General features: G+C 42.1%; 215 protein-coding genes, 4 tRNA genes, 3 rRNA genes and 5 pseudogenes (2 of these 227 running past the window's edge). 200 read left to right on the forward strand and 27 right to left on the reverse strand.

Annotation, left to right across the window (positions count from 1 at the left end; all coding sequences use genetic code 11):
* The 20 genes from HMPREF9186_RS07630 to HMPREF9186_RS07725 all read left to right on the forward strand — a co-directional run.
* Positions 1 to 432: the 3' portion of an SDR family oxidoreductase gene (locus HMPREF9186_RS07630; RefSeq protein ID WP_009732131.1), read on the forward strand. 423 nt of this gene lie to the left of the window's left edge; the window shows 432 of its 855 coding nt (coding positions 424-855); its start codon lies beyond the left edge, outside the window; its stop codon occupies positions 430 to 432.
* Entirely contained in the window at positions 425 to 1,153 is a 729-nt protein-coding gene (locus HMPREF9186_RS07635) for an ABC transporter ATP-binding protein (protein ID WP_009732132.1), read from the forward strand. The genes HMPREF9186_RS07630 and HMPREF9186_RS07635 overlap by 8 nt, the downstream gene beginning before the upstream one ends.
* Positions 1,146 to 2,666 carry an ABC transporter permease/substrate-binding protein gene (locus tag HMPREF9186_RS07640; protein WP_009732133.1) on the forward strand — a complete coding sequence of 507 codons (1,521 nt, stop codon included), beginning with the start codon at positions 1,146 to 1,148 and terminating at the stop codon, positions 2,664 to 2,666. Before HMPREF9186_RS07635 ends, HMPREF9186_RS07640 begins: the two co-directional genes overlap by 8 nt.
* Positions 2,667 to 2,844: 178 nt before the next feature.
* On the forward strand, positions 2,845 to 3,540 hold the full coding sequence (locus tag HMPREF9186_RS07645; protein WP_009732134.1) for a gamma-glutamyl-gamma-aminobutyrate hydrolase family protein: 696 nt from the start codon (positions 2,845 to 2,847) through the stop codon (positions 3,538 to 3,540).
* A gap of 134 nt (positions 3,541 to 3,674) precedes the next feature.
* A complete protein-coding gene (locus HMPREF9186_RS07650; protein WP_009732135.1) occupies positions 3,675 to 5,060 on the forward strand; it encodes a glycoside hydrolase family 1 protein in 1,386 nt (461 codons plus the stop codon).
* Positions 5,061 to 5,292: 232 nt separating this feature from the next.
* Positions 5,293 to 7,101 (forward strand): glutamine--fructose-6-phosphate transaminase (isomerizing), encoded by a 1,809-nt coding sequence (gene glmS / locus HMPREF9186_RS07655; protein ID WP_009732136.1) that lies wholly within the window; start codon positions 5,293 to 5,295, stop codon positions 7,099 to 7,101.
* A 423-nt stretch (positions 7,102 to 7,524) separates the two neighbouring features.
* Entirely contained in the window at positions 7,525 to 8,526 is a 1,002-nt protein-coding gene (locus HMPREF9186_RS07660; RefSeq protein ID WP_009732137.1) for a uroporphyrinogen decarboxylase family protein, read from the forward strand.
* A gap of 18 nt (positions 8,527 to 8,544) precedes the next feature.
* On the forward strand, positions 8,545 to 8,745 hold the full coding sequence (locus tag HMPREF9186_RS07665; RefSeq protein WP_009732138.1) for a hypothetical protein: 201 nt from the start codon (positions 8,545 to 8,547) through the stop codon (positions 8,743 to 8,745).
* A gap of 99 nt (positions 8,746 to 8,844) precedes the next feature.
* Positions 8,845 to 9,846, forward strand: coding sequence for a uroporphyrinogen decarboxylase family protein (locus HMPREF9186_RS07670; protein ID WP_009732139.1), 1,002 nt, complete (start codon positions 8,845 to 8,847; stop codon positions 9,844 to 9,846).
* 27 nt (positions 9,847 to 9,873) lie between these two features.
* Entirely contained in the window at positions 9,874 to 10,752 is an 879-nt protein-coding gene (locus HMPREF9186_RS07675) for a transporter substrate-binding domain-containing protein (RefSeq protein WP_009732140.1), read from the forward strand.
* 66 nt (positions 10,753 to 10,818) lie between these two features.
* Entirely contained in the window at positions 10,819 to 11,511 is a 693-nt protein-coding gene (locus HMPREF9186_RS07680) for an amino acid ABC transporter permease (protein WP_009732141.1), read from the forward strand.
* Positions 11,512 to 11,514: 3 nt separating this feature from the next.
* Positions 11,515 to 12,201 carry an amino acid ABC transporter permease gene (locus HMPREF9186_RS07685; protein ID WP_009732142.1) on the forward strand — a complete coding sequence of 229 codons (687 nt, stop codon included), beginning with the start codon at positions 11,515 to 11,517 and terminating at the stop codon, positions 12,199 to 12,201.
* 19 nt (positions 12,202 to 12,220) lie between these two features.
* Complete coding sequence (locus HMPREF9186_RS07690; protein ID WP_009732143.1) at positions 12,221 to 12,985, forward strand: amino acid ABC transporter ATP-binding protein; 765 nt, start codon at positions 12,221 to 12,223, stop codon at positions 12,983 to 12,985.
* An 874-nt stretch (positions 12,986 to 13,859) separates the two neighbouring features.
* Complete coding sequence (locus HMPREF9186_RS07695) at positions 13,860 to 15,980, forward strand: ATP-dependent Clp protease ATP-binding subunit (protein WP_009732144.1); 2,121 nt, start codon at positions 13,860 to 13,862, stop codon at positions 15,978 to 15,980.
* A 235-nt stretch (positions 15,981 to 16,215) separates the two neighbouring features.
* Positions 16,216 to 16,461 (forward strand): hypothetical protein, encoded by a 246-nt coding sequence (locus HMPREF9186_RS07700; protein ID WP_009732145.1) that lies wholly within the window; start codon positions 16,216 to 16,218, stop codon positions 16,459 to 16,461.
* A gap of 156 nt (positions 16,462 to 16,617) precedes the next feature.
* On the forward strand, positions 16,618 to 16,944 hold the full coding sequence (gene yajC / locus HMPREF9186_RS07705; RefSeq protein WP_009732146.1) for a preprotein translocase subunit YajC: 327 nt from the start codon (positions 16,618 to 16,620) through the stop codon (positions 16,942 to 16,944).
* Positions 16,945 to 17,098: 154 nt separating this feature from the next.
* A complete protein-coding gene (locus tag HMPREF9186_RS07710; protein WP_009732147.1) occupies positions 17,099 to 17,848 on the forward strand; it encodes an isoprenyl transferase in 750 nt (249 codons plus the stop codon).
* A gap of 9 nt (positions 17,849 to 17,857) precedes the next feature.
* A complete protein-coding gene (locus HMPREF9186_RS07715; protein ID WP_009732148.1) occupies positions 17,858 to 18,661 on the forward strand; it encodes a phosphatidate cytidylyltransferase in 804 nt (267 codons plus the stop codon).
* A 36-nt stretch (positions 18,662 to 18,697) separates the two neighbouring features.
* Complete coding sequence (gene rseP, locus HMPREF9186_RS07720) at positions 18,698 to 19,957, forward strand: RIP metalloprotease RseP (protein ID WP_009732149.1); 1,260 nt, start codon at positions 18,698 to 18,700, stop codon at positions 19,955 to 19,957.
* A 15-nt stretch (positions 19,958 to 19,972) separates the two neighbouring features.
* Positions 19,973 to 21,823 (forward strand): proline--tRNA ligase, encoded by a 1,851-nt coding sequence (locus HMPREF9186_RS07725; RefSeq protein WP_009732150.1) that lies wholly within the window; start codon positions 19,973 to 19,975, stop codon positions 21,821 to 21,823.
* A gap of 53 nt (positions 21,824 to 21,876) precedes the next feature.
* Here the strand turns inward: HMPREF9186_RS07725 and HMPREF9186_RS07730 are convergent, their stop codons facing one another.
* Positions 21,877 to 22,437: a hypothetical protein gene (locus tag HMPREF9186_RS07730; protein ID WP_009732151.1), complete on the reverse strand. Its 561-nt coding sequence runs from the start codon at positions 22,435 to 22,437 to the stop codon at positions 21,877 to 21,879.
* A 478-nt stretch (positions 22,438 to 22,915) separates the two neighbouring features.
* On the opposite strand from HMPREF9186_RS07730, the gene HMPREF9186_RS07735 reads away from it, so the two are divergent.
* From HMPREF9186_RS07735 to HMPREF9186_RS07800, 14 genes are all read left to right on the forward strand, one after another.
* Positions 22,916 to 23,203 carry a WXG100 family type VII secretion target gene (locus tag HMPREF9186_RS07735; RefSeq protein ID WP_003009979.1) on the forward strand — a complete coding sequence of 96 codons (288 nt, stop codon included), beginning with the start codon at positions 22,916 to 22,918 and terminating at the stop codon, positions 23,201 to 23,203.
* A gap of 131 nt (positions 23,204 to 23,334) precedes the next feature.
* Positions 23,335 to 26,358, forward strand: a complete 3,024-nt coding sequence (gene esaA / locus HMPREF9186_RS07740) for a type VII secretion protein EsaA (RefSeq protein ID WP_037614143.1) — start codon at positions 23,335 to 23,337, stop codon at positions 26,356 to 26,358.
* Positions 26,355 to 26,810, forward strand: coding sequence for a type VII secretion protein EssA (gene essA, locus HMPREF9186_RS07745; RefSeq protein ID WP_009732153.1), 456 nt, complete (start codon positions 26,355 to 26,357; stop codon positions 26,808 to 26,810). The genes esaA and essA overlap by 4 nt, the downstream gene beginning before the upstream one ends.
* Entirely contained in the window at positions 26,811 to 27,053 is a 243-nt protein-coding gene (locus tag HMPREF9186_RS07750; RefSeq protein WP_003013697.1) for an EsaB/YukD family protein, read from the forward strand.
* 1 nt (position 27,054) lies between these two features.
* The gene (gene essB, locus HMPREF9186_RS07755; RefSeq protein WP_009732154.1) at positions 27,055 to 28,344 is read left to right on the forward strand and encodes a type VII secretion protein EssB; all 1,290 of its coding nucleotides are present in this window, start codon (positions 27,055 to 27,057) and stop codon (positions 28,342 to 28,344) included.
* Between the two features lie 3 nt (positions 28,345 to 28,347).
* Positions 28,348 to 32,751 (forward strand): type VII secretion protein EssC, encoded by a 4,404-nt coding sequence (gene essC / locus HMPREF9186_RS07760; protein WP_009732155.1) that lies wholly within the window; start codon positions 28,348 to 28,350, stop codon positions 32,749 to 32,751.
* 9 nt (positions 32,752 to 32,760) lie between these two features.
* Entirely contained in the window at positions 32,761 to 33,129 is a 369-nt protein-coding gene (locus HMPREF9186_RS07765; protein WP_009732156.1) for a hypothetical protein, read from the forward strand.
* Between the two features lies 1 nt (position 33,130).
* Positions 33,131 to 35,272 carry a hypothetical protein gene (locus tag HMPREF9186_RS07770; RefSeq protein WP_009732157.1) on the forward strand — a complete coding sequence of 714 codons (2,142 nt, stop codon included), beginning with the start codon at positions 33,131 to 33,133 and terminating at the stop codon, positions 35,270 to 35,272.
* Positions 35,265 to 36,221 carry a hypothetical protein gene (locus HMPREF9186_RS07775; protein WP_009732158.1) on the forward strand — a complete coding sequence of 319 codons (957 nt, stop codon included), beginning with the start codon at positions 35,265 to 35,267 and terminating at the stop codon, positions 36,219 to 36,221. Before HMPREF9186_RS07770 ends, HMPREF9186_RS07775 begins: the two co-directional genes overlap by 8 nt.
* A gap of 13 nt (positions 36,222 to 36,234) precedes the next feature.
* The gene (locus tag HMPREF9186_RS07780; protein ID WP_009732159.1) at positions 36,235 to 36,603 is read left to right on the forward strand and encodes a hypothetical protein; all 369 of its coding nucleotides are present in this window, start codon (positions 36,235 to 36,237) and stop codon (positions 36,601 to 36,603) included.
* A 188-nt stretch (positions 36,604 to 36,791) separates the two neighbouring features.
* Positions 36,792 to 37,346, forward strand: coding sequence for a hypothetical protein (locus HMPREF9186_RS07785; RefSeq protein ID WP_009732160.1), 555 nt, complete (start codon positions 36,792 to 36,794; stop codon positions 37,344 to 37,346).
* A 144-nt stretch (positions 37,347 to 37,490) separates the two neighbouring features.
* Positions 37,491 to 37,895 (forward strand): DUF3592 domain-containing protein, encoded by a 405-nt coding sequence (locus HMPREF9186_RS07790; protein WP_156801317.1) that lies wholly within the window; start codon positions 37,491 to 37,493, stop codon positions 37,893 to 37,895.
* A 199-nt stretch (positions 37,896 to 38,094) separates the two neighbouring features.
* Positions 38,095 to 42,489, forward strand: coding sequence for a PolC-type DNA polymerase III (locus tag HMPREF9186_RS07795; protein ID WP_009732162.1), 4,395 nt, complete (start codon positions 38,095 to 38,097; stop codon positions 42,487 to 42,489).
* A 289-nt stretch (positions 42,490 to 42,778) separates the two neighbouring features.
* Entirely contained in the window at positions 42,779 to 43,642 is an 864-nt protein-coding gene (locus HMPREF9186_RS07800; RefSeq protein ID WP_009732163.1) for a helix-turn-helix domain-containing protein, read from the forward strand.
* Between the two features lie 9 nt (positions 43,643 to 43,651).
* On the opposite strand, the gene HMPREF9186_RS07805 is transcribed toward HMPREF9186_RS07800, so the two are convergent.
* Entirely contained in the window at positions 43,652 to 45,235 is a 1,584-nt protein-coding gene (locus HMPREF9186_RS07805) for an ATP-binding cassette domain-containing protein (protein WP_009732164.1), read from the reverse strand.
* A 191-nt stretch (positions 45,236 to 45,426) separates the two neighbouring features.
* Between HMPREF9186_RS07805 and HMPREF9186_RS07810 the strand changes: the two genes are divergently transcribed.
* The 7 genes from HMPREF9186_RS07810 (at position 45,427) to HMPREF9186_RS07835 (ending at position 52,683) form a co-directional block, all read left to right on the forward strand.
* The gene (locus HMPREF9186_RS07810) at positions 45,427 to 45,690 is read left to right on the forward strand and encodes a type II toxin-antitoxin system RelB/DinJ family antitoxin (protein WP_009732165.1); all 264 of its coding nucleotides are present in this window, start codon (positions 45,427 to 45,429) and stop codon (positions 45,688 to 45,690) included.
* Positions 45,683 to 45,961: a type II toxin-antitoxin system YafQ family toxin gene (locus HMPREF9186_RS07815; RefSeq protein WP_009732166.1), complete on the forward strand. Its 279-nt coding sequence runs from the start codon at positions 45,683 to 45,685 to the stop codon at positions 45,959 to 45,961. Before HMPREF9186_RS07810 ends, HMPREF9186_RS07815 begins: the two co-directional genes overlap by 8 nt.
* Positions 45,962 to 45,998: 37 nt before the next feature.
* Entirely contained in the window at positions 45,999 to 46,676 is a 678-nt protein-coding gene (locus HMPREF9186_RS07820; protein ID WP_009732167.1) for a hypothetical protein, read from the forward strand.
* Positions 46,677 to 46,690: 14 nt separating this feature from the next.
* Positions 46,691 to 46,840 (forward strand): hypothetical protein, encoded by a 150-nt coding sequence (locus HMPREF9186_RS11565; RefSeq protein ID WP_009732168.1) that lies wholly within the window; start codon positions 46,691 to 46,693, stop codon positions 46,838 to 46,840.
* Between the two features lie 172 nt (positions 46,841 to 47,012).
* A complete protein-coding gene (locus HMPREF9186_RS07825) occupies positions 47,013 to 49,865 on the forward strand; it encodes an AAA family ATPase (protein ID WP_009732169.1) in 2,853 nt (950 codons plus the stop codon).
* Between the two features lie 98 nt (positions 49,866 to 49,963).
* Positions 49,964 to 51,205, forward strand: a complete 1,242-nt coding sequence (locus HMPREF9186_RS07830; protein WP_009732170.1) for an aminopeptidase — start codon at positions 49,964 to 49,966, stop codon at positions 51,203 to 51,205.
* 473 nt (positions 51,206 to 51,678) lie between these two features.
* A complete protein-coding gene (locus HMPREF9186_RS07835; RefSeq protein ID WP_009732171.1) occupies positions 51,679 to 52,683 on the forward strand; it encodes a hypothetical protein in 1,005 nt (334 codons plus the stop codon).
* A 53-nt stretch (positions 52,684 to 52,736) separates the two neighbouring features.
* On the opposite strand, the gene def is transcribed toward HMPREF9186_RS07835, so the two are convergent.
* Complete coding sequence (gene def, locus HMPREF9186_RS07840) at positions 52,737 to 53,351, reverse strand: peptide deformylase (protein WP_003004253.1); 615 nt, start codon at positions 53,349 to 53,351, stop codon at positions 52,737 to 52,739.
* Between the two features lie 60 nt (positions 53,352 to 53,411).
* A complete protein-coding gene (locus HMPREF9186_RS07845; RefSeq protein WP_009732172.1) occupies positions 53,412 to 54,098 on the reverse strand; it encodes a cyclic nucleotide-binding domain-containing protein in 687 nt (228 codons plus the stop codon).
* Positions 54,099 to 54,243: 145 nt separating this feature from the next.
* Between HMPREF9186_RS07845 and HMPREF9186_RS07850 the strand changes: the two genes are divergently transcribed.
* From HMPREF9186_RS07850 to trxA, 8 genes are all read left to right on the forward strand, one after another.
* The gene (locus HMPREF9186_RS07850) at positions 54,244 to 55,407 is read left to right on the forward strand and encodes an MFS transporter (protein ID WP_009732173.1); all 1,164 of its coding nucleotides are present in this window, start codon (positions 54,244 to 54,246) and stop codon (positions 55,405 to 55,407) included.
* Positions 55,408 to 55,511: 104 nt separating this feature from the next.
* A complete protein-coding gene (locus tag HMPREF9186_RS07855) occupies positions 55,512 to 56,675 on the forward strand; it encodes an MFS transporter (protein ID WP_009732174.1) in 1,164 nt (387 codons plus the stop codon).
* Complete coding sequence (locus HMPREF9186_RS07860) at positions 56,666 to 57,394, forward strand: pseudouridine synthase (RefSeq protein WP_009732175.1); 729 nt, start codon at positions 56,666 to 56,668, stop codon at positions 57,392 to 57,394. Before HMPREF9186_RS07855 ends, HMPREF9186_RS07860 begins: the two co-directional genes overlap by 10 nt.
* Positions 57,395 to 57,613: 219 nt before the next feature.
* On the forward strand, positions 57,614 to 60,253 hold the full coding sequence (locus HMPREF9186_RS07865) for a Cna B-type domain-containing protein (protein WP_009732176.1): 2,640 nt from the start codon (positions 57,614 to 57,616) through the stop codon (positions 60,251 to 60,253).
* A gap of 297 nt (positions 60,254 to 60,550) precedes the next feature.
* Entirely contained in the window at positions 60,551 to 60,820 is a 270-nt protein-coding gene (rpsO, locus tag HMPREF9186_RS07870; RefSeq protein WP_009732177.1) for a 30S ribosomal protein S15, read from the forward strand.
* Between the two features lie 421 nt (positions 60,821 to 61,241).
* Entirely contained in the window at positions 61,242 to 61,886 is a 645-nt protein-coding gene (locus HMPREF9186_RS07875; RefSeq protein WP_009732178.1) for a CadD family cadmium resistance transporter, read from the forward strand.
* Between the two features lie 187 nt (positions 61,887 to 62,073).
* The gene (locus tag HMPREF9186_RS07880) at positions 62,074 to 62,298 is read left to right on the forward strand and encodes a DUF4649 family protein (protein WP_003010037.1); all 225 of its coding nucleotides are present in this window, start codon (positions 62,074 to 62,076) and stop codon (positions 62,296 to 62,298) included.
* A 12-nt stretch (positions 62,299 to 62,310) separates the two neighbouring features.
* A complete protein-coding gene (trxA, locus tag HMPREF9186_RS07885; protein ID WP_009732179.1) occupies positions 62,311 to 62,625 on the forward strand; it encodes a thioredoxin in 315 nt (104 codons plus the stop codon).
* 68 nt (positions 62,626 to 62,693) lie between these two features.
* On the opposite strand, the gene HMPREF9186_RS07890 is transcribed toward trxA, so the two are convergent.
* The 3 genes from HMPREF9186_RS07890 to pepF form a co-directional block, all read right to left on the reverse strand.
* Positions 62,694 to 63,023, reverse strand: a complete 330-nt coding sequence (locus tag HMPREF9186_RS07890; RefSeq protein ID WP_232198440.1) for a thioredoxin domain-containing protein — start codon at positions 63,021 to 63,023, stop codon at positions 62,694 to 62,696.
* A 109-nt stretch (positions 63,024 to 63,132) separates the two neighbouring features.
* Positions 63,133 to 64,065 (reverse strand): excalibur calcium-binding domain-containing protein, encoded by a 933-nt coding sequence (locus HMPREF9186_RS07895; protein ID WP_009732181.1) that lies wholly within the window; start codon positions 64,063 to 64,065, stop codon positions 63,133 to 63,135.
* A gap of 128 nt (positions 64,066 to 64,193) precedes the next feature.
* Positions 64,194 to 65,990 carry an oligoendopeptidase F gene (pepF, locus tag HMPREF9186_RS07900; protein ID WP_009732182.1) on the reverse strand — a complete coding sequence of 599 codons (1,797 nt, stop codon included), beginning with the start codon at positions 65,988 to 65,990 and terminating at the stop codon, positions 64,194 to 64,196.
* A 155-nt stretch (positions 65,991 to 66,145) separates the two neighbouring features.
* Between pepF and HMPREF9186_RS07905 the strand changes: the two genes are divergently transcribed.
* The 10 genes from HMPREF9186_RS07905 to HMPREF9186_RS07950 all read left to right on the forward strand — a co-directional run bounded on the left by HMPREF9186_RS07905 (position 66,146) and on the right by HMPREF9186_RS07950 (position 78,004).
* The gene (locus HMPREF9186_RS07905; RefSeq protein ID WP_009732183.1) at positions 66,146 to 67,414 is read left to right on the forward strand and encodes a DUF6287 domain-containing protein; all 1,269 of its coding nucleotides are present in this window, start codon (positions 66,146 to 66,148) and stop codon (positions 67,412 to 67,414) included.
* Positions 67,415 to 67,431: 17 nt separating this feature from the next.
* Positions 67,432 to 68,169: a hypothetical protein gene (locus HMPREF9186_RS07910; protein ID WP_009732184.1), complete on the forward strand. Its 738-nt coding sequence runs from the start codon at positions 67,432 to 67,434 to the stop codon at positions 68,167 to 68,169.
* 496 nt (positions 68,170 to 68,665) lie between these two features.
* The gene (gene pnp / locus HMPREF9186_RS07915; protein ID WP_009732185.1) at positions 68,666 to 70,882 is read left to right on the forward strand and encodes a polyribonucleotide nucleotidyltransferase; all 2,217 of its coding nucleotides are present in this window, start codon (positions 68,666 to 68,668) and stop codon (positions 70,880 to 70,882) included.
* A gap of 24 nt (positions 70,883 to 70,906) precedes the next feature.
* Positions 70,907 to 71,524 (forward strand): serine O-acetyltransferase, encoded by a 618-nt coding sequence (gene cysE / locus HMPREF9186_RS07920; protein WP_009732186.1) that lies wholly within the window; start codon positions 70,907 to 70,909, stop codon positions 71,522 to 71,524.
* Positions 71,525 to 71,536: 12 nt separating this feature from the next.
* On the forward strand, positions 71,537 to 72,403 hold the full coding sequence (locus HMPREF9186_RS07925; protein ID WP_009732187.1) for a GNAT family N-acetyltransferase: 867 nt from the start codon (positions 71,537 to 71,539) through the stop codon (positions 72,401 to 72,403).
* Between the two features lie 20 nt (positions 72,404 to 72,423).
* On the forward strand, positions 72,424 to 73,767 hold the full coding sequence (cysS, locus tag HMPREF9186_RS07930) for a cysteine--tRNA ligase (protein ID WP_009732188.1): 1,344 nt from the start codon (positions 72,424 to 72,426) through the stop codon (positions 73,765 to 73,767).
* Positions 73,760 to 74,158: a Mini-ribonuclease 3 gene (locus tag HMPREF9186_RS07935; protein ID WP_009732189.1), complete on the forward strand. Its 399-nt coding sequence runs from the start codon at positions 73,760 to 73,762 to the stop codon at positions 74,156 to 74,158. The genes cysS and HMPREF9186_RS07935 overlap by 8 nt, the downstream gene beginning before the upstream one ends.
* Positions 74,155 to 75,015, forward strand: a complete 861-nt coding sequence (locus HMPREF9186_RS07940) for a helix-turn-helix domain-containing protein (RefSeq protein WP_009732190.1) — start codon at positions 74,155 to 74,157, stop codon at positions 75,013 to 75,015. Before HMPREF9186_RS07935 ends, HMPREF9186_RS07940 begins: the two co-directional genes overlap by 4 nt.
* A 124-nt stretch (positions 75,016 to 75,139) precedes the next feature.
* Positions 75,140 to 76,270 (forward strand): ABC transporter ATP-binding protein, encoded by a 1,131-nt coding sequence (locus tag HMPREF9186_RS07945; RefSeq protein ID WP_009732191.1) that lies wholly within the window; start codon positions 75,140 to 75,142, stop codon positions 76,268 to 76,270.
* 66 nt (positions 76,271 to 76,336) lie between these two features.
* Positions 76,337 to 78,004 (forward strand): alpha-glucosidase, encoded by a 1,668-nt coding sequence (locus HMPREF9186_RS07950; RefSeq protein WP_009732192.1) that lies wholly within the window; start codon positions 76,337 to 76,339, stop codon positions 78,002 to 78,004.
* Between the two features lie 327 nt (positions 78,005 to 78,331).
* Here HMPREF9186_RS07950 and HMPREF9186_RS07955 read toward each other — a convergent pair whose 3' ends face one another.
* Both HMPREF9186_RS07955 and HMPREF9186_RS07960 read right to left on the reverse strand, forming a co-directional pair.
* Positions 78,332 to 81,562 carry an LPXTG-anchored zinc carboxypeptidase gene (locus HMPREF9186_RS07955; RefSeq protein WP_009732193.1) on the reverse strand — a complete coding sequence of 1,077 codons (3,231 nt, stop codon included), beginning with the start codon at positions 81,560 to 81,562 and terminating at the stop codon, positions 78,332 to 78,334.
* Positions 81,563 to 81,676: 114 nt separating this feature from the next.
* Positions 81,677 to 82,639: an aromatic acid exporter family protein gene (locus HMPREF9186_RS07960; RefSeq protein ID WP_009732194.1), complete on the reverse strand. Its 963-nt coding sequence runs from the start codon at positions 82,637 to 82,639 to the stop codon at positions 81,677 to 81,679.
* A 96-nt stretch (positions 82,640 to 82,735) separates the two neighbouring features.
* Here HMPREF9186_RS07960 and rlmB point away from each other — a divergent pair, with 96 nt between their 5' ends.
* The 5 genes from rlmB to rpsI all read left to right on the forward strand — a co-directional run bounded on the left by rlmB (position 82,736) and on the right by rpsI (position 85,870).
* Positions 82,736 to 83,464, forward strand: a complete 729-nt coding sequence (gene rlmB, locus HMPREF9186_RS07965; RefSeq protein ID WP_037614147.1) for a 23S rRNA (guanosine(2251)-2'-O)-methyltransferase RlmB — start codon at positions 82,736 to 82,738, stop codon at positions 83,462 to 83,464.
* A 19-nt stretch (positions 83,465 to 83,483) separates the two neighbouring features.
* Entirely contained in the window at positions 83,484 to 83,999 is a 516-nt protein-coding gene (locus HMPREF9186_RS07970; RefSeq protein WP_009732196.1) for an NYN domain-containing protein, read from the forward strand.
* Complete coding sequence (locus HMPREF9186_RS07975) at positions 83,996 to 84,859, forward strand: DegV family protein (protein WP_009732197.1); 864 nt, start codon at positions 83,996 to 83,998, stop codon at positions 84,857 to 84,859. Before HMPREF9186_RS07970 ends, HMPREF9186_RS07975 begins: the two co-directional genes overlap by 4 nt.
* Before the next feature lie 153 nt (positions 84,860 to 85,012).
* The gene (gene rplM, locus HMPREF9186_RS07980; RefSeq protein WP_002876943.1) at positions 85,013 to 85,459 is read left to right on the forward strand and encodes a 50S ribosomal protein L13; all 447 of its coding nucleotides are present in this window, start codon (positions 85,013 to 85,015) and stop codon (positions 85,457 to 85,459) included.
* Positions 85,460 to 85,477: 18 nt separating this feature from the next.
* Positions 85,478 to 85,870 carry a 30S ribosomal protein S9 gene (rpsI, locus tag HMPREF9186_RS07985; protein WP_002893764.1) on the forward strand — a complete coding sequence of 131 codons (393 nt, stop codon included), beginning with the start codon at positions 85,478 to 85,480 and terminating at the stop codon, positions 85,868 to 85,870.
* A 109-nt stretch (positions 85,871 to 85,979) separates the two neighbouring features.
* Here rpsI and HMPREF9186_RS07990 read toward each other — a convergent pair whose 3' ends face one another.
* Positions 85,980 to 86,201: a tyrosine-type recombinase/integrase gene (locus tag HMPREF9186_RS07990; protein WP_002893762.1), complete on the reverse strand. Its 222-nt coding sequence runs from the start codon at positions 86,199 to 86,201 to the stop codon at positions 85,980 to 85,982.
* Between the two features lie 244 nt (positions 86,202 to 86,445).
* Positions 86,446 to 87,054, reverse strand: a complete 609-nt coding sequence (locus HMPREF9186_RS07995; protein ID WP_002893760.1) for a DUF1269 domain-containing protein — start codon at positions 87,052 to 87,054, stop codon at positions 86,446 to 86,448.
* Positions 87,055 to 87,404: 350 nt separating this feature from the next.
* Here HMPREF9186_RS07995 and HMPREF9186_RS11570 point away from each other — a divergent pair.
* The 21 genes and pseudogenes from HMPREF9186_RS11570 to HMPREF9186_RS08090 all read left to right on the forward strand — a co-directional run.
* Positions 87,405 to 87,548: pseudogene (locus HMPREF9186_RS11570) on the forward strand (IS982 family transposase); the annotation flags it as partial.
* 3 nt (positions 87,549 to 87,551) lie between these two features.
* A pseudogene (locus HMPREF9186_RS11665) lies at positions 87,552 to 87,885 on the forward strand (diacylglycerol/lipid kinase family protein); the annotation flags it as partial.
* Between the two features lie 148 nt (positions 87,886 to 88,033).
* Positions 88,034 to 88,624: pseudogene (locus tag HMPREF9186_RS08010) on the forward strand (IS256 family transposase); the annotation flags it as partial.
* A 180-nt stretch (positions 88,625 to 88,804) separates the two neighbouring features.
* The gene (locus HMPREF9186_RS08015; protein WP_002893755.1) at positions 88,805 to 89,083 is read left to right on the forward strand and encodes a DUF6110 family protein; all 279 of its coding nucleotides are present in this window, start codon (positions 88,805 to 88,807) and stop codon (positions 89,081 to 89,083) included.
* Between the two features lies 1 nt (position 89,084).
* On the forward strand, positions 89,085 to 91,148 hold the full coding sequence (locus tag HMPREF9186_RS08020) for a heavy metal translocating P-type ATPase (protein WP_009732199.1): 2,064 nt from the start codon (positions 89,085 to 89,087) through the stop codon (positions 91,146 to 91,148).
* A 299-nt stretch (positions 91,149 to 91,447) separates the two neighbouring features.
* On the forward strand, positions 91,448 to 92,062 hold the full coding sequence (locus HMPREF9186_RS08025; protein WP_009732200.1) for a CadD family cadmium resistance transporter: 615 nt from the start codon (positions 91,448 to 91,450) through the stop codon (positions 92,060 to 92,062).
* 11 nt (positions 92,063 to 92,073) lie between these two features.
* Positions 92,074 to 92,412, forward strand: a complete 339-nt coding sequence (gene cadX, locus HMPREF9186_RS08030; protein ID WP_000711078.1) for a Cd(II)/Zn(II)-sensing metalloregulatory transcriptional regulator CadX — start codon at positions 92,074 to 92,076, stop codon at positions 92,410 to 92,412.
* 43 nt (positions 92,413 to 92,455) lie between these two features.
* Positions 92,456 to 92,590: a hypothetical protein gene (locus HMPREF9186_RS11695; RefSeq protein ID WP_002889641.1), complete on the forward strand. Its 135-nt coding sequence runs from the start codon at positions 92,456 to 92,458 to the stop codon at positions 92,588 to 92,590.
* A gap of 69 nt (positions 92,591 to 92,659) precedes the next feature.
* Positions 92,660 to 92,944: a hypothetical protein gene (locus HMPREF9186_RS08035; protein ID WP_232198441.1), complete on the forward strand. Its 285-nt coding sequence runs from the start codon at positions 92,660 to 92,662 to the stop codon at positions 92,942 to 92,944.
* A 569-nt stretch (positions 92,945 to 93,513) separates the two neighbouring features.
* Positions 93,514 to 93,816, forward strand: coding sequence for a TMEM175 family protein (locus HMPREF9186_RS11215; protein WP_004240734.1), 303 nt, complete (start codon positions 93,514 to 93,516; stop codon positions 93,814 to 93,816).
* Positions 93,741 to 94,082 carry a hypothetical protein gene (locus tag HMPREF9186_RS08040; RefSeq protein WP_000397556.1) on the forward strand — a complete coding sequence of 114 codons (342 nt, stop codon included), beginning with the start codon at positions 93,741 to 93,743 and terminating at the stop codon, positions 94,080 to 94,082. Before HMPREF9186_RS11215 ends, HMPREF9186_RS08040 begins: the two co-directional genes overlap by 76 nt.
* 13 nt (positions 94,083 to 94,095) lie before the next feature.
* Positions 94,096 to 94,419, forward strand: a complete 324-nt coding sequence (locus HMPREF9186_RS08045; protein ID WP_001253404.1) for a potassium channel family protein — start codon at positions 94,096 to 94,098, stop codon at positions 94,417 to 94,419.
* On the forward strand, positions 94,416 to 95,465 hold the full coding sequence (locus HMPREF9186_RS08050; RefSeq protein ID WP_000126416.1) for a DUF389 domain-containing protein: 1,050 nt from the start codon (positions 94,416 to 94,418) through the stop codon (positions 95,463 to 95,465). Before HMPREF9186_RS08045 ends, HMPREF9186_RS08050 begins: the two co-directional genes overlap by 4 nt.
* Before the next feature lie 666 nt (positions 95,466 to 96,131).
* Positions 96,132 to 97,757, forward strand: coding sequence for a malolactic enzyme (locus HMPREF9186_RS08055; RefSeq protein ID WP_009732202.1), 1,626 nt, complete (start codon positions 96,132 to 96,134; stop codon positions 97,755 to 97,757).
* A gap of 77 nt (positions 97,758 to 97,834) precedes the next feature.
* On the forward strand, positions 97,835 to 98,782 hold the full coding sequence (locus HMPREF9186_RS08060) for an AEC family transporter (protein WP_009732203.1): 948 nt from the start codon (positions 97,835 to 97,837) through the stop codon (positions 98,780 to 98,782).
* A 352-nt stretch (positions 98,783 to 99,134) separates the two neighbouring features.
* Positions 99,135 to 99,725: a hypothetical protein gene (locus HMPREF9186_RS08065; protein WP_009732204.1), complete on the forward strand. Its 591-nt coding sequence runs from the start codon at positions 99,135 to 99,137 to the stop codon at positions 99,723 to 99,725.
* Positions 99,726 to 99,873: 148 nt separating this feature from the next.
* Positions 99,874 to 100,461 carry an SMI1/KNR4 family protein gene (locus HMPREF9186_RS08070; RefSeq protein ID WP_009732205.1) on the forward strand — a complete coding sequence of 196 codons (588 nt, stop codon included), beginning with the start codon at positions 99,874 to 99,876 and terminating at the stop codon, positions 100,459 to 100,461.
* 729 nt (positions 100,462 to 101,190) lie between these two features.
* Positions 101,191 to 101,400: a helix-turn-helix transcriptional regulator gene (locus HMPREF9186_RS08075; RefSeq protein WP_037614149.1), complete on the forward strand. Its 210-nt coding sequence runs from the start codon at positions 101,191 to 101,193 to the stop codon at positions 101,398 to 101,400.
* The gene (locus HMPREF9186_RS08080; RefSeq protein WP_009732206.1) at positions 101,397 to 101,579 is read left to right on the forward strand and encodes a hypothetical protein; all 183 of its coding nucleotides are present in this window, start codon (positions 101,397 to 101,399) and stop codon (positions 101,577 to 101,579) included. Before HMPREF9186_RS08075 ends, HMPREF9186_RS08080 begins: the two co-directional genes overlap by 4 nt.
* Before the next feature lie 13 nt (positions 101,580 to 101,592).
* Entirely contained in the window at positions 101,593 to 101,943 is a 351-nt protein-coding gene (locus HMPREF9186_RS08085) for a PspC domain-containing protein (protein ID WP_009732207.1), read from the forward strand.
* Positions 101,944 to 101,957: 14 nt separating this feature from the next.
* Positions 101,958 to 102,659, forward strand: coding sequence for a DUF3169 family protein (locus HMPREF9186_RS08090; protein WP_009732208.1), 702 nt, complete (start codon positions 101,958 to 101,960; stop codon positions 102,657 to 102,659).
* Between the two features lie 440 nt (positions 102,660 to 103,099).
* Here the strand turns inward: HMPREF9186_RS08090 and HMPREF9186_RS08095 are convergent, their stop codons facing one another.
* Entirely contained in the window at positions 103,100 to 103,303 is a 204-nt protein-coding gene (locus HMPREF9186_RS08095) for a CsbD family protein (protein WP_009732209.1), read from the reverse strand.
* A 325-nt stretch (positions 103,304 to 103,628) separates the two neighbouring features.
* Between HMPREF9186_RS08095 and HMPREF9186_RS08100 the strand changes: the two genes are divergently transcribed.
* The 28 genes from HMPREF9186_RS08100 to HMPREF9186_RS08235 all read left to right on the forward strand — a co-directional run bounded on the left by HMPREF9186_RS08100 (position 103,629) and on the right by HMPREF9186_RS08235 (position 128,421).
* Entirely contained in the window at positions 103,629 to 104,237 is a 609-nt protein-coding gene (locus tag HMPREF9186_RS08100; RefSeq protein ID WP_037614150.1) for a rhomboid family intramembrane serine protease, read from the forward strand.
* Positions 104,238 to 104,361: 124 nt separating this feature from the next.
* Complete coding sequence (locus tag HMPREF9186_RS08105) at positions 104,362 to 105,474, forward strand: VanZ family protein (RefSeq protein WP_009732212.1); 1,113 nt, start codon at positions 104,362 to 104,364, stop codon at positions 105,472 to 105,474.
* A 137-nt stretch (positions 105,475 to 105,611) separates the two neighbouring features.
* Positions 105,612 to 105,878 carry an ACT domain-containing protein gene (locus HMPREF9186_RS08110; RefSeq protein ID WP_009732213.1) on the forward strand — a complete coding sequence of 89 codons (267 nt, stop codon included), beginning with the start codon at positions 105,612 to 105,614 and terminating at the stop codon, positions 105,876 to 105,878.
* A 17-nt stretch (positions 105,879 to 105,895) separates the two neighbouring features.
* Positions 105,896 to 107,233, forward strand: coding sequence for a PFL family protein (locus tag HMPREF9186_RS08115; protein ID WP_009732214.1), 1,338 nt, complete (start codon positions 105,896 to 105,898; stop codon positions 107,231 to 107,233).
* 84 nt (positions 107,234 to 107,317) lie between these two features.
* Entirely contained in the window at positions 107,318 to 108,007 is a 690-nt protein-coding gene (locus HMPREF9186_RS08120) for a histidine phosphatase family protein (protein ID WP_009732215.1), read from the forward strand.
* A gap of 123 nt (positions 108,008 to 108,130) precedes the next feature.
* Entirely contained in the window at positions 108,131 to 108,832 is a 702-nt protein-coding gene (locus tag HMPREF9186_RS08125) for a histidine phosphatase family protein (RefSeq protein ID WP_009732216.1), read from the forward strand.
* A complete protein-coding gene (locus HMPREF9186_RS08130; RefSeq protein ID WP_009732217.1) occupies positions 108,822 to 109,595 on the forward strand; it encodes a M15 family metallopeptidase in 774 nt (257 codons plus the stop codon). Before HMPREF9186_RS08125 ends, HMPREF9186_RS08130 begins: the two co-directional genes overlap by 11 nt.
* Before the next feature lie 167 nt (positions 109,596 to 109,762).
* Positions 109,763 to 110,797: a heat-inducible transcriptional repressor HrcA gene (gene hrcA / locus HMPREF9186_RS08135; protein ID WP_003004578.1), complete on the forward strand. Its 1,035-nt coding sequence runs from the start codon at positions 109,763 to 109,765 to the stop codon at positions 110,795 to 110,797.
* A gap of 24 nt (positions 110,798 to 110,821) precedes the next feature.
* The gene (gene grpE / locus HMPREF9186_RS08140; RefSeq protein WP_332251639.1) at positions 110,822 to 111,346 is read left to right on the forward strand and encodes a nucleotide exchange factor GrpE; all 525 of its coding nucleotides are present in this window, start codon (positions 110,822 to 110,824) and stop codon (positions 111,344 to 111,346) included.
* 239 nt (positions 111,347 to 111,585) lie between these two features.
* Complete coding sequence (dnaK, locus tag HMPREF9186_RS08145; RefSeq protein WP_009732219.1) at positions 111,586 to 113,409, forward strand: molecular chaperone DnaK; 1,824 nt, start codon at positions 111,586 to 111,588, stop codon at positions 113,407 to 113,409.
* A gap of 245 nt (positions 113,410 to 113,654) precedes the next feature.
* Positions 113,655 to 114,287, forward strand: a complete 633-nt coding sequence (locus tag HMPREF9186_RS08150; RefSeq protein WP_009732220.1) for a DJ-1/PfpI family protein — start codon at positions 113,655 to 113,657, stop codon at positions 114,285 to 114,287.
* Between the two features lie 199 nt (positions 114,288 to 114,486).
* Positions 114,487 to 115,620, forward strand: a complete 1,134-nt coding sequence (gene dnaJ, locus HMPREF9186_RS08155; protein WP_009732221.1) for a molecular chaperone DnaJ — start codon at positions 114,487 to 114,489, stop codon at positions 115,618 to 115,620.
* A gap of 144 nt (positions 115,621 to 115,764) precedes the next feature.
* A complete protein-coding gene (gene truA / locus HMPREF9186_RS08160; protein ID WP_009732222.1) occupies positions 115,765 to 116,511 on the forward strand; it encodes a tRNA pseudouridine(38-40) synthase TruA in 747 nt (248 codons plus the stop codon).
* Positions 116,504 to 117,265, forward strand: a complete 762-nt coding sequence (locus HMPREF9186_RS08165) for a bifunctional hydroxymethylpyrimidine kinase/phosphomethylpyrimidine kinase (RefSeq protein ID WP_009732223.1) — start codon at positions 116,504 to 116,506, stop codon at positions 117,263 to 117,265. Before truA ends, HMPREF9186_RS08165 begins: the two co-directional genes overlap by 8 nt.
* A complete protein-coding gene (locus tag HMPREF9186_RS08170; protein ID WP_009732224.1) occupies positions 117,255 to 117,725 on the forward strand; it encodes an ECF transporter S component in 471 nt (156 codons plus the stop codon). The genes HMPREF9186_RS08165 and HMPREF9186_RS08170 overlap by 11 nt, the downstream gene beginning before the upstream one ends.
* A gap of 3 nt (positions 117,726 to 117,728) precedes the next feature.
* Entirely contained in the window at positions 117,729 to 118,292 is a 564-nt protein-coding gene (locus HMPREF9186_RS08175) for a TIGR01440 family protein (protein WP_009732225.1), read from the forward strand.
* Positions 118,293 to 118,420: 128 nt separating this feature from the next.
* Positions 118,421 to 119,704: a trigger factor gene (tig, locus tag HMPREF9186_RS08180; RefSeq protein ID WP_009732226.1), complete on the forward strand. Its 1,284-nt coding sequence runs from the start codon at positions 118,421 to 118,423 to the stop codon at positions 119,702 to 119,704.
* Positions 119,705 to 119,929: 225 nt separating this feature from the next.
* Complete coding sequence (gene rpoE / locus HMPREF9186_RS08185) at positions 119,930 to 120,511, forward strand: DNA-directed RNA polymerase subunit delta (protein WP_009732227.1); 582 nt, start codon at positions 119,930 to 119,932, stop codon at positions 120,509 to 120,511.
* Between the two features lie 110 nt (positions 120,512 to 120,621).
* Entirely contained in the window at positions 120,622 to 121,317 is a 696-nt protein-coding gene (locus HMPREF9186_RS08190; protein WP_009732228.1) for a B3/B4 domain-containing protein, read from the forward strand.
* Positions 121,318 to 121,489: 172 nt separating this feature from the next.
* On the forward strand, positions 121,490 to 123,103 hold the full coding sequence (locus HMPREF9186_RS08195; RefSeq protein ID WP_009732229.1) for a CTP synthase: 1,614 nt from the start codon (positions 121,490 to 121,492) through the stop codon (positions 123,101 to 123,103).
* A gap of 122 nt (positions 123,104 to 123,225) precedes the next feature.
* Positions 123,226 to 123,311, forward strand: a tRNA-Leu gene (locus tag HMPREF9186_RS08200).
* Positions 123,312 to 123,393: 82 nt separating this feature from the next.
* Positions 123,394 to 123,846 carry a hypothetical protein gene (locus HMPREF9186_RS08205; protein WP_009732230.1) on the forward strand — a complete coding sequence of 151 codons (453 nt, stop codon included), beginning with the start codon at positions 123,394 to 123,396 and terminating at the stop codon, positions 123,844 to 123,846.
* Between the two features lie 195 nt (positions 123,847 to 124,041).
* Positions 124,042 to 124,923 (forward strand): class II fructose-bisphosphate aldolase, encoded by an 882-nt coding sequence (locus HMPREF9186_RS08210; protein WP_009732231.1) that lies wholly within the window; start codon positions 124,042 to 124,044, stop codon positions 124,921 to 124,923.
* A gap of 279 nt (positions 124,924 to 125,202) precedes the next feature.
* Positions 125,203 to 126,195 carry an ABC transporter ATP-binding protein gene (locus HMPREF9186_RS08215; protein WP_009732232.1) on the forward strand — a complete coding sequence of 331 codons (993 nt, stop codon included), beginning with the start codon at positions 125,203 to 125,205 and terminating at the stop codon, positions 126,193 to 126,195.
* Between the two features lies 1 nt (position 126,196).
* Positions 126,197 to 127,015, forward strand: a complete 819-nt coding sequence (locus tag HMPREF9186_RS08220) for an ABC transporter permease (protein ID WP_009732233.1) — start codon at positions 126,197 to 126,199, stop codon at positions 127,013 to 127,015.
* 1 nt (position 127,016) lies between these two features.
* A complete protein-coding gene (locus HMPREF9186_RS08225; RefSeq protein ID WP_009732234.1) occupies positions 127,017 to 127,802 on the forward strand; it encodes an ABC transporter permease in 786 nt (261 codons plus the stop codon).
* 38 nt (positions 127,803 to 127,840) lie between these two features.
* Complete coding sequence (locus HMPREF9186_RS08230; RefSeq protein ID WP_009732235.1) at positions 127,841 to 128,302, forward strand: GNAT family N-acetyltransferase; 462 nt, start codon at positions 127,841 to 127,843, stop codon at positions 128,300 to 128,302.
* 46 nt (positions 128,303 to 128,348) lie between these two features.
* Positions 128,349 to 128,421, forward strand: a tRNA-Thr gene (locus HMPREF9186_RS08235).
* Positions 128,422 to 128,694: 273 nt separating this feature from the next.
* Here HMPREF9186_RS08235 and dhaQ read toward each other — a convergent pair.
* Together dhaQ and dhaS are read right to left on the reverse strand one after the other, a co-directional pair.
* On the reverse strand, positions 128,695 to 129,681 hold the full coding sequence (dhaQ, locus tag HMPREF9186_RS08240) for a DhaKLM operon coactivator DhaQ (protein WP_009732236.1): 987 nt from the start codon (positions 129,679 to 129,681) through the stop codon (positions 128,695 to 128,697).
* A 9-nt stretch (positions 129,682 to 129,690) separates the two neighbouring features.
* Entirely contained in the window at positions 129,691 to 130,227 is a 537-nt protein-coding gene (gene dhaS, locus HMPREF9186_RS08245; RefSeq protein ID WP_009732237.1) for a dihydroxyacetone kinase transcriptional activator DhaS, read from the reverse strand.
* A 137-nt stretch (positions 130,228 to 130,364) separates the two neighbouring features.
* On the opposite strand from dhaS, the gene dhaK reads away from it, so the two are divergent.
* From dhaK to HMPREF9186_RS08355, 22 genes are all read left to right on the forward strand, one after another.
* The gene (gene dhaK / locus HMPREF9186_RS08250; RefSeq protein WP_009732238.1) at positions 130,365 to 131,351 is read left to right on the forward strand and encodes a dihydroxyacetone kinase subunit DhaK; all 987 of its coding nucleotides are present in this window, start codon (positions 130,365 to 130,367) and stop codon (positions 131,349 to 131,351) included.
* A 13-nt stretch (positions 131,352 to 131,364) separates the two neighbouring features.
* Entirely contained in the window at positions 131,365 to 131,940 is a 576-nt protein-coding gene (gene dhaL / locus HMPREF9186_RS08255) for a dihydroxyacetone kinase subunit DhaL (protein ID WP_009732239.1), read from the forward strand.
* A gap of 1 nt (position 131,941) precedes the next feature.
* On the forward strand, positions 131,942 to 132,316 hold the full coding sequence (dhaM, locus tag HMPREF9186_RS08260; RefSeq protein ID WP_009732240.1) for a dihydroxyacetone kinase phosphoryl donor subunit DhaM: 375 nt from the start codon (positions 131,942 to 131,944) through the stop codon (positions 132,314 to 132,316).
* A gap of 999 nt (positions 132,317 to 133,315) precedes the next feature.
* Positions 133,316 to 133,627, forward strand: coding sequence for a LiaF transmembrane domain-containing protein (locus HMPREF9186_RS08265; RefSeq protein ID WP_009732241.1), 312 nt, complete (start codon positions 133,316 to 133,318; stop codon positions 133,625 to 133,627).
* Between the two features lie 296 nt (positions 133,628 to 133,923).
* A complete protein-coding gene (locus HMPREF9186_RS08270) occupies positions 133,924 to 134,370 on the forward strand; it encodes a LytTR family DNA-binding domain-containing protein (RefSeq protein WP_009732242.1) in 447 nt (148 codons plus the stop codon).
* A 4-nt stretch (positions 134,371 to 134,374) separates the two neighbouring features.
* Positions 134,375 to 135,070, forward strand: coding sequence for a LiaF transmembrane domain-containing protein (locus HMPREF9186_RS08275; protein ID WP_009732243.1), 696 nt, complete (start codon positions 134,375 to 134,377; stop codon positions 135,068 to 135,070).
* Positions 135,071 to 135,189: 119 nt separating this feature from the next.
* Positions 135,190 to 135,378: a 50S ribosomal protein L28 gene (gene rpmB / locus HMPREF9186_RS08280; RefSeq protein ID WP_001140948.1), complete on the forward strand. Its 189-nt coding sequence runs from the start codon at positions 135,190 to 135,192 to the stop codon at positions 135,376 to 135,378.
* 142 nt (positions 135,379 to 135,520) lie between these two features.
* On the forward strand, positions 135,521 to 135,886 hold the full coding sequence (locus HMPREF9186_RS08285; protein WP_003004393.1) for an Asp23/Gls24 family envelope stress response protein: 366 nt from the start codon (positions 135,521 to 135,523) through the stop codon (positions 135,884 to 135,886).
* A gap of 2 nt (positions 135,887 to 135,888) precedes the next feature.
* Entirely contained in the window at positions 135,889 to 137,553 is a 1,665-nt protein-coding gene (locus HMPREF9186_RS08290) for a DAK2 domain-containing protein (protein ID WP_009732244.1), read from the forward strand.
* Positions 137,554 to 137,836: 283 nt separating this feature from the next.
* A complete protein-coding gene (locus HMPREF9186_RS08295) occupies positions 137,837 to 138,391 on the forward strand; it encodes an SP0191 family lipoprotein (RefSeq protein ID WP_009732245.1) in 555 nt (184 codons plus the stop codon).
* A 132-nt stretch (positions 138,392 to 138,523) separates the two neighbouring features.
* On the forward strand, positions 138,524 to 138,715 hold the full coding sequence (locus tag HMPREF9186_RS08300) for a hypothetical protein (RefSeq protein ID WP_009732246.1): 192 nt from the start codon (positions 138,524 to 138,526) through the stop codon (positions 138,713 to 138,715).
* Positions 138,712 to 138,909, forward strand: a complete 198-nt coding sequence (locus HMPREF9186_RS08305; RefSeq protein WP_009732247.1) for a hypothetical protein — start codon at positions 138,712 to 138,714, stop codon at positions 138,907 to 138,909. The genes HMPREF9186_RS08300 and HMPREF9186_RS08305 overlap by 4 nt, the downstream gene beginning before the upstream one ends.
* Positions 138,896 to 139,777 (forward strand): ABC transporter ATP-binding protein, encoded by an 882-nt coding sequence (locus tag HMPREF9186_RS08310; RefSeq protein WP_009732248.1) that lies wholly within the window; start codon positions 138,896 to 138,898, stop codon positions 139,775 to 139,777. Before HMPREF9186_RS08305 ends, HMPREF9186_RS08310 begins: the two co-directional genes overlap by 14 nt.
* Positions 139,778 to 139,781: 4 nt before the next feature.
* Positions 139,782 to 140,522 (forward strand): ABC transporter permease, encoded by a 741-nt coding sequence (locus HMPREF9186_RS08315; RefSeq protein WP_009732249.1) that lies wholly within the window; start codon positions 139,782 to 139,784, stop codon positions 140,520 to 140,522.
* Positions 140,519 to 141,616, forward strand: a complete 1,098-nt coding sequence (locus tag HMPREF9186_RS08320; protein ID WP_009732250.1) for a sensor histidine kinase — start codon at positions 140,519 to 140,521, stop codon at positions 141,614 to 141,616. Before HMPREF9186_RS08315 ends, HMPREF9186_RS08320 begins: the two co-directional genes overlap by 4 nt.
* 1 nt (position 141,617) lies before the next feature.
* The gene (locus HMPREF9186_RS08325; protein ID WP_009732251.1) at positions 141,618 to 142,217 is read left to right on the forward strand and encodes a response regulator transcription factor; all 600 of its coding nucleotides are present in this window, start codon (positions 141,618 to 141,620) and stop codon (positions 142,215 to 142,217) included.
* A 342-nt stretch (positions 142,218 to 142,559) separates the two neighbouring features.
* A complete protein-coding gene (locus HMPREF9186_RS08330) occupies positions 142,560 to 144,260 on the forward strand; it encodes an acetolactate synthase large subunit (RefSeq protein ID WP_009732252.1) in 1,701 nt (566 codons plus the stop codon).
* Positions 144,253 to 144,729 carry an acetolactate synthase small subunit gene (gene ilvN / locus HMPREF9186_RS08335; RefSeq protein WP_009732253.1) on the forward strand — a complete coding sequence of 159 codons (477 nt, stop codon included), beginning with the start codon at positions 144,253 to 144,255 and terminating at the stop codon, positions 144,727 to 144,729. Before HMPREF9186_RS08330 ends, ilvN begins: the two co-directional genes overlap by 8 nt.
* A 65-nt stretch (positions 144,730 to 144,794) precedes the next feature.
* Positions 144,795 to 145,817: a ketol-acid reductoisomerase gene (gene ilvC / locus HMPREF9186_RS08340; RefSeq protein WP_009732254.1), complete on the forward strand. Its 1,023-nt coding sequence runs from the start codon at positions 144,795 to 144,797 to the stop codon at positions 145,815 to 145,817.
* Between the two features lie 76 nt (positions 145,818 to 145,893).
* A complete protein-coding gene (ilvA, locus tag HMPREF9186_RS08345; protein WP_009732255.1) occupies positions 145,894 to 147,144 on the forward strand; it encodes a threonine ammonia-lyase IlvA in 1,251 nt (416 codons plus the stop codon).
* Between the two features lie 110 nt (positions 147,145 to 147,254).
* Positions 147,255 to 148,148, forward strand: a complete 894-nt coding sequence (locus HMPREF9186_RS08350) for an SPFH domain-containing protein (RefSeq protein ID WP_009732256.1) — start codon at positions 147,255 to 147,257, stop codon at positions 148,146 to 148,148.
* A 109-nt stretch (positions 148,149 to 148,257) separates the two neighbouring features.
* A complete protein-coding gene (locus HMPREF9186_RS08355) occupies positions 148,258 to 148,473 on the forward strand; it encodes a capsule biosynthesis transcriptional regulator (RefSeq protein WP_009732257.1) in 216 nt (71 codons plus the stop codon).
* 193 nt (positions 148,474 to 148,666) lie between these two features.
* On the opposite strand, the gene HMPREF9186_RS08360 is transcribed toward HMPREF9186_RS08355, so the two are convergent.
* Both HMPREF9186_RS08360 and HMPREF9186_RS08365 read right to left on the reverse strand, forming a co-directional pair.
* The gene (locus tag HMPREF9186_RS08360; RefSeq protein ID WP_009732258.1) at positions 148,667 to 149,407 is read right to left on the reverse strand and encodes an amino acid ABC transporter ATP-binding protein; all 741 of its coding nucleotides are present in this window, start codon (positions 149,405 to 149,407) and stop codon (positions 148,667 to 148,669) included.
* Positions 149,407 to 150,969 (reverse strand): ABC transporter substrate-binding protein/permease, encoded by a 1,563-nt coding sequence (locus HMPREF9186_RS08365; protein WP_009732259.1) that lies wholly within the window; start codon positions 150,967 to 150,969, stop codon positions 149,407 to 149,409. Before HMPREF9186_RS08365 ends, HMPREF9186_RS08360 begins: the two co-directional genes overlap by 1 nt.
* 120 nt (positions 150,970 to 151,089) lie before the next feature.
* On the opposite strand from HMPREF9186_RS08365, the gene HMPREF9186_RS08370 reads away from it, so the two are divergent.
* From HMPREF9186_RS08370 to sufB, 9 genes are all read left to right on the forward strand, one after another.
* The gene (locus HMPREF9186_RS08370) at positions 151,090 to 152,997 is read left to right on the forward strand and encodes a DUF2207 domain-containing protein (protein ID WP_009732260.1); all 1,908 of its coding nucleotides are present in this window, start codon (positions 151,090 to 151,092) and stop codon (positions 152,995 to 152,997) included.
* Between the two features lie 74 nt (positions 152,998 to 153,071).
* Positions 153,072 to 153,908 (forward strand): undecaprenyl-diphosphate phosphatase, encoded by an 837-nt coding sequence (locus HMPREF9186_RS08375; RefSeq protein ID WP_009732261.1) that lies wholly within the window; start codon positions 153,072 to 153,074, stop codon positions 153,906 to 153,908.
* Positions 153,909 to 154,033: 125 nt separating this feature from the next.
* Complete coding sequence (gene mecA / locus HMPREF9186_RS08380; RefSeq protein WP_009732262.1) at positions 154,034 to 154,771, forward strand: adaptor protein MecA; 738 nt, start codon at positions 154,034 to 154,036, stop codon at positions 154,769 to 154,771.
* Positions 154,768 to 155,925 carry a glycosyltransferase family 4 protein gene (locus HMPREF9186_RS08385; RefSeq protein ID WP_037614153.1) on the forward strand — a complete coding sequence of 386 codons (1,158 nt, stop codon included), beginning with the start codon at positions 154,768 to 154,770 and terminating at the stop codon, positions 155,923 to 155,925. The genes mecA and HMPREF9186_RS08385 overlap by 4 nt, the downstream gene beginning before the upstream one ends.
* A 132-nt stretch (positions 155,926 to 156,057) precedes the next feature.
* Positions 156,058 to 156,828: a Fe-S cluster assembly ATPase SufC gene (gene sufC / locus HMPREF9186_RS08390; RefSeq protein ID WP_009732264.1), complete on the forward strand. Its 771-nt coding sequence runs from the start codon at positions 156,058 to 156,060 to the stop codon at positions 156,826 to 156,828.
* A 65-nt stretch (positions 156,829 to 156,893) separates the two neighbouring features.
* Entirely contained in the window at positions 156,894 to 158,156 is a 1,263-nt protein-coding gene (gene sufD / locus HMPREF9186_RS08395) for a Fe-S cluster assembly protein SufD (protein ID WP_009732265.1), read from the forward strand.
* Positions 158,157 to 158,165: 9 nt separating this feature from the next.
* Positions 158,166 to 159,392, forward strand: coding sequence for a cysteine desulfurase (locus HMPREF9186_RS08400; RefSeq protein WP_009732266.1), 1,227 nt, complete (start codon positions 158,166 to 158,168; stop codon positions 159,390 to 159,392).
* On the forward strand, positions 159,379 to 159,813 hold the full coding sequence (gene sufU / locus HMPREF9186_RS08405; protein WP_009732267.1) for a Fe-S cluster assembly sulfur transfer protein SufU: 435 nt from the start codon (positions 159,379 to 159,381) through the stop codon (positions 159,811 to 159,813). Before HMPREF9186_RS08400 ends, sufU begins: the two co-directional genes overlap by 14 nt.
* Before the next feature lie 32 nt (positions 159,814 to 159,845).
* Complete coding sequence (sufB, locus tag HMPREF9186_RS08410) at positions 159,846 to 161,258, forward strand: Fe-S cluster assembly protein SufB (protein WP_009732268.1); 1,413 nt, start codon at positions 159,846 to 159,848, stop codon at positions 161,256 to 161,258.
* 59 nt (positions 161,259 to 161,317) lie between these two features.
* Here the strand turns inward: sufB and HMPREF9186_RS08415 are convergent, their stop codons facing one another.
* Positions 161,318 to 162,559 carry a serine hydrolase gene (locus HMPREF9186_RS08415; RefSeq protein WP_009732269.1) on the reverse strand — a complete coding sequence of 414 codons (1,242 nt, stop codon included), beginning with the start codon at positions 162,557 to 162,559 and terminating at the stop codon, positions 161,318 to 161,320.
* Positions 162,560 to 162,764: 205 nt separating this feature from the next.
* Here HMPREF9186_RS08415 and HMPREF9186_RS08420 point away from each other — a divergent pair, with 205 nt between their 5' ends.
* The 10 genes from HMPREF9186_RS08420 to HMPREF9186_RS08465 all read left to right on the forward strand — a co-directional run bounded on the left by HMPREF9186_RS08420 (position 162,765) and on the right by HMPREF9186_RS08465 (position 174,496).
* Positions 162,765 to 164,756 carry a peptide ABC transporter substrate-binding protein gene (locus HMPREF9186_RS08420; protein WP_009732270.1) on the forward strand — a complete coding sequence of 664 codons (1,992 nt, stop codon included), beginning with the start codon at positions 162,765 to 162,767 and terminating at the stop codon, positions 164,754 to 164,756.
* A 73-nt stretch (positions 164,757 to 164,829) separates the two neighbouring features.
* Entirely contained in the window at positions 164,830 to 166,329 is a 1,500-nt protein-coding gene (locus tag HMPREF9186_RS08425; RefSeq protein WP_009732271.1) for an ABC transporter permease, read from the forward strand.
* Positions 166,329 to 167,255: an oligopeptide ABC transporter permease OppC gene (oppC, locus tag HMPREF9186_RS08430; protein ID WP_009732272.1), complete on the forward strand. Its 927-nt coding sequence runs from the start codon at positions 166,329 to 166,331 to the stop codon at positions 167,253 to 167,255. The genes HMPREF9186_RS08425 and oppC overlap by 1 nt, the downstream gene beginning before the upstream one ends.
* Positions 167,256 to 167,266: 11 nt before the next feature.
* Positions 167,267 to 168,334, forward strand: coding sequence for an ABC transporter ATP-binding protein (locus HMPREF9186_RS08435; RefSeq protein WP_009732273.1), 1,068 nt, complete (start codon positions 167,267 to 167,269; stop codon positions 168,332 to 168,334).
* Positions 168,335 to 168,344: 10 nt separating this feature from the next.
* Positions 168,345 to 169,271, forward strand: a complete 927-nt coding sequence (locus HMPREF9186_RS08440; RefSeq protein ID WP_009732274.1) for an ATP-binding cassette domain-containing protein — start codon at positions 168,345 to 168,347, stop codon at positions 169,269 to 169,271.
* Between the two features lie 252 nt (positions 169,272 to 169,523).
* Positions 169,524 to 171,072, forward strand: a 16S ribosomal RNA gene (locus HMPREF9186_RS08445).
* Between the two features lie 53 nt (positions 171,073 to 171,125).
* Positions 171,126 to 171,198: transfer RNA gene (locus HMPREF9186_RS08450), tRNA-Ala, on the forward strand.
* Between the two features lie 122 nt (positions 171,199 to 171,320).
* Positions 171,321 to 174,222 (forward strand): 23S ribosomal RNA (locus HMPREF9186_RS08455).
* Positions 174,223 to 174,301: 79 nt separating this feature from the next.
* A 5S ribosomal RNA gene (gene rrf / locus HMPREF9186_RS08460) occupies positions 174,302 to 174,417 on the forward strand.
* Together the 16S, 23S and 5S rRNA genes with 2 tRNA genes alongside form the textbook arrangement of a ribosomal RNA operon.
* A 5-nt stretch (positions 174,418 to 174,422) precedes the next feature.
* Positions 174,423 to 174,496, forward strand: a tRNA-Asn gene (locus HMPREF9186_RS08465).
* A 90-nt stretch (positions 174,497 to 174,586) separates the two neighbouring features.
* Here HMPREF9186_RS08465 and HMPREF9186_RS08470 read toward each other — a convergent pair.
* Positions 174,587 to 175,942 carry an aspartate kinase gene (locus HMPREF9186_RS08470; RefSeq protein ID WP_009732275.1) on the reverse strand — a complete coding sequence of 452 codons (1,356 nt, stop codon included), beginning with the start codon at positions 175,940 to 175,942 and terminating at the stop codon, positions 174,587 to 174,589.
* Positions 175,943 to 176,182: 240 nt separating this feature from the next.
* Here HMPREF9186_RS08470 and HMPREF9186_RS08475 point away from each other — a divergent pair, with 240 nt between their 5' ends.
* From HMPREF9186_RS08475 to HMPREF9186_RS08535, 13 genes are all read left to right on the forward strand, one after another.
* Positions 176,183 to 176,974 carry an enoyl-CoA hydratase gene (locus tag HMPREF9186_RS08475; RefSeq protein ID WP_037614156.1) on the forward strand — a complete coding sequence of 264 codons (792 nt, stop codon included), beginning with the start codon at positions 176,183 to 176,185 and terminating at the stop codon, positions 176,972 to 176,974.
* 96 nt (positions 176,975 to 177,070) lie between these two features.
* Entirely contained in the window at positions 177,071 to 177,505 is a 435-nt protein-coding gene (fabT, locus tag HMPREF9186_RS08480) for a fatty acid biosynthesis transcriptional regulator FabT (RefSeq protein WP_009732277.1), read from the forward strand.
* On the forward strand, positions 177,505 to 178,479 hold the full coding sequence (locus tag HMPREF9186_RS08485) for a beta-ketoacyl-ACP synthase III (RefSeq protein ID WP_009732278.1): 975 nt from the start codon (positions 177,505 to 177,507) through the stop codon (positions 178,477 to 178,479). The genes fabT and HMPREF9186_RS08485 overlap by 1 nt, the downstream gene beginning before the upstream one ends.
* A 56-nt stretch (positions 178,480 to 178,535) precedes the next feature.
* The gene (locus tag HMPREF9186_RS08490) at positions 178,536 to 178,760 is read left to right on the forward strand and encodes an acyl carrier protein (protein ID WP_003003892.1); all 225 of its coding nucleotides are present in this window, start codon (positions 178,536 to 178,538) and stop codon (positions 178,758 to 178,760) included.
* A gap of 110 nt (positions 178,761 to 178,870) precedes the next feature.
* Complete coding sequence (gene fabK, locus HMPREF9186_RS08495; RefSeq protein ID WP_006596907.1) at positions 178,871 to 179,836, forward strand: enoyl-[acyl-carrier-protein] reductase FabK; 966 nt, start codon at positions 178,871 to 178,873, stop codon at positions 179,834 to 179,836.
* A 24-nt stretch (positions 179,837 to 179,860) separates the two neighbouring features.
* Positions 179,861 to 180,781, forward strand: coding sequence for an ACP S-malonyltransferase (gene fabD, locus HMPREF9186_RS08500; RefSeq protein ID WP_009732279.1), 921 nt, complete (start codon positions 179,861 to 179,863; stop codon positions 180,779 to 180,781).
* Between the two features lie 12 nt (positions 180,782 to 180,793).
* Positions 180,794 to 181,528, forward strand: coding sequence for a 3-oxoacyl-[acyl-carrier-protein] reductase (gene fabG / locus HMPREF9186_RS08505; protein WP_009732280.1), 735 nt, complete (start codon positions 180,794 to 180,796; stop codon positions 181,526 to 181,528).
* Positions 181,529 to 181,546: 18 nt separating this feature from the next.
* The gene (gene fabF, locus HMPREF9186_RS08510) at positions 181,547 to 182,779 is read left to right on the forward strand and encodes a beta-ketoacyl-ACP synthase II (RefSeq protein ID WP_009732281.1); all 1,233 of its coding nucleotides are present in this window, start codon (positions 181,547 to 181,549) and stop codon (positions 182,777 to 182,779) included.
* Between the two features lie 3 nt (positions 182,780 to 182,782).
* Positions 182,783 to 183,274, forward strand: a complete 492-nt coding sequence (accB, locus tag HMPREF9186_RS08515) for an acetyl-CoA carboxylase biotin carboxyl carrier protein (RefSeq protein WP_009732282.1) — start codon at positions 182,783 to 182,785, stop codon at positions 183,272 to 183,274.
* A complete protein-coding gene (gene fabZ, locus HMPREF9186_RS08520) occupies positions 183,271 to 183,696 on the forward strand; it encodes a 3-hydroxyacyl-ACP dehydratase FabZ (RefSeq protein WP_009732283.1) in 426 nt (141 codons plus the stop codon). The genes accB and fabZ overlap by 4 nt, the downstream gene beginning before the upstream one ends.
* A 13-nt stretch (positions 183,697 to 183,709) precedes the next feature.
* Positions 183,710 to 185,074, forward strand: coding sequence for an acetyl-CoA carboxylase biotin carboxylase subunit (locus tag HMPREF9186_RS08525; protein WP_037614186.1), 1,365 nt, complete (start codon positions 183,710 to 183,712; stop codon positions 185,072 to 185,074).
* Between the two features lie 103 nt (positions 185,075 to 185,177).
* Positions 185,178 to 186,044: an acetyl-CoA carboxylase, carboxyltransferase subunit beta gene (accD, locus tag HMPREF9186_RS08530; protein ID WP_009732285.1), complete on the forward strand. Its 867-nt coding sequence runs from the start codon at positions 185,178 to 185,180 to the stop codon at positions 186,042 to 186,044.
* Positions 186,037 to 186,807: an acetyl-CoA carboxylase carboxyl transferase subunit alpha gene (locus HMPREF9186_RS08535; protein WP_009732286.1), complete on the forward strand. Its 771-nt coding sequence runs from the start codon at positions 186,037 to 186,039 to the stop codon at positions 186,805 to 186,807. Before accD ends, HMPREF9186_RS08535 begins: the two co-directional genes overlap by 8 nt.
* Positions 186,808 to 186,852: 45 nt before the next feature.
* On the opposite strand, the gene serS is transcribed toward HMPREF9186_RS08535, so the two are convergent.
* The 7 genes from serS to HMPREF9186_RS08570 all read right to left on the reverse strand — a co-directional run bounded on the left by serS (position 186,853) and on the right by HMPREF9186_RS08570 (position 193,916).
* Positions 186,853 to 188,130, reverse strand: coding sequence for a serine--tRNA ligase (gene serS / locus HMPREF9186_RS08540; RefSeq protein WP_009732287.1), 1,278 nt, complete (start codon positions 188,128 to 188,130; stop codon positions 186,853 to 186,855).
* Between the two features lie 217 nt (positions 188,131 to 188,347).
* Entirely contained in the window at positions 188,348 to 188,716 is a 369-nt protein-coding gene (locus HMPREF9186_RS08545) for a DUF956 family protein (RefSeq protein WP_009732288.1), read from the reverse strand.
* 79 nt (positions 188,717 to 188,795) lie between these two features.
* The gene (locus HMPREF9186_RS08550; protein WP_009732289.1) at positions 188,796 to 189,707 is read right to left on the reverse strand and encodes a PTS system mannose/fructose/sorbose family transporter subunit IID; all 912 of its coding nucleotides are present in this window, start codon (positions 189,705 to 189,707) and stop codon (positions 188,796 to 188,798) included.
* An 18-nt stretch (positions 189,708 to 189,725) separates the two neighbouring features.
* Positions 189,726 to 190,529, reverse strand: coding sequence for a PTS mannose/fructose/sorbose transporter subunit IIC (locus HMPREF9186_RS08555; protein ID WP_009732290.1), 804 nt, complete (start codon positions 190,527 to 190,529; stop codon positions 189,726 to 189,728).
* A 27-nt stretch (positions 190,530 to 190,556) separates the two neighbouring features.
* Entirely contained in the window at positions 190,557 to 191,546 is a 990-nt protein-coding gene (locus HMPREF9186_RS08560) for a PTS sugar transporter subunit IIB (protein ID WP_009732291.1), read from the reverse strand.
* A gap of 342 nt (positions 191,547 to 191,888) precedes the next feature.
* Positions 191,889 to 192,911, reverse strand: coding sequence for an alcohol dehydrogenase AdhP (adhP, locus tag HMPREF9186_RS08565; RefSeq protein ID WP_009732292.1), 1,023 nt, complete (start codon positions 192,909 to 192,911; stop codon positions 191,889 to 191,891).
* A 192-nt stretch (positions 192,912 to 193,103) separates the two neighbouring features.
* Positions 193,104 to 193,916 (reverse strand): Cof-type HAD-IIB family hydrolase, encoded by an 813-nt coding sequence (locus HMPREF9186_RS08570; protein ID WP_009732293.1) that lies wholly within the window; start codon positions 193,914 to 193,916, stop codon positions 193,104 to 193,106.
* A gap of 175 nt (positions 193,917 to 194,091) precedes the next feature.
* On the opposite strand from HMPREF9186_RS08570, the gene HMPREF9186_RS08575 reads away from it, so the two are divergent.
* The 4 genes from HMPREF9186_RS08575 (at position 194,092) to lytR (ending at position 197,866) form a co-directional block, all read left to right on the forward strand.
* Positions 194,092 to 195,513: an NCS2 family permease gene (locus HMPREF9186_RS08575; RefSeq protein WP_009732294.1), complete on the forward strand. Its 1,422-nt coding sequence runs from the start codon at positions 194,092 to 194,094 to the stop codon at positions 195,511 to 195,513.
* Positions 195,514 to 195,680: 167 nt separating this feature from the next.
* Positions 195,681 to 196,136: a tRNA (adenosine(37)-N6)-threonylcarbamoyltransferase complex ATPase subunit type 1 TsaE gene (gene tsaE, locus HMPREF9186_RS08580; protein WP_009732295.1), complete on the forward strand. Its 456-nt coding sequence runs from the start codon at positions 195,681 to 195,683 to the stop codon at positions 196,134 to 196,136.
* Positions 196,129 to 196,659 (forward strand): GNAT family N-acetyltransferase, encoded by a 531-nt coding sequence (locus HMPREF9186_RS08585; protein WP_009732296.1) that lies wholly within the window; start codon positions 196,129 to 196,131, stop codon positions 196,657 to 196,659. The genes tsaE and HMPREF9186_RS08585 overlap by 8 nt, the downstream gene beginning before the upstream one ends.
* Positions 196,660 to 196,672: 13 nt before the next feature.
* Positions 196,673 to 197,866 carry a glycopolymer--peptidoglycan transferase LytR gene (gene lytR / locus HMPREF9186_RS08590; protein WP_009732297.1) on the forward strand — a complete coding sequence of 398 codons (1,194 nt, stop codon included), beginning with the start codon at positions 196,673 to 196,675 and terminating at the stop codon, positions 197,864 to 197,866.
* A gap of 21 nt (positions 197,867 to 197,887) precedes the next feature.
* On the opposite strand, the gene HMPREF9186_RS08595 is transcribed toward lytR, so the two are convergent.
* Both HMPREF9186_RS08595 and HMPREF9186_RS08600 read right to left on the reverse strand, forming a co-directional pair.
* Positions 197,888 to 198,178 carry a hypothetical protein gene (locus HMPREF9186_RS08595; RefSeq protein ID WP_009732298.1) on the reverse strand — a complete coding sequence of 97 codons (291 nt, stop codon included), beginning with the start codon at positions 198,176 to 198,178 and terminating at the stop codon, positions 197,888 to 197,890.
* Between the two features lie 13 nt (positions 198,179 to 198,191).
* Entirely contained in the window at positions 198,192 to 198,605 is a 414-nt protein-coding gene (locus tag HMPREF9186_RS08600; RefSeq protein WP_009732299.1) for an HIT family protein, read from the reverse strand.
* 67 nt (positions 198,606 to 198,672) lie between these two features.
* On the opposite strand from HMPREF9186_RS08600, the gene HMPREF9186_RS08605 reads away from it, so the two are divergent.
* The 29 genes and pseudogenes from HMPREF9186_RS08605 to trxB all read left to right on the forward strand — a co-directional run.
* A complete protein-coding gene (locus tag HMPREF9186_RS08605) occupies positions 198,673 to 199,404 on the forward strand; it encodes an ABC transporter ATP-binding protein (RefSeq protein WP_009732300.1) in 732 nt (243 codons plus the stop codon).
* Positions 199,401 to 200,456, forward strand: a complete 1,056-nt coding sequence (locus tag HMPREF9186_RS08610) for an ABC transporter permease (protein WP_009732301.1) — start codon at positions 199,401 to 199,403, stop codon at positions 200,454 to 200,456. The genes HMPREF9186_RS08605 and HMPREF9186_RS08610 overlap by 4 nt, the downstream gene beginning before the upstream one ends.
* Before the next feature lie 40 nt (positions 200,457 to 200,496).
* A complete protein-coding gene (gene ccrZ / locus HMPREF9186_RS08615) occupies positions 200,497 to 201,291 on the forward strand; it encodes a cell cycle regulator CcrZ (RefSeq protein ID WP_009732302.1) in 795 nt (264 codons plus the stop codon).
* Positions 201,288 to 201,923, forward strand: a complete 636-nt coding sequence (trmB, locus tag HMPREF9186_RS08620) for a tRNA (guanosine(46)-N7)-methyltransferase TrmB (RefSeq protein ID WP_009732303.1) — start codon at positions 201,288 to 201,290, stop codon at positions 201,921 to 201,923. Before ccrZ ends, trmB begins: the two co-directional genes overlap by 4 nt.
* 97 nt (positions 201,924 to 202,020) lie before the next feature.
* Positions 202,021 to 202,500 carry a ribosome maturation factor RimP gene (gene rimP, locus HMPREF9186_RS08625; protein ID WP_009732304.1) on the forward strand — a complete coding sequence of 160 codons (480 nt, stop codon included), beginning with the start codon at positions 202,021 to 202,023 and terminating at the stop codon, positions 202,498 to 202,500.
* A 44-nt stretch (positions 202,501 to 202,544) separates the two neighbouring features.
* Entirely contained in the window at positions 202,545 to 203,687 is a 1,143-nt protein-coding gene (gene nusA / locus HMPREF9186_RS08630) for a transcription termination factor NusA (protein WP_009732305.1), read from the forward strand.
* Between the two features lie 14 nt (positions 203,688 to 203,701).
* On the forward strand, positions 203,702 to 203,998 hold the full coding sequence (gene rnpM / locus HMPREF9186_RS08635) for an RNase P modulator RnpM (protein WP_009732306.1): 297 nt from the start codon (positions 203,702 to 203,704) through the stop codon (positions 203,996 to 203,998).
* Positions 203,991 to 204,290 (forward strand): YlxQ-related RNA-binding protein, encoded by a 300-nt coding sequence (locus HMPREF9186_RS08640; RefSeq protein ID WP_009732307.1) that lies wholly within the window; start codon positions 203,991 to 203,993, stop codon positions 204,288 to 204,290. Before rnpM ends, HMPREF9186_RS08640 begins: the two co-directional genes overlap by 8 nt.
* A gap of 16 nt (positions 204,291 to 204,306) precedes the next feature.
* Positions 204,307 to 204,943: pseudogene (locus tag HMPREF9186_RS11760) on the forward strand (translation initiation factor IF-2 N-terminal domain-containing protein); the annotation flags it as partial.
* 107 nt (positions 204,944 to 205,050) lie between these two features.
* Positions 205,051 to 207,045, forward strand: a pseudogene (gene infB, locus HMPREF9186_RS08645) (translation initiation factor IF-2); the annotation flags it as partial.
* A 75-nt stretch (positions 207,046 to 207,120) separates the two neighbouring features.
* Positions 207,121 to 207,471 carry a 30S ribosome-binding factor RbfA gene (gene rbfA, locus HMPREF9186_RS08650; protein WP_009732309.1) on the forward strand — a complete coding sequence of 117 codons (351 nt, stop codon included), beginning with the start codon at positions 207,121 to 207,123 and terminating at the stop codon, positions 207,469 to 207,471.
* A 177-nt stretch (positions 207,472 to 207,648) separates the two neighbouring features.
* Positions 207,649 to 209,280, forward strand: coding sequence for a Na/Pi cotransporter family protein (locus HMPREF9186_RS08655; protein ID WP_009732310.1), 1,632 nt, complete (start codon positions 207,649 to 207,651; stop codon positions 209,278 to 209,280).
* Positions 209,281 to 209,435: 155 nt separating this feature from the next.
* Positions 209,436 to 210,593 carry an N-acetylglucosamine-6-phosphate deacetylase gene (gene nagA, locus HMPREF9186_RS08660; protein WP_009732311.1) on the forward strand — a complete coding sequence of 386 codons (1,158 nt, stop codon included), beginning with the start codon at positions 209,436 to 209,438 and terminating at the stop codon, positions 210,591 to 210,593.
* 177 nt (positions 210,594 to 210,770) lie between these two features.
* The gene (locus tag HMPREF9186_RS08665) at positions 210,771 to 210,989 is read left to right on the forward strand and encodes a hypothetical protein (RefSeq protein WP_009732312.1); all 219 of its coding nucleotides are present in this window, start codon (positions 210,771 to 210,773) and stop codon (positions 210,987 to 210,989) included.
* Entirely contained in the window at positions 210,986 to 211,828 is an 843-nt protein-coding gene (locus HMPREF9186_RS08670) for an aldo/keto reductase (protein WP_009732313.1), read from the forward strand. Before HMPREF9186_RS08665 ends, HMPREF9186_RS08670 begins: the two co-directional genes overlap by 4 nt.
* A 263-nt stretch (positions 211,829 to 212,091) precedes the next feature.
* On the forward strand, positions 212,092 to 216,510 hold the full coding sequence (locus tag HMPREF9186_RS08675; RefSeq protein WP_009732314.1) for a S8 family serine peptidase: 4,419 nt from the start codon (positions 212,092 to 212,094) through the stop codon (positions 216,508 to 216,510).
* A 508-nt stretch (positions 216,511 to 217,018) separates the two neighbouring features.
* Positions 217,019 to 217,936, forward strand: coding sequence for a glycine--tRNA ligase subunit alpha (glyQ, locus tag HMPREF9186_RS08680; protein ID WP_000038760.1), 918 nt, complete (start codon positions 217,019 to 217,021; stop codon positions 217,934 to 217,936).
* A 283-nt stretch (positions 217,937 to 218,219) separates the two neighbouring features.
* Entirely contained in the window at positions 218,220 to 220,256 is a 2,037-nt protein-coding gene (gene glyS, locus HMPREF9186_RS08685) for a glycine--tRNA ligase subunit beta (RefSeq protein ID WP_009732315.1), read from the forward strand.
* A gap of 33 nt (positions 220,257 to 220,289) precedes the next feature.
* Positions 220,290 to 220,547 (forward strand): DUF896 family protein, encoded by a 258-nt coding sequence (locus tag HMPREF9186_RS08690; RefSeq protein WP_009732316.1) that lies wholly within the window; start codon positions 220,290 to 220,292, stop codon positions 220,545 to 220,547.
* A 162-nt stretch (positions 220,548 to 220,709) separates the two neighbouring features.
* Positions 220,710 to 222,092 (forward strand): amino acid permease, encoded by a 1,383-nt coding sequence (locus HMPREF9186_RS08695; protein ID WP_009732317.1) that lies wholly within the window; start codon positions 220,710 to 220,712, stop codon positions 222,090 to 222,092.
* Between the two features lie 441 nt (positions 222,093 to 222,533).
* Entirely contained in the window at positions 222,534 to 223,484 is a 951-nt protein-coding gene (gene rsmH / locus HMPREF9186_RS08700; RefSeq protein WP_009732318.1) for a 16S rRNA (cytosine(1402)-N(4))-methyltransferase RsmH, read from the forward strand.
* Between the two features lie 11 nt (positions 223,485 to 223,495).
* The gene (ftsL, locus tag HMPREF9186_RS08705; protein WP_003014937.1) at positions 223,496 to 223,831 is read left to right on the forward strand and encodes a cell division protein FtsL; all 336 of its coding nucleotides are present in this window, start codon (positions 223,496 to 223,498) and stop codon (positions 223,829 to 223,831) included.
* The gene (pbp2x, locus tag HMPREF9186_RS08710; RefSeq protein ID WP_009732319.1) at positions 223,824 to 226,106 is read left to right on the forward strand and encodes a penicillin-binding protein PBP2X; all 2,283 of its coding nucleotides are present in this window, start codon (positions 223,824 to 223,826) and stop codon (positions 226,104 to 226,106) included. The genes ftsL and pbp2x overlap by 8 nt, the downstream gene beginning before the upstream one ends.
* Position 226,107: 1 nt before the next feature.
* Complete coding sequence (mraY, locus tag HMPREF9186_RS08715) at positions 226,108 to 227,100, forward strand: phospho-N-acetylmuramoyl-pentapeptide-transferase (RefSeq protein WP_009732320.1); 993 nt, start codon at positions 226,108 to 226,110, stop codon at positions 227,098 to 227,100.
* Positions 227,101 to 227,234: 134 nt separating this feature from the next.
* On the forward strand, positions 227,235 to 228,578 hold the full coding sequence (locus HMPREF9186_RS08720; protein WP_009732321.1) for a DEAD/DEAH box helicase: 1,344 nt from the start codon (positions 227,235 to 227,237) through the stop codon (positions 228,576 to 228,578).
* 196 nt (positions 228,579 to 228,774) lie between these two features.
* Positions 228,775 to 229,575 (forward strand): amino acid ABC transporter permease, encoded by an 801-nt coding sequence (locus HMPREF9186_RS08725; RefSeq protein WP_009732322.1) that lies wholly within the window; start codon positions 228,775 to 228,777, stop codon positions 229,573 to 229,575.
* Positions 229,575 to 230,318: an amino acid ABC transporter ATP-binding protein gene (locus tag HMPREF9186_RS08730; protein WP_003003991.1), complete on the forward strand. Its 744-nt coding sequence runs from the start codon at positions 229,575 to 229,577 to the stop codon at positions 230,316 to 230,318. The genes HMPREF9186_RS08725 and HMPREF9186_RS08730 overlap by 1 nt, the downstream gene beginning before the upstream one ends.
* A gap of 81 nt (positions 230,319 to 230,399) precedes the next feature.
* Entirely contained in the window at positions 230,400 to 230,627 is a 228-nt protein-coding gene (locus HMPREF9186_RS08735; RefSeq protein WP_003003995.1) for a DUF4059 family protein, read from the forward strand.
* Between the two features lie 58 nt (positions 230,628 to 230,685).
* On the forward strand, position 230,686 holds a 1-nt sliver of the coding sequence (trxB, locus tag HMPREF9186_RS08740) for a thioredoxin-disulfide reductase (RefSeq protein WP_009732323.1). It continues 911 nt past the right edge of the window; only 1 of the gene's 912 nt is visible here; its start codon straddles the right edge of the window (only 1 of its three bases is visible, at position 230,686); its stop codon lies beyond the right edge, outside the window.

Here is a 230,686-nt window from a genome sequence, read left to right on the forward strand (position 1 = left end):
ATTGATATGGCGCTTGAAAACGGAGAGATTCGTGGTCCGGCAGGCAGTGGTCTTGTGTCAGCTGTTGCCCGTAAGGACACATCTAGGGTTGCAGCAGAGATTCTTTTAAATCCTAAGGAGTGGGAAAATCAAACCTTGAATTTGACAGGGCCAGAGGATCTTTCCATGGAAGAAATCGTAGCGCTTCTCTCAAAAAATACCGGTAAGACCATCAAGTATGTAGATGAATCAGTAGAAGAAGCTTATGAGTCACGGAAAAAATGGCCAGCACAAACTTGGGAGTACGATGCCTGGGTCAGCACCTATACAGCGATTAAAGCTGGGGAACAAGCTGGGGTTTCTACAGATGTCGAAAAAGTCCTAGGTCATCCGGCAAGTAGCCTATTGGATACTCTTAGAGACAGAAAACTTATAGAGGAAGAATATGATTGAATACAAACATGTAGCCTTGCGCTACACGGATACAGACATTTTAAAAGATGTCAATCTCCGGATTGAAGATGGAGAATTTATGGTCCTTGTGGGACCTTCAGGATCTGGAAAAACTACCATGCTCAAGATGATCAATCGTCTTTTGGAGCCGACAGATGGCAATATTTATAGGGACGGAAAACGCATCAAGGACTATGATGAACGAGAGTTACGTCTTTCTACTGGTTATGTTTTGCAGGCCATTGCTCTCTTTCCAAATCTAACGGTTGCTGAAAATATTGCACTGATTCCTGAGATGAAGGGCTGGAGCAAGGAACAAATAGCCTCTAAAACAGAAGAACTCTTGGATAAGGTGGGTCTGCCCGCTACAGATTATGCTCATCGTTTACCAAGCGAGTTATCGGGTGGGGAGCAACAACGGATTGGGATTGTGCGGGCCATCATTGCAGAGCCAAAGATTCTATTGATGGACGAGCCATTTTCAGCCTTGGATGCCATTTCCCGCAAACAGCTACAGACTCTCACCAAAGACTTGCACAAGGAGTTCGGCATGACCACTATTTTTGTTACACACGATACCGATGAAGCCTTGAAATTAGGCGATCGCATTGCAGTGCTACAAGAAGGAGAGATTGTGCAGGTGGCGGATTCTGAGACCATTCTAGCCCAGCCAGTCAACGACTTTGTTGCGGATTTGTTTGGAGGTGCTCACCATGTCTAAACTATTTGCAACCTTTCAAGAACGCTTTGGAGACTGGCTCACTGCACTGGGGCAACATGTGCAACTGTCATTACTGACCTTGCTCCTTGCGATTTTTCTGGCGGTCCCTCTGGCTATTTATTTAAGTACACGCAAGAGAGCCAGCAACTGGGTTTTGCAGGTAGCTGGGATCTTCCAGACTATTCCTTCCATGGCCCTTTTGGGGCTCTTCATACCCGTCATGGGAATCGGGACGCTTCCGGCCTTGACAGCTCTCGTCATCTATGCCATTTTTCCCATTCTTCAAAATACCATCACCGGTTTACAAGGGATTGATCCAAGCCTTGAAGAAGCGGGAACCGCCTTTGGGATGACCAAGTGGGAGCGCTTGAAGAAGTTTGAGATTCCCTTGGCCATGCCCGTCATCATGTCTGGGATCCGAACAGCAGCTGTGATGATTATCGGGACAGCTACCCTAGCTGCCTTGATTGGAGCAGGGGGACTCGGTTCCTTTATCCTTCTGGGGATTGACCGCAATAATGCCAGTCTGATTTTGATCGGTGCCCTGTCTTCTGCCTTCTTGGCCATCGCCTTTAACCTTCTTCTCAAATGGATGGAAAAGGCCAAATTGCGGACCATCTTTGCGGCTTTTGCGGTAATGGTTATCGGATTGGGAGCTAGCTATACACCAAGTCTTCTTCCCAAACAGGAAAAAGAAAATCTGGTCATCGCTGGGAAGTTAGGTCCTGAACCGGAAATTCTAGCCAATATGTATAAAATTTTGATCGAAGGAAACACGGACATGACAGTGACCGTCAAACCGAATTTTGGCAAGACCACCTTCCTCTATGAAGCTCTGAAAAAAGGGGATATTGCTATCTATCCAGAGTTTACAGGGACCGTGACCGAAAGTCTCCTCAAACCGGTGCCACAAGTCGGCCATGATCCAGAAGCAGTCTATCAAGCGGCTCGAGATGGGATCAAGAAACAAGACAACCTGGCCTTGCTCAAACCCATGGCTTATCAGAATACCTATGCTGTTGCAGTCCCTAAGAAAATTGCCCAAGAGTATGGCCTCAAGACCATTTCAGATTTGAAAAAGTTGGAAGGACAACTCAAGGCAGGATTTACCTTGGAGTTTAATGACAGAGAGGATGGGAACAAGGGCTTGCAGAAGGTTTACGGACTCCATTTACAAGTCTCCACCATGGAGCCAGCCCTTCGCTACCAGGCGATCCAGTCCGGTGATATCCAGATCACAGATGCTTACTCAACGGATGCCGAGCTGGCTCGCTATGACCTGGTGGTCCTTGAAGATGACAAGCAACTCTTCCCGCCATATCAAGGAGCACCCCTCATGAAAGAAGCTCTTCTTAAGAAACACCCTGAATTGGAAGGGATTCTCAATCAGTTAGCTGGTAAAATCACAGCAGAGCAAATGAGCCAGATGAACTACCAAGTCGGAGTAGAAGGCAAGTCTGCTGCTCAAGTGGCGCGTGACTTTTTGGTAAAAGAAGGTTTTATTAAAAATTAACAAACAATTCTCAAGTCTTCGCACTTGAGGATCTTTTGATAGAAAGCAATTTTAACCCCTTTCAGCAAGCTTTTGTTATAGAGGGAGAGACCTTCTCTTCAAAAACTCTCCATTGAGTCTAGCTTAAAATTGTGTTACAATAAGCCTTGAAAACGAATGAAAGTATATGGAAACAAGTATGAAAAAAAGACCAGTGATTGGAATTACAGGAAATGAAAGACCCTTCCCAGATGATCCAGACGCGAACATGAGTTATGCGGCGACTGGTTTTGTCGAAGCGGTCAAAGAGGCGGGAGGAATTCCCTTGATCTTGCCAATTGGAGATGCGGACATGGCCAAACACTACATGTCGATGATTGATAAGCTCATCATTACTGGTGGTCAAAATGTCTTGCCCAAGTTTTATGGAGAAGAAATCACCATTGATAGCGATGACTACCTCTTAAAACGTGATCTTTTTGAGTTGGCCTTGATTGAGGAAGCGCGTGCGGTTAAAAAAGCTATCTTTACCGTCTGCCGTGGGACCCAGCTCTATAATGTTGCATTGGGTGGAACTTTGCATCAAGATATTGAGGATCATTGGCAGGACAATCCAGGTCAGTACACCAGCCAAGAGCTGGTGACCAAGGATCAGACGATCTTGCAAGAAATCTATGGCAAGACCAGTCGCATCAATTCCTTTCACCATCAAAGTATCAAAGACTTGGCAGATGGCTTAGAAGTAATCGCGCAGGATCCCAAAGACGGCGTCATAGAGGCGGTTCAATCCACAGATGAGAGTCGTTTTCTCGGCGTTCAATGGCATCCGGAACTGCGTTTTGACAAGAGTCCAGCAGACCATAAACTCTTTGAATATGTTGTGAATGACTTATAATGAGGACCAGCTCCCTTAGGAATTTTTCTAAGGGAGCTTTTTCTTTAATCTGCGTAAGAAAGACTGTAAATTGTGCCTAGGTTTTGGGGGAGGATTCGCTACAATAGAGCTAGTAGAATGAGGAGGATTAGGACATGTTTCAATTTCCAAAGGATTTTTTATGGGGGAGTTCGACCTCGGGTCCACAGACAGAAGGGCGTCTAGATCAGGATGGAAAAGGTGACAATCTCTGGGATTACTGGTATAGGATCGAACCCAATCGCTTTTATCAAGGGCAGGGACCGGAGAAAACATCGACTTTTTATGAACACTGGGAAGAAGATCTGGATCTCTTATTAGAAACGGGCCACACCGCCTTTCGGACGTCTATTCAGTGGTCCCGCATTTTCCCGGAAGGCCGAGGGGGGATCAATCAAGCGGGTGTCGATTTCTACCGTCGTGTCTTTGAAAAGATTAAGGAAAAAGGGATTCACCTCTTGGTCAACCTCTATCATTTTGATTTGCCGATGGCTCTCCAAGAGCAGAGCGATGGTTGGGAAAACAAGGAAACCGCCTATGCTTATCAAGAATATGCGCGTTTTTGTTTCAAGACCTATGGGGATCTGGTCGACCAGTGGATCACCTTTAATGAACCCATTGTCCCTGTGGAGTTTGGTTATTTTTATGATGCCCATTTTCCTCATAAGGTAGATGCAGCTGCAGCTGTAAAAGTAGCCTACCACACCCAGTTAGCAAGCTCTCTAGCGGTCAAGGCCTGTCACGAGGTGGATCCCAATTCCCGGATCGGAATTGTGCTCAATCTGACACCAGCCTACCCTCGGAGCCAGCATCCAGAAGATGTGAAAGCCGCTCGTATCGCCGAGCTCTTTCAAGCCAAATCTTTTTTAGATCCTTCTGTTCTTGGCCATTATCCTCAAGAATTAGTGGAGATCTTGCGGGAGCGTGATCTCTTGCCAGATTATGATCCATTTGAGTTGCGCTTGATGGAAGAAAATACCGTCGACTATCTAGGCGTTAACTATTACCAACCACTCCGTGTGGCAGCTCCTCGTTATGCTCCGAATCCAGCTTCTCCCCTACTCTTTGAGCAATTTTATGAACCCTATGTCATGCCAGGCCGCAAGATTAATCCCCACCGTGGTTGGGAAATCTATGAGCAAGGTCTGTATGACATTGCTCAAAATATTAAGGAAAATTATGACAATATCGAGTGGATTTTGACAGAAAATGGGATGGGAGTCGAAGGTGAGGAAAAATTCCGTGAAGATGGGGTGATCCAAGATGACTACCGGATTGACTTTGTCAAAGACCATCTCCGTGAGCTCCACCGGGCTATTCAAGATGGCGCCAACTGTAAAGGCTATTTGATCTGGACCTTTATTGACTGCTGGTCTTGGCTCAATGGTTACAAGAACCGCTATGGTCTTGTTGAACTAGACCTAGCTACTCAAGAAAGACGTCTGAAAAAATCCGGTCATTGGTTCCGTGAGTTGAGCCAGCAGAATGGATTTGAAGAGTAGAAAAAGCAACCTATCAACCAAGATGTTGATAGGTTTTTCTTAACTCTCCCTTAACTAGACCAATTTTCTTATATTTCCTAGTTGACAAACTGGAAGAAGCATTGTATACTGACTCCGCTGGTTACTTTTTTGGTAAATTAGACTAGACCAATTTTAAAGTAACTGAGAAATTGACCATAGGTCGTTTGACTAAGTAAAGGGGAAAGTATAGCAAGGCTATATCGTAAAGACTATGTGCGGAATCGTTGGTGTTGTAGGAAATACAAATGCTACGGATATTTTGATTCAAGGACTTGAAAAACTCGAATACCGAGGCTATGACTCTGCGGGTGTTTTTCTGGCTAGTGAAGGCAAGAGCCAATTGGTGAAGGCCGTCGGCCGTATTGCAGAATTATCAGCTAAGGCAGAAGGTGTCGAAGGGGATGCCGGAATTGGACATACCCGTTGGGCCACTCATGGGAAACCAACTGAGGACAATGCCCACCCACACCGTTCGGAGACAGGTCGTTTTGTTTTGGTCCACAATGGCGTCATTGAAAACTACCTTGAAATCAAGGAAGAATACCTAGCTGGTCACCATTTCAAGGGGCAAACAGATACAGAAATTGCAGCCCACTTGATCGGAAAATTTGCTGAAGAAGAGGGCTTGTCTACGCTTGAAGCCTTCAAAAAAGCTCTCCACATCATCCGTGGAGCCTATGCTTTTGCTTTGATGGACGCGGAAGATCCAAGCACCATCTATGTGGCAAAAAATAAATCACCACTCTTGATCGGTCTTGGCGATGGCTACAATATGGTCTGCTCAGATGCTATGGCCATGATCCGTGAAACCAACCAATACATGGAAATCCATGACCAAGAGTTGGTGATTGTCAAAGCTGATAGCGTTGAAGTCCAAGACTACGACGGAAATCGTCGTGAGCGCGCTAGCTACATGGCTGAACTCGATCTTTCTGATATCGGCAAGGGAACTTATCCTTACTACATGCTCAAGGAAATTGACGAGCAACCAACCGTGATGCGTAAACTCATCCAAGCCTATACAGATGAATCTGGTCAAGTAGTGGTAGACCCAGCTATCATCAAGGCTGTTCAAGAGGCAGACCGCATTTACATCCTTGCGGCAGGGACCTCTTACCACGCAGGATTTGCTTCTAAGAAGATGTTGGAAGAATTGACAGATACCCCAGTAGAACTCGGTATCTCCTCTGAGTGGGGCTACGGCATGCCACTTCTCAGCAAGAAACCACTCTTCATCTTTATCAGCCAATCTGGTGAAACAGCCGATAGCCGCCAAGTATTGGTCAAAGCCAATGAAATGGGCATTCCAAGCTTGACAGTGACTAATGTGCCAGGTTCAACTCTTTCACGTGAAGCAGACATGACTATGTTGCTCCATGCAGGTCCTGAAATTGCGGTCGCTTCTACTAAGGCTTATACGGCTCAAATCGCAGCCCTTGCTTTTCTTGCCAAAGCTGTTGGGGAAGCCAATGGCAATGAAAAGGCCAAAGCCTTTGATTTGGTGCACGAATTGTCTATCGTTGCCCAATCGATCGAATCAACCCTTTCAGAAAAAGAAGTGATCGACGAAAAAGTTCGTGGCTTATTAGAAACAACCCGCAATGCTTTCTATATCGGACGTGGCCAAGATTACTATGTTGCCATGGAAGCCAGTCTGAAACTAAAAGAAATTTCTTACATCCAATGTGAAGGCTTCGCAGCGGGTGAGTTGAAACACGGGACCATTGCTTTGATCGAAGACGGCACACCAGTCATTGCCCTCTTGTCGGATCCAGTCCTAGCTAGCCACACTCGTGGAAACATCCAAGAAGTCGCAGCACGTGGGGCTCATGTCTTAACCATTGCAGAAGAAAATGTTGCGAAAGAGACAGATGATTTAGTCTTGACAGCGGTTCACCCTTACCTCTCTCCAATCTCAATGGTGGTGCCAACCCAATTGATTGCTTACTTTGCAACCCTTCATCGTGGGCTCGATGTTGATAAACCACGGAACCTTGCTAAGTCTGTAACAGTTGAATAAATTTGTCTATATAAAAAAACATCCTCGTTAGGTTTTTCCTAACGAGGATATTTGTTTTTAAGGGGCAAAGCCGAATCCACAGCCCATGATTGGTTAGAGGATGGGGAAAACGTGATCCTTGGCCTCAAAATAAGCCAATCTTCCCCTAAAAGGAAGGGGTATAGTTGATTTTTATAACAGGGTCAAGAAAAGATCAAAGGGATCCATTTCTTCTAAAATGAAAGAATAGATAAGAATGCGCGCAAGTCTTTGTTTTCAAGGACTTGCGTGTTTTTTGATACCTGCCTCCATAAAGAAATGTTAAGGCTTTGATAGGGAAAATATATTAGTCAGCTAGTTTTCGAGGTGATATCATGGTTACAAATTTCAGAAGGGCAGCAGTCAGTTTTCCTTTTGAAGAAGATATTGAGGAGGTTTCATGGAATGAGTAAAAAAGAATTGGTTCTTCGTGCCATTCGAGGCGAAGCAGTAGAGCGAATCCCTGTAGGATTTTGGCTCCATTATGTGACTCAAGAAGAAAAAGAATTGGGGCTAGACAATCCAGCTGTACTTGAAAAGAGTATCAAAGGACACCAACACTATGTTGAAGAAAGTTCCCCTGATTTTGTCAAGATCATGAGCGATGGCTTCTTCCGCTATCCGAGTGCTCTTTATTCGAAAGAGATCACATCGATCCAAGAATTGAAGAATATTCAACCCATTGGAGAGCATCATCCTTGGATTGAAGAGCAGATTAAAGTAGTCAAGGAAATTCGTTCTCATTTCCATGAAGAGATTGCTTCTTTCTACAATATCTTCTCGCCCATTTCTTATTTGAAACGCTGGTTCCGGACAGATCAATCCCGTGGGGACCAAGTGATTGCGGCCTTTCTCAAGGAAGATCCAGAAACCTTGGCCCATGTCCTTGATGTCATCGCAGGAGACATCGCCATTCTTAGTCGCCGCTTGATTCAAGAAGCAGGAGTGGAAGGGATTTACTTCTCAACCCAGCAGGTCCAAGATGAGCGTGTGACAGAGGAAGAATACCGTAAGATAATTGAACCTAGTAACATCGCTGTCCTAGAAGCTGCCAATGAAGCGGGTGGCATCAATATCCTTCATATTTGTGGTTTTGAAGGAGCCAGCAATGAAGTGGAACTCTTCAAGGATTATCCAGCTCAAGTCATTAACTGGGCAACTCATCATGAAGGGCTCAGTTTAGCAGAGGGACGCAAGCTCTTTGGTGATCGTGCCGTCTTGGGTGGCTTTGTCAATGGTAAGAAAGGATTACTCTACCAAGGGGAACGAGCAGCGATTGAGCAAGAAACCCGTCGCTTGGTGGCAGAAGCGGGAAGTCGCGGTTTGATCCTTGGGGCAGACTGTACCGTACCAGATGATTTCCAATTGGAACGCTTAGACTGGGTGCGTCAAGCAGCCGTCTTGTAAAAAAGTAAGGAGAGGGAGATGAAAAAGATCTATGTATGGTGTATCGTAGTAACCGTTTTGTTTTTGCTTCTCGGGCTAAGTAAAGTCGCTCTAGCAAGCAGTCATGGGATTGCACGGAAAGATCCGGACATCGAAAAATTGGAGAAAATTCCAGCCCATAGTCTCTCCCTCATGCGCCCATCTGATCTAGCTGGACTTCTACTTCTAGACGGACAGTGATAAAAAAAGATGAAGAACTTGATAAAAAATATATATTAGTCAAAGAATGATTGAAGTGTTAAGATAACAAACAAGAAAAGAATAGAACGAGGTAAGAACATGTCAGCAAAAAGAGAATTAGTCTTAAAAGCATTCAAAGGAGAAAAAGTTGACCGTGTGCCAGTTGGATTTTGGCACCATTTTACAACAGAAGAAGAATGGTTGAAAGGATTTTCCAATCCGGAAATTATTGAAAAAAACCTGAAGGGTCATCAAAACTTCCTTCACAAGGTTCAACCAGACTTTGTTAAACTTATGAGCGATGGTTACTTTGCTTATCCAAACCCATCCATTCACAAAGGCCTTGAAAACATCTCTGACTTAGCAGGGATTGAACCGCTCGGAGCCGATCATCCATGGATCACAGAGCAGGTAGAGCTTGTGAAAAAAATCCGTGCCGGTTTTGAAGAGGACATTGTAGCCATCTACAACATCTTTGCTCCGGTGACCTACTTCAAATGGTTGGTCGGAGAAGTGTCAGGTGGAGATGACTTGATCGCAAACTTTATCGATCAAGATGCAGCAACTCTTAAAAAAGTTTTGGATACCATTGGGCAAGATATTGCAAGTTTGAGCCAACGAATTATTAAGGAAGCTGGAGCAGACGGGATCTACCTCAGTGTTCAAAGCATCCAAGATGCGCGTGTCAGTCAGGAAGTTTACAAACAAGTCATCGCACCGAGTGAACTCCATGTCTTAGAGACAGCTAAGGAAGCCGGTGGGGTAAATATCCTTCATATCTGTGGCTACGAAGGAGCTCGCAATGATATCCATCTCTTCACAGACTACCCAGCTCAAGTCATTAACTGGGCAGTCGGACCAGAAGGGATTAGCCTGGCAGAAGGACGTGAAATATTCGGCGGGCGCACGGTTCTGGGTGGTTTTGAAAATGGTAAAAATGGTCTTCTCTACACAGGAGACAAGGCAGCTATCCAAGCAGAAACCAAACGCATCATCGCAGAAACAGGAACCACAGGCTTGGTCATCGGTGCGGATTGTACCATCCCAAGTGACATTGATGAAGAACGAATCGAATGGGTTCGTGAAGCTGCAGCAGAATAAGGAAAAGAGAAAGAGAGAAAAGAGAGTATGAGTAAAAAAACATGGATTATCGGTGGGGTAGCCGTTCTTGCCCTTGCAGGTGCAACGATTATTGGTCGAAGCTTGAACCACGCAAACGACAGCAAAGGATCAACAGGATCTAATAAAGTAACAACCTTGAAAGTAGCCCACACGCAAAACTATGTGCCGTATGATTTCGTTGATGAAAAAGGAGAATCAGATGGCTATGAAGTAGCTGTGCTCAAAGCCATTGACGAAAAATTACCAGACTACAAGTTTGAGTACACTGGAACAAGTGATGACGACCTTTTGATCGGTCTAGAATCTGGTAAGTATGATATCGGAACTAAAGGAGCTTGGTATACCGAAGAACGCGCCAAGAAATTTATCATTCCAAAAGAACCAATCGGAGCAAGTATCATCGGATTTACCGTACGAAAAGAAGATGCGGATAAATACAAGAACATCGATGACTTTGCGAAAGAAAAAGGAAAATTGGTTCCAATTTCACCACAAAATGCGCAATGGAATGTTATTAAAGAATACAATGAAAAGCATAAGGACCAACCAATCGAATTAACAGCTGCCGAATCGTTCAAAGTCGCAGATGCTTATGCTTGGGTACTTGAAGGTCGTTACGATGCCTTCTTTGACATCAAACTTTCCTTTGAAAAAGCTGTCACAGATAAAGATGGTTCTTACCACCAATATGCAGACAAACTCAGCTGGTTTGCCTACAAAGGAATTCCAACTTATCCATTGATCCATAAGGATAAGAAAAACGAAAAATTTGCGGAAGCCTACAGCAAGGCTATCAAAGAATTGGAAAAAGATGGAACGCTTGCCAAACTATCCGAAAAATATTTCGGTGAAGATGTCTTCAGTTATGTAGATAAAGAGAAATAAGATGGAACTGGGTGCGTATTGCCCCAGCTTCCTTATTTCTATCCGGATACAGAAAGGAAAAGAAACATGGTCTCATACGACATTTCCAAGGTCTGGTCATTTCTTCCAACCTTGGTCCAAGCTCTACCAGCGACCCTAGCTTTGATGGTGTTAACGACGCTTCTCGGTTCTGCATTTGGCTTGGTTTTGACTTGGGCACAAGTATCAGAAGATAAGGTAGGAGCAGGTCTGGCAAAAGGCTATGTCTTTACTTTGCGTTGTACCCCTCCGATTGTCTTGCTCTTCTTGGTCTTTTATGGACTGCCACAATTTTTGAACTGGTGGTTGGGCATTGACATTGACCACTGGTCCAAGTTTGTCTTTGTCCTGGTTGCCATGTTTCTTCTCTTTGCCGCGATGATTTCTGAGGTCTTTAAGGCAGCCTATTTGGCCATTCCTAAAGGTCAGATGGAGGCTGGCTTGAGTATCGGCTTGACGCCAGCTCAAACCATTTGGCGGATTGTCCTTCCCCAAGCCTTTCGCGTGGCTCTTCCAAATATGACGACGGCTATCTTGAACCTCATGCGCGACGCCGCTTTGGCTTATACTATTGGCTTTATCGATATCATGGGAGCAGGAAATAACTTGATCAGCCGCAATCTCGGAAATTATTCCCTTGAGACTTATACAGCCGTAGCAGTGATTTACTGGGGCATTGCCCTTGTGATCTCCTTCTCCGCTCAATTCCTTGAAAAACGACTCAGCGTAACAGAAAGGTAGCTTATGGATTTCAATTTTATTAGTAAAACATTTCTAGCCACCTTGGGTGGTGTTCCAGTAACCCTTCTGATCATGGTCGTATCCATCCTCTTGAGTTTTTTTCCAGCCCTCTTTTTGGCGCTCGGTCAGATCTATAAGGTCAAAGGGGTTCGCAGTTTCTCAGTGGTTTACTTGGCATTTATCCGGGCGACGCCTCCGATCCTCTTGATTCTCTTCTTTTATAGTCTCTTTCCTAGTCTCTTAAATAGCTTTTTTAAGAGCATGGGCAGTCACTTTAATGTCTTTGAGATCAATCCCATTTACTATGCCTTTATCATCTTTAGCTTGATGACAACAGGAAGTCTAGCTGAAATTCTCCGGTCAGCTATTCTGACGGTGGATAAGGGTCAACTAGAAGCAGCGCAAGCCATCGGTTTGACCAATCGCCAAGCCTATATCCGCATTGTTTTTCCCCAAGCCCTACGTGCAGCCCTGCCCAATCTATGTAACCTGGTCATCAACTTGGTCAAAGGAACTTCCCTTGTCTTTGTCATGACCATCAAGGATATCACTGCCATTGCCAAGGTCGAAGCCTCTTATGGCTATCAATATTTTGAATCCTATCTCGTGATTTTTATTCTTTATATTGTCATTTGTGGGGTGATTCAGTGGGGATTCAATCGCTTAGAAAAACGCCTGACACTCGCATAGAAGAAGGAGAATTGAAAAGATGTTAGAAGTAGAACACGTATCGAAAAAATTTAAGGACCACCAAGTCCTGGTAGATGTTAATCTCAAGGTCAACCAAGGGGATGTCGTCGTTATTTTGGGTCCATCTGGATCAGGAAAAACAACCTTCCTTCGCTGCCTTAATCACTTGGAAAAGGCGGATACAGGCCGTTTGACTTTGGGTGGAAAAGAGTATGACCTCTCAAAGCTCAGTAAAAAAGAAATTCTAGAAATCCGCCAAAAGACAGCCTTTGTCTTCCAGCATTACAATCTCTTTGCCAATAAAACAGCCCTTGAAAATATCTTGGAAGGCCTGATTGTAGCCCGCAAGATTCCAAAAGAAGAAGCTCTTCAACGGGCAGAGTCCGCCCTTGAAAAAGTCGGTCTCCTCGCTTATAAGGATTACTATCCTTCTCAATTGTCAGGGGGTCAGCAGCAGCGGATCGGAATCGCACGTGCTATCGCAGTAAAACCCGACGTGATCTTGCTGGATGAGCCGACCTCAGCGCTGGACCCAGAGTTGGTCGGGGATGTACTAGCTGTTATGAAGCAACTAGCCCAAGAAGGAGTGACCATGGTTGTGGTAACCCATGAGATGAGCTTTGCGCGTGATGTAGCCAACCACGTCATCTTTATGGATGGTGGACACATCATCGAAGAAAACGAACCCCATGAATTCTTCAACAGTCCAAAGGAAGAGCGAACCAAACAATTCCTTTCACGGATTCTATCCGACGCCACCTATAGCGTCGAATACATGATTTAACAGGAGACACACCCTGGGAAGGGTGTAGCAGATTAAAGACAAAGTCATCTTAGAAACTTTCTTTAGGTGAGTACGGACGTCAGCGAACTTCGAAGAAGTTCCATGACTAAATTAAGATACAAAGGGCGTCTGCGGATAAAGTCAAAATAGGGAGCAGGACAGAAGCACTTTTGTATGGAATTACTTCGTTGTCCTGCCCCCACAAGGCTGATTAGGATTCTTCCGAGCTAAAAGGTGAGAGAAGAATTCAATCAGCTACTGTGTCTTGGATTTAGTACTAATGTATTTTATGCTTTTGACACAATCCGCAGCCCGTGTTCAATTCGTTTTGAGCCCCTTCGCTTTTCAATTTTAGGCTCAGGCTAAAACAGTTCCCCGAACTGTTTTACTCTCAAAACTCCCGAGTGCTAGAAACAACAGTGTTTCTAGCACTTTTCTCACGGCGGAAAGTTTCAGTGTATGTTTGAATGAGCCTAACGAACTCAGTGTTTATCATTTTTTTAGCATCACTGAGGTTGCTGGATATAATACAGTTTGTCTACATTCTAACCTCCAGTTTTTTTAGCTTGGAATTTTTTAAAAAATTATGTAAAAAACTGTTGACAAAAAAATCATCTTGCTTTATAATAATTTATGTAAACAAAAAGAGGTTGGAAAATCTCAAGAGTTTACAGGATCAATAGTGGAAAGGAGATGGTGAGATGCTATTTCCAAAATATAGAAAACTAATTGATAAAAGAAGGAATATAAGATCTTAGCCCTCGAGGCTATTCATTTAAAAGAAAAATAAAATTATGTAAACAAACGTTAAGTAGCCAATTCGGCTACTCATTTTCAAGAATGAATTAAAATTATGTAAAACGAGGTAATAACTATGAACAACAACTTTAACAATATGGATGATCTTTTCAATCAACTAATGGGAAATATGGGTGGTTTTCGTTCTGAAAGCCGTCGCTACATGATCAATGGTCGTGAAGTAACACCTGAAGAATTCGCTATTTACCGTCAAACGGGTCAACTTCCAACCGAAGGAAGTGAGCCAGTGCAACACCAACAAGGCAAAGGCATGAAACAAGATGGAATTCTTGCGAAGCTGGGTCGTAACTTGACTGAAGAAGCTCGTGAAGGAAAATTGGATCCGGTCATCGGACGCAATAAAGAAATTCAAGAAACAGCTGAAATCTTGTCTCGTCGTACCAAGAACAATCCGGTCCTTGTAGGGGATGCAGGTGTTGGTAAGACAGCTGTTGTAGAAGGCTTGGCCCAAGCTATCGTGAATGGTGATGTTCCAGCAGCCATCAAGAACAAAGAAATCATCTCCATCGATATTTCTGGTCTAGAAGCTGGTACGCAATACCGTGGTAGCTTTGAAGAAAATATCCAAAATATGATCCAAGAAGTCAAAGCGATGGGCAATGTCATCCTTTTCTTTGACGAAATTCACCAAATCCTTGGTGCGGGTAGCACAGGGGATGGTCAAGGATCTAAAGGTCTTGCGGATATCTTGAAACCAGCTCTTTCTCGTGGTGAATTGACAGTCATTGGTGCAACTACTCAAGATGAATACCGTAACACCATCTTGAAGAATGCGGCCCTTGCTCGTCGTTTCAACGAAGTCAAGGTTAATGCTCCATCAGCTGAAGATACTTTCAAGATTCTCCAAGGGATCCGTGATCTTTACGAAAAACACCACAATGTTGTCTTGCCAGATGAAGTCTTGAAAGCAGCCGTTGATTATTCTGTTCAATACATTCCACAACGTAGCTTGCCTGATAAGGCGATTGACTTGGTCGATGTGACAGCTGCTCACTTGGCAGCTCAACACCCTGTAACAGATGTCCATGCGGTTGAGCACGAAATTCAAGCGGAAAAAACTAAACAAGAAGAAGCTGCGGCTAAAGAAGATTACGAAGCAGCTCTAAATGCAAAAGTCCGTATCGAAGAGCTTGAAAAGAAAATTGCTAACCATACAGAGGATCACAAGGTAACTGCAACTGTCAATGACGTAGCTGAGTCTGTCGAACGGATGACTGGTATTCCAGTATCTCAAATGGGTGCAACCGATATCGAACGATTGAAAGATATGGGTCACCGTTTGCAAACGAAAGTTATTGGCCAAGACAAGGCTGTTGAAGCTGTTTCAAAAGCGATCCGTCGGAACCGTGCAGGCTTTGACGAAGGAAACCGCCCAATCGGTAGCTTCCTCTTTGTAGGTCCTACTGGTGTTGGTAAGACTGAGTTGGCAAAACAATTAGCCCTTGATATGTTCGGAACGAAAGATGCTATCATCCGTTTGGACATGTCAGAATACAGCGACCGCACAGCCGTATCTAAATTGATCGGTACCACTGCCGGTTATGTTGGTTACGATGACAACAACAATACCTTGACAGAACGCGTCCGTCGTAATCCATACTCTATCGTCCTTCTTGACGAGATTGAAAAGGCGGATCCTCAAGTGATCACCCTTCTTCTTCAAGTCTTGGATGATGGTCGTTTGACAGACGGTCAAGGAAACACTGTTAATTTCAAGAATACCGTAATTATTGCTACTTCAAATGCTGGCTTTGGTTACGAAGCGAACTTGACAGAAGATGCGGACAAACCAGAACTCTTGGATCGTTTAAAACCATTCTTCCGTCCGGAATTCTTGAACCGTTTCAACGCCGTGATCGAGTTCTCACACTTGAGCAAGGAAGACCTTTCTAAGATTGTTGACTTGATGTTAGAAGAAGTGAACAAAACTCTTGCTAAGAAAGATATCGACTTGACAGTGAGCGATGCTGCCAAAGAATACATGACTGAAGAAGGATATGATGAAGTTATGGGTGTTCGTCCACTCCGTCGTGTGGTTGAACAACAAATCCGAGATAAAGTGACAGATTTCCACTTGGATAATCTTGATGCTAAACACTTGCTAGCAGATATGGAAGATGGAGAATTGGTCATCAGAGAAAAAGACACAAAGAAAGAAGAAAACATTGATAAATAAGGTAGATAAGAAGTGATCACTTTGTGAAAAATGGAGGCTGCTATAATATAGCAGTCTTTATTTTTTCTTCCCACCCAGGGGAAATTATTCGCCGGATAAGGCCAAAATCCCCCTATTTGGGCTAAAAAAACATCAATAATTAGTGAAATTAATCCAATTTGAGCAAAATTATTAATAAATAAAGAAAATAAGTATATAATTTATACAAGAAAAAAATATGAGGAATGGAAGTACGATGAACAATACAATTGATATCTACTCGACTCCCGAATACAGAAAGGTTGAAGCCGTTGTTCAGCTGATGGTCGATGGTCGCTTGACAAGCTACCGTGTTGCAACTGAAACCAACATTAGCAAAATGAGCTTGGCAACTTTGACCAAGGGAACGAGTAAAATAAAAAATATTACCTATCAAACGGCCTTGGCCTTGATTGATTGGTATGATGAGAATCATGAAAAGTATGGCATTACGATTGACTAGTTAGTAGCCCACTTTTCGTGGTTTTTTTCTTTTTTCTGGGAAGGCGCTAGCCCCTTAGGAAGGAAGTCCGATTTTGCTTGAAAAGGATGGAGAAACTTGAAAAGACGGGCGAAATTTGATATAGTATAGCATATATGAAATTTAAAGGAGAAACATATGCAAGGCGGAAGTTTTCTAATTATGCTTGTTCTTATGGTCGGTTTGATGTTCTTCATGAGCCGTAGCCAAAAGAAACAGTACCAAAAACGGATGGAAAGTTTGAATAAACTTCAAAAAGGAAATGAAGTCATTACCATTGGTGGCTTGTACGGAACCATCGATGAAGTCGATAAAGAACGCAAGACGGTTGTCTTGGATGTTGATGGTGTCTACCTGACCTTTGAATTGGGAGCGATCAAAACAGTTCTTCCTGTATCAGAAGGGATCACAGCAGCTGCAACAGAAGGTGTTAGCTCAGAAGTCGATTCAGCCATCGAAGAATAATCATCAGGAAAGAGGCGAAGGCCTCTTTTTTAGTGGGAAAAAGGGACAGTAGGGTCAAGGAAAGCTCTGCTAGTTCAAAAAAGAGGCCAGCGTCCCTATTTTATGGGGATTTATGGTATAATGAAGCGATAAATATTGAAATAGGTAGAAAAACATGTTTCGTTTTAAGAAAAAAGAAAACATCGAGACTCCTTTAGAAATCCCAAAACATATTGGCATCATTATGGATGGCAATGGTCGCTGGGCTAAGAAGCGGATGCAACCGCGTGTCTTTGGCCATAAGGCAGGGATGGAAGCTCTCCAAGAAGTGACGATTGCGGCAAAAAATATGGGTGTTCAGGTCTTGACGGTCTATGCCTTTTCGACAGAAAACTGGACACGCCCTGAAGATGAAGTCAAGTTTATCATGCACTTGCCCGTTGAGTTTTATGACCGCTTCGTCCCCGAGTTGCATCGCAATAATGTCAAGATTCAAATGATCGGTGACACCAAGAAATTACCCAAAGAAACGCTAGAGGCTTTGGAACGAGCAGAAGAGATGACCCAGCTCAATACGGGCCTGATCCTGAATTTCGCACTCAACTACGGGGGACGTGCAGAAATTACCCAGGCTGTGAAGCAGATTGCGCAAGAAGTCTTGGATGCTGACTTGAGCCCTGAAGATATCACTGAAGAGATGATTGCAGGTCATCTCTATACCGAAAGTTTGCCACGCGATCTAAGGGATCCGGATTTGATTATCCGTACCAGCGGAGAAATCCGTTTGAGTAATTTCCTTCCTTGGCAGGCCGCCTACAGTGAGTTGTATTTCACAGATGTCATGTGGCCAAATTTTGGAGAAGAGGCACTAAGAAGTGCTGTAGTAGAATATAGCCATCGCCACCGGAGATTTGGCGGTGTTTAGGAGAAGATGATGACGAAAGATTTACAAAAACGTGTAATTTTTGGAGGAATTGCCCTGCTCTTTTTCATTCCAACAGTAATGGTTGGAGGGATGTTCTTCCAGATTGTGATTGGTTTGATCGCCATGTTAGGGGTACATGAACTGCTCAAGATGAAGGGGCTTGAAACAGCGACCTTTGAAGGAGCGCTAGCCATGTTGGCGGCCTTTGTCTTAACCTTGCCGATTGAGGACTATCTGCCTTACCTTCCAGCAGATGGCAACATGATTGCCTATGGTTTGGTTGTCTTGATCCTCATGGGAACAACGGTTCTTGCTCAGAATTACAATTATGAAGATGTGGTTTACCCCATTGCTTCTAGCTTCTATGTGGGACTCGGTTTCCACTCCCTAGTAGATGCACGAATCGCTGGTATCGACAAGGTTTTATTAGCTCTCTTTATTGTCTGGGCTACGGATTCCGGTGCTTATCTGGTAGGAAGTCAGTTTGGAAAACGCAAGCTCATGCCTACGGTCTCTCCCAATAAAACGATTGAAGGAAGTCTTGGGGGAATTTTGTCTGCAGTTGCGGTGACTGTGATCTATATGATCGTGGATCGCTCTGTGGCCGGTGGACATGGGTTGATCACCATGATCTTTTTTACCATCCTATTTAGTATTGCAGGTCAGTTTGGAGATTTGGTAGAGAGTGCGATCAAACGCCACTTTGGTGTCAAGGATTCAGGGAAATTTATCCCAGGACATGGTGGTGTCTTAGACCGCTTTGATAGTTTGATTTTTGTTTTCCCCTTGATGCATTTCTTGGGCTTGTTCTAAGACAGAAGAGATAGAAAGGAAACTACGTATAAAACGATGCAGTTAGTTGCTTTTATTGTTATTTTTGGAGTGATCGTACTCGTCCACGAGTTTGGTCATTTCTATTTTGCGAAAAAATCGGGCATCTTGGTGAGAGAATTCTCGATCGGGATGGGGCCGAAAATCTTTGCCCATATAGGTCAGGATGGGACAGCTTATACCATTCGGATCCTACCTTTAGGTGGCTATGTCCGTATGGCTGGTTGGGGTGAGGATACCACGGAGATTAAGACCGGGACTCCTGTCAGTTTGACGGTAAATGAGGCTGGTAAGGTCATCCGGATCAATCTTTCTGGAAAGAATCTGGATCAGACAGCCCTTCCCATGAATGTCACCCAGTTTGACTTTGAAGACAAACTGGAAATTACCGGCTTGGTCCTTGATGAGACAAAGACCTATAGTGTTGATCATGATGCGACCATCGTTGAAGAAGACGGGACCGAAGTGCGGATTGCCCCCAAAGATGTTCAATACCAGAATGCCAGCATTTGGGGACGCTTGATCACCAATTTTGCAGGTCCGATGAACAACTTTATCCTCAGTATTGTGGTTTATTCCCTCTTAGCCTTTATGCGCGGTGGTGCGATTGACTACTACAGTAACAATGTTCAGGTGGCACCCGATGGGGCCCTTGCCAAGGTCGGTGTCAAAAGCAATGTTCAGATCCTTGAGGTCAATAACGACACCGTTAGCAACTGGGATGAGTTGACAGACGCTGTAGAAAAAGCAACAAAGGACAGCAAGACTGCTCCGGAGTTGACCCTGAAAGTCAAGACAGATGGTCAAGAAAAAGAAGTCAAAGTGAAGCCAACCAAATCAGGCGATCGTTACTATCTGGGTGTGACAAATGGGATCAAGACTGGATTTATGGACAAGCTCTTGTCTGGTTTTACAGATACCTGGAATACAGCGACCCGGATCCTGGGAGCCCTGAAAGATATCATTTTCCACTTTAGTCTCAATAAACTGGGTGGTCCGGTTGCCATCTACAATGCCAGCTCACAAGCCGCTCAATTAGGGATTCCAGCTGTGCTATCTCTTATGGCCATGCTTTCCATTAATATTGGGATTTTCAATTTGATCCCAATTCCGGCCCTGGATGGTGGAAAAATCTTGATCAATTTGATCGAAGTGGTCCGGAGAAAACCGCTAAAACAAGAAGTAGAAACTTATATGACACTTGCAGGTGTAGCCCTAATGGTGATTTTAATGATTGCTGTCACCTGGAATGATATTATGAAATTATTTTTGAAATAGAAAAGGATGTTGTCCATGAAACAAAGTAAAATGTTGATTCCAACCCTTCGTGAAATGCCAAGCGATGCGCAGGTCATCAGCCACGCTTTGATGTTGCGTGCGGGTTATGTTCGCCAAGTATCAGCTGGTGTCTATTCTTATCTGCCACTAGCTAATCGTGTGATTGAAAAAGCAAAAGGCATCATGCGCCAAGAATTCGAAAAAATCGGAGCAGTAGAAATGCTAGCTCCAGCCCTTTTGAGTGCGGATCTCTGGCGTGAATCTGGCCGTTATGAAACCTACGGGGAAGACTTGTACAAATTGAAAAACCGTGAAGGTTCTGACTTTATCTTGGGTCCAACTCACGAAGAAACCTTTACAGCTATTGTGCGTGATTCTGTCAAGTCTTACAAGCAATTGCCACTGAACTTGTACCAAATCCAACCGAAGTACCGCGATGAAAAACGCCCACGGAACGGTCTTCTACGGACCCGTGAGTTCATCATGAAAGACGGTTACAGTTTCCATGCTAACTATGATAGCTTGGATGAAACGTATGATGAGTACAAGGCAGCTTATGAGCGGATCTTCACCCGCAGTGGCATCGACTACAAGGCTATCATTGGCGATGGTGGCGCTATGGGCGGAAAAGATAGCCAAGAGTTTATGGCTGTTACACCTGCTCGTACAGACTTGGATCGTTGGGTTGTTTTAGACAAATCGGTGGCTTCATTTGATGAGATCCCAGCAGAAGTCCAAGAAGAAATCAAGGCAGAATTGCTCAAATGGATGGTCTCTGGTGAAGATACCATTGCCTATTCAAGTGAATCAACCTATGCTGCCAACTTGGAAATGGCTACTAATGAATACAAGCCAAGTAACCGTGTGGTCGCTGAAGAAGAAGTGAAACGCGTGGAAACACCAGGTGTCAAATCGATTGATGAAGTGGCAGCCTTCTTGAATGTCCCGGAAGAAGCAACCATCAAGACGTTGGTGTATATTGCGGATGATGAGCCAGTTGTGGCCCTTCTCGTTGGCAATGATCAACTCAATGAAGTGAAATTGAAAAACCACCTCGGAGCAGACTTCTTCGAACCTGCAACTGAAGTGGAAGTGAAAGAATTGTTGGGAGCGGACTTTGGTTCTCTTGGTCCAGTTGATCTTCCTGAAAATGTCAAAATCATTGCAGACCGTAAGGTCCAAGATAGTCGCAATGCAGTTGTCGGAGCAAATGAAACAGACTACCACTTGACCGGTGTGAATCCAGGACGTGACTTCACTGCGGAATTTGTTGATATCCGTGAAGTTCGGGAAGGCGAAATCTCACCGGATGGAAAAGGTGTCTTGAACTTTGCACGCGGAATCGAAATCGGTCATATTTTCAAACTGGGTACACGTTATTCAGCTAGCATGGGAGCAGATGTCTTGGACGAAAACGGACGTGCTGTGCCGATTATCATGGGTTGCTACGGGATCGGTGTTAGCCGCCTTCTCTCAGCTGTCATGGAGCAGCATGCTCGCCTCTTTATCAATAAGACGCCAAAAGGGGAATACCGCTATGCTTGGGGCGTTAACTTCCCTAAAGAATTGGCTCCATTTGATGTGCATTTGATTCCAGTCAATGTTAAGGATGAAGCCAGTCTTGCTTTGACGGATCAGATCGAAAAAGCCTTGGTTCATAAAGGTTACGAAGTTCTGGTCGATGATCGAAACGAACGCGCTGGTGTGAAATTCAGCGATAGCGATTTGATTGGTCTTCCAATCCGTGTCACAGTTGGTAAAAAAGCAGCTGAAGGCATCGTTGAAGTCAAAATCAAAGCGACAGGAGATACCATCGAAGTGCATGCAGATAATCTCCTTGAAACCCTTTCAATCTTGAACAAATAAGAAAAAAAGCTTTCTGAGCCTTAACCAGGTGTTAAGGAACTCAGAGAGCTCTTTTATTTTTCTTCTTTGAGGCCTTGATTTTCTAGATAGGTGAAGAAATCTTGAGGCTTACCATTGAGGTATTTCTTAAATTCGGCAGTTTCTTCCTCTCCTTGATCTCCGTAGATGGTGGCAAACTCATCTTTCTTGATTTTTGAGAAGTCAGCCTGAAGGACCTTGGCATAGGCTTGTTTATCGTTTGAAATTTGAATCCGAAAGCTAAGTCCAGGTTTGTCATTTAAGGCTTTATAGATATCGCTGTGCTCTAATTCTTCTTGGTAGAGTTCCTTCAATTCAGCAAGATCCATTTTTTGTGAATCTGGCGAAATGGGTTCAAAACTCAGGAAGGTAAAAGATACAATCTCATCTTTTTTGTAGCCGATTTGAATTTTATTTTGATAGTGATCACTCAAGTCTGTAGCGAAGGTTTTGGTTCGAACCTTTTCTTCTTTTTCTTTTTTCACATGGGAAGTGCTTTGGCTGGATGTTGTTGCTGTTTTTCCTTTTTCTGCTTGGCCTTGGCTACAAGCGGTAAGGGCTAGTAGGCAGAGAGAGGTGAATACTATTTTTTTCATAGAGACTCCTTTTAGGGGTTAGTAGTGTTCGATCTTGCCTCAAACAAGTTCTAGATAGTTTTTATTATATCATAAAAGTCAGAAATATGAAAAAATATACAAAAATTATTAAAAAACATCTCTGAAAAGGCATAAAATAAACAATTTAAAACCATGTGTTCAGTTAATATGTAAGGATAAACTCCTTCCATTTCGTTCTAGAATTAATACTAAATAAAGACTACTGGGGCAAGAGTTTTCAGAAAAATGTTACATTTTTATAACAAATTATTTCAAAAATGTAACAAAGTTACAATGTATTATCAGTTGGGCATCAAAACTTGACATTCTCGCAATATTTCATTAAGATATCATTAAGTAAATAATACAAATAGGGAGTGAAAAGGTAAATATACAGTTTTTTGGATTTTTACTAATTCGTACTAAATGTATTGTTTATGAAAAAAATATAAGGGTATCAGCCCAAAAGGAGAAACATATGGCTCAAATTAAATTAACTCCAGAAGAACTACGTCAATCAGCACAACGCTATTCACAAGGTTCTCAAGAAATCGATCAAATCCTTAACACTTTGACTCACGAACAACAAGTCATCGATGCAAACTGGGATGGATCTGCATTTGATAGCTTTGAAGCACAATTCAACGAATTGTCTCCAAAAATCAAACAGTTCGCTCAATTGTTGGAAGACATCAATGCTCAATTGATCAAAGTTGCTGATATCGTTGAACAAACTGACCAAGATATCGCTGCACAAATCCACTAAGATGGTCTTGAAGGTGATCTTACTTCTTGTAGGTAGATCACCCTTTTGTCTTTTGATATATAGAAAATAGGGGTTAGGTAGATAATTCCTAACCCCTATTTTGTATCTATGAATTAGAAAAAGGAAAAGGTATAGAAGTGAAAAAGAAAAAATGGTTAAAATACATCGGTCAGAGTGCAGTTGTGCTCCTTTTGATGGGATCTGTAGTGGGGCTTTATACAAGTGTTCAAAAGGACCAAAAACAAAATGAAACCAAGACCGTGCAAACGACGGAAAACACCAAGCTGAATATTGCTGTTGTCAATGAAGATAAGGCAGTTAAGCTGAATGACAAAGAATACAACCTCGGTGCCAGCTATGTAAAGAACATCGAACGAGATAATTCGCAAAACTGGTCTGTCCTCCCGCGTGGAGCAGCTGAATCAGGACTTGCCGATGGCAAGTACCAGTTGATGATCGTGATTCCCAGTGACTTCTCAGAGAAAGTTCTAGAAGTGAATGCTGTGAATGCAGAGAAGACAACCGTTACCTATAAGGTCAACGCCGCCGGGAATTCTCAGGTGGAAAATGAGGCCAATAAGGTAGCGAAAGATATTGTTTCAGACTTGAATAGTCAACTGGTTGATATGTATATGGTCAGCATTTTGAGCAACCTCTATACAGCGCAGAAAAATGTGGAGACCAGTAACAAAATCCAATCGACCAACATCGGCTCTTATCGGACTAATTTGTTGAACTCGGCCTTGGAGTCGAAGAATATCTTCCCAAGTCTCTATGGCTTGTCAACGTCATCTGTTGAGTCCAACAATGCCCTGAAGACGCTTCTTGAGTCTTATACACAGGCCTTTGACCAATTGTCCCAATCTCAGGATCAGTATGGTCAAAACTTTGACTTGCTGATCAAGCAACGCTCAGCAGATAAGATCAGTCATGAAGAATTTATGAGCCAATTGATGGCCATGAACCAATCTGTAGTCAGCGAAAAAACTCAGGATTTGTACAAGAGATTGCAACAAAACCAAGAAGCGATCACCAAGCAATTGAGCCAGCCGGCTGAAGGAGAAGCTGATCCTTCAGCTACCAAGACTTATGCAGGCTTGACCAAGGATGTAAATGATCGTATTGCGGAGCTTGAAAAAGGGATCCAGGCAGAACGTGACAAATTAGATGAGCATGAAAAGAACATCGAAGCTTCTGTAAAATCCAAGGTCTTGGACTATTATGGTCTCAACGAAGGAGACAAGGTGACCCTTCGTACGCTACTTGGAAAGACAAGTATCAAGACGCTAAGTGACGCACGTAATAAAGCGGATGATAACATTCGTAACGCAATTAAAAAACTTCCGTCTTTAGATCCAGCTAGTCTTAATCTTAATAAATATGGCAACCTCAATACAGCAATTCATTTTGATAGTACGTTTGCTGGGACGATGGCGGAAGCAAATGGAAATGCTGATGAATTAAAGACTTTGGCTGCAGAAGTAGATGCCAAATTAACTGCAGTTGCCGATGTCCTCAATGCTAGATCTGGGAAACAGAAGGTTAGCATCCTAGTACCTTCAGGAGTCAAGGTTGATACTTGGACCTATGATGGACATACTTATGCAGGTGGCGGCGAGCAGGAAGTAGAACTTCAAGATGGCAAACAAATTCAAATTCACCTGGCAGAAGATGGGGGTACCATGCCAAGCACGATTGATGTTGAAGTTCTTGTGAATGGGGTTTCTTCAACCAGTGTGACGGTATCAGCTGAAGACTTGAAAACAGCTGTCGCTAACTATGCAACCAAAGCCAGTGAAATCGCCTTGGATTATCAACGCGCAGGGGCTTTGATCGATGCTTACTATCCAGAAGATGACAACAAGGTTCGTCATTCGCTCTATGATCCAATCGAGAATATGGATTTGACGGAGGCTTTGGCCGATATCGTGAAATCCACAGTTGCAAGCAATATTAAGGACTATCGGACGAGTATTGAAACAGATGAAAAAGGCGATGCTACGAATAGTGTGAAAGCCAAGCTAGATGACACGCTCAAACAGTTGCAAATCTTGGGGCCGAAATTGCAGGCCAACCTTACAGCCATCGAAAATACCAACAAAGATCTAACCCAAAATATCAATGATCAATTGACGCAGTATGCAGAGCTTCAAAAACAGTTAGAGGATATCTCAAAAACCCAAGAAACTGTTACCGAAGCTCAAATCAAGACGGATGCAGACTTGTCAGCACTTGGTTCTGAATACACGTCGTTATTGAGTTCAACTGAAAGTGTTAAAAGTTCATCTCGTAGCAATGTGGACGCTGCCAACTCTACCAATGAAATCTTTAACCAATTAAACAAAGAATTGGAAAGAGCCCAAGGCAATACAGAGAAATTGTCTAGCGATGCTGAGAGCTTGATGGGTGACTTTGATAAGGAGTTGTCTGAAAACGGGAACTTCGTTGAAGCCTTCCGTAAAGTCTTCAACAATGCCTATGAAAATGGTGTGCCAAATGAAGTCTTGCTCGACTTCTTGTCAAATCCAGTTGCAGAGAAATCTTCTTCTGTGAAAGCGACCATCAACGTTTACCGTCCATTTATCTGGATCTTTATGTTGGAAGTCTTGAGCCTCTTTACCGCTTATCTCTTTGCGACGCAACCAATCATCCGCAAGGTCAAAAACCGCTTTAAACTGAACCGTTTACAAGAATCAGATATCTTATCTGTGGGTGTCCTTGTCGGACTTTCCCTCATTCTTGGTTTGGTCATCGGAATGATTTCAAGTATCCAACTCTCTGTTGGTCGTGAATATGTTCCTTCATGGGTATTCCTAGCGGTGCTAGCAAGCTTTGTCTTGGTACAATTGCAATACCTCCTCTTGAAACACTTCCGTGTCCTTGGAATGGGACTAGCCTTCTTCATGTTGATCAGCTATGTCTACCTTTCAAGCGCGATCGGGACAACAGCCACCTTATCAGGTCTTCCAGCACATGTGAAAAATGTTAACCTCCTTTCTATTTTAGAAGGACAGTTTGCGGGATACTTTGATGGACAAACAGCCGGTATCGGCCATATCTTCGGATTGTTGGTCTTCTTCGGACTGTTGGCGCTTGCCAATACCTTCATTCCAAAGAAGTTTACACAAACAAAGGAAATTGAATCAAGCTTATGAAAAAAATGATGTATCTTCTCTTTGTCTTTAGTCTCTTACCAGTTGTTGTTGTGTCTGCAGATGATTTTATCGATAATCGTCTGCAGGTCAACAACTCACGCCTGGAGACAGAAGAGGAAAAGACACTCGGTGGGCAATTGGATGCTACTGAGTCTCTTTTCAATGAGAAGGATCAGAAAAAAATAGCAGATGAAAAACGCAAGCAAGAGAAACAATTGACCGATTCAGACGGCCAGTTGTTTTCTGCTATAAAGGGAAAGAAAAAAACAGGGCCGGAAGCAGACCTGTTCCAGCAAGAAAATCAAAAATTATCCAAATTTGAGTCCAATGTAGAGGACAATTCGGCTAGTTTGTCGGATTTTATTCCAGCTTTGCAAATGCTGGCTTGGAGTGCTCTTCTCTTTGGAATTGCTGGCTATATTTCCTATCGAATCTATAGAAAAGAGGCCTAAATGGACCAACATATCAATGTCACCTTCCGCATGAATGGGGCAAGCCATGACCTCCGGATTCCGACGCGGATGGAGGTGCGACGCTTGATTCGAGAATTGGATCAGATCTTTGGGTCTGCCATGGAGCCTAGAAGCAAGTATCAGTTGCGCGTGGTAAATAAAGGCATCTTGCTGGATGAAGGCAAGGTGGTACAAGAGTATCCGATCACGAGTGGTGATTTGATCGAGATTGAGGAGTGGTAAGGTGAAAGAAGAACAATTTACACTGGAAGAACAAGTCTTCCGTTTTGAAAAAGAAGAAACCAGCTGGCGACTGGACCTCAAGCGTTCAGAAGTGGATAGCCAGGATTTACGCAATTTATGGATTTTGGATCTCCATCATCCCCTGTTTTTAGAGCAAAGCATGACGGCCGATCAAGACCAGATTCATCTGACCTATCAGACAGATGCGCTGGGCTTGAGTGCAGAAGAAATCAAGGAATTACCCGTATCAGACCGTCTGCGTTTGGCTATGAATGTCTTAGATTTGGCGCCTGCCTTGGAGCTTCCAGTGACCTTCATGGTGCATCCTGTTAATTTGTTTGTCACTAAGGATGCGCAAGTCAAGATTGCCTACCGCGGGGTTCCAGGAATGATGGTGCCACGCAAGTGGGATCAGGTCGAATTCTTGCGCCAGGCTAAGTGCTACGCGGTCACTCTTTTTGGTGACTGGGACTTTATGGAGCTCTATCAAGGCACACTTGAATTAGAAGACCTGCCAGATTTCTTGGTGGAAATCCGTGATGCGGCTAGCCTAGAAGAAATGAAGATGCTCTTAGAAAAAGCCTATCAAGAGCGTAAGGAAGAGGAAGAAAAGACCTTGACCTTGGTTTCAAGCCGTCAACATCGCATCTTTAAGTTGGCAACCGTTTGGCTTTCAGCTGTGGTCGCTCTCTTACTCTTGCCGTTGATCTATTTGGTCTTTTTCCAAGCACCCTTTAAAGAAAGGTTGCTCCAAGCGGATACTGCCTTTCTCAAGGTGGACTACACTGGCGTCATCGATGAGTTGGACGGGGTCGCACCAAGCAGTCTTCCGATGACGCAGAAATATGAGTTGGCGACGTCTTATTTGCAGGGCTTGAATTTCTCAGAGGACCAAAAGAAGGTCATCCTCAACAACGTCACGCTTAAGTCAGACAGCCTCTATCTCCACTACTGGATCTATATCGGCCGTCATGACTTTACCCAAGCCTTAGATACAGCCAAGCGAATCGACGATTCAGACTTGATCATCTATGCTCTTCGCAAAGAAATCAAGGCGACACGTGATAGCGAAAAACTCTCTGGTGAACAGCGAGAGAAGAAACTCTCTGAGTTAGAAGGCGAATATAAGAAATACTGGGATGCTCGCTCAGAACTCTTGGAAGCAGAAACGGATGAAACCAAAGCATCTACTAGCCACTCAGGAACTCCTGCGTCTACAGAAAGCTCCTCTACAGAGACCTCGTCTTCTACAACCGCAAGCTCAAGTGAGTCTGGCGAACACAAGGAGTAGTCTATGAAAAAACGTATCATACTCTATAAAAAAGGTTTTCGCTATGAGCTAGCACTAGAAGAAGGGAAGACAGCAACCGTATCGAATCAAGAAACGGCTCAGTTGACCATTTCTTCGCAAGAACATCCCCTTCATTTCCAATGGAGTCAGGGAGAGGTCTTTTATCAGAATGGTGAAGACAAAGGAGTACTTAAAAACAGCAAGATTCTTGGGGATGTTGTCTGCTACTTGGCAACAGGGGAAGTCCATACCTATGAGCTACTCGACAAGGAAGAGATCCTCGTAGCAGATGAACAAGGTGCGGATGTGCGCGTGCATTATCCCGTGCGCTTTCTCCTTGTGAAAAAAGACCAGACCTGGACTTGCCAGCTCTTATCTGGAAAACTCTACCATAACCACAAACTCGTTACTGAAGCAACTGTTCCACTGGCTTTTGGAGATGAGCTGGCGATTGGAGATGTGACCTTTAAGCTCTATCCGGAAGAATTTGGCGTGGAAGGGACTGTTGAAGTAAGTCCTTATCTGGTACCGCGCTTGCATTCGCGTTACGACTTCTACAAGGACTACCCAGAGTACCACCGGTCTCCGCGGATCATCTACCGGAGCTCAGAAGACAAGATCTTGATCAATCCTCCGGGTGCGGAGCCCCAAAAACCTTCCGATGAACTCTTGAAGTTGATCATGCCACCCCTTATCATGGTTGGGGTGACCCTCTTGATCACCATTTTCCAACCGCGGGGGCTCTATATCATCGCGACGGTATCCATGTCGGTGGTTAGTGTGATCTTTTCGGTCCAAGGATTTTTCAAGAATCGTAAGAAATACAAAGAAGATAAGAAAGAGCGCGTGGAGCTCTACCATCTCTATCTCAAGGACAAGGCTAAGGACTTGGAACAGCTCTCTCGGAAGCAACGAGAAGGCATGTTTTACCATTTCCCAGCCATCGAAGACTTGACCAAGATGGTCAAACGCTATGACTCGCGGATCTACGAAAAAACACCGCTTCATTTTGACTTTTTGGCCTATCGTTTGGGCTTGGGCAAGGTTCCAACCAGCTATGAGCTCAAATATGGTCAGGAAGAACGTAGTGGGAAGAAAGATGCCTTGGAAGAAGAAGGCTATGCTCTTTTCCAAGCGCATCAAAAGATCGACAATCTTCCGATTGTAGCTAGCCTTAATCGGGGGCCTGTCGGGTACGTCGGCCCTCGTCCTATCGTGCTCGAGCAGTTGCAACTCCTGGTTGCCCAATTGGCTGTCTTTCACTCTTACCATGATCTGACCATTATTCCGATCATTCCAGAAGAGGAAAAAGAAAGCTGGGATTGGATGCGCTGGTTGCCCCATGCGACCTTGCAAGACATGAATGTCCGTAGCTTTGTCTACAATCAGCGGACACGCGATCAGGTCTTGAACAGTCTCAACCAAATCCTCAAGCTCCGCAAGGCGCAAAAAGAGGAAGAAAAAGCCAATGATACCAAGATCTTCCACCCTCACTATGTGGTGCTCATCACCGATGAGACCTTGATTTTGGACCATGTCATCATGGAGTTCTTCCGTGAGGATCCGACAGAGCTAGGCTGCTCCATCATCTATGTGGCAGATGTGCTCTCATCTCTTTCTGAAAATATCCAAACGGTTATCTCCATCAAGGACCGCAACCAAGGGCAACTGCTCTTGCAAGAAGGGGTTCTTCGGGAGCTCGACTTCCAATTGGACCACTTCCCTGAAGGTTATGACAAGGAAGCCATCTCGCGTGGCCTTGCCCCCCTCAAGCATATCCAACAGCTCAAGAGCTCGATTCCAGACTCAGTGACCTTCCTTGAAATGTATCAAGCGGAAACTTTCAATGATCTCAAGGTCTTGAGTCGTTGGGAGAGCCATGCCCCTTACCAAAGTTTGGCAGTGCCGATCGGTCTTCGTGGGAAGGATGATTTGGTCTACCTCAATCTCCATGAAAAAGCTCATGGACCACACGGTTTGATCGCAGGGACAACTGGTTCTGGTAAGTCTGAAACCATTCAGTCTTATATCCTGAGCCTTGCTGTCAACTTCCACCCACATGATGTGGCTTTCCTCCTCATCGACTACAAGGGTGGGGGAATGGCCAATCTCTTCAAGGATCTGCCTCACTTGCTGGGGACCATCACCAACTTGGATGGTGCCCAGTCTATGCGGGCCCTAGCCTCTATTAATGCGGAGATCCATCGTCGGGAGCGGCTCTTTGGCCAATATGGAGTCAACCATATCAACCAATACCAAAAGAAATTTAAACTGGGTGAAGCGACCGAACCGCTTCCTCACCTCTTCTTGATCAGTGATGAGTTCGCCGAACTCAAGGTCAACCAACCAGACTTCATCAAGGAATTGGTCTCTATCGCGCGTGTCGGGCGTTCCCTCGGGGTACACTTGATCCTTGCGACGCAAAAACCTTCTGGGGTCGTGGATGACCAGATCTGGTCCAACTCCCGCTTCAAGCTAGCCCTCAAGGTAGCAGACCGTGGGGATTCCATGGAGATGCTGCGGACGGCAGATGCGGCTGAAATCACCCAGACCGGTCGTGCCTACCTCCAAGTCGGAAATAACGAAGTCTATGAACTCTTCCAAACCGCTTGGTCTGGAGCAGACTACCAGCCTGAGAAAGATCATCTAGGGATCGAAGACCACACCATCTACTTGATCAATGAACTGGGCCAATACGAAGTCCTCAACCAAGACCTCTCGGGTCTCGATATGGCAGAAGAAATCAAGGAAGTGCCGACAGAGCTGGATGTTATCGTGCAGGAAATCAATCACTTGCACCAACAAGAAGGCATCTCAGCTGTGGCCCAACCATGGTTGCCTCCCCTCAAAGAGCGGATCACGCTGGATGAGTTGGACAAGGTCGTGCCGATCGAGGCTTGGCAAAAACGGACAGCTCCAAGCGTCCTGATCGGGGTCGCCGATATTCCGCAAGCGCAAAAGCAAGAAGCTGTTGCTATTGATCTGTCAAAAGATGGGAATATCCTCCTTTACGGAAGTCCAGGTACAGGAAAGACCACTTTCCTACAGACAGTCGCTATGGATCTGGCTCGCAAGCAGAGCCCAGAAAATCTGACCATGTACCTGCTGGATTTCGGAACCAATGGTCTAGCACCCTTGACGCAATTGCCACATGTGGCTGATAGCCTCTTGCTCGATCAGACGGAGAAAATCCAGAAATTTATCCGGATCATCAACCGCGAGTTGGATCGTCGCAAAAAGCTCCTCTCCGAGCATGGGGTCGGCACTATCGCCCTCTACCGTGAAGTGACCGGCAAGCAAGAGCCTACTATGGTTATCCTCATGGATAGCTATGAGTCTATGAAGGACGAACCTTATGAGACAGACCTCTTCAAGCTCTTCATGCGGATCTCTCGTGAAGGTCTCAGCATCGGTGTGCACTTAATCATCACAGCTAGCCGGCAGAATAACCTACGGGCTCAGCTCTATTCAAACTTCAAGCACCAGCTGACCTTGCCACAAAATGATCTCTCTGAAGTCCGCGGTATCGTAGGAGCAACCCCACTAGCATCTACGATGGAAGACATCAAGGGACGGGCGCTCATGAAGCGTGACGAAGTCGATGTCGTCCAGTTCGCTCTACCAGTCGCAGGGGACAATGATATCCAAATCATCAACAACCTCCGCGACCAAGTCCAAAGTCTTAAAGAGATGTGGACGGGTCGCACCCCAGCAGGCATCCCAATGGTGCCAGATGAGTTGACAGAAGTAGCCTTCTACGGACGTGAGGATGTGATGTTAAGCTATTTGAAAGGGGATGTTCCAGTCGGTTTAGATGTTGAGACGGTTGATCTCATTTCTTGGAAAGCAAAAGACGGTAACCTTCTTTATTTAACAGAACAGGATGAACAAATGACAGGATTAGTTAATCAACTAATCAAAGCTAAGCAAACTTTTGTTATTATTGCACCACCTCACCAATCATTTGAAGGAATTGAAAATATTACAGTAGTAAATAATAAAGATGAATATCATGAATTATTATCTGTCATCGAACAAAAAATTGATGAGAGAAGAAAAAATGGTAATTCAAATCATGTTGTAACATTAGTTGTATATAATTTAACAGAGTTAGTTGAAATTATGGACAATGAAACAATTGCTATTTTAGCTAACGTGCTTGAAAGAGGGCAAAAAGGTGGGTATGCATCTATTGTTATAAGTACACCAAGATTAAGTAGATTAGTTGATAAAGCATCTATAGTAGTAAAATCATATAAATTAGCATTAGTAGGTATTAGACTAAATGACCAAACGATCATAAATGTCAATAATAAACCAAATATGAGAGAACCTCAATTAGATGAACAGCTTCATTATTATGTCCAAAATAAAATGGCAAGAAAAATTAAAGTACTAATGAAATAGGAGAAATTTATGTCAGCTTCACAGAATACTATAAATTTGCAGAATGAGATAACCGCTATAGATACTAAAATTACGGCACTTAACAATGCATCATCTAAAATTGATGGGGTAAAAGTGAAAGTGAAGACGACAAAAGATGATATGTCTTCCCTTCATATCGCTGGTCAAAAATACGATGAAGAGTATGAAGATGAGCAAAGTGGAATTAAGGCTTGTAAGAAAAAGATTACTTCAAAAAAAACTTCGGTTAAAGAAGTAATTGATGAACAAATTGGAGTTTTACAAACGTATCGCATGATTGTTAGTGCTGAATTGTTGGCTTCTAAAGCAGCAGATAAGCTACGTGAAAAGTATGAAAAAATGAAGGGAGGAAAATAATATGAAGGTTACTGTTAAGGATAAAGAAGGATTGCAAACACATGCTACTGAATCAGAAAATGCTGCAACGGAGTATGTCAATAACATAAGTGCAACTGAGCGACAGTTTACGATGAAAGTTGAAGGAAGCTATACGTCAGCTATTAATAAATTTCAAGAGAGAGTAAATTCGATTTCAACAATATTACATGAAGATTTTCCTCAATCCTTAGAAAGATATGGGGAAACTATTCTTACATATATTGCAGATTTAGATAGTGCAGGATTTTCACCAAGTCAAGTAATTAAGACAAAAGATGATGATATAGAAAAAATTAAAAATTGGTTAACAAGTGAAAAAAGTAAAGAATTTTCCACTACATTAGGGGATCTTACTCCAGCAGTAAAAGCAGCCAAAGATGCTTTAGCATTATCTCCAAAACCATATGAAATGTCGGAAAAACCAACGGTTGAATCAATACAAAAAGATATTGATGCTAAATTAAAAACGTTATCGGATGCTAGAGAGACAACACATCAAGCATTAAATACAGCCTTAAATACTTTTAAAACTAATTTACAGGAAGTTTCTGCTTCTCTTGCTGGAATAAATGCTGCCATACTGAATGCAGCAAATATCGGTACTTTATCAATTAGTGAATTAACAAAGATGATCAAAAATGGACAATTAACTGATCAGAATATGCAATTAATTAATTCGATACAAGATTCAGAAGATATCGTTGTGCTTAGAATATTGCTAAATGAGAATGGGAATGAAGTGGAATTCTTTGAAAATTTAGGATCAGTAAATGCAAAACATGTCAGCGAAACAATGATGGATTTGGTATATTATAGGGTGAATCACGAATATGAAGTTGCTTTGCAATATGATGGTGCTAAAAATAATATTGAAATTTTCATAAAATCAATTTCTGAACAAGATAAAGATGCTGCCAAAGATTATTTTGAAAAATTAACAATGGCTGGTGATCGATATGCCTCTATTCTAAGTACAAGAGCAAGAGGATTGATGCCAGCATTACCTGCTTCAAATGCAGATGCATCAGCATGGGCAAAATATGAAAGCGAGAGAGCTGATGCTATAGCACAATATCCAGAAATAGAAACTAAAATGGCAAGGGCAGGGGTCTTAACCAGTTTATTTGAATCATTAGCAGTTGCAAATGTAGGGAAGGATGAAAGAAATTATAAAGGTAAAAAATACGATCTGACAAGTAAAATTTCGAATTTACAATTTGTAGATGGTGGTTTTACATATGATTTAACCACAAGAGAATTGAAAAATTTACAAAACATGAGTGTAGAAGCATCTACAGAAAAAATTTCTTCAAACTCATATACGGATTTTGATAAAGTAGCTAAAAGTGAGAAATTTGAGAATCTAAGAGAAATTCGTGAGAAGCGAAATGATGCATTAAAGGATTATGCTAAAGAACTCCTTGGTATGATAGCTGGGAAAGTGGTTCCAGGAGGAGATTCGTTAGTAGAATTAGCTTTTTCACAGGATGATGTTTTTGAAAAGCCAGGAGCAACTTTTTCTTATATCAATTCAAGTGGTAAAGCAGCCCTTCGAGAATTTCATTCAAAAATTGGTGGAGAATATTTTGGAGATTATGCTACATTAGTCTCGCATATTGATGGCTTAAAAGAAATTGATGCTGAAGAAGCTAAAGCAAAAGATGATGCTACAGGAGCATTTTTCAATGCTGGAGGTCGGACTATGTCAGGGGAATCCACAGGTTATGTTAAATATGATATGACCTATGATTTGCAATCTATTATGGCTCGTGATGATATGGAAAAAAATGGGTTACGCGGATATTATTATGATATGGTTCCAGATGATGAAAATACCCCAATAAATGAAAAAATAGAAAATGTTAAAAACTATGAAAATGAAATGCAATCACGTCGTCCTGAAATGGCTTTATCATCCTATGAAAGTTATGAATTTTTTACGGGTCAAGGGGGATACACTGTTGAAGATATTGGGATTGAAAATGTTAATAAAGATATAAAAAGTATATCAGATTATAAGGGAAATTCATTCGCAAAGGATAAATTTGAAACATGGCAAAATAAAATTTATGGACTGGGAGATAGCCAAAGTAGTATCCTAGAAAGGAATATTAATGGGTAAAAAAATTAAAATATTATTTTGCATCCTTCTTGTGACGATAGCAAGTGCGGGATTTTTACTACTACGAAAAAGTGGGCAAAAACAAACGCAAAACAACTCAGAAGTTGTGAAATATGTGGATGTAAAATTTGAGAAACCAACAATTCATGTTTTTGATGACAATAAATTTGTATTTGTTGCGCAAAAAGATGGTTTTGGAGGTATTGCATTCGGTCAAGATTATATTTCTGTTTTTGATGTTCATCAAAAACAGATTAATATAAGTAGGGATAAAGAGCAAATCGTATCACCCAAAATGGTAAAAGATGAGTACTTTAATATTATTTCTTATGATTTGAATGCTGCTGGCTTTCCAAGTAAAAAGACAGAAGTATATCAATTATTAGGGGAAAAAGAGTATAGAGGCTCACACGTTATCAATCAGTATTATGCAGATAACAAGGATTATATACCTGTAACTTTATATAAAGTTGGAAATAATGCGAGTAAAGACATTATGGTTGATATTACAAATCAGAAAGTTGAAAATATTGATAAATTTGGTGATTTACAGAAGACCAATTTTTCATATGGGGGACTTGAATTAGGTAAGGGAGGAGTATTCGACAGTTTACGTAAATTAATGGAGGAAAAATACCATTTGAATTTTGCAGCTGGTTATATTAATACGAATATTGCAAATAGAGATCCTGAAAAGATAGATATCTCCAATACAAATTTTGCTCAAGACTATCCAGAAATGGCTAAAGATATAAAGAATTTAGCTCGTTTATATATGAGACCTAACCAGTACTCAACCAAAGAGTGGTTTGATACAGTTCTTCATTGGTTTGCACCAAGGGGGGAGGATGTATTAGAGATCTATGCGACGGATCCGAAGAGTGGTGAGAAGACACAAATAAAATCCTACGATGAATTAATGGTTTGGTCTGCTAATCATCCAGAGTAAATAGGAGGTAAATATGGGATCAAAAAATGGTACCGGAACAATAGCGGTCAATAGTGCGCAAATTAAAAATACTAAGGCTGAGTTAGATAAAGCATTTTTAAATGAAAATGCAAATCCATCTGTATGGGTAGATGATAGTTCACTAGAAATCATGAATAGCACATACGGTAGCTTTAAGGAAGCGACTGAAAATATTTCTGCAGCAATTGTGGGATTCAATCAATATTTAGATTCAATGGCTACTGCATTTGAAAAAAAAGACACAGAGTTAGCCTTCGATATTCAAGATTTACAGATAAAAAATTCTTTTAGTCAGAAGAGATATGATAAGAACTCTGCGTATAATGATAGTAAATATCGTAGTTTGCCAGGTGCTGAATAATAATAATTGATTGTATAGTTTATCATTTTTATTAATTGTGATTAAGAATAGAGAACCACTGGTTCTCTCTTTTTCATCCCTCAACTCTCTCCACCTAGTAACGAACTTGCCCTTCAAACTAAATTTCGGTATGATAGTAGAAACTGTTTTTTTAATTCAACTCGATCATAAAAGAAGGGAAATGATCCATGAAAAAGATGCTAGTATTGCTGGCGAGTGTGCTTGTTTTAACAGCCTGCGCTCAGCCGAAAAAAGATGCGAAAGAGGCAACCGCAAGCAAAACGGAGCAAAGCACAAAGGCTTCCTCGTCTGCTAAAGAGGAAAAGGGCTTGAAGTTTGTTGTCGCGCCTCAATTTGAAGGAAAAACATCTGATTTGATGGAACTGGGGAAGAAGTTGGTTAAGGAGCATCCGGAGGCTGGCAAGCAAGGTGAGATCACTTTGTATTATACAGGGAGTACCTATACTTTGAACCAACAAGAATATGTAGTATTTATGTTGGTCAACAAAACGACAACGAATATTGATCATGATGCAGAGTTTAAGCTCAATTGGAGTTATGATGGGCAATCGATATATCAAAATCAGTTAGTTGAGTATAGTATTTCTGAAAATGGTAAATTACCTACTCAATCGGCAACGATCCTTTTGCTTCCTTTGACCAAGGAGCAAGAATCAATTGTTGAAAGTATAACAGATGGAACGAAGATGAGTCTGAGTATGTCAGATCTGATGATGAAGTAGGTGATGGGTATGCCCGATATCAGAATACTACTAGTCATTGCTGTGGCTGTTATTGGATTTCCTTTGTTTGAAGTACTCTTTTTTGGACACTTTTATAGAAGAGAAGTTAGGATTAAGACTCTCTCTTCAAAGAGTATTGAGGGAGTGGTAGTTGGCTATAAGAGGGCACAAATTGTAGCGGCTCCGATTGTAGAATATAGAGTGGATGGTCAGACCTATCGAAATAGCCTGAAATATTATTGGGTGGTGCGGGCAACACTTCCTTGGAAAACGAATCAAGCGGCTAGTGACATCGATTTGATGGCGCAAAGGATAACTATCTACACCAATTCTACAGTCTCAAAGGGAAATTTTTTTCAGGATGCTTTTCCATTGGGATCGACCATGACGGTCTGGTATAATCCAGCTTGTCCAAAAGAATCATACGTTGAACGCTATAGTGGGCTAGATAAATCTTATAAGCGGGAAATGTGGATTGGTATCTGGATGTTGATATTATTGCCTATTTTGGCAGTTGTGGCCATCGTCATTGGGATGAAGTATAAATGATGGATCAGCCCTAACTGAATAGATGAAACATGAAGAGAAATCACCACTAGTCCGGTGATTTTTTCGTCTTCACTTCTCCCTCGAATTAATCCTTAAATTGTGATAAAATAAGGGTTACGAATGTTTTTGAATGGTTTGTTTTGCATAGAAATCGGGCTACTCAAAAGCGAGCAAAAGAATCAAGATCAAGGGAGAAACAATGTCCAACACCTTTGAAATTTTAATGGATCAGCTGGATATGCCGCTGGAGATGCGATCTTCCAGTGCCTTTTTGCATGCGGAGATTCAAGAAGTCGTGGTGCACAAGGTCAGCCGGGTCTGGGAGTTCCGCTTTGCCTTTGCGGAAGTCTTGCCGATTGCTTTGTTTAAGGAATTGCGCCAGCGCTTGAAGGATGAATTTTCAAAGACGGGAAACCAGGCGACCTTTACCATCCAAGTGGCCAATCAGGACTTTTCTGATGATTTATTGCAGGCCTACTATCGTGAGGTCTTTGAGGATGGCCCTTGCGCGAGTCAAGGCTTTAAGGGGCTTTACCAAGACTTGCAGGTGCGTGCACAAGGGCAGGAATTGATCATCTCAGGGCCTTCTTCGGTTGATACGGAGCATTTTCGTAAAAATCATTTGCCCAACCTTGCCAAGCAGTTAGAAGCCTTTGGTTTTCCCCATTTCACCTGTCGGGTGGAGTCTGATGATACGCTGACAGAGCAAGAAGTGGCGCGCTTTGAGGAGGAAAATGAAAAGATCTTCCAAGCGGCCAATGAAGAGACCTTGCGGGCTATGGAATCCTTGGTCCAGATGGCTCCGCCACCAGCGGTTGACGAAAAGCCAGCCTTTGACTTCAAGGCTAAGAAAGCAGCGGCTAAACCTAAGCTAGACAAGGCTGAGATCACTCCGATGATCGAGATCACAACAGAAGAGAACCGGATTGTCTTTGAGGGAGTGGTCTTTGATGTGGAGCACAAGGTGACGCGGACCGGTCGGGTCTTGATCAGCTTTAAGATGACCGACTATACCTCGAGTTTTTCCCTTCAGAAATGGGTGAAAAATGAGGAAGAAGCTCAGAAGTTTGACATGATCAAGAAGAACAGCTGGCTACGGGTGCGGGGAAATATCGAAATGAACAATTTCACGCGCGACTTGACTATGAATGTCCAAGACATCCAGGAAGTCGTCCATTATGCCCGCAAGGACCTGATGCCAGAAGGGGAGCGCCGGGTGGAATTCCACGCGCATACCAATATGTCGACCATGGATGCCCTGCCGGAAGTCGAAGAGCTGGTTGCCAAGGCAGCTGAGTGGGGGCATAAGGCGGTGGCCATTACCGACCATGGCAATGTGCAGAGCTTCCCACATGGCTTTAAAGCAGCCAAGAAGGCTGGGATCCAGCTGATCTATGGGATGGAAGCTAATATTGTAGAGGATAAGGTGCCCATCACCTATAACGAGGTGGACCTGGACCTCAATGAAGCGACCTATGTGGTCTTTGACGTGGAAACGACGGGACTTTCAGCCATTTACAATGACTTGATCCAGGTCGCCGCTTCTAAGATGTACAAGGGCAATGTCATTGAGGAGTTTGACGAGTTTATTGACCCGGGCCATCCTTTGTCGGCCTTTACGACCCAATTGACAGGGATCACCAACGAGCACGTCCGTGGGGCTAAACCTTTGGTGCAGGTCTTGAAGGAATTTCAGGCCTTCTGTGAGGGAACGGTTCTTGTCGCCCACAATGCCACCTTTGACGTGGGCTTCATGAATGCCAACTATGAGCGTCATGGCTTACCAAAGATTACACAGCCAGTCATCGATACGCTGGAATTTGCCCGCAACCTCTACCCAGATTTTAAACGGCATGGTTTGGGGCCTTTGACCAAACGCTTTGGGGTCGCTTTGGAGCACCACCACATGGCCAACTACGATGCGGAAGCAACGGGGCGCCTGCTCTTTATCTTTATCAAAGAAGTCGCTGAAAAGCATGGGGTGAACAATCTCAAGGATCTGAATATCGATTTGATCGATGAGAATTCTTATAAGAAGGCCCGGGTCAAGCATGCCACGATCTATGTCAAGAACCAGACCGGCCTTAAGAATATGTTTAAACTGGTTTCGCTTTCTGGTACCAAGTATTTCGAAGGAGTCCCACGGATTCCCAAGACCGTGCTGGATGCCCATCGCGAGGGCTTGATCCTTGGATCGGCCTGCTCAGAAGGGGAAGTCTTTGATGCGGTCATGTCGCAAGGGGTGGATGCGGCGGTCGAAGTGGCCAAGTACTACGACTTTATTGAGGTGATGCCTCCAGCCATTTATGCGCCCCTCATTGCCAAGGAGCAGGTCAAGGATATGGACGAGCTCCAGACCATTATCAAGAGCTTGATCGAAGTGGGAGATCGCCTCGGCAAGCCCGTTCTTGCGACAGGGAATGTCCACTATCTGGAACCGGAAGATGAGATCTATCGGGAGATCATTGTCCGCAGTCTCGGTCAAGGGGCCATGATCAACCGGACCATCGGGCACGGAGAAGATGCCCAGCCAGCGCCACTTCCGAAAGCGCATTTCAGAACCACCAATGAAATGCTAGATGAATTCGCCTTTTTGGGAGAAGACTTGGCGCGCAAGATTGTCATTGAAAATACCAATGCGCTCGCAGAGACCTTTGAGCCGGTCGAAGTGGTCAAGGGCGACCTCTATACGCCATTTATCGACAAGGCCGAAGAGACGGTTGCGGAATTGACCTATCAGCGAGCCTTTGAGATCTATGGCAATCCCCTCCCTGATATTGTCGATCTGCGGATTGAAAAGGAATTGACCTCTATTTTGGGGAATGGCTTTGCCGTGATTTATCTGGCCTCGCAAATGCTGGTGCACCGTTCCAATGAGCGGGGTTACCTGGTTGGATCGCGTGGATCCGTTGGATCCAGCTTTGTGGCGACCATGATTGGGATCACCGAGGTTAATCCGCTCTCGCCTCACTATGTCTGCAGCCAGTGCCAATACAGTGAGTTCATCACAGACGGTTCTTATGGATCTGGTTTTGATATGCCCAATAAGGACTGTCCAAACTGTGGACACCAACTCAGCAAAAACGGCCAAGACATTCCCTTTGAGACCTTCCTTGGTTTCGATGGGGATAAGGTACCCGATATCGATTTGAACTTCTCTGGGGAAGACCAGCCGAGCGCCCACTTGGATGTTCGGGATATCTTTGGGGAAGAATATGCCTTCCGGGCAGGAACGGTAGGTACCGTCGCAGCCAAGACTGCCTATGGTTTTGTCAAGGGTTATGAGCGTGATTTTGGCAAGTACTATCGAGATGCCGAGGTCGAACGCTTAGCTCTCGGTGCCGCTGGGGTGAAGCGGACGACCGGTCAGCACCCGGGGGGGATCGTTGTTATTCCAAACTATATGGATGTCTATGACTTTACTCCGGTCCAGTATCCGGCAGATGATGTGACAGCTGAATGGCAGACCACCCACTTTAACTTCCACGATATCGATGAGAACGTCCTCAAGCTCGATGTGCTGGGACACGATGACCCGACCATGATTCGGAAACTTCAAGACTTGTCAGGCATTGATCCAAATGATATTCCTATGGATGACCCAGGTGTCATGGCCCTCTTCTCAGGAACCGATATCCTAGGGGTCACACCGGAGCAAATCGGGACTTCAACTGGTATGCTGGGGATCCCAGAGTTTGGGACCAACTTCGTTCGGGGCATGGTGGATGAAACCCATCCGACGACTTTTGCGGAGCTCTTGCAGCTCTCTGGTCTGTCTCATGGTACCGACGTGTGGTTGGGAAATGCCCAAGACTTGATCAAGGCGGGGATTGCCGACCTATCGACCGTTATCGGCTGTCGGGACGACATCATGGTTTACCTCATGCACGCAGGACTCGAGCCTAAGACGGCCTTTACCATCATGGAGCGCGTGCGGAAAGGCATGTGGCTCAAGATCTCAGAAGAAGAGCGCAATGGCTACATCCAAGCCATGAAGGAAAACAATGTTCCTGAGTGGTACATCGAGTCCTGTGGGAAGATCAAGTACATGTTCCCCAAAGCCCATGCGGCTGCCTACGTTATGATGGCCCTTCGTGTGGCCTACTTTAAGGTGCATCATCCTCTCTATTATTACTGTGCCTACTTCTCGATTCGGGCCAAGGCCTTTGACATCAAAACCATGGGTGCAGGCCTTGAGGCCGTGAAAGCTCGGATGAAGGAGATTGCTGAGAAACGCAAGAACAACGAAGCTTCCAATGTGGAGATCGATCTCTACACCACCCTTGAGATTGTCAACGAGATGTGGGAGCGTGGCTTCAAGTTTGGCAAGCTAGACCTCTATCGCAGTCAGGCGACAGAATTCTTGATCGATGGGGACACCCTGATTCCACCATTTGTCGCCATGGATGGTCTGGGAGAGAACGTTGCCAAGCAAATCGTGCGGGCGCGTGAAGAAGGAGAATTCCTTTCTAAGACTGAGCTCCGCAAGCGCGGCGGTGTCTCCTCAACCCTGGTAGAAAAGATGGATGAGATGGGAATTCTTGGCAATATGCCAGAGGATAATCAGTTGAGTTTGTTTGATGATTTGTTCTAATTTAAAGTCAACTTGTTCAAATAAGCCGACTAAGTTTCATCTAATTAAGACTTAACAGTAAAACCAGTAGAGATGATTTTTTATGATTTTCATTTCTACTGGTTTTTAGATATGATAGAGTATAAGTAAGTTTTTATCCAAAGACTATAACTTTAGGAAGTTATATATTGAAATTATCAAAAATGATTGCTATAAATTACTAATAATGATACTCTCAAACAAGAGTAAGATTAACGGAAGTAGTGTTTGCTATACCTTAATAACTTTTCGATATGGAATGGAGATAAGTATGATTTTAGGTGAAACTTATAGGAAAATAAGAGAAGAAAAGGGGATTTCTATTTCTTCGTTAGCAGGTGCTGAAATTTCAAAATCTCAAATATCTAGATTTGAATTAGGAGAAACAGAGATTTCTGTCTTTAAGTTATTGTATCTTCTTGAAAGAATAGGAGTAACACTAGAAGAATTTCTGCTTATCTGTAATCATTATCAACCTTCGGATTTTAATACCTTAATAGCTTCTGTTAAACAGGCTGCATATAATGAAGATGCTCAAGCATTACTAGATATGGTAGAGAAAGAAATAGAACTTTTTCATGGGACAAATTCTCATTACCATAAATTAAATGCTATTTTCATTGAAAGTATTGTTTCGGGAATGGATAAGAATCATCAATTGAGTCGTCAAGACGCCTCTTATCTTACAAACTATTTATTTTCTGTTGAAAACTGGGGTTATTACGAAACGCTCATCCTTGGAAATTGCTGTCGTGTTCTATCTCCAGATTTATTATTTAGATATGCCAAAGAGGCGCTCAACAAAGGGAAGTTGTATAGTTCTATACCTAGAAATAGACAATCTCTCATTCAACTACTTCTCAATTCTTTGATTATAATGATTGAGAACGACTTATATGAGGAATCTTTATTTTTAAAACAGGCTACGAAGAATATATTAGCGGAGTCCACAGATTTTTTTGAACAAACTATTTTGCTGTATTTAGATGGATATTTGGAACTGAAATTCTATCATATTCAAAAATCACTTTTAAAAATCGAAGAAGCTTTAAAAATTTTCGAACTCTTCAATAAAACAATCTACAAAAATTACAAAGAATACTTTGAGAAAAACATCATTCATTTAGTAGACTAGGCCATTTATCTATAAGGTAATAACGTGATCAAACTCTTCCAATATTTTTGGATTTTGATCATGAGTAATGACAATAACAATTGCATCTTTAATGGATAGAATGTAGTCCATCATTGCTTTGGCTTTTATTGGATCAAGGTTGCTTGTAGGTTCGTCAAATATATATACAGAATATGGTTTGACTAAAAATCTAGCTAAATCAATTCGTTGCTTTTCTCCTTCTGAAATACTTTGACCTGATTGAGATAGACACTTATTAAGAAATTCTTCATTAAATCCTAAGGCTTTTCTTAATTTTTCAGTTAAATAAAGATTTCTGGATAGTTTGATATTCTCTAGGACATTTCCTTCAATCAGAAAATCATTTTTTTGCACAAATGCAATATCTTTATATAACTCCTCTGAGGAAATATCAATATTCTGTTTTCCGTTGATTTGTATTTCCCCATCATAAAGATTTTTGGAATAATAATTTAGTATTAATTTTACTAAAGTTGTTTTCCCAGCTCCCGAAGCACCGATAATTGCATAGTGCTTGCCTTTTTTAAATTCATAGGAAAAATGATCAAATAATATTTTATTTTCAATTTCATAATGTAATTGGCTAATAGAAATGGTCGAAATGTTATCACAATCAATTGTACTTATTTTATGGAAAATTTCATGATTTGTCTCATATAGATTTTCTTGGATATTATCAATAATGGACTTGCTACTGCTGATTAAATTTTTATTGTAAAGAATAGATTGTAATGGAGCAAAAACACCGTTTAATAATTGAATACTTGCTACGAGTAATCCAATAGTTAGTAAGTTATTTCTTACAAAAAAGATACCAGCGACCATACAGGATAGTTGAGAGCCAAAACTTAGTAAAATTCCAGTAGTTGAAGCTAAGTCTTTTAAGAATTGATATGTTTTTCTGGACTCTTCAAATTCTAAACTGATTCCCTGAATTTTTTCTTGGGTCCAACTTTGAATATTTAATAACTTAATTTGTTCAAAACCATTAATAAAGTTTGTCATTTTTGACAAATAGTGATTATTTTGTAGAGAATAATTATTAGTTGATTTAGTCATTAACTTTCCAGGAATTTGTGATAGAAAAACCGTTATACTTGACAATAAAAGAAAGACTAATGCTAATCGCCATTCTATATAAATAATAGCAACCACACTCATGATAAGGCTCCCTAAATTTGCAATTAGAGAGATTTTAGGGATTAATAAATTTTCTTGAATAAGGTCACTGTTTTTGGTGATATTATTTAAGAAATCTGAATGGTTACGGTTGTCAATTTGGTTAAATTCACGCGATAAATAATGTAATAAGAGACGCCTTTTTAGATCTAAAATAACTTTTTTTACATATTCGTTTTTAAGATAGGAATAGGAAGAAGAAATCAAGAACCACAGTAAAATCGAACCTACAGAAATAGTGATATGAAAGAGTAATCCACTATTTGAATTAGATATACTATCAAGTATTCTTCCTAATTGCAGAGAGAAGAATGTCATTAAAAGTGCACTTGTTAGACTTAATAAAATGAGCAAGAAATATAGTAATTTATATTGTTTCGTAATCTGGTTCATATTTTTCACCTCTTAATCTATGATAGCAACATTATATTCTAAAACTAAAACTCAGACTGAGATCTCCCATATTTGGGACATTAATTTTATTTCTTTACTATATTTTGGCTTATAGACATCCGTTGTATATCCAATAGATTTACAGTAGCCTTCTTTTTTGTTATAATAATTAATAGAAAGAAGGTGAGAATATGTCAAAGACGAGCATGAGTATTCGTTTGGATAGTGAGGTTAAGGAGCAGGCCCAACTAGTGTTTAATCATTTAGGGATGGATATGACAACAGCTATCAACATTTTCCTTCGTCAGGCTATCCAATATCAGGGCTTACCTTTTGATGTTCGATTAGACGATCATGGGAAGTTGCTCCAAGTCGTAACGGATGTAGAGCAAAATCGGAATATGAGTCAACCCTTTGAATCAGTCTCAGACTTGATGGAGGACCTGCGTGCTTAAGATTCGTTATCATAAACAGTTTAAAAAAGATTTTAAGTTGGCAATGAAGCGTGGTTTGAAGGCAGACTTGTTAGAAGAAGTTTTGAATTTTCTGGTTCAAGAAAAAGAACTTCCTGTCAGATATCGTGACCATCAATTGACTGATTCCAAGCATTTCCAAGGTGTTCGGGAGTGTCATATCCAGCCGGATTGGCTTTTGGTTTACAAAGTAGATAAGGATGAATTGATTTTAAACTTGCTGAGGACAGGAAGTCACAGTGATTTATTTTGATTGATTCAACGATCCTTGCTCGGTTTGAGGTTGGCTAATGATAGAAAAGAAAAAAAGAGCAACACCCTGGAAGTCAGGGAAAGTCGTTTCCATTCGCCTACGGAATGGTGTCTATGTCTTAGCACAAATGGTGCGAGAGCCCTATCTGGTATTTTTTAACTATTTTAAGGAGGAAAATAGCTGGAAGGAAGTGACCTTGAAAGAGGAGAATATTCTCTTTTGTAAAGCAGTCACTCGTCAGTTTCTACGCTATAGTCCTGTAACGATTATCAAAGATCTTGACCCTCTCTTAGATTATCGGTTACCCAAAGAATGGATTTATAGCCATATGGGAGGGCATCCGATTACGGTTTTGGTGAAGGGACGGGAGCGCCAAGTAGCTGGTTTTGGTCATCGGCTTTCCTTGGTTCAGGCGGATAAGGATAGTGGCCAACCAGAGGATAATCCTCTAATGGGACTCTTCCAAGCCTATATCCTACCAAATATCCAAGAGCAAGATTGGGAGCGGGTCGGTCAGGCTGAGCTCATGTCACTTGAAGTCTTTCCGACACTCAATGAACGTCTTTATCTCTGCTTTCTCTACGGGAAAAATGTGAATCCAGAGCTAGATATCTCTTTGGGAAAGCCCCTGCCAGATGAGTATGAAACCTATCTCGATCTTCTTAGCAACAGCCCAGAAGCACGACGTCTCTATCTGGGTGAGGAGGATGACTAAGAAAGGAATAGAACATGACGGTTGTCATTTTTGCGGAAGACAAACCTGCTGAAAAAGTCTTTGTCGATAAGCTAGAAGTAGCTGACAAGGTGCTGCTCCTTTCCACCACTATGCTCTTAGGAGCGATTGCTCTAGTCAGCTTATATTCAGCCTTGAAAGATTAGATGATAGCCTCTATTTTCTTTTTGAAAATAGAGGTTTTTAAGTCCGTTCAGACCGGATAAGTGTTTTCTTTGGATCTGGATTGTGTTACAATTTTTAGTGACAAGTGTTTGTAACAAGGAAACAGAAATACAATGGATGTTCTTCCAAAAAAATGAAACAGAGGAGAAGCGCGTGGCAAGATATTTAGTAGGGCCTTACAACAATAGTTGGAACTTTATGGATGCGATTGAAAAAGCGCAGGATGGGGATACCATCGAGTTTGAAAATGGGTATGTCTTTCAATGGCCGACAAATAAAGTGATCGAGATCGACAAGAACCTTCATTTTGTGGGGCATGTAGTCCCAAATCCAAATGGCAATGGGCGCATGTTTAACAACATCATTGAGGCTTCCTTCCGATTTGTAGAAGGAGTTCAGGTGATGTTTGAAGACTTGTGGTTTAAAGTTGGTGGAAATTATACTACTTTGAGTTTATGGAATGGCTCAGACATCACCTGTAAACAGGTCTATTTTGAAGCAACCACTCCAACAAATAATGAATTTTTTATCTATATGGATACGAATTCGAAAATGACTTTGGAAGGAGTCGGAATGAAGGTTCCGGAAAAACACCAAAGTGCCATCGGTATGTCCGCTTCGGAATTGTCCATTCGCAATTCAACGATTTTTTCTAAGATAGAACTATCAGAAGGTTCCAAGTTGACCTTAGAAAATGTCCAAATTGAAAAATTTGAGAATAATACGATCCATGCCAAGGACTCAGAAGTGATCGCAAAAAATTCAACGATTACAGGCGGGGATCTGGAAAATGATTTTCCACCAGTTTGGTTGAGGAATGTCATTTGGGAGTCTGAAAACTGTAAAATTGAGCTACCTACGGGGACTGGGGTCTGTCTTGACAATAATGTTCAATTCAATTCGGATTCGGATCGTATGACCTCCATCAATTCATACAATAGTATGATCCGAGCTCACCAGGCTACATTTTCAGAATGTTTATGCGTCTATGAAGCATCATTTGCTTCTTTGACTGGAGAAACGACTTTCTTGAATGAGAATACCCAAACCATTTCATTTGGAGTTTTTGATGAGAGTGTGTTGATGGCTGAGCATCTGATTTGCCATAAGATTGCGGATCCCAATATCCGACTCCAAAGTGGGGCCTTTGTGAAGGCAGGCACCATAACCTATAGGCAGGGCGATGCGCGTGATCTGACCAAGGAAATCGAGGATGGTTGTGACTATCTTGTCGGTAGAGAAGTGGCCAAGGGCAATGCGCAAGTCGTTCCTACGGGACAGGCGACGGATGCAACGGTGGCTCCAACCACCGCAAGAGACTCTGGACCAGAGAAGAAACAAGATGCTCTTCAAGAACTCAATAGCCTGATTGGTCTTGAAAAAGTCAAACATGAGATCAAGAAAATGATCAACATGGTGGAATTTAACAAGAAACGAATCGCCAGTGGTAAGGCTCCTGAAAAGCAAACCTTACACGCGGCCTTTATGGGAAACCCTGGTACAGGGAAGACCACGGTAGCCCGTCTGTTGGGACAAGTGCTCTTTGATGCAGGTGTCCTCTCAGGGGAGGAATTCCGTTTTGTGGAAGCAACGGAGTCCGATCTGATCTCTTCGAATATTGGAGGAACGGCTGAACAGACCCAGGCCCTGCTTGAAAAAGCGCGTGGGGGGATTCTCTTTATTGATGAGGCCTATAGCTTGGATAAGAAGGACAGCGGCGCAGATTTTGGGATCGAGGCGATCAATACCATCCTCAAATTTATGGAGGATAATCGCGATGACATTATGATCATCTTTGCCGGCTATACCAAGGAAATGGAAGAGTTCTTAAAGACCAATCCAGGCCTTCGTTCTCGGGTGCCAAATAATTTCATCTTTGAAGATTTCACGGGAGATGAGATTGTCCAACTGGGCGAAATGATCCTAAGGAAAGGAGACTACAAGCTCGAAGACCGGGATTACTATGCGCGGCATGTTAAGCGGGCTTATGATGGCTCGCTAGATAAGAGCAATGGTCGCTGGATCCGTAACCTGGATGAGCAATTGACCAAGACCATGGCAGATCGGGTGGTGGCCCAAGGTTCCGATGATATTGAGACCATCCTCAATAGCGATATCGATGCTGTCCTTAACCAAGGTAAGTACCAGGCAGGAGCCGATAAGGAAGAAGATGGAATGGCTGCCCTCAACCGTCTGGTTGGAATTGCTAAGGTGAAAGAGCAAGTCGAACAATTCGTGGCCATGGCTGAGTTCAATCAAAAACGGGCTGAACAAGGTGGCATCGTCGAAGATACGACTTTGCACTCCCTCTTTCTTGGAAATCCCGGTACAGGGAAGACCACCGTGGCCCGCATTTTGGGCAATATCCTCTTCCAAAAGGGGGTTATCAAGCAGAAGAAATTCATCGAAGTTTCGCGGAGCAATCTAGTTGGAGGCTACCAAGGTCAAACGGCCTTGAAGACGCGCGAAGTCCTAGAAAGTGCACTAGGTGGCGTCCTCTTTATCGATGAGGCCTATACGCTCTTTACCGGTTCAACAGATGATTTCGGGAAGGAAGCCTTGGACGAAGTCCTTAAATTTATGGAGGACCACCGTCGCGATATCGTTATTATCTTTGCTGGCTATACAAAAGAGATGCACGACTTCCTGCAGGTCAATTCAGGGCTGCAAAGCCGGATTCCAAGTGTCTTTGACTTTGAAGACTACAGTCCAGATGAGATCGTCGAGATCGGTCTGTTGGGATTGCGCAAGCAAGGCTACCAAGTCAATGAAGCTCTTTATGGAGAGATCGTCAGAGAAAATTATATGCGTGCCAATGATCATAGTAATGGTCGCTGGGTTCGCAATCTTAATGAAAAACTCTTGCGCCAAGTATCGACGCGAGTAACCCGTGAAGGTAGTACGGATTACAATTCGATTTTGGATCAAGATTTGGAAGCCTTGAGGGAGAATGGCAATTCTGGACATCCCCATACCGTGGATGATCAAGGCTATGTTCTTCCTTGATCGAGAAAGAAGAATCAGGATTCTGCAGGAGCGGAATCCTTTTTGCATGGACTTGTGGTATACTAGGAGAAGATCATTCACTTATGAAGGAGAAAAAAATGGTTTTACCAAATTTTAAAGAAAACTTAGAAAAATACGCAAAATTGTTGGTGGCAAACGGCATCAACGTGCAACCTGGCCATACCTTGGCTTTGAACATCGATGTGGAGCAAAGAGAATTGGCCCACTTGATTGTGAAGGAAGCCTATGCCTTGGGTGCGCACGAAGTGATTGTCCAATGGGCAGATGATTTTACGACCCGGGAAAAATTCCTCCATGCACCGATGGATCGCTTGGACAACGTGCCTGACTACAAGATTGCAGAGATGAACTACCTTCTTGAAAACAAAGCGAGTCGTCTTGGTGTCCGTTCTTCTGATCCAGGTGCCTTAAATGGTGTCGATGCAGAGAAATTGTCTGCTTCTGCCAAGGCTTTGGGAATGGCTATGAAACCAATGCGCATCGCTACTCAATCCAACAAGGTCAGCTGGACAGTGGCTGCAGCAGCTGGTTTAGAGTGGGCGAAAAAGGTCTTCCCAAATGCGGCGAGCGATGAAGAAGCAGTGGATCTCCTATGGGATCAAATCTTCAAGACCTGCCGGGTTTACGAAGAAGATCCAGTCAAGGCTTGGGAAGAGCATGCAGCTACTCTCAAGAGCAAGGCGGAGATGCTTAATAAAGAACAATTCTCAGCCCTTCATTACACAGCACCAGGAACCGATTTGACCCTTGGCTTGCCGAAAAACCATGTTTGGGAATCTGCTGGAGCTATCAATGCCCAAGGCGAAGGCTTCTTGCCAAATATGCCGACAGAAGAGGTCTTTACAGCTCCTGACTTCCGTCGTGCAGAAGGTTATGTCACTTCCACAAAACCGCTTAGCTACAATGGGAACATCATCGAAGGCATCAAAGTGACCTTTGAAAATGGAGAAATTGTGGATATCACAGCAGAAAAAGGCGATCAAGTCATGAAAGATTTGGTCTTCAAAAACAAGGGAGCGCGTGCCTTGGGGGAATGTGCCCTCGTACCAGATCCAAGTCCAATTTCCCAATCAGGCATTACCTTCTTTAATACCCTCTTTGATGAAAATGCCTCTAACCACTTGGCCATCGGGGCAGCCTATGCCACCAGCGTAGAAGGTGGCGCAGAATTCACAGAAGAAGAACTCGAAGCAGCCGGCCTCAACCGCTCAGACGTCCACGTCGACTTCATGATCGGCTCAAGCCAAATGGATATCGACGGCATCCGAGAAGACGGTACCCGCGTTCCAGTCTTCCGCAACGGAGATTGGGCAATATAGGGAGCAGGACAGAAATCGGTAGACGCAGTCTCGATTTCGTAGTCCTGCCCCCACACAGTTGATTAGACTGGACGAAGAACCGAAAGGTTCAAGTACCGTCAATCAACCACTGTGCTAAGAGACAGAAATCGGTAACTCGAAGAGTTTGATTTTTACCTCGCTTTTTGGATTTAAGGCTCGGGCAAAAAAGGTCCACCGGACCTTTTTAGTCCCCCCGCCCAGTTGATCAAGAAGTACGAGTACCGCAGGTAGGAGTAGTTCCAATCAACCACTGCGCTAACAAATAAAAAGGTAAAAAGTATCCAACTGTTAAGAAGTTGGATACTTTTTTGGTCAAAACTTGATCATCAAAGTAAAATCAGGTATGATGGAAGGTATGTTTTGTCATGAGTAGATAAGATGGTTTTGAAAGTTTCTTGCTTTTGTAGAGTTTAGAAGAGCCCCTGGAATAATTTCCTAGAAAGGAGCATGTCATGAAAAACGAAAAGAAAGTTGATATTGAGCAGGCTAATAAAGTCTATTTTAAAAGTTTAGCCAATACACGCGCTTCTGCGGCTATGATGATCAATTCGTTGGCAGGCGTATTTCTGTTCGCAATTGAAATCCTTTGCTTTTATTCGTATGATGTATCGAAAGGTATAAAACCATTTAGTCATTGGTTTTTTGATATCCTCGTTGTCTATTGTCTTTACCATATTATTGCATTTTTCTTACCGTTAATGGGGGCATTTATATATAGAAGACAAGTATTGTCAACGACTCTACTCTTATTCACCTATGCAGGAATGTTTTTATCGCTCCAAGTCATGGGCTTGCTCATCATTGTTTCTGCTCTGGCAAATAAGGAATTTGAAGTAGGTTTCCCGAAATATGGTTTCATCGTTATTCCTTTTCTTGTGATTTGTACCTTATTGGGCTTTATTTATCATTATTTTTGGCTTAAGAAGCAGTTAAAGATTGGCTTTTCACCAACTAGAACCTTGGGAAATTATTTCGCAAAATCAAGTAGTTATAGTAGCAATGCCCTAACGATCATCTTCGTCTGCTTCATGATAGGAGCGACTCTTACTGGTTATTTTGGAGTGGTGCTAGGAGTATCCGTAAGCATATTATTCAGCTATGCCTTTACTCAGTTGTTAACAGAAGTGGGCTACCTCTTGTATTTGAAAACGAAAAGTAAGGAATACTGGGAAGATGAACCTAAGGATAATCCGACGTTGTGGGATTTACTATGGGATTGGTTGAAAGGCTTCAGTCTGAAAAAAGCTAAACATCGTATTTTATTAGAAATTTTAGTTTTTCTGTCCTTTACAATAATTGCCTATAATTCAGGATATTCTAAACCAGGTATAAAATATCCATTTTGGCTAGTGTGGGGAGTAAGAATTTTAGTTTATATAATCGTGCTTGATCTATTTATCAGTACAGTGCGCTCTATCATGCGCAAGTTTTCGAATAAAAGGCAAGGCAAAAAATAACAAAAAAATACCTAACCGAGAGCTTCCTCAGTTAGGTATTTTTGACAGTTACGCTATTCTAAAATCAAGAGGCCTTCTTTGATTTCAAATGGGTTGTTTGGGTTGATGCGGTCATAGAACATGATGCCGTTGGTGTGGTCGATTTCATGTTGAACAACGATGGAGTTGTAGCCTTTGAGTTTGATGCGTTTCTTTTCCCCATCTTTTGTGAAATACTCGACAGTCACGCGGGCGTGGCGAACCACATAGCCTGGGACGTTTCGGTCTACAGAGAGACAGCCTTCCCCGTCTCCAAGAGCCGCATCTTGCACAGAATGGGCGACAACCTTTGGATTGTACATGACTTCTTGAAGGCTATAGGCTTCTTTTGGTGGGTTACCATCGGCATCTTCTGGGTTGGGAACCAAAACAGCGATAATTCGTTTCGAGATGTCCAGCTGAGGGGCAGCGAGTCCCACTCCTCCACGGAGGCCAAGTTTTTCAGCCATAACAGGGTCTTGAGAATGGTGCAAGAATTGCATCATTTTTTCACCTAGGATAATTTCCTGATCAGACAAAGGGAAGGTCACATCTTCCGCAACAGCTCGAAGTGTTGGATTTCCTTCGCGAATGATGTCATCCATATCAATCAAATGGGATGCTCTTGTAACTTTTTCAATTGCTTTCATCGTTTTACTCTCACTTTCTTTCTAACCTCCATGATAACACAAAAGAGCCTAAAATTAAAGTTATCTGTCGGCGGTTTCCGCATGTTTGATGGACAAATCATTCATCCTTTTTGCATCTAAAATCGTATAGACTCGCCCTTCTCTTTGGACTAAGCCCTCGTCGATCATCTGCTTGATGACACGGCTAAGGTGGCGGTAGCTGATCCCAAAACGCAGGGCCAGCTGATTCATCTTGGGCTTGAGGGTCCCATTTTCATCACAATGCTCCAGAAAATGCGTAGCTAGGCGTTCCTTGACCGAATAATGAAAGTTGGCAGGAGCCAAATAGTTGATCTGGTGCAATTTCTCAGCCAAGGTCTTGGCAGTAGAGCGCAAAAAGGTTGGATCAAGTAGGAGTCGGTCCTTGAAATGCCGAGCAGAGAGCTGAACGACTAGTGAGTCTTGGTCTGCAATGACCGATGTGATGCAGACCCGATCGAGCAGGAGCTCAATCTCTCCTAAGAGTCCAGGTTTTTCTTGGATTTCAAGGATGGTGTCGCTACCATTTTCAAGACTGTGGACGATCTTGAGCCGGCCCTTGAGAAAATAAGGAATGACATCTTGGTCAGAACCCTGGCGGCAGATATACTCTCCAGCCTGATAGAGAACGAGGTCTAGCTGACTAAGACAGTCACCTGGAAAGATCTGATTCAATTGGTAGTCAGTGATGATCTCCATGAGTTTCGTAGATGGGGAAATTTTTTTCATCTCAATCTCCTAAAATAGGACAAATGTCCTGTTTTTCTCTTTCTAAATTGATTATACTAGGATTCTATTGAAAATACTAGTTTAAATCTTTTCTGAAAAAGTTAGTGAAATCAAAAAATTACCAGTAAAGTGTAGGAAATAAAAAATGAAAAAAACAGTGGAAAGAATCAGTCTCTTGAGTTTGTCGCTCATGCTGATCTCATCCTTTTCAATTACAGCCGGTTTGCCGGCTATGAAGGCCTATTTTAGCCAATTCGGATATTCAGCAGGCCAGGTGGAACTCTTGGTTTCCCTGCCGGCCTTTGCGGTCGTAGCCATGCTCTTTTTAAATAGCCTGATCGAGCGGTGGATGAGTGAGCGCCAGATGATTGTCGCAGGGCTTTTGCTCTTTTCAACTAGTGGCCTCTTGCCTTTGGTTGTGCAGGACTATCCTCTCATCTTTCTTAGTCGTTTGGTTTTTGGTTTGGGGACAGGAATGATCAATGCCAAGGCTATTTCGATTATCAGTGAACGCTACTCAGGCAATGACAAGACTCGGATGCTGGGCTATCGGGGGTCTGCTGAAGTGGTGGGCTCAGCCATCTTGACTTTTATTGTTGGACAACTCTTACCCCTAGGCTGGCCAGCGATCTTTGCTGTATATGGAGGTGGTTACTTGATTTTACTCCTCTATATCCTTTTTGTCCCTTATCCTAAGGGGAAAAAACAGGCTAGCTTGAAGGAGAAAAAGAAAAGTTCCGCACGCCTTCGCTCCCCTCAATGGCGTTTTAGTCTGATGCTAGCCGTGATTGCTGGTATCATCATTTGTTTCAATTCCATCATTAGCCTGCGCGTGCCGGATATCATTGTTGACGCTCGTATGGGAACAGCGACAACAGCAGGAACCGTCTTGAGTCTGATGCAATTGACAGGGATTGTAGCAGGAGTGGGATTTGCTAGTTTGACACATGTTTTCAAAAAGAACTTGCTCATGATCATGTGCTTTGGTTTCGGACTAGCTCTGGCCTTGATTGGCTTGTCCGTACAGCTGTGGAGCTTGGTTCTAGGAACCCTCTTAGCAGGATTTACCTACAGTACGGGGGTCACCAGTATCTTTTATCACTTATCTGAAAAAATCCCAACCGATCTCCTGAACCTTGCGACCTCGCTTGTCTTGATTGGCTGCAATCTCGGATCAGCCCTCTCTTCTTTCTTCATCCAGTTGGTGACGCCACTAGCTCCTTCCAATCACCTGCTTTTTGTCTTGATTGGCGTTTTGATGGTTGGAACAGGAGTCTTCGCCTCACAATTACTAGCACGAACGAAATGATAGAGAAATCATTTCGTTTTTTTAATTCAATCTATTGCGTCCTGTCACTAGCTCGTGTTATTATAGGAGGAGTGTGAAAAAAGATTAGTTTAAAGGATAATATAATGAAAAGAATCATGGAGAAAGTGAGTATTCTCGCGCTTTCATTCATTTTGACGACCTCGTTTTCGATTTCGAGTGCGCAGTCGGCCATGTTTGCCTATTACAAGGGAATTCCTCATAGCATGATTGAGCTATTGGTCTCGCTTCCTTCAGCAGGGATCATGGTTTCACTTATCTTCAATAAATGGATTGGGCGCCTGTTTTCAGAGCGTCAGATGATTGTGATAGGCTTAGTTGCGTACGCCCTGTGTGGCTTTATTCCCTTGATCAGTCCAGCCTATCCGGTTGTCTTTTTATCTCGGATTATTTTTGGGATGGCGGTCGGTTTGCTCAATGTATCTGCCATCGCTATTATCAGTGAGCGTTACAAGGGGAAAGAACGTGTCCAAACCCTTGGCATTCGTGGCTCTGCAGAAGTTGTCGGGACAGCAGTTCTGACCTTTGGGGTTAGCCTTTTGATCCGCTTTGGCTGGCAGGCTGCCTTTCTCGTCTATGGAATCAGTATTCCTATCTTGCTCTTGTATCTCTTATTTGTCCCTTATGGTTCGAAAACAGTGGATGCAGAGGAGAAACATCGGAATGATCAGATGACAGCTAGTCAATGGCGGACGGCACTAGGCTTAGCTGTTGTTGCGGCGTCGATCGTCTTATCTAATGTCATGATTACTGTTCGGATTCCAAGTGTGGTGGAGCAAGTTGGGTATGGCACTGCCCAAACTGCAGGGCTTATTTTAGCAGCTATGCAATTTGTCGGGATTCTTGCAGGATTAGCCTTCTCCCCATTAACCCAGCTCTTCCGCGATCGCTTGTTGCTCGTTTCGGGAGTGGCCTATGGCTTGACCCAAATGTTGATCGGGCTTTCTGCCAATCTCTGGATGCTTGCCATTGTGACCGTCCTTGCAGGCTTTGCCTATAGTGTAGCTCTCACAACTGTTTTTAATGTCATATCTGATCAGATGCCCGCTGGAGTACTAAGTCAGGCAACTTCCATTGCGATTTTGGGGTGTAGTGCAGGTTCGATCGCGACGACCTTTGTTCTCAGCCTCTTAGGAACTGTTTCCTCAGCTCCTGCCTTTATTTTTGGATTTTCTGGTATCCTCATGATCCTGGTTTCCTTTTTTGGCCTTTGGATTGTGCGAAAGGGTGAGAAGAGATCATGCGCTTAGATAAATTTTTAGTAGATTGTGGCGTGGGGAGTAGGACCGAGGTCAAGCAACTCCTCAAGCAAAAGAAAATTACAGTGAATGGAAAAAAAGAGACAGCAGGGAAACTACAGATTGATCCAGCCAAGGATCAGGTGACCTTTATGGGGGAAGACCTGGTCCATGAAACCTTCGTGTATTATCTGCTCAATAAACCAGCTGGGGTCATCTCCGCTACAGAGGATGACCATCACCAAACTGTGCTGGATTTATTGGATGAGACAGCTCGTCATAAGGAAGTCTTTCCTGTCGGACGGCTAGATATCGATACCCATGGCTTGCTACTTTTGACCAATAATGGGAAGTTGGCTCATGCTATGTTGTCCCCAAAGAAGCATGTGGATAAACTCTACCGCGCTCATGTGACTGGAATCATGACCCGGGAAGATGTCGTCCGATTCAAAGCAGGAATAGAGTTGAAAGATTTCACGACTCTGCCAGCTGAGTTGGAGATTCTGGAAGTTGATCAAGAAGCCAAGACTTGCTTGGTTCAGATCCGCATCGCAGAAGGAAAATTTCACCAGGTCAAGCGCATGGTCGCTGCCTGTGGCAAGGAAGTGGTGGATTTAGAGCGCATCTCCATGGGTCCTCTGAGTCTGGATCCCACTCTTGAATTGGGGGAGTGGCGGAGACTCAAGCCCTCTGAACTCAAGTCCCTAGAGGTGTTTGGAGTTCCCTTATAAGCAAAAAACAAAGCAGTCTGATTCTTACAGACTGCTATTTTTCTTTGTATCAAAAAAATGTACTTAAAATACAAAAAGCATATATATTAGCTTGTCTTCTCAAAGTAAATCGATTATAATGAAAAAAGATGGGTTGTGTATAAAATCACAATATGTAGTGATAATTTTTCGACTCACATACCTTATCTAGTAAACGTAGAAAAAGGAGAAAAATCGTTTATGAAAAAGAGGCTTTATTCTGTTGTGATAGCAGTTGTCCTATTTTTGGTAGCGGCTTTAGGATTTGCCAAACCCAATAGTCTCGCTAAAGTTCATGCAGATACGATCAATGATGTCGTGTCATCTGTAACTATCTCCAAATCAACTGGTGGGGCCATTACAGATCCACTCGGTGTTTGGGAAAGCTTTCAAGTTGAAGCAAACTTTGTCCTGCCGAATGGACGTGTAAAAGCGGGAGATCAGACCATCATTAAACTTGGAGATGACTTTAAGGTCTTTGAAACGGACACCATCGACCTGCTGGATCCAAGTGGTCAAAAAGTTGCGACAGCAACGGTAGATGATCAAAGAAAAGTCATCACTGTAACCTATACGGATTATCCTGAAAGAATGGCCAATGTGACAGGGAAACTGCGTTTCTTTGCGCGTGTAGATCACCAAGTTGTCAAAGGACAAAAGACCCTCAATTTCACTCTTACGGTTGATAAGAACGTTATTTCAGGTGGGAATATCGATTACAAAGGAGTGAATCCGGGGGAGTATCCTCCAACTCCAGAAGTCTTTAGCAAATGGGGCTGGACTAACTCAGATGATAAATTAAAATTGACCTATACCTTGAACATCAATCAAGGTCACACAGCTCTTCATAATATTGATATTAAGGACCAATTGGCCTTTACAGATGGAAAAATCAAAGCAGATTCTATCAACATCCATACTGGAACTTGGCAGATCGATAACGAAGATGGTGCCTATCACTTAAGAGACACCACAAATGTCACTAAAAATTATTCCCCTGTTGTCAGTGCCGATGGTCGTTCTCTAACGGTTCATATTGGAGATCTAGCTCCAGAACAAGGAATGACGATTCGCTATGATGTTTATTTGGACAAGGTCCCAGCCATCAATACTTCCTACAAAAACAATGCGAAGATGACAGCTACAGAAATCAAGGAGCAAAATAAGGTTGCAGATATTCTGTATCAATTCCTTGATGGAGACTTCAATGGGGAGAAATACTCCTTCACAATTCACAAAAAAGGTGAAAATGGTCAGGCTCTTGCAGGTGCTGTTTTTGCTGTGACAGCAGATGATACAGGTGAGCAAGTGGGAACCATTACGACAGATGAGAATGGTGTTGGCACCATTACGGGCTTGATCAAGCAGGCTTATACGGTTAAAGAAATTCAAGCTCCGATAGGCTATGTGCTCTCTGAAGAACCTATCAAGATCAGCAAGGATGATTTTGGAAATGACCTCGCGATTTCTCGTGATGTCGTAAACCAAAAAGAAAAAACAAGCGTTGCTGGTCAAAAGACATGGAATGATAATGATAACCAAGATGGCAAGCGTCCATCAAAAATCACCGTCAACCTCCTAGCAAATGGAGTTAAAGTTGCTTCTAAAGAAGTGAAACCAGATGCTGCAGGAACCTGGGCTTATCAGTTTGATAATCTCGATGTGGTCGATGATGCTGGTAATGTCATTGCCTACACTGTTTTAGAAGAACCTGTTGAAGGCTATGAAACAACTATCGAAGGAACCAATATTACCAATAGCCGTACACCAGAAGTTGTTGAAATTCCAGTAACGAAGATCTGGAAAGATAATGATAATCAAGATGGCGTTCGTCCTGACAAGGTCACTGTTCGTCTCCTTGCAGATGGTACAGAAGTAGCTAGCCAAGAGCTAAGTGCAGCGACTGATTGGAAGACAGTCTTTACCAATCTTCCAAAATACAATAACGGTAAACAAATTGTCTACACAGTCACAGAAGACACAGTAGCCAATTACTCTGCTGCGATTGATGGAACAACTATTACCAATAGCTACAAGCCAGGTAAAACCAGCGTCACTGTTACAAAACGTTGGGAAGACAACAATGACCAAGATGGAAAACGTCCAAACACCATTAAGGTACAGCTTTATGCAGACGGCAAAGCTCAAGGAAAAGAAGTGGAACTTTCTGCTAAAAATAACTGGACTCATACCTTTAGCAATTTGCCTCTAAAAGCGAAAGGCAAAGAGATTCAGTACCAAGTGAAAGAAGTTGGAACAGTCAAAGGCTATACTAGTACGGTTGATGACAGTAACAAGGGAAATGTAGTGATCACTAATAGCCGCACGCCAGAAGTAACGGAAGTAGCGGTTAAGAAGATCTGGGATGACGCAACCAACAAAGATGGTCTTCGTCCTGAAAAAATCACAGTTCGTCTCCTTGCGGATGGTCAAGAAGTAGCTGTAAAAGAAATCACAGCTACTGATAATTGGCAGGCAAGCTTTACGGATCTACCCGTATACAAGGAAGGTAAGAAGATTACTTACACCATTACAGAGGATCCAGTAGTTGGTTATACAACAACTATTGATGGTTTCACGGTAACTAACCGTCATACGCCACCAACAACACCTCCAACCACTCCACCAAGTACACCGCCAACGACACCACCGACAACACCTCCAACAACTCCGCCAAGCACACCGGAGAAACCAGAAACTCCAACCACACCAAGAGAAGGAAAGAAAAAAATTCTCCCATCAACTGGTGAAGTTGTTGCATACGGGTTGACCATACTCGGTGCACTTTTAGCAGTTTTTGCTTTGGCTTTGCTCTTGCGTGGTAAACGAAAAGAAAAATAAGATTCATACAGTTAAAAGGCAAATATTCTAAAAGATATTTGTCTTTTAAAATCTCTTTGTTCGAGGAATGATAGGGTTAAATCGTTCAACTTCCTGAGGGTTCAACGTAGAGTAAAGGAATGGGCTTTTGTAAAATGGATCTGCCCTTAAAAATTCATCTGGAAGGAAACATAAGTGTTTGACAGAAAGATGAAATCTTGGTAGAATGAATAGGTCGAATAGACAACTAACTCTTTCTTGGTAGCGGGCGATGCCAGACCTGCCACTCGGATAGAGCATAAAGAAAAGGAGCTTATCATGGCAATCTCAAAAGAGAAAAAAAATGAAATCATTGCACAATACGCACGTCACGAAGGTGACACTGGTTCAGTAGAGGTTCAAGTTGCTGTCCTTACTTGGGAAATCAACCACTTGAACGACCACATCAAACAACATAAAAAAGACCACGCTACTTACCGTGGTTTGATGAAGAAAATCGGTCGCCGTCGTAACTTGTTGGCTTACCTTCGTACCAACGACGTTAACCGTTACCGTGAGTTGATCAACTCTCTTGGACTTCGTCGTTAATTTTGCGTCTAAAACGTTTCTATACTTCGTTGACTTCGCCTCGATGTACCATCAGTACAATCTTCGGCTCGGCGCCTTGTCTAGAAACGTTTTATCCAGCAAGAATGGAGCCTTCTGAATTCAGAGGGCTTTTTTATCGAGTTTTATCGGTCACAATTTTGGAGACTACAAAAACCTCAAATGGTAGCAGTCTGCAAGCCCCCTCGGAGAGCCCACACTTTACGAAGTAAAGTATAGTGGGTTATACTTTACATGGAAGTAGTCACCGAATTCCAGTTAGAAATTACTTTGTAACTACGTTTTGAGGAGGAATAAAATGCTTTCCTACGTTCGACATTACCCACTAGCGATAGCTAAATTAATGTGTCTGTGCTTCCCTAAAATCTGCTGATTTATTACTGACTAATACAGGAGTTTTTTTATGGGACAGACAATCATATCTGCTATTGGTGTTTATATTTCCACCAGTATCGATTATTTAATTATTTTAATTATTTTATTTGCACAGCTATCACAGAATAAACAGAAATGGCATATTTATGCGGGGCAATATCTAGGCACAGGCTTACTTGTAGGGGCGAGTTTAGTTGCTGCTTATGTCGTCAATTTCATGCCTGAAGCATGGATGGTTGGATTGCTTGGTTTAATCCCTATCTATTTAGGGATTCGCTTTGCAATTGTTGGAGAAGGTGAGGAAGAAGAGGAGGAAATTATTGAAAGATTTGAACAAAGCAAGGCAAATCAACTGTTTTGGACAGTTACATTGCTGACAATTGCGTCTGGCGGAGATAATTTAGGTATCTATATACCTTATTTTGCTTCGTTAGATTGGTCACAGACACTCGTGGCGTTGCTTGTGTTTGCAATCGGCATAATTATCTTTTGCGAGCTTAGTCGTGTGCTATCCTCTATGCCGTTAATATCCGAGACAATTGAAAAATATGAGCGAATCGTTGTGCCCTTAGTATTCATTACACTTGGACTATACATCATGTATGAAAATGGCACGATAGAGCCTACAATCTTCGGTTCGTCGCCTTTTCTAGAACGGTTTTATCCAGTATAATCTTCGGCTACGGTTCCTAGCATCGTAAGGTAAAATAGACCAGATCGATCTCCCTTCGGGGAGATTTTTTGTTTTGTTGTCTTTTCCTTATCGCACAAGATCCATCATTCTGAGGAAGTCGTTTTGTTTGACAGATGTAATGAAGAGAGTTACAATAGATACATCTTAAGAAATAGAGGTTATCGCTATGATTGATATTACATATCTAGATGGTGCAAAGCAAGAAAGAGTCATGCATTTTGATTCCTATGAAGAGTTTGAACGCTCCCAACAGACTTGCTTGATTGGTGTAGCGGATTACTATCCTGTACAAAAATTGACCTATAATGGGCACGAACTCGATTACCATGGAACTTACGGAGATGTCTTCTTCTATTTGATGAAGCAAGATCTCGATCAATACAAAAACTAAAGGAGAAAAACAATGGTAAAAGCAATTACAGACGCAACATTTGAAGCAGAAACGAAAGAAGGATTGGTCTTGGTAGACTTTTGGGCAACCTGGTGTGGTCCATGTCGCATGCAAGCTCCTATCCTAGAAAAATTATCGGAAGAACTTTCGGAAGATGAGTTGAAGATCGTTAAAATGGACGTGGATGAGAATCCAGAAACCGCGCGTGCTTTCGGCATTATGTCCATCCCAACCTTACTCTTTAAAAAAGATGGGCAAGTTGTCAAACAAGTAGCAGGTGTGCATACTGCAGCACAAATTAAGGCAATTATTGCTGAGTTGAATTAAGTTAAAAAGGAAAAAAGCTAAAGAAAATGATTCTTTAGCTTTTTTTGTATAGATGTTTTTAAATTGGATTATTGAGTCAAGAGTTCTATGATTTCATCAATGCTTGATTTACTACCTTTTGTTAAATAGTTTTCTTTACTACCTTTTTTAAAAGATGATAAATTTGGTACTGTTTTGACATTCATATCATGAGCAAAGGAGGTGATCTCTTTTCGTTCTTTAGAATCGTTATCAAGGTAATAAACGGTCTGATTCGTTTTCTGAATAGCAACTGCTAATTTGGGAGCAAATTTTTGGCAGTATGGGCAGGATTCGCGACCGATAAAGAGGATGAAATCTTCTTTGTTGTTGATTTTCTCTTGTACTTCAGATAGCGGAATCTTTTTGACGTAAGTCATTGCTTCCTTGTAAGAACCTGGGATAATAATTTCTCTCTTTTTGAAATTCAAGTATAAAATAGCAAGCAGAGAGATTGTACAAATGGAAAAAAGGAGGGTCAGAATTTTCTTATTCACAAGCAACACCGTCACCATCTCTATCTAAGCGAGCGCTATAACCAGGGGCTCCTCTGTATAGCGGTGCAGCCCCTGCGGCGCGTGCTTCACTACAATTTCGATAGCCCCCTTGTTGAGGTTGTGTGACAAATGCTTGTTGTTGCTGCGCTTGTTGGGCAGCTGCAGCTTGTCTGGCCTGTTCAGCGGCTGCGGCTTGTCGAGCTCGTTCAGCTTCAGCAGCTTGTTGTGCCCTGACGTTAATGTCATTTTGTACTAATCCAACACGATGAGTTAAGCGGTCTTTTGTTCCTTGGTCCGCTACATTTGCGATGGCAGCTTGGGCTGGAGCAACGTTATCTTGAATTTGATTATTTTCTAGTTGTTGTACGGCAGCTTCAGCTTGAGCAGCAAGTTGTTTTGCTTCGGCCTCTTTCTTATCTCGTTCTTCTTTTTCCCTTCGTTCCTGTTCTTCCTTCGTTTTTTTGTCGCGATCTTCTTTTTCTTTTCGTTCTTGCTCTTCTTTCGCCTTTTTCTCGCGTTCTTCTTTTGCTTTTTTCTCTTTTTCTGCTTTTTCTTTCTCAGATTCCTCTTTTTCTTCTGCTTCCTTTTCACGTTTTGCTTCAGCTTCTTTTTTGGCATTTTCGTCTTTTTTAGACGGAGTGGATGCAAAATGAGTAGCTTGAGTTTGCTCTTCTTGCTTAGTGGAAGCTATATTGGGATTGATTAAGTAGGTGCCTCCGACTGCAAGAACGGAAGCAATAGCAGCGATATTTCTTTTAGTAGCGTTGGGTTTCTTTTTAGCAAAATACCATGCAAATCCTATACCACCAAAAAAGAGGAGTGGGAGAATGATCTTGGGATTAAAAATCATAAAGAGGATTCCGAGACCACAAAGAAGGACTTTCCAAACTGGTTGAGCCATGATATAATCGACAAACTTTTTCATTTTTTTCTCCAAACTTAGTAATGTTTTTCACAATAATCATACCACAATATAAGAGTGCTTTCAATCACTAACTGGTGATATTTAATTAAAAAATCAGACTTAGAATAAACTAAGTCTAAAAATTGTACTTATTCTCCCAATTCTGCACTGTAAGCAATAATCTGATCAACCGTATCAGACAAGAACTGAATGGTATCGCGAAGTGGTTTGTCGGTTGAGATATCTGCTCCGATAATCATGGCTGACTCAAGTGGGGTCTTGCTACCGCCTGATTTGAGGAGGTCCAGCCAATCTTTGGCTCCATTTTCGGAGTTCTTCAAATGCAAGTATCCCGCTGTTGAGATAACCAAGCCAGCTGAGTAGGTATAGCTGTAAAGCCCCATGTAGTAGTGGCTTTGGCGCATCCAGGTCAAGGCTGCATCGTCATCGATTTCAACAGCGTCGCCCCAGAATTCGGTCAAGACTTCCTTCATGATGCTATTGAGCTTGCTAGCGCCGAAGGTACCACCTTCTTCGATCAGGGTGTAGACCTTGCGTTGGAAGGCTGCTTCCAACAAGTGGGTGATGAAGTTGTGGAAGTAGGTGTCTGTCAAACGGTGAGCCAAGGCAAAGCGTTTTTGACGAGGGTCGTCAAACTGGTGTTCCAAGTAGTCGCTGAGGAGGAGCTCGTTAAAGGTAGAAGGAGCTTCTACATAGTAGGTCGACATGTGGGCGTTGAAGTAGCTTTGGTTGTTATCTGAGAAGATGAATTGACCAGAGTGTCCAATCTCGTGGATCAGGGTATAAACATCGCTCATCCGTCCTGTCCAACTCATGAGGACATAAGGATGGACACGGTAAGGATCGGCTGCATAGCCACCAGAATCCTTGCCTTCATTGGCCGCAAAGTCGACCCAACGTTCGGTTTGGTAGCGGGCAATTTCGCGGGAATATTCTTCGCCAAGAGGAGCCACAGATTTCATGACCAAGTCATAAGCGTCATCAATAGTAACATCTGGGTTGAGCGCACTGTCTAAATCTAATTTCCAATCAGCAAAGGTCATTTTCTCAAGACCGTTGACCTTGGCCACGTGTTTGAGGAATTTTTGAGCTACTGGAGCGAAGTCCTTCATGATTAGGTCAATCTGACGATCAAACATGGCACGATCCACTTCCTGCTCAGCTAAGAGATAGTCAAAGACGGAGTCGTAGCCCCGCATATCGGCGATCAGCTTTTCAGACTTGACTTGGGCTAGATAGGTAGCAGCAGCCGTGTTTTGGTGCTTGCGGAGACCTTCTGAGAAGGAACGAAAGGCTTTTTCACGGACTTCTGCATTTTCATGGTTTTGGTAGAAGTTTTCATAGGTGACAAAGCTATTCTTGTAAACTTTTCCATCTACTTCAAAATCAGCCATTTCAAAGTCACCTGCCCGCATCTTGGTATAGATGTCTTGCGGTCCGTAGAAGACTTCACCAAGGTTGGTCAAAGTTTTTTCCACATCAGCTCCCAAGTAGTGAGCCTTTTTGATTTTAGCCTGACGAATGGCGAAAGTGAGGTGAGGGAGTTGTCCCAGGCGTTCGAGGACTTCTTCATCCGCTTCTACCAAAGCATCATCAAAGAAGGAAAGTTCGACGCTTGCCCAAGTTTCGAAATCCATCCCCGCTTGAGCAATCTCTGCAAAAGCTTCGTCGCCAAAGTCAGTGGTTTGTGGCATAAAGCTGTAGTTACCAATGTGGCTGAGTTGGATCTGAATTTGTTCAAAGACCGCAAAGGTAGCTTCAAAGTCTTCAAAAGTGTGGAGCTTGCCCTTGTAGTTGCGGACAAATTCATTGATTTCCTCGCGCGTTTTTTCAATGGCACGCAAGAAGTCTTCCTGGTCTTGATAGAGGGCTGTGAGGTCCCAGAGTTCATTCTCAGGAAATTCAGAACGTTTTTTTAATTCCATAGTATTCTCCTTTTGATCAAATAACTATACTAAGTATAGCAGAAAAAAGGGCAGAAACATAGAGGGAGAGGGGAAAATGCTTGTGTGAAAATCTTGAAAAGAGCTGGAAAAATCAACCATTTTTGATATACTAGGATAGATATGAGGAGGTTTTTATGAAAAAGGTTATGATTACACTATTAGCAGGCGTGTCTGTTCTATCTCTAGTCGCCTGTGCACCCAAACGTTATGAGCGTCAAAGTAAGCCGAAGACAGCAACGTCATCAACTGTCAAAAAAGAAAAGAAGGATACAGGACAAAAGAACTATCAAGAAGTGTTAGACCGCTACAAGGCTTATGCAGTTGCGATTACTGCTCAGGATCAAACGGCTTTACAAAATGAACTGAAGAAGATCGATGCGACTTCAGAGGAATATGCCTATGTCTTTAACCTTCAAACACTTGGGAGCACCAATGAGTGGCACTATGCTTTTTGGGATCTCAATCAAGATGGTAGTGACGAACTGCTGATTGGTGATGGTAAAACGATTGCTGCTGTGTATTATTTGAAAGATAAGCATCCGACCTTGCTCCATGTAGCCTATGTGGCTTCTGCTGGTGGCTATCGCTCCAGTTTAGATGTTTTTGACAATGGACAAATCGTCTACGCCACTTGGCAATCTATTAATCCAGAAATGGAATTGAGCCTTTATTCGCTAGGAAAAGGGGAAGCCAAGGAAGAAAAGAGAGCAACCATTCAAATTGGTGGGGATCAAACAGCAGAACAGGCTCTTGGGATTTCAGCCAAGAAGTTGGACCTTAGTAAGCTTGACTGGAAAACGTTTGATGGTTCAGGAGACTCCAAATCAACAGCGAAAACGGAAGAGAAAAAGTTTGGAAGCTTACAAGTGCAAGTTAGCGTAGCTGATCTTCGCATTCGAAAAGAACCCTCGACCTCAGCTCCCTCTGCAGGAATGATCGCAAAAGGTATTCACACCATTACGGAAACTGTAGAGGCAGATGGCCATACCTGGGGTAAATTGGAATCCGGACAAGGCTGGATCGCCCTTGAATTTACATCGCGCGTGAGTGGCAATGCTGAATCAGCTTCAGCGCCTGCCGCTACAAAGACTGGAATGAATCTAGAAGAAATTAAAGCTGGAAATTTCTCAAGTGTAGCAGGAGTATGGAAAAATAAGCACGGAACTAGTATTGAGTTTGATGCGCAAGGAATTGTGAAGGTCAATGGTAGTGCTCTCACTGGCGTTCAATTTTCTGAGTTTTACTTCAAAGAAGGTAATTTACATGGGCTTAGTCGCATGCCTGGAGCAACGAACGAAACGCCAATTCTCTTCATTCCTTCAAGAGAAGGTGGAAGTGAATCCATATACTGGAGTAAGAGTGATGTGACGAATGGCAACGACTTGTACTACCGTGTGAACTAAGAAAAAAAGAGACAAACATGAAAAAAATTGGAACCTATTTACTAGCTGTAACCCTATTACTTTCCCTAGTAGCCTGTGCTCCGAAACGCTATGAGCGTAAGCATGCTCCAGTAGGATCTTCATCCGTCAAGAAGTCTTCTGGTGAGACCCAAGAAAAAGAGATGAGGGAAGAAAAGCAGTCAGATGAAAAGGACGAAGAAGCCATTGGGACCTTGTCAAAAGAGGACCAAGCGGATATCTATTCGATTATTGAAAACAGTGCGTCTTTGACCTATTCACTTCAGGTGCAACCGACTCGTTTGCTGGAGTTGAACAATGACCACAGTGCAGTTGAAGGCTACTCGCAAGATATGTTCATTGATTACTACAATACTTACACGCCGGGAACCTATAATCTGCAAGATATCATTAATAAATTGAACGCAGAAGAGACATCGGACTCTATCCGCAGTCTTTCACAAGACAAGCTGATCCAGCTTACAAATGAAAAGAAAGACGGCTGGATCTATTCGACAAAAGACAAGGCCTTCTATGAAGTTGTTCCTGGCGGTCGTGGGGGAGCGATGCCACCGATGGAAATTCCTTCACCGGATGTCTGGGTGATCAATGAAGATTCAGTTGAAGTGACCACATCGATCCAAGGGACTTCTGAACCATACAGACGCTTTATCTTGAGACGAAACAATAAGGACTACAAGGGTGGAACGCATAAAACACGCTTTTACGTCGACAGCACTGAATTCGCAAAATCGTAAAAATAAATGAAGGCTATATCTAGCTCTAAAATTTTTATATAGGACACACTAAAGATTCGCAGAAAAAGGCTCTCAAAGCCTTTTTCTTTTGGGCTTGAATATGTTAAAATAGAAGGTATACGTGCTTGGATACAAAGATGAGGATATAACATATAGAAAAGCTGTTGAAATCTATATTTTTTTGAGTTGCTTAACGGCTTGGTATCTTGATAGTTAAACACGGGCTAAATCCCTAGTGAAAAAGATAGATTTCCTGGTGTGCGTGGCACACTGTGTCAATCTCCTATTTTCATACGGGACTCTTCACGCCCTTTGTATCCTGATGAACTGAATTTTGGCCTCATTTCTTAGGAAAAAAGATAAGCTTCCTAGCACTCATCGAGTGCGGCGTCACCTTCCTATTTTTCTACAGAAATGTTCGGCAAGCCGAACCGTCCAAAATATCTTGATCTTTGTAGGCAAGTCGTATAATTTTATCAATCCAAAGGGGATTACAATGACAAAACAAGTGTTTCAAACGACTTTTGCGGGTCGTGAGTTAATCGTAGAGACTGGCCAGGTTGCTAAGCAAGCAAATGGCGCTGTTGTCGTACGTTACGGTGAGTCAACTGTCTTGACGGCAGCCGTTATGTCTAAGAAGATGGCAACTGGGGATTTCTTCCCCCTTCAAGTCAACTACGAAGAAAAAATGTATGCAGCTGGGAAGTTTCCTGGTGGCTTTATGAAACGGGAAGGACGTCCTTCAACAGATGCGACTTTGACAGCGCGTTTGATCGACCGTCCAATCCGTCCAATGTTTGCGGAAGGCTTCCGTAACGAAGTGCAGGTGATTAACACAGTCCTTTCTTACGATGAAAATGCATCTGCACCAATGGCAGCGATGTTTGGTTCATCATTGGCCTTGTCTATCTCAGATATTCCGTTTGACGGACCAATCGCTGGAGTACAAGTAGGTTATGTGGATGGGGAGATCGTCATCAACCCAACGCAAGAACAAGCTGAGCGCTCGCTTCTTGAATTGACAGTAGCAGGTACTAAGCACGCGATCAACATGGTAGAGTCTGGTGCTAAAGAATTGTCAGAAGAAATCATGTTAGAAGCTCTTCTCAAAGGACATGAAGCTGTCAAAGAATTGATTGCCTTCCAAGAAGAAATCGTTGCAGCAGTTGGGAAAGAAAAAGCAGAAGTAGAATTACTTCACGTGGACGCTGAATTGCAGGCTGAAATCATTGCAGCCTACAACAGTGACCTCCAAAAAGCAGTCCAAGTAGAAGAAAAATTAGCTCGTGAAGCTGCGACTCAAGCGCTTAAAGACCAAGTGACAGCCGTTTACGAAGAAAAATATGCAGACCACGAAGAATTTGACCGCATCATGCGTGATGTAGCTGAAATCTTGGAACAAATGGAACACGCAGAAGTGCGCCGTTTGATCACAGAAGACAAGGTACGTCCTGACGGTCGTAAGGTTGATGAAATCCGTCCGTTGGATGCACAAGTCGACTACCTTCCCCGCGTACACGGTTCAGGTCTCTTTACTCGTGGACAAACTCAGGCTCTTTCTATCTTGACTTTGGCGCCAATGGGTGAAACGCAAATCATCGATGGCTTGGATCCAGAGTACAAGAAACGCTTTATGCACCACTATAACTTCCCACAATACTCTGTAGGGGAAACAGGTCGTTACGGTGCGCCAGGTCGTCGTGAAATTGGTCACGGTGCTCTCGGCGAGCGTGCTCTTGCTCAAGTCTTGCCAAGCTTGGAAGAATTCCCATACGCGATTCGTTTGGTAGCAGAAGTGTTAGAATCAAACGGTTCTTCATCTCAAGCTTCTATCTGTGCGGGAACTCTTGCCCTTATGGCTGGTGGTGTGCCAATCAAGGCACCAGTAGCAGGGATTGCCATGGGTCTCATTTCAGATGGAAACAACTACACCGTATTGACAGATATCCAAGGTTTGGAAGACCACTTTGGAGATATGGACTTTAAGGTTGCAGGTACGCGTGACGGGATTACAGCCCTTCAAATGGATATCAAGATCCAAGGGATCACTGCAGAAATCTTGACTGAAGCTCTTGCCCAAGCCAAGAAAGCTCGTTTTGAAATCCTTGATGTTATCGAAGAAACTATTCCAGAAGTTCGTCCAGAATTGGCTCCAACTGCTCCGAAAATTGATACGATCAAGATTGATGTGGACAAGATCAAGATTGTCATCGGTAAGGGTGGAGAAACCATCGATAAAATCATCGCTGAAACAGGCGTTAAGATTGATATCGACGAAGAAGGAAACGTATCGATCTACTCTAGTGACCAAGCTGCCATTAACCGTGCTAAAGAAATCATTGCTGGTTTGGTGCGTGAGGCCAAAGTGGATGAAGTCTACCATGCCAAAGTGGTTCGGATCGAGAAATTTGGTGCTTTTGTCAACCTCTTTGACAAGACAGATGCCCTTGTTCATATCTCTGAAATGGCTTGGACGCGTACCAACCGTGTCGAAGACTTGGTAGAAATCGGAGACGAAGTCGATGTTAAGGTCATCAAGATCGATGAAAAAGGTCGTGTCGATGCTTCGATGAAGGCACTTCTTCCACGTCCACCAAAACCGGAACATGCAGAAGAAAAAGGTGAAAAAAATCATCGCCATGGCGATCGTCCTCGTCACCACAAACCGAGAAAAGACTTTGCCAAAGATGCAGGTCAAGAAACAAAGGAATAAGCAATCAAAAGAAAGGAGCACGGTATGGGATGGTGGCGTGAAACCATCGATATTGTAAAAGAAAATGACCCAGCAGCGCGTACCTCGCTGGAGGTCCTCTTGACCTATCCGGGCGTCAAAGCACTGGCAGCTCACCGTGTTTCCCACTTTTTGTGGAACCATGGCTTTAAGCTTCTAGCTCGGATGCACAGCCAATTTTGGCGTTTTTGGACCCAGATTGAGATTCACCCAGGTGCGACCATTGCTTCAGGTGTCTTTATCGACCATGGAGCGGGCCTCGTTATCGGGGAAACAGCCATTGTTGAAAAAGGCGCCATGCTCTACCACGGGGTGACCCTTGGGGGAACAGGAAAGGATGTCGGGAAACGCCATCCAACGGTTCGTGAAGGAGCCTTGGTCTCCGCTCATGCTCAGGTCATCGGTCCGATTGAGATTGGGGCCAAGGCCAAAGTAGGAGCGGGAGCGGTCGTCGTCTCCGATGTACCGAGTGATGTGACCGTTGTCGGAATCCCTGCTAAAATTGTTCGTGTTCACGGTAAGAAGGATGAGCCAATCATTCACCAGGAAGAAGAAAAACGCGAATACTATGTGAGTAAGATGGAGCATGCTAAGGAAGCCAGTCATCGGTCTTCTAGCTTGTAAGGAGATCGCTACGTGATTCAAGCAACCAATACATTGAATGACCACCAACTACTGGAAGCAAAGGCCCTTATTGCCATCTGTCAGAAGTATGACGGAACTTTTCGGGATCCTTATCTATCCAATATGCTCAATTTTGATCCCGATATGCCCGCCTTTTTCCTTTATTATGAAAAAGGTGAACTTGTTGGCCTATTAGCGGTTTATGCAGATGACCCAGATGTGGAAGTAGCGATTCTGGTCCACCCCAATCATCGTCGTCAAGGCATTGCGCGGGCTTTGTATAGAAGTTTTGAGACAGAAACGGCATCTTATCCCATTGAGTCTGTAACTTTTCAGACAGAGCGTGTTTTTCTAGAGCGCCATCCTGATTTTGTCAACAACTGGGGACTGGTCGAGGATGAAGAGACAGAAACCTGGTTAGGTAAGGATAGAAGACCTTATCCGTTGGCAACTGTTTCCAATCTGGACGTTTTGTTAGCAGATCGTTCGTATCAGGATCAAATTAGTCAGTTGAAATTTCAGACATTTTCAGAGGAACATGAATCTAAAGAAGTTGTGGATAGATATGTCGCTAAAGCTCTGAAAGATCCAGAAAGTCGCCTATATATTTTATTAAAAAACGGTCAGGTTATTGGAACTTGTACAGTTGATTTATCGAGTAATACGAATTACCTCTATGGTTTAGCAATAGCCGAACTTGAACGTGGAAAAGGCTACGGGAGCTACCTGGCAAAATCCCTCGTCAACAAACTGATTGAGCAAAATGACAAGGCATTTCAGATTGCCGTGGAAGACAGCAATGTAGGTGCCAAACGCTTATATGAAAAGATTGGCTTTGTCAAACAGACTCAGGTGGTTTATTTGAATGCGAAAGAGTAGGAACAGAAAGGAAATGAAGCGTGTTAAAAATTTATGATACCATGTCTCGTGATTTGCGAGAATTTGTCCCAATCGAAGAAGGAAAGGTTCGCATGTATGTTTGTGGGCCAACTGTTTACAACTATATCCACGTTGGGAATGCCCGCTCAACAGTAGCCTTCGATACCATTCGTCGCTACTTTGAGTACCGTGGTTATGAGGTTGCCTACATTTCTAACTTTACCGATGTGGATGATAAGATCATCAACCGTGCCAAGGAAGAAGGCATTACTCCTCAGGAAGTAGCGGACAAGTACATCGCGGCCTTTCGTGAAGATGTGACGGCTCTGGGGGTCAAGCCTGCAACCCGTCACCCTCGTGTGGTTGAGTTTATGGATGACATCATTCGCTTTGTTACCGACTTGATCGAAAAAGGCTATGCCTACGAGAGCCAAGGGGATGTCTATTTCCGTGTGGAAAAATCTCATAACTATGCCAAATTGGCCAATAAAACTTTGGAAGACTTAGAGCTAGGTGCTTCTGGTCGAACAGATGAAGAAACGGCCCGCAAGGAAAATCCGGTGGATTTTGCCCTCTGGAAAGCTGCCAAACCAGGTGAAGTTTCTTGGGAAAGCCCTTGGGGACCTGGTCGTCCTGGCTGGCACATTGAGTGTTCGGTCATGTCAACGGGGATTTTAGGCGATACCATTGATATTCACGGTGGTGGAGCTGACCTTGAGTTTCCGCACCATACCAATGAAATTGCCCAGTCAGAGGCTAAAACTGGTCAAACCTTTGCCAACTACTGGATGCACAATGGCTTTGTCAATATCGACAATGTCAAGATGTCCAAGTCCTTAGGTAACTTCATTACTGTGCATGATGCATTGAAGACCATCGATGGCCAAGTGCTTCGCTTCTTCTTTGCGACCCAGCACTACCGCAAGCCTATTAACTTCACAGAAAAAGCGGTGCGTGATGCGGAAACCAACCTCAAGTATTTGAAAAATACCTATGAGCAACCGTTCACAGGAGAAGTGGATCCAGCAGACTTGCAAGGCTTTGTGAATAAGTTTATCGCGGCGATGGATGAAGATATCAATGCGGCAAACGGGATTACCGTCGTCTTTGAATTGGCTAAATGGATCAATTCAGGTCACTATAATCAAGACGTCAAGGATGCCTTGACCAAGATGTTAGAAGTCTTTGGAGTGGTCTTTGTCGAAGAAGTCTTGGATGCAGATATTGAAGCCTTGATTGCTGAACGTCAGGAAGCTCGGGCTAAGAAAGATTTTGCGCGAGCAGATGCCATTCGCGATGAATTGGCTGCGCAAGGAATCAAGCTCTTGGATACAAAAGAAGGTGTACGGTGGACACGTGATTGATGTCAATCTAATCAATGGGATTGCCCTTGCCTTTGAGGGAGATGCGGTCTATTCCATGTATATTCGCAGACACCTGATTTTTCAAGGGATGACCAAGCCCAATAAGCTTCACCAGGCTGCAACCCGCTACGTCTCTGCTAGAGCTCAGGCGAGCTTGATTGAAAGCATGCTGGAGCAAGAAATTCTGACGGAAAAAGAGTTGGAGATCTACAAGCGTGGTCGTAATACCAATAGCCATACCAAGGCCAAAAATGCCGATGTCGTGACCTATCGCATGTCGACGGGCTTTGAGGCTGTCATGGGTTATCTCCATATGACGGGTGAGCTTGCTCGTTTAGAAGAGTTGATCAACTGGTGCATCCAGCAAGTAGAAGAAGGAACAAAGCAGTGAAAAATATCAGAGAATGGTTCCCTCAGGCAGAGGTAACGGATCACCCCCATCCACCAGCTGGTTATGTAGCCATTCCCCTGCAGGCCCAGCAATGGTTGCTGCTGAAGGAAGAAGAGCTAACCGAGCGAGAAAAGCAATTGATTGCTTGGTTAGGCAGTGAGGAAGATCTTGCCCCCAACCCTTGGTACCAATACCTGATTGATGGAAAGGGAGAAGCCCCTCAAGTCATCAAAAAAATGCAACTCATCTATTGCCACCTCTCGCACTCGACAGCTGAAGGGATAGCTTCTTGGTTAGAAATGATGCAGACGCTCTTGCCCAATTTTCGGGCAGTCTTGCAACTGAGTGGGCAGGACTATGTGCTCATTCTGGACCAAGACCAATCTTTGCCTGTGGCCGATATCTTAAAAGATACCGTCTCTGCCATGGAATATGATTTTAACATTCGCTTATCCATCATGGTCGGGCAGGTATGGACCGAGTCAAAAGCTGGGAAAGTGTCTCCGGTTATCCGAGCAGAACGGGCAGCCTTTCGAGCCTGGATCCGAGAAGGCCATCAAGGTGTTTACCGCTTTTCTCAACTCTACCTATGGGGAATCGAGCAGGCAGATTTGGATCTCCATCCTATCAAAGAAGGCTTGCATCAGTTGATTGGGAGTCAAGACCAGTTGCAGGATATTATTGTTGCCCTCTGGGACAACGGGGCAGTTGTAACCAAGGCGGCCCAGCAACTTTATCTCCATCGCAATTCCCTTCAATACAAGATTGACAAATGGGAAGAGCTAACGGGTCTCCAGTTGAAAAATCTGACAGATCTGGCTCTTTGCTACCATTTAGTCTTGCAAGATGTAATTTAAACGGAATCAATCGAGAGTTTTGTGCAACTTGCACAAAACTCTTTTTCTTTTTTGTGAGACTTGCCATAGCTTTGTAAAGCGTTTTCATTTACAATAGAACTATAAACATCAAAGGAGTACCATCATGGTAGAATTAAATCTTAAAAATATTTACAAAAAATATCCAAACAGCGAACACTATTCAGTTGAAGACTTCAACTTGGACATCAAAGACAAAGAGTTTATCGTTTTCGTAGGTCCTTCAGGATGTGGTAAATCAACGACTCTTCGTATGATCGCTGGTCTTGAAGACATCACAGAAGGTGAATGTTCCATCGATGGTACTGTTGTAAACAACGTGGCACCGAAAGACCGTGATATCGCCATGGTATTCCAAAACTACGCTCTTTACCCACACATGACTGTTTATGATAACATGGCCTTTGGTTTGAAATTGCGTAAATACAGCAAGGAAGATATCGACAAACGTGTACAAGAAGCAGCTGAAATCCTTGGATTGAAAGAATTCTTGGATCGTAAACCAGCTGACCTTTCTGGTGGTCAACGTCAACGTGTGGCCATGGGACGTGCCATTGTCCGTGATGCAAAAGTGTTCTTGATGGACGAACCTTTGTCAAACTTGGATGCTAAACTTCGTGTATCAATGCGTGCTGAAATCGCGAAAATCCACCGCCGTATCGGAGCTACAACCATTTACGTAACTCACGACCAAACAGAAGCGATGACATTGGCTGACCGTATCGTTATCATGTCAGCTACTAAAAACCCAGCTGGTACTGGTACAATTGGACGTGTGGAACAAATTGGTTCTCCGCAAGAAGTGTACAAAAACCCAGTTAACAAATTCGTAGCTGGATTTATCGGAAGCCCTGCGATGAACTTCATCAATGTAAAATTGGAAGGTGGACACATCGTTGCCAATGGATTGAATTTGAAAGTTCCAGAAGGTGCTTTGAAAGTCTTGAAAGAAAAAGGCTATGAAGGTAAAGAATTGATCTTTGGTATCCGTCCAGAAGACGTGAATACAGAAGCTGCTTTCCTTGAAACTTTCCCAGAATCAGTCGTGAAAGCAACCATCTCAGTGTCTGAGTTGCTCGGTTCTGAATCTCACTTGTACTGCCAAGTTGGTGACAACGAATTTATCGCAAAAGTAGATGCGCGTGACTACCTTGGAACTGGTGAAACAATCGAACTTGGATTTGACTTGAATAAAGCTCACTTCTTCGATAAAGAAACTGAAAAAACAGTATACTAATACCTACTGACACTATAGAGACTGAGACGATTTGTCTCGGTCTCTTTCATTTTAAGGAGACAAGACATGGAAAAAGACTGGTGGAAGGGGAAGGTCGCTTACCAGATTTACCCAAAAAGCTTTAAGGACAGCAATGGCGATGGTGTTGGTGATTTAAAAGGAATTACGGAAAAACTCGATTATCTTCAACAGTTGGGGATTGATATTCTCTGGTTATCGCCTGTTTACAAGAGCCCTTTTATTGATCAGGGATATGATATTTCCGATTATTATGCCATTGACCCCCTTTTTGGGAGCATGGAAGATATGGAAGAGTTGATTGCGGAAGGTAAGAAGCGAGGGATTTCTATCATTATGGACTTGGTGGTTAACCATTGCTCCAGTCATCACGAGTGGTTCCAAAAGGCTTTAGCGGATCCAGATGGCCCTTATGCGGATTACTTTTATTTTATCGAAAGTGACAAAGAACCCAACAACTGGGAAAGTTACTTTGGGGGCAGTGTTTGGGAGCCGGTTCCTGGCACCAACAAATACTATCTTCATTCCTTCCACAAGGATCAGCCAGATCTCAATTGGCAAAATCCTGTCTTGCGCGAAGAAATTTACAGGATGATCAATTGGTGGTTGGATAAGGGAATCGCGGGCTTCCGGATTGATGCCATCATCAATATTAAAAAGGATTTAGAATGGCGTTCGCTTCCATCAGACCGTAAGAATGGCCTGGTCCCAGTGCCGGAGTCGTTGGTGAATGCGCAACCCATTGAACCCTTCTTGCAAAAGTTAAAGGAGCGAACCTTTGCCAAGTACAATGCTTTCACTGTAGGAGAAGTTTTCAATGAAACCGATGAAGAATTGCATTTCTTCATTGGAAAAGACGGTGTCTTTTCTTCTATCTTTGACTTCAAGCAAACCTGCTTGGGGCAGGAAGGAAAGGGCTGGTTTGACCATACTCTTCCAACAGCGGAAGAACTCAAGGAAAGTATTTTCCAAGCGCATGAGCGCGCAGATAGGATTGGTGTTCTCTCGACCATCATCGAAAACCACGACGAACCTCGTGGGGTGTCCCATTATATCGCAGAAGGTCCAGTAAACGATACCAGTAAAAAAGCCCTGGGAACCATTCAGGTTTTGCGCAAGGGAATTCCGTTTATCTATCAAGGTCAAGAAATTGGAATGGAGAACCAAGTCTTTGAATCAGTGGAGGACTTTGATGATATCGCGACCATCAATGGCTACCACGTTGCTAAAGAAGCTGGTTTGAGTGAGGAAGAAGCCTTAGCAGTGATTGCCAACTATAGCCGAGACAATGCGCGGACACCGATGCAGTGGTCAGCGGAGCCAGGTCTGGGCTTTAGCGATGGACCAGCCTGGCTGATCAGTCCCAAACCAGACTATTCTATTAATGTAGAGGACCAGGAAAAAGATCCAGACTCCATCTTGAATTATTACCGTCAGTTAACTGCCTTGTATCGCCATCCCCTCTATGGAAATACCATCCGGTTTGGAGATATGATTCCAGCTTATCGGGAACGTGAGAATATCATCGGCTTCGAACGCCGTGGGGACAAGCGTCTCTTGGTAATCAGCAATTTCCAAAATCGCCAGGCCACTTTGGAGTTGACAGCTCCGATTAAAACGGTCGTTTTAAATAATACTGCTGGGTTGTTCCAAGAAGGAGATCAGGTATTAGAATTGGCCCCTTACCAAACTGTTGTGTTGGAATTGGTGGAATAAGGAGAAACTTTGCATCAGTGTTAGACTTTAATGTAGAATAGTATTTTCATTAAATATTCTGGAGAAATTTATATAAGTTTTCTATACTTTAGAATCAGTCAAGTATAAACTGAAACTTTCCGCCGTGAGAAAAGTGCTTGAAACATTATTGTTTCAAGCACTCGGGAGTTTTGGAACATTAGGTCCAAAACTAAGTCATGGAACTTCGAAGAAGTTCGCTGACGTCCGTACTCACCTAAGGAAAGTTTTGAAAGATATTTTATCTCCAAAAAGAACCTTCGTTTCTGCGAAGGTTCTTTTCATGTCATCCGAGTCTAAGCTTGGAACTTATTCAACTTCTTTCTTTTTCAAGAGGAGCATGCCTCCGCTAACGGCTAGCAAGAAGCTTGAAAGAATGAAGTGCGCCGTTGTGTCTTCTCCAGTTTGTGGCAGTTGCGCCTTGGATGGACTTTCTTGGAAGCTTTGTCCCACTTGGTAAGTCAAGGCTTGCACACTTTCTCCATTTTCAGTTGTCATTTCTTTTTGTGGAAGGAGAACTTTAGGAGTATCCTTCTTGGTCAAGATTGGCTGTGGAGTGGTTGTTTGGTTATGAATTGGAACCACCACTTGATCTGGTTCTTTAGCTGGAACGTAATCCATCAAGCTAGCCAACTTGCTGCCAAAGATCGCGTTGGTTACCCAACGGAAGAAGTGGACAGGGTGTTGGCGATTGGTTGGATTTCCAGCATAGACAAAGAGTGGTTGGCCCAGAAGTTCTCCAGAGATGGCCATGACCTTATTGGCTAGGACTTCATTTTTTGGCCACCAGCCAGCAATGTAGTAGTCGCTTGAAGCGATGCTCATCAAGGTCTTGAAGTTGCTTGGAACTTTTTCAATCCAGTTTCCTGAGTTGGAGTAGAAGAGGGTATTCTTCTTGTATCCGCTGGTCAATGGATCCTGATCATCAATGATGGCCTTCATCAAGCCTTCGTAGTCGCTACCGCCTTTTAATTTTTCAGCGTCAAAGCCTGCAAGAACTCCCAATTTTTCCAGTTTCTGCATGGCTTCCCCACCGATGACGAGAGTTGGTTTCTTGCCAAAGATGGAAGCATCAAAGCGGTTGCTTTCCAAAATAACAACATCCGCTTCTTCTGGAGTATTGACAATTTGGAAGCCTAATTTTTCAAGGACTAGACTGGTATGAGCAGGCGCATCGACTCCAGCCCAATTATAGTGGTAGTTTGGAGAGTAGACCTTCATCGGTTTCAAGGTTGGCCCGCTTGGTACCTTGTAGAGGGCATCACCATAGATGGCATAGTTTGGCAGGAGCGAAGCAAAGGTATCGCGGTCAACGATGTAGCCATCATCTGTCAGGTAGACAGATTTTCCTTGCGCAATGGCCTGGTTAACAGCTTTAACGGCACTGGCTGAGGTATTTGCGATCACATAGTAAGGAGCTTTTGGATCGATTTCTGAGGTTCGAGTGGCACGGGTAGTTGTGACCTCCCCTAGTTTGCCTGTAAAGAGCCCGTCCTTGAAGACTGGTTCTGCTTTGAACCCTCTCATATCAGGGAAGTTGACGAGAAGTTCCGCGTACATCGCAGCCCAGGCAGATTCGTTGGAGCCCTTATAGAGAATATGGTTGGCATAGCCGCGTTTGGCTTGGGCCATGTCAATGACCAAGTCCCCTTTTTTGTAGTTGCCAATATCTTCTTTAAGTTCTTTGACGAGGACACCATTGCGTTTGAAGTAGTCGATCATATTGAAGGCTTCTTGGGCATCGTTGTCTTTGTCGAGGCTCATCGGGATGACGTAGTAGTCTGGGAAGAATTTTGGACGACCGTTTTTCACACGTCCAACGATTTCCCCATTTGGGCCGACCAGTTCATTTTCAGCTTTTGGATCTTCCGTTTTATTGAGACCACGTAAGTAGAAGTTGAGCCGCATCTCAAGGAGACGGTCCGGATCTTGGTTGAGAAAGTCAATGCCACCGAGGACAGCATTGCGTCCAGCCTTATAGGATTCTTGGTTGGATTCTGGTATTTCAATGGTGTGGCCCAAGATGCCGTGATAGACAGCATAGACACCTGTATAACCTGAGAAGGAATCATCCCAGCCATCTCCCCAATCCAGTTTTGGAATGATGTAGCTGTCGTATTTGGAATTGGCAACTCCAGCCCGGCCCATATGATGGGCATTTTCCAGCATGAGGTTGGACATGAGATCGTATTCAAAGTTCGGATCATGTGGAGGTGTTGCAGGTTCGATTAAGAATTCTTTTACAAAACCGTGTAAGTCGTAGAGAGCGATCGGATTCCACTTGTTGATCATTTGGATGACGGTCCGGACTTCAGGGTTGGTTTGGTAGCTGGCATCCCGGTTTGGATCGAGCCCGTTTGCTAGGGCCCGCAGGTTGAGAGCATCTCCATCTGGGTTTTCCGTGAAGTCAAATAAGAAGATGAATTTATTGAGCAAGGTTGGAATATCTAGCGTGACAGTTTTAGCATTTCCAGCTTCATCTGTGGTGTTAAAGCTAACCTTTTCCTTGGTCGCAAAGGTATTAAAGAGGCCTGTGATGATGTCGATCCCTGGCTGCTCATCCGCATGGGTGTTGTGGACTAAGACAGGTAGTTTGTAATCCAAGGTCTTGTCCTTCAGTGCAGCCAGCATTTCGCTTGGTTTGGTCAAAGCTGTAGGATTGGTGCTAGACAGGTAGTGATCGATGCTGGCTTGGTCCTTACTCACAATTCCCATCTTCATGTCCCGGCCTTGGGCGCTCTTACCAAGGGTTTCTAACTGCACCAAACGATCGGGTTTCGCTTCTTCCTTGGATTTTTCGATAGCAGCGAGCATCTCTTCATGTGTATGGTAGTCTTGGTAAGGTCGAAAAACAAGAGTTTTATTGATGGTCACACCCAAGTCTGCATTGGTTCCGACCAGCTCATGATTACCGATGTAGTTGCGGTAAGTCCGGCGGATATTATTTGGGCTCCGAAGGCTAAGATCTTCACCAAAGAGATCTTTCACTTCCATATGGAGATCCAAATCATTGCCGTTTGCAGTCTCTGTGATAGTAAGGAATGGATCCTTGCTCAGGGTTCCAGTCTCCATATCCCAGGTTTTCCACTCCGAGAGAGGCTTGTTGTCCAAGGTCCAGTTGATCTTGCCAGCAGCTTGAGCTTTTTCTTGGACTTTGTCATCAATCGTGCTCTTTTCAGAGAGATAAATGGTGCTATCAGCCAATCGTGTCGCTTGGTCAGCGGTCGTTGCAGCACGGTTAGTGCTTGGACTAGCGGCTGGAGCAACATCTGTAGTAGAAGCCACATCAGAAGTCGCTGCTGCTTCTGCAGAAGTGGCGGGGGCTGCGGTGTCTCCTTTTTCAGCTGTAGCAGGACTGGCAGTCTCAGCTGTCACAGCTTGCTCAGTAGCGGGTGCCGCTTCAAGGACCGTACTTGGTTCTGTTTGAGGCGCTTCTAAGCTATCGGCTGATACTTGGCCATGTCCGATAACGGAAAGCAAGACAGCAGCTGAGAGGCTGAGTGTCGTAGTGTACAAATGTTTCTTATATGAAGACTTCATATAGAAGACCCTCCTTAAAAAGTTATTTTCCTACTCCAGTATACCATTTTAGGAAAGCGTTTTCAACATTTCCCGCAATAAAGAAGCCTTTGCATTTAGCAAGGGCTTCTCTGTCTATTCTGTCTCCTGATGAAATTGTTGGTAAAAATCAACCTTGACCTGAATGAAGGTTTCTAAATCTCTTAACAATTGGAGCAAGGTGGCGCGTGTTTCGAATTCTTCCCGGGTCTTGGGCAAGGGCCGTTCGCGGAAGATCGCCAAATACTGAGTGATATCGTTGAGGAGCTCCTGAGCAGGGTTTTCCTGACTTAACTGTTGCGCAGTCTTCTTGAAAAGTTGAGCCAGGATCATACTTTCACTCGCTGCTAACTGACAGCGGTTGACGTTTTCTGCCATATCTCGCAGGATGTCGTTTTGACGCTTGCGCATTTCGAAGTAGTGAATGTGGTAGTTGGTTTGATGAAAAAGGTGGTTGGAATGATCCAGATAGACGAGATTTAAAGCGTCCTTTAGGATACTATCCAATTCCTTGATCAAGCGGGCATCGTTGCGACCATCCCCTTTACCAAGTAATTCCGCAAAACGACCAAGGATCTTTTTCAGTTGGTCTTCGACAACATCATGGTAGTGATCAATCGCAGCCTGATTAGAAGGCATATAGAGATTGGCCAGCAAGGCAAAGCTGGTCCCGATTAAAAAGAGGGCAAGTTCATTGAGCAAGAGCCCCCAGGAAGTAGACTGCTCAATCAAGAGATGGGTGACGAGGACCGTACTAGGCGTGATGCCGATCTGCCATCCCATTAGAAAGGCACAAGGAGCATAGAGAGCGATAAAGATTCCCAGTGCCCAAAGGTTGAATCCAAAAAAGGAAAAAGCGATACTTCCGATCACAAGGGCCAGCAAGGTCGACATAAAGCGCTGGTAGGCTTGCTTGATCGTACTGCGACGCGTATCAGAGATACTCAAGATGGCAATGACGCCAGCTGAGATAGCATAGGTCAAGCCCAGATCATAAGCAAGGGCAGCTGCTAAACAGGTGGCCAAGGTGAGCTTGATGGTTCGTTGAAAAAGAGGCATGGCTTCCTTTCTATTTTGCTGGTTTCGCTGAGATAGATTTCATTTCATTATATCATGAATTGGCCTCATCCTCCTTTCTTGTGGTATACTAGTTCTATGGAAAATAACGATATAGTATACGGTGTCCACGCAGTCACCGAGGCTTTACAAGCCAATACAGGCAATAAATTATATATTCAAGAAGACCTCCGAGGGAAAAATGTTGACAAGATCAAGGCCTTAGCAACTGAGAAAAAAGTGTCGATTTCTTGGACGCCAAAGAAAACCCTGCAGGAAATGACAGAAGGAGCTGTTCACCAAGGCTTCGTTCTTCGCGTGGCAGCTTTTGCTTACACAGACTTGACAGCGATTCTGAAACAGACAGCCCAAGAGGAGAACCCGCTTTTGTTGATTCTCGATGGCTTGACCGATCCGCACAATCTTGGATCTATCTTGCGGACAGCTGATGCGACCAATGTCTCAGGGGTCATCATTCCTAAGCACCGGGCAGTCGGGGTAACACCCGTGGTTTCAAAAACTTCTACTGGAGCAGTGGAACACATTCCCATTGCGCGTGTGACCAATCTCAGCCAAACCCTAGATAAGTTAAAGGAAGAGGGCTTCTGGATCTTTGGAACCGACATGAACGGCACGCCATCTCATCAGTGGAATACGGCTGGTAAGTTGGCTTTGATCATTGGTAATGAAGGAAAAGGGATCTCAACCAATATCAAAAAGCAAGTCGATGAGATGATCACCATTCCTATGAATGGCCATGTTCAAAGCCTCAATGCCAGTGTGGCAGCAGCCATCCTCATGTATGAGGTCTTTCGCAACCGACTATAAATAGTAGAAAGGCAATGATATGAAACGAAAAATCTTATTGGTTGACGGCTACAATATGATTGCCTTCTGGCAGGAGACCCGCCAGCTCTTTCAAAAAAGTGAGCTCGATGCGGCGCGCAACATCCTCCTGCAAAAACTGAGCCATTATGCTAGCTTTGAAGGGATCGAAGTCATCTGTGTCTTTGATGCCCAGTATATGCCAGGAGTGCGGCAGACCTACGATGAGTTCAATGTTCAGGTGGTCTTTACCGGTGAGGATGAGACGGCAGACGACTATATCGAGCGCTTGGCGGCAGAGCTCAATACGCCCCTCCACCAGGTATCCGTCGCGACCAGTGACTTACATGAACAATGGACTGTCTTTGCTCAAGGAGCCCTTCGGGTATCCGCGAGAGAGTTAGAGAAACGAGTCGCAGTCGTCAAAGGAAGCCTCAATCAGGCGCAGCGAGTGGTCAATGATCAAAAACCACCCATGCGACCGCTTGATCACCAAGTATTGCGACAATTACAAGAAATGATGGGAGACAAGAAATGACATTTGCTATTTTAACAGATTCGACAGCAGATTTGGACCAAAACTGGGCCAAGGAACACCAGGTGACCATTCTTGGTTTGACCATTGAGTTAGATGGGACGGTTTACCAGACAGTAGGAGAAGGTCAATTGACCAGCCCTGAGCTTTTAGAAGCCATGAAAAATGGGGCCAAGCCGACAACCAGTCAGGTCAATGTGGGCCAATTCCAGGAGACCTTTAAGCACTTTGCAAAAGAAGGAAAAGCTGTACTTTATGTAGCCTTTTCATCGGTCTTATCTGGGACCTATCAGAGTGCAGTCATGGCACGAGACCTGGTTTTAGAAGACTACCCGGAAGCCGTGATCGAGATTGTCGATCCGAAGGCTGCTGGGATTGGAGAGGGCTACCTGGTCATGCGGGCAGTAGCAGCGCGCGATGCGGGTCGCTCATTAGCAGAAGCCAAAGAAGAGATCATGGCTTTAGCTCCAAAACTGCGGACCTATTTCCTTGTCGATGATCTCTACCACCTCATGCGTGGCGGTCGTCTTTCTAAGAGTGCTGCGATCATGGGAAGTCTAGCCAGCATCAAGCCTATTCTCTGGATTGATGCAGAAGGGAAATTAGTCCCCATTACGAAAGTTCGTGGACGCAAAAAAGCCGTCCGAGAATTACTGGAGCTGATCAAAACCGATATCGGTGGAAGCACAGCCTTGGTCTCTTATACAAACGATCTAGAAGGAGCTGAAGCGTTGAAGGCAGAAATGCTTGCGCTTGAAGGCGTCGATGAAGTCCTCGTGATGCCCCTTGGACCAGTCATCTCTGCACATGTCGGCCCGAATGCCTTGATCGGATTTGTCATAGGAAAAGAAAATCGCAAATAATTTTCCAAATCGGTTGACTTTTATCTTAGAATTTTGATACAATAGTAGGCGGTATTGTTTACCCCATTTGTAAGGCCCCGGAACCTTTCAAATAACTTGCGGACCGGAACATCCGCCCTGTAAACAAAAACGATATTCATAATAGGAGAAATCATGAACAAAACTACATTCATGGCTAAACCAGGCCAAGTAGAACGCAAATGGTACGTTGTTGACGCAACTGATGTACCTCTTGGACGCCTTTCAGCAGTTGTTGCAAGCGTGCTTCGCGGAAAAAACAAACCAACATTCACACCTCACACTGATACAGGTGACTTCGTAATCGTTATCAATGCTGAAAAAGTTAAATTGACTGGTAAAAAAGCAACTGATAAGATCTACTACACTCACTCAAACCACCCAGGTGGATTGAAATCAATCTCTGCTGGTGAACTTCGTTCTAAAAATGCAGTTCGTTTGATTGAGAAATCAGTTAAAGGTATGCTTCCACACAATACTCTTGGCCGCGCTCAAGGTATGAAATTGAAAGTATTCGTTGGAGCTGAGCACACTCACGCTGCACAACAACCAGAAGTTCTTGATATTTCAGGACTTATCTAAGGAAAGGAACAATAAAGTATGTCACAAGCACAATATGCAGGTACTGGACGTCGTAAAAACGCTGTTGCACGCGTTCGCCTTGTTCCAGGAACTGGTAAAATCACTGTTAACAAAAAAGATGTTGAAGAGTACATCCCACACGCTGACCTTCGTCTTGTAATCAACCAACCATTCGCAGTTACTTCAACTGCAGGTTCATACGACGTTTTCGTTAACGTTGTAGGTGGTGGTTACGCTGGTCAAGCAGGAGCTATCCGTCACGGTATCGCTCGTGCCCTTCTTCAAGTAGACCCAGACTTCCGCGATTCATTGAAACGCGCAGGACTTCTTACACGTGACTCACGTAAAGTTGAGCGTAAGAAACCAGGTCTTAAGAAAGCTCGTAAAGCATCACAATTCTCAAAACGTTAATCAATACGATTATATCAACGTTTACAGACATTCAAGAATTATTTCTTGGATGTCTTTTTTGTTTCAAAAAATCAAAGTTCACCCCAAAATTCACCCCATATTCACCCCATCAATTTTTTAAACTACGAAAAGCAATATCACCTACAGTCTGATTGACTTTATCTTTGATATTAACGTAAGTTTTTGTAATCTCTTTATCACTATGAGTAAGAGCTTCTGAGAAGGCTTCAAGAGAAACACCTGCTTGTTTAGCAAGAGTAGCACCAGTATGTCTTAGTTTGTGTGGTGATGCTGGTGCTAATTCGGGATGTCTTCGTCTGACTGATTTCATCTTGATAAAACTTAAAATTTTTCTAATTATAACGAAGCATAGTCAAAAAGCTATGACCTCTATATTCACAAAAAAATCCAGACCAATACTAGTCCAGATTTCTTGTCTATTAAACATTCTTTTCAAAGAATGGAAGAACGGCTGTAACGGCTTTGTCAACGCAATTATTTAACTGTGAGAATCCGACGCACATAAATTTTAAATGGCGTCTCAGTCACATTTAAATTTATGAGACGCTTAGACGTTAGGCTTTCAATTTGTCAAATTTTGCTTTGACATTTGCCTTGAATTCTTCAAGTTTAGCCTTGCGTTCGGCTTTACGTTCAGCCTTCATTTGTGCACGTGCCTGGTTGTAGAGGTCTTCTTGGACTTGCAGAGCTGCTTCGATTTCGGCTACGACGGTTGCTACATCCCAACGCACGATTTGGGTGTCGTACTTGGTGAAGTAAGCATCGATGACTGCTTCGTTGTTTTCTTGCACCAAGGCGACAACGGCTGTTTCGCCGTCGATCAATTTTTGAGACACAACGTCAATCAAGCCAGCTTCTGCCGTATCAACGGTATCACCAGCAGCCAAACCATAGAGGCTGCCAATACCATAACCAAACAAGACGCCGATAGGACCACCCAAAAGCCCGATAACTGCACCGAGCAAGCCACCTTCTAGGGTTGCATCCGTCGTTGAATCTTCAAAGTCATAGCGTTCTTTTTCAACGATGTGACCGTTTTCATTTTTGACCAAGGCGATTTGAGCAACCTTGGTCGTCTGAGTTTGGCGGAAAGCCTTCAAATCCGCAAAGGACTGATAAGCTTCGCTTTCAGTGTTAAAGACTGAAACTACTAGGTTTTCCATAGTTAGTACCTCTTTTCTAAATATATACGTTCATTATAATACAGTTTCAATCACTTTTCAATCATTTTAGTGCGACATTTTAATTGATATGTCGCGTTTATCAGCGTCAAAGAACAGTTTCAGGCAGCGGTATATCTTTGCCATATCCCAGCCCAGACACTCTGGCGACTCTGAGTGATTATCAAGAAAGGCGTCCAGCAACATCTTAAAGCCTCCCGTGCAAAAAGTAAATAAATAGTGTTTTTCCTGTATGCCTGTCACACGGCTAAAAGACCGCTTGACCAAATCTTCCAGAAAATTATAGCAGATATTATGTACCAGCTCTGTGTAGCGAGTCTGATGAGCGTGCCGAATCACATCGACACTTTTATAGAATCTGCCAACTGTTTCCTTATGGTCGAATTCTTGAAAGAAGTCGCTTTATTCGTCGGTCAAGACAATTAATTTGGCTGGTGCAACTGATTCGCCAAGCTATGAACAAGCAATTATTACCTTTTGAAAGCAAAAATGGCAATTATGAAGGTGAAGCTACTCAGGTCTTAGTTCTTCTATCCAATTACTATGCAGACAAAAAACTATTTGATGAAAATACAGATGAATATGGAAATATCTTGATTTTAAAGGATTCATCCATCATTTCTAAATTATCGGCTATCCCAGATTTATTAAAAAGGGGATCTAGTAGGTAACAATAATATCGAATATATCAAAGTACGCAATATTAGGATTTCTTCAGAGGTTGAGTTAGAGTCAGATGTTGATGGGGATAAGTCGGATAATCTGCCAATAGATATAAAAATACTAGAAAACAGGCTTGAAAAAGGCTCGTAAAGCTAGCCAGTTCTCTAAACGTTAATTCGTTGCTGGACAGCAGAATACAAACGAAAACACTTTGCATCTTGCAAGGTGTTTTTTTCTATGAGAACTGGCGGTGCGCAATTAGGATAGCTCTAGCGACTTTAGTCGCATAGAGATATGCTATGCACAGTTGCCTCAAGAAAACAATGCTTCTTGGTCCACCCTGTTAGACAAGCTTCAAAACCAAGGAATCCAACAGATTTCTCTTGTAGTTACAGATGGCTTTAAGGGGCTTGAGCAGATTATCAGTCAGGCTCACCCATTAGCTAAACAACAATGTTGCTTAATTCATATTAGTCGAAATCTAGCTAGTAAAGTGAAACGAGCAGATAGAGCGGTTATTCTGGGGCAATTTATAATGATTTATCGTGCTGAAAATTTAGAAATGGCAGGACAAGCTTTAGAGGACTTTCTCGCCGAATGGAAACCAAAGTATAGGAAAGTCATGGAAAGTCTGGAGAAGACGGATAATCTTTTAACTTTTTATCAGTTTCCCTACCAGATTTGGCACAGCATGTATTCGACAAACCTCATTGAGTCTCTTAACAAAGAAATCAAACATCAAACGAAAAAGAAGGTTCTTTTTCCTAATGAGGAGGCTCTGGAACGTTACTTAGTTACGTTGTTTGAAGATTATAATTTCAAGCAAAGTCAACGAATCCATAAAGGGTTTGGTCAATGTTCTGATACACTTGAAAGCTTATTTAATTAACACTCCGTAACTCTACTTAAGTGTTTACACATAATTATTTACAGTATCAAAAAATAAAGTATATTGTTTTCATCATAATATAATTAAATATCAGTATAGAGAATTTTATCTATATATCAGATATCAGCAATTGCTTTTGCTGTCATTTTTCGCTACAATAGTTACAAGGAGGAAATAAACATGTTAAAAGAAGTATTAAACGTCGCAAAAGTTGCGAAAAAATCATCTCTCTTCTTAGGAGGGGTAGCATTTGGGACGCTTGGCTTGAAAGTCTTAGCAAGTAAAGAAGCTAAGAAAGGCTATTCTAAGGCCTTGGCTAAAGCTTACAAATTGAAAGATGGACTGGATGCATCTGTTTCTGTTGTAAAACAACACGGTGATGATGTTTTACAAGACGCTAAATATTTATACGAACAGGAAAAGAAAGAAGAACAATTAGATAGCCTGACAGGTGAATAATATGTCTTTTAAAGTGCTACACAGAGGATATCAACATATCCGATTATCGTCCTCGTTTTCACTGACCTTGGATATTCAAGATTATCTTCGTTCCTTGGCTAAAGATGAAAAAGGGATCGACTCTATTCAGTTTTATATGGATCAGCAGCACTTTACTCTACGTATGAAAGAAGGCTTCTCTGTATTAGAAAATGCAGAGGCCTTTTTAAAAAAAATTGACAAGGGGAAAGTTTCGGACTTGATGACTCTTCCCATTCGTAGAGAAGAGAGTGCTTATTCAATTGTATCGGGTGCAGCGATTAAGCGTTTGCTGTTTCGAAGTTTTGTACCCTACCCTATTCGTTATATTTGGACTTTTTATCAGGCTTTGGGTTATGTCAAAGAAGCCTATCAAACTTTAGCGCGCAAGGAACTAACCATGGAGGTCTTGGACTGTTCGGCCATTTTGTTGTCCTTGTTTATGAACCAATCCAAGACAGCTAGCAACATCATGTTTATGCTTGATTTGGGTAATCATCTGGATCAGTGGTCTTTAAAAAAAACAGCAACAGATTTGGAACAAAGCCTTCTTGCTAAAGAAAGTGATGTTTTCTTAGTGCGGGGAGACATGGTCATCAGCATCAAGAGTTCTGATGTTCAAGTAGGTGATGTATTAGTTGTCTCCCAAGGTAATGAAATCTTGTTTGACGGCCAAGTGGTTTCAGGATTAGGCATGGTCAATGAGAGTTCCTTGACTGGAGAGAGCTTCCCTGTTGAAAAGAAAGAGGGAGATTCTGTATGTGCGAATACTGTTTTGGAAACAGGAGAGTTAAGAATTCGTGTGACTGATAATCAGATAAACAGTCGTATTTTGCAACTCATCAATCTGATGAAAAAATCTGAAGAGAGTAAGAAGACAAAACAACGTCATTTTATTAGGATGGCAGACAAGGTTGTAAAATATAACTTCTTAGGTGCTGGTTTGACTTATCTGTTAACAGGTTCGTTTTCAAAAGCCATTTCCTTTTTATTGGTGGATTTTTCATGTGCTCTAAAAATATCCACACCTGTAGCCTACCTTACGGCCATAAAGGAAGGTCTAAATCGAGAAATGGTTATTAAAGATGGTGATGTATTAGAAAAATATCTGGAAGTGGATACTTTCTTGTTTGATAAAACGGGTACCATCACGACGAGTTATCCTTTGGTTGAAAAGGTTCTTCCTTTCGGAGATTATACTGAGAAAGATATTTTAAGAATAAGTGCATGTTTGGAGGAACATATCTATCATCCTATTGCCAATGCAATTGTTAAACAAGCTGAAATTGAAGGCATTGAACACGAAGAAATGCATGGCAAGCTTCAGTATGTTGCAAGCAAAGGGATTAAATCGCAAATTGATGGTCAATCGGTTGTCATTGGAAATTATGTACTAATGCAAGACGAACAGGTAAGAATTAGTTCTGAGCAGCTGGCCTTGATTGAGCAATATAAGACTCATTACAATTTATTGTTTTTGGCTTATAAGAAAGAATTAATTGGGATGTTTTGTATCCACACTCCCTTGAGAAGCGAGGCGAAAGTTGCATTGAAAAAGCTAAAGCGCCAAGGGAAAAAACTGATTCTGGCAACTGGTGATACGTTGGCTAGAACAGAAGAGTTGGTTAAAGATCTGCCATTTGACAACGTTTATACTGATTTAAAACCAGATGGTAAGTTTCAGTTGGTTCAGGAATTACAGAAAGCTGGCCGAACTATTTTGATGGTTGGAGACGGGTTAAACGACTCTGCTGCCTTGACGCTTGCAGATATTGGGGTTGTGATGAATGAAAGTGCTGATATTTCTAAGCAGATGAGTGATATTTTATTATTAGATAATCGTTTAGATTTCTTCGAGGAATTGAATTCTTTATCTGAATCGTTGCAGAAATTAATTCAAAGAAATATTCAAGAAACAGTTGTAATAAATGGAAGTTTAATTGGATTTGGGTTGTTAAATTGGTTAAGCCCATCTAATCTTTCGATATTGCACAATCTGACTACTTTAAGAATCGTCCTTCGTAGTCTTTCTATTAAAAGTAGGTAAGAGACCGAGAAGCTGAGGTTATAAAAACTAAAAGGAGTTGTCTCATTTGAGAATAACGGCTCTTTGTCAACTGTAGTGGGTTGGTGGAAAATTATACCCTGGAGAGGACCAAATTGGTTCTCTCCTTTTAAATATTGAAAAAACCATTGGCAGTGGACATACTTTAAGACTATATATTTCTGAAACTAGTTTCACAATACAAATATTGACATGCAATTATTAATTGGTGGATTTTAAGTTGACATCTACAAAGTTTAATGTTAGAATACATTCAAAAATATATTTGAATAAGGTGTTTTATGATTCAAAATATTGTTACTTCAATAATCCTGTATTCTGGGACAGCCGTAGACTTACTTATTATCCTAATGTTATTTTTTGCCAAAAGAAAAAGCAGAAAGGACATCATTAACATCTATTTAGGACAATTTCTAGGCTCTGTTAGTCTAATATTCCTAAGTTTGCTTTTTGCATTTGTCTTAAATTATATTCCTAGTAAAGAGATTTTAGGTTTACTCGGTTTGATTCCAATTTTCCTAGGCCTCAAAGTTTTGCTTTTAGGAGATTCTGATGGAGAAGCTATTGCAAAAGATGGTTTGCAAAAAGACAATAAAAACCTGATTTTTCTAGTCGCTATGATTACTTTTGCAAGTTGTGGCGCTGACAATATTGGTGTCTTTGTCCCATATTTTACCACCTTAAATTTAGCGAATTTGATAGTGACTTTACTTACTTTTCTAGTCATGATTTATCTATTGGTTTTTTCTGCCCAAAAATTGGCACAAGTCCCTTCTGTTGGAGAAACTTTGGAAAAATATAGCAGATGGTTTATTGCCGTTGTCTATTTAGGATTGGGGATGTATATCCTGATTGAAAACAACAGCTTTGACATGCTATGGGCTGTGTTAGGCTAGGAGAAAAAATTATGAAAAAAGATAGTATCTGTCAAGTGGATGTTATAAATCAACAAAATGTTACAACCGCAACGAACTACCTTGAAAAGGAAAAAGTCCAAAAATCACTTCGCATTTTATCAAAATTTACCGATAATAAACAGATAAATATCATCTTTTATCTCCTTGCCGTCGAAGAACTCTGTGTCTGCGATATAGCCTGTTTATTAAATCTCAGTATGGCATCTGCCTCCCACCATCTTCGTAAACTAGCCAATCAAAACATCTTGGACACTAGAAGAGAGGGGAAAATTATATATTATTTTATAAAAGATGAGGAAATCAGAGATTTTTTTAATCAACTAGGATAACAACTATTTTTACTACTTTTCCATGATTATAGGGAGATTATATATGAAATTTTTTGATGAAAATTACTCACAAGAAATACCTACTCGTATCAAATGTTTAAGAAAAAAGTATAATTTAAAGCAAAGCGACCTAGGTAATGCAGGTCAAGTTAGCCAAGTTGAAAAGGGAGGAATTTGAAAGAATTTGTATCTTTTATTTTTTGTTTCATTTATGCCCTATGCTACTGGAATCGTTAGTAGTCATTTCATGAACCATACGGCACAGCTCTTTTACGGATTAATCGTTGTTGCTTCAACAGTAGCCAACTGGTTTTTACATAAAGTAATTGATAAACCCAATATGGATCAGAAAGAATTACTTGAAGCTACCGCACAATATAGAAAGTTATTGATACCTGACCTAATAATTAAAGGAGTGGGATTGATTCTATCCTTAATTGTCTATCCTCCAATTATGATGTATAGTGTTTTAATTGCGGCATTTTACATCATAACTTTAAAAACACTATCTGAAAAAAGAGTGAGTAACTAAAAAACGGTGACCAAAGTTAGGTGTATTATTTTAATGCTTACAGACCTAAACTATTCCCCTATTTAAAAAATATTGATTCAAATTTTATGAAATTAATTAGTAGATATCGTTTTGAAAAGCCTTGATATTACGCTGTTTTTAGTCCAACTGAAACTCATACTTTCCAAACCAGGCTTGAAAAAAGCTCGTAAAGCATCACAATTTAGTAAACGTTAAAACTTATTTAAACTTATTGAAAGCATTTCGTATCAAAAATACGGGATGCTTTTTCTGTTCACCCCAAATTTTTGTAACTAGGTGATACTTGAAATTAATACAAATTTGGTTGTTTTTGATAAATCTAAGCAACACTAAATGATGAAGTGAAAGGGGATGAATCTTTGATAGTATTCATTTATTGTGAAATATGATATATTTATTAATTAGATGGATGAATACTTCTAGAGTTAAATATAGCATAATAGGGACAGACTTTTTGGTTTATTTTTGTTTGTAGTCGGATTATGAAAGAATATCCAATATTATGCGATAAGATAGAATGTTACAAAAAAGAAAGGGGATGCAATCCGATGAAGAAAGACAGATTAATTGTATTGACAGATGCTGTTCTAGCAATTATTATGACCATCTTGATTTTAGAGTTAGAAAAACCAACAACACCAAGTCTTGAAGCTTTTTGGGATTTACGGCAAAATTTCTTTGCTTGTTTTCTTTCCTTTTTCTGGTTGGGATCGTTATGGATGGCACTAAACACATTATGGGAAAAGGTTGAGAAAATTTCCTCAGAAATTATTTGGTGGAATTTGTTTCTACTCTTGGAGCGGCAGGAGTTCTCTTTGGAGAATTTCATGCCATCCAAGATACCAGTCTGAATGATGTGGTGGACCGGATCTATATAAATGTCAAGGATTTACCGTTTCAGTCCTTGGGAGCTTTAGCTAATATCCTGTCTGATGTTAAGAAGGGACTGATTCAAGACAGTCATATCTGGTCTTTCTTCCAGTCATTTTTCAAACAATATCAGTTGATAATCAGCTTAAATCAGATCTATCAGTTTGTCTATCTTTCTCTGATGGAGATCATGTCCTATCTTCACTTTGATTATTGGAAAAAACGGCTCGGTCAGGAGCTAGTATGAATAAGGAGAACAAATGAGACGTTTAAAAATGTTATGGCATATTATACAGGTTACGGGTTTTACTCGGTTTGCTCTGAGTTTTGTGACCTTTGTTTTTGGGTCAGGAGGCGTGCTTTTCCTAGTTGAACCTGCTATCACAAATTACGGAGACGGTCTTTGGTATGCTTTTGTGACTTCGACGACTGTCGGCTACGGGGATCTCCTAGCTGTGACCTTGATTGGAAGGATTACCAGTGTCTTCTTGACGATTTATGGGCTCATATTTTTTGGCTGTTTATCAGCTGTTATTATTAATTATTATACCGATTTAAATAAGGAAAGAGGAGAGGACAAATGACTGCCAATTATTCAACACGGGAATACCGTGAGAAATTATACGATGACCTTCATGTTCGATTGAGAGATACAGCGATTTTGATGTGTGCAATTTTTATTGCCTCTATCGGTCTAAATATGAATTCAACAGCTGTTATTATTGGAGCCATGTTAATTTCACCTCTCATGACACCGATTGTTGGACTGGGATTCGGTTTAGCTATTTTTGATACGCGTTTAATCAAGCAATCTCTAGAGGTTTTATTGACTCAAGTGTTGGTCAGTTTGCTTGTCTCGACTCTGTATTTCTGGATTTCTCCCTTGTCTTATGCAAGTAGCGAGTTGATCGCACGAACCTCTCCAACCATTTGGGATGTTCTCATTGCTATTGCTGGTGGGATTGCTGGTGTGATCGGTTCAAGGAAAAAAGAAGCAAACAATATCGTGCCAGGAGTAGCCATTGCTACAGCTTTGATGCCGCCTATCTGTACTGCTGGCTATGGTTTAGCTAATGGGAATGTACGATTTTTATTGGGGGCTCTCTATCTTTTCTTGATCAACTGTGTCTTTATCATGCTAGCCAACATTGTTGGAACAAGAATTTTGATGAGAAAATCTCCTTTAACTTCATTTAAAGAGCTGAGCATTAAAATGAGAATTGGCTTGATTTCTTTGATTGTATTGTTGATTCTTCCAGCTAGCTATTCGGCAGTTACTCTGACAATAGAACAAGCGCGCAAAGAAGGGATCAAACAGTTTGTAGGAAAAGAGTTCGCCAATTATACGGTTATTAATCAAGTCTACAAGTCAAGTAACAATGAATTGGTCTTGACGGTTGTTGGAGATCCGATTTCAGAAGAAGAATTAGAAACACTCCACCAAAAACAAGCCTCTTACGGTATTCAATCTGTTCAATTGAAAGTGAATCAAGTTCAGAACTCGCCAACATTAGATAGTGAAGCGACCAAGGAATTTTATGAAAACATTGACAAGTATATTGATCAAAAACTCTCTGAAAAAGATTCACAAAACGATCTCGTAAAAGAAAATGAAGCAGACAAGGATTGAGGACAATGAACTGAATCGGTTTTTACGCCGTGTTTTTCTTGTATCTTCCTCTTTCTTACTTATAGCAGGTTGTTTTTGCTTGAATAAGAAATAAATTAGAAGTTCTATCATCTAAGAAAAATGATGAAAAAAATCATTTAACTAATGGTGTGAACGTTTAGTGTTTATCAGCTCCATTCTCTGTAATTTTGGGGGTAAAATCCACACCATTTAGATAAAATTAGTTGAATTTGATTGGAAAAACGCTTTTATAAAAGCGGAGAAAAGTCTTGATATTACGCTGTTTTTAGTCCAACTGAAATTCATACTTTCCAAACCAGGCTTGAAAAAAGCTCGTAAAGCATCACAATTTAGTAAACGTTAATTCGAAAGAATTACTGTACTTACAAAGAGCACCTTTCGGGGTGTTCTTTTTTATACTTTCTTACTAAATTGGTGCAATTGACACAGTTGTTGCGACTTTAGTCGCTTACAAATGTGGCTGCAATTTGACGAAGGCAATTGCCTCAAAACGTTAATCAATACGATACAATCAACGTTTACAGACATTCAAGAATTTTCTCTTAGATGTCTTTTTTTGTCTATCTTAATTTTACAAAATGGGTGAAAAAATATTTGTAAATAATTTATTTTAATGATATATTCTTAGTAAAAAGGGGGTGCACTATGACTGCACATGATATTTTAAACAATCCTTTCCTTAATAAGGGAACTGCCTTTACCTTAGAGGAGCGAAAGAAACTAGGCCTTATTGGTTTACTGCCACCTTATGTTCAAACGATTGAAGAACAAGCGGCGCAAACTTATGCACAAATGCAAACAAAAGCTAATGATTTGGAAAAACGTCTTTTCTTAATGGAAATTTTTAATACCAACAGGACTCTTTTCTATTACCTATTTTCTCAACATTTGGAAGAATTCAATCCAATTGTGTATGACCCAACCATTGCAGATACGATTGAAGGCTATAGTGATCTCTTTGTAGATCCACAATATGCAGGATATCTTGATATTAATCATCCTGAAAATATTGAAGCTACTTTGAAAAACGCTGCCGGGGGTCACGAGATTCGTCTCATTGTTGTAACAGATGCAGAAGGAATCCTTGGAATTGGCGACTGGGGAACAAATGGTGTTGATATTTCTGTTGGGAAATTGATGGTCTATACGGGTGCTGCTGGAATCGATCCTTCGATGGTCCTTCCTTTAGTTATCGATGCAGGGACTAACCGTGAAGAACTTCGTAACAATCCTAATTACTTAGGAAATCGTCACGAACGGGTCCGCGGAGATCGTTACTACGACTTCATTGACCAATTTGTTCAAACAGCAGAACGTCTCTTTCCTAAACTCTACCTTCACTGGGAAGACTTCGGCCGCTTGAATGCTGCCAATATTCTTGAAAAATACCGGAAACAAATTCCAACTTTTAATGATGATATTCAAGGTACAGGAATCGTTACCTTAGGTGGTATCTTTGGTTCACTGGATATTAGTGGTGAAAAATTAACAGATCAAGTTTATCTCTGCTATGGTGGTGGTACTGCGGGTGCAGGAATTGCCTCTCGTGTTCTTCGTGAAATGGTGAGTGAAGGTCTTTCTGAAGAAGAAGCTTATAAACGTTTCTTTATGGTTGATAAACAAGGTCTTCTCTTTGATGACATGGATGACCTAACCCCTGAACAAAAACCGTTTGCTAAGAAACGTGCTGACTTTAGTAACGCAGACAAGTTGACTGACCTGCTTGAAGTAGTGAAGACTGTGAAGCCAACCATTCTTGTAGGAACTTCAACTCAACCTAATACCTTCACTAAAGAAATAGTAGAAGCTATGTGTGAAAACACAGAACGTCCGATGATTTTCCCTTTGTCAAATCCAACCAAACTAGCTGAAGCTAGTGCCAAAGATTTGATTGAATGGTCAGATGGTAAAGCTTTTGTCGCAACAGGAATTCCTGCTGATACGGTTTCTTATAAAGGTGTCGACTATGTGATTGGTCAAGCCAATAATGCCTTGATTTACCCAGGTCTTGGTCTAGGTATGCTGGCTTCTGAAGCAAGTCTTTTGACTGATGAAATGATTGGAGCAGCAGCTCATTCATTGAGTGGTATTGTCAATCCAGGCCAACCAGGAGCTCCTGTCTTGCCACCATTCAAGTATGTAGCAGATGTTTCTATTAAAGTAGCAGAAGCAGTCGCTAAAAAAGCACAAGAGCAAGGTCTTACGCGTGCTAAGGAAACAGATATGGCCAAAGCAGTTCGTGATTTGAAGTGGTATCCAGAGTATAAATAATTCACTGTTGCTGCCTATTCTTCGCTAGCGACAGATTTGTATGGGCTGTGGACTTAAGTAATTTAGAAAGGATACCTATGTCACTCTTTTTAACATCGATTACGAGTATCATTCCGATTATCGCTATCATTGTTTTGGGGTATATTCTTCAGGTGAAGGGATGGTTTGGAGATGACTTTGGACCTAACCTATCTCGTTTAATCATGAATGTAGCCTTGCCAGCGTCAATCTTTGTGTCGGTGATGAAATACCTAACACTAGATAAGCTAATCAGTCTTTCTGGAGGCCTCCTTTATACATTTGTGGCCTTTATCTTGGGCTATATCGTAGCTTATATTGCAGTTGTTGTTTTCAAGGTTCGTCCAGGACGGCGAGGAACCATGATGAATACCTTTGTGAATGCCAATACTATTTTTATTGGTTTACCTTTAAACGTTGCTCTTTTTGGGGATCAGGCTCTTCCTTATTTCTTAATTTACTATATTACCAACACGATTTCCACCTGGACATTGGGCGTGTATTTGATGACGAGTGACAGTAAATCGGGCCAAAGCAAGAAGACAAGTAAATTTGATTGGAAGAAATTGCTACCAGCTCCGCTTATAGGTTTTCTTGTGGCTCTACTATGTTTGATTCTTCGAATCTCTATTCCAGATTTCGCAACGAATACCTTAACCTATGTTGGAAATATCGTCACTCCCCTATCTCTGATTTATATTGGTATCGTTCTTGCAAAGGCAGGCTTGAAAACTATTACTTTTGATAAAGATACAATTGTCACTTTAGTTGGACGCTTTATCCTAGCTCCTCTAATCATGCTTCTTGTATTGAAGTTCTTTGCACCAAATATGGCCACAGTAGAATTTAAGACCTTTATGATTCAGTCCGCTACACCAGCTTTAGCTGTTCTTCCGATCCTTGCTAATCAGGGAAAAGGAGATGTGGAATTCTCTACGAATGTGGTGACTCTAAGTACGGTTCTATTTATCGTTGTTATTCCAATATTACAAACTTTGTTAGGATAAGAAGGAAGAGGATAGGATTGAAAGTTTTGCGTTAAGAAATTGCACTATTATAGATACATCTATTCCTATTTCTTGAAATCAAAATCAGAAGAAACTCTTCTGACGGTTGCTATTGAGCGCTTTTGAGCTGTCCTAAAAGTCAGACTGTTCAAATCAGGTCTTAAGTAAGCTCGTAAAGCATCACAATTTAGTAAACGTTAAAACTTATTTATACTTATTGAAAGCATTTCGTATCAAAAATACGGGATGCTTTTCTGTTTGGCTTAAAGTTACAAATTGGCAATTATGTTATAATCATTAATATGGTTGCATGCAAAAAATGGTGGATAATCACTTGGAACGGAGGCAACTAATGAGAAATAAGGTTGCTAAAATAATTGCTATTGTAATAGTTTTTATATTTGGAGGTGCTTATATATATAATAAACTAACTAAGCCGAGTCTAGGCCCCAAAACAGCCAAACTCTATCAGCATGGCTTTCAACTTCTAGAAGAGCAACTAGGAACTTATATAAAAGAGTATTACTCAGGGGTTGAAAAGATTGAATTTTCCCCAATCTACGTTACTGAGGAAGGGTCGACTTTCTCAAATGTCTATATCCGTCCCACTATTTATGATAAGCATGGAAATAAAGCCACTCTAGGAACTCCAATTAATAACTATAATCCAAGTAGTTTTGGTATCGTTTCTCATGTTATTCTTAATTTTGATGGAGACGGGAATGAAGCAATAGATTTAAAGGACTCTAAAGGAAATAATATTGATGTTTCTAAAGCACAGCACTTACCTGATGTAGCTAAACTAACTAGAGAATCCTCTACGGATGGAAATATTAAATCATTGGTTGATAATGGTCAGTTAAAAGGAGTCGTGAAGGATGCTAAGGGGAGTCCGGATGCAGAAATTGTTTATAATGTTAACTTGAGTAAAGCGAACGAATGAAATGACTTTATCTGATCAAGAAATAAAAAAATCCAGTTCCATACTAAAAATAATATTAGAAAAAGTAAAGATGCAAGTCTGTCAATATTTTGAACACATTTTGAGATGAAAATTCAAAGGGTAAGAGAAAACAAAAAAGGAGGTTCTTATGTGTATAGTTGACCAAGTTAAGAAAATAGCAACTTATATTTGTGAAGTTTTTGAAGACTGGGGTTTGGATGATCCTGTAGAAGAAGGATACCTGGAAGATTATCAGGAAATTTCTGGAGCATCTGAGGAGGAAATTCAGGAGTTTGAGAAGAGACTTGGAATTTCTCTCCCCGATGAACTGAAGGAAGTCTATCGCTACAAAAACGGTAGTAAATTCTTAGCAGTCTTACCCTGTGTGATTGACCAAAGAGAAATGGCTTTTTCTCTGATGAGTTTGCAGAAAATAGAAGCTGGGAAAAGATATTTTCAAAATAGGGATGTTCTGTTAACGGAATTTCCCGACTATTTTTCGAGCGAAGAAGTTGAAGAGATGCGTGATAGTAGAGTCAAACCCTATCTTTTTAATAAAAAATGGCTTCCTTTTGCGGAATATTGCGATTCTTGTTATCTCATGCTTGATTTTGATCCAGACCAGGAGGGGCAAGAAGGGCAGATTATTTGCTACATTCATGACCCTGATGAAATTATCTATGTGGCAAAAAGTTTTACGGAGCTGATTGAAGGGATAATGGAAGTGATCGTATAAAAGAGGGGAGTATATTCCCCTATTTAAGAAATATTGATTCAAATTTTATGAAAACAATCAGTAGATATCGTTCTGAAAAACCTTGATATGACGCTGTTTTTAGTCCAACTGAAACCCATACTTTCCAAATTAGGTCTTAAGAAAGCTCGTAAAGCATCACAATTTAGTAAATGTTCTTCGAAAGAATTATGATACTTACAAAGAGCGCCTTTCGGGGTGTTTTTTTGTATTTTCATACTAAATTGGGGCAGTTGACGTAGTTGCTGTGGCTTTAACTACATACAAATACGGCTGCAACCTGACAAAGTCAGTTGCCTATAAACCTTAATCAACAAGATACTATCAATCTATACAGACATTCAAGAATTTTTTCTTGGCTGTCTTTTTTTGTCTAAAAAACTAAAATTCCCCCTGTTATTTTTTTGATTTTAAGTATCCATTTCACCTCTATTTAGAAAAATATTAAATCAATCCTTATTCAGAATAAAAATTTTGATCGCTATCATTTAAAAAATGACAAAAATAATGATATTTTTGACAAATATCGTTGTCAAAAATAAAAAGATGTGTTACAATGTAATCAAGTTAAAGAAATAAGATCAGAGATAGGGAGAAACTATGAGGGTATCGTTAATACTATCTTATTTAATAGCAAAGGAGGAAAGATCAAATTCTACCGTTTTTAGGCTATCTAAGCTAAGTGGTTGAGTTTGATAGACAATAGTAAATATGAAGCTAAAAAATCGTTTAAAAGAGCTTCGCGCTCGTGATGGTTTAAACCAAACCGAGCTTGCTAAGCTAGCAGGTATATCGAGGCAGACTATTAGTTTGCTAGAACGGGATGAGTATACTCCCTCTATTGTTATCGCCTTGAAAATCTCTCAGATATTTCATGAGCCAGTAGAGTCGGTATTTCGCCTTGAGGAGGAAGAATCATGAATAAATATAGAGTAATGTATTATCTTTGTATCATTGCCTTTGTAGCAAATGTTTCGATCATGATCGGGACCTTGCTGGGATGGATTCACATTTTAGACAGTAACTATTTTTTCTGGACTAGCTTGATTTTTAGTTTCGTATTTGAGCGGATAGAAAAGAAAGTAAAAGAAAGAGTATAAAAGGAGTAAGATTATGAAAGAGTTTTTGACAGATTTTCAAGTAGATACCGAACACAAAGAAATTGCAGGGGTTTGTGCCGGTATAGCTAATTATTTCAATATAGACCCTCTGATGGTTCGTGCACTGGCTTGTTTGCTTTTTCTATCTTCGATAGAAATTAGTCTTCTTACCGTTATAAGCTATGCTCTTTTAGCTGGCTGGATGGGGAGTGGATCTCTTGAAGAGGTCATCAAAAAATCAGGGTACAAGATCCTATTTTTCTATCTAGTTGCCATTCTCCTGAATAGCTTTGGTGATCAAGTGTTAACAGCTACCTTTGGATTTGGTCATGCTCTGGTTCAAGGGCTACTTGGTTTATTTTAGAAAGAAGATGGAAAATGAAAAAGAAACATTTATTACTATTGTTAGGAAGTTTATTGTTGGGTGGTTTAATCGGAATGTTTGGTGCTGCCTTCACAAATCTTCATTTAAACATTTCTCAAGAGCAAGTACAGTTTGTTTTGACGACCTTCTTTTTCTGTCTGGGAATACTATCGACCATAGTAGCTCTTTATTTTATTATGAATAGTAGGAAAGCTTATGATAGCTACCTAGCAGAAGAAGATGATGAATTAAATGAGCTGGCTTATATCAAGATGTATCGCTCTCTAGATTATGGGACAGTTGCTTACAATGTTTTGCAAGTTAGTATGTTTTTCAGTTTGGTTACCGTGTTACCTAGTCATGATCTTCCGTTATCAGTTTTTCTCTTAGCGGTATTAACCATTCTTGTTGGAAGTTTCTGCGTCAAAACAACGAGCAAAATTCGTAATTACCAGATCTCTATTTTAGCCACACCAAAAGAGGTATTAGACTATCTAGAAACGTATGATGAGGGAGAAAAACAGGCGGAAATGGCAGAGGCTTATTTAATCTTGTTCAAACTCAATCAGCTAATCTTACCATCGCTCTATATCATCTTATTTGCCTTATCCATCATTCTTGGTGAAGTGCAGTTAGTTGGTGTCCTTATAACGGCTGTCATCCATCTTTATATCAATATTGCACAATTAAGAAAAACAAAACGATACTTTAAATAGCGTGGATTTATATGAATGGTGTCGAAAATGGAGGTGACGATGTTGAAAGGGATGAGTCAATCAACATTTATTCTGTTTCAAGATAAAGCGATAACATAAAAACTGAAAAGATCGTAAAGCAGTACCATTTAGTAAACCTTTCTTTAAAAGAAAGACAATCGTTATAAGAGAGTGGGACAGAAATCGGTAATTCGTTAGAATTCGATTTCGTCGTCCCACCTCCGCAAAGTTGAGTAGGGCTGTAAAAGCTGATGAAATCAGCGTAGTAGAGCCCACTCAACCACTGCGTCTTGCTCGACAATCCAAAAACAATTGAGAGGCTAGGACTTTTGTCCCAGCCTCTTTTTTCTACACCTAAGATGAATGAAAAACAAAAAACACCCTATCTTCCCTAGTCAAATAGGACTGTAGAAAATAGGGTGGTTTTAGAACGTTTAGGATTATTTATCGTCTTTGTGAAGGATATTCTTCACGCCCTTGATAGCTCCTTCAACAGCTTCTTTTGCATCTTCAGCAACTTCTTTAGCTTTTGATGCAACTTTTTCAGCAACGCCTTCAGCTTCTGTTTTTGTGTCGCCGGTTACTTTACCGAGACCTTCCTTAACAGAACCTTTAACTTGGTTTAATTTATCTTCTAATGACATAGCGCCACCTCCGTTAAGTAAATAGTTTTTTAATCTGAATTGAAGACAGTTCATTTAAAAAATTAAAACTATTTAGTTCAGATTAATATAAGTATATACCCTCTGAAATGGAAAGTCAAATATTCGCTACGGTATTCTAAATACAGGATCGCCTCCTGATCCAATTGCGAATGATGAGGAACCAATCAGTCAGGACATTCAGTTTTTCGATCAAAGATTTGAAACGAAAGAAGCCAAAAAGTTTTCTATCTCCAATAAAATAAATGGTATAATGGTCGTGAATGGAGACATCGTAACGCTATTTTTTGAAAAAGAGAAGATGAACATGAAAAGAATCCTCAAAACCTACCCCGTTGTCAATACTTTGTCTTTAACTTGTTTGTTGCTAGGTCTTTTGACTTCCTTTTATGGGGATGCTATCTATGATCTGTTGGCCTTTCATTCGAAGCCAGTCTATGCTTGGCAATATGTCAGTGGGACCTTGATGCATGGCAGTAAAGGAGCCCCTATCTGGTTTTTATGGGTCCATTTGATTTTAAATGGACTTATGGTCCTTCCTTTTGGTGGACTGTTAGAAAGGAAGAGAGGCTCCAGACAAGTCTTGATCGTTTTTGTGACGGCGACAGCTCTCTCTTCCATCGTTTTTCACCTCTTGACCCAGGGGCAGAACATTCAGGCTACAGGGATCTCTGCTGTGGGCTATGCCTTTGTAACGGGAGGAGTCCTGATCCTGCCAAATATGTGGAAAGAGTATTCACTCTCCGTAAAACTGTTTTATCTATTCTTAGTTTTTCTATCTGGCCTCATGCTCTTACCGGGCATCACCGGCTGGATCTCGACTTGGCTGCACCTTTCAGGGATTGCCAGTTATCTATTGGTCTTTATTGGAAGTAAAAGTCTGAAGAAGGCTCCTACCAATGAAGCTGGCTCTTAAGCGAAATTTTTATCCTGCTTCCTTGACTCTTCCATCACTGCGCCGTATAATACTCTATATCAATGAAAAATCACCTTTTGTCATTGCGCAAAGGGTGATTTTATAAGTGTAAAAAGGAGACACAATGGGCTATATTTCTACAATTAAAACAGCTGTTCAGCTCTTTCCTTTCCTGGCCTTTTTGCTGACCTTGCCCTACATGATTTTGAATTACCGAAAATATGGCTCGGTCAATAAATTACGGGTGCTGATTTTCTATTCTTTTATGCTTTACTTGATGACAGTCTATCTCTTGGTGGTCTTGCCCCTGCCGGATCCAAGTAAGATCCATACCAGCTACTCGGAAATGATCAATCTTTATCCCTTTGCCTTTGTGGTGGATTTTTTCAAGGAGAGTCCCTTTGATCTGGCGCAGACAAGCAGTTGGCTTCAGGCCATCAAGCATCCGACTTTTTATGTGCCAGCTTTTAATGTCTTGATGTTGATTCCCTTTGGGATGTATCTGCGCTATTATTTCAAGTGTAGTTTTAAGAAAACGATTCTCCTGACAGCCCTCTTTAGTCTTTTTTTGGAGCTGACCCAGTTGTCAGGTCTCTACTTTCTATATCCGGGTCCCTACCGCCTAGCAGATGTCGATGATATCATTCAAAATACCACTGGTGGTGGAGTGGGTTACCTGCTCGGTTGGTTTCTAGTTTGGTTATTGCCGACAAGAGATGAAATCGACCAGCATTCTTTCCGAGTGGGGACGAGAGTATCTGGCTTTCGGATTGGACTTGCTTTCTTGATCGACTTTGTGATGGTATCGATTCTCTACGCAGTGATTGGGCGTTTAGGGACGATTCCTTATGTAGCAGTTTTGGCTCTTTACTTTAGCTTGCTTCCTTTGTGGCGGGGCAAAACCTTGGGAATGGCTTTGTTGAAATGCCGCTTGCATTTTGATAAGCAAAGATGGCTTCGCACCATTTGGAGGGGGATTCTAGTGGCGGGCTATTTCTACTTGATACCCCAAGGATTGTTCTATTTGATTTCGCTCTTGAATCAGGATTTGACGGACAATTCCCTCTTAACCTTATCCATGATCTTGTTGCTCTTCTTTGTGCTTTTATTGTACCTCATTCTCACTCTTGCCATCATCTTGCTCAGTCGTCGTTTTCCGTTTGACCGCCTGGCTGGAGCAACATATGAAAGTACGGTGCGCGTGAAGAAAGAGTTCTTAAGAGATGAAACTGAATAGTCGATAGAGAGGTTGGATGTAGATCCAGCCTTTATTTTTTAGATACGCGGAAAATATCCGAACGTTCCCAGTTGAGAAGGGTGATTTTAAGGGGAATGTGCTACAATGGAAGCAAATAGGTAGAATGGAGCAGTGAAATGAAAGCAATTATTACAGTCGTTGGAAAAGACCAAAAAGGAATCGTAGCGGGTGTCGCAACAAAAATAGCAGAATTGGGACTTAATATTGATGATATCTCTCAAACGGTATTGGATGAGTACTTCACCATGATGGCGGTCGTGACATCGAATGAGAAAAAAGATTTCACCCAGCTTCGTTCAGAATTAGAAGAATTTGGTCAGTCTCTTCATGTCAAAATCAATATCCAGAGCGCAGCGATTTTTGATGCCATGCACAATTTGTAAGATAGGGGTGAGGATTTATGGACATTAAACAGGTAACAGAAACCATCGCCATGATTGAAGAGCAGAACTTTGATGTTCGGACCATCACTATGGGCATCTCCCTTCTGGATTGTATTGATCCAGATATCGAAAAGGCGGCAGAAAAGGTCTACCAGAAGATTGTTACAAAGGCTAAGGATTTGGTGGCTGTTGGGGATGAGATTGCGGCGGAACTCGGCATTCCTATTGTCAACAAGCGGGTTTCGGTCACTCCGATTTCCATTATCGGGGCAGCAACCAACGCGACAGATTATGTGCCCTTTGCAAAGGCACTGGATCGTGCGGCCAAAGAAGTTGGAGTCAACTTTATCGGAGGCTACTCAGCCCTTGTTCAAAAAGGCTACCAAAAAGGGGATGAAATCCTGATCAATTCCATTCCTCGTGCCCTTGCGGAGACAGATTTTGTCTGCTCTTCAGTCAATATCGGGTCGACCAAGTCAGGGATCAATATGACAGCTGTCCGTGATATGGGCCGCATCATTAAAGAAGCATCGGAAGCAGATCCAATGGGACCAGGGAAACTGGTGGTCTTTGCCAATGCAGTAGAAGATAATCCATTTATGGCAGGAGCCTTCCATGGTGTCGGCGAAGCGGATGTTGTCATCAACGTTGGGGTTTCAGGACCTGGTGTCGTCCAACGGGCGATTGAAAAAGTACCAGGCGCTAGCTTTGATGTATTGGCTGAAACCGTCAAGAAGACAGCTTTCAAGATCACACGTGTCGGCCAATTAGTGGGTCAAATGGCTAGTGAACGTCTAGGTGTTGAGTTTGGGATTGTAGACTTGTCTCTCGCGCCAACACCAGCTGTTGGGGATTCGGTTGCCCGTGTCCTTGAAGCCATGGGGCTTGAAGTAGTTGGAACCCATGGAACTACAGCAGCGCTAGCTCTGCTCAATGACCAAGTGAAAAAAGGCGGCATCATGGCTTGTAACCAAGTCGGTGGGTTGTCAGGTGCCTTTATTCCTGTCTCAGAAGATGAGGGGATGATTGCGGCAGTCCAGTCAGGTCATATCAATCTGGAAAAATTGGAAGCCATGACAGCCATTTGCTCGGTCGGTCTGGATATGATTGCCATCCCAGCTGATACTCCAGCTACGACGATTGCGGCTATGATTGCCGATGAAGCAGCTATCGGAGTGATCAACCAAAAGACAACAGCCGTTCGGATCATTCCTTATGGAGAAGAAGGCGATATGTTAGAGCTTGGAGGACTTCTTGGCTCTGCTCCAGTGATGAAGGTCAACAAGGCTTCGTCAGCTGATTTCATTGCCCGTGGTGGTCAAATTCCGGCCCCGGTTCATAGCTTTAAAAACTAAGAGAAATCGAGTATAATAGAAGAAACGAATAGAAAAGTCTGTGATGATGAAACTCCAGACTTTTTTCTTACAAAAGGAGACAAGATGGCTAAAACAAGATTATTTGTGATTCGTCATGGGAGAACCATGTTTAATACCATTGGCCGTGCTCAAGGCTGGTCCGATACCCCTTTGACAGCAGAAGGAGAACGAGGGATTCAGGCTCTAGGAATCGGCTTGCGTGAGTCTGGTTTAGAGTTTACTCGAGCCTACTCCAGTGATTCAGGTCGTGCCATTCAGACCATGGGGATCATTCTCGATGAATTGAGCTTGAAAGACCAGATCCCTTATCGCTTTGACAAACGGATCCGCGAGTGGTGTTTTGGTAGCTTTGATGGGGCCTACGGTGGGGAGCTCTTTCATGGTGTCGTGCCGCGCGTGCTAGATGTAGAAGATTATAAGACCTTGAGCTTGGAAGACTTGGCGGAAGGGATCTGCCAGGTCGATACAGCTGGGTGGGCGGAACCTTGGGAAGTCTTGAAAGGACGGATCCTAGAAGGTTTTGAGGGCATTGCCAAAGAAGTAGAGGAAAATGGTGGTGGCAATGCCTTGGTGGTCAGCCATAGTTGGACCATTCAGACCTTGGTCTGCTTAGTTGAAGGTAAACCAAATCTTAATCTGCCCCTTTCAAACGGTAGTGTTACCCTTGTAGAATATGAAGATGGAGAATTGACGGTTAAGATTTTTGGAGATAGCAGTTATCGTGAAGTCGGTGAAGGCTTGCAAGAATCCTAGTCCGTCCTGAAAGGCTGACCTTTTGGTCATGGCCTTTTCTTTCTCTCAAAACTTGTAAGAGCTTTCCTACTTTCTTTTTGCAAAAAATGATATAATGAAAGAGATACATACGGAGGTAATACAATGACAAAAACCAGATTATATATTGCTCGTCATGGAAAAACCATGTTTAATACCATCGGACGAGCACAGGGCTGGTCAGACACTCCGCTGACAGAAGCAGGAGAGCGTGGAATTAAAGAATTAGGACTTGGCCTTAAGGAAGCAGGTCTTTCTTTTAAAGAGGCTGTTTCGAGTGATTCTGGTCGAACTATTCAAACCATGGGAATTGTTCTCCAAGAGCTTGGTTTGACAGGTCAGATTCCTTATCGCTATGATAAACGCATTCGTGAGTGGTGTTTTGGTAGCTTCGACGGTGCCTATGATGGCGAGCTCTTTATGGGGGTTTTACCACGTGTTTTTAAGGTCGAGGATTTTCATCAGTTGAGCTTGATGGAGTTGGCAGAAGGGATTGTTGAAGTCGACACCACTGGTTGGGCTGAATCTTGGGGTGTCTTAAGTGGTCGGATTAAAGAAGGTTTTGAAGCCATCGCAAAAGAGGTGGAAGCAGCTGGTGGTGGCAATGCTATGGTGGTCAGTCATGGCATGACCATCAGTACCTTGATTTACCTGATTGATCCAAAAGCCTTTAAAGAATTGGTCTTAGATAATGGCAGTGTAACTGTTTTGGCTTATGAAGATGGAGCCTTTACTATCGAAAAAGTTGGGGATATGTCCTATCGTAAAGTTGGAGCAAAACTCCTAGAGGAAGGCCATGACGAATAAGTACAGACGCGCAAGAAAAAAACGCAAGAAATGGTGGCCCTATCTAGTGAGTTGCTTTCTTCTTGCGGCCCTTGGATCGGGGATTGGCGCCTATTTGGCGAAACCAAACCTGTTTTCAGGGCTCCAGTTTTGGAAGGCCAAAAAAACTGTCGTGACGACTCCGTCTTCTTCTAAGAAAAAGGAAGAAAAATCAGATCTGCCAGCCGTCTCGACAAAAGATTGGCAGTTGATCTTGGTCAATCGTGACAATGTGAAGCCTGAGCTGAACCCACAATTGACAGATGTGGATGCCATAAAAGTCGATAGTCGGATTGGAGATCCAACGCGTCAATTTTTGGAAGCAGCCCGAAAAATTGCCCCAGAAGAAACCTTGATATCGGGTTATCGGAGTGTAGCCGAACAAACCGAGCTCTATAATGAGCGTGTTGCTGAGTTAGAAGCGAGTGGTCTTTCACACGAAGAAGCTGAAAAACAGGTGCAGACTCAGGTGCAGGTCCCTGGTGCTAGTGAGCATCAGACAGGTCTTGCAATTGATATGAGCGTCGAAGCAGGTCAAAGTGATGAGTTGGGCTTGCAGCTGGCTGCCATTGCACCTCAATATGGTTTTGTTCTTCGCTATCCAGATGGCAAGAGCGATATTACAGGTGTGACTTTTGAAAATTGGCATTTCCGTTATGTTGGTGTAGAAAGTGCTCAGTATATGGCCAAACATCAGCTAGTATTAGAAGAATACATTCAATTACTGAAAAAGGCCGGGAAATAGTAGGACATACACTTTTCTAGGCCTTAAGAATGATTTTTAGCACTCTTGGAAAAAGAGTGCTAATTTTTTGGATTTTTTTCTTGACTTTCTCTTGAGAGGGTGTATAATAGAATCATAGTTTAGCACTCGGATGTGTAGAGTGCTAAAGATGAAAGAGAGGTGAGGTCATGGTTACAGAACGTCAAAATGAGATTCTCAATCTTGTCGTCGATATCTTTACCAAGACCCACGAACCGGTCGGTTCAAAAGCCCTGCAAGATGTCATTCAATCCAGTAGTGCCACCATCCGAAACGACATGGCTGCCCTCGAAAAGCAGGGCTTATTAGAAAAAGCCCACACTTCGAGTGGTCGAATGCCTAGCCGGGCTGGTTTTCAATATTTTGTTCAGAACTCGCTCGATCTGGAGCTGATTGATGAGCAAGATGTCTACCAGGTGGTGAAAGCCTTCGATTTCGAAGCCTTTAAGCTAGACGATATCTTGGATGCTACGGCCAAGTTACTAGCCCAGATGACGGGCTACACCGCAGTCATTCAGGATGTGGAACCGACACGACAGCGCTTGACGGGTTTTGAGATCGTTCCCTTGTCCAACCACGATGCTTTGGCGGTATTGACCTTGGATGAATCAAAGCCTGTTACCGTACAATTTGCCATTCCAAAGAATTTCTTAACCAGTGACTTGGAAATCTTCCATCAGCTAGTTCAAGAACGCTTCATTGGAAATACAGTCTTGGATATTCACTACCGCTTGCGGACAGAGATTCCACAGATTGTACAGCGCTATTTTAAGACGACAGACAATGTCTTGGATCTGTTTGATTACGTCTTCTCGCAACTGTTTCAAGAACTGGTCTTTGTAGAAGGAAAGGTTTCATCTTTAACCTACGCCGATCTTCAGACCTATCAGTTCTTGGATAATCCCCAACACGTAGCTCTCGAGTTGCGAGGGGGAATGCCAGAGGACCAAATGACCCAGATCCTGGTTGCGGAGTCCCAAGAGAAGGCCTTGAAAAATGTGACCGTGATTAGTCACAAGTTCTTAGTTCCTTATCGTGGGATGGCCCTCATGCATGTAATCGGTCCCGTAGAGATGGATTACAGGCGTGTGATTAGTCTGGTCAATGTTATCGGCCGAGTGCTGGTCATGAAGTTGACGGATTACTACCGTTACCTCAACAGCAACCATTATGAAGTAAATTAAGACCAAATGAAAGGGGTGTATGCCTTGACAGAAGATATCAAAAAAGAAGACGTGAAAGAAGAGGAAGTTGCCCAACCAACTGAAGAAGTTGTAGAGGAAAGCAAGCAACCTTCTGAATTAGAAGAAGCACAAGCGCGTGCCGAAGAATTTGAAAACAAATACCTTCGCGCTCATGCAGAAATGCAAAACATTCAGCGTCGTGCCAACGAAGAACGCCAACTTTTGCAACGCTATCGCAGCCAAGATTTGGCAAAAGCGATCTTACCATCACTTGACAACCTCGAACGTGCCCTTGCCGTTGAAGGGTTGACAGATGATGTCAAAAAAGGACTAGAAATGGTACAAGAAAGCTTGATTCATGCTCTGAAAGAAGAAGGAATTGAAGAAATTCCAGCGGACGGAGAATTTGACCATAACTACCACATGGCCATCCAAACCCTCCCAGCGGATGACGAACATCCAGCAGACACCATCGCACAAGTCTTCCAAAAAGGCTACAAACTCCATGACCGTATCCTAAGACCGGCTATGGTAGTTGTCTACAACTAGGCTACCTTGTCCGAAACGACACTAAACTATGAAAGAAAGATAAGATGCAAGCCGGAGGCTTGCAAGGAAGATATTTCCCGCCGTGGTGAAGGTTTCAGTAGCTTGTGCTACTGAAACAGGGGATTTTTGAGACAGTAGGCTCAAAAATAAGTGATGAAATCCCGAAGGGAGTTGCTCACGTCCCCACCACTTAAGGGAAATATCAAAAAAGAAGAAAAAATCAACAAGGAGAAAAACATATGTCTAAAATTATCGGTATTGACTTAGGTACAACAAACTCAGCAGTAGCAGTTCTTGAAGGAACTGAAAGCAAAATCATCGCAAACCCAGAAGGAAACCGTACAACTCCATCTGTAGTTTCTTTCAAAAACGGTGAAATCATCGTTGGTGACGCTGCAAAACGTCAAGCAGTAACAAACCCAGATACAGTTATCTCTATCAAATCTAAGATGGGAACTTCTGAAAAAGTTTCTGCTAACGGGAAAGAATACACTCCACAAGAAATCTCAGCTATGATTCTTCAATACTTGAAAGGTTATGCTGAAGAATACCTTGGTGAAAAAGTAACCAAGGCTGTTATCACAGTTCCAGCTTACTTTAACGATGCTCAACGTCAAGCAACTAAAGACGCTGGTAAAATCGCTGGCCTTGAAGTAGAACGTATCGTCAACGAACCAACTGCAGCAGCTCTTGCTTACGGTTTGGATAAGACTGACAAAGAAGAAAAAATCTTGGTATTCGACCTTGGTGGTGGTACATTCGACGTATCTATCCTTGAATTGGGTGATGGTGTCTTTGATGTATTGGCAACTGCAGGGGATAACAAACTCGGTGGTGACGACTTTGACCAAAAAATCATCGACCACTTGGTTGCAGAATTCAAGAAAGAAAATGGCATTGACTTGTCAGCTGACAAGATGGCTCTTCAACGTTTGAAAGACGCAGCTGAAAAAGCGAAGAAAGACCTTTCTGGTGTGACTTCAACACAAATCAGCTTGCCGTTCATCACTGCTGGTGAGGCTGGACCTCTTCACTTGGAAATGACCTTGACTCGTGCTAAATTCGATGATTTGACTCGCGACCTTGTAGAACGTACAAAAGTTCCAGTTCGTCAAGCCCTTTCAGATGCAGGTTTGAGCTTGTCAGAAATCGACGAAGTCATCCTTGTCGGTGGTTCAACTCGTATCCCTGCGGTTGTTGAAGCTGTTAAAGCTGAAACTGGTAAAGAACCAAACAAATCAGTGAACCCTGATGAAGTAGTGGCTATGGGAGCTGCCATCCAAGGTGGTGTCATCACTGGTGATGTGAAAGACGTTGTCCTTCTTGACGTAACACCATTGTCACTTGGTATCGAAACAATGGGTGGAGTCTTTACAAAACTTATCGATCGCAACACTACAATTCCAACTTCTAAATCACAAGTCTTCTCAACTGCAGCAGACAACCAACCAGCCGTTGATATCCACGTTCTTCAAGGGGAACGCCCAATGGCAGCAGATAACAAGACTCTTGGACGCTTCCAATTGACAGATATCCCAGCTGCACCTCGTGGTATCCCACAAATCGAAGTAACATTTGACATCGACAAGAACGGTATCGTATCTGTTAAAGCCAAAGACCTTGGAACTCAAAAAGAACAAACTATTGTGATCCAATCTAACTCAGGTTTGACAGACGAAGAAATCGACCGCATGATGAAAGATGCAGAAGCAAACGCTGAAGCAGATAAGAAACGTAAGGAAGAAGTAGACCTTCGTAACGAAGTAGACCAAGCTATCTTTGCGACTGAAAAGACAATCAAGGAAACTGAAGGCAAAGGCTTCGATGCAGAACGTGATGCTGCACAAGCCGCTCTTGACGATCTTAAGAAAGCCCAAGAAGACAACAACTTGGAAGAAATGAAAGCAAAACTTGAAGCCTTGAACGAAAAAGCTCAAGGACTTGCGGTTAAACTCTACGAACAAGCCGCAGCAGCGCAACAAGCTCAAGCAGGAGCAGAAGGCGCACAAGCAACAGGAAACGCAGGCGATGACGTCGTAGACGGAGAGTTTACGGAAAAATAAGATGCAAAGCCCGTTAAAACCTCACAGTGAAAATAGGAAATCTGACGCAGAAACTTTAGTTTCTAGAAAGATTTGTCTTTTTCACCAAGAGGTTAGGGCGTGCTCGATTTAATCCGAAACTCAATTCAGCCTTACTAGTTCTAAAAAAGTATAATCGACTTTGTCTTAGAATGTCGTAATGATAGGAAGAAATCCAGAGGTTGCAACCCAGCCTCTGTTTTTCGGCAAAATAGAGGATGTTGCGTATGAAAAAAGTACTTTGTTTGATTTATCCTAATTTTTCTCTTTATGAGATAACTGCTTTAACCAGTACTTTAGCTCTATCTTTTGACGTCACGATTGATTATGTCGCTTCAGATGATTCGATAGTAGTCTCTGAAGATGGATTGCCCTGTCAACCAACGAAAACACTAGATCAAATCCGTATAGAAGAGTATTCTTGTGTGATTTTGCCAGGAATGGTCAATATAGGTCCTGCTCTACAGGATGAGAAATTGATTTCGTTTTTGAGGGCTCTTGGTGAGCAAGAAGTCCTAATTGCAGCCATTTCTTCAGCGCCTCTTTTATTAGCGAAAGCAGGCTTGTTGAACGATACGAAATTTACAGGTGGAATTTGGCAAAACTTCTTTGATTATTTTGAATTTCTTCCACGTGAAAATTTCCAACCCAAACTGGTTGTGCAAGATAAACAAATCATTACGGCTATCGGTTTTGCCCATCAAGAGTTTGCAAGAAAAGTGATTCTAAGTTTAGGGTTGGCAGAGAATACGGACAACTATTTTAAAGAACAGAACGACTATGCAACAGAGGATTTGATATTTACTCTATCAGACCAAGAGTTTGATCAAGTGAAGCAAAGTATAGAAAACATCCTCTAAAGATGTACGTAAAAATTACAGAAAGGAACAAAGAGTGTTCGGGGAATTGAACTCGAGCTCTGAAGTTTCTTACTCAATATGAAAGAAAGGAACTGAACCCGACCTAAATTCTCGGAAAAAAGATAAATCTGTCTAGGAGCATCGCTCCTGCGTCAGATTTCCTATTTTTCAGTCGAATTTTACGGTCTTGGTATCTTAAATGAACAATACTGAATTTTATGACCGTTTGGGCGTTTCAAAGAATGCATCTCAAGATGAGATCAAGAAAGCCTATCGGAAATTATCTAAAAAATATCACCCAGATATCAACAAGGAGCCTGGTGCTGAGGAAAAGTACAAGGAAGTTCAAGAAGCTTATGAGACGTTAAGCGACGAACAAAATCGGGCGGCCTATGACCAATATGGTGCTGCGGGTGCCAATGGTGGCTTTGGTGGTGGAGCAGGTGGCTTTGGTGGCTTTAACGGTGGTGGCTTTGGTGGTTTTGAAGATATCTTCTCCAGCTTCTTTGGTGGCGGTGCAAGCCGTAATCCCAATGCCCCTCGTCAAGGAGACGACCTCCAATACCGTGTTAATCTCAAGTTTGAAGAAGCGATTTTTGGTGCTGAAAAAGAAGTTAAGTACCATCGTGAAGCAAGCTGCCATACCTGTCATGGTTCAGGTGCTAAGCCAGGGACTAGTCCGGTAACCTGTGGACGCTGTCATGGTTCTGGGGTCATCAATGTCGATACCCAAACCCCTCTTGGAATGATGCGTCGTCAAGTAACCTGTGATGTCTGCCATGGTCGTGGTCAAGAAATTAAAGATCCATGTAGCACTTGTCGTGGAACAGGTCATGAAAAACAAGCCCACAGCGTGAATGTCAAGATTCCTGCCGGAGTTGAAACAGGTCAACAAATCCGCTTGGCAGGTCAAGGGGAAGCCGGCTTTAACGGCGGACCATACGGAGACTTGTATGTTGTTGTCAATGTTGAGCCGAGCGATCGCTTCGAACGGGATGGCTCGACCATCTACTACAAGCTGGATTTGAACATTGTCCAGGCAGCACTCGGTGATACAGTTCATGTTCCTACGGTTCATGGCGATGTTGATTTAGTGATTCCTGAAGGGACCCAAACCGGTAAGAAATTCCGCCTTCGCGGAAAAGGGGCTCCGAGCTTACGTGGTGGTGCCATGGGAGACCAATATGTGTCTGTCAATGTTGTCACCCCAACTGGCTTAAATGACAAGCAAAAACAAGCCCTTCAAGCCTTTGCGGAAGCAAGTGATTTGAAGGTCAATCCAAAGAAAAAAGGCTTTTTTGATAAGGTCAAAGATGCTTTAGATGACTTATAAGAATATACGAGTTTCCTTTTGAGTAAGGAGCTCGTTTTATTTTTGTATGGCCTTCAAGAACCTTCTTTCTTTAAAAAAACTGTACCCGGACAGAACGCCATTTTCTCTCTTGTATCCCCTTCTATATCCTGCTAAAATAAAACCATGACACGATACAAAGCAACTATTTCTTATGATGGGACTCTATTTGCGGGTTTTCAACGACAACCGCATGCCCGTAGTGTGCAAGAAGAAATCGAGAAGACCTTGATGCGTCTCAATCAGGGAAATCCTGTGACCATCCATGGAGCAGGCCGGACGGATGCAGGTGTCCATGCCCTTGGGCAGGTCATTCATTTTGATCTCCCTCAAGCGCGGGATGAGGAGAAGCTCCGCTTTGCTCTGGATACCCAGACCCCAGAGGATATTGATTTTATCCGGGTGGAGCAAGTAGCAGATGACTTTCACTCACGCTACAAGAAGCACAGCAAAACCTATGAATTCATCGTGGATTATGGTCGTCCCAAGAACCCCATGATGCGCCACTATGCCACCCACTATCCCTACCCCTTGGATGTGGCCAAGATGCAAGCAGCCATCCAAAAGTTGGAGGGAACCCATGATTTCACCGGTTTCACAGCTTCGGGTACCAGTGTGGAAGATAAGGTGCGTACGATCACAGAAGCTCGCTTGGTCGAGGATGCAGAACATCATCGCCTTCTCTTCACCTTTTCGGGCAATGGCTTTCTCTACAAGCAAATCCGCAATATGGTGGGAACTTTGTTGAAGATTGGAAATGATCGGATGCCAATCGAGCAGATCGATCTAATTTTAGAAAAAAAGGACCGCAATCTAGCAGGTCCTACAGCAGCGCCAAATGGCTTATATTTAAAGGAGATACGCTATGAGTAATGAATTAATTCTCGCAATTTCAGGAAATGATATTTTTAGTGGAGGAGGTCTTCACGCAGACCTTGCTACCTATACGACTAACAAACAGCATGGTTTTGTGGCGGTGACTTGTTTGACAGCCATGACTGAGCACGGATTTGAAGTCATTCCAGTGGATCCGACGACCTTTGCTCAGCAGCTCAGCTCTCTCAAGGATGTTCCTTTTTCTGCTATTAAACTCGGCCTCTTGCCAAATGTCCAAGTGGCAGATTTAGCCCTGGACTATGTCAAAGCCCATGCAGGTATCCCTGTGGTGCTGGATCCTGTCTTGGTCTGCAAGGAAACCCATGATGTAGAAGTGTCAGCCCTTCGAGACGAATTGATCAAGTTCTTCCCTTATGTGACCATCATCACACCAAACTTACCAGAGGCTGAGATCTTGACCCAAAGCAAGATTCAATCGCTCGATGATATGAAGGCTGCCGCTCGTAAGCTCCATGAATTGGGAGCAGCGAATGTCGTGGTCAAAGGAGGCAATCGTCTCAATAAAGAAAAGGCCATCGATGTCTTTTATGACGGACAAGATTTTACAATCTTTGAAGAGCCAGTCCTAGAAAAGAATAATACAGGAGCGGGTTGTACTTTTGCTTCCAGCATTTCCAGCCAATTGGTTCAAGGGAAAACTCCTCTTGAAGCTGTTAAAACCTCTAAAGACTTTGTCTTTCATGCCATTCAAAAATCAGACCAGTATGGAGTAGTACAATATGACATCTAATCGAACTCAACTCATTGCCCGCCTCTCTATTTTATGTGCCTTGACGGTTGTGCTTGGCTACTATACTAAACTCCCAACTCCGACAGGGATCGTCACCCTGCTAGATCTGGGTGTATACTTCACCGCCTTTTATTTTGGACGTAAGGAAGGCGCTATTGTTGGTGGTGTCGGGGCCTTTTTACTCGACCTCATTTCAGGTTATCCTCAGTGGATGTTCTTTAGTCTCCTCTTTCACGGAGGCCAAGGCTATTTCGCTGGTTTTAAGGGGAAAGCCCGTTACCTAGGTTTGCTCCTTGCGACGGTCGTCATGGTAGGTGGTTATGCGGTAGCTTCTGCTCTCTTTTTAGGAAATGGCTGGGGAGCAGCGAGTGCAGATATTCCTAACAATCTGGCTCAGAATTTTGTCGGAATGGCTTTAGGCTATGTGGTCTATTATGCCTTCCAAAAGAAAGGGAGCTAACTCATGGATCTGGAGCAACTGAAGAAAGATGTAAAAGAAATCCTAGCCGATGTACTAACTAAGAGTCGACTCCGTCAAGGGCAGATTCTAGTCCTAGGCTTGTCTTCAAGTGAAGTTGCAGGAGGGCAAATTGGAAAAGCTTCCAATATTGACATTGCGGAGGCCATTGTCAAAACCTTGCTGGATGAGTTAAATGCTAAAGGAATTTATCTAGCTGTACAAGGCTGCGAGCATCTCAATCGGGCCCTAGTGGTCGAGCGGGAATTAGCAGACAAGAAGGATCTAGAAATCGTCAATGTCCTTCCAAGTCTCCATGCGGGAGGAGCTGGACAACTCGCTGCTTTTAAGTATTTTAAGGATCCTGTTGAAGTGGAGTTTATCACAGCCCAAGCGGGACTAGACATCGGAGATACCTCGGTTGGGATGCATGTCAAACATGTGCAAGTTCCGATTCGTCCTGTCTTGCGTGAACTAGGGGAAGCCCATGTCACAGCCCTGGCCAGTCGGCCAAAATTGATCGGTGGCTCTCGTGCTCTATACCAAGACGATCCTATTCGGAAATCCTAATTTAAACTAGCTTTTAGGGGCTAGTTTTTTTGGATGAAAAGAGAGGCAAACACGTTTTAAAACTTGCTTTTTCAAAGTTTTGTGGTAAAATTATAAGGAATGACTATATTATTTTAAGGAGAGACAGAATGTCTGTATCATTTGAAAACAAAGAAACTAACCACGGTGTGTTGACTTTCACCATCAGCCAAGAGCAAATCAAAGCTGCTTTGGACCGTGTGTTTGAATCAGTTAAGAAAACTTTGAACGTACCTGGATTCCGTAAAGGTCATATTCCACGTCCAATCTTCAACCAACGTTTTGGTGAAGAAGCTCTTTACCAAGATGCTTTGAACGATCTTCTTCCAGCAGCATACGAAGCAGCTGTTAAAGAAGCTGGAATCGAAGTTGTAGCACAACCAACTTTTGATGTTGTTTCTATGGAAAAAGGCCAAGACTGGACTTTGACAGCCACTGTTGTGACAAAACCTGAAGTAAAATTAGGTGCTTACAAAGACCTTGAAGTATCAGTAGAAGTTTCTAAAGAAGTAACAGATGCTGATGTGGATGCTCGTATCGAACGCGAACGCAACAACTTGGCTGAATTGGTTGTTAAAGAAGGTGCTGCTGCAGAAGGCGACACAGTTGTGATCGACTTCGTAGGTTCTATCGATGGTGTTGAATTTGACGGTGGTAAAGGTGAGAACTTCTCACTTGGACTTGGTTCAGGTCAATTCATCCCAGGTTTCGAAGACCAATTGGTTGGACACTCTGCTGGTGAAACAGTTGACGTGATCGTAACCTTCCCAGAAGACTACCAAGCGGCTGACCTTGCAGGTAAAGAAGCAAAATTCGTGACAACAATCCACGAAGTAAAAGCAAAAGAAGTACCAGCTCTTGACGATGAATTGGCAAAAGATATCGATGAAGAAGTTGAAACTCTTGCTGAATTAAAAGAAAAATACCGTAAAGAATTGGCAGAAGCTAAAGAAGAAGCATACAACGATGCAGTAGAAGCAGCAGCGATCGATCTTGCCGTTGAAAATGCTGAAATCGTTGAACTTCCAGAAGAAATGATCCACGAAGAAGTACACCGTTCAATCAACGAATTCCTTGGAAATATGCAACGTCAAGGAATCTCACCTGAAATGTACTTCCAAATCACTGGAACAACTCAAGATGATCTTCACAAACAATATGAAGCAGAAGCTGAAAGCCGCACGAAGACAAACCTCGTGGTTGAAGCAGTAGCCAAAGCAGAAGGCTTCGAAGCAACTGAAGAAGAAATCAATGCTGAAATCGAACAATTGGCAGCAGATTACAACATGCCAGTTGAACAAGTTCGCAACCTTCTTTCACCAGAAATGTTGAAACATGACATCACAGTGAAGAAAGCCGTGAACGTAATCACAAGCACAGCAAAAGTAAAATAATTTAGAATAAAAAGAAGAGTCGTGAGACTCTTCTTTTTCTGATTTCATGGAGAATCCTGGAATTTTCCTTTGACGAAAGGGGAAATTTATCGTACAATAGAGTGTAACGATAAAATTTGTGATAGATTTGGCTACTAGAAGTTTTCAATCTATCATTTAGGATGGGATGAGGTTTGAGACCGGATCCTTCTCCATTTAGGAAATGAAACATAAGGAGATTTACCCTTGGAATTAGAAGTATTTGCTGGACAAGAAAAAAGTGAACTTTCTATGATTGAAGTGGCGCGTGCGATTTTGGAATTGCGCGGACGTGACCATGAAATGTACTTTAGCGATCTTGTAAATGAAATTCAAAATTACCTTGAAAAATCAAATAGCGAGATCCGTGAAGCTCTTCCATTGTTCTACACTGAATTGAATGTGGATGGAAGCTTTATCCCACTTGGGGATAACAAATGGGGTCTTCGTTCTTGGTATGCGATCGATGAAGTCGACGAAGAAATCATCGCTCTTGAAGAAACGGATGAAGATGAAACTCCTAAGAAACGCAAGAAAAAACGGGTTAACGCCTTCATGGATGGAGATGACGATGCGATCGATTACAACGATGATGATCCAGAAGACGAAGAAGTTTACGAAGCAGATCCGGCTCTTTCATACGATGAAGAAAATCCAGATGATGAAAAGAGTGAAGTCGAAGCTTACGATGCTGAAATCAATGAAATCGTACCAGATGATTTGGGTGAAGAAGTTGAATTGAGCGAAGAAGACGACGAAGAAGAGGATTCTGAAGACGAGGAAGAATAATCATTATGAAACAGGGAAATTGTTCCTTGTTTCTTTTTGTTTTCATTGAAAAAGGTGGTAAAATAGAGTATGATGAACGTGTAAGTATTCCCAAATAGGAGGTGTTCCAAATGGACTTTCGTTTAGATGACAGTTTAGTAGATGTCGGCATTGACACGGTTGTGGTCGGCATAGCTAAACATGTGGATCCTCAAGCTGTTTTACCTGTCGCTTTTCTGGAAAAAAAGCAAGCAATGGAAGAATGGGCGCTCCAGTGTCAGCTGGAAGAAGTCTCAGACTCAGCGGTTGTTACAGGCTATACAGATTTGTTGCAAAAGGTAGGGCGCAGTACCAAGAAAAATCCGCCAACGATTCTTGCCCTTATCCGAAACATCCAGCATCGTGGTACTCTTCCTCAGATCAATAGTATCATTGACATTTATAATGTTGAATGTCTGAGATCTTATCTCGCTATTGGAGGACACGATCTGGATAAGATTGAAGGTCCGATTGAATTTACAATCAGTCAAAGAGAAGATCTCTTCTTCCCCATCCTTTCTAGCGAAAAGCATGTGGCACCGACAGATCCCGTCTACAGAGATCAAAAAGGGGTTCTAGCTTGGTTAGATGTGCGTGATAGCGACCTTTACAAATTTGAGGAGACAACCAAAAACGCCCTCTTTGTCATCCAAGGAAACCAAGAGACCTCAGTAGAGATGCGCTTGGAAGCGCTGGAACGAATCCACAGGGATCTTGTTTCCTGCATGCCTGATCTTCAATTTGAGAAATTTCTCATCACACAAAATGGCGTGGAGCCAGCCTCTTAAGCATATGAAAATCATTTTCATGAAAGTTTCAGTTTGACAAAGAAGAGCATTTGCGGTAAGATATTGTTCGGGCACCTCATTGTGAGGTCGGAGCTCCCTAATGATTAGGGGGCTATTTTTGTTTTTCCGAAAAGGGGATGGCCTCTACCATATTAGAAGAAGAGGAAAGCATATGTCAACAAAATATATTTTTGTCACTGGTGGTGTCGTATCATCCATCGGAAAAGGGATTGTAGCAGCGAGTCTCGGTCGCCTGCTTAAGAATCGTGGATTGAAAGTGACCATTCAAAAATTTGACCCGTATATCAATATCGACCCAGGCACCATGAGTCCTTATCAACACGGGGAAGTCTTTGTCACAGACGATGGGGCAGAGACAGACTTGGACCTTGGCCACTATGAACGCTTCATCGATATCAATCTGAATAAATACTCAAATGTGACAACAGGGAAAATTTATAGTGAAGTCCTTCGAAAAGAACGACGTGGAGAATACTTGGGAGCAACTGTACAGGTCATTCCTCATATCACAGATGCTTTGAAAGAAAAGATCAAACGAGCAGCGACGACGACGGATTCAGATGTCATCATCACAGAAGTCGGGGGAACAGTTGGAGACATTGAGTCCCTTCCCTTCCTTGAAGCTCTTCGTCAAATGAAGGCAGATGTCGGTGCTGAAAATGTCATGTACATCCACACGACTCTTCTTCCTTACTTAAAGGCTGCGGGAGAAATGAAAACTAAGCCTACCCAACACTCTGTGAAAGAATTGCGTGGTCTTGGGATTCAACCCAATATGTTGGTCATCCGTACAGAAAAACCAGCTGGTCAAGGAATTAAGAACAAATTGGCTCAATTCTGTGATGTCGCACCAGAAGCTGTCATCGAATCACTTGATGTGGAACACTTGTACCAAATCCCATTGAACTTGCAAGCACAAAATATGGACCAAATCGTTTGTGATCATTTGAAATTGGATGTTCCTGCAGCAGATATGACAGAATGGTCTGCGATGGTCGATAAGGTCATGAACCTCAAGAAGCAGGTCAAGATTTCCTTGGTAGGGAAATACGTAGAATTGCAAGATGCCTATATCTCAGTCGTAGAGGCTTTGAAACACTCTGGATATGCCAATGATGCTGAAGTCAAGATTAATTGGGTCAATGCCAATGATGTGACTGCTGAGAATGTGGCAGAACTTCTTGGAGATGCGGATGGAATCATCGTCCCAGGTGGTTTTGGCCAACGGGGAACAGAAGGAAAAATTCAAGCCATCAAGTATGCGCGTGAACAGAACGTCCCAATGTTGGGTGTCTGCCTGGGTATGCAGTTGACCTGTATCGAGTTTGCCCGTCATGTCTTAGGCTTGGAGGGGGCTAATTCATCTGAATTGGATCCAGAAACCAAGTACCCGATTATCGATATCATGCGGGACCAAATCAATGTGGAAGACATGGGAGGAACCCTTCGTTTAGGACTCTACCCATCGAAGCTCAAGCGAGGATCGAAAGCAGCAGCAGCCTATGACCATCAAGAAGTAGTGCAACGCCGCCATCGTCACCGCTATGAGTTTAACAATGCCTTCCGAGAGCAGTTCGAAGAAGCAGGTTTTGTCTTCTCAGGCGTTTCACCAGACAACCGTTTGGTCGAAATTGTTGAAATATCAGACAACAAATTCTTTGTCGCTTGCCAATACCACCCAGAATTGTCAAGTCGACCAAACCGCCCAGAAGGACTTTACACAGCCTTTATCACAGCGGCCGTTGAAAATCACGATAGCAAATAAGAATCAAGGGTCAGGTTTCGTGACCTGATCCCTTTTGTGAAGAAATAACAAACATTGAAAAAAGTTTGAAAAAAATCTTGACAAACATGTGGATGATTGATATACTAGTAAAGTACTCAATCGCGGGGATGGCGGAATTGGCAGACGCGCAGGACTAAGGATCCTGTGACCGCTTTAGGTCGTGAGGGTTCAAGTCCCTCTCTCCGCATCGGATAATCAAGACAGCTTCGGCTGTCTTTTTTTGTTTTTCAAAACTTTATGATAGAATAGGTGTGAGATGAGGTGTGAATATGAAGAAGAACTATCTGGTTTTGATCAATGGGCTCCTAGCGCTCGTAGGAAGTGCCATTGATTTTTTTGCTCCAGTCATGATTTTGGCCATGAGGCTTGCTGCTCATGAAGATTTCGGAAGTGCCTTGATGGCTTTAATTAGCTGGAACTTCTTTGTCTGTATTCTAGCCATCGCTTCTAGGTGGCTCCTAAAAGATGAAAAGAGGATTCATAAGTGGATTCCCAATCTTTTTCTGGTAGCGGGTCTCATTCTTTTACTTGCGAATCTCCTTATTTTGTCTTGGAGCTTTCCGTATCTTGAAAGCCCTTTGATGTGGCTATTTGGAAACATCTTTGGGAAAGTTCATGAATTAACTTATTTCTTCTATTCTCAATGGGTCGCAGGAGGATTCCTAGTGATTTCCGGGATTGCATTTTTAGTTTCATTAAAAAATTTTAAAGCAGAGGATTAAAAAGAGGGAGCTTGGGCTCCCTTCTTTTGCGTTTCTATGGGCTGTAGAAGTCTTGGGAAAGTAAGCATTCCTCCTCATTTATCATAAGAAAGTGCTTAAAGCTACAGGAAAAGCTAGCATTTTCAATGAAAAAGTGATAAAATAAACAATGTAAGTGGAATCAACCCCACAAAAATTTATAGGAGGCCTATCCAAATGGCAATCGTTTCAGCAGAAAAATTTGTCCAAGCAGCTCGTGACAATGGTTATGCAGTTGGTGGATTTAACACAAACAACCTTGAGTGGACTCAAGCTATCTTGCGTGCAGCAGAAGCTAAGAAAGCTCCAGTACTTATCCAAACTTCTATGGGTGCTGCTAAATACATGGGTGGTTACAAAGTTGCTCGCAACATGATCGCTAACCTTGTAGAATCAATGGGTATCACTGTACCAGTTGCTATTCACCTTGACCATGGTCACTACGACGATGCTCTTGAATGTATCGAAGCTGGTTACACTTCAATCATGTTTGACGGTTCACACCTTCCGGTTGAAGAAAACCTTAAATTGGCAAAAGAAGTGGTAGAAAAAGCTCACGCTAAAGGTATCTCAGTAGAAGCTGAAGTTGGTACTATCGGTGGTGAAGAAGACGGTATCATCGGTGATGGTGAATTGGCACCAATCGACGATGCTAAAGCAATGGTTGCTACAGGAATCGACTTCTTGGCTGCAGGTATCGGTAACATCCACGGTCCTTACCCAGCAAACTGGAAAGGTCTTGACCTTGATCACTTGAAGAAATTGACTGAAGCTGTACCAGGATTCCCAATCGTATTGCACGGTGGATCAGGTATCCCTGATGATCAAATCCAAGCAGCGATCAAACTTGGTGTTGCGAAAGTTAACGTGAACACTGAATGCCAAATCGCATTTGCAAATGCTACTCGTCAATTCGTACGTGAATACGATGCAAACGAAGCAGAATACGACAAGAAGAAACTCTTCGACCCACGTAAATTCTTGAAACCAGGTTTCGATGCAATTACAGTAGCTGTTGAAGAACGTATCGACGTATTCGGTTCAGAAGGCAAAGCTTAATTTAGCTGAACAAAACAAAGTAGAAGCCTGCCCCTAAGGGCAGGTTTTTTTGTGTCTTAAGGAAACTATTTAACAGAATTTTTGATTAAAAGTTTCATTTTAAGAGAGAAATCTCTAATTTCATAATCAATAAGCAAACGCTTGCATTCCTATTTTTATTAGATTATAATAGGTTGGTATAAAGCCTTCTGTAATAATATTGAGAAAGTGTAGAAAGTAAGGATTTAGAATATTTGTAGTCAAAAATACAATGTTGCTTCTTACGATAGGGAGATAGATATGGCAATGATAGAAGTGCAACATCTTCGGAAAAATTTTGTGAAGACAGTTAAGGAGCCGGGGTTAAAGGGAGCCTTGCGCTCCTTTATTCATCCTGAAAAGCAGACCTTTGAAGCGGTCAAGGATTTAACTTTTGAAGTTCCAAAAGGGCAGATTTTAGGATTTATCGGGGCAAATGGTGCTGGGAAGTCAACCACCATCAAAATGCTGACAGGAATTTTGAAGCCCACATCTGGCTTTTGTCGGATTAACGGCAAGATTCCCCAGGATAATCGCCAAGATTATGTCAAGGATATTGGAGTCGTTTTCGGACAACGCACCCAGCTATGGTGGGATTTAGCTCTGCAAGAGACCTACACGGTTTTGAAAGAGATCTATGATGTACCGGACTCGCTTTTCCATAAGCGCATGGATTTTTTGAATGAAGTTTTGGATTTGAAGGAATTTATCAAGGATCCTGTGCGGACTCTTTCACTAGGTCAACGGATGCGGGCGGATATTGCGGCTTCCTTGCTTCACAATCCCAAAGTTCTCTTTTTAGATGAACCGACTATTGGTTTGGATGTGTCGGTCAAGGACAACATTCGCCGGGCTATCACCCAGATTAATCAGGAGGAAGAGACAACGATTCTCTTGACTACTCATGATTTGAGTGATATTGAGCAACTCTGTGATCGGATTTTTATGATTGATAAGGGGCAAGAGATTTTTGATGGGACGGTTAGCCAGCTCAAGGAAACCTTTGGCAAGATGAAGACTCTCTCCTTCGATCTGACGCCAGGTCAAAGTCATCTCGTCTCCCATTATGAGGGCTTGCCTGATATGTCCATTGATAGACAAGGAAATAACCTGACTATTGAATTCAATAGTTCCCGCTACCAGTCAGCTGATATTATCAAGCAAACCTTATCTGATTTTGAAGTCCGTGATTTGAAGATGGTAGATACGGATATTGAAGATATTATCCGTCGCTTCTATCGAAAGGAGCTCTAAGATGGTCAAATTGTGGAGACGTTATAAACCCTTTATCAATGCAGGGATTCAGGAGTTGATTAGCTATCGAGTTAACTTTATTCTCTATCGGATTGGTGATGTCATGGGGGCTTTTGTCGCTTTCTATCTCTGGAAGGCTGTCTTTGACTCCTCCCAGGAGCCTTTGATTCAGGGCTTCAGTATGGCAGATATCACTCTCTACATCATCATGAGTTTTGTGACCAATCTTTTGACCAGGTCTGATAGCTCCTTTATGATAGGGGATGAGGTCAAGGATGGCTCCATTATCATGCGCTTGCTGAGACCAGTGCATTTTGCGGCCTCTTACCTTTTCACCGAACTTGGCTCCAAGTGGTTGATTTTTATCTCTGTTGGACTGCCATTTTTAAGTGTCATTGTTTTGATGAACATCTTATCTGGGCAAGGTATTGTAGAAGTGTTGGGATTAACTGTCCTTTATCTCTTTAGCTTAACTCTGGCTTATCTGATTAACTTTTTCTTTAATATCTGCTTCGGATTTTCAGCCTTTGTATTTAAAAATTTATGGGGTTCCAATCTACTCAAGACTTCAATAGTGGCCTTTATGTCTGGCAGTTTGATTCCCTTGACGTTTTTTCCAAAGGTGGTTTCAGATATTCTCTCCTTATTGCCATTTTCATCCTTAATTTACACTCCGGTTATGATCATTATTGGGAAATACGATGCCAGTCAGATTCTTCAAGCACTTTTGCTTCAGTTTTTCTGGCTTATAGTGATGGTGGGCTTGTCTCAGTTGATTTGGAAACGAGTCCAGTCATTTATCACCATTCAGGGAGGTTAGGATGAAAAAATATCAACGCATGCATCTGATTTTTATCAGACAATACATCAAGCAAATCATGGAATACAAGGTGGATTTTGTGGTAGGCGTGTTGGGAGTCTTTCTGACTCAAGGCCTAAACCTCTTGTTTCTCAATGTCATCTTTCAACACATCCCCTCGCTAGAAGGTTGGACCTTTCAAGAGATTGCCTTTATCTATGGATTTTCCTTAATTCCAAAGGGATTAGATCATCTCTTTTTTGACAATCTCTGGGCTTTAGGTCAACGACTAGTTCGAAAAGGGGAGTTTGACAAGTATCTGACTCGTCCTATCAATCCTCTCTTTCACATCCTCGTTGAGACCTTTCAGATTGATGCCTTGGGTGAACTCTTGGTCGGTGGTATTCTATTAGGAACAACAGTAACTAGCATCTCTTGGACTCTTCCAAAATTCCTGCTTTTCCTAGTTTGTATTCCTTTTGCGACCTTGATTTACACTTCTTTAAAAATCGCGACATCCAGCATCGCTTTTTGGACCAAGCAGTCAGGTGCCATGATTTACATTTTCTATATGTTCAATGATTTTGCCAAGTACCCGATTTCCATTTATAATTCGCTCCTTCGTTGGTTAATTAGCTTTATTGTGCCTTTCGCCTTTACGGCCTACTATCCTGCCAGCTATTTCTTGCAGGACAAGGATGGACTCTGGAATATTGGTGGTTTGATTCTGATTTCTCTTATCTTCTTTTGTATCTCTTTAAAACTTTGGGACAGGGGGTTAGATGCCTACGAAAGTGCTGGTTCGTAAGAGCTAAAGTAAGACTAAAACCAAGAAAAGATTTTGTAATGTTTGTTATTGAAGAAGTCAAGAGTGAAGATCAAAAAATGGCAGTTGTCGCTGAGATTTTAAAGGATTTGCCAGAATGGTTTGGAATACCAGAAAGCACGCAAGCCTACATCGAAGGAGCTAAGGATTTACGAGTTTGGGCTGCTTATCAAGAAAGTGATGTAGTAGGGTTTATAAGTTTATCGTATTCGAGTGAAGAATGTGCTGAAATTGACTGTCTAGGCGTGAAAAAATCATTCCAAGGTCAAGGAATTGGAAGGGAATTAATTACGACTATAGAAAGAGAAGCAGTCAAACAAGTGGACTACCTACAGGTCAAAACAGTCGCAGAAGGTTCAAATAAAGATTATGACCGAACAAATGTCTTTTATCGCAGTCTTGGTTTTAAAAAATTAGAGATTTTTCCGCAACTATGGGATCTTAAAAATCCTTGTCAGATTTTGATTAAAAAGATCAACTAAAAGTGCTTGACATCCGCTATCATAGTGCTATACTATAAGGGTAATCGCCGATTTAGCTCAGTTGGTAGAGCAACGCACTCGTAACGCGTAGGTCACAGGTTCGATCCCTGCAATCGGCATCAAATGATATCAGAAAAAGCCCTTGTAATTGGGCTTTTTTGATTTTTGTAGTTAAAATTATAAAAGTTGTCGAATGTTATCAAATTCATCTTTTATTTTCCCTTGTAATGTATGATCGTATCCTTAGATCATATGGGAATGGCTTTATCGATATTCTAGAGCAGTTTTTATTGATTTTAATATTGAAAAGGAGAATAGCTAATTAGTTTTCTTTAGGTTAGAATGTTTATTTAACTCGTCAATGGTTGCAAAGAGTCTATTATGTTTACTATTTACCATGAAGGAGCTAGAGTAGGTGCTTCTAAAGCTTCTAACCACCAATCTTCTTTAATTGGCATCAGAGTTACAGATAGTCCTCCCATATTTAAGCAAGTCATGTAGTGACCAGTTTTTACAAATTTAACTTTTACGCCTTCTAAATCTAATAATTGAAGAATGTCATTCGTAAATACTAGTTCTTCTAATTTTGATGTAGCTCCCAGGTTATTAATGAGGAGTGCAAACCTGTCACCTTTTTTACATTTGAAGTGGATGTGTAGTTTATTAATTAGTTCATTAGCGAGTAGCTCAGATGAATGAATATTTTCAGTTTTATATCCGCTTTCGCCATGAATGCCGATACCATATGAGATTTGATCGTCATCTAATTGAAACATATTTTTTTTGGTTATAGGATTCAAAACTGAGGAGGTTGCGACTCCTAATGTGGCAATATTTGCTGAAATAGAGAGAGCTGATTTTTCAATCTCTTCAATAGTTGCTCCCTTTTGAGATAAATAACCTAATAATTTGTGAAGAAAGATAGTTCCTGCGACGCCTCTATGTCTTGGTGTAAATCCATTTTTATCTACAGAAACATCATCGTGTGAAATAATGTATGCAACCTTGATATTTTCATTTTTTGCCATTTGTATGGCTTTTGAAAATTCTTTTAAGTCAGCTTCAAAATTTTTTATAATAATGAAGACACCATTCCCTTTATCTAGAAAACGAATGAGCTTAAAAATATCTTCTGCTTTAGGGGGGATGAAAATAGGCCCGCAGATAGCTCCAGAAAGCATTCCTTGGCCAATAAATCCGAAATGGGCTGGCTCATGACCACTACCACCGCCAGAAATTATAGGAACGAGGTTGCTAGATTGGTTTTGATCGTAGAGGGCAGTTGTTTTTTCTAGTTGTTTTAAATTAGGATAGATTTTTACTAATGCATCAATGCTTTGCTGTACAGTATCCTTTATATGGTTAAATATTTGTGCCATTATCAATCCTTATTTTCTTGTATTTTGCTGCGAGATTAGAATGACATATGTTCTTGCATCTAATTCTGTAATATCTGTACTATTGAAAATTATATCTTTAAAAGTTTCTGCAAGTGCATGACTGTGATAGAGAATTACAGATTCCGTTTTTAACTCAGGTGCTGTCTCAAGTCCGTATTCTTTTATAATTTTTTCAACAACTTGTCGGCAATAATCTAAGAAAAAATTTTGTATATCATTTTGTCCACTGATGTTAAAGATTTGTTTGTATAAGTTTTTATTGTAATCAAAAAAATAGAAGAGCTCTTTTACAAGTTGAAGCCCTGAAATGTATTCAAGATTATCCGTCACCTGTTCCTGTAGATCAGTTTTTAAAATCCATTCAATTAGATCAAATTTGTCTAAAAAATAATTATAAAATGTTTGTCTTCTGATACCAGATAATTCCATAATATTACTTACGGAAATTTTGTCAAATTCTTTTTTTTCAAGTAACAGCGCAAAGGTTTTAGCAATCCGTTTTTTGGTAATAAGTGATGTATGCATGGAACTACCTTCTAATCTATTATTTTAAGTATACCACATTAGTAGAGAAAGGAGGACATTCTCAAAAAATTGTCCATTCTCAAGATGTCACCTCCTCGTTATAATGTAGGTGTAAAAAAGAAAAAGGAGTATAGCTCATGAAAAAAATAATTAATGATCCCAAAAATGTTGTGAACGAAATGTTAGATGGTTTAGCTTACGTTCACTCAGATTTAGTTAAACGTGTTGAAGGTTTTAGTATCATTCAACGGACAGCAGATAAATCTGGCAAAGTTGCTATTATTTCTGGCGGTGGTAGTGGTCATGAACCATCTCATGCAGGTTTTGTAGGTGATGGAATGTTGTCAGCTGCTGTATGTGGAGCTGTATTCACTTCTCCTACGCCAGACCAAGTATTAGAAGCGATTAAAGAAGCTGATGAGGGAGCTGGTGTATTCATGGTTATTAAAAACTATTCAGGAGATATCATGAATTTTGAAATGGCTCAAGATATGGCTGAAATGGAAGGAATTGAAGTTTCAAGTGTTGTTGTAGATGATGATATTGCAGTAGAAGATTCTTTGTATACACAAGGTAAGCGTGGAGTGGCAGGAACTATTTTTGTGCATAAAATATTAGGATTCTACGCTCGAAATGGAAAATCTCTTAAGGAAATAAAAGAAATTGCAGATAAACTTGTTCCAAATATTCATACTGTCGGTTTAGCATTGAGTGGAGCAACCGTTCCAGAAGTTGGAAAGCCTGGATTTGAATTATCAGATGAGGAGATTGAATTTGGTATTGGTATTCATGGTGAACCTGGTTATCGTCGTGAAAAAATGGGACCTTCTAAAGTATTGGCTGAGGAATTAGTAAATAAATTAATCGAATCATATGATGAAAAGAGTGGTAACTTTGGTATTTTGGTAAATGGTATGGGTTCGACACCACTCATGGAACAATATGTATTTGCAAATGATGTAAACTCATTACTTAAAGAAAATGGAATTAAGGTTATCTATAAAAAAATCGGAGATCTTATGACATCGATTGATATGGCAGGTATTTCTTTAACATTGATCCGTTTAGAGGAGGAAGAATGGTTGGATGCCCTGAATTCACCTGTTACAACTATTGCATGGTAAGAAGGAGAAAATAATGAGAGCTGAAACAGCAATAAATTGGATGAATAGATTCAATGAAAAAGTTCAAGAAAAACAAGTATATCTTTCTGAGTTGGATACACCAATAGGTGATGGTGACCATGGTGGAAATATGGCTCGTGGTATGGATGCCGTTGTTAATGAACTAAAAGACAAAGAATTTAGTTCCGCAGGTGATGTATTTAAAGTAGTCTCCATGCAACTTTTAAGTAAAGTCGGAGGAGCTTCAGGACCTCTCTATGGTTCGGCATTCATGGGAATTGCAAAAGCTGAACAAGAGGGAGGAACATTTGCTGATGCCGTTAAAGCAGGTCTTGAAATGATTCAAAAACGTGGAAAGGCTGAAGTTGGCGAAAAAACAATGGTGGATGTTTGGACTCCTGTATTAAATGATGCTGAAAAAGGTCAATTGACAATTGAAAAGATTCAATCATATGTTCAGGCGACAGCACCTTTAAAAGCAACGAAAGGCCGTGCTTCCTACGTAGGTGAGCGTTCGATTGATCATATCGATCCAGGATCATATTCATCAGGCTTATTATTTGAAGCCTATCTAGAAGTGGAGGAGTAATATGTCATCCATTGGTATTTTGATAGTATCTCATTCAAAAAATATAGCTCAAGGTGTAGTTGATTTGATTTCAGAAGTCGCAAAGGATGTATCAATTACTTATGTGGGTGGTACCGAAGATGGAGGAATTGGGACAAGTTTTGATAGAGTTCAATCAGCACTAGAAAAGAATAAGGCTGATACAATATTAGCTTTCTTTGATTTAGGATCTGCAAAGATGAATCTTGAGATGGTTGCTGATTTTTCAAATAAAGCAGTGATAATAAATCAAGTTCCAATTGTGGAAGGAGCATATACAGCCGCAGCTTTGGTTCAAGCTGGTGTTGATATTGATAGTATTCAATCTCAATTAAAAGAGTTAGAAATCAATAAGTAGAAACATTACGAAAAAGCTGATATCTTCCAGCTATAGTTAGCCATTAATGGCTATAAGGTTGAAGAAGATCTACTTCCAATTTTTTGCTCTATTCATTGACGAAATGGTAACATTGAGAAAGGATAAGGTTTGTCCTTTCTCTTTTTGATGTTAAGAGTGGCTAGAATATATTTTTAAAGTTTAAATATTTATAATAGGTTGTATTAAACCAGATAAAGAATAATAAATCATAATAAGGCTATTATTTTTAAGGTTTACAAAAGGACTATTTGATTTTTACAGATCAATACCACTTTCCTATTTCATATGTATTTATTCACATTTTATGAAATAAAAAGCAGATAAAGTTTTAAAAACACATGGTATTTAACTGTTTTTAGTTTGAAAACCATACTTTTCAAACTAAGTGTTTAAGACTTTCCTTCATTTAATATCAAAATCATACCAGAGAAGCCCTTGTAACGGGCTTGTTTTTGGTTTATTCAAGTTTAAAAAAATAATAAATCGAATCAAAGTCTTTCAATTGATGACCTAGGATGATAGAGCGGGGTATGATCGAAAGTCTTAGTCTCTAACAATTATTCTTATTCTATATAAAGTAAAATAGGTGAATCTGAAGTATCCACGAAGCTGTAATAGAGTTAAATTTAAGGCCATGGATGTCCTAACGCTTGATCATGGCTATTCGATATACTGTTGACAAAATGGAAAAAAGGAGAGTCATTAAACATGGTATGAATGAAGTGAATACTTAAATAGAAGAGGCCTTATTAGAAATTTGAATTGAAATTTCTTAACTAAATAGGAATAGCTAAAGTATTTTAGGCACCCGAATTTTGAGTTTCCCTTTGGAGAAAGAGTTATTATACTCTGTTTTACCGGATAGTTCCTCAAATCGACCGCTTAGACAAAAGGTCTTGTCTCTTTTTTCTTTGTTTGTTATAGTAGGGCTATCAAAGGAAGCAAGTCGTCCTATCAAAAAAATGAAGAGGTAACATCATGAAAAAATTAATCGGTATTAGCTTTATCTTAGCAGCAGTTGCTGTCATCTTTTTCAGTCAAGTGGGTTATCCACAAATTGATGCCAATCTTTGGCCATTAGTCCCAATTGCTTTGTTTGCATTTTTTACAGTAGAGAATGTTTTGAAGAAAGATTATAAATCTAGTTTAATCTGCGCAGTTATTGGTTTAATGATTGCAAACGCGATCTACGATCTCTTGCCGGTTTCAAATGGCTTAGTGATTACAGCGGGTGTCCTCGCTTGCGTGGGTCTTAGTTTTCTTTTACCGGATAAGAATAGCAACAAATAAAGAAAGAGAGTGGGACAGAAATCGGTAATTCGTTAGAATTCGATTTCGTCGTCCCACCTCCGCACAGTTGAGTAGGGCTATAAAAGCTGATGAAATCAGCGTAGTAGAGCCCACTCAACCACTGCGTCTTGCTCGACAATCCAAAGACAATTGAGAGGCTAGGACTTTTGTCCTAGCCTCTTTACTTCTCAAAAACTACCTCTTGATGGGCAAAACGTGCCACTTACTGAAAAGCTCTTGTTTTGTTTTCAACAGCTGTTATAATGGTACTATCAAAACGTTGGGAAAGGAGTTTTATGAAAGTTAGAATCGAATTGGATCCATCAATGGACGAGCCAGAGATCTTGATTCGAGCTCCTCGCTTGACCCCGGAGTTGACCCAGCTACAAGAGAGAATTCTAGAACAAAAAGTCGCTCCATTAGCCTTCTACAAGGATCGAAGCGAGTATTTTCTAGATGTAGCATCCATCCTCTTTTTTGAGACGGATGGGGAGAAGATTTTTGGACACACCAAGGATGAGGCCTATGAGGTCAAGCAGAAGCTCTATGAGTTGGAGGAGTTGCTTCCCATCGCCTTTTGCCGGATTTCCAAATCCACCATTGTCAACGCAAAGCAGATCTACTCGTTGGAAAAGTCTTTTTCAGGGACTAGCACTGTCAGCTTCTACCAGACTCATAAGCAGGTGCACGTGTCCAGACGCTACTATCAACTCTTAAAAGAACGACTAAATGAAATGAGGTAATATCATGAGAAAAAAATTAATCGGTATATTCTTGATTCTTCTAGCAGCCTTGGTGCTTTTACAAGGCTATTTTGTAAAATGGGATATCAGCATCTGGACCTTAGCTTGGGTCACCTTGCTTGCAGTCCTGTCCCTATCTAGTTTCTTGAAACGCCATTTTGGTTGGGGCTTCATCTATGGACTTTTAGCCCTCTTTTGTCTCAATGGGCAATACCATTTTCTTCCGGTGTCCAATTCGGTGGTTATCCTTTCTTCGATTTTAGCCGTGATTGGGCTCAATATTTTATTCAGCCCCTCTAAGAAAGCAAAGGCACGTTTTGGATCTTCTTTTACTGGCTCGATGAGTAAGGCGGATGGCAACAATATTGATGTCACTTTTTCTACAGTAACCAAGTATCTCAATGACCAACACTTTACTCACGGAAGTGCAGATGTGAGTATGGGCGAAGCATCGGTTTATTTTGACAATTGCCGCATCGAAGGCCCATCTGCTCAGTTTGCGGTCGACGTTTCCCTAGGGAGTCTCAGTCTCTATGTTCCAAGCGACTGGCGGGTTCATGTCAATGTAGAAAGTTCTTTGTCAGCTATCCAACACCAGGAAAATCCAAGTGCTCTCACTAGCAAGGATTTCTATATTACGGGTGATGTTTCCTTGGGAAATCTAGAAATTATTTATGTAGGAGCGAATTCGTTTTCTTAAGTCAGAAATTGAAAAACTTTGGCCAAAAGCTTGCCAAGAGAGATTTTTTTTGGTAATATAGTACGGTATGTGGTGCTAGCACATCCGTTATATTAGATCTAATAGGAGGAAACACAGAAATGGCTAAAGTATGTTATTTCACAGGTCGTAAGACTGTATCAGGTAACAACCGTTCACACGCTATGAACCAAACAAAACGTGCCGTAAAACCAAACCTTCAAAAAGTAACTGTCCTTATCGATGGTAAACCTAAAAAAGTTTGGGCTTCAGCTCGTGCATTGAAATCTGGTAAAGTAGAACGCGTTTAATAAAGAAATAAGAACCTCCTTGAGGTTCTTTTCTTTTTCTCTAGAGACAGCTGTTACAGCGGGAGAAGAATAGTCCCTACCCTTTTACAGTTGACCTCTTTTATGGTAAAATAGAATATAAAATACTTTTGAGGTAGAAATTATGACAGTAAAAATCAATACAAAGGACGGTCAAATTGAATTGACTGATGAGGTTATCGCAACTGTTGTAGGCGGTGCTGCTACTGAGATCTTCGGTGTGGTTGGAATGGCCAGCAAAAATGCGATCAAAGATAATTTCCAAGCCCTCCTAGGGAAAGAAAACTTCTCTAAAGGTGTTGTTGTCAAAACAACGGAAGCAGGAACTATCGCAGTTGATGTTTACACTGTTTTGAGCTATGGAACAAAAATTAGCGAAGTCTCAAAAAATATTCAAGAACGTGTGAAATTTAGTTTGGAAAATCAACTTGGAATCACTACGGATACTGTGAATGTCTATATTCAAAATATCAAGATTGTGGGAGAATAATCGTGGCTAATATTACTACAAGTTTATTTCAAGAAATGGTTCAAGCGGGGGCTACGCGCTTAAATAAACAAGCGGAATATGTAAACTCTTTGAACGTCTTTCCTGTACCAGATGGGGACACAGGAACCAATATGGGAATGACCATTGAAAATGGGGCCAAAGAAGTATCGGACCGCTCTGCTTCGACTGTTGGAGAAGCAGCAGGGATCTTTGCCAAAGGTCTCTTGATGGGTGCGCGTGGGAATTCAGGAGTGATCACTTCTCAATTGTTCCGCGGTTTTTCTCAAAGTGTCAAAGACAAGGAAGAATTGGATGGAGCAGCGCTTGCAGCAGCCTTCCAGTCTGGTGTAGAAGTCGCTTATAAAGCCGTTATGAAACCTGTTGAAGGAACCATTTTGACGGTTTCTCGTGGGGCTGCCATCGGTGCCAAGAAAAAAGCAGAATCGACTAATGATGCGGTAGAAGTCATGCGTGCAGCTCTTGAAGGTGCTAAAACAGCTCTTGCTAAGACTCCAGATATGTTACCAGTCTTAAAAGAAGTTGGTGTGGTAGACTCTGGTGGTCAAGGTTTGGTCTTCATCTATGAAGGATTCTTGTCAGCCTTGACAGGTGAATTCATCGCTTCTGAAGATTTCCAAGCAACACCTGCAACCATGTCAGAAATGATCAATGCAGAACACCACAAGTCAGTTGCTGGTCATGTCGCAACGGAAGACATCACCTTTGGTTACTGTACAGAGATTATGGTGGCTTTGAAGCAAGGTCCAACCTATGTCAAAGACTTTGACTACGACGAATTCCGTAACTATTTGAACAATCTTGGAGATTCTCTATTAGTCGTCAACGATGATGAAATCGTCAAAGTCCACGTCCATACTGAAGATCCAGGTCTTGTCATGCAAGAAGGATTGAAATATGGTAGCTTGGTCAAGGTAAAAGTCGACAACATGCGCAACCAGCACGAAGCACAAGTTGAAAAAGAAGAGCGCCAAGCGAAACCAGCTGAAGCAAAAGAATATGCCATCATTGCAGTCGTTGCGGGTGACGGATTAGCGGATATCTTCAAAGCGCAAGGAGTGGATTACATCATCTCTGGTGGTCAAACCATGAACCCATCAACAGAAGACTTTGTCAAAGCTGTTGAAGAGTTGAATGCGCGCAACATCATTATCTTGCCAAACAATAAAAATATCTTGATGGCCGCTCAATCTGCAGCAGAAGTCATTGAGCAACCAGCAGCAGTCGTAGAGACGAAGACCATCCCTCAAGGATTGACCAGCCTTCTTGCCTTTGATGAAAGCAAGTCCATCGAAGAAAACTATGAACGCATGAGCGCTTCGTTAGCTGATGTTGTGTCTGGTAGTGTGACGACAGCGGTTCGCGATACCACTATCGACGGCCTTGAAATCCATGAAAATGACAATCTTGGAATGGTCGATGGTAAGATCGTCGTTTCAAATCCAGATATGATGGAAACCTTGGAAGAAACATTCGCCCATATGTTGGACGAAGATAGTGAAATTGTGACCATCTATGTCGGTGAAGATGGCAGTGAGGAGTTGGCAAACGAATTAGCCCAAGCCCTTGCTGAGAAGTATGAAGATGTAGAAGTGGAAATCCACCAAGGTGGCCAACCAGTCTACCCATACTTGTTTAGTGTAGAATAATTGAACAGAAGGTTCCTTTCGGAACCTTTTTTGTATATAGATAAACGAGGAAATTCCCTATGAAATCGGCGTGATTTGGAGGATTTTAGACGGAAGTGAACTCTCCACGGAGGCTTTATTAGTGAAGAAAAGGAGATTTTGCAAAAAGTCTCACATTCATCAGTTTTTTATTCAAATTGAAGGGCTTGAAATGAGGGGGAAATGGTTTGAAAAGTGGAGTTTTTAGACAAGAAAGACGCGATATGTTATACTGATAACAGTATGTGAAAGGAGAGTTATAAAAATGAAGAAATTTTTTGTAACCCTTGGGCTAGCCATTTTGGTATTGACTGGTTGTTCGCAATCCCAAACAAAGAAAACAACACCCGCTAGCTCTTCTAGCAGTTTCTCTGTTAAAAAAGAAGTAAAAATTGAAGAAAAAACCACAACCTTAGTTGGAGATATCAATGGGACAAAACACCGGGATATCATCAAGTCTAAGGGAGATAAGGTTGAAAACCTTCGCATCGAAGTGATAGCTGATCTCCCCCAACACCTTGGAACAATCGCTACAGAAAAGTCACCTGAAGAGCTTACAACAGCTATTCAAGCTTTGTTAGAACAAAACGAAGACTACAAGAAGTTAAAAACCGTTCCTGGTTTTAGCTTGGAATATAGCGTTACACCAGAGAAGAAATTGCTCTCAACCAGTGTGATTGACCTGAATCAAATTGATGCCAAGTCTCTAGAAGAAATTTCTTACTTCAAAGATGCTGGTCTCAATGATTTGAAGCATATGAAGGCAGATGCCTTGATTAAGGCTCTGAAGTTGCATGGGATGAAAGAAGAAGGCCAGTAAGAAGAGAAAAAGTCGAGTGAAGTTACTTGGCTTTTTTTAGTGACTTTTGTCATGTGAGCCAGTGACAAAATCATCTAGTAGCCTGTTATTCCTTTGGCTATAATATAGTCAGAAAGTAAGAGGTAAGGAAAAATGAAACAATGGTTCTATAAAGTGTTTGCGTTAACAGTGGTTGGGATGGTCGTGTATTTGATCTTTTCAAAGGATGATGGCCTCTATTACCATTTCCCTTGGGAATTATTTGCGGGGATTGGCATCATGAGCTGGGCGGTCCAGGAAGTTTTGAAAATGGTCAAGGCTGTAAAAAAGGAGATGGAGCAATGAACAAGAAACTAGAAATTGGCTGGATGTTTGCTTTATGTATGGTCCTCTGGATAACTGAGCAGATGACGGGCTGGTTTTCTGCCCATTTTCCTAGCTGGTTTTTCCAAACGGTTTGGGGAGTAACCTTGGTCGTCTTTGTCATCATTCCAGCTGGCCAAATCTGGTTGAAAGGAGAGCATCATGAGTGTCATTAGAGTAGAGAACTTGAAGAAAAGTATTAAAGGAAAGGTGATTTTAGAAGATCTTTCTTTCACAGTTGAGAGAGGAGATTGCCTGGCCTTGATTGGGCCAAATGGAGCAGGGAAGACAACCTTGATGAACTGCCTCCTAGGAGATATAAAGAAGACGGCTGGAACCATTGAAATAGAGGGAAAAGCTCCTGGACATCCTCAATTAAAGACCAGTGTCTCTTATCTTCCTCAAGAGAATGCCATTGTGCAAAAGCTAACTGTGCAGGAACTGATCAGTTTCTTTCGCTCTATTTATCCCCAACCCTTAACGGTCAATGAAATCGATGATCTATTGCGATTTAGTCTAGAACAAAAGAAGCAATTGGCCAGTAAGCTGTCTGGTGGGCAAAAACGTCTCCTATCCTTTGTACTGACCTTGATTGGTCGTCCCAGTCTTCTGTTTTTGGATGAGCCAACGGCCGCTATGGATACGTCCACTCGCCAACGCTTTTGGGAGATTGTTGAGCATTTAAAAGATCAAGGTGTGACCATTGTCTATTCTTCCCATTACATCGAGGAAGTTGAGCATACGGCCGACCGGATTCTGGTCTTGCATCAGGGGCGTTTGCTTCGGGATACGACTCCTCTCGCTATGAGAAGCGAAGAAGTAGAAAAACATTTCACCCTGCCTTTGCGCTACCAAGCTCTAGTGGCAGGGATGGACGGAATTGGTCAAGTGACGGTCAAACCAGATGCGATTCAAGTTGTGACAGGCGATGCCAATCATTTGTGGACGCGATTGCAAGAAGAAGGATGTTCGATCCAAGAGATCGAGGTCACCAATCGAAGTTTATTGGATTCTATTTTTGAAAATACAAAGGAAGTAGGTTGAGAAGATGAAACGCATGAAAGCTCTCGGCGTGGTTGAGTGGCATTTGACCAGACGCCAAGCCATTTATTACTTGTTATCAATTGGGATGCCCACGGCCTTTTATCTCTTCTTTTCAGGGATGTACCAGGACACACCAGGGGCACCGGCTCATTTTATGAGGGATTATCTCCTCTCCATGACGGCTTTTTCTATGATGTCTACAGCCCTATTTTCCTTTCCAACAGTTCTTGAAACCGATCGACTTAATAATTGGCAAAAAGTCTTGCGCCATACCCCCGTATCTATGGTAGAATATTACCTAGTGAAGGTAGCAGGTCTATTTGTAGATTTTCTTCTATCCATTGGAGTTGTCTTTACCGTAGGTCATGTAGTGCGCCATGTGAACATGACCTTGCAGGACTGGGTCTTAGCAGCTTTCCTTCTCATCCTAGGAAGTCTAGCTTTTGTAGCTATCGGTCTGGTCTTGACTCTGCTTCCTTCCAGTCAATTAATGTCGGTTGCGGGCAATCTCCTCTATATGGGACTAGCGGTCTTAGGTGGCCTATGGATGCCCATTAGTGTCTTTCCGGAATGGATGCAAGCTATTGGCAAATGCCTACCAACCTATCAATTGATGGAACTGATCAAAACCTTTTTAAATAAGGGGCAGGTCAATGTTGTTGCTAGTCTCTATTTAAGCTTGTTTACCCTGGTCTTGTTTGCTCTTGTCATCGTCTATCGTCGTCATTCTGAGGTTCGTGCATGATTGAAAAACTCAAGCGTATCCATTATATGTTTTACGCTAGCCTAGTTTTTATGGGCTTTCCATTTATCTCTATTTTATTAGGGGAGGTTCCCTACTGGCACTTCTTTTTAGCTCTCTTGTTTATTGCCTCCTATTTAGAGATTTTGATGACAGAAAACAAAAATCTGATCTGGGTTTGTTGGTTTTATCTTCTAGCCTATGTAGCAGGAAATACTCTTTATATTAATCCCAACTATTTTTGGTTTTATTTCTTCATCAGCAACTTGTTGGTCTATCGCTTTGAAATACGCAATTTGCGATCTCCCTATCTTTGGACAGTTTTTCTGTCACAATTCCTGCTTTTTGGAGTTATCTTTTTCAAACAGAGTGCGATGGAGTATGAATGGGTATTTCTAATCATCATTTTTTTCTTTACCCATGCTATGACCTACGGCATGGTCCGGATTCGGATGATAGAAGAGTTGAAAGCTGACCATGCCAAGCAAAACGCCCAGATCAATCTCTTACTGGCAGAAAACGAGCGCCATCGGATTGGTCGTGATTTGCATGATAGTCTGGGACACACCTTTGCCATGCTCAGTGTCAAGGCAGATCTGGCCGATCAATTCTTAGCATTAGGACAGCTTGAGAAGGCTAAGGAGCAGGTACAAGAGATTCAAGCCATCAGCCAAGAGTCCATGCACCAAGTCCGAGAGATTGTGGAGAACTTGAAGCAGCGAACCTTGACAAGAGAGTTAGAAACTGTCCAGCAAATGCTAGAAGTGGCGCAAGTAAAAGTGGAGATCCAAAACGAACTCGATACAGCTAGTATATCGCCGATCCTAGAGTCTGCTCTGGCTATGGTGTCTCTAGAATTAGCCACTAATATGATCAAGCATGCCAAAGCGACGGAGGCCCATCTCTCTTATCGATCCACCGAAACAGGGGTGGAAATGGTGGCAGAAGACAATGGTATCGGCTTTGATAAGGTCTCCGATAAGGATCTACACTCGATCCGCGAACGGATTGCCTTATTGGGAGGAGAGCTAGAGATCAGTCATCGTCACAAGCCAACCCGCATAGAAATACGGATCCCCTATCAAGAAAGGAAATAAGATGCGCTTATTAGTTGCTGAAGACCAAAGTATGTTACGAGATGCTCTTTGCCAGCTCTTGCTTTTGCAAGAGGACGTGGAAGAAGTCTTGCAGGCTGGAGACGGGCAAGAAGCCATTCACTTACTCGAAAGCCATCCAGTCGATATTGCTATTTTAGATATCGAGATGCCAATTAAAACAGGACTAGAAGTCTTGGAATGGGCTAAACGTCAACGACCCCAACTCAAGGTCGTCATCGTTACGACTTTTAAGCGACCAGGTTATTTTGAGCGGGCCCTCAAGGCCGGAGTCGATGCCTATGTTTTAAAAGAACGTCGCATTACGGACTTGATGGCCACCCTGCATACAGTTTTGGCAGGGCAAAAAGAATATTCTCCTGAATTGATGGAGGGAATCCTCACCCATCCCAATCCTCTAAGCTCTCAGGAGCAAGCGGTCCTAAAAGAAGTTGCCAAAGGAGCTTCTAACCAAGAAATTGCTGATCGTTTATTTCTCTCTAACGGGACCATCCGCAATTATATCTCAGCCATTCTGACAAAGTTGGATGCAGAGAACCGAACTGAGGCAGCAAAGATTGCCCAAGAAAAGGGATGGTTATAAGGAAGAAAAGAGAGTGGGACAGAAATCGGTAATTTCGTTAGAATTCGATTTCGTCGTCCCACCTCCGCACAGTTGAGTAGGTCTGTAAAAGCTGATGAAATCAGCCTAGTAGAGCCCACTCAACCACTGCGTCTTGCTCGACAATTCAAAGACAATTGAGAGGCTAGGACTTTTATCCCAGCCTCTTTTTTAATTAGACTTGTCATTTTTGTAGGAGAGCTCTCATTATTCGGATTTGGATAGAAAATTCAGAAAATTTGTGATTTTTACTTGAAATATTTCCCAAAAATGGTATGATAGTAACATGCTAATTTGATTGACAAAGTACTGGAAAGGAGAGACATGGAGAAAATTACCTTAGAAACTGCGAAAACCGGTTCGGAACTTGTCCTTGAAACCCTGCGTGATTTGGGAATCGATACGATTTTTGGTTATCCTGGTGGAGCAGTTTTGCCTTTATACGATGCTATCTATAGCTTTGAGGGTATCAAGCATATTCTTGGACGACACGAACAAGGGTGCTTGCATGAAGCTGAAGGCTATGCCAAATCAACTGGGAAGCTGGGTGTCGCAGTCGTCACTAGTGGACCGGGGGCTACCAATGCTATTACAGGGATTGCGGATGCCATGAGTGACAGTGTTCCTTTATTGGTCTTCACTGGACAGGTTAATCGCGCTGGAATTGGGAAAGACGCCTTCCAAGAAGCGGATATTGTGGGAATTACCATGCCGATTACCAAGTACAACTATCAAGTGCGTGAGACGGCAGACCTTCCGCGGATTATTACAGAAGCTGTCCACATTGCGACAACGGGTCGTCTAGGTCCTGTCGTCATTGACCTTCCAAAAGATGTCTCAGCTTTAGAGACAGATTTCATCTATGAGCCAAGAGTGAATCTTCCAAGCTATCAGCCGACCATTGAGCCCAATGAATTGCAGATTAAAAAGATTTTGAAGCAATTGAGCAAGGCTAAAAAACCAGTGCTCCTCGTTGGTGGTGGTGTCAGTTACGCTGGAGCATCAGAAGAGTTGATGGCTCTAGCTGAGCGCTATCAGATTCCAGTAGTGACCAGTCTCTTAGGTCAAGGAACGATCCCGACCAGTCATCCTCTTTTCCTTGGAATGGGAGGGATGCACGGGTCCTTCGCAGCCAACATCGCTATGACAGAAACAGATTTCATGATCAGTATTGGTTGTCGCTTCGATGACCGTTTGACAGGGAATCCTAAGACCTTTGCGAAGAATGCCAAAGTGGCTCACATTGATATTGACCCTGCAGAGATTGGTAAGATCATTGCAGTTGACATTCCAGTTGTTGGTGATGCTAAAAAAGCCTTGCAACAGTTACTGGCAGAACCAGTAGTTCATCTGAACACTGAAAAATGGATCGAAAAGGTTACCCAAGATAAGAACCGAGTCCGTTCATATGATAAGAAAGAACGAGTTGTTCAGCCACAAGCTGTGATTGAACGAGTTGGTGAGTTGACCAAGGGGGATGCCATCGTCGTGACAGACGTTGGACAACACCAAATGTGGGCAGCTCAATACTACCCATATCAAAATGAACGGCAGTTGGTGACTTCTGGTGGACTAGGGACCATGGGATTCGGTGTGCCAGCCGCCATTGGTGCTAAGATTGCCAATCCAGATAAAGAAGTCGTGCTCTTTGTCGGAGATGGAGGCTTCCAGATGACCAACCAAGAGTTGGCTATCTTAAATATCTATAAGGTTCCGATTAAGGTTATCATGCTCAACAACCATTCACTGGGGATGGTCCGTCAATGGCAGGAAGCTTTCTATGATGGACGGACATCAGAATCGGTCTTTGATAGCCTTCCAGATTTCCAATTAATGGCTCAAGCCTATGGAATTAAGAATTATAAATTTGATAATCCTGAAAGCTTGGACAAGGATTTAGAAGTCATCACAGAAGATGCACCAATGTTCATCGAAGTAGATATTTCTCGTAAAGAGCACGTTCTACCGATGGTACCTGCTGGTAAGAGTAATCATGAGATGTTGGGGGTGAAGTTTAATGCGTAGAATGTTAACAGCCAAACTTCAAAACCGGTCTGGGGTTCTCAATCGCTTTACAGGAGTCCTTTCGAGACGTCAAGTCAATATCGAAAGCATTTCTGTTGGTGCAACGGAAAATCCTAATGTATCGCGGATTACCATTATCATTGATGTTACTTCACATGATGAAGTGGAGCAAATCATCAAACAGCTCAACCGTCAGGTGGATGTGATCCGTGTCAGGGATATCACAGATAAACCGCACTTGGAACGCGAAGTGATCTTGGTGAAAGTTTCTGCACCTGCTGAGAAGCGGGCAGAGATCTTAGCCATCATCCAACCTTTCCGTGCGACCGTAGTCGATGTAGCTCCAAGCTCTATCACTGTTCAAATGACGGGAAATGCAGAAAAGAACGAAGCCCTTATTCGGGTTATTCGTCCGTATGGCATTAAAAATATCGCTCGTACCGGTGCAACCGGATTTACTCGAGATTAATTCTCGACTGGAAATAGTTATCCTCGCCTAAAAAAGGCAAAAAAAATAGAAAAGAGATTTTACTTATGGCAGTTCAAATGGAATACGAAAAAGATGTTAAAGTTGCAGCATTAAATGGTAAGAAAATTGCTGTAATTGGTTATGGCTCACAAGGACATGCACATGCACAAAACTTGCGTGATTCAGGTCATGATGTCATTATCGGTGTGCGTCCAGGTAAATCATTCGATAAAGCAAAAGAAGATGGTTTTGATACCTATACAGTAGCAGAAGCGACTAAATTGGCAGACGTGATCATGATTTTGGCTCCGGATGAAATCCAACAAGAATTGTATGAAACTGAAATTGCGCCAAATCTTGAAGCGGGCAATGCTGTTGGTTTTGCACATGGATTCAATATCCACTTTGAATTCATCAAAGTTCCAGCGGATGTCGATGTCTTTATGTGTGCACCGAAAGGACCAGGTCACTTGGTTCGTCGTACTTACACTGAAGGATTTGGTGTACCAGCACTTTACGCAGTCTATCAAGATGCTACAGGTAACGCCAAAGACATCGCTATGGACTGGTGTAAAGGTGTTGGCGCAGCACGTGTTGGTCTTCTTGAAACAACATACAAAGAAGAAACGGAAGAAGATTTATTTGGTGAACAAGCAGTTCTTTGTGGTGGTTTGACTGCTCTTATCGAAGCTGGTTTTGAAGTTTTGACCGAAGCTGGATATGCTCCAGAATTGGCCTACTTCGAAGTACTTCACGAAATGAAATTGATCGTTGACTTGATTTACGAAGGTGGATTCAAGAAAATGCGTCAATCAATCTCTAACACTGCCGAATACGGTGACTATGTATCAGGTCCACGTGTTATCACTGAGCAAGTGAAAGAAAACATGAAAGCAGTTCTTGCTGACATTCAAAATGGTAAATTTGCAAATGACTTTGTGAACGACTACAAAGCTGGACGTCCAAAATTGACTGCTTACCGTGAAGAAGCTGCGAACCTTGAAATCGAAAAAGTTGGTGCTGAATTGCGTAAAGCAATGCCATTCGTTGGTCAAAACGACGATGACGCCTTCAAAATCTACAACTAATTGTCTGTAGAAGACTAAGCAAGTTGGGACAGCCTAGCTTGCTTTTTTCATCAAAACACAGCAACAGAGGTATGAAATGATAAGAGCAAAAGATGTGGCTAAGGCCCATAAAATATTAAGAGGAGTCGTTGTTAATACGCCTCTTGAATACGACCACTATTTATCTGAAAAATATGGGGCAAAGATTTATTTGAAAAAAGAAAATGCCCAACGTGTTCGTTCTTTCAAGATTCGTGGTGCTTACTTTGCAATTTCTCAACTATCAAAAGAAGATCGTGAGCGTGGCGTAGTGTGTGCTTCTGCGGGAAACCATGCGCAAGGGGTTGCTTATACTTGCAATGAAATGAAGATTCCAGCGACCATCTTCATGCCCATTACAACACCGCAACAAAAGATCGGCCAAGTCCGCTTCTTTGGTGGGGATTATGTAACAATCAAGTTGGTCGGAGATACTTTCGATGCTTCAGCAAAGGCAGCACAAGAATTTACTCTTGCAGAAAAGCGGACCTTTATCGATCCGTTTGATAATCCAGACGTACAGGCTGGTCAAGGTACGGTTGCCTATGAAATCCTTGAGGATGCTCAGAAAGAGTCGATTGCCTTTGATGCCGTCCTTGTTCCTGTCGGTGGAGGAGGCCTCATTTCAGGTGTTTCTGCCTATATCAAAGAAACGGATCCTCGGATTGAGGTCATTGGGGTAGAAGCCGAGGGTGCCCGTTCTATGAAGGCTGCTTTTGAAGCAGGTGGTCCTGTCAAATTACCAGAAATTGATAAGTTTGCAGATGGGATTGCCGTGCAAAAGGTAGGACAATTGACTTATGAAGTGACCCGTCAGCATGTTGAAACACTTGTCGGTGTTGATGAAGGATTGATTTCAGAGACCTTGATTGATCTCTATTCCAAGCAAGGAATTGTTGCCGAACCAGCGGGAGCTGCCAGTGTGGCTTCCCTAGAAGTTTTGCGCGAATACATCAAGGGAAAAACGATCTGTTGTATTATCTCCGGTGGGAACAATGACATCAACCGCATGCCTGAAATGGAAGAGCGTGCCTTGATCTACGATGGCGTAAAACACTACTTTATCGTCAACTTCCCACAACGTCCAGGGGCCCTTCGCGAATTTGTAAATGATATCCTAGGTCCAAATGATGATATCACTCGTTTTGAATACATCAAGCGCGCTAGCAAGGGAACAGGCCCTGTCTTAATCGGGATCACTTTAGACAATAAACATGACTATGCAGGCTTGATTAACCGGATTGAGCGTTTTGACCCTTCCTTCATTAATTTGAATGGAAATGAAACCCTTTATAATATGCTAGTCTGAGGATAGTAGAGAAAGAACAGATAAGGAAGGCAATATATTTTTATGGAATATATTGCTTTTTTAGGAAGACTTGTGATATGATATGCATACATTAAAAGGAGGAATATAAAATGCCTGGATTTTTTATCTTTATTTTATTCTTACTGCTGGTAGCTGGGCTCATCGTTATTAGCTCACTTTATGTGGTCAAGCAACAATCCGTTGCCATCATCGAACGTTTTGGTCGCTATCAAAAAATTAGCGATAGTGGCATTCATATGAGAGTGCCTTTTGGCATCGATAAAATTGCAGCACGAGTTCAATTGCGCGTCTTACAGAGTGAGATCGTGGTGGAAACAAAAACTCAGGATAACGTATTTGTTACTATGAATGTGGCGACGCAATACCGAGTGAATGAAAGCAACGTAAAGGATGCCTACTACAAACTCATGCGTCCAGAATCACAGATTAAATCATACATCGAGGATGCACTTCGTTCTTCTGTGCCTAAGTTGACCTTGGATGAACTGTTTGAGAAAAAAGATGAAATCGCCCTTGAAGTTCAAAAACAAGTGGCAGAGGAAATGTCAACTTATGGATATATTATTGTTAAAACCTTGATTACCAAAGTTGAGCCAGATGCCGAAGTGAAGCAATCCATGAACGAAATCAATGCGGCGCAAAGAAAGCGTGTAGCTGCTCAAGAATTAGCAGAAGCAGACAAGATCAAGATCGTTACTGCCGCAGAGGCAGAGGCAGAAAAAGACCGTTTGCACGGGGTTGGTATTGCCGAGCAACGGAAGGCCATTGTCGATGGATTGGCAGACTCTATTAAAGAGTTAAAAGGTGCTAATGTAGACTTAACCGAAGAACAAATCATGTCTATTCTCTTAACCAACCAGTATTTGGATACCTTAAATAATTTTGCAGATAAAGAAGGGAATAATACGATTTTCCTACCAGCAAACCCGGATGGCGTAGAGAATATTCGTACCCAAATCCTCTCAGCTTTGAAAGCAAAATAACAAAATATCTGACTTTTTTAAAATTGTTCGTATTTTCAGCTGTTATGGTTGACAAAATATGCAAAAAATTTTATATTAGTATTGGAAATAATAATATAGGAGAAGTATCATGGCTAAATCGAACTTCGAAAAAGTGGAATCAGTTGTTAGTTGGGTACGTGATAAAAAGATCACTGGGTATCGTATCAGTAAAGAAACGAACGCCCGTGAAATGTCTATCATTGCACTTGCGCAAGGTCGTGCGAAAGTGAAGAACATCTCGTTTGAAACTGCGCTTGGCTTGATCGATTTTTATGATAAGAATCATCAAAAATTCGAAAATTAAAATGATATATAAAAAAGAAGGGAAAAGCATCCCTTCTTTTTATATAGTATAAATCAGGATATAGTAGGAAAGTATCACTAGCTGGATCCCTAGCTATTAAAGGATTTTAACAAGTTTATGTGTGGGATTTCACTTTTATTTAATGGTATTTGAAAACTCCCTCATCGGAATGATTCCGGTGAGGGAGTTTGTTTTAATTTAAGAACCGTTGTAAGAATTCTTTGGTCCGTTCTTCTTTTGGATTGGTAAAGATTTCTTTTGGATCACCTTGTTCAGCGATGACCCCTTTGTCCATAAAGATAACACGACTTGAGACGTCTCGGGCAAATTCCATTTCGTGGGTGACCACGATCATGGTTAGGCCTTCTTTGGCTAAGTCTTGCATAATTTTAAGAACTTCTCCGACCATTTCAGGGTCCAGAGCTGAGGTTGGTTCATCAAACAAAATGGCATCAGGATCCATAGAAAGGGCCCGAGCGATAGCCACCCGTTGCTTTTGGCCGCCTGAGAGTTGTTTTGGACGAGCAGCCCAATAAGGTTCTCCCATGCCAACTTTCTCTAAGTTTGCTTTAGCAATTTTCTCTGCTGTTTCTCTGTCCCGTTTCAGTACGGTAGTCTGAGCAACAATGGTGTTTTCTAAGACATTTAAATTTTCAAAGAGATTAAAGCTTTGGAAAACCATGCCCAATTTTTCCCGATAGTGGGTGAGATCGTAATCAGGATCGAGAACGTTCTGTCCTCGGTAGAGGATTTCTCCATCAGTCGGAGTTTCTAAGAGATTAATGGAGCGAAGGAAGGTAGATTTCCCGCTACCAGAGCTCCCGATAATGGAGATAACTTCGCCCTTCTCAACAGAAAGAGAGATGTCCTTCAAAACTTCGTTTTGACCGTAGGATTTTTTTAAGTGTTTGATTTCAAGTATTTTTTCTGCCATTATTTCACCTCTTTAACTTGCATTTGATTGGCACCAGTTGTATAGGTATCAGAGTCTAAGCGACGTTCGATGTATCGAAGGATACGGGTGATGGTGAAAGTCAGGATAAAGTAAATTACCGCAATAATGGTAAAGGTTGGGAAGTATTGGTAGTTTTGAGTTGCGACTGTATTTCCTGTAAAGTAGAGTTCAACCACAGAGATAACATTCAAGACAGATGTATCCTTGATGTTGATGACAAATTCATTCCCTGTCGCTGGCAAGATATTGCGCACGACCTGAGGGAGAACGATCTTGCGCATGGTTTGTCCATGGGTCATCCCCAGAGCGGTAGCCGCTTCAAACTGGCCAGTATCCACTGCTAAGATTCCTCCACGAACAATCTCACTCATATAAGCCCCTGTGTTGATCGAAACAATAAAGATAGCGGCCCAGGTGCGATCCAAGGAAATGTTAAAAGCTTGGGCTGAACCGTAGAAAATAACCATGGATTGAACGATCATCGGAGTTCCACGGAAGATTTCAATGTAGACATTGAGGAACCAGCCGAAGAATTTTTGTAAGGCAGCTAGAGCCTTGTTTTTAGAAGTAGGAGCAGTCCGGAAGACACCGATTAACAAACCGATGATCAAACCAGCAATGGTCCCTGTCATAGAGATTAAGAGGGTCATTCCAGTTCCTCGTAAGAACTGTGGTCCATTATCTTTCAAAATCTTCATCATTTGGCTGAAGAAAGTCTGCTCATCATCACTAGCATCGTTGGAAGCGGGTTGCTTCTCAATCATATCATCCATGAGTTTGACTTGGTCTTCAGACGAAATCTTAGCTAGTGCAGCATTGACTTGGTCGATTCGACTGTCACCCTTCTTCATCCCGATAGCAATGGTCGCATCTTCCTCCCCAACTTCAAAACCTTTTTTGAATTGGATCATCTTAAATTTTGAATTAGCAGATTCTGCTGTCAAGGCTTCAGGACGCTCAGAAACATAGGCATCGATAACGCCAGATTCTAAAGCTTGACGCATCTGGGCGAAATCCCCCATAGCGGTTTCTTGTTTGGCACCCTTGAGTTGGGAGATAAGAGAATAGAGGTAGACCCCTTGTTGAGAGGTGACCTTTGCATCTTTGAAGTCATCTAGACTAGTCGCATTGGCATAGTTTCCGTCTTTACGCACCAGCATAACCGGCTCACTGGTATAGTAGCTATTAGAGAAAGCGACCTCTTTTTTGCGCTCAGCAGTAGGACTCATTCCAGCGATGATCATATCAATTTTACCAGAAGTGAGGGCGGGAATTAGTCCGTTCCAAGATGTTTTTACGATCAGAGGTTTTTTACCTAGTCCCTCAGCAACCTTTTTGGCGATTTGGACATCGTAGCCATTAGCATATTGGTTGGTCCCGTCAATTTTCACAGCTCCATTTGCATCATCCTCTTGGGTCCAGTTGAAAGGAGCGTAGGCAGCTTCCATCCCAATCCGGAGATATTCATCTGCTTTGACTATATGGCTCATTCCCAGACACAAAAGTAGTCCTGTAAAGAGTGCATAAATTGTTTTTTTCATGTAGTCTCCTCTTCCTTTATAAATAGTATCCTCTTATTGTACAAGAATTTGTATGACTTTTCAAATATATTCTTCTTTTTATTTAAAAAATGCTATAATAATACAAAGGAGCGTGGTCAAATGAAAAAGTATTTGTATCTAGTTTTCGCCTTTCTTGCCTGCCTGTTTGTGAGTCAGAATGTCCAAGCATCGGGTCCCTCCTATGATGTCCTTTCCTACCGAGGAACACTGACTTTAAATACCTGGGATAATGCTACTTATGAGGAAGAGCTCGTCTATTATTTCAAGGGCTCCTATAATGGGCAATACGTCACTTTAGGAAGTGCTGGGCACATGCCTCAAGGTTTTGAAATTGAGATACCACCAAAGGTTGAGGTGGAAGGTCGCGAGCTTGAAAGAGAGCCTGAGATCACAAACTTAGGAGACGGCTACCGAGTGAAAATTTATAACAGCGGGGTAGCGCATGATACGGTCAAAGTGAAGGTGACTTGGAACTTGAAAAATCTTCTCTATTCACACAAGGATATCTTGCAGTTAAACTGGAAACCAATCACAGATGGCGATAAGAAGGTTGATGAAGTTCAGTTTCGTATCATTCCTAAGTTTGCACCAGCCAATGCGCAGTCGGAACTGTATATCCATACAGCCTTTATGGGACCGGATGTGACGGTAAAGAAAGAAGATGGGTATTATGATGCCACCTTCTATAATCTAGGTAAGGGGCAAGCTGTAGAGTTGTATGGCTATTGGTTGAAGTCAGACCTATCTCCCTTGTATGATTCTGGTCGAAATACAGGATTGACCAAATTGGATGAATTTCATCAGACCCAAGCCAAAATTGAACAGGAAAAATACTGGACACGGATGTTTTGGAACTGGATCTTGCCAGCGCTTATTCTTAGTCTCTGGCTTTTGGCTCTTTTGGGTCGCAATCGTTTTAAAAAAATGATTTGGCCTGGTGTTACCTATCCAACCAATACTCGGCTTTATGAGATTCCTCAGGATATCGCACCTCTGGTGATGAGTTCGGTTGTTTATTCAGCTGAATTAGATGAGGCCTCCCCTACCAATAAGGAGAAGGCAACTTCTCCGGCATTTACATTTGAAAAAATGATTCAAGCAACTTTGCTGGATTTGATGGATCGTGGAGTGATTGTCTACGAGCAGCAAGGAAATGAAGTGGTTTTGACCAGAAAGTCTCATGAACATGTGGATGATTTTGAACGCTCCTTTATGAACATGGCTTTTGGAGATCAGGTTTCCTGTCCTGTTAACCGTCTCTTTGAGAATTATGAATTCAGTGACGATATATATAAACATGCCAAAAAAGCAGATCAAGATGCTGTTCGTTCTCTAGGAAGTCGAGCTCAGGCTCGTTTTGATACGGCTGTCAACCAAGTGGCTCGAGATGTCCATCGTAAGGTAGAAGATCTCCATTTGCCAAGCTATTATCGACCTTTGGAAGCGCATGAAGAAGCACAAGCTCGACGCAGTCTTTTCTTTGGTTGGACGGCTTGGTTCTTAGCTCTTGGAGCAGAAGTTTTTGCTATTTTTGTACTGAAGTGGTTCTCTATTCCTTGTTTGATAGGGATCTTGACCCTTTGGTATCTGCCAGCACGCTTCAATGGGGTATTTAAAGCCTGCTTACGAGATGGTGTCGTTAATGGAGCAGGTGCTGAGCAACGTTATTACTGGGATAGTTTCGGCCGGATGTTGAAAGAGATTGCTCATCTTAACGATACAGAGCTACAGTCTCTGGTTCTATGGAACCGCTTATTGGTCTATGCGGCCTTATATGGTGTAGCAGATAAGGTCACAAAGGTCATGAAGCTTCGAAATATTCATTTACAAAACCAAGCCTTGGATGCTTTTGTTTATACACCGTTCTATCATGACGTGACACGTACGAGTCATGCCATGTCTACCTATGGATCAACAGCATCCACGGCCAGTCATTTCACTGTTTCCTCTGGTAGTGGTGGAGGATTCTCTGGTGGAGGAGGCGGAGGAGGCTTTGGAGCCTTCTAATTCTGGCAAGAGAGGTCTAGTCCAGTCTGTAGAATTATGATATAATAAAGCAAATGTAAGTTTAGGAGAAAAAGATGTTTCTGTTCGAATTAATCAAGGCGATTCTTTTTGGAATTGTCGAGGGGATTACAGAGTGGTTGCCGATCTCAAGTACAGGTCACTTGATTTTGTTGCAGGATTTTGTTCAATTTAAAAATCAAGATCCGGCCTTCATGGAGATGTTCAATGTTGTCATCCAATTGGGAGCCATCCTTGCGGTTGTGGTGATTTATTTTGATAAATTATATCCGTTTAAACCAGGGAAATCAGCAGTAGAAGTGCGTCGGACCTGGCAGTTATGGGCAAAAGTTGCAGTTGCAACTCTCCCGCTTGTCTTTGTTTTCAAACTCGATGATTGGTTTGAGGCACATTTTCACAACTCCATTTCTGTTGCGATTATGTTGATTACCTACGGGGTTGCCTTCATCTATTTGGAAAGACGGGAACAAATCAAGCCAGAAGTAACAGAGCTGCATAAGTTGCCTTATCGAACAGCCTTGTATATCGGACTTTTCCAAGTCCTATCGCTTTTTCCAGGTACGAGCCGTTCAGGTGCTACGATTGTGGGAGGTTTGATCAATGGTGTTAGCCGTCCGGTCGTGACAGAATTCACCTTTTATCTGGGAATTCCAGCTATGTTTGGCGCCAGCCTCTTAAAAGTTGCAAAATTTGTGCTTGGAGGCCATTCACTGGCTCTGGGGCAACTCTTTATTCTACTGGTTGCTATGGGAGTAGCTTTTGTGGTCAGCATGTATGCTATCCGCTTCTTGACAGATTATGTGAAAAAACATGACTTTACCGTCTTTGGGAAATACCGGATCGTGCTTGGTTCCATCTTGCTATTGTATGGATTGTTCCGTATCATTTTCTAAGAACACCATGGATGTCATTTCTGAGGTCGGTGACTTTTGTCCCGGCCTCTTTTCTCTGCATCCTTTTTTTGAATTCTATCCAATTTTTTAGTATAATAGTAGGACTAGAAGTATGAGGTTATACTATGAAGATGAAGCAAATTAGTGATTCGACAATTAAAATCACGATCCAACTAGAAGACTTAGAAGAACGTGGAATGGAAATTGCTGATTTCCTTGTTCCACAGGAAAAAACAGAAGAATTTTTCTATGCCATTTTGGATGAGCTTGAAATGCCGGAAAGTTTCCTGGATAGCGGGATGCTTAGTTTTCGTGTGACACCAAAACCAGACAAATTAGATGTTTTTGTTACCAAATCAAAAATTGACCAACAATTGGATTTTGAGGATTTGTCCGATCTTCCCGATATGGAAGAATTATCGCGCATGACGCCAGATGAGTTTATCAAGACTTTGGAAAAAACCATTTCTGAAAAGACAAAAGGGGATGCGGAAGCCATCCACCATTTGGAGCAAGAAGAGTTGCGTGAGGATCAAGAACCGTCAGAAGTAGTTGAACCACCTGTGACTCAGTATATCTATTATATTTTGCGCTTTACAAGTCTCCAGCAAGTGGTGGCCTTTTCGAAAACAGTAACCTATCCGGTAGATACCTCTGAATTATACAAAATGGGGTCTGAATATTATTTGACCATCTTAATCGACACAGAGGATCAACCAAACCAATATCCAACCTGGTTACTTGCCATCATTCGTGAATATGCTGATGATTCAGATGTGACACGAGCAGTTCTGCAGGAACATGGGCATTTGCTGATGGTATCAGGTGCGATTGAAAATTTGAAGAAAGTTGCTAGCTTATGATGTCTTTTTCATTGCAATTTGTTCTGGTGTTGATTGGAACCTTCATGATTGCCTTGGTTTTGACGCCTCTGGTTCGCTTGTTCTCCTTTAAGATCGATGCAGTGGATTATCCCAATGCTCGTCGTATCAATACCAAGCCCATGCCAAGTGCTGGTGGACTGTCTATTGTGATCTCTTTTACGATTGCAACCTTAGTCTTTATTCCTATGCTGACCTCCACTACCGCACCAATCAAAAGTTACCTCTCTTACACCCTACCGGTTGTAGGAGCAGGATGGCTGATTGCTCTCACGGGCTTGATCGATGATGTAAAAGAATTATCTGCTAAGAAAAAGATGATCGGCATTCTTCTTGCAGCCAGTTTGGTCTGGTTCTACACAGACTTTCGGCTGGATGATTTTAAAATTCCATTCGGCGGTCCCTTGCTTCATTTTGAACCATGGTTGTCTTATCTTTTGACGGTGATTTGGATTGTCTCCATTACCAATGCGGTCAATCTAATTGATGGATTAGATGGTTTGGTGAGCGGGGTCTCCATTATTTCTCTTGTAACTATGGGGATTGTTTCCTATTTCTTTCTACCAGTTCCCAATCTCTTTTTGACCATGACCATCTTTGTCTTGGTTGCAGCCATCGCTGGCTTCTTTCCTTTTAATTACCATCCAGCTATTCTCTATTTGGGTGATACAGGTGCTTTGTTTATTGGATTTATGATTTCTGTTTTATCCTTGCAAGGTTTGAAAAATGCGACAGCTGTTGCTGTAGTCACCCCTATGATTATCCTTGGAGTTCCGATTACAGATACCTTTTTGGCGATTATCCGGCGGACGCTGTCTGGTCAAAAATTTTACAAACCGGATCGTAATCATTTGCATCATCGTCTGCTCTCCTTGGGGTTAACCCATCGAGGAACCGTATTGGTAATCTATGGAATCTCGATGATTTTTTCGATGATCTCTTTACTGCTTAATATTTCTACTCGTATCGGGGGAGTCTTGCTTGTAATTGGGCTCTTGTTTGGAGTGGAGCTGTTAGCGGAATTAATCGGGGTTCTAGGACCTAGTCATAGTCCGTTATTAAATGTCCTTCGTTATATTGGAAATTCCTCCTACCGTGAGGAAGTCCGTCAAAAACGGAAAGAACAAACTAAATAAGAATTGTTCTAATCAAAAGAAAAGCCAATTAGGCTTTTTTTTGATATACTTAAAAGGTAAAAAAATACTTTGTGATCAAGGTGCCTTGATTTTGAGGTCTTTGATCGGTCAAGGTAAAAGAAAGGGAATGCAATGTCGACATTAGAAATTAAAGACCTTCACGTTGAAATTGAAGGCAAAGAAATTTTAAAAGGTGTAAATCTTACCCTAAAAACTGGTGAGATCGCAGCGATTATGGGACCAAATGGTACAGGGAAATCGACTCTCTCAGCAGCGATTATGGGAAATCCAAATTATGAAGTAACCAAAGGTGAGGTTCTATTTGACGGTGTCAACATCTTGGAATTGGAAGTAGATGAACGTGCGCGGATGGGCTTGTTCCTTGCTATGCAATACCCTTCTGAAATCCCAGGAATTACCAATGCAGAATTTTTACGCGCAGCCATGAATGCTGGTAAAGAAGAGGATGAAAAAATTTCGGTTCGTGATTTCATTAAAAAATTAGATGAAAAGATGGAATTGCTCAACATGAAGGAAGAAATGGCAGAACGTTATTTGAATGAAGGATTCTCAGGTGGTGAGAAAAAACGCAATGAAATTCTTCAATTATTGATGTTGGAGCCAACTTTTGCGCTTTTGGACGAAATCGACTCTGGTTTAGATATCGATGCTCTTAAAGTCGTATCTAAAGGTGTCAATGCTATGCGTGGTGAAGGTTTCGGAGCTATGATCATCACCCACTACCAACGTTTGTTGAACTACATTACTCCTGACGTAGTCCATGTGATGATGGATGGTCGGGTTGTACTTTCAGGTGGACCAGAATTGGCTGCTCGCTTGGAACGAGAAGGATACGCCCAACTTGCAGAAGAACTCGGTTACGACTATAAAGAAGAACTATAACTTGAGGACAAGTAGTCTTATTTGTCAGAAAATCAAACAGATAGTATCTTTATTAGGAGAAAAAAATGAGTATTGAAAATATTACCCTCTTTTCGGAACTGCATGCTGAGCCAAGCTGGTTGCAAGATTTACGAAAAAAAGCTTTTGACAAGATCGATCAGTTGGAGTTACCAACCATTGAACGGGTCAAATTCCACCGTTGGAATCTTGGGGATGGAACAATCACGGAAAGTGAAACTTCTGCAAATATACCTGATTTTACGGCCCTTGATTCGAATGTAAAATTGGTTCAATTTGGAACCCAGACCGTTTTTGAACAGATCCCACAGTCCCTAGCGGACCAAGGCGTCCTCTTTACGGATTTCCATTCTGCTTTAGAAGAAATTCCGCAGCTAGTGGAAGACTACTTTATGTCTTCTGTTAAATACGATGATGACAAGCTAGCAGCCTATCATACGGCTTACTTTAACAGTGGGGCTGTCCTTTATATCCCGGATAATGTTGAAATTGAGGAAGCAATCGAAGGCATTTTCTACCAAGATAGTGATAGTGATGTGCCTTTTAACAAACACATTTTGATTATTGCCGGTAAAAATAGCAAGTTCAGCTATTTGGAGCGTTTGGAATCAAAAGGTAATGGCTCAGAAAAAGCAACTGCTAATGTGACGGTTGAGGTGATTGCCCGCTCAGGTGCCCAAGTAAAATTTGCGGCGATTGATCGCCTTGGAGAAAACGTTACAGCCTATATCAGCCGCCGAGGAAAACTAGGCCAGAATGCCAGCATTGATTGGGCCATCGGTGTCATGAATGAAGGCAATGTAGTTGCAGACTTTGACAGTGACTTGATTGGAAACGGAAGTCATGCGGATTTGAAGGTCGTTGCCTTATCAAGCGGTCGTCAAGTCCAAGGAATTGATACGCGCGTGACCAACTTTGGTTGCAACTCGATCGGAAATATCTTGCAACATGGGGTTATTCTTGAAAAAGGAACCTTGACCTTCAATGGAATTGGTCACATTATTAAGGGAGCAAAGGGGGCAGATGCCCAGCAAGAAAGTCGTGTCTTGATGCTTTCTGACCAAGCTCGTTCAGATGCCAATCCAATCCTTTTGATTGAAGAAAATGACGTCACAGCAGGCCACGCAGCATCGATCGGTCAAGTGGACCCAGAAGATATGTATTACCTCATGAGTCGTGGTCTGGATCAACACACAGCAGAACGTTTGGTGGTACGTGGTTTCTTAGGCTCTGTCATTGTTGAAATTCCAGTCAAAGAAGTACGCGATGAAATGATTGCCACCATCGAAGAAAAGTTATCTCAACGCTAAGGAGAAAGGATGCTAGATAGAAATACGATTGCTCAAGATTTTCCAATTCTCGACCAATTCGTCCATGACGAACCCTTGGTTTATCTAGACAATGCAGCAACAACACAAAAACCTAAACGTGTTCTGGAAGCAGTCAACCACTATTATTTGCAAGATAATGCCAATGTCCATCGCGGCGTTCATACCTTGGCTGAGCGAGCGACAGCAGCCTATGAGGCAGCGCGTGAAAAAATCAGAAAGTTCATCAATGCTCCATCAACCAAGGAAATCCTTTTTACAAGAGGAACGACGACGGGACTTAACTGGGTAGCTCGCTATGCGGAAGAAGTCTTGAGGGAAGGAGACGAAGTTCTGATTTCCATCATGGAACATCACTCCAACATCATTCCTTGGCAGCAAGCCTGTAAAAAGACAGGAGCAAAACTGGTCTATGTCTATCTAAAAGATGGCTTACTGGACATGCAGGACTTAAAAAGCAAACTCAGTGAGAAGACGAAATTTGTCTCCATCACCCATGCTTCTAACGTTCTAGGTGTGGTCAATCCGATCAAGGAAATTGCCCGATTGGCTCATGAAGTCGGAGCTATCATGGTTGTTGACGGGGCTCAATCAACTCCTCATATGGCCATTGATGTGCAGGATTTAGACGCAGATTTCTTTGCTTTTTCTGGTCATAAGATGGCTGGGCCGACAGGGATTGGTGTCCTTTACGGGAAAGAAGAACTCTTGCATCAAATGTCTCCAGTGGAATTTGGAGGCGAGATGATTGACTTTGTCTATGAGCAATCTGCTTCATGGAAGGAATTGCCTTGGAAATTTGAAGCTGGAACGCCCAATATGGCTGGAGCAATTGGACTTGGAGCAGCGATCGACTACCTGGAAGAGTTGGGAATGGATCAGATCGAAGCGCATGAGCAAGAATTAATTGCCTATGTGTTTCCAAAATTACAGGCCATCGAAGGTTTGGTCATTTATGGTTCCCAAGACTTGGCCCAACGTTCCGGTGTGATTTCCTTTAATTTAGGGGATCTCCATCCGCATGATTTGGCGACAGCCTTAGATTATGAAGGAATTGCTGTTCGTGCAGGTCATCACTGTGCCCAGCCTCTCCTTCAATACCTGCAGATCCCGGCAACTACAAGAGCGAGTTTCTACATCTACAACACCAAGGCTGACTGTGATAAATTGATTGAGGCATTGATCAAAGCAAAGGAGTTTTTCAATGGCACTTTCTAAATTAGATTCACTTTACATGGCGGTCGTAGCCGACCACTCAAAGCACCCCCACCACCAAGGGCAGATTGAAGATGTTGATCAGATCCAACTCAACAATCCAACTTGTGGAGACGTGATCCAGTTGAGTGTGAAATTTGATGAAAATGACAAGATCGAAGATATTGCCTTTGTCAATTCAGGCTGTACCATTTCAACAGCTTCAGCTAGTATGATGACGGATGCTGTAATAGGAAAAACGAAAGAGGAAGTGGAAGAATTGGCACAGGTCTTTTCAGAAATGGTCCAAGGCCAATCGGATCCTCGGCAAGAGGAATTGGGAGACGCAGCCTTCTTGTCTGGAGTTTCAAAATTCCCGCAACGCATAAAATGCGCGACCCTCTCCTGGAATGCCCTTAAAAAAGCGATCGAACGTAGCAATTAATTAAAAGAAGAAACAGAGAAAGAAAGGAAATTATGGCTGAAGAAAGAGTCGAACCGAAACCAATTGATCTCGGTGAATATAAGTTTGGATTTCACGATGACGTTCAACCTATTCTCTCTACAGGAAAAGGCTTGAACGAAGCAGTAATTCGTGAATTATCTGCAGCAAAAAATGAACCAGAATGGATGCTGGAATTTCGCTTGAAATCTTTTGAAACCTTCAAAAAGATGCCCATGCAAACCTGGGGTGCGGATCTATCAGATATTGACTTTGATGATTTGATCTATTATCAAAAACCTTCAGATAAACCGGCCCGTTCTTGGGATGAAGTTCCAGAGAAAATCAAGGAAACCTTTGAGAGAATTGGGATTCCTGAAGCGGAACGTGCTTACCTAGCAGGAGCTTCTGCCCAGTATGAATCAGAAGTGGTTTACCACAATATGAAAGAAGAATTTGAGAAGTTGGGGATTATCTTTACCGATACGGATTCTGCCCTGAAAGAGTACCCAGATCTTTTCAAACAGTATTTTGCTAAGTTGGTACCTCCAACGGATAATAAGTTGGCTGCCCTGAACTCTGCTGTGTGGTCTGGCGGAACCTTCATCTATGTACCCAAAGGTGTAAAAGTAGATGTACCGCTTCAAACTTACTTCCGTATCAACAATGAAAATACAGGTCAGTTTGAACGAACCCTGATTATCGTTGATGAGGGGGCGAGTGTCCACTACGTAGAAGGATGTACAGCGCCAACTTATTCAAGTAACAGCTTACACGCGGCCATTGTTGAGATCTTTGCTTTGGATGGTGCCTACATGCGTTACACGACTATTCAAAACTGGTCAGACAATGTTTACAACTTGGTAACCAAACGGGCCAAAGCGACGAAAGATGCGACAGTGGAGTGGATTGATGGGAACCTAGGTGCCAAGACAACCATGAAATACCCATCTGTTTACCTGGATGGGGAAGGTGCACGTGGTACGATGTTGTCCATTGCGTTTGCCAATGCTGGGCAACACCAGGATACAGGGGCAAAGATGATTCACAATGCCCCTCATACAAGCTCGTCTATCGTTTCAAAATCCATCGCTAAAGGTGGTGGAAAGGTAGACTATCGTGGACAAGTTACCTTTAATAAGAATTCGAAGAAATCTGTCTCTCATATTGAGTGTGATACCATCATTATGGATGATATTTCAGCATCAGATACGATCCCTTTTAATGAGATCCATAATTCTCAAGTCGCACTGGAACACGAAGCTAAGGTCTCAAAAATCTCAGAGGAACAATTGTATTACTTGATGAGTCGTGGTCTAACTGAAACAGAAGCGACAGAAATGATTGTCATGGGATTTGTGGAGCCCTTCACTAAAGAACTTCCAATGGAGTATGCTGTTGAGCTCAACCGCTTGATCAGCTACGAAATGGAAGGATCAGTAGGCTAATTTAGTTTAATAGGGTGATAAAAAAATCACAATGGATTTTGATCCATTGTGATTTTTTCTTATAATTTTTCATTGACATAGCGGACGAATTTATTCCACCAAACCTTCAGGAAAAAGCTTTTCTCAACGTTTTTTTCAGCAACCATTTCAACCGTTGGTTCCTGGTCTTCCAAATAGCCACGACCGATTTTTTCTGGATCGGAGTATTGGAGAAGTCCTACATCAGTACCAGACTTCACAGGGGCCTTGAATTGGCTCTGATTGCTTTTGAAACGGATCTTCGCTTCTGTTTGATTGCCTTGCTTCTCAACGACATAGAAGTCTTTTTTGGCGACGGCTGAAACGGATTGGGCCTTCCCGTCCATAATGGAAACCTTACTGTTTCCGTAGGGATCGCCTTTCTTTACAACAATTGAAGAGTAGAAAGTCCGTACCACATAGTTCATCAGAGAAGAAGTCGTCACAAAGCGCGCATAAGGATCACCGTCAACAGCTTCAACTCCCAGGACAACCGTTATCATGTGGATTCCATTTTGCGTGGTGGATGCGGCAAAGGTAATCCCACCCTTGGTAGAGTTGCTAACGCGAAGGCCATCGACTCCACTACGGTAATTCGGCATCCCCTCTAGCATCAGGTTGGGGTTTTCAATCTGTGTTTGTGAGAACAGAGCAGTTGGTTTAGATGTATATTGTGTCACTTCAGGAAAATCTTGTAGCAAGTGCTTAGCAATGACAGCAATGTCATAAGCGCTCAATTGATTTTCATCCGCTTTCCCTTCAGGATTACCGCTGATGGTTTGTGTATTTAAGCCTGTTGCGTTGATCAAGTGAGGAGATCGAATGCCCCAAGTAGACAATTTTTGCTTCATCTTTTCAACGAAGCCTTTTTCGGAGCCACCGATCTTCTCAGCTAAGGCTAAGGCAGCAGTACTAGAATTTCCAACTAGCAAAGCCGTCAGTAGCTGATCGACAGTATATTGATTCGACTCCATGGGAATCGTGCCGGCACCTTCGATATCATTTAAGGCCAAGGCTTCTTCAGATAATTTGACGGAGTCTTTTAATGAAAGCTTCTTATCATGAATCGCTTCAAAGATCAGATAAGTAGTCAGAAGGGTAGACAAACCACCCACATCGCGTTTTTTCTCTGAGTCTTTTTCGTACAAAATTTTACCAGTATCTGCTTCGACGGCGATGGCACTTTTAGCAGGAAGATCCAGCTCGTCTGCAAGAATCATTTGAGTTGGAAAACTGCATAAAAGGATGATGCAGGTTAAAAAAGAAAGAAAGAATTTTTTCACAGTTATTTCCTCATTACTTAGTCTTCTCTATTGTATCATAGAAAATCAGAATGGAAAATTGAAAAATCATCCTTCAATCTGAGAAACCACTTCTATCAAGGTTTACAAGCAACGAACGGGCGAATATTCAGAAAATTTAGTTTACTTTTTTTTCTACTTGTGATATAATCTTAAACAAATCTAAAAAAACTATTGGAGAATTCCTATGAAAAAAGGTAAAGTATTCGCAGTTGCCGGAGTAACTCTCCTTGCAGCAGGATTGTTGGCTGCATGTTCAGGATCAAATACAAGCAAATCAGGTTCTGCTTCAAACGAAGACAAGAACTATGGCTATGTCTACACGTCAGATCCAACAACTTTGGACTATACGGTATCCTCTAAAGCTGCTACACATGACATCACTACAAATGTGGTAGACGGTTTGCTGGAAAATGACAAGTATGGAAATCTTGTGCCTTCACTAGCGGAAGACTGGTCAGTATCAAAAGATGGTTTGACCTATACCTACAAGATTCGTAAGGGTGTTAAATGGTACGATGCAGATGGTGAAGAACATGGTGAAGTGACAGCTAAAGACTTCGTGACTGGTTTGAAACACGCAGCTGATAAGAAATCAGAATCTCTTCCACTCGTTCAAGGCTCTGTCAAAGGGTTAGATGATTATGTCCAAGGGAAAATCACAGACTTTAGCCAAGTAGGTGTTAAAGCGGTTGATGATTACACACTTGAGTACACATTGAACAAACCGGAAACTTTCTGGAACTCTAAGACGACTAACGGAATCTTGTTCCCAATTAGCACAGAATTCTTGAAGAGCAAGGGTGAAGATTTTGGCCAACCAAACGATGTCAAATCAATCCTTTCAAATGGACCATTCCTTTTGAAATCCATTACTTCAAAATCATCTGTTGTATTTGAAAAAAATGACAACTACTGGGATAAGAAAAACGTTCACCTTAAAGAAGTGAAATTGACTTATTACGACGGATCAGACCAAGATTCATTGGCGCGTGGATTCTCTGATGGTGCGTATACAAAAGCTCGTCTTTTCCCTGCAAGCTCTAACTTTGCAACAGTAGAGAAAAAATATAAAGACGATATCTTTACCACACCAGCTGGATCAGGTGTAGCAGTGCTCGGATTTAATTTGGATCGCCAATCTTATAACCACACAGCTAAGAAATCAGATGCTGAAAAAACTGCTACTAAGAAAGCAATTTTGAACAAAGATTTCCGTCAAGCCATCACTTTTGCCTTGAACCGTGAAAGCTACTCAGCACAATTAAATAGCAAACAGTTTGCAAAACCAGCTATCCGTAACACCTATACAGCTCCAGCTTTCGTACAAGTAAATGGTAAAGACTTTGGGGATGTGGTTGCAGATAAATTGAGCACTTATGGTGATCAATGGAAGGGTGTTAACCTTGCTGATGGTCAAGATGGTCTTTACAACAAGGATAAAGCCAAAGCACAACTTGAAAAAGCGAAAGCAGAGCTTCAAAAAGATGGCGTTCAATTCCCAATTCATATTGACGTACCAGTAGCTCAAAACTCTACAGGTTTTGTGGCTCGTATGCAATCTTTGAAACAAACAGTCGAAGAAACTCTTGGGAAAGACAATGTCGTTCTAGATCTTCAAATGATGGACTCAGATGAAGTGTTGAATATCACTTTGAACGTACCATCAGCTGCAGATGCAGACTGGGATCTTCAAGGAATGGTAGGATGGAATCCAGACTATGATGATCCATCAACTTATCTTGATACTCTTCAACCAGCTTCTGAGGACCAAACAAAAGTTTACCTTGGTTTTGCAGGTGGTGTAGATAACCCTTCAGCGAAAGCAGTAGGTTTAGATGAGTTCGCCAAGCTTCTTGATGACGCAAGTAATGAAACACAAGATGTTGTGAAACGTTACGAAAAATACGCAGCAGCTCAAGCTTGGTTGACCGATAGTGCAATTGTTATTCCAACGATGTCAAGTACAGGTGCTGCAACAGTCGTTTCTAAGGTGGTTCCATTCTCTGAACCATCATCACAAACAGGTAACAAAGGTTCAACATACTTCAAATACGTTGAAGTTCAAGATGAGCCAGTAACTAAGAAACAATATGATGAAGCTCTTAAGAAATGGCAAAAAGAAAAAGCTGAGTCAAACAAAAAAGCTCAACAAGACCTTGAAAAACACGTTAAATAATTAAATTATTGCTTTTCATCAGAACTTTCTCTTCTAGGGGAGAAAGTTCTTTTGAACATTAAAGGAATGAAATATGAAAAAATATGTTTTTATGCGTATTTTACGTTCGTTAGTGTCAATTTTTCTAGTCACGACATTAACTTACACGATTATCTATACGCTAACACCGAGAAATCTCATTTTTAAAAATGACCCCAACTATAATAAAGTAGCGAAGACGAAAGATTCGAAGATCAACTACGAAAACACGGTCTATGATCGCATGGGTTATTTGGAATACATGGATTCAAAAAGCTTGCAACAAAAAGCAAGTGAAGAAGATTCATCTGTAACAGTTGATGCAACGTCTGCTAACGAAAAGATCTATAAGAAATACATCGACAAATTAGGTCATGGTTGGCAGTTGAAACGATTCCCGGAAAGCAAATCTTTCTATGCAGTTCGAGAAATCCCAGTTTTTGAACGTGTTGTTAGCTTCTATGCAAATTTGATTCAGTTTGATCATCCAGGTTGGGTGAAAGATGCCTCAAATCCAAATCTCAAACGCTATATCCGTATTGAAAATGATCCATCTATTGGTTGGTCAGTTGTAGGTTCTGGTACGAAACACAAATACCTCTTGTACTTTAATGGACAATTCCCATTTGTACATCAAAACTTTGTGACTTTAAACCTTGGAAATTCATATCCAACTTATTCAAATACTCCCGTTCTTCAAGTAATCACACAAGGACAAGGAACGACTAAGAAGAGTGAAGTGAACTTCCCTACAGGTAAAAAGACATCTTCCATCGATATCTACTCACGTACCTACAAATCTCCAAGCAAAGCAGACTCACAAGATATTAGTCGTTTTGGTAAAGGAGATGCCTATACAGCAACCTTGAGCAACTATGAAAATCCTTCAATGATTGCAAGTTCTGCTATCATTGGTTTGATTGGGATTGCCATTGCCTATTTGATTGCGATCCCATTAGGATCTTACATGGCTCTGTTCAAGAACTCATGGTTTGATAGCATCTCAACTGCTGTCTTGACTTTCATGATGTCACTTCCAACCATTGCCTTGGTTTATATTGTACGTTTGGTAGGTTCTCTATTTGGGCTTCCAGATTCATTCCCAGTTCTTGGAGCACAAGATTGGCGCTCATACGTCTTACCATCACTGATTCTTGGATTGTTGAGTGCACCATTTATTGCCGTTTGGATCCGTCGGTACATGATCGACATCCACTCGCAAGATTTCGTCCGTTTTGCTCGTTCAAAAGGATTGTCAGAACGTGAGATCTCAAGAAAACACATCTTCAAAAATGCAATGGTCCCATTGGTGTCTGGTATTCCAGGTGCTATTATTGGAGTTATCTCAGGTGCGACTCTTACAGAAACAGTCTTCGCCTTCCCAGGTATGGGTAAGATGTTGATTGACTCTATTAAAGCATCAAACAACACCATGGTCATTGGACTTGTCTTTATCTTCACATCACTTGGTATTTTTGCTGCCATGTTGGGTGATATCTTGATGACAGTACTTGACCCACGGATTAAATTAACGAATACGAAAGGAGGCAAATAATGGCTACAATCGATAAAAATAAATTTCAGTTTGTAAAACGTGATGACTTTGCCTCTGAAGTAATCGATGCCCCAGCATACTCATACTGGAGATCAGTGTTCAGACAATTCTTGAAGAAAAGAACAACCATCATTATGCTTGCTATTTTGGTTGGGATTCTACTGATGAGTTTTGTCTATCCCATGTTTTCAAATTTTGATTACAACGATGTTAGTAAAGTAAATGACTTTAGCGCCCGTTTGAATCCTCCTAGTGCCAAAGCCTTCTTCGGTACAGATAACAACGGGAAATCCCTTTTTGATGGGGTTTGGTTTGGTGCTCGGAATTCGATTATCATTTCCTTCATCGCCACTGTTATTAACGTTGTGGTCGGAGTTATCGTTGGTGGAATTTGGGGAATCTCAAAATCTATCGACCGGATCATGATGGAAGTGTATAATGTTATTTCAAACATTCCGTTCATGTTGATCGTTATCGTATTGACTTACTCAATGGGATCTGGTTTCTGGAACTTGATTCTTGCCATGTCCTTAACAGGATGGATTGGAATTGCCTATACCATTCGTGTCCAAATCATGCGTTACCGTGATTTGGAGTACAACCTGGCCAGTCGGACTTTGGGGACACCAACTTTAAAAATTGTAACGAAAAACATTTTGCCACAATTGGTATCAGTTATCGTGACTCAAACATCACAGTTGCTCCCAAGCTTTATTTCATATGAAGCCTTCCTTTCCTTCTTTGGTCTAGGTCTTCCAATTACAGTTCCAAGTTTGGGACGTTTAATCTCTGACTATTCTCAAAACGTAACAACAAATGCCTACCTATTCTGGATTCCATTAACTGTTTTGATTTTAGTCTCCTTGTCATTCTTTATCGTCGGACAAAACTTGGCCGATGCCAGTGACCCACGTACACATAGATAGGAGGAGTAGATATGACATCAAATAACAATATTATTTTATCTGCTCAAGATATCGTAGTGGAATTTGACGTGCGCGATCGCGTGCTCACAGCCATTCGCGGCGTATCACTTGAGCTAGTTGAAGGCGAAGTGCTTGCTTTAGTTGGTGAGTCAGGCTCAGGAAAATCAGTTTTGACCAAAACCTTTACAGGTATGCTTGAAGATAATGGTCGTGTGGCCCAAGGTACGATTAAATACCGCGGTCAAGAATTGACTGATCTGAAGTCCAATAAAGATTGGGAGAATATTCGTGGTTCTAAAATTGCAACGATTTTCCAGGATCCAATGACAAGTTTGGATCCCATCAATACAATTGGATCTCAAATTACAGAAGTCATTATTAAACACCAAGGAAAGACAGCAAAAGAAGCTAAAGAAATGGCTTTGGACTATATGGCCAAAGTTGGCATTCCAGACGCAGAACGTCGCTTTGATGAATATCCCTTCCAATATTCGGGTGGGATGCGTCAGCGGATCGTTATTGCGATTGCTTTGGCCTGCCGTCCAGATATCTTGATCTGTGATGAACCAACAACAGCCCTTGACGTAACGATTCAAGCACAAATCATCGATTTATTGAAATCCTTACAAAAAGAATATCAATTTACTGTTATCTTTATCACCCATGATTTAGGTGTGGTTGCAAGTATTGCAGATAAGGTAGCAGTTATGTATGCTGGCGAAATCGTTGAGTTTGGTAAAGTAGAAGAAATTTTCTATGATCCAAAACATCCATACACATGGAGTTTGCTTTCAAGTTTACCACAATTATCAACCTCAGATGGAGACCTTTACTCTATCCCTGGGACACCTCCTTCATTGTACGCTCCAATCAAAGGAGACGCCTTTGCTCTTCGTTCTGATTATGCTATGCAGATAGATTTCGAAGAAGAAGCACCTGCCTTTAAAGTTACAGATACTCACTGGGCGAAAACATGGTTGCTCCATCCAGATGCACCAACAGTTCATAAACCAGAAGTAATCGAAAACCTTCACGAAAAAATCGGCTCAAAAATGGGCTTCACTAACATTACAGAATAGGAGGAAGGAAATGACTGAAAAATTAGTTGAAATTAAAGATTTAGAAATTTCCTTCGGTGAAGGAAGTAAGAAATTCGTTGCTGTAAAAAACGCAAACTTCTTCATTAATAAGGGAGAAACGTTCTCTCTTGTAGGTGAATCTGGAAGTGGTAAGACGACAATTGGACGTGCTATCATTGGTCTAAATGATACAAGCGCTGGAGAAATCATTTATGATGGTCGTAAGATCAACGGGAAAATTTCTCACAGTGAGAAATCAGAGTTGATTCGTAAGATCCAAATGATCTTCCAAGACCCTGCTGCCAGTTTAAATGAACGTGCAACAGTTGATTATATTATCTCTGAAGGTTTGATCAACCACCACTTATTCAACAGTGAAGAAGAACGACAGGAAAAAGTGAAAAATATCATGCATGAAGTTGGGCTTCTTGCAGAACATTTGACACGTTACCCTCACGAATTCTCAGGCGGACAACGTCAACGGATCGGTATTGCTCGTGCACTTGTCATGGAGCCAGAATTTGTCATTGCGGATGAGCCAATCTCAGCCCTAGATGTTTCAGTTCGTGCGCAAGTTTTAAACTTGTTGAAAAAATTCCAAAGAGAATTAGGTTTGACTTACCTCTTTATCGCCCATGATCTATCAGTTGTGCGGTTTATTTCTGATCGTATTGCGGTTATCTATAAAGGAGTAATTGTAGAAGTAGCGGAGACGGAAGAGTTATTTAATCATCCAATCCATCCATATACACAATCACTACTTTCAGCTGTTCCAATTCCAGATCCGATTTTAGAACGTAAAAAAGTTCTAAAAATTTATGATCCTGAACAACATGATTATTCTGAAGATAAACCACAAATGGTTGAAATCAAACCAGGTCATTATGTATGGGCTAACAAAGCTGAAGAAAATAAATACAGACAAGAATATAAATAGAGAGGATATCCTCTCTATTTTTTACTTCTTTAAAAAAAACTTTCAAAAAAATCAAAAAAAATAAAAAAAGTTATTGACAAGGTATAGATGTCGTGATATACTGATATAGTTGTCGCGAGAGAGCGACAAAGACCTTTGAAAACTGAACAAGACGAACCAATGTGCAGGGCGCTATAACGGAAGTTATAGTAACTGAACAATAAAAAACAATAAATCTGTCAGTGACAGAATGAGTTTAAGACAAACAATTATTTTAATGAGAGTTTGATCCTGGCTCAGGATGAACGCTGGCGGCGTGCCTAATACATGCAAGTAGAACGCTGAAGCTTGGTGCTTGCACCGAGCGGATGAGTTGCGAACGGGTGAGTAACGCGTAGGTAACCTGCCTGGTAGCGGGGGATAACTATTGGAAACGATAGCTAATACCGCATAACAGTAGATATTGCATGATATCTGCTTGAAAGGGGCAATTGCTCCACTACCAGATGGACCTGCGTTGTATTAGCTAGTTGGTGAGGTAACGGCTCACCAAGGCGACGATACATAGCCGACCTGAGAGGGTGATCGGCCACACTGGGACTGAGACACGGCCCAGACTCCTACGGGAGGCAGCAGTAGGGAATCTTCGGCAATGGACGGAAGTCTGACCGAGCAACGCCGCGTGAGTGAAGAAGGTTTTCGGATCGTAAAGCTCTGTTGTAAGAGAAGAACGAGTGTGAGAGTGGAAAGTTCACACTGTGACGGTAACTTACCAGAAAGGGACGGCTAACTACGTGCCAGCAGCCGCGGTAATACGTAGGTCCCGAGCGTTATCCGGATTTATTGGGCGTAAAGCGAGCGCAGGCGGTTAGATAAGTCTGAAGTTAAAGGCTGTGGCTTAACCATAGTACGCTTTGGAAACTGTTTAACTTGAGTGCAGAAGGGGAGAGTGGAATTCCATGTGTAGCGGTGAAATGCGTAGATATATGGAGGAACACCGGTGGCGAAAGCGGCTCTCTGGTCTGTAACTGACGCTGAGGCTCGAAAGCGTGGGGAGCAAACAGGATTAGATACCCTGGTAGTCCACGCCGTAAACGATGAGTGCTAGGTGTTGGGTCCTTTCCGGGACTCAGTGCCGCAGCTAACGCATTAAGCACTCCGCCTGGGGAGTACGACCGCAAGGTTGAAACTCAAAGGAATTGACGGGGGCCCGCACAAGCGGTGGAGCATGTGGTTTAATTCGAAGCAACGCGAAGAACCTTACCAGGTCTTGACATCCCTCTGACCGCTCTAGAGATAGAGTTTTCCTTCGGGACAGAGGTGACAGGTGGTGCATGGTTGTCGTCAGCTCGTGTCGTGAGATGTTGGGTTAAGTCCCGCAACGAGCGCAACCCCTATTGTTAGTTGCCATCATTGAGTTGGGCACTCTAGCGAGACTGCCGGTAATAAACCGGAGGAAGGTGGGGATGACGTCAAATCATCATGCCCCTTATGACCTGGGCTACACACGTGCTACAATGGCTGGTACAACGAGTCGCAAGTCGGTGACGGCAAGCTAATCTCTTAAAGCCAGTCTCAGTTCGGATTGTAGGCTGCAACTCGCCTACATGAAGTCGGAATCGCTAGTAATCGCGGATCAGCACGCCGCGGTGAATACGTTCCCGGGCCTTGTACACACCGCCCGTCACACCACGAGAGTTTGTAACACCCGAAGTCGGTGAGGTAACCTTTTAGGAGCCAGCCGCCTAAGGTGGGATAGATGATTGGGGTGAAGTCGTAACAAGGTAGCCGTATCGGAAGGTGCGGCTGGATCACCTCCTTTCTAAGGAAATGGAAGCCTGTACGTTGGTCTTGTTTAGTTTTGAGAGGTCTTGTGGGGCCTTAGCTCAGCTGGGAGAGCGCCTGCTTTGCACGCAGGAGGTCAGCGGTTCGATCCCGCTAGGCTCCATTAACACTTAAGGGTGTTAAGCTTGAACATTGAAAATTGAATATCTATATCAAATAGTAACAAGAAAATAAACCGAAACGCTGTAAATATTTAAAGAGTTTAGGTCGCAAGACCAAAAATAAGGTTAAGTTAATAAGGGCGCACGGTGGATGCCTTGGCACTAGAAGCCGAAGAAGGACGTGACAAACGACGAAATGCTTTGGGGAGCTGTAAGTAAGCGACGATCCAGAGATGTCCGAATGGGGGAACCCAACAGGTAATGCCTGTTACCCATATCTGTTAAGGATATGAGGAGGAAGACGCAGTGAACTGAAACATCTAAGTAGCTGCAGGAAGAGAAAGCAAAAGCGATTGCCTTAGTAGCGGCGAGCGAAACGGCAGGAGGGCAAACCGAAGAGTTTACTCTTCGGGGTTGTAGGACTGCAATGTGGACTTAAAGATTATAGAAGAATGACATGGGAAGGTCAGCCAAAGAGAGTAAGAGCCTCGTATTCGAAATAGTCTTTATACCTAGCAGTATCCTGAGTACGGCGAGACACGTGGAATCTCGTCGGAATCTGGGAGGACCATCTCCCAACCCTAAATACTCTCTAGTGACCGATAGTGAACCAGTACCGTGAGGGAAAGGTGAAAAGCACCCCGGGAGGGGAGTGAAATAGAACCTGAAACCGTGTGCCTACAACAAGTTCGAGCCCGTTAATGGGTGAGAGCGTGCCTTTTGTAGAATGAACCGGCGAGTTACGATATGATGCGAGGTTAAGTTGAAGAGACGGAGCCGTAGGGAAACCGAGTCTGAACAGGGCGCAATAGTATTATGTCGTAGACCCGAAACCATGTGACCTACCCATGAGCAGGTTGAAGGTGAGGTAAAACTCACTGGAGGACCGAACCAGGGCACGTTGAAAAGTGCTTGGATGACTTGTGGGTAGCGGAGAAATTCCAAACGAACTTGGAGATAGCTGGTTCTCTCCGAAATAGCTTTAGGGCTAGCGTCGACATTAAGATTCTTGGAGGTAGAGCACTGTTTGGGTGAGGGGTCCATCCCGGATTACCAATCTCAGATAAACTCCGAATGCCAATGAATTATGGTCGGCAGTCAGACTGCGAGTGCTAAGATCCGTAGTCGAAAGGGAAACAGCCCAGACCACCAGCTAAGGTCCCAAAATAATTGTTAAGTGGAAAAGGATGTGGGGTTGCACAGACAACTAGGATGTTAGCTTAGAAGCAGCTATTCATTCAAAGAGTGCGTAATAGCTCACTAGTCGAGTGACCCTGCGCCGAAAATGTACCGGGGCTAAAACAATTTACCGAAGCTGTGGATACCTTTATAGGTATGGTAGGAGAGCGTTCTATGTGTGGAGAAGGTATACCGTGAGGAGTGCTGGAACGCATAGAAGTGAGAATGCCGGTATGAGTAGCGAAAGACAGGTGAGAATCCTGTCCACCGTAAGACTAAGGTTTCCAGGGGAAGGCTCGTCCGCCCTGGGTTAGTCGGGACCTAAGGAGAGACCGAAAGGTGTATCCGATGGACAACAGGTTGATATTCCTGTACTAGAGTATGTAGTGAAGGAGGGACGCAGTAGGCTAACTAAAGCGTGCGACTGGAAGTGCACGTCTAAGCAGTGAGGTGTGAATTGAGTTAAATGCTTAATTCTATAACATTGAGCTGTGATGGGGAGCGAAGTTTAGTAGCGAAGTTAGTGACGTCACACTGCCAAGAAAAGCTTCTAGCGTTAATCATACTCTACCCGTACCGCAAACCGACACAGGTAGTCGAGGCGAGTAGCCTCAGGTGAGCGAGAGAACTCTCGTTAAGGAACTCGGCAAAATGACCCCGTAACTTCGGGAGAAGGGGTGCTGGCTTTATGTCAGCCGCAGTGAATAGGCCCAAGCAACTGTTTATCAAAAACACAGCTCTCTGCTAAATCGTAAGATGATGTATAGGGGGTGACGCCTGCCCGGTGCTGGAAGGTTAAGAGGAGTGCTTAGGAGTAATCCGAAGGTATGAATTGAAGCCCCAGTAAACGGCGGCCGTAACTATAACGGTCCTAAGGTAGCGAAATTCCTTGTCGGGTAAGTTCCGACCCGCACGAAAGGCGTAATGATTTGGGCACTGTCTCAACGAGAGACTCGGTGAAATTTTAGTACCTGTGAAGATGCAGGTTACCCGCGACAGGACGGAAAGACCCCATGGAGCTTTACTGCAGTTTGATATTGAGTGTCTGTGCCACATGTACAGGATAGGTAGGAGCCATAGAGATCGGGACGCCAGTTTCGATGGAGGCGCTGTTGGGATACTACCCTTGTGTTATGGCCACTCTAACCCGGATAGGTGATCCCTATCGGAGACAGTGTCTGACGGGCAGTTTGACTGGGGCGGTCGCCTCCTAAAAGGTAACGGAGGCGCCCAAAGGTTCCCTCAGAATGGTTGGAAATCATTCGCAGAGTGTAAAGGTATAAGGGAGCTTGACTGCGAGAGCTACAACTCGAGCAGGGACGAAAGTCGGGCTTAGTGATCCGGTGGTTCCGTATGGAAGGGCCATCGCTCAACGGATAAAAGCTACCCTGGGGATAACAGGCTTATCTCCCCCAAGAGTTCACATCGACGGGGAGGTTTGGCACCTCGATGTCGGCTCGTCGCATCCTGGGGCTGTAGTCGGTCCCAAGGGTTGGGCTGTTCGCCCATTAAAGCGGCACGCGAGCTGGGTTCAGAACGTCGTGAGACAGTTCGGTCCCTATCCGTCGCGGGCGTAGGAAATTTGAGAGGATCTGCTCCTAGTACGAGAGGACCAGAGTGGACTTACCGCTGGTGTACCAGTTGTCTCGCCAGAGGCATCGCTGGGTAGCTATGTAGGGAAGGGATAAACGCTGAAAGCATCTAAGTGTGAAACCCACCTCAAGATGAGATTTCCCATGATTTTATATCAGTAAGAGCCCTGAGAGAAGATCAGGTAGATAGGTTAGGAGTGGAAGTTGTGTGAGCAATGGAGCGGACTAATACTAATAGCTCGAGGACTTATCCAAAGAGTCAAAAGATATTGACAATGTAAGGTTAGCTTGTTAGAATATAGATATTCAATTTTGAATGTTTAAGCATTCAGAGTTAAGTGACGATAGCCTAGGAGATACACCTGTACCCATGCCGAACACAGCAGTTAAGCCCTAGAACGCCGGAAGTAGTTGGGGGTTGCCCCCTGTGAGATAAGGTAGTCGCTTAGCTTGATTCCGCCATAGCTCAGTTGGTAGTAGCGCATGACTGTTAATCATGATGTCGTAGGTTCGAGTCCTACTGGCGGAGTATAGAAAGTTAAGATCAAATAGTTGATCTTTTTTATTTTGCATTTTTAAGAAAGAAAAGCTCCGTTAAGTAAACGGAGCTTTTAGTTATTTAGTTATTTGAGAAGAAGGCATCATATAAAGCTTTAATGGCTTTTTCCTCTTGGTCTTTACTAACAACAAACATGATGGATACTTCACTTGAACCTTGAGAGATCATTTGGATATTAATTTCATTTTCTGAGAGAGCTTTTGCTGCAGTAGCAGTAACCCCCACATGACTCTTCATTTTTTCACCAACTATCATAATGATTGAAAGGTCATGTTCAATTTCAGCAGTGTCAACTTCTAATTTTTGAGTCAGTTGCTTTAAGATTTCCTGTTCTTTGATTGGGGTTAATTCACGTGATCGCAAAATAATGGACAAGTCATCGATACCTGTTGGCATGTGTTCCCAACTAATATTGAGGTCCTCAAGAATTTGAAGGAATTTACGACCGAATCCAACTTCTCGGTTCATCAGATATTTGGAGGTGTTAATGCTAACAAATCCGGAATCTCCAGCAATTCCGACAACTGTTACATGATCATTTGAATGTTCTAAAACAATACGAGTTCCAGGATGTTCTGGATTATTTGTATTTTTTATAACTAGTGGAATTTTTCCTCTGTATGCAGGAACGAGTGCTTCATCGTGTAAGACTGAAAATCCTGCATAAGCCAACTCACGCATTTCTTTGTATGTTAATTCTGGGATGGAATGTGGGTGTTTAATAATCCCGGGATGAGCTGCAAAGATTCCATCTACGTCTGTAAAGTTTTCATATAAATCAGCCTTGACACCAGCAGCAATGATGGACCCAGTGATATCTGAACCACCGCGAGAAAATGTACAAATATCCCCATTCTGGGTTACACCAAAGAATCCTGGAATAACAACGACTTCATTTGAATCTTTTAATTCTTCAATCTTATCATAACTAGATGGTAAAATTCGGGCGTTGGAAGGCTCTGCAGTTACGGTAAGTCCCGCTTCTTTAGGATGAATGTATCTAGCTTCTAACTCATTTTGATTGAAATAGGCAGCAATGAGTTTAGCATTATTATTTTCTCCAGCCGCTAGAAAAGCATCGTATGTAAAAGGATTGCCTTTTTTAGGTAAATTAGTTAAATCATAGATATCTTCAGCGATCTCTTGAATAATAGTTTCTTTTAGCCCCAACTCCTCAGTAATATCACGATAACGTTCAATAATCCATTGCTGGGTTTGGGTAACATCCTTATCTGAGGTGAACTCTTTATAATATCGAATGAGGGCATCCGTTACCTTTGTATCTTCCGCATTGCGTTTACCAGGAGCCGATACAACAACAAATCTTCTTTCTGGATCATCTTTGATTATATCAAGTACTTTTTTTAATTGAGTAGCAGATGCTAGAGAACTTCCACCGAATTTAGTAACTTTCATGTTTTCTCCTTAATAGTTTCATTAATACATTATACCAAAGTTCAGTTATTGATACAATGTATTTCCTGATAGGTCAAAAATTAATTGAATAGTCAGAGGAGCATAGTTTAAAATATTCAAATTTTACAATTTTGTTACATCTTATAGAGATATTTTACTAATTTTATTTTTTGTGGTATGATATGTTATATTTCGAAAGCTTTAATATCAAAATATTTAATCTGAAAATTAAAGGAGTCTGTGATGTTTGAAACAATTTTGTATTCTGTTGAAAATGACGTGGCGACAATTTCTTTAAATCGTCCGGAAGTATCCAATGGTTTTAACATTCCAATGTGTCAAGAAATTTTAGTGGCCTTGGAAGATGCTGGGAGGAATGAAGAAGTGAAGTTCGTCATCCTGTCAGCAGAAGGAAAAATTTTTTCAGTTGGTGGGGATTTGAGCGAAATGAAACGGGCGGTTGATGCGGATGACATCGAGTCTCTTGTCTTAATCGCTGAATTGGTTAATACTATTTCAAAGAAAATTAAACAATTGCCTAAGCCAGTTATCATGGTGGCAGATGGAGCTGTTGCAGGAGCAGCAGCAAACATTGCAGTAGCTGTTGATTTTTGTATTATTAGTGAGCGGACAAAATTCATTCAGGCTTTTGTTGGAGTTGGTTTGGCACCGGATGCGGGTGGTTTGTTCTTATTAGGAAAAGCTATTGGCATGTCACGAGCTACTCATTTAGTAATGACGGGGGAAGCCTTGACTGCAGAAAAAGCATTGGAATATGGACTAGCTTACCGCGTCTGTGAATCTGAAAAACTTGAGAAAACGGTAGATCAATTGCTTAAAAAATTAAGAAGAGGATCTTCAAATTCTTATGCCGCGATGAAAGAGATGGTTTGGAATGCTTTCCTAAAAGACTGGGATCAATATGCGGATCTTGAATTGGATTTGCAAAAGAAATTAGCCTTTACGGAAGACTTTAAGGAGGGGGTTATTGCCTACTCTGAAAAACGTCGGCCACAATTTAAAGGAAAATAAATTTGTATTTTTTCTATGTTTTGTGAAAAAAAGCTTGCAAATTATTTTCATTTTTGATAAAATTTGACTATCAAAGTAAAATTAGGAGGTGGAGTTTTGAATTACCAATTAGTTAATGACTATTTAACATCCATCTTTAATAATGTTTTGGTTATCGAGGAGACGAGCCTAAGAGCAAGTCGATTTAAAGATGTTTCTATTAAAGAAATGCATACGATCGACGTGATTGGTTCGACACCGAATGCAACTCCGAGTGATATTTCACGGGAGTTGATGGTGACTTTGGGGACTGTCACGACAAGTTTGAATAATCTTGAGCGCAAAGGGTATATCGAAAGAAGAAGATCTGAAGTTGATCGCCGGGTTGTACACTTAAGTTTAACAAAGAATGGTCGTCTACTTTATCGACTTCATCAACAATTCCATAAACGGATGGTCAACCAAATTATTGGAGATATGAGCCCCGAAGAGAAGAAAGTGATGCAAAAAGGATTGCAAAATCTGTATCGCTTCTTGGAGGAAATTAAATAATGGTCTTTGCTAAAATTAGTCAAGTTGCTCATTATGTACCTGACCAAGTCGTATCGAATGATGATTTAGCTGAGATTATGGATACAAGTGATGAATGGATCAGTAGTCGGACAGGCATTCTTCGTCGTCACATTTCAAGAGATGAGACGACTAGTGATCTTGCAACAGTTGTCGCTCAAAGATTATTAGCAAAAGCAAACTTAGACGCTGCAGAAATTGATTTTATCGTTGTCGCTACAATTACTCCAGACAGCTTAATGCCATCAACAGCAGCTCGGGTGCAAGCCAATATTGGAGCTTCTAAGGCTTTTGCTTTTGACCTGACTGCAGCCTGTAGCGGATTTGTGTTCGCATTAGCTTCTGCTGAAAAATATATTTCATCAGGAATGTACCAGCGTGGGCTTGTGATCGGTAGTGAGACACTTTCAAAAGTCTTGGACTGGTCAGACCGGTCTACGTCAGTCCTCTTTGGGGATGGAGCTGGTGGTGTCTTGCTTGAAGCGAGCGATCAAAAATCGTTTTTAGCTGAAAGTCTTTTTACCGATGGAAGCCGAGGTTCTAGTCTTGAATCTTGCTATTTGGGTCTGTCTTCTCCGTACTCAGAAGAAGTTTCTGATCGAAGATTTCTGAAAATGGATGGACGTTCTGTTTTTGATTTTGCTATTCGTGATGTCACGAAAAGTATCCAAAAGCTGATAACAGATGCATCATTGGAAGCAGAAGAGATTGACTATTTTCTTTTACATCAGGCAAATGACCGAATGTTAGATAAGATGTCAAAAAAACTGGGTGTCTCTAGAGGAAAGATCCCAGCAAATATGATGGAATATGGAAACACTAGCGCTGCTAGTATCCCCATTCTATTATCGGAGTGTGTTGAGAATCATCGAATCAGATTGGATGGAAGTCAAAAAATTCTTCTAACAGGATTCGGTGGAGGTTTGACATGGGGCACACTTCTTGTTACAATCTAGTTAAACATGTGGAAACACATTTTAAAAATTTTTTATTATTTTTAAGGAGGCCAATCATGGCAGTATTTGAAAAAGTACAAGAAATTATCGTTGAAGAACTTGGTAAAGAACCATCAGAAGTAACACTTGAGTCTACTTTTGAAGATCTTGAAGCTGATTCATTGGACTTGTTCCAAGTGATTTCAGAAATTGAAGATGCATTCGACATTCAAATTGAAACTGAAGAAGGCTTGTCTACTGTAGGTGACCTTGTAGCTTACGTAGAAGAAAAAACTAAATAATAATGGATGAGAGTATCGAAAGATATTCTCTCTTGTTTAGGTAATAGTTTGACGCTCAAAGCAAAGAAACGTTTTCAAACTATTACTTAAGCGAAAACGAGGAAGGTATTATGCAAACACGAATTACAGAATTATTAAACATTAAATATCCAATTTTCCAAGGTGGTATGGCTTGGGTCGCTGATGGTGATCTAGCGGGAGCTGTATCCAATGCGGGTGGTCTTGGGATCATCGGTGGAGGAAATGCACCTAAAGAAGTTGTCAAAGCGAATATTGATCGTGTCAAATCCATTACTGACAAACCTTTTGGAGTGAATATCATGCTCCTCTCTCCTTTTGCAGATGATATCGTTGATTTGGTTATCGAAGAAGGGGTTAAAGTTGTTACCACTGGTGCAGGGAATCCTGGAAAATACATGGATCGTTTTCACGAAGCTGGCATTACCGTTATTCCAGTTGTACCTTCAGTAGCTTTAGCAAAACGGATGGAAAAACTAGGTGCGGATGCTGTGATTGCTGAAGGAATGGAAGCAGGAGGGCATATTGGTAAATTGACTACCATGACCCTGGTTCGTCAAGTTGTCGAAGCTGTCTCTATTCCTGTTATTGGTGCTGGTGGTGTGGCTGATGGTGCTGGAGCAGCTGCAGTCTTCATGCTTGGAGCAGCTGCTGTTCAAGTGGGAACACGATTTGTCGTTGCTAAAGAATCAAATGCTCACCAAAACTTTAAGAATAAAATCTTGAAAGCTAAAGACATTGATACAGTAGTGTCTGCGTCAGTTGTTGGCCATCCAGTTCGTGCGATTAAGAATAAATTGGCTTCTGCTTATAACCAAGCTGAAAAAGATTTCTTGGCAGGTAAGAAGACTCAAGAAGAAATTGAAGAATTAGGAGCAGGTGCTCTTCGCAATGCTGTTGTGGACGGAGACGTTGATAACGGATCTGTGATGGCAGGACAAATTGCAGGTCTCGTAAGTAAAGAAGAAACCTGTGCTGAAATCTTGGAAGATATCTATTTTGGAGCTGCTAAAGTCATTCAGAAAGAAGCAGCTCGCTGGGCAGATGTCAAATTCTAACAAGTAAAGGAAAGGAAGAGAACAGTGACAAAACGTGCTTTCTTATTTGCTGGTCAAGGTGCCCAAAAATTGGGGATGGCTAGTGACTTGTATGCAACTTATCCGATTGTTAAGGAGACATTTGATACTGCAAGTCAGATTTTGGGCTATGATTTACGAGGATTGATTGATTCTGATGAAGACAAGCTCAATCAAACACGCTTTACCCAACCGGCTATTTTGACAACTTCAGTAGCTATTTATCGTCTATTAGCAGAAAAGGGTATTACACCGGATATTGTTGCCGGTCTTTCTCTAGGAGAATATTCTGCTCTAGTTGCTGCAGGTGCTCTTTCTTTTGAAGAAGCAGTCGCTTTGGTAGCTAAGCGGGGTGAATTTATGGAAACAGCTGCGCCTGCTGGAAGCGGAAAGATGGTAGCTGTCATGAATACTGATCCTTCCTTGATTGAAGAAATCTGTCAACAGGCTTCTGAAAAGGGAGTCGTAACACCAGCTAACTACAACACTCCTGCCCAAATTGTGATTGGTGGAGAGGTTGAAGCTGTGGACTATGCTGTTGAATTCTTACAAGAAGCAGGGGCAAAACGGTTGATTCCTCTGAATGTCTCTGGCCCCTTCCATACGGCCTTACTTGCTTCTGCTAGTGAAAAACTAGCGACTGAACTTGAGAGAGTTACTTTTAAGGACTTTAGCTTGCCTTTGGTTGGGAATACAGAAGCAAAGATCATGAAATCAGACGAAATCAAAGCTTTATTAGCTCGCCAGGTGATGGAGCCCGTTCGTTTCTATGATTCGATTGCAACGATTCAAGAGTTTGGAGTAGATGAAGTGATTGAAATTGGTCCAGGTAAGGTCTTGACTGGTTTCTTGAAAAAAATTGATAAAACTCTTCCAACGAAAAATGTTGAGGATCAAGCCAGCCTTGATGCCCTACTGAACGAATAAGATGAGGTGACTATGGAACTGAAGAATAAAAATGTATTTGTTACTGGCTCAAGTAGAGGCATTGGATTGGCTATTGCGCATAAATTTGCTTCAAAAGGTGCTAACATTGTCTTAAATAGTCGCGGAGAACTTCCAGCAGGCTTAGTAGATGAATTTGCCTTATACGGTGTGAAGGTAGTTGGCGTTACTGGGGATGTATCTAAAGCCGCGGAAGCGAAGCGAATGGTAGCAGAAGCGATTGAAGTCCTTGGATCAGTAGATGTTCTTGTGAATAATGCTGGGATTACCAATGATAAGCTCATGTTAAAATTGACGGAAGAAGATTTTGAGCAAGTCTTGAAGGTGAATTTGACTGGTGCTTTTAATATGACACAATCAGTCTTAAAGCCGATGACCAAGGCGCGTGAAGGTGCTATCATTAACATGTCGAGTGTTGTCGGTCTAACCGGAAATGTTGGACAAGCTAACTATGCAGCCTCAAAAGCTGGTTTGATTGGTTTTTCTAAATCGGTAGCGCGTGAAGTAGCTGGTAGAAATGTCCGAGTCAATGTCATTGCGCCGGGCTTTATCGAATCTGATATGACAGAAGGCCTTCCGGAAAAAATTAAAGAAGTGTCTCTCACTCAAATTCCAATGAAACGCTTTGGAAATACAGAAGAAGTGGCAGATGTTGCAGTCTTTCTTGCAACTCAAGAATATCTAACAGGACAAGTCATCGCAATTGATGGTGGCTTAACTATGCAATAAAAAGAGGTAGGTTTTGAAATGAAATTAAATCGTGTTGTTGTAACAGGCTATGGCTTGACATCTCCAATCGGAAACACTCCAGAAGAATTTTGGAATAGTTTAAAAGAAGGAAAAATTGGAATTGGTCCGATTACAAAATTTGACCACAGTGACTTTGCTGTTCATAATGCAGCTGAAATCCAAGATTTCCCATTTGATAAGTACTTTATCAAGAAAGATACAAACCGCTTTGACAACTACTCATTATATGCTTTGTATGCTGCTCAAGAAGCTGTGAATCATGCAGGTTTAGATGTAGAAGCTATTGATAAAGATCGTTTTGGTGTCATTGTTGCTTCTGGTATCGGTGGAATCAAAGAAATCGAAGACCAAGTGATTCGCTTGCATGAAAAAGGACCAAAACGTGTCAAACCAATGACCCTTCCAAAAGCTCTGCCAAATATGGCATCTGGTAATGTTGCGATGCGTTTTGGAGCTAATGGAATTTGTAAATCGATCAATACGGCTTGTGCCTCTTCCAATGATGCGATTGGGGATGCTTTCCGTGCCATTAAGTTTGGTTTCCAAGATTTGATGTTGGTAGGTGGTTCAGAAGCTTCTATTACCCCATTTGCAATCGCCGGTTTCCAAGCCTTGACAGCTCTTTCAACAACAGAAGATCCAACTCGTGCTTCTATTCCATTTGATAAAGATCGGAATGGATTTGTAATGGGAGAAGGATCAGGAATGTTGGTACTTGAAAGTTTGGAACACGCTGAAAAACGTGGTGCAACCATTCTTGCTGAAGTGGTGGGCTACGGAAATACCTGTGATGCCTACCATATGACTTCTCCACATCCAGAAGGCCAAGGAGCTATCAAAGCAATGAAGTTGGCTTTGGATGAGGCAGAAATTGAACCAGCTCAGGTCAATTATGTCAACGCCCATGGTACTTCTACTCCAGCAAATGAAAAAGGAGAAAGTGGTGCAATCGTTTCTGTATTTGGTACAGAAGTTCCAGTATCTTCTACAAAATCATTTACAGGCCACCTCTTGGGAGCAGCTGGTGCAGTTGAAGCCATTGCGACGATCGAAGCAATTCGCCATCAATATGTTCCAAAAACTGCTGGGACACAAGAGTTATCAGATTATATTGAAGCAAACGTTGTATATGGTGAAGGCCAAGAGGCAGATATTCAGTACGCTATCTCAAATACCTTCGGATTTGGTGGGCACAATGCTGTACTTGCCTTTAAACGCTGGGAGGGATAATTCATGAATATTTCTGAAATTAAAGATCTGTTGGCTCAATTTGATGCCTCAACTTTGCGTGAATTCTCATATAAAAATAACGGCGAAGAATTGAATTTAAGTAAAAACCAAACGAGTTCAGTTGTGGCTACACCGGTAGCTCCTGCGGTTGAAGTAGTGACAGCAACACCTCAAACGCCGGTAGTAGCTCCTGTTGTGGAAGCACCAGCAACTCCAGCTGTAGCGGCTGAGCCAGTTGCTACTCCAGCTCAAGAGGCAGAAGGTGATGTAGTTGAAAGTCCATTGGTTGGTGTCGCTTACTTGTCACCAGCTCCAGATAAACCAGCTTTTGTTTCTGTTGGAGACAAGGTGACCAAAGGTCAAACACTCTTGATCATTGAAGCCATGAAAGTGATGAATGAAGTCCCAGCACCTAAAGATGGTGTTGTCACTGAAATTTTGGTGAATAACGAAGAAATGGTTGAATTTGGAAAAGGATTGGTTCGAATCAAATGACAATTGATATTAATGATATTCGTGAGGCTTTGCCACATCGTTATCCAATGCTTTTGGTAGACCGCGTTTTGGAAACAAGCGAAGATACCATTGTTGCCTTAAAAAATGTAACTATCAATGAACCATTTTTTAACGGTCATTTTCCCCAGTATCCGGTTATGCCAGGTGTTCTCATTATGGAAGCCCTAGCTCAAACAGCAGGTGTACTGGAGTTGTCAAAACCTGAAAATAAAGGGAAATTAGTCTTTTATGCAGGTATGGACAAGGTGAAGTTTAAAAAACAAGTCGTTCCAGGAGATCAACTGGTGATGACAGCTACTTTTGTCAAACGTCGCGGAACAATAGCTGTTGTTGAAGCAAAGGCAGAAGTAGATGGCAAGCTTGCAGCTTCAGGAACGCTTACTTTTGCAATTGGAAATTAAGAAAGGCCTATCTATGTTTCGTAAGATCTTAATCGCCAATCGTGGTGAGATTGCAGTTCGTATTATTCGTGCAGCTCGTGAACTCGGCATTGAGACGGTTGCAGTGTATTCTACTGCTGATAAAGAAGCCTTGCATACCTTACTAGCTGATGAAGCAGTTTGTATTGGACCTGCCAAATCAACAGAATCTTATTTGAATATGAGTGCGGTTTTATCTGCAGCTGTTTTAACAGGTGCAGAAGCTATCCATCCTGGTTTTGGATTTTTGAGCGAAAACTCAAAGTTTGCGACCATGTGTGAAGAAGTTGGCATTAAATTTATCGGTCCATCTGCTAAAGTTATGGATCTGATGGGGGATAAGATTAATGCTCGTAAACAGATGATCAAGGCAGGAGTTCCTGTCATTCCTGGATCTGATGGGGAAGTCTATACTTCAGAAGAAGCTCTCGAGATTGCTGATAGAATCGGCTATCCTGTCATGTTGAAAGCATCAGCAGGAGGAGGCGGTAAGGGAATTCGGAAGGTTGAAAAACCAGAAGATCTCGTTGCTGCTTTTGAATCTGCTTCCTCAGAAGCACAAGCTGCTTTTGGGAATGGTGCTATGTATATGGAACGGGTGATTTATCCTGCACGCCACATTGAAGTACAGATTTTAGCGGATCAGTATGGACATGTGATTCATTTAGGTGAACGGGATTGTTCTCTTCAACGGAATAATCAAAAAGTTCTAGAAGAATCTCCTTCGATTGCCATTGGAAAAACTCTTCGTCATCGAATTGGATCTGCTGCTGTTCGTGCGGCTGAATCGGTTGGTTATGAGAATGCTGGGACCATCGAATTCTTATATGATGAAGGTAAGGGTGAGTTCTACTTTATGGAAATGAATACCCGTGTTCAAGTAGAGCATCCTGTAACGGAATTTGTAACTGGAGTTGACATCGTTAAGGAACAGATCAAAATTGCAGCAGGCCAGGAATTATCTGTCACTCAAGAGGATATTGTTATCAAAGGCCATGCAATGGAATGCCGGATCAATGCAGAAAATCCTTCCTTTAACTTTGCACCAAGTCCAGGGAAGATTACCAATCTCTATCTTCCTAGTGGTGGGGTTGGTCTACGTGTGGATTCTGCCGTTTACCCTGGTTATACAATTCCTCCATACTACGATAGTATGATTGCTAAGATCATTGTTCATGGTGAAAATCGTTTTGATGCACTGATGAAGATGCAGCGAGCTCTTTATGAGTTAGAAATTGATGGTGTCACTACCAATAGTCATTTCCAGTTGGATTTAATTTCAGATTCGCATGTGATTGCTGGTGATTATGACACTGCATTTTTGATGGAACAATTCCTTCCAAATTATAATAAGGAATGATGAAAAAGCCTGGACTTGTGAGGGAAGTATGAACATCATCCTCACAGATTCAGGCTTTTATAGTAATGCTATAGATGTTGTAGCATATTTTAAGGAGTAAGTAATGGCATTATTTTCTAAAAAAGACAAATATATTCGGATCAATCCGAATAGGTCATCCTGGAAGGAACCTCAACCAAAACCTGAAGTTCCGGATGAACTATTTTCGCAGTGCCCAGGTTGTAAACATACCATTTACCAAAAAGATTTAGGAAGCGAACGGGTTTGCCCGAATTGTAGCTATACCTTCCGTATTTCTGCTAAAGAACGCTTAGCTCTGACAGTGGATCCGGCTAGCTTTGAGGAAATGTTTACAGGGATTGAAACGACAGATCCCTTGAATTTCCCAAATTACCAGAAGAAATTGGCTGCTGTAAGGGAAATGACAGGTTTGGATGAAGCTGTGCTGACAGGAACCGCATTGATTAAAGGGCAAAAAGTTGCTCTTGGAATCATGGATTCTAATTTTATCATGGCTTCAATGGGTTCTGTAGTTGGTGAAAAAATTACTCGACTGTTTGAACTAGCGACAAAAGAACATTTGCCGGTCGTTCTCTTTACCGCGTCAGGTGGAGCACGGATGCAAGAAGGAATCGTCAGTTTGATGCAAATGGCAAAAGTCTCTGCAGCTGTTCAAAGACATTCTAAAGAAGGATTGTTTTATCTGACAGTTCTAACAGACCCAACAACAGGAGGGGTAACGGCGTCATTTGCCATGGAAGGAGATATCATCATGGCAGAGAGTCAAGCTCTGGTCGGCTTTGCAGGTCGGCGCGTGATCGAGTCTACTGTACGGGAACAATTACCAGATGATTTCCAAAAAGCAGAATTTCTACAAGAACATGGATTTGTAGACTTGATCGTGGAGAGAAGCCAAATCCGAGCAACAGTTGGACAATTATTGGCCCTTCATGGAGGTAAACATGAGTAAAATAACACAGATTATTAAAGAGGCACGTGACCAAGGAAGATTGACTGCGCTTGATTTTGCTCAAGGAATCTTTGATGATTTTATCGAATTACATGGAGATCGAAACTTCCGTGATGATGGTGCGGTGATTGGTGGGATTGGACGCATAGGCGATCAAACGGTTACAGTCGTTGGAATCCAAAAAGGAAAAAATCTTCAGGATAATCTAAAACGTAATTTTGGACAACCACATCCAGAAGGCTATCGAAAAGCCTTGCGTCTAATGAAACAAGCAGAAAAATTTGGTCGGCCAGTTGTAACCTTCATCAATACCGCAGGTGCTTATCCGGGTGTTGGCGCTGAGGAACGGGGACAGGGTGAGGCTATTGCTCGTAACCTCATGGAAATGAGTGACTTAAAAGTTCCGATTATCGCCATTATTATTGGAGAAGGTGGCTCTGGTGGGGCCCTTGCTTTAGCTGTGGCAGACAAGGTCTGGATGCTGGAGAACTCCATCTATGCCGTCTTGAGTCCAGAAGGATTTGCTTCTATTCTTTGGAAAGATGGCAGCCGAGCTATGGAGGCCGCTGAGTTGATGAAGATTACTTCTCATGAGTTATTAAATATGAACATTGTTGATAAAGTGATTCCAGAGCATGGTTTTTCAAATGGAGAACTACTAGCTCAAGTGAAGAAGGAATTACTGGAAGAGCTCGCCACTCTACAATCCTTGCCACTAGAAGATCTGCTAGAGCAACGTTACCAACGTTTTCGTAAATATTAAAAAAACTGAGCTTGCAGATGCAAGACTCAGTTTTTTTTTGAGTTTTTATTTTGGTGAGATAACTTCAGCGCCTCCCATGTATGGACGAAGAACTTCTGGGATGGTCACAGAACCATCTTCATTTTGATAGTTTTCAAGAATAGCAGCGACGGTACGTCCGACAGCCAATCCAGAACCGTTCAAGGTGTGAAGGAGTTTCACCTTGCCATCGGCTTCATCACGGTAACGGATTTGGGCACGACGGGCTTGGAAATCTTCTGTATTGGAACAGCTTGAGATTTCACGGTAGGTATTTTGTGCTGGGATCCAGACTTCCAAGTCGTAAGTCTTAGCGGCTGAGAAGCCCATATCTCCTGTTGAGAGAGCTACCACACGGTATGGAAGATTAAGTTTTTGAAGGATGTTTTCAGCATTGGCTGTCATTTTCTCCAATTCTTCATATGATTCTTCCGGTTTGGCAAATTTGACCATTTCTACCTTATGGAATTGGTGTAAACGGATCAAACCACGAGTGTCACGACCAGCAGAACCAGCTTCTGAACGGAAAGATGGGCTCATGGCTGTAAAGTAGATTGGGAGATCCTTGCCATCGATGATTTCATCACGGTAGTAGTTGGTCAGCGGAACTTCAGCGGTTGGAATCAAGACATAGTTGGTGTCGCTGAGTTCAAAAGTATCTTCCTTGAATTTTGGATATTGACCAGTACCAAACATAGAATCGTGGTTAACCATGTAAGGAGTGATAACTTCGGTATAGCCTTCCTTACCGTGCTCATCTAGCATAAAGTTGTAGATAGCACGTTCCAGGCGAGCTCCAAGTCCCTTATAGAAGAGGAAGCGAGCACCAGTGACTTTTCCACCACGTTCCCAGTCAAGGATGTCTAAGTCCTCACCAAGGTCCCAGTGAGCTTTTGGTTCGAAGTTAAACTCGCGAGGAGTTCCCCAACGGCGAACTTCTACGTTATCGTCTTCGTCAGCCCCAATAGGAACACTGTCAGCCGGGATGTTAGGAAGGGTTGTAGTAAATTCTGTCAATTTGGCATCGATTTCAGCCAATTCTGCATCCAATGCTTTGACTTCTGCAGAGAGAGTTTGCATGGCAGCAATTTTATCATCTGCATTTTCCTTGTTGCGTTTAGCTTGGGCAATTTCAGCAGAGACAGTGTTCCGCTCAGCCTTAAGGGTCTCTACCTTAACCAAGATGTCACGACGTTTGGCATCGATCTCTTTCATTTCGTTCAAAATGGCCGCATCAACACCGCGTGTCGCTAATTTTTCAGCAACTGTATCAAAGTCTGTACGAATTCGTTTAATATCTAACATAGCTTCTCCTTTAACAAAAAACACACCTGTTACAGTGTTGGAGTGGCAGGGCCACGGTTCCATCCAACTTCACAGGTGTGCACTTGATTTGATCTTCAATTTTTGATAAACGGTAGAATTTCGATTAAGTCCTCTATCTGTTCACAACAACCACAGACTTTCTGAAAGATTTTCTTAATTTACTTATCCGTTTGCGTCTATTATACAAGAAAAGAAGCTATTTTGCAAATAGATTTTTAATTTTAGCTGTAATAGTTTGAATCAAGGTCGGCAATTTGACGATTTTATCATTTCCAAGGTGTTCGCGAGCAATTTTTAAGATTTTTCCCGAGTCTTTAGAAGCAAAGAGGAACTTGCTTTCCTTGGTATAGATTTCAAAATGGCGGCTAATTTTACGTCCGGATACATTAGCTCCGATTTGTTCAATATTCTGCCAAGGAATTTGGACGTAGTCTTCAACATTGGCATCCGCATAAAATTCAAAAGCGGCATTCCCGACTAGGATTTTTCCAACCTTTCCCCCCACTCCCAGGTAAGAAACCCCTGTAGTATGGAATTCAACGGTTTTATTCTGTGATTGCGCCATGCTCTCCTCCTGATTTCAAGTAAGTCTATTATACCATAATAAAAAGAAGGCCGAAACCTTCTTTTTAGTTGATCTTTGCTTACATCAAGCCCGCAACGTGTGCTAATACACCGATTACAAAGAGAGCGATGATGATGGTGATTGGAGATACTTTTTTCTTCAACAACCACATACAAGCAAAAGTAAGAAGCAATCCCATCAAACCAGGAATCAATGAATCCAAGTTTTGTTGGAAAGTCGTAACTTTTTCAGGTGTTTGAGATAGACCTGAACCAACTTGAGCGAAGGCTTCTTGAATTCCCTTGTATCCTTCAGGAAGTTTATCCCAGTGGATATATGCTTTGTCGTCTAATTTGACAGAAGAAACATTGAAGACGAATTTAATAGATACCCAACGTTCTACCAAGACAGCGAGGATGAACATCCCAAGGATAGAAGCCCCTTTAGTGATGTCTTGCAAGATCCCACCAGACATATCTTTGGTAATTTCAGAACCTGCTTTGTATCCAAGTTCTTGGGTGTACCACAAGAAGGACATACGAATCGCATTCCATGCAATAAAGAAGATGAGTGGGCCAAGGATGTTACCTGTCAAGGCAAGAGATGCACCAAGAGCTCCAAGGATTGGACGAACTGTAAACCAGAAGACAGGATCTCCGATACCCGCCAAAGGTCCCATCATACCAATCTTAACCCCTTGGATAGCGGCATCATCAATCGCAGCGCCATTTGCTTTTTCTTCTTCAAGGGCAAGAGTTACCCCGATGATTGGAGCAGCTACGTATGGGTGAGTGTTGAAGAACTCCATGTGGCGCTCAAGAGCAGCCGCTTGGTCTTCTTTCTTCGTGTAAAGTTTTTTGATAGCTGGGATCAATGAGTATGCCCAACCCAAGTTTTGCATCCGTTCATAGTTCCAAGAACCTTGCAAGAAGGTTGAACGCCACCAAACTTTTTGACGATCTGATTTAGATAATTGTAATTTTTCAGTCATGATAGTGTCACACCTTTCTTAATAGTCTTCGAGGATATCGCCGATTGGATCGTTAGAAGTAGCGACTCCGCCACCTCCATTGCCACCTTTCTTAGAGAGTGAAAGGTAGATCAAGGCAAGAGCAACACCAATCGCACCAAGGGCAATCAAAGTCAATTGGCTAACGGCTGCAAGAGCAAAACCAATCGCAAAGAATGGCCATACTTCACGGCTTGCCATCATGTTGATAACCATGGCATAACCAACGGCTACGACCATACCACCACCGATTTGCATACCGTCTGATAACCAAGCAGGCATCGCTTCAAGAGCACCTCGTACAGTGTCAGCAGGAATCATTAAAAGAAGGGCGGCAGGAATGGCGATACGAAGTCCTTGAAGAAGAAGGGCCACAAAGTGAGCACGTTCTACGCCTTTAATGTCCCCTTTTTTAGCGGCAGCATCGGCAGTGTGGACCAAACCAACAGAGAGGGTACGGACGATCATAGTCAAGAAAAGACCAGCAACTGCAAGCGGAATGGCCACACCTTGAGCCACTGCGATTCCTTTTGCACTAAAATCGCCACCAAGAACCAAGATAATTGCAGCAGCGACTGACGCAAGAGCAGCGTCGGGTGCAACTGCGGCACCAATGTTGGCCCAGCCAAGTGCAAGTAATTGAAGGGAACCACCAAGCATAACACCGGCAGTCAAGTTACCTGTTACCAAACCGATTAAGGTACAAGCAACAAGTGGTTGGTGGAATTGGAATTGGTCAAGGATACCTTCAAGACCTGCTAAGAAGGCAACAACGACCACTAATACCATAGAAATAATAGACATGTTTAAAATCCTTTCGTAAGTAATCGATTATTGAACGTTCGCTTTGTTAATTAAGTCAAACAAATCTTTCTTAGAGTCATTTGGCACTTTACGTACGTCAAATTCCACTCCAAGATCACGCATTTTTTCGAATGTAGCCACATCCTCTTTGTCCATTGACAACACATTGTTGACCATGGTTTTACCAGTTGAGTGAGCCATTGATCCAACGTTCAAGGTTTTAATCGGAACACCACCCTCGATGGCACGAAGGGCATCTTGAGGTGTTTCAAATAAGATCAAAGCATGTGTTTCACCAAAGCGTGGATCTTTTGCAACGTCGATCAATTTTTGAATTGGGACAACGTTTGCTTTCACACCATTTGGTGCCGCTTGCTTGATCAATTCCTTACGGAGTTCATCTTTGGCAACAGAATCTGAAGCAACAATGATCCGATCGGCTTTTGAATCGGGTGTCCAAGCAGTTGCGACTTGTCCATGAAGCAGACGAGTGTCTAAGCGAGCAAGGTTGATCTTGAGCTTACCATCTCCAATCACTGTTCCTTCTGGAATAGCAGCTTGGGCAACAGGGGCAGCGGAAGCAGTGCTTGCTTCTTCGACTGGATTCAATTCTTCTGGAAGAGCTTTGATTCCGTCTTTAGATTCTTTGATGATGTTTGCAGCGACTTGATCAACGCCGGCATTTGCATCCATCAAACGCTCTGTATAAGCTTGAATCAACATCGGAAGGTTTAAACCTGTGATGATCGCAAATTTACGATCGGGATTTTCCCCCATGACACGACTCGCTTGGTTAAATGGAGAACCACTCCAAAGGTCAGCCAAAACCAAGATTTCATCTTCTGCATCAAATGCGGCAACAGCAGCATTGAATTTAGCATAGAGATCATCTGGGCCTTCACTTGGCATGAACGTAACCACTTGAACTTTCTCTTGATCCCCAAAGATCATCGAGCCGGATTGGTGGATTCCAGCTGCAAATTCACCGTGGCTAGCAATAATGATACCAATACTCATTATTGACATTCCTCCTTATAAAATTTGTTTGACTTTCAGTTTAAGAAAACTTTAAGCATTCTTTATTATAAAACGTTTTCACGAAAAAGTCAATGATACCGCCTTTTTGCTTAGTAGAATCAAGCAGGAAGGGTCTCTTTTGTTTTTTTGAAAAAGAGTGAAAATAACTGAAAAGCGAACATTAAGTAAGAAAATATGAATTTATTAAAGAGATTTTAGACATTTATTTCCTGAATGATTGTCAAAAACAGTAAAAAATCCTGATCATAAAATTAAGGTGTGATTAGACGGAGCAGATAAAAAAGGTTAGTCCAGGAGGGCTAACCTTGAAGGAAAATATTCTTAATGTGTGAAATCAAGTACCATACGTCCTTGAATGGTTCCAGCTTCCATTTCGTCAAAGACTTTGACCGCATCTTCTACTGGACGTTTTTGAACGACTGGCACTACCAAACCTTCTGCACCAAATTGGAAGGCTTCTTCCAAGTCTTTACGAGTTCCTACTAGAGAACCGATGACTTGGATACCATCTAATACAGTTTTCACAATGCTTAGATCCATCATTTCTGAAGGAAGTCCAACTGCGACAACGCGACCACCAGCACGAACAGAATCTACTGCTTGGTTGAAGGCAACTTTAGAGACAGCAGTTACGACAGCAGAGTGAGCGCCACCATTTGTTTGTTCTTTGATCAATCCTGGAACATCTTCTACTTCACGACCGTTGATAACAAAGTCTGCGCCAACTTCTTTCGCCAATTCAAGTTTGTCGTTGTTGATATCGACAGCGATGACATGAGCGTTGAAGACTTTTTTGGCATATTGAACAGCCAAGTTTCCTAGTCCTCCAGCACCGTAGATGACAATCCATTGGCCTGGCTCAGCTTTGGCTTCTTTGATGGCTTTGTAAGTTGTAACCCCGGCACAGGTAATAGAAGAAGCTTGTGCTGGATCTAATCCTTCTGGTACTTTCACTGCGTAATCTGCAGTAACGATACATTGTTCAGCCATTCCTCCATCAACAGAGTAACCAGCATTTTTTACAGTACGGCAAAGTGTTTCACGACCAGTCGTACAGTATTCACAAGTTCCACATCCTTCGAAGAACCAAGCAACACTGACACGATCCCCAACTTTTAAGCTTGTCACATCTGGAGCAAGTTCTTTTACGACTCCAATTCCTTCGTGCCCAAGTACACGGCCTGGGACTTTACCGAAGTCTCCGTGAGCAACGTGCAAGTCCGTGTGGCAGACACCACAGTACTCAATTTGAACAAGTGCTTCCCCTGATTCCAATGGACGCATATCCTTGTTTGCAACGATTTCAACACCAGTACCTTCTGGATTTACAACAACAGCTTTCATTTTGTTCCTCCTTAAGTGAACGAGAAGCGATTTAAAATTTTTGAAAGCGCTTCTTTAATAACTATGTTAATAATATCACAAGTTTATCTATTGAACAATAAAAAAAATGGAAAAAAAGGGAGGTATTGATTAACCGATTAAGGATATAGGTTGCAAAAAAGACATGAGATGCTCTCCTCATGTCCATTCGTATTATAAGAATAATTGAATCAATTGGCGTGCGACACCATCCTCATTATTGGTGAAATCTGTGACGGAATCCGCATAAGGAATCAGGACAGAGCTCGCGTTTTTCATAGCATAACCATGACCAGCAAGAGCTAGCATCTCAGTATCATTGTGCTCATCTCCAAAAGCAATCAAATCTTTCTGATCCATATTGAGTTTATCTAGAAGGTAAGTCAGAGCGGATGCTTTGGTCACATTTTTGGGATTGCATTCCAGAATATTTAAGGGACCACCCCAGGTATTGATAGACAGATTGTAGTCATAGTGTCGATTCATTTCATCTGCCAGAGCATATTTGTCTTCCGCTTTCGTTTGAAAAAGGATACAGTTTGGGTCACTTGTTACTCGTTCTGGATTGAATTGGTTTTCTGGTTGGAAGGCATCAATTCCGAATAATTTAGGATCTGCAACTTGTTCATTAGGATCGGTAATGAAGAATTTATTACGGTATTCACCAGCGATAAAGTCTGCTTGAATAGTATCACGATTGGCAACCATATCTAGGAGGTATTTTTTATCTAAGGTTAAACATTGTTCATCTGCCCATTTTTTCTCAGGCAGATGGGTGAGGGAGCCATTGAAATTGATCATTGGAGTATCAAGTTCTAGTTGTTTGTAATAGGTATGGGCCATGCGGTAAGGACGACCAGTCGTAATAATAACTTTGTGGCCAAGGGCGCTAATTTTTTTAATGGTATCAATCGTAAAGTCGCTCAATTTGCTTTCGGAATTCAAGAGGGTTCCGTCTAGATCCAGAGCGATCATCATTTTATGCATATTTCAGTTCCTTTCGAGAAGAATGAGACCATTATATCAGAAAAATCGGAAAAGCGCTCAAAAATCGAGAAGAGAAGCGGGATTTCTTGAAAGACGAAAGATCTTTTGGTAGAATAGATATAACGTTCGCAAATTGATTGGGAACGAGAATGATGAAAAAGGAGTTTATTCTGAAATGGATAAGTTTTTTAAACTTTCAGAACATGGAACCACTGTTCGGACAGAGGTTCTTGCTGGTCTGACAACCTTTTTTGCGATGAGTTATATCCTCTTCGTAAATCCGCAAATGTTGTCACAAACAGGTATGCCAGCTCAAGGGGTCTTTCTTGCAACGATTATTGGATCTGTTGTCGGAACCTTGATGATGGCTTTTTATGCCAATTTACCGTATGCACAAGCCCCAGGAATGGGCTTGAATGCCTTCTTTACCTTTACCGTTGTATTTGGTATGGGCTACTCATGGCAGGAAGCTTTGGGAATGGTCTTCATTTGTGGTGTGATTTCATTAATTATCACATTGACAAATGTTCGGAAGATGATCATCGAATCGATTCCGACAGCCCTACGCTCTGCTATTTCAGCTGGGATTGGGATTTTCTTGGCCTACGTTGGGATCAAGAATGCAGGATTTTTGAAATTTACGATTGACCCTCATACCTATACAGTGGTCGGAGAAGGAGCAGATAAGGCGAATGCAACGATCTCAGCCAATGCATCTGCTGTTCCTGGTTTGGTTGATTTTAACAATCCAGTCGTTCTCTTGGCCCTTGTTGGTCTTGCGATTACCATTTTCTTTGTTGTCAAAGGGATTAAGGGAGGGATTATCCTTTCCATCTTAGTGACGACGGTTCTTGGAATTCTAATCCATGTTGTTGATATCAGCAAAATCGACTTTGCAAGTAACCATCTAGGAGCTGCCTTTAATGATTTAGGCACGATCTTTGGTCAAGCTTTAGGATCGAAAGGATTGGGTTCGTTGATTTCCAATACGTCTCGTTTGCCTGAAACCTTAATGGCAATCTTAGCCTTCTCCTTGACCGATATTTTTGATACCATCGGGACCTTGATCGGTACTGGTGAAAAAGTAGGGATTGTTGCGACGAATGGGGAAAACCATCAATCAGCGAAATTGGATAAAGCCCTCTATTCAGACCTCGTAGCGACTTCAGTTGGAGCTATTGCAGGGACATCGAATGTAACGACCTATGTTGAATCTGCAGCCGGTATTGGAGCGGGTGGACGAACTGGTCTGACAGCCTTGGTTGTAGCGATCTGTTTTGCTATTTCAAGTCTCTTTAGTCCATTGCTAGCGATTGTACCGACCGCTGCTACAGCCCCAATTTTGATTGTTGTGGGGATCATGATGTTGAGTGGTTTGAAAAATATCCATTGGGAAGATATGTCAGAGGCTGTTCCTGCCTTCTTCACTTCTATCTTTATGGGCTTCAGCTACTCAATTACTCAAGGGATCGCTGCTGGATTTATCACCTATAGCTTGGTGAAAGTGGTTAAAGGACAAGCCAAAGAAGTGCACAGCATGATTTGGATCTTGGATGTTCTCTTTATTTTGAACTATATTAGTATGGCCTTGCATTAATCAAGGGGGAAACAAAAAGGAATGAGTGCAATTCACTGCTCTCATTCCTTTTTTTGTTGGCCAGTAGTCTAGAAGGAATCCTAATCCTTCTCTTTCAAAAGGAATTCTTAGGCGGACAATTTCTAAAAGAAAGAGCAGAATTTTAAAAAGTTTGGTATAATAGAAAAATGATTAGTCACAATGAAACAGAGCTGATCGCTCTAGGAGAACAGTTGGGAAAACTGTTAGAAAAACAGGATGTGATCATCCTATCGGGTGATTTGGGGGCTGGGAAAACTACCTTTACCAAGGGAATTGCAAAAGGTTTAGGGATTGATCAGATGATTAAAAGTCCTACCTATACCATCGTTCGGGAATATGAAGGACGTCTGCCTCTCTATCATTTGGATGTTTACCGAATTGGGAATGATCCAGATTCCATTGACTTAGATGATTTTCTGTTTGGAGAGGGTGCTACCATTATTGAATGGGGAGAGCAGATTGAACCCAGTCTTTCGGATGCTTATTTGAAAATTTTCATCCGAAAATTGGAAGATGGGCGAGAGTTGGAATTCGAAGCTCATGGAGCGCGTGCAGAAGCTTTACTAGCATCCTTTGAGCAGGCGGGAGATACAGATGCCTAAGGAGAAAGAAGTTACATTAGAGATTCGACAAGCTGAAACGACAGACGCGACTCTTCTTGTTGATTTCTTAAATCAAGTTGGTAAAGAGTCCGATTATATGACCTTGGATGAAGCTGGTATTGGCATGTCCCCAACTGATATGGCACAATTTCTGCTGCTGCAAGAGACAGCGGTTAACCGGATTTGTCTCTTATTATTTGTAGACCAAACACTAGCCGGATTGTTAAATATCACAGCTGCTCCCCAACGGTCTGTTCAGCATATTGGTGATGTCTTTATTGTGATTCAGCGAGCTTATTGGAATCAGGGATTTGGACAGATCTTGTTAGAAGAAGGAATCGAGTGGGCTCACTCGACTGGCATTCTTCGAAAATTGGTCCTAAATGTGCAAGTCCGCAATGAACGAGCGGTTCATCTGTATAAAAAGATAGGATTTGAGATAGAAGGTTGCCAAGCTCGCGGAGCATGTTCAGCTGAAGGAGAATTTTTAGAGGTTTACCTCATGGGAAAACTGATAGATTAAAGAGAGATTCTATATGGTAAAAAAAATTATTTTAATGTTTTTGAGTTTATTGGCGGTAACGGTGATTGGAATTGGAGCCTATGGTTTGACTATTCTCAATCAGACGACAGGAACCCTCAGTAAGACTTATAAGAGCTTTGGAAATGAGACCAATGTCATTGCGGAAAATAAGCCGATGACCATCCTTTTGATGGGGGTTGATACAGGAAGCGGTTCTCGGGAAGATCCTTGGGCTGGAAATAGTGATACCATGATTTTGGTAACCGTCAATCCTCAAACAAAGGAAACGACGATGACCAGCTTGGAAAGAGATATTCTGACCAATATTACTTCTGATGGTGAAACTGTCCAAGCGAAATTGAATTCAGCCTATGCTCAAGGTGGAGCTAAGTTAGCTATTAAGACGATTCAGGATCTTTTGGATATCCATATTGATCGTTATGTCATGATCAATATGAAGGGACTGGTTCAATTAGTGGATAAGGTAGGTGGTATTACGGTTAATAATCCATTTGATTTTGATATTTCCATCGAAGAAAATGAGCCTGAATATACAGCAAAGATTGCACCAGGACGGCAGGAGATTAATGGAGATCAAGCGCTCGTTTATTCACGGATGCGCTACCAGGACCCAGATGGGGACTATGGACGTCAAAAACGCCAACGAGAAGTGATAAAAAAGATCGTCGAGAAAGTCTTAAGTCTCAATAGTTTGAGCCACTATAAAGGAATCATTGATTCTGTTAGTGACAATATGCAAACGAATATTGCTCTCGATAGCAATAGTTTGCTTCAATTATTGGGTTACCGAGATGCGCTTTCGAACATTCATCAGTACCAATTAAAAGGAGAAGATGCGACCTTGGCAGATGGTGGAAGTTATCAGATTGTAACCTCTAAACATCTCTTGAAAATTCAAAATATTATCCGCAAAGCCTTGGGAAAGAAAGAGATTAAGACACTTAAAACCAATGCATATCTAATGGATGGAGACGAAGATTTAAAGAATTCTTCTTCTTCTCAAAATGAAAACCCAGCAGCTTCTGAGGAAGCTCCTGTTTACCAAGAGTTTAATCAACTACCAGTTCTACCATCGAGTCAGGATACAGGAGTGGTGACGCCCCAAAGTTCTGTTCCACCGGTAACGCCCGTTGCCCCTGCGGCCACAGAGTCTAGCGCCCTTACACCTGCGTTACCATCAGAATAAGACAAAAACGATTGAGTTTTCTCAATCGTTTTTGTTTGGATTCCATGTGTCCTGAATTTCCTTTAGGGAAGCACTTGCTTGCTGGCTAAAGAGCCTGGTCTTATATTGGAAGTCTGTCACTAATTCTTGAAGAATGGATTTTTGGTCTTGGATAATTTCCAGGTTGCGTTGGATTTTTGCTAAGTTTTCTTGCATCCCCTTGACCAATTGGTGAGATTCAGTCACTTCTGTTTTGATTGTTTGACGATTTTTTACCAGGTGGAAGCTAATGCTGGCTCCTGTTGCAAACCAAAAGAGATTTTTGAGTTTCATATGGCCTCCTTATTTAGCTGTTTTGGATTTTATCTGCGAGCGTGGCCAGCTGGTCAAAATTCGGCTCATGCTCGGTAAATGAGATAGCAAGCTCATCTTGGTCAGAATAGCGGGGGATGATATGGATATGGGTGTGAAATACAGTCTGTCCAGAAACTTCTTCCATGTTACTGATGATATTCATTCCCTTGGCTTGAGTAGCGGCTTCTACTTTTTTAGCAACTTTAGAGACACGTGCAAATAGTTGAGCTGTGGCGGTTTCGTCCATCTCTAGTAGGTTGCGAGCGTGTTTCTTTGGAACCACTAAAGTATGACCAGGAGTAACTTGAGAGATGTCTAAAAATGCGAGGATCTCCTCATCTTCATAAACTTTGGATGAAGGAATGTCGCCAGCTATAATCTTACAAAAAATACAATCGTCAACCATAAATACACCTCATTTAGACTAAATTTTGTTATAATATAAGAACATTATACCAGAAATCGGAGAAAATATGTTAGAAATCAATAAGTTGACAGGGGGCTATGTCAACATCCCTGTCCTGAAAGAGGTGAGCTTTTCGGTTCCTGATGGGCAACTGATTGGTTTAATTGGGCTAAATGGAGCTGGAAAGTCAACCACGATTAATGAAATTATTGGTCTCCTGCATCCATATGCTGGGGAAGTGCGGATTGATGGCCTTAGTCTGCCAGAAGCTCCGACTGAATATCGGAAGAAAATCGGTTATATTCCAGAAACACCAAGTCTTTATGAGGAATTAACCCTGAGGGAGCATATCGAAACCGTAAGCCTCGCCTATGATTTAGACATAGATCAAGTCATGGTGCGCGTCCAGCCTTTGTTGGAACGATTTCGTTTGGCTGAAAAATTAGATTGGTTCCCGACCCATTTTTCAAAGGGGATGAAGCAGAAGGTCATGATCATTTGCGCCTATGCAGTGGATCCAAGTCTTTATATTGTCGATGAACCCTTTTTGGGATTGGATCCTGTTGCAATTGCAGATTTGATTCAATTATTGGCAGATGAAAAGGCAAAAGGAAAATCAATTTTGATGAGTACCCACGTTCTGGATTCGGCTGAAAAGATGTGTGATGGGTTTGTGATCCTCCATAAGGGTCAGGTCCGAGCACAAGGGACCTTAGATGAGCTGCGTTCAACTTTTGGGGATGAGAAAGCAAGTCTAAATGATATCTACATGACCTTGACAGAAGAGGAAACAGCATGAAAGAGTTGATGAAAAAACGGCAACAAACGTTTCGAACTCAATGTGTAAAATACAGTCGCTATGTTCTCAATGATCATTTCGTCCTCTTTATGCTCATTTTTATAGGATTTTTAGCAGTTCAATACAGCAAATTCTTGCAAGAACTACCCAAAGATCCGAGCCTGATCCGCTGGAGTCTCTTGCTTGGTTTGCTCTTCTTGGTACCGATTGGCTCTATTGCGACCTACCTAGAGAAGCCAGATGCGTTATTTCTTTTAGTGAAAGAAGAGGAAATAAAAAATCATATCAAGGGGCAGGTTAAGAAGTCTTTTGTATTGTGGCTTTTGATTCAAAGCTTTGTCCTCATATTATTCATCCCCCTTTTTCTTGCAACGGGGATGAATGCACTGGGAATAGTGGCTTACGTTTTTATTTTAGGGGTAGCTAAAGGGCTTGTCTTTAGCTGGAAAGCTAAACGTTTCTATCAGGATGGCAATCTAAATTGGATCTGGACCATTGCTCGTGAGAATGCAAGGAAACAAATGATTCTTCGCTTTTTTGCCCTGTTTACAACGGTGAAAGGGATCACGAATAGTGTCAAAAGAAGAGCCTACTTGGATCGCTTCTTGGCCCTACTTCCTAAAACACATGGGAATACTTGGCTTCACTTGTATATGCGCTCCTTCCTACGTAACGGTGATCTTTTCTCCATGACACTACGACTTTTGCTTCTGTCGATTCTTGCTATGGTCTTTATTCCTCAACCTCTAGTGGTGATCGCTCTTGTAGCCTTGCTCAATTACTTGATCATTTTTCAATTGTTGGGCCTTTATAGTGCTTTTGATTACCAACCCTTGACCCTTCTTTTTCCAATGAAAAAAGGAAGTAAAAAGGCAGGATTGAACAAAACAATTCGCTTGTTAATGGGGATTGTAACAGTGATAGAAGGGGTGATTGGGTTGGTCTTTATGTCAGATAAAGTCTTGTTGCTGGGCTTATTAGCTTATACACTTGCATTAACCATGATCTACCTTCCATTTAAGATGGCGCGCTTGGTTGACGAAAGTCGTTAAAATTAGTAAAATAGATTGGAAACTTTTTACGGAGGAAAAGATGGACTCGAATGAAAAAGAGCTAAGCCTCACCCCAATTCCTGGGAAGAGTGGGAAGGCCTACATGGGGACCTACCCAGATGGTGGGCGCGTTTTTGTAAAAATGAATACGACCCCAATCCTTGCGGGTCTAGCAAAAGAACAGATTGCTCCTCAATTGCTATGGAGTCGACGTTTGCCAGATGGAAATGTGATGAGTGCCCAAGAATGGTTGAATGGGGAGATTCTCACGCCAAATGGAATGTCAAAAAAACAAGTGGTCAATATTTTAACGAGATTGCACCGTTCTAGACCTTTGATGACTCAATTAAAGAAACTTGGGTATCCGGTAGAATCACCTTTAGAGTTGCTCAATTCTTGGGCTAATCGGTTGCCGATTGCCCTGCGCCAGAACCACTATATCCAATCTGTTGTAAAGAATCTACGTAAGACAGTGCCTGCCTTTCGGGAGGATTATGCGACGATCGTCCATGGAGATGTCCGTCATAGTAATTGGATTGAGACAGATAGTGGCTTAATTTATTTAGTTGACTGGGACTCCGTTCGTTTGACAGACCGGATGTTGGATGTGGCGCATATCTTGAGCCACTATATCCCAGATTCTAATTGGCGTGATTGGTTAGGCTATTACGGCTACAAGTACAATCAAAAGGTCTTTGACAAACTCTATTGGTTTGGTCAATATTCTTTCTTGTGCCAAATTGCTAAATACTATGAAAATAATGATCTAGAAAATGTCAATCGCGAGATCTATGCTCTGCGCAATTTCCGGTTGAAATATGGAAAGGAAATATGAGAGTTAGAAATCGCAAAGGAGCGACAGAATTACTGGAAGCCAATCCACAATATGTGATCTTAAATCCAGAAGATGCTAAGGGAAAATGGCATGAGATATTCGGGAATGATCATCCGATCCATATTGAGGTGGGAAGTGGAAAAGGGGCTTTTATCACTGGGATGGCCAAGGCTCATCCAGAGATCAACTACATTGGGATCGATATCCAAAAATCGGTCTTGAGCTATGCTTTAGATAAAGTTTTGGAAGCGGATGTTCCCAATATTAAGTTGCTTTGGGTAGACGGAGATAGTTTAACCAATTACTTTGGAGATGGAGAGATTGATCAACTCTATTTGAATTTTTCAGATCCATGGCCAAAGAAACGACATGAGAAGCGTCGTTTGACCTATAAGAGCTTCCTTGATACCTTTAAACAAATTCTTCCGGAACACGGAGAGATTCACTTCAAGACAGATAATCGCGGTTTGTTTGAATACAGCTTGGTAAGCTTCTCGCAATATGGGATGACCTTAAAGGGAGTCTGGTTAGACCTTCATGCTAGCGATTTTGAGGGAAATGTGATGACCGAATACGAGAAGAAGTTCTCCAGTAAAGGACAGGTTATTTACCGTGTAGAAGCACAGTTTTAGCATATTCCTTGCAATCATTGAGGAATCGTGTTATAATATTTCAAATGAATAGAAAAGGAGAGGCGGGGAAATATCTTCGCCTCTTATCTATGAGGAGGTGGCAACCATCGCAACAATTGTTGACTTAGTAACAGAAGTGATTCAGCCAGCTATAAAAGAACCATTTGAATTGGTAGATGTTGAATATGGCAAAATGGGTGGTGACTACGTCTTAAGCATTTTCGTAGACAAACCAGAAGGAATCACATTGAATGATACAGCGGATTTGACAGAAATCATCAGTCCGTTGCTGGATCAAATCAAACCAGACCCATTTCCAGAACAGTACTTTTTAGAAGTCACCAGTCCTGGCTTGGAGAGACCTTTGAAAACCAAGGAAGCCCTTGAGGGAGCTCTTGGCAAGTATGTAAACATTAGCTTGTACAAGGCTGTTGAAAAGCAAAAGGTCTTTGAGGGAACCTTGGTGCGTTTTGAAGAGGATGTTTTGACCATCGAGTATATGGATAAAACACGGAAAAAAACAGTAGACATTCCTTATAACCTTGTGTCCAAAGCAAGGTTGGCTGTAAAATTGTAACAGAATGAAAGAAAGGATGCCTTTCTAGAAGAGGCAAGAAAAACATGAGTAAAGAAATGCTAGAAGCCTTCCGCATTTTGGAAGAAGACAAAGGGATCAAAAAAGAAGATATCATCGAAGCGGTCACAGAATCACTGCGTTCAGCTTATCGCCGTCGTTATGGACAAGCAGAGAGTGCAGCGATTGAATTTAATGAAAAAACCGGAGATTTCCGTGTTTATACAGTTCGCGAAGTCGTTGATGAAGTCTTTGATAGCCGTTTAGAAATCAGCTTGAAGGATGCCTTAGCCATTAGCTCTGCTTATGAGTTGGGAGATAAGATCAAGTTTGAAGAAGCACCAGCTGAATTCGGCCGAGTTGCTGCCCAATCGGCTAAGCAAACCATCATGGAAAAAATGCGTAAGCAAACACGCACGATCACTTATAACACTTATAAAGAACATGAAAATGAAATCATGAGTGGAACAGTGGAGCGCTTTGACAATCGTTTTATCTATGTCAATCTTGGTTCGATCGAAGCACAATTGTCTAAGCAAGACCAAATTCCAGGGGAAGTTTTCCAATCCCATGATCGCATCGAAGTATTCGTCTATAAGGTAGAAGATAACCCTCGTGGTGTCAATGTCTTTGTTAGTCGGAGCCATCCAGAAATGATCAAACGCCTCATGGAACAAGAAATTCCTGAAGTCTATGATGGAACGGTTGAAATCATGAGTGTAGCGCGTGAAGCGGGAGACCGGACCAAGGTAGCGGTTCGTAGCCATAATCCAAATGTAGATGCGATTGGGACCATCGTTGGTCGTGGTGGATCAAACATTAAAAAAATTACCAGCAAATTCCATCCAGCACGCTATGATCAAAAATTGGACCGTATGGTTCCAACAGAAGAAAACATCGATGTGATTGAATGGGTTCCAGATCCAGCTGAATTTATCTACAATGCCATTGCTCCTGCAGAAGTGGACCAAGTTATCTTTGATGATGAAGACAGCAAACATGCTCTCGTTGTTGTCCCAGATAACAAGTTGTCTCTTGCCATTGGTCGTCGTGGGCAAAACGTTCGTTTAGCAGCTCATTTGACCGGTTACCGTATCGATATCAAATCTGCTAGTGAGTTTGAAGAAATGGAAGCAGCTCAAGAAACTTTTGAAGATCAAGTAGAAAGTAGTCAAGAGCAAGTCGATTAAGAGAGGGAGGGAATATGGTAAAAACAAGAAAAATCCCTTTGAGAAAATCGGTCGTTTCAAATGAGATTATTGATAAGCGTGATTTGCTCCGAATTGTCAAAAACAAAGAGGGACATGTCTTTATCGATCCTACTGGCAAAGCCAATGGTCGAGGAGCTTATATCAAACTAGATAATGAAGAAGCGGCCCTTGCTAAGAAAAAGAAAGCTTTTAATCGTAGCTTTAATATGGAAGTGGAAGAAGCTTTCTACGATGAATTGATCGCTTATGTAGATCATAAGGTGAAGAGAAGAGAGTTAGGCCTTGAATAAGCAAAAGTTGAGCAATCTGTTGGGTCTAGCGCAAAGAGCGGGAAAACTGATTTCTGGAGAAGAACTCGTGATTAAAGCGATCCAGGAAGGAAAAGCAAAATTGGTTTTCCTAGCAAATGATGCTGCTAGCAATCTGACAAAAAAAGTGACGGATAAGGGTCACTATTATGAGGTTCAAGTATCTACCGTGTTTTCAACACTAGAATTAAGCACTGCAATTGGACGTGCCCGGAAGGTCGTCGCAGTTGTAGATGCTGGATTTTCAAAGAAAATGAGGTCTCTTATGGAATAGAAGAGGAGGACAGCAATTGTCTAAGAAAAGATTATACGAAATTGCCAAAGAATTGGGCAAGGAAAGTAAAGAAGTCGTCACTCGTGCGAAAGAATTAGGTTTTGACGTTAAGAGTCATGCATCTAGTGTCGATACAGATGCTGCTGAAAAGTTAATCAAGAGCTTTGCAGCAAAAAAAGAAACAGTCGAAAAGAAAGTAGCAGAGGTGGCTGCAAAGACAACGGCTGTCGTAGAAAAAAAAGAAGCAGTAGCGGTCAAAAACCAAGAAAAAACTGAGACAAGATTAGAAACGCCTACACCAGCTGCGAAACCAAAGAGTCGTAACTTCAAGGCGGAACGTGAAGCGCGTGCGAAAGAGCAGGCGGAGCGTCGTCAACAACAAGGGAATCGACCTAAAAAACAACAAAACGACCGTCGGGACGGGGATCGTTTCCAAAACAGAAATGATCGCAAAAACCAAGGTAATGACCGTCGAAATCAAGGGAATGATCGTCGTCGCGATCAAGTTGGAAATGGTCAAGGACGTCCAAATCCTGTAAATGGTGCTCCGAAAATTGATTTCAAAGCACGTGCTGCAGCATTAAAGGCAGAGCAAAATGCGGAATATGCACGTGGTAGTGAAGAACGCTACAAGCAAAACCAGGTCGCTAAGGTTGAGCAAGAACGTCAACAGCGCCGGAAGCGCGAAGAGGGGGTTGCAACTGAAGTTGTCACTCCTCAACCAAAGGCGGAACCAGTGAAGGCTGCGCCAGTAGCGGCTCCAAGCCCTGCAACAGTTGATACACGTCGGAAGAAACAAGCTAGACCAGACAAGAAGCGTGAAGATTTTGATCGTGAAGAAGATGGTCCAAGAAAACAACAAAAGAATCGAAGTAATCAGAATCAAGTGAGAAATCAAAAGAATAGTAACTGGAATAACAACAAAAAGAATAAAAAAGGAAAGAATAATCGCAATGAGGCTCCAAAACCAGTAACAGAGCGTAAATTCCACGAATTGCCAAGTGAATTGGAGTACACAGATGGAATGACGGTTGCGGAAATCGCAAAACGGATTAAGCGTGAGCCAGCAGAAATCGTGAAAAAACTCTTCATGATGGGCGTGATGGCGACACAAAACCAATCCTTGGATGGCGATACCATTGAACTCCTTTTGGTAGATTATGGCATTGAAGCCAAGAAAAAGGTTGAAGTGGATAATGCGGATATCGAGCGTTTCTTCGTAGAGGATGGCTATTTGAATCCAGATAAATTGGTAGAGCGTCCACCAGTTGTCACCATCATGGGCCACGTTGACCATGGTAAAACAACCCTCTTGGATACCCTTCGTAACTCACGTGTAGCAACAGGTGAAGCGGGAGGAATCACTCAACATATCGGTGCTTACCAAATCGTTGAAAATGGCAAGAAGATTACCTTCTTGGACACACCAGGACACGCGGCCTTCACTTCTATGCGGGCGCGTGGTGCCTCAGTTACCGATATTACTATCTTGGTTGTGGCGGCAGATGATGGGGTTATGCCTCAAACGATCGAAGCTATCAACCACTCAAAAGCAGCCAATGTTCCAATCATTGTAGCTATCAACAAGATCGATAAACCAGGTGCCAACCCAGAACGGGTTATTGGTGAATTGGCTGAACACGGCGTTATGTCAACTGCATGGGGTGGAGATTCTGAGTTTGTAGAAATTTCAGCCAAGTTCAACCAAAACATCGATGAGTTGTTGGAAACTGTCCTACTTGTAGCTGAAATCCAAGAACTCAAGGCAGACCCAACAGTCCGTGCTATTGGTACCGTTATCGAAGCGCGTTTGGATAAAGGAAAAGGTGCGGTTGCGACCCTTCTGGTTCAACAAGGTACTTTGAATGTTCAAGACCCAATCGTTGTCGGAAATACCTTTGGACGTGTTCGTGCTATGACAAATGATCTTGGACGTCGGGTGAAAGTGGCTGGACCATCTACTCCTGTTTCTATCACTGGTTTGAACGAGGCGCCAATGGCAGGTGACCATTTCGCGGTTTATGAAGATGAAAAATCTGCGCGTGCAGCTGGTGAAGAACGTGCTAAACGTGCATTGATGAAACAACGTCAAGCCACCAACCGTGTCAGCCTTGAAAACCTCTTTGATACTTTGAAGGCTGGTGAAGTGAAATCTGTTAATGTCATTATCAAGGCTGATGTACAAGGTTCGGTTGAAGCCCTTGCTGCTTCTCTTCAAAAGATTGAAGTAGAAGGTGTCAAGGTTACCATCGTTCACTCAGCAGTTGGTGCCATCAACGAATCAGACGTGACCCTTGCGGAAGCTTCAAATGCCTTCATCATTGGATTTAACGTTCGCCCTACGCCACAAGCGCGTCAGCAAGCTGAGGCTGATGAGGTAGAAATCCGTCTTCACTCAATCATTTACAAGGTGATCGAGGAAATGGAAGATGCTATGAAGGGAATGTTGGATCCTGAGTTTGAAGAGAAGGTGATCGGGGAAGCAGTTATTCGTGAAACCTTTAAAGTCTCTAAAGTGGGTACCATCGGTGGATTTATGGTCCTCAGTGGTAAGGTTACACGTGATTCCAAAGTTCGTGTCATTCGTGACGGTGTCGTGATCTATGACGGTGCTTTAGCAAGCTTGAAGCACTTCAAAGATGATGTCAAAGAAGTTACAAATGGTCGTGAAGGTGGATTGATGATTGAAGGCTACAATGATATCAAGACAGATGATACGATTGAAGCTTACATCATGGAAGAAATTAAGAAATAATCTTACAACTAGGAAGAATGAGGACCTTCTCTCGGACTTCCTAGTTTTTAAACATAGAAAAAGAAAGGAGTTCCTATGGCGAGTCATTTTCGGACAGACCGAGTCGGCATGGAAATTAAGCGGGAAGTTAACGAAATTTTGCAAAAGAAAGTTCGTGATCCGCGTGTTCAAGGTGTCACCATTACGGATGTTCAAATGCTAGGCGATTTGTCTATGGCAAAGGTTTATTATTCGATTATGAGTGACCTGGCTTCAGATAATCAGAAGGCTCAGACAGGGCTGGAAAAAGCAACAGGAACCATCAAGCGCGAACTAGGTCGGAATTTAAAATTGTACAAAATTCCAGATCTCACGTTTGTAAAAGATGAATCAATCGAATATGGTAATAAAATTGATGCCATGTTGCGCAATTTGAACAAAGACTAGAGAGGTTGGAAGTGTTCCAACCTCTTTTCTTGGCCCTTTAATCAAGTAAAACAGAAGGAAAGAGAAAACGATTTCAAAAAATAAAAGAAATTTACAGAAATCTCTTGTGTGATTGGAAATTATCCTTTACAATAAGAGAGGAGTTTTATTTCTGATCTCATAATTGGAGGAATGAACATGTCGATTAACTGGCAGGAAATTGTATTTAACTTTTTGGGAGGCCTGGGGCTCTTTCTCTATAGTATTAAAACCATGGGAGAAGGCTTGCAACAGGCTGCAGGAGATCGACTTCGATACTATATTGATAAATATACGAGTAATCCCTTTCTAGGGGTTCTAGTAGGGATTGGGATGACTGCCTTGATTCAGTCGAGTTCAGGGGTTACAGTGATTACGGTCGGTCTGGTGAGTGCAGGACTTCTAACCCTCCGTCAAGCTATTGGTATTGTTATGGGGGCCAATATTGGAACGACTATTACCTCCTTTATCATTGGTTTTAAATTAGGAGACTACGCTCTTCCCATGCTCTTTATCGGAGCGGTTTGTCTCTTCTTTACCAAAAATCGTTTGGTTAATAATGTTGGACGAATCGTTTTTGGTGTCGGTGGTATCTTCTTTGCCCTCAACTTGATGAGTGGGGCTATGGAACCTCTTAAAGATTTGCAAGTCTTTCGTGACTATATGGTGCAGTTAAGTAAAAGTCCTATCTTGGGTGTCTTTGTCGGATCAGGCTTAACACTTTTGATTCAGGCCTCTTCTGCAACCATTGGTATCTTGCAAAATCTATATGCTAGTCATTTGATTGACCTGAAAGGTGCCCTCCCAGTTCTCTTTGGTGATAATATCGGAACGACCATTACAGCTATCATTGCTTCCTTGGGAGCTAATATTGCGGCCAAACGTGTGGCAGGTGCCCATGTAGCCTTTAATGTTATCGGAACCATTATCTGTCTTGTCTTCCTTGTTCCGTTTACCTCTTTGATTCAATGGTTTGAAACGACTCTTCATTTATCCCCAGAAATGACCATAGCCTTTGCTCACGGAACCTTTAATATAACCAACACCATTATTCAATTCCCATTCATTGGAGCTTTGGCTTACTTTGTAACCAAGTTGATTCCTGGTGAAGATGAAGTCGTCAAATATGAACCCCTTTACTTGGATGAAAATTTGATCACTCAAGCACCTTCGATTGCCCTTGGAAATGCGAAAAAAGAGTTACTTCATTTAGGTGGCTATGCGGATAAAGCCTTTAGCCTCTCTTATGATTATATTGTTCATCAAAATGAAAAAACTGCCGAAAAGGGACACAAGACAGAAGAAGCGATTAATACCATTGATGAGGATTTGACACGCTACTTAATTCGCTTGTCAAGTGAAGCCTTGAGTCCAAGAGAGAGTGAAATTCTGACCAATATCTTGGATTCTTCACGAGATTTAGAGCGGATTGGCGATCATGCGGAAGCCTTGATCAATCTGGCGGATTATTTGATTCGTAAGAAAGTTGTTTTTTCAGAAGCAGCCTTGGCTGAATTGGAGGATATATACAATCAAACCCGTCAGTTCGTAGAGGATGCCTTAAAAGCGGTTGAGAATAATGATATCAGCCTTGCAAATCAATTGGTAGCACGTCACGACGCGATTGAAAAACTGGAGAAGAGACTTCGGAAAACCCATATTCGTCGCTTGAATAATGGCGAATGTACGCCACAAGCCGGAGTGAACTTTATTGATATTATTTCTCACTATACACGTGTTGCAGACCATGCCATGAATCTCGCCGAAAAAGTACAAATTGAGCAAATTTAATGAGAAATCCACAGGGTAAGTAGAAAGCTTACTCTGTTTTTATTTTTTATTCCGCTCAAAAATAGGTCTATACCATTTACAAATACAATTGAAAGCGTTATAATATGTATGAATATAAATGGAACCCTCGTTCCAACAATGGAAAGGACAAGACTATGTCTACATATATTAAAGCAGATCAATTTTATTATCCACATGGGGTTCGCCGTGGAGGCTATTTGGAGCTGATAAATGGTAAATTTGGAAAACATGTGGAAAGCCTACCAGAAGATGCGGATGTATTGGATTATTCCGGTTATAGCATTGCACCTGGCTTGGTGGATACCCATATTCACGGCTTTGGAGGAGTAGATGTCATGGATAACAATATCGAAGGGACCTTGCATACGATGAGCGAAGGACTTTTGAGCACAGGGGTTACTAGCTTTTTACCTACGACGTTGACGTCCTCTTATGAACAACTTTTAGCAGTCACTGAAAATATCGGTGCACGATACAAAGAAGCTACAGGGGCCAAGATTCGCGGTATTTATTTTGAAGGACCTTATTTTACAGAAAAATACAAGGGAGCCCAAAACCCTGCTTACATGAAGGATCCAAGTATGAAAGAATTCCGAGCTTGGCAAAAGGCTGCCAATGGTCTTCTGAATAAGATTGCGCTTGCTCCTGAGCGTGAAGGAGTAGAAGACTTTGTTCGGACCATTACGAGCGAAGGAGTGACCGTTGCACTAGGGCATTCCAATGCTACTTTTGAAGAGGCTAAAAAAGCAGTTGACGCGGGTGCGAGTGTCTGGGTACATGCCTACAATGGTATGCGAGGGTTGACCCACCGTGAACTCGGTATGGTGGGGGCAATGTATGAGTTGCCTCATACCACAGCAGAGTTGATCTGTGATGGACACCATGTGGATCCACTAGCTTGTGATATCCTCATGAAACAAAAAGGAAAAGAAAATGTCGCCTTGATTACGGATTGTATGACAGCAGGTGGCTTAGAAGATGGGGACTACATGCTTGGGGAATTCCCAGTCGTGGTTGCTGAAGGGACTGCTCGCTTGAAATCAAGTGGAAATCTAGCTGGATCAATCTTGAAATTGAAAGAAGGAGTAAAAAATGTGGTAGAGTGGGGGATTGCCAATCCTCATGAAGCTGTGATGATGGCCAGTCTTAATCCAGCAAAATCAGTTCATATTGACGATGTTTGTGGTCAAATTCGGGAAGGTTACGATGCTGACTTTATTGTTCTAGATAAGGATTTAGAACTAGTTGCGACCTATCTCGATGGGGTCAAACGTTACCAAGCTACCAACTAGATTATCAAAAAATCAAAGATAGAACAAAAACCTCTCTAGGTCATACCTGGAGAGGTTTTTGTGACGTGTTCTTAGGTTTTAAACAGGATGTAGGGTCTTTTTGTTAACCAAAGGTAGTGCAATTTTGTGAATGCTGTCTTTTCATGCTATAATGGGAATTGAAATGTGAGGTAGCTTATGAAGGCAATTGATATACGTTTTTTATTGATGGGAATTTTTTTCTTGCTCTATGGTCTGGTGAGAAAAAATATCTTTATTGTGATCGTTGGAGGAGCATTTTTACTCTATAGTTTTTACAGCAAGAAGATGGAGCCAACCAAGAAGAATATTTTTAAGCCAGAGCTTAAACTTCGAGGGCCTAAAAAATCGAAATCGAAGAAAGGAAAGAAAAAATGAACAATTATCGTTTAAATAATGGGGTGGAGATTCCTGTATTAGGGTTTGGAACGTGGAAAGCAGCAGATGGAGAAGAAGCTTATCAGGCTGTCCTAGCTGCTTTGAAGGCGGGCTATCGTCATATTGATACAGCTGCGATTTATCAAAACGAAGAGAGTGTGGGGCGTGCCATTAAAGACAGTGGGCTTGCGCGCGAAGACTTGTTTATTACCACCAAACTTTGGAATAGTCATCACACCTATGACGACGCCCAAGCTGCTTTGGGAGAATCTCTTGAGAAACTTGGCTTGGATTATGTAGACCTCTATTTGATTCACTGGCCGAATCCAAAACCGCTTCGAGAAAATGATGCTTGGAAAGCACGGAACGCCGAGGTTTGGCGAGCTATGGAAGATATGTTAACTGCCGGCAAGGTTCGGGCTATTGGTGTTAGCAATTTTCTGCCTCATCATTTGGAAGCACTCCTTGAAACTGCACGGGTTATCCCAGCAGTGAATCAAATTCGTCTGGCACCTGGAGTCTATCAAACGGAAGCCATTGCAGCGAGTCGTAAGCACGGCATTTTACTAGAAGCTTGGGGACCTTTTGGCCAAGGAGAATTGTTCCAAAATGAACAAGTAAAAGAAATGGCTGCTAAATATGGCAAGACCGTCGCTCAATTGGCCCTAGCATGGAGTTTACAAGAAGGTTTTCTCCCATTGCCGAAATCAGTTACCCCAGAGCGAATTGCGAGCAATCTAGACTGTTTTGGTTTTGAGTTGACCAAAGAAGATTTGGAGCAGCTTCGAAATCTTCCAGTAGAAGCAGGTGCACCAGATCCAGATAGTAAAGATTTTTAAGAGAAAAGTTCTACTTATAAAAACCGAGGACACCTTTGTTCTCGGTTTTTAAATATTTTTAACCATTAAATAGTTTTAAAACACTAACAAAAACAGACGTTCTATAATAAATTTCTACACATATCTTCCTTTTATCGAACGAAAATAAATTAATAATTAGTAACGTTCGTAAATGTTACATTTGTGTTACAATTCAGGTTTGATCGAATTTTCAGACAATTTTGCGCTATAATAGTTACTATTAAAATAAAAGGGGAGTTTCTATGAATAAACAAGAGCGTTTTTCATTAAGAAAATACAAATTTGGTGTAGCCTCAGTTTTATTAGGGGCTGTTTTGGTATTTGGAACTGCACAAGCGAGTGCAGATGAACAAGCAACGGGCCAAACGAGGACTGAAACACAACTTGTAGCACCTATTCAACAGCCACCAGCTGAAAAACAAGAGTTACAAGTTGCAGAAACTGCGAATACAGTCACTAGTGAAAAAGTAGAGGTTTCTAAAGAAACTGCTATTACGGAAAAAGAAGCTATTAGCAAAGAGGCTACTGTTCTTGAAAAAATAGAGGCTCCTAAAGAGGGAACAGCTGCTCCACAAACAAATACGGAAGAGACAGTTAAACCGGTAGAAAAAGCTACAGCAGTGGCTACTCCGACAAGCTCTGAAACAAGTGAGCGCCGTAATGGAGCTGAAAAACCTCAAAGCATTGAAAGCAACGAGATTATTACTGTTCCACAAACCTGGAACCAAGGTTATAAAGGTGAAGGAATGGTAGTTGCCGTGATTGATTCTGGTTTGGATGTCAACCATGAGGTTCTTCGTATTACCGATTCTTCAAAAGCCAAGTTCAAAAATCAAGAAGAATTGGAAGCAGCCAAGAAAGCAGCAGGAATTGATTATGGGAAATGGTACAATGATAAAGTCGTCTATGCCTATGATTACTTTGATGGTACCGATAATATAAAAGAAGCTGAAAGAGATTCTCACGGGATGCATGTTACCGGGATTGCAGCGGGGAATCCTGAAAAAGAAGCAGGAAATGGTAAAAAAATCTATGGTGTAGCACCAGAAGCACAAGTCATGTTCATGCGTGTCTTCTCCGATCGGCAAAAAACAACTGGGTCTGCACTTTATGTAAAAGCAATTGATGATGCGGTGGCTCTCGGTGCAGATACCATCAATATGAGTCTTGGCTCGTCTACTGGTTCTACGGTCAATGCTGATTCAGATATTGTTGATGCCATCAAACGGGCGCGTGCCAAAGGTGTATCTGTCTTAATCTCCGCCGGAAATAGCAATACTTTTGGGAACGGTTATTCAAGACCAGCAGCTGAAAATCCGGACTATGGCTTGGTTGGAAATCCTTCAACAGTAGAGGACTCTATCTCTGTTGCCTCCATCAATAACAAAATCATTACAACAGAAGTTTTTGAAGTTAAAGGCTTGGAAGGTCATGCGGAAGCAGATAATGGAAAGTTTGATTACAGTAAATCTGCTGCAGATGCTGACTTTGAAAAAGGCAAAGAGTATGAATATGTATCTGTTGGACTTGGGAAAGAGGATGATTTCAAAGATCTAGACCTTACTGGTAAATTAGCCCTTATCCAACGTGGGGAAATTCCATTCTCAGAAAAAATTGCCAATGCATTCCATCATGGTGCTGCAGGAGCTTTGGTCTACAATAATGTGGATGGTTCTAATCTTGGTATGTCTATCGATGGGGATGCAAAAAAAATCCCATCGGTCTTCATTTCAAAACGTTATGGGGAAGCTCTTAAAGCAGGATCCTACAAAATTGTCTTCAACAATACCATGGCCAATCGCCCATCTCCAGAGGCGGATCAATTGTCAGATTTCTCAAGCTGGGGAGTCACAACAGACGGTCAGTTGAAACCAGATGTAACAGCACCTGGGGGCAATATCTTCTCTTCTTTGAATGACAATACCTACGGAGATTTGAGTGGTACAAGTATGGCTTCTCCTCACGTGGCAGGTGTCGCCGCCTTGGTCAAAGAATACCTTGTGAAGCATCACCCAGAATTAACTCCAGAACAAGTTTCTGAAACAGTGAAAGCCTTGATCATGTCTACGGCTAAACCACATGTTAATAAAGAAACGGGTGCTTATACTTCTCCTCGTCAACAGGGAGCAGGGGTGGTCGATACGGCAGCTTCCGTATCAACAGACTTGTATGTCACTGGTGAAAACAATTACCCAAGTGTCACTCTTGGAAATGTTGGAGATAGCTTTACATTTGATGTTACAGTTCACAATATTTCAGATACTGATCGTACCTTGAAGATGCTGGTCAATACAGACACAGATGAAGTGAAAGATGGTAAATTTACTCTTCGCCCACGTAAATTAACAGAAACTGCTTGGCCAGAAGTGACTGTGAAAGCACATAGTTCTGAAACAGTTACGGTGAAAGTCGACACAAGTAAATTCACAGAAGAATTGAGCAAAGAAATGCCAAACGGCTATTTCCTTGAAGGGTTTGTTCGCTTTGTTGATCCAGCAGATGATGGAGATGTGGTCAGCATACCATTTATGGGCTTCAAGGGAGAATTCCAAAATCTTCCCGCAGTTGAAAAGCCGGTCTATGATTTGGTTCGCGAAGGAAAAGATGGATTCTACTACCATATTCCAAAAGATTTAAATATCTCATCGAGTGCCAATGTTTCTGCGCTCGTCACTCAGCAAAATGACTTCCTTCTCACTCAAGGAAAACGAGATGGTCGTCGGATGACAGTCCTTGGTATTGAAGAAAATGCGGAAGGGACTCACACCCTTCAACTAGATGAAAACGGAAATGTTCGCATTGCCATTTCACCAAATGAAGATGGAAATAAAGATTTCGTCGAATACAAGACAGTCGCTCTTCGAAATATTGAAAACCTTCGTGCAAGTGTCTACGCAGCAAGTGATACTGAGCATCTACATCCAATTTGGGAAGGTACGCCATCTGACCATCGTAAGAACTATTTTGATGGGAATACCAAGAACCCACGAAGCTACACGCTAGACAATACTACTTGGTCTGGTAGCGATGCCAATGGAAATGCGGTAGCAGACGGTTTATATGATTATGTCATCCGTTATACCCCAATGGTTCCAGGAGCTGAAGAGCAATCAACGACCTTCAAGGTTCGGGTCGATACTCAAAAACCAGTGATTACATCTGGATATATTCGCTTTAAAGACGGAGCACAACAGTTTGTAGCACGTAAATCCAAAGATGTTGGTGAAGGCGGTATCTTGACAGAAAAACTAGTTTATGTCACACCATTTGATGATCAAGGAACGATGGTCCAAACCAGTGAAGACAAGAATGGTACGCGTGCTCTAGAAAATTATCATGTCATTAAGGCTAATGAGGATGGTAGCTTCGATCTTCCTGAAAACATCGAGAAGAAGAATATATACTATTATGTAGAAGATTTTGCAGGCAACGTGGATTACATTTCATTAGCTGATTTGGTACGGGATCAAAATAGTGGTCGGGTTCAAATTGCAGTGCGTGATGCTAAGACCAACAAAGATTTGGACACCATGTACGTCTATCGTATTAAGGATAGCAATGGTCAATATGTATCAGTTGATAAAACAAAAGATATCAACTTCTTGAACTTTGGCCATTATATTGCAGAAATCTTTACCTATGATCGTACCGAAGTGAAATTTGTCAGCAGCTTGACGCAAGAGTTCGATTTGACAGAAGAGAATAGTTTCCAAACGATCGCATTCCTTGCCAACACCTTGGAATACGCACCAGTCAGCATTCGCTTTGATCAACCAGTTTCAAAAGCTGCTACTCTCGTATTGAAAGGTGCAGAGGGGGAAAACTTTGTATTGCCTGCTGAAAAGTATGGTAAGAATGGCTTTGGTAAATCAGTAGCAACCGGTCAATATACTTTAGTTGCAACCCTTCCGACAGGTTATGAATTGGCTGAGGAAGCGCCGGTGATTACAGTTGTTGCAGGTCGAAACAATGTTTACCGTCTTGGAGTGATCTCAAAAGTGGATCTCTTAGCTGCCTTAAACAACCAAGCGGATGTTATCAAGACAGCTCACTACTTCAATGCGAGTGCCGATAAGAAAGAAGCCTATGATCAAGCCTTGCAAGCTGCTCAAGCAGCCTTGACCAATAAGGTCAGTCAAGAGCAAGTCAACCAGGTAGTGGCTGGTCTTGAAGCTGCCAGTCAAGCTTTGGATGGCAAAGACTCAAATGTTGCAGCTTTGAAAGAAGCGATGCAGGCTTACGATGCTACAACTAAAACTGGACGGTATGCCAATGCAAAAGAAAAAGTACGTCGGGACTACGATCGTGCCTTCCAAACAGTGGCTTTACTTGCAGTAGATCCAACTGTGAAACAAGAACAAATCAATCAAGCGCTTGCTGAGTTGAGCCGTGCGGAAGGAAAATTAAATGGGAAAGCAACTGATTTTTCAAGCCTTGAAAAATACATCAAGGAAGAATTGAAGTTCCAAGAAAAGAATGCTAAATTCATCTATGCTGGAAATGAAGAAAAAGAAGCTTACCTAGTAGCCTTTAAGGATGCACAAACCATTCTTTCAAATCCAGGAGCAAGTCAGCAAGATGTAAAAGATGCTTTGACAGCTTTGAAAAATGCCAAGAAAAAACTTCATGGGAAAAAACCAAAAGCTGCAAGACGTCCCTAATCCAAATAAAATTGTTTGTTAGCCTAAAATCCGTATGAAACAATTGTTTCATACGGATTTTTATTTACAAGTATGTAGAAATCTGCTATAATACTAGTCAAGAAAGAAGAGCTTATGGCGTTTTTCTAGCGAGCTTGGGATAGTGAAAGCCAAGTAGAACAAAGTGGGCATCGGCGCTTTCTCTCAGTAAAAAGCTGAGTACAGTAACATATAATGAAGTAATAAATTAGGGTGGAACCGCGTTTTTGACGCCCCTAGGTCACTTGACTTAGGAGCAGAGACACGGTTCTTTTTGTGTTCTGAGTCGGGCTCAATCATATAGAAAAAGGAGTAAAACATGTCTAAAAAATTGACTTTCCACTGCGTCAGTGGCAGAGACCTCCTTTCAGTCGGACTGCCCCACGCTCAGCACTAGGCTGCCTGAGCTAGACGCAGTACTAACTCGTCTTGCCTCGTATGATCGACGAGGCAGACTCGTGTCGCAAGAATTTATAAAAAGGAGAAGAAGATGTCTAAAAAATTAACCTTCCAAGAAATTATTTTGACTTTGCAACAATACTGGAATGACCAGGGTTGTATGCTGATGCAGGCTTATGATAATGAGAAGGGTGCGGGAACCATGAGCCCATATACCTTCCTTCGTGCCATTGGTCCTGAGCCATGGAATGCGGCTTATGTAGAGCCATCACGTCGTCCAGCGGACGGTCGTTACGGGGAAAACCCAAACCGTCTTTACCAACACCACCAATTCCAAGTGGTTATGAAACCATCCCCATCAAACATCCAGGAGCTTTACCTTGAGTCATTGGAAAAATTGGGGATCAATCCATTGGAACACGATATCCGCTTCGTTGAAGATAACTGGGAAAACCCATCAACTGGTTCAGCAGGTCTTGGATGGGAAGTGTGGCTTGATGGTATGGAAATCACGCAATTCACCTACTTCCAACAAGTCGGTGGTTTGGCAACTGGTCCTGTTACCGCTGAGGTTACCTACGGATTGGAACGCTTAGCTTCTTATATCCAAGAAGTAGACTCCGTTTACGATATTGAGTGGGCTCCAGGTGTTAAATACGGAGAAATCTTCCTTCAACCAGAATATGAGCATTCAAAATACAGCTTTGAAGTTTCTGACCAAGATATGCTTCTTGAAAACTTTGAAAAGTTTGAAAAAGAAGCTGGACGTGCTTTGGAATTGGGTCTTGTACACCCAGCCTATGACTACGTTTTGAAATGTTCACATACCTTCAACTTGCTTGATGCTCGTGGAGCTGTATCCGTTACAGAACGTGCTGGTTACATTGCACGCATCCGTAACTTGGCCCGTGTCGTTGCTAAAACCTTCGTCGCAGAACGCAAAAAACTCGGATACCCACTTCTCGACGAAGCCACACGCGCAAAACTCCTAGCAGAAGAGGAAGAATAAAAAAAGAGTTACAAGAATGGAAAAGGGGCGAACAAAGTGAGCCCATATGGAACCCAGAGGCAAGTCGGAGACTTGCTAAAGGGATAGGCACCGCCGTACTGGTATATGGGGATTTTTGAAACGTGAGGTTCAAAAATCAGTTGGCTAAATCCACTTTGATGAGACTGTTGGAAATAGCTGTCGAGGAGACAGAAGATTTCCTCACAGCCTCACAAAGTTAGTTAGCAACGTCCTCAGTACCTAAGGTGCCTATCAAAAAGAAGAATTTTGTAAAGGAAAAAACATGACAAAAAACTTACTAGTAGAACTTGGACTTGAAGAGTTGCCAGCCTACGTTGTCACACCAAGTGAAAAACAACTGGGTGAGAAAATGGCAGCCTTCTTGGATGACAACCGTCTTTCATACGAAAGCATTCAAACCTTCTCAACACCACGCCGTTTGGCAGTTCGTGTACTTGGTTTGGCTGATCAACAATCGGATTTGACTGAAGATTTTAAAGGACCTTCTAAAAAAATCGCCTTGGATGCAGATCGGAACTTCTCAAAAGCAGCCCAAGGATTTGTCCGTGGAAAAGGCTTGACCGTTGATGACATTGAATTCCGTGAAGTCAAAGGGGAAGAGTACGTTTACGTGACGAAACACGAAGCTGGAAAACCTGCCAAAGAAGTTTTGGCTGGCGTTCCAGAAGTGCTTGCTTCATTGACTTTCCCTGTCAGCATGCACTGGGCTAACAACAGCTTTGAATACATTCGCCCAGTTCACACCTTGACCGTTCTTTTGGGCGACGAAGCGCTTGACCTTGATTTCTTGGATATCAAGTCAGGCCGTGTGAGCCGTGGCCACCGTTTCCTCGGTCACGAAGTGGAAATCACCAATGCAGACTCTTATGAAGAAGACCTTCGTACGGTTTACGTGATTGCCGACAGCAAAGAGCGTGAAAACATGATTCGTGAGCAAATCAAGGCTATCGAATCAGAACAAGGTGTTCAAGTCCAAATCGAAGAAGGACTTCTAAATGAAGTCTTGAACTTGGTGGAATACCCTACAGCCTTTATGGGAAGCTTTGACACTAAATATTTGGACGTTCCAGAAGAAGTCTTGGTGACCTCAATGGAAACCCACCAACGTTACTTTGTCGTACGTGACCTTGATGGTCAGCTGAAACCAAATTTCATTTCCGTCCGGAATGGGAACGCTGAGCACTTGGAAAATGTTATCCGAGGAAATGAAAAAGTCCTGGTGGCCCGTCTTGAAGATGGTGAATTCTTCTGGCGTGAAGACCAAAAGCTTAAGATTGAAGACCTCGTTGCTAAATTGGCACACGTGACTTTCCATGAAAAAATCGGTTCTCTCTCAGAACACATGGCCCGTGCTGGTGTCATTGCAGCGTCACTAGCTGAGCAAGCTGGTTTGACTGCTGAAGAAAAGGTAGCTGTGGTTCGTGCAGCTGAAATCTATAAATTTGACCTCTTGACGGGTATGGTCGGAGAGTTCGATGAATTGCAAGGAATCATGGGTGAAAAATACGCCCTCCTTGCTGGTGAGGATGCTGCGGTTGCGACAGCTATCCGTGAGCATTACCTTCCTGATGCAGCAGACGGCGCTCTTCCAGAGACTAAGGTTGGTGCTATCCTTGCGCTTGCAGATAAATTAGATACCCTCCTTTCCTTCTTCTCTGTTGGCTTGATTCCATCAGGTTCAAACGACCCTTATGCGCTTCGTCGTGCAACACAAGGAATTGTTCGTATCTTGGATGCCTTTGGTTGGCACATCCCTATGGATGAGTTGATCGACAGACTTTACGCCCTTTCATTTGATAGTCTTTCTTATGACAATCAAGCAGAAGTGCTCAACTTCATCAAAGCGCGTGTGGACAAGATGATGGGACGTACACCAAAAGATATCAAAGAAGCTGTTCTTGCTGGTTCAAACTTTGTCGTAGCAGATATGCTTGAAGCAGCAGATGCTCTCTCAGAAGCTGCTAAGACGGATGGTTACAAGGCAGCTGTTGAATCCCTCTCACGTGCCTTCAACTTGGCTGAAAAAGCAGATGCTTCAGTAGCAGTCGATGCTAGTCTCTTTGAAAATGATCAAGAAAAGGCCCTTGCTAAGGCGATTGAAGAATTAGAATTGACTGGTTCAGCTAGTGACAAATTGGCTCAGCTCTTTGCTCTTAGCCCAGTCATCGATGCCTTCTTTGACAATACCATGGTTATGGCAGAAGATGAGGCTGTTAAAAACAACCGTTTGGCCCTTCTTTCGGGTCTTGTGGCTAAAGCCAAAGCTGTTGCAGCCTTTAATCAATTGAACACAAAATAAGTACCTGTTGACAGGTAGAAAGTAGGTCTTATTATGACACCTGAAAAAATTGCTCGTATCAATGAGCTTGCCAAAAAGAAAAAAACAGAAGGCTTGACACCAGAAGAAGCGGTAGAACAAGCAAAACTTCGTGAAGAATACATTGAGGGTTATCGTCGCTCAGTTCGTCACCACATCGAAGGAATTAAAGTGGTTGACGAAGAAGGTAACGATGTGACACCTGAAAAACTACGTCAAGTCCAACGAGAAAAAGGCTTGCATGGCCGTAGCCTTGATGATCCTGAATCATAATCAAAAGCCTGCTGGAGGAGACTCCAGTAGGCTTTTCTATATATGAAATTCAGAGTATTCTGTGCTAGATTGACCGGTTTTTAAAAACGTGATATAGTATACTATGTGAAAATTTGATTATACTTTTCTGAAAGTATACAGAAAAAGAATTGGAGTAGTTTAATGTCGAAAAAACATCATCCTGTAGAAGAAACCGAAAATGGGATGGTCCGTGGTCTGCAAAATCGTCATGTTCAGCTGATCGCTATTGCAGGGACTATCGGGACGGGGCTCTTTCTTGGAGCTGGTCGTTCCCTGTCTTTAACAGGTCCATCTATTATTTTAGTCTATATGCTGACAGGAGTCTTCATGTACTTGATGATGAGGGCTATTGGAGAGATGCTGTATATGGATCCAGATCAACATACCTTTATCAACTTTATTACCAAGTACTTAGGAAAGGGTTGGGGCTACTTTTCAGGATGGTCCTATTGGGTTTCCTTGGTATTCCTTGGGATGGCAGAAATTACAGCCGTTTCCAACTATGTCCAGCTCTGGTTCCCTAATTGGCCAGCCTGGCAGATACAAATTATCTTTTTAGCGCTTTTAAGCTGTGTGAATTTGATTGCTGTGAAGGTCTTTGGAGAGGTTGAATTCTGGTTTGGCATGATCAAGATTGTCACTATTTTGGCTTTGATCGCAACAGGGATCTTTATGGTGACGACGAATTTTGAAACACCAGCTGGACAGGCTAGCTTAAGTAACATTAGTAATGGTTTTCAAATGTTTCCAAATGGTTGGGTCAAGTTCGTAATGGCCTTCCAAATGGTCTTCTTTGCTTATCAAGCGATCGAGTTTGTTGGAATCACTACTTCTGAGACAGCTAATCCCCGCCAGGTCTTACCGAAAGCCATTAAAGAAATTCCAATCCGAATTGTGATTTTTTATGTAGGAGCATTGTTGGCAATTATGGCAATTTTCCCTTGGCAACAGCTTCCCGTCAATAAATCACCATTTGTGACGGTCTTTCAAATGGTAGGAATCAAGTGGGCAGCAGGATTGATTAATTTTGTTGTACTGACAGCTGCTGCATCTTCCTTGAACTCCACCCTCTATTCAACAGGGCGTCACTTGTACCAGATTGCAAAAGAAACGCCAAACAGTAAGGTGATGAATCGTTTGAAGCTGAATAGCTTGTCTCGAATGGGGATTCCAAGTCGTGCGATTATTTTCTCTGCGATTGTAGTTGCTGTTTCAGCCTTTATCAATATCTTGCCAGGTGTTTCAGATGCCTTTGCCTTGATTACGGCCTCTTCTTCAGGGGTTTACATTGCTATTTATATTTTGACAATGTTAGCCCATCTTAAGTACCGTAAATCGAAAGAGTTTATGCCGGACGGATTTGTCATGCCGGCCTACAAAGTACTGAATCCATTAACAATTGTTTTCTTCCTCTTTGTATTCGTTTGTCTCTTCTTACAGAAATCAACCTATATTGGTGCGATTGGAGCAACTATCTGGATTATTCTCTTTGGAATTTATAGTAATTGGAAACACAATAAATAAGCAGCAAAACTTACCCTTGGGTGAGTTTTGTATTGTTTTAAAGCCTTCTTATCTTCCCTTCTTTTAATAAATTTCTTGGAGTGAAGATAAGAAAAACAGAGAGGGAAAAATTATGTCTTTTCCCTCTCTGTTTTTTGTCTTTGAACTGTTTTTTTGAGCCACCAAAGTGAGGCGACTAGGATTAGTGTAGCCAGCCAAAAAATCCAAGCTTCAATGGTAGTTAGGAAAAAGTAGAGGGCGATAACATCGACCAATAAAAATGGGATGAGAGTCTGTTTACTTAATTTCATATGAATATTGTATCATAAATTGTAGCGGAAACAAGTAGAATCAAGATTCTCAAGGATCTTTTATATCATAGCAAAAGATCAGAATGGATTCGTTCGTGTAATTTTCTTCAGGAGTGCATCTTGCTCCTATTTATGGTAAAATGGTTAAGATATGAGTAAAGAATTTCATCATGTAACGGTCTTGCTCCATGAAACGATTGATATGCTGGATGTAAAGCCAGATGGAATCTATGTGGATGCCACTTTAGGTGGAGCTGGCCATAGCGAATATTTGTTAACAAAATTAGGTGAATCAGGCCACCTGTATGCCTTTGATCAAGATCAGCATGCGATTGAAAATGCCAAAATTCGTTTGGCCCCTTTCATTGAGAAAGGCATGGTGACCTTCATTAAGGATAACTTTCGTCATTTGAAGGAACGTCTAAACGAATTGGGTGTTACTGAAATTGATGGAATCTGTTATGACCTAGGTGTCTCTAGTCCTCAGTTAGATGAACGGGAACGTGGATTTTCTTACAAGAAAGATGCGCCGTTGGACATGCGGATGAATCAAGAAGCTTCCTTAACAGCCTATGAGGTCGTAAATACCTACGATTACCATGATCTCGTACGCATCTTTTTCAAATATGGAGAGGACAAATTTTCCAAGCAAATTGCGCGGAAAATTGAGCAAGCACGAGCAATTAAACCGATTGAAACAACGACTGAATTAGCAGAGATTATTAAATCTGCTAAACCAGCTAAGGAGCTCAAGAAAAAGGGCCATCCTGCTAAACAGATTTTCCAAGCCATTCGTATCGAAGTCAATGATGAACTGGGAGCTGCAGATGAATCGATTCAGCAAGCCATGGATTTGTTGGCCCTCGATGGTCGTATTTCTGTGATTACCTTTCATTCGTTAGAGGATCGATTGACCAAACAATTGTTTAAAGAAGCTTCGACGGTTGAGGTTCCAAAGGGACTTCCCTTTATTCCAGATGATTTGAAACCAAAGATGGAGTTGGTCAACCGGAAACCTATTTTACCAAGTGAAGAAGAGCTTGAGGATAATAATCGATCCCATTCAGCAAAACTACGGGTTGCTCGAAAAATACACAAGTAAGAGGAATTGATATGGCAGCAAGAGATGAGAGAACAAGAACACAGCTACTGCAAGACCGCTTTCGCCGTTTCTCTAGAGTAGAAAAGGCTTTTTATGGGTCGATTGTCCTAACAGCTGTTATTTTAGCCATTAGTATCGTCTTTATGCAGACACGGATTTTACAAGTTCAGAGTGAATTGACTGATTTGAATACGGAACTAGAAGCCAAAAAGACGGAATTAGCAGATGTTCGTCAAGAGGTCAATGAATTAACACGTTATGACCGCTTATCACAGTTGGCTAGCTCCCAAGGAATGAAGCTGCAAAAAGAAAATCGAAAAACAGTGAGTGCAAGTAGTGATGAATAAATTCAAAAAATTTTTGATCGGGTATTCGATAAAGAAACGTCGCTTGCCGGATCAGAATCGAAAACAAGTTGGGAAAAATCTCAGTGTACTGGCGATTTTCCTCTTTTTTCTCTTTCTGATTAATTTTGCAATGATCATTGGGACTGACAAAAAATTTGGTGTAACCTTATCGGATCAAGCCAAAAAAGTCCATGAGCAGACGGTCATTGTTCCTGCAAAACGTGGAACGATCTACGACCGAAATGGAGCAGTAATTGCTGAAGATGCTACGACCTATAACGTTTATGCTATTATTGATAAAAAGTACAAATCAGCAACTGGGAAAATCCTCTATGTAGAAGAGAGCCAATTTAAAAAAGTAGCAGAAATCTTTAAGCAGTACTTAGGGATGGATGAGGATTACGTCATTCAACAGTTGTCGCAAAAGAAATTGAAACAGGTTTCTTTTGGCTCGAACGGAAACGGCATAACTTATAGTAATATGACAGCCATCCGTGAGGCCATGGAAGCGGCGAAGATTGAAGGGGTTGCCTTTACAACCAGTCCAAATCGAAGCTATAAAAATGGAGTTTTTGCTTCTCAATTTATAGGTCAGGCCTCTCTTCAAGAAGATAAAGAGGGGAATAAAACTCTGAAGGGGCAATCAGGGATGGAGAAATCCCTCGATCGTATTCTCGCTGGTCAAAATGGGGTTATCACCTATGACAAAGACCGAAACGGCAATATCGTTCCTGGTTCAGATAAGGTTTCTGTCAAAACAGAAGATGGAAAAGATGTCTATACGACCATTTCAGCAGAATTACAAACCTACCTTGAGACGCGAATGGATGTTTTCCAAGAAAAAGTAAAAGGAAAGTATGTTAGTGCGACTCTTGTGAGTGCAAAAACTGGAGAAATCCTGGCTACAACGCAACGTCCATCCTATAATGCGGATACCAAACAAGGGTTGGATCTGAAAAACTTGAAAACCTGGAATACCATCCTTTATCAAGATCAATATGAACCGGGTTCAACGATGAAGGTCATGTTATTAGCTTCGGCGATTGATCATGGAACTTTCCCAGCCTATAATGAAGTATACTACAGTAACGAACTACAAGTAAAAGATGCGACGATCCGTGACTGGGATGTCAATATGGGGCTGGCTGAAGGTCGCTATATGAATATCGCACAGGGCTTTGCTTACTCAAGTAACGTGGGGATGACTCGCTTAGAGCAAAAGATGGGAAATGCTGTCTGGATGGACTACCTAACCCGCTTTAAATTCGGTCTTCCGACCCGTTTTGGAATGGGAAATGAAGCTTACGGGGGTCTTCCAGGGGATAACTATGTCAGTCAGGCACAATCTGCCTTTGGTCAAGGGATTTCCGTCAGTCAAACCCAAATGTTACGGGCCTTTAGCGCCATCGCTAATGATGGGCAAATGTTGGAGCCGAAATTTATTAGTGCTATTTACGATAAAAAATCAGACACAGCCCGCAAATCAAAAAAAGAAGTTGTTGGAAAACCAGTTTCAGGATCAGCTGCGCAACAGACACGGAACTATATGATCACCGTCGGAACAGATCCAGAGTATGGAACCTTGTACAGCGATGGACCCATCATTCAGGTACCAGGTCAAAACGTTGCGGTGAAATCAGGGACTGCCCAAATGGCGACAGATCAAGGATACTTACAAGGAGAAAATGATTATATCAACTCGGTTGTAGCCATGACACCTGCAGAAGATCCTGAATTCATCATGTATGTGACGGTCCAACAACCAGAAGTGAAATTCTCAGCGACCAGCTGGGAAGAGCTGGTCAATCCTATTTTGGAAGATGCAGTTGCTTTAAAAGACGAATTGCATTTGACATCAGAGGCACCAACGTTGGATGGTGTGACCAAAGAAACGACCTACAAAATCCCTTCAGTAGAAACTCTCTCTAAGGAGTTGAATCTGAAACAAAATTTGAGCCCAGGTGCTTATTCAGAGGAATTGCGTCGCAATTTGGTGCAACCAATTGTCCTAGGAACCGGGAAAAATATCCGCAAAATGTCTGTGGATATAGGCTCTAAAGTCAAAGCCAATCAGCAAGTATTGTTATTGACAGAAGACTTTGATGCGGTTCCAGATATGTATGGTTGGACTAAGAAAAATGCAGACATCTTTGGAGAATGGACTGGAATTGAGATTACCTATAAAGGTAGTGGAAAGAAAGTAACTAAACAAAGTGTCAAAATGAACACCTCACTCAATAAAACCAAAAAGATTACGTTAACATTAGGAGACTAAGATGTATATTGCTACGATCCTTGTATCGTTTCTATTAACAGTGGCTGCTATTCCAGCCTTTATTCGATTTTACCATCGTGCTCATATTTCTGGGCAACAAATGCACGAAGATGTGAAACAACACAAAGCGAAAGCTGGCACTCCGACAATGGGTGGAGTTGTATTTCTCATTACAGCCGTTCTAGTTAGTTTTGTCGTTACCGTATTGACTGGAAATTTCACGCGCCCTGTTCAACTGATTCTATTTATCTTGATTCTTTATGGAATTGTTGGATTTTTGGATGACTTTTTAAAAGTTTTTCGTAAGATTAATGAAGGTCTTAACCCAAAACAAAAATTGGCCCTTCAACTTGTTGGTGGAATCATCTTCTATATTTTTTCTGAACGCCACGGTGCAGGAAGCCTTTTAAATGTCTTTGGTTACGATCTTTACTTGGGCCATTTCTACATTCTCTTTGCTTTATTTTGGTTGGTTGGTTTTTCAAACGCGGTCAATTTGACAGATGGGATTGATGGATTAGCCAGCATCTCCGTTGCCATTAGCCTGAGTGCCTATTCCTTTATTGCCTATATGCAAGGGAAATGGGACATTCTCTTTGTGACTTTGAGTATGATTGGGGCCTTGCTTGGATTCTTTGTCTTCAACCACAAGCCGGCTAAAATCTTTATGGGGGATGTCGGTAGTCTAGCTCTTGGAGGGATGCTTGCAGCCTTGTCAATGGCTCTGCATGTCGAGTGGACGTTGCTCTTGATTGGTCTGGTCTATGTCATTGAAACAGGTTCAGTGATGCTACAAGTGACCTATTTCAAATGGACCAAGAAACGTTACGGGGAAGGACGTCGGATTTTCCGAATGACTCCTTTCCACCATCATTTAGAACTGGGTGGCCTTTTTGGCAATGGGCAAAACTGGTCAGAATGGAAAGTGGATGCCTTTATGTGGAGCATTGCCTTGGTGACAAGTGTCGTGACTCTAGTTCTTCTCTACCTATAAAACGACGGTGGGCTTTCCCATCGTTTTTTTACTGACTCAGAGAGACTTCGCTGGTTAGGAAAAATGACTCATAAGAGAGGCAAGAAGACAGCTTTTCTGATATAATAATAGAGATCATGAAAGGAACTGAGAAAATGAAATTTACAGAGTTTAATTTTAAGCCCTATATTCAAGAGGCACTGAAAGAAATCAATTTTAGAGAAGCAACCGAAGTACAGGAAAAACTAATTCCGATTGTCCTAGATGGAAATGATTTGGTAGGAGAGTCAAAGACTGGTTCTGGGAAAACCCATACGTTCCTCTTGCCGATTTTTCAAACGTTAAATGAAGACAGTGAGCAAGTTGAAGCGGTCATCACGGCTCCTAGTCGGGAGTTGGCGACGCAAATTTACCAAGCTGCTCGTCAAATCGCTAGTCATTCTGAAAAAGAGATTCGGATTGTAAATTATGTTGGAGGAACGGATAAAAGCCGTCAGATTGAAAAACTGCAGGTCAAACAACCACATATCGTGATTGGAACTCCAGGCCGGATTTATGATCTGGTTGCATCGGGTGATCTGGCTATTCATAAGGCCCATACTTTTGTGGTGGATGAGGCAGATATGACACTGGACATGGGATTCTTGTCTACTGTGGATAAGATTGCTTCAAGTCTTCCGCAACAACTGCAATTTTTAGTTTTTTCAGCCACCATTCCGCAAAAATTGCAGCCTTTCTTGAAAAAATATCTCTCAAACCCAGTCATGGAGCAAATTAAGACTAAGACGGTGATTTCAGATACCATCGATAATTGGCTGGTTTCCACCAAGGGTCGGGATAAAAATGAGCAAATTTACCAATTGACCAAGACCTTGCAACCTTATTTGGCCATGATTTTCGTTAATACCAAAACGAGAGCAGATGATCTCCATGCCTATTTGGTGGCTCAGGGATTGAAAGTGGCAAAGATTCACGGAGATATCCCACCACGTGAACGGAAACGGATCATGAATCAGGTTAAAAATCTTGATTTTGAGTATATTGTGGCCACCGATTTGGCGGCTCGTGGAATTGATATCGAAGGGGTGAGTCATGTCATCAACGATGCTATTCCACAAGATCTTTCCTTCTTTGTTCACCGTGTTGGCCGGACAGGACGCAATGGTCTACCAGGTGTCGCTATTACTCTTTATCAACCAAGTGATGATTCAGATATCCGTGAACTAGAAAAAATGGGAATTCGTTTCGTACCGAAAGTGTTGAAAAATGGGGTTATTGAAGATACTTATGATCGGGACAGACGGGCCAATCGTGAGAAAAAGCAAGAGAAACTCGACATCGAAATGATTGGTCTGGTGAAGAAGAAAAAGAAAAAAATCAAACCAGGCTACAAGAAAAAAATCAAATGGGCAGTTGATGAAAAGCGGAGAAAAGCTAAAAGAGCTGAAAACCGTGCGCGTGGTCGGGCGGAACGAAAGGCCAAACGCCAAACTTTCTAACCCCTTCTTTCACATGTTCAGAAGAAAACATAGATTTTCTTTATGAACTCCATAAAGAAAAACTATTAGGAACTTGTCTAAAATTATGATAGACTAAATTTGAGTAGTCTATCATTTTTCTATTTCTGTAGCAATTTTTGGAATTCCGATAGTGAATGTGATAGAATGTTTATGTTCGAGAAAGGAAGTAACAAAAATGTTTACAACTAATCTTTTAACTGCCAACTGGTATGCTGACTTTTTAAAACACGTTCCAGATAGCAAGCTGTTTAGTTTGAGAGCCGTATTGGATGCATTTCCGGCAGTCATAGGAAAATTGCCTGTGACGATTTTATTAGCCCTAGGAGGCGCATTTTTTGGGATTGTTTTTGCTATGATTTTTGCTCTGGTCAAAATTAATCGTGTACGAATTCTTTACCCGATTCAAGCTGTTTTTGTCAGTTTTTTACGTGGGACTCCTTTGTTGGTTCAGCTGATGTTGACTTATTATGGGATTCCTCTTATTTTAAAAGCGATCAATCAGTCTTATGGAACAGCTTTTAACATTAATGCTATTCCAGCTGAGCTGTTCGCAATTGTGGCTCTTGCCTTTAATGAGGCGGCTTATGCGAGTGAGACCATCCGGGCAGCTATTTTATCAGTGGACCCTGGTGAAATTGAGGCAGCACGTAGTCTTGGGATGACCAACCGTCAAGTTTATCGACGGATTATTATTCCCAATGCAGCAGTCGTTGCAACTCCAACCTTAATCAATTCTCTCATTGGCTTGACCAAGGGGACCTCGCTAGCCTTTAGTGCCAGTGTGGTTGAAATTTTTGCCCAAGCACGGATTGTTGGGGGGAGCGATTTGAAGTACTTTGAACGCTTTATCACGGTATCGATTGTTTACTGGATTGTGAACATTCTCATTGAAATACTAGGCCGTCACATTGAACGTCGACTGGATATTGAGACTCCCGTAGCAATTGATTTACCAGATCAGGAGGTCCGGATCTAATGATTTATATTTCAGAATTATCAAAGACATTTTCAGGTCAAAAGGTTTTAAATAATCTAAGTTTGGAAATTCAAAAAGGGGAAGTCGTGGCCTTAATCGGGTCTTCGGGAGCTGGTAAATCAACCTTCTTACGCAGTTTAAACTATTTGGAAGCTCCAGACAGTGGTAGAATTAAGATTGATGATTTCGAAGTTGATTTTGAGCACATTACCCAAGATCAAATCTTAACCTTAAGAAGAAAATTGGCCATGGTGTTCCAACAGTTTAATTTATTTGGTAGAAAAACAGCCCTTGAAAATGTGAAAGAAGGGCTCATTGTTGTGAAGGGCTTATCCGATCAAGAAGCAACGAAAATTGCTCGAGAAGAACTGGCAAAAGTCGGCTTATCGGATCGTGAAAATCACTATCCTCGTCACCTCTCAGGTGGACAAAAACAACGGGTGGCTTTGGCTCGTGCCTTGGCCATGAAACCAGAGGTTCTTTTGCTGGATGAACCGACTTCAGCCTTGGATCCAGAATTGGTTGGAGAAGTTGAAAAATCCATTGCCAATGCGGCAAAATCGGGACAAACCATGGTACTGGTCAGCCATGATATGTCTTTTGTAGCGCAAGTAGCAGATAAGGTCCTATTTTTGGATAAAGGACGGATTATTGAATCTGGAACACCAGAGGAAATCATGCAACATCCAAAAGAAGAACGGACAAAAGAATTCTTTGCTAGTTACAAACGGACCTATGTTTGATATAATAGAGAAGAGGTAAGACTCAGCTGGCGATGCTAGCTGGGTTTGTTTTCTGAAAATGTAAAAATATTTGGAGTCGTGATGTTAAATAAATTATTGTCCTTATATTTACAAAGTTTAGTGACGACAACGATTTTAGTTGGGATCGCTTCTTGTATTTGGATTGGCTACCGTGCCCTTAAGAAGAAAGATAAAACAGCCAAGCAACGACAAGCCCATTTGTATGATATCCTCTTAATTGATATCATGACGATTCCTATTTTAACCTTTGCGGTCATAGGGATTTTGTTTATCTTTCAAGCACGATAATTGCAAAAAGACCGTGTTAGAATTATAATGGTTACAACAAAACAGAAAGAGGTTGAGTA

The organism is Streptococcus sp. F0442 (assembly GCF_000314795.2).
Classification (GTDB): Bacteria; Bacillota; Bacilli; order Lactobacillales; family Streptococcaceae; genus Streptococcus.

Bases quoted from the DNA above. Each gene is read 5' to 3' on its own strand.
- dhaL (WP_009732239.1), top strand. From the start codon at position 131,365: ATGAGAGCTGAAACAGCAATAAATTGGATGAATAGATTCAATGAAAAA.
- HMPREF9186_RS07860 (WP_009732175.1), top strand. From the start codon at position 56,666: ATGCGCTTAGATAAATTTTTAGTAGATTGTGGCGTGGGGAGTAGGACC.
- rnpM (WP_009732306.1), top strand. From the start codon at position 203,702: ATGGTAAAAACAAGAAAAATCCCTTTGAGAAAATCGGTCGTTTCAAAT.
- accD (WP_009732285.1), top strand. From the start codon at position 185,178: ATGGCATTATTTTCTAAAAAAGACAAATATATTCGGATCAATCCGAAT.
- HMPREF9186_RS08265 (WP_009732241.1), top strand. From the start codon at position 133,316: ATGAAAAAATTAATCGGTATTAGCTTTATCTTAGCAGCAGTTGCTGTC.
- ilvN (WP_009732253.1), top strand. From the start codon at position 144,253: ATGCGTAGAATGTTAACAGCCAAACTTCAAAACCGGTCTGGGGTTCTC.
- HMPREF9186_RS08165 (WP_009732223.1), top strand. From the start codon at position 116,504: ATGAGTAATGAATTAATTCTCGCAATTTCAGGAAATGATATTTTTAGT.
- lytR (WP_009732297.1), top strand. From the start codon at position 196,673: ATGGTAAAAAAAATTATTTTAATGTTTTTGAGTTTATTGGCGGTAACG.
- HMPREF9186_RS08675 (WP_009732314.1), top strand. From the start codon at position 212,092: ATGAATAAACAAGAGCGTTTTTCATTAAGAAAATACAAATTTGGTGTA.
- HMPREF9186_RS07735 (WP_003009979.1), top strand. From the start codon at position 22,916: ATGGCTCAAATTAAATTAACTCCAGAAGAACTACGTCAATCAGCACAA.
- HMPREF9186_RS08305 (WP_009732247.1), top strand. From the start codon at position 138,712: ATGAACAAGAAACTAGAAATTGGCTGGATGTTTGCTTTATGTATGGTC.
- essA (WP_009732153.1), top strand. From the start codon at position 26,355: ATGAAAAAAATGATGTATCTTCTCTTTGTCTTTAGTCTCTTACCAGTT.
- dhaQ (WP_009732236.1), bottom strand. From the start codon at position 129,681: ATGGCACAAATATTTAACCATATAAAGGATACTGTACAGCAAAGCATT.
- accB (WP_009732282.1), top strand. From the start codon at position 182,783: ATGAATATTTCTGAAATTAAAGATCTGTTGGCTCAATTTGATGCCTCA.
- HMPREF9186_RS08485 (WP_009732278.1), top strand. From the start codon at position 177,505: ATGGTCTTTGCTAAAATTAGTCAAGTTGCTCATTATGTACCTGACCAA.
- HMPREF9186_RS08330 (WP_009732252.1), top strand. From the start codon at position 142,560: ATGGAGAAAATTACCTTAGAAACTGCGAAAACCGGTTCGGAACTTGTC.
- HMPREF9186_RS08325 (WP_009732251.1), top strand. From the start codon at position 141,618: ATGCGCTTATTAGTTGCTGAAGACCAAAGTATGTTACGAGATGCTCTT.
- dnaK (WP_009732219.1), top strand. From the start codon at position 111,586: ATGTCTAAAATTATCGGTATTGACTTAGGTACAACAAACTCAGCAGTA.
- HMPREF9186_RS08050 (WP_000126416.1), top strand. From the start codon at position 94,416: ATGACTGCCAATTATTCAACACGGGAATACCGTGAGAAATTATACGAT.
- HMPREF9186_RS07950 (WP_009732192.1), top strand. From the start codon at position 76,337: ATGGAAAAAGACTGGTGGAAGGGGAAGGTCGCTTACCAGATTTACCCA.
- HMPREF9186_RS08490 (WP_003003892.1), top strand. From the start codon at position 178,536: ATGGCAGTATTTGAAAAAGTACAAGAAATTATCGTTGAAGAACTTGGT.
- HMPREF9186_RS08725 (WP_009732322.1), top strand. From the start codon at position 228,775: ATGTTTACAACTAATCTTTTAACTGCCAACTGGTATGCTGACTTTTTA.
- HMPREF9186_RS08075 (WP_037614149.1), top strand. From the start codon at position 101,191: ATGAAGCTAAAAAATCGTTTAAAAGAGCTTCGCGCTCGTGATGGTTTA.
- HMPREF9186_RS08175 (WP_009732225.1), top strand. From the start codon at position 117,729: ATGGATCTGGAGCAACTGAAGAAAGATGTAAAAGAAATCCTAGCCGAT.
- HMPREF9186_RS08110 (WP_009732213.1), top strand. From the start codon at position 105,612: ATGAAAGCAATTATTACAGTCGTTGGAAAAGACCAAAAAGGAATCGTA.
- rplM (WP_002876943.1), top strand. From the start codon at position 85,013: ATGAACAAAACTACATTCATGGCTAAACCAGGCCAAGTAGAACGCAAA.
- HMPREF9186_RS11215 (WP_004240734.1), top strand. From the start codon at position 93,514: ATGAAGAAAGACAGATTAATTGTATTGACAGATGCTGTTCTAGCAATT.
- HMPREF9186_RS08025 (WP_009732200.1), top strand. From the start codon at position 91,448: ATGATTCAAAATATTGTTACTTCAATAATCCTGTATTCTGGGACAGCC.
- HMPREF9186_RS08190 (WP_009732228.1), top strand. From the start codon at position 120,622: ATGGACTTTCGTTTAGATGACAGTTTAGTAGATGTCGGCATTGACACG.
- glyQ (WP_000038760.1), top strand. From the start codon at position 217,019: ATGTCTAAAAAATTAACCTTCCAAGAAATTATTTTGACTTTGCAACAA.
- HMPREF9186_RS07875 (WP_009732178.1), top strand. From the start codon at position 61,242: ATGGGACAGACAATCATATCTGCTATTGGTGTTTATATTTCCACCAGT.
- HMPREF9186_RS07795 (WP_009732162.1), top strand. From the start codon at position 38,095: ATGTCCAACACCTTTGAAATTTTAATGGATCAGCTGGATATGCCGCTG.
- HMPREF9186_RS08655 (WP_009732310.1), top strand. From the start codon at position 207,649: ATGTCGATTAACTGGCAGGAAATTGTATTTAACTTTTTGGGAGGCCTG.
- HMPREF9186_RS08470 (WP_009732275.1), bottom strand. From the start codon at position 175,942: ATGAAAGTTACTAAATTCGGTGGAAGTTCTCTAGCATCTGCTACTCAA.
- HMPREF9186_RS07660 (WP_009732137.1), top strand. From the start codon at position 7,525: ATGAGTAAAAAAGAATTGGTTCTTCGTGCCATTCGAGGCGAAGCAGTA.
- HMPREF9186_RS08735 (WP_003003995.1), top strand. From the start codon at position 230,400: ATGTTAAATAAATTATTGTCCTTATATTTACAAAGTTTAGTGACGACA.
- fabK (WP_006596907.1), top strand. From the start codon at position 178,871: ATGCAAACACGAATTACAGAATTATTAAACATTAAATATCCAATTTTC.
- HMPREF9186_RS07990 (WP_002893762.1), bottom strand. From the start codon at position 86,201: ATGAAATCAGTCAGACGAAGACATCCCGAATTAGCACCAGCATCACCA.
- HMPREF9186_RS08420 (WP_009732270.1), top strand. From the start codon at position 162,765: ATGAAAAAAGGTAAAGTATTCGCAGTTGCCGGAGTAACTCTCCTTGCA.
- rpmB (WP_001140948.1), top strand. From the start codon at position 135,190: ATGGCTAAAGTATGTTATTTCACAGGTCGTAAGACTGTATCAGGTAAC.
- HMPREF9186_RS08065 (WP_009732204.1), top strand. From the start codon at position 99,135: ATGAGAAATAAGGTTGCTAAAATAATTGCTATTGTAATAGTTTTTATA.
- HMPREF9186_RS08665 (WP_009732312.1), top strand. From the start codon at position 210,771: ATGAAGGCAATTGATATACGTTTTTTATTGATGGGAATTTTTTTCTTG.
- HMPREF9186_RS08595 (WP_009732298.1), bottom strand. From the start codon at position 198,178: ATGAAACTCAAAAATCTCTTTTGGTTTGCAACAGGAGCCAGCATTAGC.
- yajC (WP_009732146.1), top strand. From the start codon at position 16,618: ATGCAAGGCGGAAGTTTTCTAATTATGCTTGTTCTTATGGTCGGTTTG.
- HMPREF9186_RS07675 (WP_009732140.1), top strand. From the start codon at position 9,874: ATGAGTAAAAAAACATGGATTATCGGTGGGGTAGCCGTTCTTGCCCTT.
- HMPREF9186_RS07670 (WP_009732139.1), top strand. From the start codon at position 8,845: ATGTCAGCAAAAAGAGAATTAGTCTTAAAAGCATTCAAAGGAGAAAAA.
- HMPREF9186_RS08440 (WP_009732274.1), top strand. From the start codon at position 168,345: ATGACTGAAAAATTAGTTGAAATTAAAGATTTAGAAATTTCCTTCGGT.
- hrcA (WP_003004578.1), top strand. From the start codon at position 109,763: ATGGTTACAGAACGTCAAAATGAGATTCTCAATCTTGTCGTCGATATC.
- HMPREF9186_RS08570 (WP_009732293.1), bottom strand. From the start codon at position 193,916: ATGCATAAAATGATGATCGCTCTGGATCTAGACGGAACCCTCTTGAAT.
- pbp2x (WP_009732319.1), top strand. From the start codon at position 223,824: ATGAATAAATTCAAAAAATTTTTGATCGGGTATTCGATAAAGAAACGT.
- tsaE (WP_009732295.1), top strand. From the start codon at position 195,681: ATGATTAGTCACAATGAAACAGAGCTGATCGCTCTAGGAGAACAGTTG.
- HMPREF9186_RS08535 (WP_009732286.1), top strand. From the start codon at position 186,037: ATGAGTAAAATAACACAGATTATTAAAGAGGCACGTGACCAAGGAAGA.
- HMPREF9186_RS07750 (WP_003013697.1), top strand. From the start codon at position 26,811: ATGGACCAACATATCAATGTCACCTTCCGCATGAATGGGGCAAGCCAT.
- HMPREF9186_RS07960 (WP_009732194.1), bottom strand. From the start codon at position 82,639: ATGCCTCTTTTTCAACGAACCATCAAGCTCACCTTGGCCACCTGTTTA.
- HMPREF9186_RS07845 (WP_009732172.1), bottom strand. From the start codon at position 54,098: ATGAAAAAAATTTCCCCATCTACGAAACTCATGGAGATCATCACTGAC.
- adhP (WP_009732292.1), bottom strand. From the start codon at position 192,911: ATGAAAGCTGTTGTTGTAAATCCAGAAGGTACTGGTGTTGAAATCGTT.
- HMPREF9186_RS07640 (WP_009732133.1), top strand. From the start codon at position 1,146: ATGTCTAAACTATTTGCAACCTTTCAAGAACGCTTTGGAGACTGGCTC.
- sufU (WP_009732267.1), top strand. From the start codon at position 159,379: ATGGCACTTTCTAAATTAGATTCACTTTACATGGCGGTCGTAGCCGAC.
- glyS (WP_009732315.1), top strand. From the start codon at position 218,220: ATGACAAAAAACTTACTAGTAGAACTTGGACTTGAAGAGTTGCCAGCC.
- pepF (WP_009732182.1), bottom strand. From the start codon at position 65,990: ATGGAATTAAAAAAACGTTCTGAATTTCCTGAGAATGAACTCTGGGAC.
- ilvC (WP_009732254.1), top strand. From the start codon at position 144,795: ATGGCAGTTCAAATGGAATACGAAAAAGATGTTAAAGTTGCAGCATTA.
- HMPREF9186_RS08370 (WP_009732260.1), top strand. From the start codon at position 151,090: ATGAAAAAGTATTTGTATCTAGTTTTCGCCTTTCTTGCCTGCCTGTTT.
- HMPREF9186_RS08060 (WP_009732203.1), top strand. From the start codon at position 97,835: ATGTCACTCTTTTTAACATCGATTACGAGTATCATTCCGATTATCGCT.
- HMPREF9186_RS08210 (WP_009732231.1), top strand. From the start codon at position 124,042: ATGGCAATCGTTTCAGCAGAAAAATTTGTCCAAGCAGCTCGTGACAAT.
- HMPREF9186_RS08080 (WP_009732206.1), top strand. From the start codon at position 101,397: ATGAATAAATATAGAGTAATGTATTATCTTTGTATCATTGCCTTTGTA.
- HMPREF9186_RS08195 (WP_009732229.1), top strand. From the start codon at position 121,490: ATGTCAACAAAATATATTTTTGTCACTGGTGGTGTCGTATCATCCATC.
- mraY (WP_009732320.1), top strand. From the start codon at position 226,108: ATGTATATTGCTACGATCCTTGTATCGTTTCTATTAACAGTGGCTGCT.
- rseP (WP_009732149.1), top strand. From the start codon at position 18,698: ATGCAGTTAGTTGCTTTTATTGTTATTTTTGGAGTGATCGTACTCGTC.
- HMPREF9186_RS07820 (WP_009732167.1), top strand. From the start codon at position 45,999: ATGATAGAAAAGAAAAAAAGAGCAACACCCTGGAAGTCAGGGAAAGTC.
- HMPREF9186_RS08295 (WP_009732245.1), top strand. From the start codon at position 137,837: ATGAAGAAATTTTTTGTAACCCTTGGGCTAGCCATTTTGGTATTGACT.
- rsmH (WP_009732318.1), top strand. From the start codon at position 222,534: ATGAGTAAAGAATTTCATCATGTAACGGTCTTGCTCCATGAAACGATT.
- HMPREF9186_RS08215 (WP_009732232.1), top strand. From the start codon at position 125,203: ATGGCAATGATAGAAGTGCAACATCTTCGGAAAAATTTTGTGAAGACA.
- nusA (WP_009732305.1), top strand. From the start codon at position 202,545: ATGAGTAAAGAAATGCTAGAAGCCTTCCGCATTTTGGAAGAAGACAAA.
- glmS (WP_009732136.1), top strand. From the start codon at position 5,293: ATGTGCGGAATCGTTGGTGTTGTAGGAAATACAAATGCTACGGATATT.
- HMPREF9186_RS08275 (WP_009732243.1), top strand. From the start codon at position 134,375: ATGAGAAAAAAATTAATCGGTATATTCTTGATTCTTCTAGCAGCCTTG.
- HMPREF9186_RS08425 (WP_009732271.1), top strand. From the start codon at position 164,830: ATGAAAAAATATGTTTTTATGCGTATTTTACGTTCGTTAGTGTCAATT.
- cysE (WP_009732186.1), top strand. From the start codon at position 70,907: ATGGGATGGTGGCGTGAAACCATCGATATTGTAAAAGAAAATGACCCA.
- HMPREF9186_RS08435 (WP_009732273.1), top strand. From the start codon at position 167,267: ATGACATCAAATAACAATATTATTTTATCTGCTCAAGATATCGTAGTG.
- oppC (WP_009732272.1), top strand. From the start codon at position 166,329: ATGGCTACAATCGATAAAAATAAATTTCAGTTTGTAAAACGTGATGAC.
- HMPREF9186_RS08125 (WP_009732216.1), top strand. From the start codon at position 108,131: ATGACAAAAACCAGATTATATATTGCTCGTCATGGAAAAACCATGTTT.
- fabZ (WP_009732283.1), top strand. From the start codon at position 183,271: ATGACAATTGATATTAATGATATTCGTGAGGCTTTGCCACATCGTTAT.
- HMPREF9186_RS08320 (WP_009732250.1), top strand. From the start codon at position 140,519: ATGATTGAAAAACTCAAGCGTATCCATTATATGTTTTACGCTAGCCTA.
- HMPREF9186_RS07665 (WP_009732138.1), top strand. From the start codon at position 8,545: ATGAAAAAGATCTATGTATGGTGTATCGTAGTAACCGTTTTGTTTTTG.
- HMPREF9186_RS07890 (WP_232198440.1), bottom strand. From the start codon at position 63,023: ATGACTTACGTCAAAAAGATTCCGCTATCTGAAGTACAAGAGAAAATC.
- HMPREF9186_RS11695 (WP_002889641.1), top strand. From the start codon at position 92,456: ATGAAATTTTTTGATGAAAATTACTCACAAGAAATACCTACTCGTATC.
- HMPREF9186_RS08230 (WP_009732235.1), top strand. From the start codon at position 127,841: ATGTTTGTTATTGAAGAAGTCAAGAGTGAAGATCAAAAAATGGCAGTT.
- HMPREF9186_RS07855 (WP_009732174.1), top strand. From the start codon at position 55,512: ATGAAAAGAATCATGGAGAAAGTGAGTATTCTCGCGCTTTCATTCATT.
- HMPREF9186_RS08045 (WP_001253404.1), top strand. From the start codon at position 94,096: ATGAGACGTTTAAAAATGTTATGGCATATTATACAGGTTACGGGTTTT.
- HMPREF9186_RS07725 (WP_009732150.1), top strand. From the start codon at position 19,973: ATGAAACAAAGTAAAATGTTGATTCCAACCCTTCGTGAAATGCCAAGC.
- HMPREF9186_RS07645 (WP_009732134.1), top strand. From the start codon at position 2,845: ATGAAAAAAAGACCAGTGATTGGAATTACAGGAAATGAAAGACCCTTC.
- HMPREF9186_RS07770 (WP_009732157.1), top strand. From the start codon at position 33,131: ATGAAGGTTACTGTTAAGGATAAAGAAGGATTGCAAACACATGCTACT.
- HMPREF9186_RS08610 (WP_009732301.1), top strand. From the start codon at position 199,401: ATGAAAGAGTTGATGAAAAAACGGCAACAAACGTTTCGAACTCAATGT.
- def (WP_003004253.1), bottom strand. From the start codon at position 53,351: ATGAAAGCAATTGAAAAAGTTACAAGAGCATCCCATTTGATTGATATG.
- HMPREF9186_RS08360 (WP_009732258.1), bottom strand. From the start codon at position 149,407: ATGGCAGAAAAAATACTTGAAATCAAACACTTAAAAAAATCCTACGGT.
- HMPREF9186_RS08070 (WP_009732205.1), top strand. From the start codon at position 99,874: ATGTGTATAGTTGACCAAGTTAAGAAAATAGCAACTTATATTTGTGAA.
- HMPREF9186_RS08605 (WP_009732300.1), top strand. From the start codon at position 198,673: ATGTTAGAAATCAATAAGTTGACAGGGGGCTATGTCAACATCCCTGTC.
- HMPREF9186_RS08600 (WP_009732299.1), bottom strand. From the start codon at position 198,605: ATGGTTGACGATTGTATTTTTTGTAAGATTATAGCTGGCGACATTCCT.
- HMPREF9186_RS08285 (WP_003004393.1), top strand. From the start codon at position 135,521: ATGACAGTAAAAATCAATACAAAGGACGGTCAAATTGAATTGACTGAT.
- HMPREF9186_RS08085 (WP_009732207.1), top strand. From the start codon at position 101,593: ATGAAAGAGTTTTTGACAGATTTTCAAGTAGATACCGAACACAAAGAA.
- fabF (WP_009732281.1), top strand. From the start codon at position 181,547: ATGAAATTAAATCGTGTTGTTGTAACAGGCTATGGCTTGACATCTCCA.
- HMPREF9186_RS07690 (WP_009732143.1), top strand. From the start codon at position 12,221: ATGTTAGAAGTAGAACACGTATCGAAAAAATTTAAGGACCACCAAGTC.
- HMPREF9186_RS07650 (WP_009732135.1), top strand. From the start codon at position 3,675: ATGTTTCAATTTCCAAAGGATTTTTTATGGGGGAGTTCGACCTCGGGT.
- HMPREF9186_RS08730 (WP_003003991.1), top strand. From the start codon at position 229,575: ATGATTTATATTTCAGAATTATCAAAGACATTTTCAGGTCAAAAGGTT.
- HMPREF9186_RS07835 (WP_009732171.1), top strand. From the start codon at position 51,679: ATGAAAAACGAAAAGAAAGTTGATATTGAGCAGGCTAATAAAGTCTAT.
- HMPREF9186_RS07810 (WP_009732165.1), top strand. From the start codon at position 45,427: ATGTCAAAGACGAGCATGAGTATTCGTTTGGATAGTGAGGTTAAGGAG.
- sufC (WP_009732264.1), top strand. From the start codon at position 156,058: ATGTCGACATTAGAAATTAAAGACCTTCACGTTGAAATTGAAGGCAAA.
- fabG (WP_009732280.1), top strand. From the start codon at position 180,794: ATGGAACTGAAGAATAAAAATGTATTTGTTACTGGCTCAAGTAGAGGC.
- HMPREF9186_RS08690 (WP_009732316.1), top strand. From the start codon at position 220,290: ATGACACCTGAAAAAATTGCTCGTATCAATGAGCTTGCCAAAAAGAAA.
- HMPREF9186_RS08105 (WP_009732212.1), top strand. From the start codon at position 104,362: ATGGGCTATATTTCTACAATTAAAACAGCTGTTCAGCTCTTTCCTTTC.
- HMPREF9186_RS08115 (WP_009732214.1), top strand. From the start codon at position 105,896: ATGGACATTAAACAGGTAACAGAAACCATCGCCATGATTGAAGAGCAG.
- HMPREF9186_RS07970 (WP_009732196.1), top strand. From the start codon at position 83,484: ATGAAACGAAAAATCTTATTGGTTGACGGCTACAATATGATTGCCTTC.
- HMPREF9186_RS08695 (WP_009732317.1), top strand. From the start codon at position 220,710: ATGTCGAAAAAACATCATCCTGTAGAAGAAACCGAAAATGGGATGGTC.
- HMPREF9186_RS08150 (WP_009732220.1), top strand. From the start codon at position 113,655: ATGAAAAAAGTACTTTGTTTGATTTATCCTAATTTTTCTCTTTATGAG.
- dhaM (WP_009732240.1), top strand. From the start codon at position 131,942: ATGTCATCCATTGGTATTTTGATAGTATCTCATTCAAAAAATATAGCT.
- nagA (WP_009732311.1), top strand. From the start codon at position 209,436: ATGTCTACATATATTAAAGCAGATCAATTTTATTATCCACATGGGGTT.
- HMPREF9186_RS07955 (WP_009732193.1), bottom strand. From the start codon at position 81,562: ATGAAGTCTTCATATAAGAAACATTTGTACACTACGACACTCAGCCTC.
- ccrZ (WP_009732302.1), top strand. From the start codon at position 200,497: ATGGACTCGAATGAAAAAGAGCTAAGCCTCACCCCAATTCCTGGGAAG.
- dhaS (WP_009732237.1), bottom strand. From the start codon at position 130,227: ATGCATACATCACTTATTACCAAAAAACGGATTGCTAAAACCTTTGCG.
- HMPREF9186_RS08315 (WP_009732249.1), top strand. From the start codon at position 139,782: ATGAAACGCATGAAAGCTCTCGGCGTGGTTGAGTGGCATTTGACCAGA.
- HMPREF9186_RS07680 (WP_009732141.1), top strand. From the start codon at position 10,819: ATGGTCTCATACGACATTTCCAAGGTCTGGTCATTTCTTCCAACCTTG.
- HMPREF9186_RS07945 (WP_009732191.1), top strand. From the start codon at position 75,140: ATGGTAGAATTAAATCTTAAAAATATTTACAAAAAATATCCAAACAGC.
- HMPREF9186_RS08270 (WP_009732242.1), top strand. From the start codon at position 133,924: ATGAAAGTTAGAATCGAATTGGATCCATCAATGGACGAGCCAGAGATC.
- HMPREF9186_RS07785 (WP_009732160.1), top strand. From the start codon at position 36,792: ATGAAAAAGATGCTAGTATTGCTGGCGAGTGTGCTTGTTTTAACAGCC.
- dhaK (WP_009732238.1), top strand. From the start codon at position 130,365: ATGAAAAAAATAATTAATGATCCCAAAAATGTTGTGAACGAAATGTTA.
- HMPREF9186_RS07695 (WP_009732144.1), top strand. From the start codon at position 13,860: ATGAACAACAACTTTAACAATATGGATGATCTTTTCAATCAACTAATG.
- HMPREF9186_RS07880 (WP_003010037.1), top strand. From the start codon at position 62,074: ATGATTGATATTACATATCTAGATGGTGCAAAGCAAGAAAGAGTCATG.
- HMPREF9186_RS07910 (WP_009732184.1), top strand. From the start codon at position 67,432: ATGAAAAAAATTGGAACCTATTTACTAGCTGTAACCCTATTACTTTCC.
- HMPREF9186_RS08310 (WP_009732248.1), top strand. From the start codon at position 138,896: ATGAGTGTCATTAGAGTAGAGAACTTGAAGAAAAGTATTAAAGGAAAG.
- sufB (WP_009732268.1), top strand. From the start codon at position 159,846: ATGGCTGAAGAAAGAGTCGAACCGAAACCAATTGATCTCGGTGAATAT.
- HMPREF9186_RS07975 (WP_009732197.1), top strand. From the start codon at position 83,996: ATGACATTTGCTATTTTAACAGATTCGACAGCAGATTTGGACCAAAAC.
- ftsL (WP_003014937.1), top strand. From the start codon at position 223,496: ATGGCAGCAAGAGATGAGAGAACAAGAACACAGCTACTGCAAGACCGC.
- dnaJ (WP_009732221.1), top strand. From the start codon at position 114,487: ATGAACAATACTGAATTTTATGACCGTTTGGGCGTTTCAAAGAATGCA.
- HMPREF9186_RS08720 (WP_009732321.1), top strand. From the start codon at position 227,235: ATGAAATTTACAGAGTTTAATTTTAAGCCCTATATTCAAGAGGCACTG.
- HMPREF9186_RS08560 (WP_009732291.1), bottom strand. From the start codon at position 191,546: ATGAGTATTGGTATCATTATTGCTAGCCACGGTGAATTTGCAGCTGGA.
- HMPREF9186_RS08385 (WP_037614153.1), top strand. From the start codon at position 154,768: ATGATGTCTTTTTCATTGCAATTTGTTCTGGTGTTGATTGGAACCTTC.
- truA (WP_009732222.1), top strand. From the start codon at position 115,765: ATGACACGATACAAAGCAACTATTTCTTATGATGGGACTCTATTTGCG.
- serS (WP_009732287.1), bottom strand. From the start codon at position 188,130: ATGTTAGATATTAAACGAATTCGTACAGACTTTGATACAGTTGCTGAA.
- HMPREF9186_RS08300 (WP_009732246.1), top strand. From the start codon at position 138,524: ATGAAACAATGGTTCTATAAAGTGTTTGCGTTAACAGTGGTTGGGATG.
- HMPREF9186_RS07635 (WP_009732132.1), top strand. From the start codon at position 425: ATGATTGAATACAAACATGTAGCCTTGCGCTACACGGATACAGACATT.
- rpsI (WP_002893764.1), top strand. From the start codon at position 85,478: ATGTCACAAGCACAATATGCAGGTACTGGACGTCGTAAAAACGCTGTT.
- HMPREF9186_RS07995 (WP_002893760.1), bottom strand. From the start codon at position 87,054: ATGGAAAACCTAGTAGTTTCAGTCTTTAACACTGAAAGCGAAGCTTAT.
- HMPREF9186_RS07715 (WP_009732148.1), top strand. From the start codon at position 17,858: ATGACGAAAGATTTACAAAAACGTGTAATTTTTGGAGGAATTGCCCTG.
- rbfA (WP_009732309.1), top strand. From the start codon at position 207,121: ATGGCGAGTCATTTTCGGACAGACCGAGTCGGCATGGAAATTAAGCGG.
- HMPREF9186_RS08355 (WP_009732257.1), top strand. From the start codon at position 148,258: ATGGCTAAATCGAACTTCGAAAAAGTGGAATCAGTTGTTAGTTGGGTA.
- HMPREF9186_RS08205 (WP_009732230.1), top strand. From the start codon at position 123,394: ATGAAGAAGAACTATCTGGTTTTGATCAATGGGCTCCTAGCGCTCGTA.
- HMPREF9186_RS07700 (WP_009732145.1), top strand. From the start codon at position 16,216: ATGAACAATACAATTGATATCTACTCGACTCCCGAATACAGAAAGGTT.
- HMPREF9186_RS08375 (WP_009732261.1), top strand. From the start codon at position 153,072: ATGTTTCTGTTCGAATTAATCAAGGCGATTCTTTTTGGAATTGTCGAG.
- HMPREF9186_RS08020 (WP_009732199.1), top strand. From the start codon at position 89,085: ATGTCTTTTAAAGTGCTACACAGAGGATATCAACATATCCGATTATCG.
- HMPREF9186_RS08545 (WP_009732288.1), bottom strand. From the start codon at position 188,716: ATGGCGCAATCACAGAATAAAACCGTTGAATTCCATACTACAGGGGTT.
- rlmB (WP_037614147.1), top strand. From the start codon at position 82,736: ATGGAAAATAACGATATAGTATACGGTGTCCACGCAGTCACCGAGGCT.
- HMPREF9186_RS07905 (WP_009732183.1), top strand. From the start codon at position 66,146: ATGAAAAAGGTTATGATTACACTATTAGCAGGCGTGTCTGTTCTATCT.
- HMPREF9186_RS07710 (WP_009732147.1), top strand. From the start codon at position 17,099: ATGTTTCGTTTTAAGAAAAAAGAAAACATCGAGACTCCTTTAGAAATC.
- HMPREF9186_RS08170 (WP_009732224.1), top strand. From the start codon at position 117,255: ATGACATCTAATCGAACTCAACTCATTGCCCGCCTCTCTATTTTATGT.
- HMPREF9186_RS11565 (WP_009732168.1), top strand. From the start codon at position 46,691: ATGACGGTTGTCATTTTTGCGGAAGACAAACCTGCTGAAAAAGTCTTT.
- HMPREF9186_RS08575 (WP_009732294.1), top strand. From the start codon at position 194,092: ATGGATAAGTTTTTTAAACTTTCAGAACATGGAACCACTGTTCGGACA.
- HMPREF9186_RS08100 (WP_037614150.1), top strand. From the start codon at position 103,629: ATGAAAAGAATCCTCAAAACCTACCCCGTTGTCAATACTTTGTCTTTA.
- cadX (WP_000711078.1), top strand. From the start codon at position 92,074: ATGAAAAAAGATAGTATCTGTCAAGTGGATGTTATAAATCAACAAAAT.
- HMPREF9186_RS08400 (WP_009732266.1), top strand. From the start codon at position 158,166: ATGCTAGATAGAAATACGATTGCTCAAGATTTTCCAATTCTCGACCAA.
- HMPREF9186_RS08525 (WP_037614186.1), top strand. From the start codon at position 183,710: ATGTTTCGTAAGATCTTAATCGCCAATCGTGGTGAGATTGCAGTTCGT.
- ilvA (WP_009732255.1), top strand. From the start codon at position 145,894: ATGATAAGAGCAAAAGATGTGGCTAAGGCCCATAAAATATTAAGAGGA.
- HMPREF9186_RS08350 (WP_009732256.1), top strand. From the start codon at position 147,255: ATGCCTGGATTTTTTATCTTTATTTTATTCTTACTGCTGGTAGCTGGG.
- rpsO (WP_009732177.1), top strand. From the start codon at position 60,551: ATGGCAATCTCAAAAGAGAAAAAAAATGAAATCATTGCACAATACGCA.
- HMPREF9186_RS08035 (WP_232198441.1), top strand. From the start codon at position 92,660: ATGAACCATACGGCACAGCTCTTTTACGGATTAATCGTTGTTGCTTCA.
- HMPREF9186_RS07730 (WP_009732151.1), bottom strand. From the start codon at position 22,437: ATGAAAAAAATAGTATTCACCTCTCTCTGCCTACTAGCCCTTACCGCT.
- HMPREF9186_RS08130 (WP_009732217.1), top strand. From the start codon at position 108,822: ATGACGAATAAGTACAGACGCGCAAGAAAAAAACGCAAGAAATGGTGG.
- HMPREF9186_RS08670 (WP_009732313.1), top strand. From the start codon at position 210,986: ATGAACAATTATCGTTTAAATAATGGGGTGGAGATTCCTGTATTAGGG.
- tig (WP_009732226.1), top strand. From the start codon at position 118,421: ATGTCTGTATCATTTGAAAACAAAGAAACTAACCACGGTGTGTTGACT.
- HMPREF9186_RS08555 (WP_009732290.1), bottom strand. From the start codon at position 190,529: ATGTCTATTATTTCTATGGTATTAGTGGTCGTTGTTGCCTTCTTAGCA.
- HMPREF9186_RS07765 (WP_009732156.1), top strand. From the start codon at position 32,761: ATGTCAGCTTCACAGAATACTATAAATTTGCAGAATGAGATAACCGCT.
- HMPREF9186_RS07800 (WP_009732163.1), top strand. From the start codon at position 42,779: ATGATTTTAGGTGAAACTTATAGGAAAATAAGAGAAGAAAAGGGGATT.
- HMPREF9186_RS07775 (WP_009732158.1), top strand. From the start codon at position 35,265: ATGGGTAAAAAAATTAAAATATTATTTTGCATCCTTCTTGTGACGATA.
- HMPREF9186_RS07830 (WP_009732170.1), top strand. From the start codon at position 49,964: ATGGTTTTACCAAATTTTAAAGAAAACTTAGAAAAATACGCAAAATTG.
- mecA (WP_009732262.1), top strand. From the start codon at position 154,034: ATGAAGATGAAGCAAATTAGTGATTCGACAATTAAAATCACGATCCAA.
- HMPREF9186_RS07780 (WP_009732159.1), top strand. From the start codon at position 36,235: ATGGGATCAAAAAATGGTACCGGAACAATAGCGGTCAATAGTGCGCAA.
- trxA (WP_009732179.1), top strand. From the start codon at position 62,311: ATGGTAAAAGCAATTACAGACGCAACATTTGAAGCAGAAACGAAAGAA.
- essC (WP_009732155.1), top strand. From the start codon at position 28,348: ATGAAAAAACGTATCATACTCTATAAAAAAGGTTTTCGCTATGAGCTA.
- trmB (WP_009732303.1), top strand. From the start codon at position 201,288: ATGAGAGTTAGAAATCGCAAAGGAGCGACAGAATTACTGGAAGCCAAT.
- HMPREF9186_RS08015 (WP_002893755.1), top strand. From the start codon at position 88,805: ATGTTAAAAGAAGTATTAAACGTCGCAAAAGTTGCGAAAAAATCATCT.
- HMPREF9186_RS08055 (WP_009732202.1), top strand. From the start codon at position 96,132: ATGACTGCACATGATATTTTAAACAATCCTTTCCTTAATAAGGGAACT.
- HMPREF9186_RS08550 (WP_009732289.1), bottom strand. From the start codon at position 189,707: ATGACTGAAAAATTACAATTATCTAAATCAGATCGTCAAAAAGTTTGG.
- HMPREF9186_RS08225 (WP_009732234.1), top strand. From the start codon at position 127,017: ATGAAAAAATATCAACGCATGCATCTGATTTTTATCAGACAATACATC.
- HMPREF9186_RS08220 (WP_009732233.1), top strand. From the start codon at position 126,197: ATGGTCAAATTGTGGAGACGTTATAAACCCTTTATCAATGCAGGGATT.
- HMPREF9186_RS07685 (WP_009732142.1), top strand. From the start codon at position 11,515: ATGGATTTCAATTTTATTAGTAAAACATTTCTAGCCACCTTGGGTGGT.
- HMPREF9186_RS07805 (WP_009732164.1), bottom strand. From the start codon at position 45,235: ATGAACCAGATTACGAAACAATATAAATTACTATATTTCTTGCTCATT.
- HMPREF9186_RS08585 (WP_009732296.1), top strand. From the start codon at position 196,129: ATGCCTAAGGAGAAAGAAGTTACATTAGAGATTCGACAAGCTGAAACG.
- HMPREF9186_RS08095 (WP_009732209.1), bottom strand. From the start codon at position 103,303: ATGTCATTAGAAGATAAATTAAACCAAGTTAAAGGTTCTGTTAAGGAA.
- HMPREF9186_RS07865 (WP_009732176.1), top strand. From the start codon at position 57,614: ATGAAAAAGAGGCTTTATTCTGTTGTGATAGCAGTTGTCCTATTTTTG.
- HMPREF9186_RS08090 (WP_009732208.1), top strand. From the start codon at position 101,958: ATGAAAAAGAAACATTTATTACTATTGTTAGGAAGTTTATTGTTGGGT.
- HMPREF9186_RS07850 (WP_009732173.1), top strand. From the start codon at position 54,244: ATGAAAAAAACAGTGGAAAGAATCAGTCTCTTGAGTTTGTCGCTCATG.
- sufD (WP_009732265.1), top strand. From the start codon at position 156,894: ATGAGTATTGAAAATATTACCCTCTTTTCGGAACTGCATGCTGAGCCA.
- HMPREF9186_RS08365 (WP_009732259.1), bottom strand. From the start codon at position 150,969: ATGAAAAAAACAATTTATGCACTCTTTACAGGACTACTTTTGTGTCTG.
- HMPREF9186_RS08120 (WP_009732215.1), top strand. From the start codon at position 107,318: ATGGCTAAAACAAGATTATTTGTGATTCGTCATGGGAGAACCATGTTT.
- HMPREF9186_RS07895 (WP_009732181.1), bottom strand. From the start codon at position 64,065: ATGAAAAAGTTTGTCGATTATATCATGGCTCAACCAGTTTGGAAAGTC.
- pnp (WP_009732185.1), top strand. From the start codon at position 68,666: ATGACAAAACAAGTGTTTCAAACGACTTTTGCGGGTCGTGAGTTAATC.